The 221834-nt window shown below is 62.6% G+C and carries 234 protein-coding genes, 2 tRNA genes and 1 pseudogene (1 of these 237 running past the window's edge); 111 read left to right on the top strand and 126 right to left on the bottom strand.

Annotation, left to right across the window (positions count from 1 at the left end; genetic code table 11):
• Nucleotides 1-53 precede the first annotated feature (53 nt).
• Nucleotides 54-704: a MaoC family dehydratase gene (locus tag BLR35_RS06190; protein ID WP_090378898.1), complete on the bottom strand. Its 651-nt coding sequence runs from the start codon at nucleotides 702-704 to the stop codon at nucleotides 54-56.
• Between the two features lie 317 nt (nucleotides 705-1021).
• Here BLR35_RS06190 and BLR35_RS06195 point away from each other — a divergent pair, with 317 nt between their 5' ends.
• The 7 genes from BLR35_RS06195 (at nucleotide 1022) to BLR35_RS06225 (ending at nucleotide 6369) form a co-directional block, all read left to right on the top strand.
• Complete coding sequence (locus tag BLR35_RS06195; RefSeq protein ID WP_090378901.1) at nucleotides 1022-1345, top strand: AbrB/MazE/SpoVT family DNA-binding domain-containing protein; 324 nt, start codon at nucleotides 1022-1024, stop codon at nucleotides 1343-1345.
• Between the two features lie 4 nt (nucleotides 1346-1349).
• Complete coding sequence (locus BLR35_RS06200) at nucleotides 1350-1835, top strand: hypothetical protein (RefSeq protein ID WP_090378904.1); 486 nt, start codon at nucleotides 1350-1352, stop codon at nucleotides 1833-1835.
• Between the two features lie 42 nt (nucleotides 1836-1877).
• Nucleotides 1878-2426 (top strand): poly(R)-hydroxyalkanoic acid synthase subunit PhaE, encoded by a 549-nt coding sequence (locus BLR35_RS06205; RefSeq protein ID WP_090378907.1) that lies wholly within the window; start codon nucleotides 1878-1880, stop codon nucleotides 2424-2426.
• Complete coding sequence (gene phaC, locus BLR35_RS06210; protein ID WP_090378911.1) at nucleotides 2423-3862, top strand: class III poly(R)-hydroxyalkanoic acid synthase subunit PhaC; 1440 nt, start codon at nucleotides 2423-2425, stop codon at nucleotides 3860-3862. Before BLR35_RS06205 ends, phaC begins: the two co-directional genes overlap by 4 nt.
• 173 nt (nucleotides 3863-4035) lie before the next feature.
• Entirely contained in the window at nucleotides 4036-4779 is a 744-nt protein-coding gene (locus BLR35_RS06215) for a beta-ketoacyl-ACP reductase (protein WP_090378914.1), read from the top strand.
• A gap of 116 nt (nucleotides 4780-4895) precedes the next feature.
• Nucleotides 4896-5636 (top strand): Ntn hydrolase family protein, encoded by a 741-nt coding sequence (locus BLR35_RS06220; protein WP_090378917.1) that lies wholly within the window; start codon nucleotides 4896-4898, stop codon nucleotides 5634-5636.
• Nucleotide 5637: 1 nt separating this feature from the next.
• Complete coding sequence (locus BLR35_RS06225; RefSeq protein ID WP_090378920.1) at nucleotides 5638-6369, top strand: archaeal proteasome endopeptidase complex subunit alpha; 732 nt, start codon at nucleotides 5638-5640, stop codon at nucleotides 6367-6369.
• Nucleotides 6370-6375: 6 nt separating this feature from the next.
• Here BLR35_RS06225 and BLR35_RS06230 read toward each other — a convergent pair whose 3' ends face one another.
• The 4 genes from BLR35_RS06230 to BLR35_RS06245 form a co-directional block, all read right to left on the bottom strand.
• A complete protein-coding gene (locus BLR35_RS06230) occupies nucleotides 6376-7356 on the bottom strand; it encodes a DUF7351 domain-containing protein (protein ID WP_090378922.1) in 981 nt (326 codons plus the stop codon).
• A gap of 74 nt (nucleotides 7357-7430) precedes the next feature.
• Entirely contained in the window at nucleotides 7431-8453 is a 1023-nt protein-coding gene (locus tag BLR35_RS06235; protein ID WP_090378923.1) for an NAD(P)H-dependent flavin oxidoreductase, read from the bottom strand.
• 6 nt (nucleotides 8454-8459) lie between these two features.
• Nucleotides 8460-8957 carry a cyclic pyranopterin monophosphate synthase MoaC gene (gene moaC / locus BLR35_RS06240; RefSeq protein WP_090379741.1) on the bottom strand — a complete coding sequence of 166 codons (498 nt, stop codon included), beginning with the start codon at nucleotides 8955-8957 and terminating at the stop codon, nucleotides 8460-8462.
• On the bottom strand, nucleotides 8950-10377 hold the full coding sequence (locus BLR35_RS06245) for an NAD(P)H-hydrate dehydratase (protein WP_090378926.1): 1428 nt from the start codon (nucleotides 10375-10377) through the stop codon (nucleotides 8950-8952). Before BLR35_RS06245 ends, moaC begins: the two co-directional genes overlap by 8 nt.
• A gap of 75 nt (nucleotides 10378-10452) precedes the next feature.
• On the opposite strand from BLR35_RS06245, the gene BLR35_RS06250 reads away from it, so the two are divergent.
• Together BLR35_RS06250 and BLR35_RS06255 are read left to right on the top strand one after the other, a co-directional pair.
• Complete coding sequence (locus BLR35_RS06250; protein ID WP_090378929.1) at nucleotides 10453-10974, top strand: hypothetical protein; 522 nt, start codon at nucleotides 10453-10455, stop codon at nucleotides 10972-10974.
• A gap of 53 nt (nucleotides 10975-11027) precedes the next feature.
• Entirely contained in the window at nucleotides 11028-11354 is a 327-nt protein-coding gene (locus BLR35_RS06255) for a hypothetical protein (RefSeq protein WP_090378931.1), read from the top strand.
• On the opposite strand, the gene BLR35_RS06260 is transcribed toward BLR35_RS06255, so the two are convergent.
• Both BLR35_RS06260 and BLR35_RS06265 read right to left on the bottom strand, forming a co-directional pair.
• Complete coding sequence (locus tag BLR35_RS06260) at nucleotides 11351-12493, bottom strand: amidohydrolase family protein (RefSeq protein ID WP_090378934.1); 1143 nt, start codon at nucleotides 12491-12493, stop codon at nucleotides 11351-11353. The two genes, BLR35_RS06255 and BLR35_RS06260, sit on opposite strands and share 4 nt — an antisense overlap.
• 277 nt (nucleotides 12494-12770) lie before the next feature.
• Nucleotides 12771-13049 (bottom strand): acylphosphatase, encoded by a 279-nt coding sequence (locus BLR35_RS06265; RefSeq protein WP_090379744.1) that lies wholly within the window; start codon nucleotides 13047-13049, stop codon nucleotides 12771-12773.
• 127 nt (nucleotides 13050-13176) lie between these two features.
• Between BLR35_RS06265 and BLR35_RS06270 the strand changes: the two genes are divergently transcribed.
• Together BLR35_RS06270 and BLR35_RS06275 are read left to right on the top strand one after the other, a co-directional pair.
• Entirely contained in the window at nucleotides 13177-14202 is a 1026-nt protein-coding gene (locus BLR35_RS06270; protein ID WP_090378937.1) for an MBL fold metallo-hydrolase, read from the top strand.
• Nucleotides 14202-14450: a hypothetical protein gene (locus BLR35_RS06275; RefSeq protein ID WP_090378940.1), complete on the top strand. Its 249-nt coding sequence runs from the start codon at nucleotides 14202-14204 to the stop codon at nucleotides 14448-14450. Before BLR35_RS06270 ends, BLR35_RS06275 begins: the two co-directional genes overlap by 1 nt.
• 34 nt (nucleotides 14451-14484) lie before the next feature.
• On the opposite strand, the gene BLR35_RS06280 is transcribed toward BLR35_RS06275, so the two are convergent.
• Together BLR35_RS06280 and BLR35_RS06285 are read right to left on the bottom strand one after the other, a co-directional pair.
• Nucleotides 14485-14808, bottom strand: a complete 324-nt coding sequence (locus tag BLR35_RS06280) for a DUF3784 domain-containing protein (RefSeq protein ID WP_090378943.1) — start codon at nucleotides 14806-14808, stop codon at nucleotides 14485-14487.
• 406 nt (nucleotides 14809-15214) lie between these two features.
• Complete coding sequence (locus BLR35_RS06285; RefSeq protein WP_090378946.1) at nucleotides 15215-16114, bottom strand: DNA-3-methyladenine glycosylase family protein; 900 nt, start codon at nucleotides 16112-16114, stop codon at nucleotides 15215-15217.
• 116 nt (nucleotides 16115-16230) lie between these two features.
• Between BLR35_RS06285 and BLR35_RS06290 the strand changes: the two genes are divergently transcribed.
• A complete protein-coding gene (locus BLR35_RS06290) occupies nucleotides 16231-16728 on the top strand; it encodes a DUF555 domain-containing protein (RefSeq protein WP_090378949.1) in 498 nt (165 codons plus the stop codon).
• 102 nt (nucleotides 16729-16830) lie between these two features.
• On the opposite strand, the gene BLR35_RS06295 is transcribed toward BLR35_RS06290, so the two are convergent.
• The 3 genes from BLR35_RS06295 to BLR35_RS06305 form a co-directional block, all read right to left on the bottom strand.
• Nucleotides 16831-17067, bottom strand: a complete 237-nt coding sequence (locus BLR35_RS06295; protein ID WP_090379748.1) for a UPF0058 family protein — start codon at nucleotides 17065-17067, stop codon at nucleotides 16831-16833.
• Between the two features lie 357 nt (nucleotides 17068-17424).
• A complete protein-coding gene (locus BLR35_RS20940; RefSeq protein WP_090378951.1) occupies nucleotides 17425-17604 on the bottom strand; it encodes a DUF7836 family putative zinc-binding protein in 180 nt (59 codons plus the stop codon).
• Between the two features lie 118 nt (nucleotides 17605-17722).
• A complete protein-coding gene (locus tag BLR35_RS06305; RefSeq protein WP_090378954.1) occupies nucleotides 17723-18697 on the bottom strand; it encodes a transcription initiation factor IIB in 975 nt (324 codons plus the stop codon).
• 253 nt (nucleotides 18698-18950) lie between these two features.
• Between BLR35_RS06305 and BLR35_RS06310 the strand changes: the two genes are divergently transcribed.
• From BLR35_RS06310 to BLR35_RS06325, 4 genes are all read left to right on the top strand, one after another.
• Nucleotides 18951-19658 (top strand): MBL fold metallo-hydrolase, encoded by a 708-nt coding sequence (locus tag BLR35_RS06310; RefSeq protein WP_090378957.1) that lies wholly within the window; start codon nucleotides 18951-18953, stop codon nucleotides 19656-19658.
• A gap of 209 nt (nucleotides 19659-19867) precedes the next feature.
• Nucleotides 19868-21214 (top strand): Nramp family divalent metal transporter, encoded by a 1347-nt coding sequence (locus tag BLR35_RS06315; RefSeq protein WP_090378959.1) that lies wholly within the window; start codon nucleotides 19868-19870, stop codon nucleotides 21212-21214.
• Nucleotides 21215-21295: 81 nt separating this feature from the next.
• Complete coding sequence (locus BLR35_RS06320) at nucleotides 21296-22207, top strand: DUF8108 domain-containing protein (protein ID WP_090378962.1); 912 nt, start codon at nucleotides 21296-21298, stop codon at nucleotides 22205-22207.
• 2 nt (nucleotides 22208-22209) lie between these two features.
• Nucleotides 22210-23136: a phosphatase PAP2 family protein gene (locus tag BLR35_RS06325; RefSeq protein WP_090378964.1), complete on the top strand. Its 927-nt coding sequence runs from the start codon at nucleotides 22210-22212 to the stop codon at nucleotides 23134-23136.
• A gap of 212 nt (nucleotides 23137-23348) precedes the next feature.
• Here BLR35_RS06325 and BLR35_RS06330 read toward each other — a convergent pair whose 3' ends face one another.
• Nucleotides 23349-24440 carry a DNA topoisomerase IV subunit A gene (locus BLR35_RS06330; protein WP_090378965.1) on the bottom strand — a complete coding sequence of 364 codons (1092 nt, stop codon included), beginning with the start codon at nucleotides 24438-24440 and terminating at the stop codon, nucleotides 23349-23351.
• Nucleotides 24437-26899 carry a DNA topoisomerase VI subunit B gene (locus BLR35_RS06335; protein ID WP_090378968.1) on the bottom strand — a complete coding sequence of 821 codons (2463 nt, stop codon included), beginning with the start codon at nucleotides 26897-26899 and terminating at the stop codon, nucleotides 24437-24439. The genes BLR35_RS06330 and BLR35_RS06335 overlap by 4 nt, the downstream gene beginning before the upstream one ends.
• Before the next feature lie 136 nt (nucleotides 26900-27035).
• Here BLR35_RS06335 and BLR35_RS06340 point away from each other — a divergent pair, with 136 nt between their 5' ends.
• Complete coding sequence (locus BLR35_RS06340; RefSeq protein ID WP_090378971.1) at nucleotides 27036-27656, top strand: helix-turn-helix domain-containing protein; 621 nt, start codon at nucleotides 27036-27038, stop codon at nucleotides 27654-27656.
• Nucleotides 27657-27659: 3 nt separating this feature from the next.
• On the opposite strand, the gene BLR35_RS06345 is transcribed toward BLR35_RS06340, so the two are convergent.
• Entirely contained in the window at nucleotides 27660-28769 is a 1110-nt protein-coding gene (locus tag BLR35_RS06345; RefSeq protein WP_090378974.1) for a M24 family metallopeptidase, read from the bottom strand.
• A 112-nt stretch (nucleotides 28770-28881) separates the two neighbouring features.
• On the opposite strand from BLR35_RS06345, the gene BLR35_RS06350 reads away from it, so the two are divergent.
• Nucleotides 28882-29739: a COX15/CtaA family protein gene (locus tag BLR35_RS06350; RefSeq protein ID WP_090378977.1), complete on the top strand. Its 858-nt coding sequence runs from the start codon at nucleotides 28882-28884 to the stop codon at nucleotides 29737-29739.
• A 16-nt stretch (nucleotides 29740-29755) separates the two neighbouring features.
• Here the strand turns inward: BLR35_RS06350 and BLR35_RS06355 are convergent, their stop codons facing one another.
• Nucleotides 29756-30247 carry a metal-dependent hydrolase gene (locus tag BLR35_RS06355; RefSeq protein WP_090378980.1) on the bottom strand — a complete coding sequence of 164 codons (492 nt, stop codon included), beginning with the start codon at nucleotides 30245-30247 and terminating at the stop codon, nucleotides 29756-29758.
• A 121-nt stretch (nucleotides 30248-30368) separates the two neighbouring features.
• On the opposite strand from BLR35_RS06355, the gene BLR35_RS06360 reads away from it, so the two are divergent.
• The gene (locus tag BLR35_RS06360) at nucleotides 30369-30773 is read left to right on the top strand and encodes a CopG family ribbon-helix-helix protein (protein ID WP_090378983.1); all 405 of its coding nucleotides are present in this window, start codon (nucleotides 30369-30371) and stop codon (nucleotides 30771-30773) included.
• Here the strand turns inward: BLR35_RS06360 and BLR35_RS06365 are convergent.
• Nucleotides 30770-31144 carry a hypothetical protein gene (locus BLR35_RS06365; RefSeq protein ID WP_090378986.1) on the bottom strand — a complete coding sequence of 125 codons (375 nt, stop codon included), beginning with the start codon at nucleotides 31142-31144 and terminating at the stop codon, nucleotides 30770-30772. The genes BLR35_RS06360 and BLR35_RS06365 overlap by 4 nt on opposite strands.
• 94 nt (nucleotides 31145-31238) lie before the next feature.
• On the opposite strand from BLR35_RS06365, the gene BLR35_RS06370 reads away from it, so the two are divergent.
• Both BLR35_RS06370 and BLR35_RS06375 read left to right on the top strand, forming a co-directional pair.
• Nucleotides 31239-31721, top strand: a complete 483-nt coding sequence (locus tag BLR35_RS06370; RefSeq protein ID WP_090378989.1) for a hypothetical protein — start codon at nucleotides 31239-31241, stop codon at nucleotides 31719-31721.
• A 120-nt stretch (nucleotides 31722-31841) separates the two neighbouring features.
• Nucleotides 31842-32474, top strand: coding sequence for a uracil-DNA glycosylase family protein (locus tag BLR35_RS06375; RefSeq protein WP_090378992.1), 633 nt, complete (start codon nucleotides 31842-31844; stop codon nucleotides 32472-32474).
• A gap of 42 nt (nucleotides 32475-32516) precedes the next feature.
• Here BLR35_RS06375 and BLR35_RS21235 read toward each other — a convergent pair whose 3' ends face one another.
• The 7 genes from BLR35_RS21235 to BLR35_RS06410 all read right to left on the bottom strand — a co-directional run bounded on the left by BLR35_RS21235 (nucleotide 32517) and on the right by BLR35_RS06410 (nucleotide 38429).
• Nucleotides 32517-33986 (bottom strand): J domain-containing protein, encoded by a 1470-nt coding sequence (locus BLR35_RS21235; protein ID WP_090378994.1) that lies wholly within the window; start codon nucleotides 33984-33986, stop codon nucleotides 32517-32519.
• A gap of 113 nt (nucleotides 33987-34099) precedes the next feature.
• Nucleotides 34100-35452: a DNA polymerase Y family protein gene (locus BLR35_RS06385; protein ID WP_090378997.1), complete on the bottom strand. Its 1353-nt coding sequence runs from the start codon at nucleotides 35450-35452 to the stop codon at nucleotides 34100-34102.
• A gap of 55 nt (nucleotides 35453-35507) precedes the next feature.
• Complete coding sequence (locus BLR35_RS06390; protein ID WP_090379000.1) at nucleotides 35508-35951, bottom strand: toxin-antitoxin system TumE family protein; 444 nt, start codon at nucleotides 35949-35951, stop codon at nucleotides 35508-35510.
• On the bottom strand, nucleotides 35948-36523 hold the full coding sequence (locus BLR35_RS06395) for a DUF7342 family protein (RefSeq protein WP_090379003.1): 576 nt from the start codon (nucleotides 36521-36523) through the stop codon (nucleotides 35948-35950). The genes BLR35_RS06390 and BLR35_RS06395 overlap by 4 nt, the downstream gene beginning before the upstream one ends.
• A gap of 68 nt (nucleotides 36524-36591) precedes the next feature.
• The gene (locus BLR35_RS06400) at nucleotides 36592-36921 is read right to left on the bottom strand and encodes a transcription factor S (protein WP_090379006.1); all 330 of its coding nucleotides are present in this window, start codon (nucleotides 36919-36921) and stop codon (nucleotides 36592-36594) included.
• Between the two features lie 48 nt (nucleotides 36922-36969).
• On the bottom strand, nucleotides 36970-37950 hold the full coding sequence (locus BLR35_RS06405; protein ID WP_090379009.1) for a beta-ribofuranosylaminobenzene 5'-phosphate synthase family protein: 981 nt from the start codon (nucleotides 37948-37950) through the stop codon (nucleotides 36970-36972).
• 149 nt (nucleotides 37951-38099) lie between these two features.
• A complete protein-coding gene (locus BLR35_RS06410; protein WP_090379013.1) occupies nucleotides 38100-38429 on the bottom strand; it encodes a hypothetical protein in 330 nt (109 codons plus the stop codon).
• Between the two features lie 276 nt (nucleotides 38430-38705).
• Here BLR35_RS06410 and mobA point away from each other — a divergent pair, with 276 nt between their 5' ends.
• Nucleotides 38706-39326, top strand: coding sequence for a molybdenum cofactor guanylyltransferase (mobA, locus tag BLR35_RS06415; protein WP_090379016.1), 621 nt, complete (start codon nucleotides 38706-38708; stop codon nucleotides 39324-39326).
• A 183-nt stretch (nucleotides 39327-39509) separates the two neighbouring features.
• Nucleotides 39510-41249, top strand: a complete 1740-nt coding sequence (gene ilvD, locus BLR35_RS06420) for a dihydroxy-acid dehydratase (RefSeq protein ID WP_090379019.1) — start codon at nucleotides 39510-39512, stop codon at nucleotides 41247-41249.
• Nucleotides 41250-41536: 287 nt separating this feature from the next.
• Here the strand turns inward: ilvD and BLR35_RS06425 are convergent, their stop codons facing one another.
• From BLR35_RS06425 to BLR35_RS06435, 3 genes are all read right to left on the bottom strand, one after another.
• A complete protein-coding gene (locus BLR35_RS06425) occupies nucleotides 41537-42904 on the bottom strand; it encodes a YncE family protein (RefSeq protein WP_090379022.1) in 1368 nt (455 codons plus the stop codon).
• Between the two features lie 257 nt (nucleotides 42905-43161).
• A complete protein-coding gene (locus tag BLR35_RS06430; protein ID WP_090379025.1) occupies nucleotides 43162-43593 on the bottom strand; it encodes an FAD synthase family protein in 432 nt (143 codons plus the stop codon).
• Between the two features lie 19 nt (nucleotides 43594-43612).
• Nucleotides 43613-44110, bottom strand: a complete 498-nt coding sequence (locus tag BLR35_RS06435; RefSeq protein ID WP_090379028.1) for a Mov34/MPN/PAD-1 family protein — start codon at nucleotides 44108-44110, stop codon at nucleotides 43613-43615.
• Nucleotides 44111-44269: 159 nt separating this feature from the next.
• On the opposite strand from BLR35_RS06435, the gene BLR35_RS06440 reads away from it, so the two are divergent.
• From BLR35_RS06440 to BLR35_RS06450, 3 genes are all read left to right on the top strand, one after another.
• On the top strand, nucleotides 44270-46522 hold the full coding sequence (locus tag BLR35_RS06440; protein WP_090379031.1) for an NADP-dependent malic enzyme: 2253 nt from the start codon (nucleotides 44270-44272) through the stop codon (nucleotides 46520-46522).
• 79 nt (nucleotides 46523-46601) lie between these two features.
• A complete protein-coding gene (locus tag BLR35_RS06445; RefSeq protein WP_090379034.1) occupies nucleotides 46602-48506 on the top strand; it encodes a Hef-associated nuclease in 1905 nt (634 codons plus the stop codon).
• Nucleotides 48507-48621: 115 nt separating this feature from the next.
• Nucleotides 48622-49056: a methylated-DNA--[protein]-cysteine S-methyltransferase gene (locus BLR35_RS06450; protein ID WP_090379038.1), complete on the top strand. Its 435-nt coding sequence runs from the start codon at nucleotides 48622-48624 to the stop codon at nucleotides 49054-49056.
• Nucleotides 49057-49145: 89 nt separating this feature from the next.
• On the opposite strand, the gene BLR35_RS06455 is transcribed toward BLR35_RS06450, so the two are convergent.
• The 4 genes from BLR35_RS06455 to BLR35_RS20595 all read right to left on the bottom strand — a co-directional run bounded on the left by BLR35_RS06455 (nucleotide 49146) and on the right by BLR35_RS20595 (nucleotide 54656).
• Nucleotides 49146-50849, bottom strand: a complete 1704-nt coding sequence (locus BLR35_RS06455; protein WP_090379041.1) for an NAD(+)/NADH kinase — start codon at nucleotides 50847-50849, stop codon at nucleotides 49146-49148.
• Between the two features lie 90 nt (nucleotides 50850-50939).
• A complete protein-coding gene (locus BLR35_RS06460; RefSeq protein ID WP_090379043.1) occupies nucleotides 50940-51263 on the bottom strand; it encodes a ribbon-helix-helix protein in 324 nt (107 codons plus the stop codon).
• A gap of 272 nt (nucleotides 51264-51535) precedes the next feature.
• A complete protein-coding gene (locus BLR35_RS06465; protein ID WP_170830975.1) occupies nucleotides 51536-53956 on the bottom strand; it encodes a PAS domain-containing sensor histidine kinase in 2421 nt (806 codons plus the stop codon).
• Between the two features lie 199 nt (nucleotides 53957-54155).
• Nucleotides 54156-54656: a hypothetical protein gene (locus BLR35_RS20595; protein WP_170830976.1), complete on the bottom strand. Its 501-nt coding sequence runs from the start codon at nucleotides 54654-54656 to the stop codon at nucleotides 54156-54158.
• 154 nt (nucleotides 54657-54810) lie between these two features.
• Here BLR35_RS20595 and BLR35_RS06480 point away from each other — a divergent pair, with 154 nt between their 5' ends.
• A complete protein-coding gene (locus tag BLR35_RS06480; RefSeq protein WP_090379754.1) occupies nucleotides 54811-55794 on the top strand; it encodes a Gfo/Idh/MocA family oxidoreductase in 984 nt (327 codons plus the stop codon).
• Between the two features lie 37 nt (nucleotides 55795-55831).
• Here BLR35_RS06480 and BLR35_RS06485 read toward each other — a convergent pair whose 3' ends face one another.
• The 5 genes from BLR35_RS06485 to BLR35_RS06505 form a co-directional block, all read right to left on the bottom strand.
• Nucleotides 55832-56146, bottom strand: a complete 315-nt coding sequence (locus BLR35_RS06485) for a hypothetical protein (protein ID WP_090379047.1) — start codon at nucleotides 56144-56146, stop codon at nucleotides 55832-55834.
• Between the two features lie 80 nt (nucleotides 56147-56226).
• A complete protein-coding gene (locus tag BLR35_RS06490; protein WP_090379050.1) occupies nucleotides 56227-56970 on the bottom strand; it encodes a tRNA-dihydrouridine synthase in 744 nt (247 codons plus the stop codon).
• A gap of 1 nt (nucleotide 56971) precedes the next feature.
• Nucleotides 56972-57964 carry a 2-phospho-L-lactate transferase gene (cofD, locus tag BLR35_RS06495; protein WP_090379053.1) on the bottom strand — a complete coding sequence of 331 codons (993 nt, stop codon included), beginning with the start codon at nucleotides 57962-57964 and terminating at the stop codon, nucleotides 56972-56974.
• Nucleotides 57965-58030: 66 nt separating this feature from the next.
• Complete coding sequence (locus BLR35_RS06500; RefSeq protein WP_090379056.1) at nucleotides 58031-58831, bottom strand: aldo/keto reductase; 801 nt, start codon at nucleotides 58829-58831, stop codon at nucleotides 58031-58033.
• 64 nt (nucleotides 58832-58895) lie between these two features.
• Nucleotides 58896-60446 (bottom strand): glutamate-cysteine ligase family protein, encoded by a 1551-nt coding sequence (locus BLR35_RS06505; protein WP_090379058.1) that lies wholly within the window; start codon nucleotides 60444-60446, stop codon nucleotides 58896-58898.
• Nucleotides 60447-60557: 111 nt separating this feature from the next.
• Here BLR35_RS06505 and BLR35_RS06510 point away from each other — a divergent pair, with 111 nt between their 5' ends.
• From BLR35_RS06510 to BLR35_RS06550, 9 genes are all read left to right on the top strand, one after another.
• Nucleotides 60558-61517, top strand: a complete 960-nt coding sequence (locus BLR35_RS06510) for a hypothetical protein (protein ID WP_139169246.1) — start codon at nucleotides 60558-60560, stop codon at nucleotides 61515-61517.
• Nucleotides 61518-61596: 79 nt separating this feature from the next.
• Entirely contained in the window at nucleotides 61597-63318 is a 1722-nt protein-coding gene (ligA, locus tag BLR35_RS06515) for an ATP-dependent DNA ligase LigA (RefSeq protein ID WP_090379066.1), read from the top strand.
• A gap of 100 nt (nucleotides 63319-63418) precedes the next feature.
• The gene (locus tag BLR35_RS06520) at nucleotides 63419-64906 is read left to right on the top strand and encodes a sensor histidine kinase (RefSeq protein ID WP_090379069.1); all 1488 of its coding nucleotides are present in this window, start codon (nucleotides 63419-63421) and stop codon (nucleotides 64904-64906) included.
• A gap of 86 nt (nucleotides 64907-64992) precedes the next feature.
• Entirely contained in the window at nucleotides 64993-66129 is a 1137-nt protein-coding gene (gene hisC / locus BLR35_RS06525) for a histidinol-phosphate transaminase (protein WP_090379072.1), read from the top strand.
• Nucleotides 66126-66662, top strand: a complete 537-nt coding sequence (locus BLR35_RS06530; protein ID WP_090379075.1) for an adenylate kinase family protein — start codon at nucleotides 66126-66128, stop codon at nucleotides 66660-66662. The genes hisC and BLR35_RS06530 overlap by 4 nt, the downstream gene beginning before the upstream one ends.
• Nucleotides 66659-67270, top strand: coding sequence for a CDP-alcohol phosphatidyltransferase family protein (locus BLR35_RS06535; RefSeq protein WP_090379078.1), 612 nt, complete (start codon nucleotides 66659-66661; stop codon nucleotides 67268-67270). Before BLR35_RS06530 ends, BLR35_RS06535 begins: the two co-directional genes overlap by 4 nt.
• A 121-nt stretch (nucleotides 67271-67391) precedes the next feature.
• On the top strand, nucleotides 67392-67937 hold the full coding sequence (locus tag BLR35_RS06540; protein ID WP_090379081.1) for a multiprotein bridging factor aMBF1: 546 nt from the start codon (nucleotides 67392-67394) through the stop codon (nucleotides 67935-67937).
• A gap of 83 nt (nucleotides 67938-68020) precedes the next feature.
• On the top strand, nucleotides 68021-68665 hold the full coding sequence (gene tpiA, locus BLR35_RS06545; protein WP_090379084.1) for a triose-phosphate isomerase: 645 nt from the start codon (nucleotides 68021-68023) through the stop codon (nucleotides 68663-68665).
• Nucleotides 68666-68705: 40 nt separating this feature from the next.
• Nucleotides 68706-69089, top strand: a complete 384-nt coding sequence (locus BLR35_RS06550) for a DUF8159 domain-containing protein (RefSeq protein WP_090379086.1) — start codon at nucleotides 68706-68708, stop codon at nucleotides 69087-69089.
• A 9-nt stretch (nucleotides 69090-69098) separates the two neighbouring features.
• Here BLR35_RS06550 and BLR35_RS06555 read toward each other — a convergent pair whose 3' ends face one another.
• On the bottom strand, nucleotides 69099-69896 hold the full coding sequence (locus BLR35_RS06555; protein WP_090379089.1) for a J domain-containing protein: 798 nt from the start codon (nucleotides 69894-69896) through the stop codon (nucleotides 69099-69101).
• A gap of 555 nt (nucleotides 69897-70451) precedes the next feature.
• Between BLR35_RS06555 and BLR35_RS06560 the strand changes: the two are divergent.
• Nucleotides 70452-70869: pseudogene (locus BLR35_RS06560) on the top strand (DUF3054 domain-containing protein).
• A 71-nt stretch (nucleotides 70870-70940) separates the two neighbouring features.
• Here BLR35_RS06560 and BLR35_RS06565 read toward each other — a convergent pair.
• On the bottom strand, nucleotides 70941-72305 hold the full coding sequence (locus BLR35_RS06565) for an RNA-guided endonuclease InsQ/TnpB family protein (RefSeq protein WP_090379757.1): 1365 nt from the start codon (nucleotides 72303-72305) through the stop codon (nucleotides 70941-70943).
• Nucleotides 72306-72879: 574 nt separating this feature from the next.
• Here BLR35_RS06565 and BLR35_RS06570 point away from each other — a divergent pair.
• The 4 genes from BLR35_RS06570 (at nucleotide 72880) to BLR35_RS20600 (ending at nucleotide 75282) form a co-directional block, all read left to right on the top strand.
• Nucleotides 72880-73095, top strand: coding sequence for a DUF8015 family protein (locus tag BLR35_RS06570; protein WP_090379092.1), 216 nt, complete (start codon nucleotides 72880-72882; stop codon nucleotides 73093-73095).
• Nucleotides 73096-73288: 193 nt separating this feature from the next.
• Nucleotides 73289-74302 (top strand): DHH family phosphoesterase, encoded by a 1014-nt coding sequence (locus tag BLR35_RS06575; protein ID WP_090379094.1) that lies wholly within the window; start codon nucleotides 73289-73291, stop codon nucleotides 74300-74302.
• A 45-nt stretch (nucleotides 74303-74347) separates the two neighbouring features.
• Nucleotides 74348-75028: a type 1 glutamine amidotransferase domain-containing protein gene (locus BLR35_RS06580; protein ID WP_090379096.1), complete on the top strand. Its 681-nt coding sequence runs from the start codon at nucleotides 74348-74350 to the stop codon at nucleotides 75026-75028.
• Between the two features lie 86 nt (nucleotides 75029-75114).
• Nucleotides 75115-75282, top strand: coding sequence for a hypothetical protein (locus tag BLR35_RS20600; protein WP_170830977.1), 168 nt, complete (start codon nucleotides 75115-75117; stop codon nucleotides 75280-75282).
• A 59-nt stretch (nucleotides 75283-75341) separates the two neighbouring features.
• Here BLR35_RS20600 and BLR35_RS06585 read toward each other — a convergent pair whose 3' ends face one another.
• On the bottom strand, nucleotides 75342-75560 hold the full coding sequence (locus tag BLR35_RS06585; RefSeq protein ID WP_090379099.1) for a hypothetical protein: 219 nt from the start codon (nucleotides 75558-75560) through the stop codon (nucleotides 75342-75344).
• A 126-nt stretch (nucleotides 75561-75686) separates the two neighbouring features.
• On the opposite strand from BLR35_RS06585, the gene BLR35_RS06590 reads away from it, so the two are divergent.
• Both BLR35_RS06590 and BLR35_RS06595 read left to right on the top strand, forming a co-directional pair.
• Entirely contained in the window at nucleotides 75687-75893 is a 207-nt protein-coding gene (locus tag BLR35_RS06590; protein ID WP_090379102.1) for a DUF1918 domain-containing protein, read from the top strand.
• Nucleotides 75894-75942: 49 nt separating this feature from the next.
• Nucleotides 75943-76395: an RNA-binding protein gene (locus BLR35_RS06595; protein ID WP_090379105.1), complete on the top strand. Its 453-nt coding sequence runs from the start codon at nucleotides 75943-75945 to the stop codon at nucleotides 76393-76395.
• Between the two features lie 41 nt (nucleotides 76396-76436).
• Here the strand turns inward: BLR35_RS06595 and BLR35_RS06600 are convergent, their stop codons facing one another.
• Complete coding sequence (locus BLR35_RS06600; RefSeq protein ID WP_090379108.1) at nucleotides 76437-77291, bottom strand: hypothetical protein; 855 nt, start codon at nucleotides 77289-77291, stop codon at nucleotides 76437-76439.
• Between the two features lie 140 nt (nucleotides 77292-77431).
• Between BLR35_RS06600 and BLR35_RS06605 the strand changes: the two genes are divergently transcribed.
• Complete coding sequence (locus tag BLR35_RS06605; RefSeq protein ID WP_090379111.1) at nucleotides 77432-78580, top strand: SPFH domain-containing protein; 1149 nt, start codon at nucleotides 77432-77434, stop codon at nucleotides 78578-78580.
• A gap of 411 nt (nucleotides 78581-78991) precedes the next feature.
• Here BLR35_RS06605 and BLR35_RS06615 read toward each other — a convergent pair whose 3' ends face one another.
• Nucleotides 78992-79876: an alpha/beta fold hydrolase gene (locus BLR35_RS06615; RefSeq protein WP_090379117.1), complete on the bottom strand. Its 885-nt coding sequence runs from the start codon at nucleotides 79874-79876 to the stop codon at nucleotides 78992-78994.
• A 61-nt stretch (nucleotides 79877-79937) separates the two neighbouring features.
• On the opposite strand from BLR35_RS06615, the gene BLR35_RS06620 reads away from it, so the two are divergent.
• Both BLR35_RS06620 and BLR35_RS06625 read left to right on the top strand, forming a co-directional pair.
• On the top strand, nucleotides 79938-80621 hold the full coding sequence (locus BLR35_RS06620) for a helix-turn-helix domain-containing protein (protein ID WP_244510194.1): 684 nt from the start codon (nucleotides 79938-79940) through the stop codon (nucleotides 80619-80621).
• A 74-nt stretch (nucleotides 80622-80695) separates the two neighbouring features.
• Nucleotides 80696-82450 (top strand): YcaO-like family protein, encoded by a 1755-nt coding sequence (locus BLR35_RS06625; protein ID WP_090379120.1) that lies wholly within the window; start codon nucleotides 80696-80698, stop codon nucleotides 82448-82450.
• 57 nt (nucleotides 82451-82507) lie between these two features.
• On the opposite strand, the gene BLR35_RS21095 is transcribed toward BLR35_RS06625, so the two are convergent.
• From BLR35_RS21095 to BLR35_RS06640, 4 genes are all read right to left on the bottom strand, one after another.
• A complete protein-coding gene (locus BLR35_RS21095; protein WP_280139355.1) occupies nucleotides 82508-82639 on the bottom strand; it encodes a hypothetical protein in 132 nt (43 codons plus the stop codon).
• Nucleotides 82640-82644: 5 nt separating this feature from the next.
• Nucleotides 82645-82923: a HalOD1 output domain-containing protein gene (locus BLR35_RS06630; protein WP_090379122.1), complete on the bottom strand. Its 279-nt coding sequence runs from the start codon at nucleotides 82921-82923 to the stop codon at nucleotides 82645-82647.
• Nucleotides 82924-83032: 109 nt separating this feature from the next.
• A complete protein-coding gene (locus BLR35_RS06635) occupies nucleotides 83033-83512 on the bottom strand; it encodes an Lrp/AsnC family transcriptional regulator (RefSeq protein WP_090379125.1) in 480 nt (159 codons plus the stop codon).
• Nucleotides 83513-83600: 88 nt separating this feature from the next.
• The gene (locus tag BLR35_RS06640; protein WP_090379763.1) at nucleotides 83601-84083 is read right to left on the bottom strand and encodes a hypothetical protein; all 483 of its coding nucleotides are present in this window, start codon (nucleotides 84081-84083) and stop codon (nucleotides 83601-83603) included.
• A gap of 120 nt (nucleotides 84084-84203) precedes the next feature.
• Here BLR35_RS06640 and BLR35_RS06645 point away from each other — a divergent pair, with 120 nt between their 5' ends.
• Nucleotides 84204-84689 carry a cupin domain-containing protein gene (locus tag BLR35_RS06645; RefSeq protein WP_090379128.1) on the top strand — a complete coding sequence of 162 codons (486 nt, stop codon included), beginning with the start codon at nucleotides 84204-84206 and terminating at the stop codon, nucleotides 84687-84689.
• Nucleotides 84690-84780: 91 nt separating this feature from the next.
• Nucleotides 84781-85392 carry a (d)CMP kinase gene (gene cmk / locus BLR35_RS06650; RefSeq protein WP_090379130.1) on the top strand — a complete coding sequence of 204 codons (612 nt, stop codon included), beginning with the start codon at nucleotides 84781-84783 and terminating at the stop codon, nucleotides 85390-85392.
• 130 nt (nucleotides 85393-85522) lie between these two features.
• Here the strand turns inward: cmk and guaB are convergent, their stop codons facing one another.
• On the bottom strand, nucleotides 85523-87022 hold the full coding sequence (guaB, locus tag BLR35_RS06655; protein WP_090379133.1) for an IMP dehydrogenase: 1500 nt from the start codon (nucleotides 87020-87022) through the stop codon (nucleotides 85523-85525).
• 425 nt (nucleotides 87023-87447) lie between these two features.
• On the opposite strand from guaB, the gene BLR35_RS06660 reads away from it, so the two are divergent.
• Together BLR35_RS06660 and BLR35_RS20605 are read left to right on the top strand one after the other, a co-directional pair.
• Complete coding sequence (locus BLR35_RS06660; protein ID WP_090379136.1) at nucleotides 87448-88362, top strand: DUF5794 domain-containing protein; 915 nt, start codon at nucleotides 87448-87450, stop codon at nucleotides 88360-88362.
• 49 nt (nucleotides 88363-88411) lie between these two features.
• Nucleotides 88412-88585 (top strand) — tRNA-Trp (locus tag BLR35_RS20605).
• Nucleotides 88586-89170: 585 nt separating this feature from the next.
• On the opposite strand, the gene BLR35_RS21100 is transcribed toward BLR35_RS20605, so the two are convergent.
• Both BLR35_RS21100 and BLR35_RS06665 read right to left on the bottom strand, forming a co-directional pair.
• Nucleotides 89171-89305 carry a hypothetical protein gene (locus BLR35_RS21100; RefSeq protein ID WP_280139356.1) on the bottom strand — a complete coding sequence of 45 codons (135 nt, stop codon included), beginning with the start codon at nucleotides 89303-89305 and terminating at the stop codon, nucleotides 89171-89173.
• Nucleotides 89306-89419: 114 nt separating this feature from the next.
• The gene (locus BLR35_RS06665) at nucleotides 89420-89680 is read right to left on the bottom strand and encodes a helix-turn-helix domain-containing protein (RefSeq protein WP_090379139.1); all 261 of its coding nucleotides are present in this window, start codon (nucleotides 89678-89680) and stop codon (nucleotides 89420-89422) included.
• 229 nt (nucleotides 89681-89909) lie between these two features.
• Here BLR35_RS06665 and BLR35_RS06670 point away from each other — a divergent pair, with 229 nt between their 5' ends.
• On the top strand, nucleotides 89910-90446 hold the full coding sequence (locus BLR35_RS06670) for a hypothetical protein (RefSeq protein ID WP_090379142.1): 537 nt from the start codon (nucleotides 89910-89912) through the stop codon (nucleotides 90444-90446).
• Between the two features lie 113 nt (nucleotides 90447-90559).
• On the opposite strand, the gene BLR35_RS06675 is transcribed toward BLR35_RS06670, so the two are convergent.
• Nucleotides 90560-90988 (bottom strand): HVO_A0114 family putative DNA-binding protein, encoded by a 429-nt coding sequence (locus BLR35_RS06675; protein WP_090379144.1) that lies wholly within the window; start codon nucleotides 90986-90988, stop codon nucleotides 90560-90562.
• Nucleotides 90989-91220: 232 nt separating this feature from the next.
• Here BLR35_RS06675 and BLR35_RS20210 point away from each other — a divergent pair, with 232 nt between their 5' ends.
• On the top strand, nucleotides 91221-91907 hold the full coding sequence (locus BLR35_RS20210; protein ID WP_139169247.1) for a hypothetical protein: 687 nt from the start codon (nucleotides 91221-91223) through the stop codon (nucleotides 91905-91907).
• A gap of 37 nt (nucleotides 91908-91944) precedes the next feature.
• Here BLR35_RS20210 and BLR35_RS06680 read toward each other — a convergent pair whose 3' ends face one another.
• The gene (locus BLR35_RS06680) at nucleotides 91945-92751 is read right to left on the bottom strand and encodes an HNH endonuclease (protein WP_090379146.1); all 807 of its coding nucleotides are present in this window, start codon (nucleotides 92749-92751) and stop codon (nucleotides 91945-91947) included.
• A 69-nt stretch (nucleotides 92752-92820) separates the two neighbouring features.
• Here BLR35_RS06680 and BLR35_RS06685 point away from each other — a divergent pair, with 69 nt between their 5' ends.
• Both BLR35_RS06685 and BLR35_RS20215 read left to right on the top strand, forming a co-directional pair.
• Nucleotides 92821-93006 carry a hypothetical protein gene (locus tag BLR35_RS06685; protein ID WP_090379149.1) on the top strand — a complete coding sequence of 62 codons (186 nt, stop codon included), beginning with the start codon at nucleotides 92821-92823 and terminating at the stop codon, nucleotides 93004-93006.
• Between the two features lie 116 nt (nucleotides 93007-93122).
• The gene (locus BLR35_RS20215; protein WP_139169248.1) at nucleotides 93123-93497 is read left to right on the top strand and encodes a hypothetical protein; all 375 of its coding nucleotides are present in this window, start codon (nucleotides 93123-93125) and stop codon (nucleotides 93495-93497) included.
• 44 nt (nucleotides 93498-93541) lie between these two features.
• Here the strand turns inward: BLR35_RS20215 and BLR35_RS21215 are convergent, their stop codons facing one another.
• The 8 genes from BLR35_RS21215 to BLR35_RS06705 form a co-directional block, all read right to left on the bottom strand.
• On the bottom strand, nucleotides 93542-93700 hold the full coding sequence (locus tag BLR35_RS21215; protein ID WP_449289331.1) for a DUF7692 domain-containing protein: 159 nt from the start codon (nucleotides 93698-93700) through the stop codon (nucleotides 93542-93544).
• 317 nt (nucleotides 93701-94017) lie between these two features.
• Nucleotides 94018-94668 carry a hypothetical protein gene (locus tag BLR35_RS20220; protein WP_139169249.1) on the bottom strand — a complete coding sequence of 217 codons (651 nt, stop codon included), beginning with the start codon at nucleotides 94666-94668 and terminating at the stop codon, nucleotides 94018-94020.
• Nucleotides 94661-96004, bottom strand: a complete 1344-nt coding sequence (locus tag BLR35_RS20225; protein WP_139169250.1) for a hypothetical protein — start codon at nucleotides 96002-96004, stop codon at nucleotides 94661-94663. Before BLR35_RS20225 ends, BLR35_RS20220 begins: the two co-directional genes overlap by 8 nt.
• Nucleotides 96001-99138: a hypothetical protein gene (locus BLR35_RS20230; protein WP_139169251.1), complete on the bottom strand. Its 3138-nt coding sequence runs from the start codon at nucleotides 99136-99138 to the stop codon at nucleotides 96001-96003. The genes BLR35_RS20225 and BLR35_RS20230 overlap by 4 nt, the downstream gene beginning before the upstream one ends.
• A gap of 39 nt (nucleotides 99139-99177) precedes the next feature.
• Nucleotides 99178-99942 (bottom strand): hypothetical protein, encoded by a 765-nt coding sequence (locus BLR35_RS20235; protein ID WP_139169252.1) that lies wholly within the window; start codon nucleotides 99940-99942, stop codon nucleotides 99178-99180.
• Nucleotides 99943-100014: 72 nt separating this feature from the next.
• Complete coding sequence (locus BLR35_RS06695; protein ID WP_244510195.1) at nucleotides 100015-100845, bottom strand: hypothetical protein; 831 nt, start codon at nucleotides 100843-100845, stop codon at nucleotides 100015-100017.
• 171 nt (nucleotides 100846-101016) lie between these two features.
• Nucleotides 101017-101799: a DNA-methyltransferase gene (locus BLR35_RS06700; protein ID WP_090379154.1), complete on the bottom strand. Its 783-nt coding sequence runs from the start codon at nucleotides 101797-101799 to the stop codon at nucleotides 101017-101019.
• Entirely contained in the window at nucleotides 101800-102477 is a 678-nt protein-coding gene (locus tag BLR35_RS06705; RefSeq protein WP_090379157.1) for a DNA methyltransferase, read from the bottom strand.
• A 133-nt stretch (nucleotides 102478-102610) separates the two neighbouring features.
• Here BLR35_RS06705 and BLR35_RS06710 point away from each other — a divergent pair, with 133 nt between their 5' ends.
• From BLR35_RS06710 to BLR35_RS06730, 4 genes are all read left to right on the top strand, one after another.
• Nucleotides 102611-102847, top strand: coding sequence for a winged helix-turn-helix domain-containing protein (locus BLR35_RS06710; protein ID WP_090379161.1), 237 nt, complete (start codon nucleotides 102611-102613; stop codon nucleotides 102845-102847).
• Nucleotides 102848-103846: 999 nt separating this feature from the next.
• Nucleotides 103847-104131 (top strand): amphi-Trp domain-containing protein, encoded by a 285-nt coding sequence (locus BLR35_RS06720; protein ID WP_090379766.1) that lies wholly within the window; start codon nucleotides 103847-103849, stop codon nucleotides 104129-104131.
• Between the two features lie 55 nt (nucleotides 104132-104186).
• A complete protein-coding gene (locus tag BLR35_RS06725) occupies nucleotides 104187-105146 on the top strand; it encodes a D-2-hydroxyacid dehydrogenase (RefSeq protein ID WP_090379164.1) in 960 nt (319 codons plus the stop codon).
• Nucleotides 105147-105261: 115 nt separating this feature from the next.
• Nucleotides 105262-107547: a catalase gene (locus BLR35_RS06730; protein WP_090379167.1), complete on the top strand. Its 2286-nt coding sequence runs from the start codon at nucleotides 105262-105264 to the stop codon at nucleotides 107545-107547.
• 127 nt (nucleotides 107548-107674) lie between these two features.
• Here BLR35_RS06730 and BLR35_RS06735 read toward each other — a convergent pair whose 3' ends face one another.
• A complete protein-coding gene (locus tag BLR35_RS06735) occupies nucleotides 107675-108199 on the bottom strand; it encodes a hypothetical protein (RefSeq protein WP_090379170.1) in 525 nt (174 codons plus the stop codon).
• 138 nt (nucleotides 108200-108337) lie between these two features.
• Here BLR35_RS06735 and BLR35_RS06740 point away from each other — a divergent pair, with 138 nt between their 5' ends.
• A complete protein-coding gene (locus BLR35_RS06740) occupies nucleotides 108338-108766 on the top strand; it encodes a hypothetical protein (RefSeq protein ID WP_090379173.1) in 429 nt (142 codons plus the stop codon).
• Between the two features lie 150 nt (nucleotides 108767-108916).
• Nucleotides 108917-109588 carry a helix-turn-helix domain-containing protein gene (locus BLR35_RS06745; RefSeq protein ID WP_090379176.1) on the top strand — a complete coding sequence of 224 codons (672 nt, stop codon included), beginning with the start codon at nucleotides 108917-108919 and terminating at the stop codon, nucleotides 109586-109588.
• A 342-nt stretch (nucleotides 109589-109930) separates the two neighbouring features.
• Here BLR35_RS06745 and BLR35_RS06750 read toward each other — a convergent pair whose 3' ends face one another.
• Nucleotides 109931-110689: a bacteriorhodopsin gene (locus BLR35_RS06750; RefSeq protein ID WP_090379179.1), complete on the bottom strand. Its 759-nt coding sequence runs from the start codon at nucleotides 110687-110689 to the stop codon at nucleotides 109931-109933.
• 169 nt (nucleotides 110690-110858) lie between these two features.
• Entirely contained in the window at nucleotides 110859-111305 is a 447-nt protein-coding gene (locus tag BLR35_RS06755; protein WP_090379182.1) for a hypothetical protein, read from the bottom strand.
• A gap of 192 nt (nucleotides 111306-111497) precedes the next feature.
• On the opposite strand from BLR35_RS06755, the gene BLR35_RS06760 reads away from it, so the two are divergent.
• Nucleotides 111498-112229, top strand: a complete 732-nt coding sequence (locus BLR35_RS06760; RefSeq protein ID WP_090379185.1) for a GNAT family N-acetyltransferase — start codon at nucleotides 111498-111500, stop codon at nucleotides 112227-112229.
• Between the two features lie 10 nt (nucleotides 112230-112239).
• On the opposite strand, the gene BLR35_RS06765 is transcribed toward BLR35_RS06760, so the two are convergent.
• Nucleotides 112240-112950: a DUF8164 family protein gene (locus BLR35_RS06765; RefSeq protein WP_090379188.1), complete on the bottom strand. Its 711-nt coding sequence runs from the start codon at nucleotides 112948-112950 to the stop codon at nucleotides 112240-112242.
• 268 nt (nucleotides 112951-113218) lie between these two features.
• On the opposite strand from BLR35_RS06765, the gene BLR35_RS06770 reads away from it, so the two are divergent.
• Nucleotides 113219-114397, top strand: a complete 1179-nt coding sequence (locus BLR35_RS06770) for a redox-regulated ATPase YchF (RefSeq protein WP_090379191.1) — start codon at nucleotides 113219-113221, stop codon at nucleotides 114395-114397.
• 772 nt (nucleotides 114398-115169) lie between these two features.
• On the opposite strand, the gene BLR35_RS06780 is transcribed toward BLR35_RS06770, so the two are convergent.
• From BLR35_RS06780 to BLR35_RS06805, 6 genes are all read right to left on the bottom strand, one after another.
• Entirely contained in the window at nucleotides 115170-115637 is a 468-nt protein-coding gene (locus BLR35_RS06780; RefSeq protein ID WP_090379198.1) for a GNAT family N-acetyltransferase, read from the bottom strand.
• A gap of 111 nt (nucleotides 115638-115748) precedes the next feature.
• Nucleotides 115749-116189 carry a hypothetical protein gene (locus tag BLR35_RS20880; protein ID WP_211704965.1) on the bottom strand — a complete coding sequence of 147 codons (441 nt, stop codon included), beginning with the start codon at nucleotides 116187-116189 and terminating at the stop codon, nucleotides 115749-115751.
• Between the two features lie 57 nt (nucleotides 116190-116246).
• The gene (locus BLR35_RS06790; RefSeq protein ID WP_090379201.1) at nucleotides 116247-116744 is read right to left on the bottom strand and encodes a methyltransferase family protein; all 498 of its coding nucleotides are present in this window, start codon (nucleotides 116742-116744) and stop codon (nucleotides 116247-116249) included.
• Nucleotides 116745-116828: 84 nt separating this feature from the next.
• Nucleotides 116829-117410, bottom strand: coding sequence for a hypothetical protein (locus BLR35_RS06795; RefSeq protein WP_090379204.1), 582 nt, complete (start codon nucleotides 117408-117410; stop codon nucleotides 116829-116831).
• A gap of 60 nt (nucleotides 117411-117470) precedes the next feature.
• The gene (locus tag BLR35_RS06800) at nucleotides 117471-118331 is read right to left on the bottom strand and encodes a UbiA family prenyltransferase (RefSeq protein ID WP_090379209.1); all 861 of its coding nucleotides are present in this window, start codon (nucleotides 118329-118331) and stop codon (nucleotides 117471-117473) included.
• An 81-nt stretch (nucleotides 118332-118412) separates the two neighbouring features.
• Entirely contained in the window at nucleotides 118413-119045 is a 633-nt protein-coding gene (locus BLR35_RS06805; protein WP_090379212.1) for a GNAT family N-acetyltransferase, read from the bottom strand.
• 327 nt (nucleotides 119046-119372) lie between these two features.
• Between BLR35_RS06805 and BLR35_RS06810 the strand changes: the two genes are divergently transcribed.
• Complete coding sequence (locus tag BLR35_RS06810; RefSeq protein ID WP_090379215.1) at nucleotides 119373-120767, top strand: FAD-binding oxidoreductase; 1395 nt, start codon at nucleotides 119373-119375, stop codon at nucleotides 120765-120767.
• A 17-nt stretch (nucleotides 120768-120784) separates the two neighbouring features.
• Here BLR35_RS06810 and BLR35_RS06815 read toward each other — a convergent pair whose 3' ends face one another.
• On the bottom strand, nucleotides 120785-121699 hold the full coding sequence (locus BLR35_RS06815; RefSeq protein ID WP_090379218.1) for a YncE family protein: 915 nt from the start codon (nucleotides 121697-121699) through the stop codon (nucleotides 120785-120787).
• 110 nt (nucleotides 121700-121809) lie between these two features.
• Between BLR35_RS06815 and BLR35_RS06820 the strand changes: the two genes are divergently transcribed.
• A complete protein-coding gene (locus tag BLR35_RS06820; protein ID WP_090379221.1) occupies nucleotides 121810-123495 on the top strand; it encodes a thiamine pyrophosphate-binding protein in 1686 nt (561 codons plus the stop codon).
• Between the two features lie 74 nt (nucleotides 123496-123569).
• A complete protein-coding gene (locus BLR35_RS21265) occupies nucleotides 123570-123686 on the top strand; it encodes a DUF7577 domain-containing protein (RefSeq protein ID WP_449289330.1) in 117 nt (38 codons plus the stop codon).
• A 108-nt stretch (nucleotides 123687-123794) separates the two neighbouring features.
• Here BLR35_RS21265 and BLR35_RS06825 read toward each other — a convergent pair whose 3' ends face one another.
• Nucleotides 123795-124289: a type IV pilin domain-containing protein gene (locus tag BLR35_RS06825; RefSeq protein WP_090379227.1), complete on the bottom strand. Its 495-nt coding sequence runs from the start codon at nucleotides 124287-124289 to the stop codon at nucleotides 123795-123797.
• A gap of 310 nt (nucleotides 124290-124599) precedes the next feature.
• On the opposite strand from BLR35_RS06825, the gene BLR35_RS06830 reads away from it, so the two are divergent.
• The gene (locus BLR35_RS06830) at nucleotides 124600-125391 is read left to right on the top strand and encodes a hypothetical protein (protein WP_090379230.1); all 792 of its coding nucleotides are present in this window, start codon (nucleotides 124600-124602) and stop codon (nucleotides 125389-125391) included.
• A 24-nt stretch (nucleotides 125392-125415) separates the two neighbouring features.
• On the opposite strand, the gene BLR35_RS06835 is transcribed toward BLR35_RS06830, so the two are convergent.
• From BLR35_RS06835 to BLR35_RS06845, 3 genes are all read right to left on the bottom strand, one after another.
• Nucleotides 125416-125625, bottom strand: a complete 210-nt coding sequence (locus BLR35_RS06835) for a hypothetical protein (RefSeq protein WP_090379233.1) — start codon at nucleotides 125623-125625, stop codon at nucleotides 125416-125418.
• 54 nt (nucleotides 125626-125679) lie between these two features.
• Nucleotides 125680-126408, bottom strand: coding sequence for a hypothetical protein (locus BLR35_RS06840; protein ID WP_090379236.1), 729 nt, complete (start codon nucleotides 126406-126408; stop codon nucleotides 125680-125682).
• Nucleotides 126409-126568: 160 nt separating this feature from the next.
• Nucleotides 126569-127987 (bottom strand): FAD-binding oxidoreductase, encoded by a 1419-nt coding sequence (locus BLR35_RS06845; RefSeq protein ID WP_090379238.1) that lies wholly within the window; start codon nucleotides 127985-127987, stop codon nucleotides 126569-126571.
• A gap of 63 nt (nucleotides 127988-128050) precedes the next feature.
• Between BLR35_RS06845 and BLR35_RS06850 the strand changes: the two genes are divergently transcribed.
• From BLR35_RS06850 to BLR35_RS06865, 4 genes are all read left to right on the top strand, one after another.
• A complete protein-coding gene (locus tag BLR35_RS06850; protein WP_244510196.1) occupies nucleotides 128051-128368 on the top strand; it encodes a DUF8152 family protein in 318 nt (105 codons plus the stop codon).
• Between the two features lie 118 nt (nucleotides 128369-128486).
• The gene (locus BLR35_RS06855) at nucleotides 128487-129494 is read left to right on the top strand and encodes a TIGR04024 family LLM class F420-dependent oxidoreductase (protein ID WP_090379240.1); all 1008 of its coding nucleotides are present in this window, start codon (nucleotides 128487-128489) and stop codon (nucleotides 129492-129494) included.
• Between the two features lie 84 nt (nucleotides 129495-129578).
• Nucleotides 129579-130001: a nucleoside 2-deoxyribosyltransferase gene (locus BLR35_RS06860; protein ID WP_090379243.1), complete on the top strand. Its 423-nt coding sequence runs from the start codon at nucleotides 129579-129581 to the stop codon at nucleotides 129999-130001.
• A 59-nt stretch (nucleotides 130002-130060) separates the two neighbouring features.
• Nucleotides 130061-131059 (top strand): arsenic resistance protein, encoded by a 999-nt coding sequence (locus tag BLR35_RS06865; RefSeq protein WP_090379246.1) that lies wholly within the window; start codon nucleotides 130061-130063, stop codon nucleotides 131057-131059.
• An 8-nt stretch (nucleotides 131060-131067) separates the two neighbouring features.
• Here the strand turns inward: BLR35_RS06865 and BLR35_RS06870 are convergent, their stop codons facing one another.
• Both BLR35_RS06870 and BLR35_RS06875 read right to left on the bottom strand, forming a co-directional pair.
• Entirely contained in the window at nucleotides 131068-132033 is a 966-nt protein-coding gene (locus BLR35_RS06870) for an NADPH:quinone reductase (protein ID WP_090379249.1), read from the bottom strand.
• 62 nt (nucleotides 132034-132095) lie between these two features.
• The gene (locus BLR35_RS06875) at nucleotides 132096-133217 is read right to left on the bottom strand and encodes a pyridoxal phosphate-dependent aminotransferase (protein ID WP_090379252.1); all 1122 of its coding nucleotides are present in this window, start codon (nucleotides 133215-133217) and stop codon (nucleotides 132096-132098) included.
• Nucleotides 133218-133362: 145 nt separating this feature from the next.
• Between BLR35_RS06875 and BLR35_RS06880 the strand changes: the two genes are divergently transcribed.
• The gene (locus BLR35_RS06880) at nucleotides 133363-134019 is read left to right on the top strand and encodes a DUF6517 family protein (protein ID WP_090379256.1); all 657 of its coding nucleotides are present in this window, start codon (nucleotides 133363-133365) and stop codon (nucleotides 134017-134019) included.
• Between the two features lie 31 nt (nucleotides 134020-134050).
• Here the strand turns inward: BLR35_RS06880 and BLR35_RS06885 are convergent, their stop codons facing one another.
• The 6 genes from BLR35_RS06885 to BLR35_RS06910 all read right to left on the bottom strand — a co-directional run bounded on the left by BLR35_RS06885 (nucleotide 134051) and on the right by BLR35_RS06910 (nucleotide 138979).
• The gene (locus BLR35_RS06885; protein WP_090379259.1) at nucleotides 134051-134284 is read right to left on the bottom strand and encodes a hypothetical protein; all 234 of its coding nucleotides are present in this window, start codon (nucleotides 134282-134284) and stop codon (nucleotides 134051-134053) included.
• Between the two features lie 106 nt (nucleotides 134285-134390).
• Nucleotides 134391-134702 carry a ferredoxin family protein gene (locus tag BLR35_RS06890; RefSeq protein ID WP_090379262.1) on the bottom strand — a complete coding sequence of 104 codons (312 nt, stop codon included), beginning with the start codon at nucleotides 134700-134702 and terminating at the stop codon, nucleotides 134391-134393.
• Between the two features lies 1 nt (nucleotide 134703).
• Nucleotides 134704-136053 (bottom strand): FAD-dependent oxidoreductase, encoded by a 1350-nt coding sequence (locus BLR35_RS06895; RefSeq protein WP_090379265.1) that lies wholly within the window; start codon nucleotides 136051-136053, stop codon nucleotides 134704-134706.
• A complete protein-coding gene (locus tag BLR35_RS06900; RefSeq protein WP_090379268.1) occupies nucleotides 136050-137084 on the bottom strand; it encodes an electron transfer flavoprotein subunit alpha/FixB family protein in 1035 nt (344 codons plus the stop codon). The genes BLR35_RS06895 and BLR35_RS06900 overlap by 4 nt, the downstream gene beginning before the upstream one ends.
• Nucleotides 137081-137857, bottom strand: coding sequence for an electron transfer flavoprotein subunit beta/FixA family protein (locus BLR35_RS06905; protein ID WP_090379271.1), 777 nt, complete (start codon nucleotides 137855-137857; stop codon nucleotides 137081-137083). The genes BLR35_RS06900 and BLR35_RS06905 overlap by 4 nt, the downstream gene beginning before the upstream one ends.
• A 153-nt stretch (nucleotides 137858-138010) precedes the next feature.
• The gene (locus BLR35_RS06910) at nucleotides 138011-138979 is read right to left on the bottom strand and encodes a P-loop NTPase (RefSeq protein ID WP_170830978.1); all 969 of its coding nucleotides are present in this window, start codon (nucleotides 138977-138979) and stop codon (nucleotides 138011-138013) included.
• Between the two features lie 166 nt (nucleotides 138980-139145).
• Between BLR35_RS06910 and BLR35_RS06915 the strand changes: the two genes are divergently transcribed.
• From BLR35_RS06915 to hemH, 5 genes are all read left to right on the top strand, one after another.
• On the top strand, nucleotides 139146-139754 hold the full coding sequence (locus BLR35_RS06915) for a helix-turn-helix domain-containing protein (protein WP_090379274.1): 609 nt from the start codon (nucleotides 139146-139148) through the stop codon (nucleotides 139752-139754).
• An 88-nt stretch (nucleotides 139755-139842) separates the two neighbouring features.
• Nucleotides 139843-140490, top strand: coding sequence for a helix-turn-helix domain-containing protein (locus tag BLR35_RS06920; protein ID WP_090379277.1), 648 nt, complete (start codon nucleotides 139843-139845; stop codon nucleotides 140488-140490).
• 110 nt (nucleotides 140491-140600) lie between these two features.
• The gene (locus BLR35_RS06925; RefSeq protein WP_090379280.1) at nucleotides 140601-140957 is read left to right on the top strand and encodes a hypothetical protein; all 357 of its coding nucleotides are present in this window, start codon (nucleotides 140601-140603) and stop codon (nucleotides 140955-140957) included.
• A gap of 349 nt (nucleotides 140958-141306) precedes the next feature.
• Complete coding sequence (hemG, locus tag BLR35_RS06930; RefSeq protein WP_090379282.1) at nucleotides 141307-142572, top strand: protoporphyrinogen oxidase; 1266 nt, start codon at nucleotides 141307-141309, stop codon at nucleotides 142570-142572.
• 63 nt (nucleotides 142573-142635) lie between these two features.
• Complete coding sequence (hemH, locus tag BLR35_RS06935; RefSeq protein ID WP_090379285.1) at nucleotides 142636-143694, top strand: ferrochelatase; 1059 nt, start codon at nucleotides 142636-142638, stop codon at nucleotides 143692-143694.
• A 15-nt stretch (nucleotides 143695-143709) separates the two neighbouring features.
• Here hemH and hemE read toward each other — a convergent pair whose 3' ends face one another.
• The 3 genes from hemE to BLR35_RS06950 all read right to left on the bottom strand — a co-directional run bounded on the left by hemE (nucleotide 143710) and on the right by BLR35_RS06950 (nucleotide 147479).
• Nucleotides 143710-144720: a uroporphyrinogen decarboxylase gene (hemE, locus tag BLR35_RS06940; protein WP_090379288.1), complete on the bottom strand. Its 1011-nt coding sequence runs from the start codon at nucleotides 144718-144720 to the stop codon at nucleotides 143710-143712.
• 144 nt (nucleotides 144721-144864) lie between these two features.
• Complete coding sequence (locus tag BLR35_RS06945; RefSeq protein ID WP_090379291.1) at nucleotides 144865-145728, bottom strand: 2-oxoacid:ferredoxin oxidoreductase subunit beta; 864 nt, start codon at nucleotides 145726-145728, stop codon at nucleotides 144865-144867.
• Complete coding sequence (locus tag BLR35_RS06950; RefSeq protein WP_090379293.1) at nucleotides 145728-147479, bottom strand: 2-oxoacid:acceptor oxidoreductase subunit alpha; 1752 nt, start codon at nucleotides 147477-147479, stop codon at nucleotides 145728-145730. Before BLR35_RS06950 ends, BLR35_RS06945 begins: the two co-directional genes overlap by 1 nt.
• A gap of 177 nt (nucleotides 147480-147656) precedes the next feature.
• On the opposite strand from BLR35_RS06950, the gene BLR35_RS06955 reads away from it, so the two are divergent.
• Nucleotides 147657-148301 carry an FAD-dependent oxidoreductase gene (locus BLR35_RS06955; protein ID WP_090379297.1) on the top strand — a complete coding sequence of 215 codons (645 nt, stop codon included), beginning with the start codon at nucleotides 147657-147659 and terminating at the stop codon, nucleotides 148299-148301.
• Between the two features lie 522 nt (nucleotides 148302-148823).
• On the opposite strand, the gene BLR35_RS06960 is transcribed toward BLR35_RS06955, so the two are convergent.
• Nucleotides 148824-149066 carry a hypothetical protein gene (locus BLR35_RS06960; protein ID WP_090379299.1) on the bottom strand — a complete coding sequence of 81 codons (243 nt, stop codon included), beginning with the start codon at nucleotides 149064-149066 and terminating at the stop codon, nucleotides 148824-148826.
• 145 nt (nucleotides 149067-149211) lie between these two features.
• Here BLR35_RS06960 and BLR35_RS06965 point away from each other — a divergent pair, with 145 nt between their 5' ends.
• Nucleotides 149212-149406, top strand: coding sequence for a cold-shock protein (locus BLR35_RS06965; RefSeq protein ID WP_090379301.1), 195 nt, complete (start codon nucleotides 149212-149214; stop codon nucleotides 149404-149406).
• A gap of 74 nt (nucleotides 149407-149480) precedes the next feature.
• On the opposite strand, the gene mce is transcribed toward BLR35_RS06965, so the two are convergent.
• From mce to BLR35_RS06985, 4 genes are all read right to left on the bottom strand, one after another.
• Nucleotides 149481-149864 carry a methylmalonyl-CoA epimerase gene (gene mce / locus BLR35_RS06970; RefSeq protein ID WP_090379304.1) on the bottom strand — a complete coding sequence of 128 codons (384 nt, stop codon included), beginning with the start codon at nucleotides 149862-149864 and terminating at the stop codon, nucleotides 149481-149483.
• 66 nt (nucleotides 149865-149930) lie between these two features.
• Nucleotides 149931-150761 carry an aldo/keto reductase gene (locus tag BLR35_RS06975; protein WP_090379307.1) on the bottom strand — a complete coding sequence of 277 codons (831 nt, stop codon included), beginning with the start codon at nucleotides 150759-150761 and terminating at the stop codon, nucleotides 149931-149933.
• Nucleotides 150762-150830: 69 nt separating this feature from the next.
• Nucleotides 150831-152516, bottom strand: a complete 1686-nt coding sequence (locus tag BLR35_RS06980; RefSeq protein ID WP_090379310.1) for an acyl-CoA mutase large subunit family protein — start codon at nucleotides 152514-152516, stop codon at nucleotides 150831-150833.
• A 99-nt stretch (nucleotides 152517-152615) separates the two neighbouring features.
• Nucleotides 152616-153206, bottom strand: a complete 591-nt coding sequence (locus BLR35_RS06985) for a GNAT family N-acetyltransferase (RefSeq protein WP_090379313.1) — start codon at nucleotides 153204-153206, stop codon at nucleotides 152616-152618.
• 123 nt (nucleotides 153207-153329) lie between these two features.
• Here BLR35_RS06985 and BLR35_RS06990 point away from each other — a divergent pair, with 123 nt between their 5' ends.
• Complete coding sequence (locus tag BLR35_RS06990; protein WP_090379316.1) at nucleotides 153330-155204, top strand: prolyl oligopeptidase family serine peptidase; 1875 nt, start codon at nucleotides 153330-153332, stop codon at nucleotides 155202-155204.
• A gap of 2 nt (nucleotides 155205-155206) precedes the next feature.
• On the opposite strand, the gene BLR35_RS06995 is transcribed toward BLR35_RS06990, so the two are convergent.
• On the bottom strand, nucleotides 155207-156127 hold the full coding sequence (locus BLR35_RS06995; protein WP_090379319.1) for a DUF7983 family protein: 921 nt from the start codon (nucleotides 156125-156127) through the stop codon (nucleotides 155207-155209).
• A gap of 106 nt (nucleotides 156128-156233) precedes the next feature.
• Between BLR35_RS06995 and BLR35_RS07000 the strand changes: the two genes are divergently transcribed.
• Nucleotides 156234-157907: an aldehyde ferredoxin oxidoreductase C-terminal domain-containing protein gene (locus tag BLR35_RS07000; protein ID WP_090379322.1), complete on the top strand. Its 1674-nt coding sequence runs from the start codon at nucleotides 156234-156236 to the stop codon at nucleotides 157905-157907.
• A 266-nt stretch (nucleotides 157908-158173) separates the two neighbouring features.
• Nucleotides 158174-158557 (top strand): hypothetical protein, encoded by a 384-nt coding sequence (locus BLR35_RS07005; RefSeq protein ID WP_090379324.1) that lies wholly within the window; start codon nucleotides 158174-158176, stop codon nucleotides 158555-158557.
• Between the two features lie 299 nt (nucleotides 158558-158856).
• Here the strand turns inward: BLR35_RS07005 and BLR35_RS07010 are convergent, their stop codons facing one another.
• The 11 genes from BLR35_RS07010 to glmS all read right to left on the bottom strand — a co-directional run bounded on the left by BLR35_RS07010 (nucleotide 158857) and on the right by glmS (nucleotide 168238).
• A complete protein-coding gene (locus BLR35_RS07010) occupies nucleotides 158857-159273 on the bottom strand; it encodes a PIN domain-containing protein (RefSeq protein ID WP_090379327.1) in 417 nt (138 codons plus the stop codon).
• Between the two features lie 9 nt (nucleotides 159274-159282).
• Nucleotides 159283-159513, bottom strand: coding sequence for a hypothetical protein (locus tag BLR35_RS07015; RefSeq protein ID WP_090379330.1), 231 nt, complete (start codon nucleotides 159511-159513; stop codon nucleotides 159283-159285).
• A gap of 134 nt (nucleotides 159514-159647) precedes the next feature.
• Complete coding sequence (locus BLR35_RS07020) at nucleotides 159648-160901, bottom strand: MFS transporter (RefSeq protein ID WP_090379333.1); 1254 nt, start codon at nucleotides 160899-160901, stop codon at nucleotides 159648-159650.
• A gap of 53 nt (nucleotides 160902-160954) precedes the next feature.
• Nucleotides 160955-161242 (bottom strand): MoaD/ThiS family protein, encoded by a 288-nt coding sequence (locus BLR35_RS07025; protein WP_090379774.1) that lies wholly within the window; start codon nucleotides 161240-161242, stop codon nucleotides 160955-160957.
• 151 nt (nucleotides 161243-161393) lie between these two features.
• A complete protein-coding gene (locus BLR35_RS07030; protein ID WP_090379777.1) occupies nucleotides 161394-161915 on the bottom strand; it encodes a YciE/YciF ferroxidase family protein in 522 nt (173 codons plus the stop codon).
• Nucleotides 161916-162006: 91 nt separating this feature from the next.
• Nucleotides 162007-162741, bottom strand: a complete 735-nt coding sequence (locus tag BLR35_RS07035; protein WP_090379336.1) for a hypothetical protein — start codon at nucleotides 162739-162741, stop codon at nucleotides 162007-162009.
• 202 nt (nucleotides 162742-162943) lie between these two features.
• Nucleotides 162944-163987 (bottom strand): L-malyl-CoA/beta-methylmalyl-CoA lyase, encoded by a 1044-nt coding sequence (citE, locus tag BLR35_RS07040; protein ID WP_090379339.1) that lies wholly within the window; start codon nucleotides 163985-163987, stop codon nucleotides 162944-162946.
• Between the two features lie 19 nt (nucleotides 163988-164006).
• The gene (mch, locus tag BLR35_RS07045) at nucleotides 164007-165068 is read right to left on the bottom strand and encodes a 2-methylfumaryl-CoA hydratase (protein ID WP_090379343.1); all 1062 of its coding nucleotides are present in this window, start codon (nucleotides 165066-165068) and stop codon (nucleotides 164007-164009) included.
• Nucleotides 165061-166338, bottom strand: a complete 1278-nt coding sequence (locus tag BLR35_RS07050) for a methylaspartate ammonia-lyase (protein ID WP_090379345.1) — start codon at nucleotides 166336-166338, stop codon at nucleotides 165061-165063. The genes mch and BLR35_RS07050 overlap by 8 nt, the downstream gene beginning before the upstream one ends.
• Before the next feature lies 1 nt (nucleotide 166339).
• Entirely contained in the window at nucleotides 166340-167782 is a 1443-nt protein-coding gene (locus tag BLR35_RS07055) for a methylaspartate mutase subunit E (protein ID WP_090379349.1), read from the bottom strand.
• Nucleotides 167783-168238 carry a methylaspartate mutase subunit S gene (gene glmS, locus BLR35_RS07060; protein WP_090379353.1) on the bottom strand — a complete coding sequence of 152 codons (456 nt, stop codon included), beginning with the start codon at nucleotides 168236-168238 and terminating at the stop codon, nucleotides 167783-167785.
• Nucleotides 168239-168379: 141 nt separating this feature from the next.
• Here glmS and mct point away from each other — a divergent pair, with 141 nt between their 5' ends.
• Nucleotides 168380-169585: a succinyl-CoA:mesaconate CoA-transferase gene (gene mct / locus BLR35_RS07065; RefSeq protein WP_090379356.1), complete on the top strand. Its 1206-nt coding sequence runs from the start codon at nucleotides 168380-168382 to the stop codon at nucleotides 169583-169585.
• Between the two features lie 214 nt (nucleotides 169586-169799).
• A complete protein-coding gene (locus tag BLR35_RS07070; RefSeq protein ID WP_090379359.1) occupies nucleotides 169800-173831 on the top strand; it encodes an Eco57I restriction-modification methylase domain-containing protein in 4032 nt (1343 codons plus the stop codon).
• 456 nt (nucleotides 173832-174287) lie between these two features.
• Here BLR35_RS07070 and ggt read toward each other — a convergent pair whose 3' ends face one another.
• On the bottom strand, nucleotides 174288-176201 hold the full coding sequence (ggt, locus tag BLR35_RS07080) for a gamma-glutamyltransferase (protein WP_090379365.1): 1914 nt from the start codon (nucleotides 176199-176201) through the stop codon (nucleotides 174288-174290).
• Between the two features lie 217 nt (nucleotides 176202-176418).
• Here ggt and BLR35_RS07085 point away from each other — a divergent pair, with 217 nt between their 5' ends.
• From BLR35_RS07085 to BLR35_RS07110, 6 genes are all read left to right on the top strand, one after another.
• The gene (locus BLR35_RS07085; protein ID WP_090379368.1) at nucleotides 176419-176745 is read left to right on the top strand and encodes a DUF5785 family protein; all 327 of its coding nucleotides are present in this window, start codon (nucleotides 176419-176421) and stop codon (nucleotides 176743-176745) included.
• A gap of 88 nt (nucleotides 176746-176833) precedes the next feature.
• Nucleotides 176834-177601 (top strand): GTP cyclohydrolase III, encoded by a 768-nt coding sequence (locus BLR35_RS07090; protein ID WP_090379371.1) that lies wholly within the window; start codon nucleotides 176834-176836, stop codon nucleotides 177599-177601.
• Between the two features lie 102 nt (nucleotides 177602-177703).
• Nucleotides 177704-178333, top strand: a complete 630-nt coding sequence (locus BLR35_RS07095) for a CBS domain-containing protein (protein WP_090379374.1) — start codon at nucleotides 177704-177706, stop codon at nucleotides 178331-178333.
• An 89-nt stretch (nucleotides 178334-178422) separates the two neighbouring features.
• Complete coding sequence (locus BLR35_RS07100) at nucleotides 178423-179643, top strand: phosphoglycerate kinase (RefSeq protein WP_090379377.1); 1221 nt, start codon at nucleotides 178423-178425, stop codon at nucleotides 179641-179643.
• Nucleotides 179624-180133, top strand: coding sequence for a GNAT family N-acetyltransferase (locus BLR35_RS07105; protein ID WP_090379380.1), 510 nt, complete (start codon nucleotides 179624-179626; stop codon nucleotides 180131-180133). Before BLR35_RS07100 ends, BLR35_RS07105 begins: the two co-directional genes overlap by 20 nt.
• 12 nt (nucleotides 180134-180145) lie before the next feature.
• Nucleotides 180146-180219: transfer RNA gene (locus BLR35_RS07110), tRNA-Thr, on the top strand.
• Nucleotides 180220-180539: 320 nt separating this feature from the next.
• Here the strand turns inward: BLR35_RS07110 and BLR35_RS07115 are convergent.
• Nucleotides 180540-180998 (bottom strand): universal stress protein, encoded by a 459-nt coding sequence (locus tag BLR35_RS07115; protein WP_090379383.1) that lies wholly within the window; start codon nucleotides 180996-180998, stop codon nucleotides 180540-180542.
• A gap of 315 nt (nucleotides 180999-181313) precedes the next feature.
• Between BLR35_RS07115 and BLR35_RS07120 the strand changes: the two genes are divergently transcribed.
• Nucleotides 181314-181598, top strand: coding sequence for a DdfA family disk-determining factor (locus BLR35_RS07120; RefSeq protein WP_090379385.1), 285 nt, complete (start codon nucleotides 181314-181316; stop codon nucleotides 181596-181598).
• A gap of 27 nt (nucleotides 181599-181625) precedes the next feature.
• Here BLR35_RS07120 and BLR35_RS07125 read toward each other — a convergent pair whose 3' ends face one another.
• From BLR35_RS07125 to BLR35_RS07135, 3 genes are read right to left on the bottom strand one after another with little or no spacing between them, the layout of a single operon-like run.
• The gene (locus tag BLR35_RS07125; RefSeq protein ID WP_090379389.1) at nucleotides 181626-182024 is read right to left on the bottom strand and encodes an acyl-CoA thioesterase; all 399 of its coding nucleotides are present in this window, start codon (nucleotides 182022-182024) and stop codon (nucleotides 181626-181628) included.
• Between the two features lie 52 nt (nucleotides 182025-182076).
• A complete protein-coding gene (locus BLR35_RS07130; protein ID WP_090379392.1) occupies nucleotides 182077-182829 on the bottom strand; it encodes a ribonuclease H-like domain-containing protein in 753 nt (250 codons plus the stop codon).
• Between the two features lie 50 nt (nucleotides 182830-182879).
• Nucleotides 182880-183524, bottom strand: coding sequence for a DUF7504 family protein (locus BLR35_RS07135; RefSeq protein ID WP_090379395.1), 645 nt, complete (start codon nucleotides 183522-183524; stop codon nucleotides 182880-182882).
• A gap of 178 nt (nucleotides 183525-183702) precedes the next feature.
• On the opposite strand from BLR35_RS07135, the gene BLR35_RS07140 reads away from it, so the two are divergent.
• Nucleotides 183703-184500 carry a DUF7547 family protein gene (locus BLR35_RS07140; RefSeq protein WP_090379398.1) on the top strand — a complete coding sequence of 266 codons (798 nt, stop codon included), beginning with the start codon at nucleotides 183703-183705 and terminating at the stop codon, nucleotides 184498-184500.
• On the opposite strand, the gene BLR35_RS07145 is transcribed toward BLR35_RS07140, so the two are convergent.
• The 4 genes from BLR35_RS07145 to hflX form a co-directional block, all read right to left on the bottom strand.
• A complete protein-coding gene (locus BLR35_RS07145) occupies nucleotides 184497-184874 on the bottom strand; it encodes a nucleic acid-binding protein (protein ID WP_090379401.1) in 378 nt (125 codons plus the stop codon). The genes BLR35_RS07140 and BLR35_RS07145 overlap by 4 nt on opposite strands.
• Entirely contained in the window at nucleotides 184871-186028 is a 1158-nt protein-coding gene (locus tag BLR35_RS07150) for a thiolase family protein (protein ID WP_090379404.1), read from the bottom strand. The genes BLR35_RS07145 and BLR35_RS07150 overlap by 4 nt, the downstream gene beginning before the upstream one ends.
• Before the next feature lie 165 nt (nucleotides 186029-186193).
• Nucleotides 186194-186400, bottom strand: coding sequence for a hypothetical protein (locus BLR35_RS07155; RefSeq protein ID WP_090379407.1), 207 nt, complete (start codon nucleotides 186398-186400; stop codon nucleotides 186194-186196).
• 60 nt (nucleotides 186401-186460) lie between these two features.
• A complete protein-coding gene (hflX, locus tag BLR35_RS07160) occupies nucleotides 186461-187762 on the bottom strand; it encodes a GTPase HflX (RefSeq protein WP_090379410.1) in 1302 nt (433 codons plus the stop codon).
• Between the two features lie 287 nt (nucleotides 187763-188049).
• Between hflX and BLR35_RS07165 the strand changes: the two genes are divergently transcribed.
• The gene (locus tag BLR35_RS07165) at nucleotides 188050-188376 is read left to right on the top strand and encodes an FUN14 domain-containing protein (RefSeq protein ID WP_090379780.1); all 327 of its coding nucleotides are present in this window, start codon (nucleotides 188050-188052) and stop codon (nucleotides 188374-188376) included.
• An 18-nt stretch (nucleotides 188377-188394) separates the two neighbouring features.
• Here the strand turns inward: BLR35_RS07165 and BLR35_RS07170 are convergent, their stop codons facing one another.
• The 7 genes from BLR35_RS07170 to BLR35_RS07200 form a co-directional block, all read right to left on the bottom strand.
• A complete protein-coding gene (locus BLR35_RS07170) occupies nucleotides 188395-189120 on the bottom strand; it encodes a ribosome assembly factor SBDS (protein ID WP_090379413.1) in 726 nt (241 codons plus the stop codon).
• A 177-nt stretch (nucleotides 189121-189297) separates the two neighbouring features.
• On the bottom strand, nucleotides 189298-190059 hold the full coding sequence (gene psmA, locus BLR35_RS07175; RefSeq protein ID WP_090379416.1) for an archaeal proteasome endopeptidase complex subunit alpha: 762 nt from the start codon (nucleotides 190057-190059) through the stop codon (nucleotides 189298-189300).
• 4 nt (nucleotides 190060-190063) lie between these two features.
• Nucleotides 190064-190549 carry an Rpp14/Pop5 family protein gene (locus BLR35_RS07180; protein WP_090379419.1) on the bottom strand — a complete coding sequence of 162 codons (486 nt, stop codon included), beginning with the start codon at nucleotides 190547-190549 and terminating at the stop codon, nucleotides 190064-190066.
• Nucleotides 190546-191220, bottom strand: a complete 675-nt coding sequence (locus BLR35_RS07185) for a class I SAM-dependent methyltransferase (RefSeq protein ID WP_090379422.1) — start codon at nucleotides 191218-191220, stop codon at nucleotides 190546-190548. Before BLR35_RS07185 ends, BLR35_RS07180 begins: the two co-directional genes overlap by 4 nt.
• The gene (locus tag BLR35_RS07190) at nucleotides 191204-191908 is read right to left on the bottom strand and encodes an RNase P subunit p30 family protein (protein ID WP_090379425.1); all 705 of its coding nucleotides are present in this window, start codon (nucleotides 191906-191908) and stop codon (nucleotides 191204-191206) included. Before BLR35_RS07190 ends, BLR35_RS07185 begins: the two co-directional genes overlap by 17 nt.
• A gap of 306 nt (nucleotides 191909-192214) precedes the next feature.
• A complete protein-coding gene (gene tbsP, locus BLR35_RS07195; RefSeq protein ID WP_090379428.1) occupies nucleotides 192215-193033 on the bottom strand; it encodes a transcriptional regulator TbsP in 819 nt (272 codons plus the stop codon).
• Nucleotides 193034-193499: 466 nt separating this feature from the next.
• Nucleotides 193500-195668 (bottom strand): hypothetical protein, encoded by a 2169-nt coding sequence (locus tag BLR35_RS07200; RefSeq protein ID WP_090379431.1) that lies wholly within the window; start codon nucleotides 195666-195668, stop codon nucleotides 193500-193502.
• A gap of 187 nt (nucleotides 195669-195855) precedes the next feature.
• Between BLR35_RS07200 and glyA the strand changes: the two genes are divergently transcribed.
• The 3 genes from glyA (at nucleotide 195856) to BLR35_RS07215 (ending at nucleotide 199235) form a co-directional block, all read left to right on the top strand.
• A complete protein-coding gene (gene glyA / locus BLR35_RS07205; RefSeq protein WP_090379435.1) occupies nucleotides 195856-197103 on the top strand; it encodes a serine hydroxymethyltransferase in 1248 nt (415 codons plus the stop codon).
• A 208-nt stretch (nucleotides 197104-197311) separates the two neighbouring features.
• Nucleotides 197312-198250, top strand: a complete 939-nt coding sequence (locus tag BLR35_RS07210; RefSeq protein WP_090379439.1) for a DUF8048 family protein — start codon at nucleotides 197312-197314, stop codon at nucleotides 198248-198250.
• A gap of 91 nt (nucleotides 198251-198341) precedes the next feature.
• The gene (locus tag BLR35_RS07215) at nucleotides 198342-199235 is read left to right on the top strand and encodes a bifunctional methylenetetrahydrofolate dehydrogenase/methenyltetrahydrofolate cyclohydrolase (protein ID WP_090379442.1); all 894 of its coding nucleotides are present in this window, start codon (nucleotides 198342-198344) and stop codon (nucleotides 199233-199235) included.
• On the opposite strand, the gene BLR35_RS07220 is transcribed toward BLR35_RS07215, so the two are convergent.
• Nucleotides 199236-199577, bottom strand: coding sequence for a DUF7969 family protein (locus tag BLR35_RS07220; protein ID WP_090379444.1), 342 nt, complete (start codon nucleotides 199575-199577; stop codon nucleotides 199236-199238). It lies immediately after the preceding gene.
• Nucleotides 199578-199660: 83 nt separating this feature from the next.
• On the opposite strand from BLR35_RS07220, the gene BLR35_RS07225 reads away from it, so the two are divergent.
• The 4 genes from BLR35_RS07225 (at nucleotide 199661) to BLR35_RS07240 (ending at nucleotide 204238) form a co-directional block, all read left to right on the top strand.
• Nucleotides 199661-199975, top strand: a complete 315-nt coding sequence (locus BLR35_RS07225; RefSeq protein ID WP_090379448.1) for a DUF5783 family protein — start codon at nucleotides 199661-199663, stop codon at nucleotides 199973-199975.
• Nucleotides 199976-200351: 376 nt separating this feature from the next.
• A complete protein-coding gene (locus BLR35_RS07230; RefSeq protein WP_090379451.1) occupies nucleotides 200352-201986 on the top strand; it encodes an MBL fold metallo-hydrolase in 1635 nt (544 codons plus the stop codon).
• Between the two features lie 44 nt (nucleotides 201987-202030).
• Nucleotides 202031-202882, top strand: a complete 852-nt coding sequence (locus tag BLR35_RS07235; RefSeq protein ID WP_090379455.1) for an eIF2B alpha/beta/delta subunit family protein — start codon at nucleotides 202031-202033, stop codon at nucleotides 202880-202882.
• A 69-nt stretch (nucleotides 202883-202951) separates the two neighbouring features.
• Entirely contained in the window at nucleotides 202952-204238 is a 1287-nt protein-coding gene (locus BLR35_RS07240; protein WP_090379458.1) for a TIGR00341 family protein, read from the top strand.
• 37 nt (nucleotides 204239-204275) lie between these two features.
• Here BLR35_RS07240 and BLR35_RS07245 read toward each other — a convergent pair whose 3' ends face one another.
• Complete coding sequence (locus BLR35_RS07245; protein WP_090379460.1) at nucleotides 204276-204980, bottom strand: ThuA domain-containing protein; 705 nt, start codon at nucleotides 204978-204980, stop codon at nucleotides 204276-204278.
• Nucleotides 204981-205250: 270 nt separating this feature from the next.
• Here BLR35_RS07245 and BLR35_RS07250 point away from each other — a divergent pair, with 270 nt between their 5' ends.
• The 5 genes from BLR35_RS07250 to BLR35_RS07270 all read left to right on the top strand — a co-directional run bounded on the left by BLR35_RS07250 (nucleotide 205251) and on the right by BLR35_RS07270 (nucleotide 210932).
• Nucleotides 205251-206366: a Gfo/Idh/MocA family protein gene (locus tag BLR35_RS07250; RefSeq protein WP_090379783.1), complete on the top strand. Its 1116-nt coding sequence runs from the start codon at nucleotides 205251-205253 to the stop codon at nucleotides 206364-206366.
• Nucleotides 206367-206642: 276 nt separating this feature from the next.
• The gene (locus tag BLR35_RS07255) at nucleotides 206643-207947 is read left to right on the top strand and encodes an ABC transporter substrate-binding protein (RefSeq protein ID WP_090379463.1); all 1305 of its coding nucleotides are present in this window, start codon (nucleotides 206643-206645) and stop codon (nucleotides 207945-207947) included.
• A gap of 25 nt (nucleotides 207948-207972) precedes the next feature.
• On the top strand, nucleotides 207973-208944 hold the full coding sequence (locus tag BLR35_RS07260; RefSeq protein ID WP_090379466.1) for a carbohydrate ABC transporter permease: 972 nt from the start codon (nucleotides 207973-207975) through the stop codon (nucleotides 208942-208944).
• The gene (locus BLR35_RS07265; protein ID WP_090379468.1) at nucleotides 208944-209783 is read left to right on the top strand and encodes a carbohydrate ABC transporter permease; all 840 of its coding nucleotides are present in this window, start codon (nucleotides 208944-208946) and stop codon (nucleotides 209781-209783) included. The genes BLR35_RS07260 and BLR35_RS07265 overlap by 1 nt, the downstream gene beginning before the upstream one ends.
• A gap of 6 nt (nucleotides 209784-209789) precedes the next feature.
• Nucleotides 209790-210932 carry an ABC transporter ATP-binding protein gene (locus BLR35_RS07270; RefSeq protein WP_090379471.1) on the top strand — a complete coding sequence of 381 codons (1143 nt, stop codon included), beginning with the start codon at nucleotides 209790-209792 and terminating at the stop codon, nucleotides 210930-210932.
• Between the two features lie 9 nt (nucleotides 210933-210941).
• Here the strand turns inward: BLR35_RS07270 and BLR35_RS07275 are convergent, their stop codons facing one another.
• The 3 genes from BLR35_RS07275 to BLR35_RS20610 form a co-directional block, all read right to left on the bottom strand.
• On the bottom strand, nucleotides 210942-211667 hold the full coding sequence (locus BLR35_RS07275; protein WP_090379474.1) for a DUF4013 domain-containing protein: 726 nt from the start codon (nucleotides 211665-211667) through the stop codon (nucleotides 210942-210944).
• Between the two features lie 126 nt (nucleotides 211668-211793).
• Nucleotides 211794-212525, bottom strand: a complete 732-nt coding sequence (gene psmB, locus BLR35_RS07280; RefSeq protein ID WP_090379476.1) for an archaeal proteasome endopeptidase complex subunit beta — start codon at nucleotides 212523-212525, stop codon at nucleotides 211794-211796.
• 145 nt (nucleotides 212526-212670) lie between these two features.
• Nucleotides 212671-212841, bottom strand: coding sequence for a hypothetical protein (locus tag BLR35_RS20610; RefSeq protein WP_170830980.1), 171 nt, complete (start codon nucleotides 212839-212841; stop codon nucleotides 212671-212673).
• A gap of 286 nt (nucleotides 212842-213127) precedes the next feature.
• Here BLR35_RS20610 and BLR35_RS07285 point away from each other — a divergent pair, with 286 nt between their 5' ends.
• The 5 genes from BLR35_RS07285 to BLR35_RS07305 all read left to right on the top strand — a co-directional run bounded on the left by BLR35_RS07285 (nucleotide 213128) and on the right by BLR35_RS07305 (nucleotide 216611).
• Complete coding sequence (locus BLR35_RS07285) at nucleotides 213128-213484, top strand: DUF555 domain-containing protein (RefSeq protein WP_090379786.1); 357 nt, start codon at nucleotides 213128-213130, stop codon at nucleotides 213482-213484.
• Between the two features lie 43 nt (nucleotides 213485-213527).
• Nucleotides 213528-215054 (top strand): DUF790 family protein, encoded by a 1527-nt coding sequence (locus tag BLR35_RS07290; protein WP_090379479.1) that lies wholly within the window; start codon nucleotides 213528-213530, stop codon nucleotides 215052-215054.
• 61 nt (nucleotides 215055-215115) lie between these two features.
• Complete coding sequence (locus tag BLR35_RS07295; RefSeq protein WP_090379481.1) at nucleotides 215116-215370, top strand: glutathione S-transferase N-terminal domain-containing protein; 255 nt, start codon at nucleotides 215116-215118, stop codon at nucleotides 215368-215370.
• A 57-nt stretch (nucleotides 215371-215427) separates the two neighbouring features.
• A complete protein-coding gene (locus tag BLR35_RS07300) occupies nucleotides 215428-216369 on the top strand; it encodes a VOC family protein (RefSeq protein ID WP_090379484.1) in 942 nt (313 codons plus the stop codon).
• A gap of 59 nt (nucleotides 216370-216428) precedes the next feature.
• Nucleotides 216429-216611, top strand: coding sequence for a hypothetical protein (locus tag BLR35_RS07305; RefSeq protein WP_090379487.1), 183 nt, complete (start codon nucleotides 216429-216431; stop codon nucleotides 216609-216611).
• 10 nt (nucleotides 216612-216621) lie between these two features.
• On the opposite strand, the gene BLR35_RS07310 is transcribed toward BLR35_RS07305, so the two are convergent.
• From BLR35_RS07310 to BLR35_RS07320, 3 genes are read right to left on the bottom strand one after another with little or no spacing between them, the layout of a single operon-like run.
• The gene (locus tag BLR35_RS07310) at nucleotides 216622-217128 is read right to left on the bottom strand and encodes a DUF7122 family protein (protein ID WP_090379489.1); all 507 of its coding nucleotides are present in this window, start codon (nucleotides 217126-217128) and stop codon (nucleotides 216622-216624) included.
• Nucleotides 217125-218033 (bottom strand): RsmB/NOP family class I SAM-dependent RNA methyltransferase, encoded by a 909-nt coding sequence (locus BLR35_RS07315; protein ID WP_090379492.1) that lies wholly within the window; start codon nucleotides 218031-218033, stop codon nucleotides 217125-217127. The genes BLR35_RS07310 and BLR35_RS07315 overlap by 4 nt, the downstream gene beginning before the upstream one ends.
• A gap of 55 nt (nucleotides 218034-218088) precedes the next feature.
• The gene (locus BLR35_RS07320; RefSeq protein ID WP_244510197.1) at nucleotides 218089-218352 is read right to left on the bottom strand and encodes a hypothetical protein; all 264 of its coding nucleotides are present in this window, start codon (nucleotides 218350-218352) and stop codon (nucleotides 218089-218091) included.
• 116 nt (nucleotides 218353-218468) lie between these two features.
• Here BLR35_RS07320 and BLR35_RS07325 point away from each other — a divergent pair, with 116 nt between their 5' ends.
• Together BLR35_RS07325 and BLR35_RS07330 are read left to right on the top strand one after the other, a co-directional pair.
• The gene (locus BLR35_RS07325) at nucleotides 218469-219839 is read left to right on the top strand and encodes a geranylgeranyl reductase family protein (protein WP_090379494.1); all 1371 of its coding nucleotides are present in this window, start codon (nucleotides 218469-218471) and stop codon (nucleotides 219837-219839) included.
• A 479-nt stretch (nucleotides 219840-220318) separates the two neighbouring features.
• On the top strand, nucleotides 220319-221749 hold the full coding sequence (locus BLR35_RS07330) for an amidase (protein WP_090379497.1): 1431 nt from the start codon (nucleotides 220319-220321) through the stop codon (nucleotides 221747-221749).
• Nucleotides 221750-221772: 23 nt separating this feature from the next.
• Here BLR35_RS07330 and BLR35_RS07335 read toward each other — a convergent pair whose 3' ends face one another.
• Nucleotides 221773-221834, bottom strand: partial view of a PQQ-dependent sugar dehydrogenase gene (locus BLR35_RS07335; protein WP_090379500.1) — the 3' end only. 2083 nt of this gene lie beyond the right edge of the window; 62 of the gene's 2145 nt are visible here — the last part of the coding sequence; the start codon falls outside the window, past its right edge; it ends in the stop codon at nucleotides 221773-221775.

Genomic DNA, 221834 nt, shown 5'->3' on the forward strand with positions numbered 1-221834 from the left:
AGAAAGGGGACACCCGACCGTATCCGACGCGCGAACGGCGGCGACGGGGGGTGTTATGCGTCCGGCTGTTCGTCGATCAGGACGACGGCCTCGCCGTCGATGACCATCGCGTCGTCGCTCTCGTTTCGGATGACCGTCTCGAGACGGAACTGACCTTTCCCGAGGTTCTCGACGACTTCCACGCGCGCGGAAACGGTGTCACCGATGCCGACGGGACCGCTGAACTCGAGGTCCTGGGAGAGATAGATCGTGAGCCCCGGAAGGCGTGCCAGGGCAGCGCTGATGAGTCCGGAGACGAGGGTCCCGTGAACGATCCGTTCGCCGAAGCGAGTCTTCTCGGCGAACTCTTCGTCCAGGTGGAGGCGGTTCGTGTCGCCGCTGATCTCTGCGAACGCACGAACGTCGTCTTCGGTCAGCGTCTTCTCGAAAGTGACGGTGTCACCGACGCCGATATCTTCCCGGTCGTCGACGGTCCGATCGAACTCCCACTCGAGGTTGGAGTGATCGACCGACGGAATCGATGCGGGTACCGTCTCGTCGCTCGCGCAGCCGTCGGTCGACTGACTCGAGGTGGCCGTCGGCAGCATCGCTGAGACGGCAGCACGGTTGGCCGCGGTCGCGCTCTGGAAGAAACTCTGAGTCATCGACGTCCAGGCGTCAGTCACGGCAGTGAAATCGGGTGTCCCGGAGTTCTGGTGAGACATTCTACGAACGAATTAAGGAGGGAGACATTATGACTTCTTTGGCTCATCTAACCACCTTTTACTACGGGAAACTGGCCATAAGAGGTGATTATACGTAATCCCGCTCGGTGAGAAGGGACACGACAGCCCTCGCGGTTGTTCGAATCGTCGTTCGAACACTACGTACACGATTTTACGGTGAAATCGACGCTCGAGTGGGTCGATACTGCTTCCCGACCGGAGACGGATTCAGAGCGTCGCGCCATCCGAACCATCTCATACCATCTAATGGTATCTAGTGGAAACTCTTATTAGGTCTCGGGGCGTTGACACTGTTGATGACGGACGACACCGACCGCTCGCCGTGGTTTCCGCCCGCGATGTTCACAGAGCAGATGCAGGAGGCCGGCGAGCAGGTTGCCCAGTCCCAGCAGGAGATGATGAAACAGCTGATGGAAGCGACGTCGACGACGTCGAACCCGTTCGAAGAGATGTCGGCATTCGGGCCGATGAACATGGGCACGGCGACCTTCAAGGCCCGCGTGCAGAGCGGCGGTCGGATCAGCATTCCCGGCCCCGAACGGGAAGCCCTCGACATCGAAGAGGGCGACATCGTCCAGACGATCGTCGTCCCAGTCAAACGCAACCGCAACGAGGACTAACACCATGACACAGAACCCACTCACCGCGATGTTCGACGCACAGCGCGTCGCACTCGAACAGACCCAGAACTTCACCCACGACGCTCTCGAGGCCCAGAAGACCTCGATGAACGCGATGGCCGACGCCGTCGAAACGTCAGAGTCACTCGCCGAATCCAACGCCGAGTTCACCCGCGGCGCCATCCACGCCTACTTCGACGCGCTCGAGGCGTCGATGCCCGAGGGCAGCGCCGACTTCGAGGAGATGCGCGAACTCGTCGACGACGGCTTCGACTCCGCGACCGAAGCCCAGTCGCAGTCGGTCCAGGCCGCTCTCGAGGCCATCGAGGAGTCGGAAGCCGCCTACGACGAGTTCGCGGAGAACTACGCCGAAGCCGTCGACAGTTCCTTCGACGCCGCACTGGAAGCCCACGAGCAGTTCGAGGAGAACGTCTCGGCAGTCGCTCAGAACGTCGAGCAGGCGGCCGACGAGTTCGACGCGTCGGCGTAACCCGGCCTCGGACTTTTTACGAACCCCGTTCAATTTTAACCAATGTCAGACTCACAGCCCCAGAACCAGAACTGGAACGCGTTCGTCGAACAGTGGAACGAACAGTTCCTCGAGGCCCTCGAGGACAACATGGAAGCACAGGCCCAGTTCGTCGAGAGCTGGTCCGAGACGGTCAGCGAGGTCAGCGAGGACGAGGAGATCTCCGACGGCGTCGAAGGGTACGCGAAGGCCTACGAGACGTGGATGAACGCCTCCGAGCAGATGGTCGAGCGGATGAACGACGTCCTCGAGGGTGAGGACGTCGAGATGGAGGAGTTCCGCGACATCTGGCTCAACACGGCAAACGAGGCGTTCAAAGACGTGATGTCGACGACCGCGTTCGCGAAGATGACCGGCGAGACCGTCGGCGACGTGCTCGAACTCCAGCAGCAGGCCGACGAAGCCTCCCAGGAGACGCTCCGATCGCTCGGCTTCGCAACCGAAGAAGACATCGTCGAGGTCGGTGACCGCCTCGTCGAACTCGAGCGGCGCCAGCACGACGTCGAGCAGAAACTCGACCGCGTCCTCGACCACCTCGAAGACGAGCAATGAGAAACCCCTACGCAACCGCACTGGACCTGCAACGACAGGCCTGGGAAGCGACGGCCGACCTCGCCGGGAAGTCCCAGGTCGCACCCGAGCGAACCGAGACCGTCGAGAACGCCGACGTCGGCCAGACGCCGAGCGAGGTCGTCTACGAGGAGAACAAGCTCCGACTGCTCCACTACGAACCCCAGACCGAGGAACAGCACGACGTCCCCATCCTCGTCGTCTACGCGCTGATCAACAAGCCGTACATCCTCGATCTCCAGCCCGATCGGTCGGTCGTCCAGACGCTGCTCGAGTCCGGCTTCGACGTCTACATGATCGACTGGGGCGAGCCGTCCAAACTCGATCGGTCGCTGACGCTCGACGACTACGTCAATCGCTACATCGACAACTGCGTCGACGTCGTCCGTGAGCGGTCCGGTCTGGACGCGATCAACGTCCTTGGATACTGCATGGGCGGCACGAAGTCGGCCATGTATGCCGCCCTCTACCCCGAGAAAGTCCGGAACCTCGGCCTGATGGCCGCCGGCCTCTGTTTCGCTGGCGACGGCGGCGTCCTCGAACTCTGGGGTGCAGAGGAGTACTACGACCCCGAGAAAGTGACCGACACCTTCGACAACGTCCCCGCGGAGTTCTTGGACGTCGGCTTCGCGCTGATGGACCCCGTGGCGAACAACGTGACGAAGTACGTCCGGTTCTACGACAACGTCGAGGACGAGGACTTCGTCGAGAACTTCGCCCGGATGGAACGCTGGCTCGACGAAGGGATCGACGTCGCCGGCGCGACCTACGAGCAGTTCATCAGCGACGTCTATCAGGACAACAAGCTGGTCGACAACGAACTGTACCTGGACGGCAAGCACGTCGACATCGAGAACATCGAGATGCCCGTCCTCCAGATCGTCGCGGAGTACGACCACCTCATCCCGCCGGAGGCGTCGAAGCCGTTCACCGAAGAGATCCCGTCCGACGACACCGAGATCATGGAGTTCGCGACGGGTCACATCGGAATGTCCGTCTCCTCGCGGAGCCACGCCGAACTCTGGCCCGACGTCTGTGAGTGGTTCGCGGAACGGTCGGTGCTCGAGGAAGACGAGGACGCCGACCTCGAGGTCGGTGCCGAGACCGACAGCCAGGAACCCGACGCTGCGCTCGCGGAGGACGTCTCGGGCGACGAGACTGGCCCCGAGGACCTCGAGGGGAGCGGTAGGGTCGACGAGGAGGTCACAAACGGTGGCGGCGAGTCCGCCATCGAAGCCGAGACCGACGACCTCACCGACCTGAACGGCGTCGGGCAGGCCTACGCCGAGGACCTCTCGGCGGCCGGTATCGAGACGTTCGACGAGCTCGCGGCGGCCGACTCAGCGGAACTCGCCGCCGAAACGGGAATCTCGCCATCTCGGATCGAGAGCTGGATCGAACAGGCTGGCGACCAGTAGCGACGTCGGTGGAGCGACCCGCACCGACAGGTCTCTCACCGATATCTCTCTTTTACTGTTCTCTCCACTGGGGCAGAACGGCGTTCTCGAGGCGTATTTCTGCACGACCACAACAGTGTCAATATCTAACACATAGCATTATATACCAGCGGACGTAGAACGTGCCGGCGGACATGTCTATGGAGGGACGTACCTGCGTCATCACTGGTTCCGCACGTGGCATCGGTCGGGGGATAGCCGAACACCTCGGCAGCGAGGGTGCGAACGTAGTCATCAACTATCGGTCTTCGGCGGAAGCCGCTCACGAAGCGGTCGACGCCGTCGAGACTGCCGGCGGAAGCGCAGTCGCGGCACAGGCCGACGTCTCGAACCGCGAGGACGTCGAGCACATGCGTGAGGTCTGTCACGAGGCGTTCGGTCCGGCGGACGTCCTCGTGAACAACGCGGGAATCACGGCCGACAAGCAGTTCACCGAGATGAGCCGCGAGGAGTGGGACCGCGTGATGGACGTCAACCTCGGCGGGATGTTCAACTGCACCCAGGCGTTCTACGACGACATCTGGAACGCCGAGGAAGGTCGGCTGATCAACATCTCGAGCGTGGTCGGTAAACAGGGTAACTTCGGCCAGGCGAACTACGCCGCCGCCAAAAGCGGCATGTTCGGATTCACCCGGACGATCGCGCTCGAGTTCGCCCAGGGTGGATCGACCGCGAACTGCGTCGCACCCGGCTTCACGCGGACGGACATGGTCGAGAGCGTTCCCGACGAGGTCTTAGACCGGATCGTCGCGGGTATCCCGCTCGAGCGACTGGCGGAAGTCGAAGACATCGCGGCAGTCGTCCAGTTCCTCGCGAGTGAGAAGTCGTCGTACGTGACGGGTGAGGTGATCGACGTCAACGGCGGGATGGACCTCTAGGCGAGCCACTTCGTCGTTTGTTCAATCTGCAGCAGCGCCGAGTCGGGTTCGTACGCCCCCGCCGCTAAAATATATTTTAGCTAACATCTAATCCGTCGGAGCTACTCGTACGGAGTATGCGACAGACAGTTCACGATCGCTCCCTCGCCGGACGCGAGTCCGAGTCGATCGCTCCCGCGCCCGAGAGACTCCCGGTTCCCGTCCAGGGAGGGACGGCGGACGACTCGAGTAGCATCGTCGAGACTGGCACGACGACGGTCGGCGTCGTCGGAACGGACGGCGTCGTCCTCGCCGCCGACAGACGAGCGAGCCTGGGTGGTCGGTTCGTGGCCAGCAAGCAGGCCCGAAAGATCGAACCGGTCACCGAACGGACGGCGCTTACGTTCTCCGGGAGCGTCGGCGAGGCACAGTCGTTCGTCCGACAACTGCGATCCGAGTTGCGCCTGTACGAACTGCGCCACGAGAGTCCCGCATCGGTCGAGACGGTAGCGACCGTCGCAGGCGACCTGATCAGGCAAGGCTCGTACCGGGCGCTCGACCTCGTGCTCGGAGGTATCGACGACGAACCGGCACTGTACCGGATCGGTCCCGGTGGCGGCGTCATGCGCGCCGAGTACGCGGCAAGCGGGAGCGGGATGCAACTGGCCTACGGCATCCTCGAGGACGCCTACGAGACCGACCTCTCGCTGTCGACGCTCCGACGGGTCGCCGCCACCGCCGTCCACAGCGCGACCGAACGGGATACCGCGAGCGGCGACGGCGCGACCCTCGCGACAGTGACAGATGACGGCGTCGACCTCGAGACGTTCGACACCCCGGAAGCGGCGGTCGCCGCAACGGGCGAGGAGGTGGCCTGAGATGGACTCGAGCGCCCGCCAGCAGGCCTACGACCGCGGAAGTACGATCTTCTCTCCGGACGGCCGACTCTACCAGGTCGAGTACGCACGGGAAGCCGTCGAACGGGGTGCACCGAGCGTTGGTGTCGTCGCCGACGACGGCGTCGTTCTCGCAGCGCGGAAACGACTTCGGTCACCCCTGCTCGAGTCGGCGTCGGTCGAGAAGATTCACGCCGTCGACGACGGCCTCGCAGTTGCGTCCGCGGGACACGCGGCCGATGCCAGACAGCTGGTCGACGTCGCCCGCCGCACGAGCCAGCATCATCGGCTGCGGTATGGTGAGCCGATCGGCGTCGAACGGCTGGCGAAACGGCTCGCGGACCACGTACAGGAACGGACGCAGAACGGCGGCTCGCGACCGTACGGGGCGGCCCTACTGGTCGGTGGCATCGACGCAACCGGCGACGCAAATCGACCGCGGCTGTTCGAGGTCGATCCGAGCGGGACGCCCTACGGCTGGACCGCGACCGCGATCGGCGACGGTGCAAGCGACGTCAGATCAGTCTTCGGGGCGGCGGCCGATGACACAGGTGGTCGTCAGCGGGCGGTCGAAACCGCGCTCGAGGGGCTCGATGCGACGGCCGACGACGACCTCGAGTCCACGGGGCTCGAGGTTCGAACGATTACCGCCGACGGTATCGAGACGCTGTCCGAGAATCGCGTCGCGGACGTACTCGCGACCGTCGGCTCGTAGCGACCGTCATCCGTCGTCCGTCGATCGCTGGACGTCGACGACGGATACGTGTTCGTCGACGTAGAGCGCGAGCACGTCCTCCTCGAGTTCGGTGACGACGCGAACGGCGAGTGGCTCCTCCGAGAGGACCGTCTCGGCCCACTCGTGGCCGACGTTCCAGATCGGTCGGTCTCCGAGGTCTTCGCCGTGTTCGTGGTAGAAGGAGACAACAGCCGGATGATCGAGAACGGCGAGGGTCACCGGACACCGCAGTTCGATCCCACAGCAGTGACACGAGAACTCCGCCTGGACGTGGTCGTCGTACTCCGCCGGGAGTTCGTCCGCGACGTCTGCACTCGGCGTCACGAGTCGGCCGGAGACGTCGCCGCTGCAGTCCGGACAGACGCCGTCGGCAGCGAGCGCGAGTCGGTGGCGGTGGTGGCGATCGAACGCCGCTGGAAACTCATCGCCGTGAGACTCGACGCCAGCGGGCGGAAAGCCGAGACGTAACAGCGACCGGTCGCAGTCACCACAGGCGATCGTCACGACGTTGTCGCTCGACCGCGCCTCGAGTTCCCGTCGGTCACAGAACGGACAGGGATCCTCGAGTTCGACCGACGGACGATCGACGCGGTGCGTGTACGTCCCGGTCGCGATGGCCCTGGCGATCCGCTCGCCGGCGTAGGTTAACTCGTAGCCATCGTCGTGGTGGTGGAGATACAGTCCGACGAGTTGCTCGAGGTGGTAGGCGAACCCGGCGGAGGTGTCGACGTCCGATTCATCGAACAGCGTCGAGAAGGAGACTCGGGAGGGACCGTCGCCATCGGTTCGCTCGAGCATCGTATCCAGGATTCCCATGCGGATCTCGTTGCCGAGCGCCTGGAACGCGTCGCTTGGCTCCGACACGCGTTCCGTCCGTGCCGTCTCCGTGGTCGGTGAGACAGTCGACGCGCTCGAGTTCGGCCCCTGGCTGTTTCTCGACGGATCGTCGACCTGTTCGGAATCCATAGTCACACCTTGGCACGGACGGGGAAGAACGTTGCTCAACCGACAACGAGCGGACGGGAATCCGGGTGTGATCGCTACTGAGCCGACGATCGTGAAAGCTCGTCGATCCGCTCGCAGGTCTCCTCGACGAGGCCGGCGACGAGTTCTCCCGCAGGGCGAACGTCGTCCGTCAGCCCGATGCTCTGTCCGGCGAACAGCGCCATCGAGTCGATATCACCGTCGACGTCGGGCGTCGCGAGCGCTTCGGCGTATCGTTCGATCGGATCGCCCGATTCCGCGGTCGCGACGCGGTCGGTTTCGCCCGGCCGATCGCCCGGTTCAGGCTCGCCCGCCTGCTCCCATCGTTCGAGCGTTTCGTTTCGCAGTACCCGATGGGGCATCCCGGGCCACCCTTTGTCGAACAGCGACGTGAGGTCGGTGTCGGTTTCGTCGCTCTCTCGAAGTCGTTCCCGGTAGACGCCGTGGACGTTCGCTTCCTCGGTCGCGACGAACCGCGTCCCCAGCCACGCGCCGTCCGCGCCGAGCGCGAGCGCGGCGGCGATTCCGCGTCCGTCCGCGATCCCGCCCGCCGCGACGATCGGGACCGCGTCTTCGACGGCGTCCGCGACGCGAGGAACGAGTGCCGTCGTCGTCACCTCGCTCTGGACGTGTCCCCCGGCCTCGAGTCCCTGCGTGACGACGACGTCGACGCCAGCGTCGACAGCCTTTCGAGCAGCGTCGGCGCTGCCGACCGTTTGCATCGCGATCGCGTCCGACTCGTGGACCCGATCGACGTAGTCGGTCGCGTCGCCGAACGAGAACGAGACCGCGTCGACGCCCGCCGAGAGTACCGTCTCGAGGTGGGCGTCGGTTTCGACGACCGTCGTTCGCTCGTCGAGGACGAGGTTGACCGCAAACGGTGCGTCGGTTCGCTCCCGCGTCTCCCGGATCACTCGCTCGGTCTCCGCCCGGTCGCGCCAGGTCACCGCGAGGTGGCCCAGTCCTCCGGCGTTCGAGACGGCTGCGGCGAGTTCCGGACAGGTCGCGCTCCCGATCGGAGCCTGTACGATCGGGGCTTCGATCCCGATCGTCTCACACAGTCGGGTCTGTAACGACATCGTCGCTTACTCCTGTTCGGGGCGTTTCTCCTTCTCGAGTACGCGTACGCTCTCGATCCCCGTCTCGGGATACTGACCCTCGTTGTCTTTCTCGACGGCCTTGACCATGTCCCAGACGACGTTCAGACCCGTAGTGACGCCCTCGAGGGCCTCCATCTCGCAGCCCGTTTTTCCAGTGGTCTCGACGGCGACCTCGCACTCGATCCGGTCCTCGCGGAGGTCGAAGTCGGTGTCGACGTTCGTGATCGGGATCTGGTGGCACATCGGGATCGTCTCCCAGGTGTGTTTCACGGCCTGGATCGCACCAATGCGGGCGGTCGCGAGCACGTCGCCTTTCCCGACCTGGTCGTCACGAATCGCTTCGATCGTCGACGGCTGGAGTCGGATTTCTCCGGCCGCGACCGCACGCCGGTTCGTATCCGGCTTGTCCCCGACGTCGACCATCTGGACGTCGCCCTCGTCGGTGGTGTGGGTGAGGTCTTCGGCGTCTGCGTCCTCAGACATCGGAACCACCCCACAGTACCGCGGGAATCTCAGCGAGTAGCTCCGATGCGAGGAAGCCGTGTTCGTCGCGCTCGGCGAGGCGTTCGCCGACGAGTCCGTTGACGTGGGCGGCGGCCACGGCAGCGTCCAGCGGTTCCGCGTACTCGAGCAGGGCAGCGACGATGCCGGCGAGGGTGTCGCCGGTGCCGCCGACTTTCATGCCGACGGTTCCCGAGCGGCTGATTCGGGTCCGTTCGCCGTCGGTGATCACGTCGTCGGCACCCTTCGCGAGGACGACGTGGCCGAGGTCGGCCGCGAAGGATTCGATCTCGCCGGCGACCGCTCGAAGGTCGTTCGCTTCGGGGCCGCCCATCCGCGCGAGTTCGGCCCGGTTGGGCGTACAGACCAGCGTCGCGTCGGTCTCGACCTCGGGAACGACTGCGAGCGCGTCGGCGTCGACAACGGCCCGGCCGTCGTAGGACTCGAGAAATTGGCGTGCGGCCTCGAGCGTCTCCTCTGCGGTTCCCAGACCTGGCCCGAGCACCACGGGGTTGTCGTACTCCTGGGCGGTCTCGAGCAGGTCGTCGGCTCGTTCTGGCGTGAGAATATCCTCTTCGTAGGGCTGGACGATGAGGTCCTCGGCGTAGCCCTGGATCTCGCCGGCGACCGTCTCGGGCGCTGCGACGAAAGAGAGTTCCGCGCCAGCACGAAGTGCGGACTGGGCGGCGAGGGCTGGTGCCCCTGTGTAGGGGCCACCGCCGATGACGTACGGTCGCCCGTCGCGGTCGTCCGGCCGCGCGAGGGAGATATCGCCGGGGCCAACGAACCGCTCTGCGGCGGCGGGGATACCGATGTCTGCGACGGTCACCTCGGACTCGAGATCCGCGAGGCCGGGCTTGGTGTCGTGAAACGTCACGACGCGGTCGGCCTCGACCCGGTTTTCGGCGTGGTCGTTCCCGTCCGCGTCGAACCCGGTGGGGACGTCGACCGCCACGACGGTCGCATCAGCCGCGTCGATCGCTTCGGCTGCGGTCGCCACGGGTTCACGCAGGTCGCCGCTGATCCCCGTTCCCAGCATCGCGTCGACGATCACGTCCGCGTCGGGGAGGTCGAACCCGCTCGAGTCTCGGATCTCTCGCGTGTCGTAGTCCGCCCGCTCGAGTGCCTCCCAGTTCTCGCGGGCGATCTCGGTGCCGATATTCTCGGCGCGGCCGAGCAGGAGAGTGGTGACGTCGTACTCGTCCAAGAAGCGAGCGGCAACGAACGCGTCCCCACCGTTGTTTCCGCGACCCGCAACGATCGCCACGCTCGAGCCCGGGTCGGCGACTTCCCTGACCGCGCGGGCGACGGCGTTCCCGCTCGACTCCATGAGCTGCTTGCGCGGCACGCCGAGTGCCGCGGCGTTCTCGTCGACGGCGGCCATTCGCCTGCCTGTGATCATACGTGAGCGTTCGACAGGCCGACCGTTCAAGATTGCGGACGACACGCTCATGGCCTACGAACTGCTAGAGATTGCGTGAACGTCTTCTGGCTCGACGAAGAGCCTCGGCTCGCCGCCCGCTATCACTGCGATCAGCACGTCAACAAGATGCTTCTCGAGGCCGCACAGGTCCTCTGTACGGCAGCCCGCGAGAACGGCTACGACGCCGAGTTCCTCTACGCCGCGACCCACGTCGGCCACCCGGTCACCCGCTGGGCCGTCGAGTCGCGAGCCAACTGGCTCCGACTGCGCGAGCACGCCGAGGCGCTCAACGCCGAGTTCGTCGAACGCTACGACAAGGACGCGGATCACGCGAGTTGGCGGGTAATCGACCGGATCGAGTCAGACGCAATCACGTTCCCGACCGCAGAGCCGACGCCGCGCCCGCAGGCGATGCCCGACGAGTACAAACGGCCTGGCGATCCCGTGGCCGCCTACCGTGCCTACTACGCCGGCGAAAAGGCGGCCTGGGCCGAGTGGAACTACACCGCAGAACCGCCGTGGCTCGCCGAGTATCGGGACACGTCGGAGTCGTGCGTCGACCCTGATCTCGAGTGACGGCCCCGCGAGACGCGGTACGTTTATACTGCTTCCGCTGTCATTTTCGGGCGATGTCCCCCATCTCTCGAGGTTCGATCTTCGAAGGCGAACTGGACGCGGACGACCTGGACCCCCTCACCCGCGCGTACCAGAACGTCGTTATCTACGCCGACGCGAACTCGGAAGAGGTCCTCTACGAAGGGCCGATCGTCGTCCACGCGAACGGCTGGCTCGAACTCGAGGGGAACCGGCTGCTCTCGCCGAGCGCGGTCCACCACGTCGACGTCTACGACGACGAAACCGAGAGCGATCGGTCCGACGACACTGGCAACGATACCGACGGTCGCGGCGACGACCGCGGAGACGACAACCGTACCAGCCGATTCAGCCCGCGCTAGCGAAGCAGGCGCTCGATGTTACGATGCCGAACGTTCGCCCACGCCTCCCTGTCGAGGTCGAACCGATCGAACAGGCCGAACTGCGGGACGGCCTGACCGGGATAGAGGTAGTCAGTCCCGAAGACGATCTGATCGTGGTGGGTCTCGAGCAGTTCCTGTCCCAGTGTCTCGTCGCGGACGAGCGCGTTCCAGCCGGATCGCGTGGAGATGTCGCCATAAATGTTGTCGTACTCCGCGAGTAACTCCCAGATCCGGCCACGAGACTCGATCGGTCCTTCCGGGATGCTTCCGAGGTCCGCCCGTTCCACGTCCGCACCCATGTGTGCCCACCAGCCGTGAGCGTGAGCGACGAAGTCGACTTCCGGGTACGAGGCCAGCACGCTCTCGAGTCGTGGAAGCCCGATCTCGTCCGGCAGCGACTGGCGGTCGGTGTGAAAGAGGATCGGCAACTCGTACTCCGCACAGCGTTCGTAGATCGGCCCGAGGCGCTCGTCGTCGATCGGCATGCCGACTTTCAGTTCGCCGAACCCGCGTGCGCCGCGGTCGATGTAGCCCTCGAGCAGATCCTCGGCGGTGTCCTCGCCGTACACCAGCGTTCGGGGATCGATCGTACAGAAGGGAACGAGTCGCTCGGGGTAGGACGCGGCCTCCTCGAGGACCCACCAGCTCGGTGCCTGGACCGGGTACGCCTCGGGGGAATCGAACGCGAGGACGACAGCCCGATCGACGCCGTAGGCATCCATCCAGTCGACGAGTTCGTCGGCAGAGAGAGGGTCGTGACCGCGAGTCGCCATTGGAACGACGTGAGTGTGTGCGTCGAACAGCGGGAGGTCGGCGAGCGGATCCTGGTCGTCTTCCTCCGTCTCCGTGTCCTCTTCTTCCGTCTCCGAATCGCTCTCGTCCGTCTCGGGATCGTCCGGCGGCGCGGCGCTCGGTTCCGGTGTTTCGGACGCCGGTGTCGACTCGTCGAGCCGATCGGTCGTACAGCCGGCACCGGTCGCGAAGAGCCCGCCTGCAGCTATGCCGAGATATCGGCGTCGCGTCGTGACTGCTCTCGAACGTGTGTCGTCGGCGTTTGAGTCGTCCGACTCGTCGCTACAGGAGGAAGAATCGCCCGACGGGGAAGCGAACCGGGTCATGCGCCGCGGTTGTACACGACCGTCTATAATGCTGGTGTGCGTAGACCGTAGCTACCCTCTCGCTCGGTTACGAAGGAACTAGTTGCGAGCGGATAGGCCACTCCCCCGGTTCGTAGCGATCGGGTACGAACGCGGTATGGTGTCGTGGAAGCCCATAGCCGACGACTTCGGCCGCTCTACTCGAGGGCCCTGATCTCGACCTGTGAACCTGTCCCAGCAAACGAACAGACCGATTGCAGTTCGTGAAGCGACTGAAAAACTGCCCCTCCGCGATGACTCAGTACTGGATCTCGAACCCGTCCTCGCCCCGTGGCTCCTCGTACTCGACCACGACGTCTTCGACCTCGGCTGCGGGACTGCCCGTGTGACACCACTCGATCATCTCCTCGACGACGTCTTCGGCCCCTTCGAAGATCGCCTCGACGCGGCCGTCGGCCAGGTTCTTCACCCAGCCGTCGACGCCCTTCTCGCGGGCCGTATCGCGAGTGTTCGCGCGGTAGTAGACGCCCTGTACTGTCCCCGAAACGAAGACGTGTGCGCGAGTGCGGTCGGACATGGTCGAGTCGTCGACCGCGACTGTCAAAAATCCCGTCCGTCGCGGGCGGGCACCACCGGCGACGAATACAGGATCGAGATCGGGAGCGAGCGACAACGGGACGTGCCTCGAGTCCATATCGCCGCCAGTGACCGGAGCCGTACGCCACCGTGACGGGATCCACTTCGACTGCGGCGAGCGCGGGCGGATCGTCGCCGATGCACGAAGCGCGGTCGGCACGATCAACGTCGTCAGCCACGCCCACGCCGACCACACCTTCCGTGCCGCGCCGGAGACGGTCGTCTGCTCGCCCGAAACGGCAGCCATCGCGGAGGCTCGCACCGGGAACGGCTTCGAGTTCGTCGACGCTGTGCCGGGAGTCGAACTCGTCCCTGCGGGACACGTCGTCGGCTCTCGAGCGGCGATCATCGACGCCGAGCACGGGGACGGGAGCCGACGCCGGTTCTGCTACACCGGTGACTTCTCGACTCGAGACCGCTGTTACCTCGAGGGGTTCGATCCCGAAGTCCTCGAGGGCGATATCGACATCCTCGTGATGGAGACGACCTACGGCCGACCCGAGTACCGGTTTCCCGAGCAGGCGGATCTCGAGGCCGAGATTCGCGACTGGCTGGCCGACAACGACGACCGACCGCTCTTTCTGTTCGGCTACTCGCTGGGCCGAGCCCAGAAACTCCAGTGGCTCGCCCGCGAAGCGATCCGCGAGCAGGGCGGCGACCGGGAGATTCTCGTCTCGGAGTCGATCGATGCAGTCAACCGAGCTATCGAGACGGCGACGGACCTCGCGTTTCCGGGGGAACCGTACGACTCGCTACGGGGCCTGACCGACGAAATCGTCGTCCTCCCATCGAACCAGGCACGATCCGACTGGATCGAGACGGCGGTCGACCGCGAAGACGCGCTGAAGGCAGGCTTCTCGGGGTGGGCCGTCGACGACTCCTTCCTGTACCGGGGCGGTTACGACGCGACCTTCCCGCTGACCGATCACTGCGACTACGACGAACTGCTCGAGACGGTGCAAGCGATCGATCCCGGAACCGTCTACACCCACCACGGCTTCGCCGAGGAGTTCGCGGACGGGCTCGCAACCGAACACGGCTACCGGGCACGGCCGCTGAAACGCGATCAGCGAACGCTCGAGGAGTTTTGCTGATGGGCATTCTGGACCGACTCGAGGAGGAGTTCGTGGACGTCTCGACGAGTCGTGCGACCCTGAAAGAGTTGCTCGAGTTGGCCGTCGGATCGATCCTGTTCGTCCTGCTCGCCGGGGGACTCGCGTACTACCTCCTCGGGCGGACGGTGGCGCTCGCTGTCGTCGTCGTACTTGCACTCGTATTCGCGATTACGATCGTCTCACAGACCTACTGGGCGCTGACGGGTCGTTCGGACTACCGGGAGTGACCGTCAACGGGAGTGTGGACGTGGGCGCGTATAGTTACCTGCCGTCCTCGTACCGTCGAGCGCCAGCGATCATGCGAATCGCCAGCGCGAAAACACCGACGACGAACACGAGCCAGACGACGTCGCTTCCGGTTCCGCCGAACGGGTCGGCGTACTCGACGATCGCTACGGCGAGTGTGAGTCCAGCGACGTAGAGTGCGTTCATCCCGACGAAATCGGCCAGCCCTTCTTCGTCGGTCACGCGGTCCGGATCGTATCCTGCGATCAACGACGTCATCCCGGCGTACTTGATCAGGGCACCGAGCGTTCCGACGAACGTCGCTGCGGCGAGAAGCGTGACCGATGTGCCGACGCTCATGCCAATATAGAGACAGTAATTCGGCAAATTAGTTTCGGCGAGTGACGGGGACTCGAGCGGTCACTCGCCAGTTCGCAGATATCCGGAGTTGAAGTTCCGACCACGAGCGGATTGTAGTCGGAGATAGACCTCGATGGCTGTCTTTCTCGTCCATCACCCCTGCCGAACGATACACGACAACTGAAAGTGACAGGCCAGAATCGGAGACTGACCTGTAAGCCAGTACGTTTAGGCAGGTATAGGCCGTCGGTTGATCTGGCAGGGGGGTTGGGGGAGCGGCAATCAACTCTCGATCACCGTGAGAGTCCTCCTGCCACTGGTTGTAAGCAACCACCACACCGATGCCGACCGCGGTCACCACCGGTATTTTGCAGTTCACTTTCCTCGCTGTACTCGTCTCGAGCCGTCAGCCGTTCGTTCTGAGTTCGTGGAAGACGTACGTCTGGGCGTAGCCCGCGTACTCGCCGCCGAACCGTTCGCGGATCGCCCGCGACGTCGCCGCGTAGGAGCCACAGTCACAGTCCGGATAGTAGTCTTCGATGGCCGACCTGATCCAGGTGTCCAGCGGGACGGCCTGGTCGAACCCTAACGAGAAGAGGAGGACACAGTCCGCGACCTTGTCGCCGACGCCGACGAACTGACAGAGGTAGTCGCGGGCCTCCTCGTAGGCGAGGTCTCGAGCCTCGTCGGGGTGGGCTTCGCCGTCGGCGACCATCTCGGCCGTCCGGACGACGTAGGGGGCACGGTAGCCGAGGCCTAACTCGCGGAGTTCCGCCTCAGTCGCGGCCGCGAGCTGGTCCGGCGTCGGAAAGGCGTAGTAGGTGCGGCCGTCGAATTCGAGCGGATTACCGTACTCGCGAGCGAGCGTCGACACCATCGAGTGGATGCGGCTCACGCGCATCTGGGCCGAGCAGATAAACGAGATCAGACAGCCAAACGGCGGATCCTCGATCAGCCGCATCCCACGGTGAGCTTCGTAGGCATCCCGTAACAACGGATCGTCGGGCGCGGCCGCGACGATAGACTCGAGGTCGTCGTCCAGTCGCAGGAGTCGGCGTACGGTCGCCTCGGCGTCGGTCGTCGCCTCCCACTCGAGGTAGCCGTCTCGCGTCCGCGCGCGGATCACGTCCTGTTCGGGGCCGCTCGAGGTGTCGACGACGGTGTAGTACCAGGCGTCGTCGGGTCGCTCGCCGGTGTACATGTCGCCGTCTTCGCGTCGCCAGAGGTACGTCTGTCCGCTCTCGAGGGTTCGATACAGGTCCAGGCCGCCGGAGAGGTCCGCAACCGGGATCGTGCCGGTTTCCATTCGTCGAATGCTTCGAGGGCGTGGGCTTGGACCTTTCGAAGGTGACCGAAGACGTTCGCGCTCCCAGGGGGTCCGGGAGGCGAACCTTGATACTGTAGGCGATAGAATGTCTAGGTATGAACTGCAGGGTTGTCGTCGAAGCCGCAGTGCCGGTGTTCGACGTTGAGACGGAAGACGAGGCGATCCGTATCGCCATCTCGAAGACGGGCGAGATGCTGAACCCTGACCTGAACTACGTCGAGATCAACATGGGCGAGCGCACGTCACCGTCCGGGGAGGAACTCCCACCCGCGTTCATCGCGGCCGACGAAGCGCTCGTCGCTCTCGAACTCGAGATGACCGTCTTCAACGTCGAACGCGAGGAACACGCCTCGCGTATCGCACGCAAAGAGATCGGTCAACGGCTCGAGAACATTCCGCTGGAGGTACAGTCCATCGAGGTCGTCGACGAGGAAGAGATCGACGACGAAACAGAAGACGACTCCGACGACGAATCCGAAACGAACGTCGACGAAACGGACGAACTCGAGTCGTCCGAACCGGAGACAGAGACTGAGACTGAGACGGAGTCAGACGACGAGGTCCTTCCCGAGTTCGAGGATCTGGTCGAGTAGAGTGAGTCAACACTAACGTTTTCGCGCGTTTTGTCGGCGTTACCCCTGGAACAGTCTCGCCACTGATGGGTATATTGGTTACCGTAGGATGCGTCGAGATTCTTAGTCAGCGGTAGCGGCGACTGCTTCCTGTTCGTCTTCACGCATATTGGCCGTGATTCCGCCGGCAAGCGCAAAGACAGCGGTCTTGTGGTCGGTTTTCGATTTGTGGATCGATGTTGGTCGAATACCGAGCGATTCGTACTCCTCCAGGTCAATCTCACAGTTGTCCCATTCCGCGCACTGGTTGGATACTTCAGCGAGAAGACCGTGAAGGTGAATGAGCTCCTGTTTCTTCATAACCATGCTCTTCTATCCACTGCAGGGTTATATTATTATCTTGAGTCGCGTTACCATGCATGTCGCATAGGTGGCCGAGACTGTCGTTTTCGCGAATGGATCGAAGACTGTCTCTAGCCGGTTGAAACGAACGAACGAACGCGACTATAGCGTTCGAACGCACTCGTAATATACTCCTTATCGAGGGAGTGTCTCCGGCAGTGGTAGGTCTAGAACGTACGTTCAGGGATGGTTCCAGCGAATCTGGGACAGTCGGCGAGTATGCCGGAGTTACTCGAGTCAAAGCCGGGAGTAGACCGTCGTTACCGGCGTAATTCCGTCAAAATATTGTCCAAGTGACAAAAGAGACTACGAGCGTTAGCCGAGTTGTTTCAGCGTCTGGAGATCGCGGTCGGTCCGCATGAATTCGGCGGTCCGACGAGAGGCGTGACAGTTGGGACAGTGAAACGTGGCAGTAGATTCCGGAAGTTCGCCCGGGGAGACTTGCCAGTCTTTCGCACATTCGGGACACAACAATTGAACTGTCGTTTCATCCATGTTATGCTAGTACACACCAGGGATGAAAAACCTTGTCGCGCTCATCTGCCGTGACGAACGCCACTAACAACCCGGCGTTACAGGGACGCCGACAGTAACCACCCGTCGTAATCGGCGTCTATGCCGGGGTCGCCGTGTCCGATGCCTCGAGGAGTTCCTTGTACCGGTTGCGGATCGTGACCTCGGAGATGTTCGCGACTTCGCTGACCTCGTTCTGGGTGACCTTCTCGTTGGTCAGCAGGGCCGCAGCGTAGACGCCGGCAGCCGCGAGGCCGACCGGCGACTTGCCGCTGTGGACGCCCTCCTGTCGTGCCGACTCGAGCAGTTCGCGGGCCATTCGCTCGGTCTCGTCGGGAAGGTCGAGGTCGCTGACGAACCGTGGGACGTAGCTCTCGGGATCGGCCGGCTGTACCTCGAGGCCGAGTTCCCGGATGACGTACCGGTAGGTTCGGGTCAGTTCCATCTTCTCGACGCGGCTGACCGCCGAAATTTCGTCGAGACTGCGGGGCGTGCCGGCCTGTCGAGCCGCAGCGTACAGCGACGCCGTAGCGACGCCTTCGATCGATCGTCCCGGCAGGAGGTCCTCCTCGAGTGCGCGGCGGTAAATCACGCTTGCGGTCTCGCGGACGTTCTCGGGCAGGCCGAGCGCCGAGGCCATCCGGTCGATTTCGCCCAGTGCCTGCTTGAGGTTGCGCTCCTTGCTGTCACGGGTGCGGAACCGCTCGTTCCAGGTGCGAAGGCGCTGCATCTTCTGGCGCTGGCGACTCGAGAGGGCCTTTCCGTAGGCGTCTTTGTCCTGCCAGCCGATGTTGGTCGAGAGCCCCTGGTCGTGCATCATGTTGGTCGTCGGGGCACCGACGCGGCTCTTCTGGTCTTTCTCGGCGGCGTCGAACGCTCGCCACTCGGGGCCGCGGTCGATCTCGTCTTCTTCGACGACGAGGCCACAATCGTTGCAGACGGTCTCTGCGTGCTCTGCGTCCGATACGAGTCGACCGCCACACTCCGGGCAGTGTTCCTGTTCGTCGGCACGCTCTCGCTCCGTGCGTTCCTCCTCCGCCTCTCGCTCGTTGGTATAGGTTCGAATGTTGGTCATGGTGTATAGGGTTGGTTACTCGGGGCTCCCGGGTGGGGAAACCAGAAGAAACCCGGTCGCCTCGGCTAACATAGAGTAAGGCCGTAACGCATATAAGTGTTTTGCCTTGTTTATAAACTAACCGGCAACACTGTTATATATGTTCCGGTTATATGTTTATTAATCGTGTTGGATTGGGTCGGGGACGGGACCGACTCGTCCCCGTCCAGCACGAGTCGAACGCTTTTCGGTCCCGTCCGTCGAACGGCCGAGCATGAGCGTCCGCTTCGGCGCAGTAACCGTCGACTGGTTCGGACTCGCGACCGTCCGACTCGAGGGCGAGACCGGCGCGGTCATCTACGTCGATCCTGGGCCGGAAACGTACGGCTTCCTGGATGGGTACGACCCCCGCGACGGTGACCTGATACTCGTCTCGCACGACCACCACTACGATCCGGAGTCGATCCGGCGAGTCGCCCACGAGGATGCGATCGTCGTCGTCCACGAGTCGATCGACGTCGAAACGATCGACCACACGGACGAATCGCCAGAGGAACTCCCCTACGAGGTCGAACGCGTCCGTGCCGACGAGTCGTTCGTCCTCGGACCGCTGGATCTGTTCACGACGCCCGCGTACAACGATCCTGCGGGCCCGCACACCGACGAGGACGGGACACCACACCACCCTCAGGGAGAAGGGTGTGGCTTCGGCGTCACGGTCGACGGCGTCTCTGCGTTCTGGCCCGGCGATACGGACGTCCTCCCCTTCCACGAGGAGATGGACGTCGATCTGTTCTTGCCGCCGATCGGCGGGACGTTCACGATGGACCGCCACGACGCAGCGTCGCTCGCCGAGCGGATCGAACCCGGCCTCGTCCTGCCGGTTCACTACGATACGTTTCCCGAAATCGAGGTCGACGAAGAAGCGTTCGTCGTCGACGTCGCCACTCGAGGCGTGCCGGTCGTTCTCGACAGTTCCTGATCGCTCAGGGACGCAATTCGCCGAACCGAGTCGATGTATATGTCTGTACAATCAGAGACAAATCCGCGATTATAAGTAACGACTCGCAAATTACTGCATAGAACTCATGGGGAGTGCAGACAACTGTTCAAATTGTTGGGAGCTAACATGGGGCGTATTGCCGCCAGCGACTACCGGAACCGATTCCACCTGCGCGAGCACAAAAGGCGGTGATCGGCGTGTCCACTGAGACGTCGGAAGGGACCGACCTCACCTATCCGTCCTCGGAATGGGCGGGCTTCTTCAAGAACCACTTCGGGCCGTCGATGCTCTGGGCGCTGATCAGCATCGGTGGGAGCCACATCGTTCTCGCGCCGACGCTCGGTGGCACCTTCGGACTCTTCGCTGTCTGGGTGTTCGCGGTCATCTACCTCGCGAAGTACGGCGGCTGGGAACTCGGCATCCGCTACAACTACGGCGTCGGCGGGAACCCCGTCGAGGCCTACGGCGACCTCCCCGGCCCCAAAAACTGGATGCAGTGGTTCACCGTGGCAGTATTTACGATCGCCTACACCGGAATTACGGCCGCCGTCGGAATGAGCACCGCGGCGTTCGTCGAGGCGCTGACGCCGCTTTCGTTCGCACAGGCGTTCGTCACCTTCGTCGGTCTCGCGGGTGTGCTCGTACTCTTCACGCGGTACAGTCTCCTCGAGAAGATCCTGATGGGGTTTACGATCGCACTCGGCGCCCTCGTCCTGATGGGCGTCCTCGCCGGCCCGCCGTCGGGTGAGGTCGTCGTCGCCACCACGTTCACTGCGCCGGACCTCACCGGGCCGCTGTTCGTCGGTCTGTTCGCCGCTGCCGCAGGGTTCGCCCCGACGGGATTCAGCACGAGCGTCCTCATCGGCAGCTGGAGTATGGCCAAAGGCGAGGGCGCCGGCGAACTCCGGGAACGAGGGCTCGACCCCGAAAACGAGAAACATCACGACTACATCCGTGCCTGGATCCGGACGGGCCGCCGGGACTTCAACATCGGCTACGCCTTCAGCTTCGTGCTCATCGTCGCGATGGTGATCCTGTCGGCGAACGTCCTCTACCCCAACCCGCCCGAGGACGCGAACCTCGCGGTCGCGATCGGAGACATCCTGAGCGCCTCCTTCGGCGAGTGGTCCTACTACGCGATGATCGTCGGTGCCTTCGCCGCGCTGTACTCGACAGTTATCACGCTGCTCGACGGCGCGTCCCGCGCGGTCGGCGACGTCCTCCCGATGGCACTCGAGCGCGAGGACTTGGACAGCGAATCTATCCGAAAACTCGTCGTCGTGGGCATCGTCGCGGTCAGCTGTGGCGTCGTGCTGACGGTCGGCACCGTTCCCGTCACGTTCCTGATCTGGATCTCGGCGCTGCTCGCGATCACCGAAATCCTGTTCTATCCCGCGAACTGGTACGTCGTCAGGGAACACCTCCCCGAACCCTTCCAGCCCTCCCGCACGTGGATCGCCTACTACGGCGTCAGCCTGGTGCTTGTGATCCTGTTCGGCGTCATGGGCGCAGCACACGAATTCGGCTATCTGTAGCGTCGACCCATCTCGACCGGTGAGAGTCCACTTTTTCGACTGCTCGCAAGAGTTAGTGTCGTCGTCGCCGACGATTCGTCTATGGGCAGCCAGCGGCGGAACCGACACGAGCGCCGAGCCGATACCTACTGTTCGAACTGCGGAACGGCTCTCGAGTCGTCGATGAACTACTGTCCGTCCTGTGGCGATCGGATCGACCGGGCGACCGCCGATCGGTCGGCGTCGACCACCGTCGACTCGGCCAGCCGGAACCGCCTCGAGTCCCGGATCGCCGCGGCAGTCCGCGACGGCTGGGAACTCGAGCACGACTTCGGCGATCACGCCGTGATGATCAGGCGGACGTTCGGCTCGACGGACGAACACCTGGTGGTCGCGCTACTGACGATCTGGTGGACGATGGGACTCGGAAACGCCCTCTACGGCGTCTACAAGTACGTCGAAGACGCCGATCGGATGGTTCTCCGCTCGGAGCCGTACGGAGCCGACGACGCGGAACAGTCCGCCTCGAGCAGTCACCTGCTTCACCGTGTGACTGCTGTCGCCTGTTGGCTCACGGCTGCCGTCCTCGCAGCGATCGGCGTCGCAGTCGCCACATCCGGGCTGTCTCCGCTCCTGTACGTCCTCGCCGCTGGATTCGTCTTCCTCGGGATGGCATCACTACCGTCGGTCTCGAGCCGCCTGGCCCGGCGACACTCCCTCCTGACCAACGGGCGAACGCGATCGGTCGAGGAACGGTCCGTCGTCGACTACGAACGACCCTGTACCGCGTGTTCGGAACCGGTCGGGCGAGGGATCGAGCGAATCTACCGCGCAGAATTCTGTCTTCTCGGGGTTCCGCTAACGGGCTCCGAAGGCCGGAACTACTACTGTAGCCGGTGTGCGAACGCGGAGGTCACGGAACCGCCGACGGCCGCGTCCTCGAGCGAACCGCGGCAGGCGGACCCGGAACCCGAATCCACGGAGACGACCGCCGACGCGACGCGACTCGACTGACGATGGGACGAACGACCCTCGAAACCCTCCTGTTCGACGAATCGACCAACGAAGCAGTTCGAGCGGCACTGCCGGATCCCGCGATCCCGTTCTTCGAGACAGTCACGCACCTCGGTGACGGTGCGACGCTACTCGTACTGCTGGCGACGATGTACTGGTTCGGCGCGGCCTCGAGTCGACGCACGCGCGCGCTCGTCATCGGGATCGGGCTGCTGGGATTCTCCGTCTCGGCCGGACTGAAGGGGGCCATCGCCGCACCGCGACCCGACGTCACCTTTACACACGCCGTCTTCAGCCCCTACAGTTTCCCGAGCGGACACGCGCTGGGGTCGGCGACGGTGTACGGCGCGATCGCGGTTTACGCGGAACTGTGGACGAAACGAGTGCGATACCTCCTCGCGGGGACGATCATCGTCCTCGTCTCGCTGTCGAGAGTCGTCATCGGGGCTCACTTCCTCGGTGATGTACTGGCCGGGATGATCCTGGGAATCGCAATCGTAGCCCTCGTCTACTACGCCGATCCCGACCCTGGTTACACGTTCGTCCTCGCCGGCGCGATCGCCGTCCTCTCCTTTGCGTTCGGGTCGACTCACTACACGACGCTCACGACCGGCGCAGCGATCGGAGCGGCGCTCGCGTGGACGTACGCACGCGATCGCTCGACGACGCCGCGTGGCGCGTCGCTGCTCGTCCTCGGGGCAGTCGTCGTTCCGATTCTGGTCGCCGTCCGTCTGATCACCGTCGACTGGAACCCTCACTGGATCGGTGACGTCGTGGGCTACGCCGCCGTCGTCGGGTTCGCGGTACTGCTCCCGGAAATCGCAGCGACGCTCGACGACCGACCCGTCGTCGAGCGGCTACAGGAGACACTCCCATTTGCGGGCCGGACAGTCGATCCCGGACAGGTGCCGCCTCGAGAACGCGAATAGATAGAAAACTCGTCGCTACAGGACGCCCATCTCACTGAGTCGCTCGGGTGCAATCTACCGGAACCTCGGCTCGAGGACGTCTATAGGACGCCCATCTCACTGAGTCGCTCGGGTGCAATCTACCGGAACCTCGGCTCGAGGACGTCTATAGGACGCCCATCTCGCTGAGACGTTCCGGAAATCATCTCCCAGACCGACGGTTCGATGGCCGTCTAGAGGACGCCCATCTCACTGAGTCGCTCGGGGAGATACGTATCCGTCACGAAGTCAAGCCCGTGCGACGCCAGCGACTGCTGTTCGGACTTCTTCTCGATCTCGAGTTGCAACTCGATCTGTTCCTCCCAGTAGTCGGTCTGGAAGCGCGGGTCCGAGAGTTCGCTCTCGAGGGCGTTCTTGTCCGAGTCGCTGAGCGGGTCGGTCGGCAGGTCGTACTCGACGATGTCGGCGGGCTGGATGCCGATGAACTGCGCCTCCGGGGTCGCCAGGTACTCAGAGAGGTGGGCGGACTTGATCGAGCCGTAGGCGACGGAGCCGTAGATACGGTACGACCACGGGTCACCGTCTGTAAAGACCGTAACGGGCAGGTCGAGTTCGTCGTGGAGTCGCTTGGTGATCCGCCTGGTCGCGCGTGCGGGCTGACCCTTCAGGTGGACGACCAGGGCGTTGTACTCGTCGTCGAAGCCGTTCTCGACGAGTCGGTCGCGCATACCACCGGTCTCGACGGCCAGGATGAAGTCGGCGTCACAGTCGAGAAAGTCGATGGTGTCGGGGTTGTTCGGGATCTGGTAGCCGCCCTCGCCGACGTCTTCCTGGCAGTGAATCTCGCGTTCGCCGCGACGGGTCTGCTCGCGCAGATGGAGCGGCCCCATGATCGTCGCACCCGACTCCTCGGGACGCATATGGAAGTCCTCGCGAGTGACCCCCGAGACGATCTCTAAGTCCTCGATCAGGCTGTTCGACTCGTCCTGATCGCCGAACTGGGCTTCCTCGTTGTCCCAGCTCTCCGAGAGGTAGTAGAGTTCACGCAGGGTCGACGAACGGTCCTCCTCTAACTGGTCCGCGAGGAAGTCGATCGTGTAGACGGCCTTCAGGAGCTTCCGGGCGCCGCGGACGGAGTTCGCCGACCGCGTCGACTCGCGGTCGCCGTAAACCCAGACGTTGCTGTCTTCGTCGTACTCGATGTTGTTCTTCGTCCGCGTCGGGACGGACATGTGAGGGATCTCGCCCAGTTCGAACTGGTCGTAGAACTGTGCCGCGAGATCGATCAACTGCTCTCGTGCTTGTTCGTTGTTGTCCGCGCTCATGCTGACACCGTGAGTTTCTCGCTTTCGACTCCCTTTACGTCCAGATCGAACGATGCGTCGTCGTCGACCTCGTACTCGAGGGTCGCCTCGTCACCGCTGTCGATGTCGGGTTCCCACTTGACGAACCACTCGCCGTCCATCTCGACGACCGACGCGCCATCGGAGAGGTCGGTGGGTTCGGCCGAGACGATGTCGGTGACCTCGAGCGATTCGTTCGTACTCGAGTTGTTCTCGACGACGACCGACACCGACTGGCTGTCGCCGTTTGCCTCGACCTGGCGTTCGACGAGCACGTTGTTCATGATGCGTGCGATGGCGTCGTCGATGTCCGGTTCCTCGCGACCGGTAACTTCGGCGACTTTCGTCGCCATCTCCGGGAGGATCTTGCCGAGGACGTTCTGTTTCTTGCGCCGTTTCTGCATCGAGCGGCGTTTGTTCAGGTAGCTCTTGAGTTCGCGAGCGGCCTCGCGGATCGCGAGTTCGATCTCGTCTTCCATCTCGGGGACGTTCGCGACGGCGTCCTTGGACTCGCTCGTGAACGGCACGTTCGTCGACGCGACGTGGATCATGATGACGACGGGGCCGTTCGGCAGTCCGGAGCCGCCGGGCTGGTCGAGTCCGTAGTTACGCCAGCCGATGTTTTTCACCACGTCCGTCGTCGCACATGCACCGCGCTGGTAGACCAGCGGGACGCGATTCGCAAAGCGGAGGACATCCGCACTGCCTTCAGCCCCGAGTTCGCCGCCGTAGGCGATACCGGCCTCGACGATGAACGGGTCACCGCCGTGAACCTCGGCGTCGCGGGTCGCGGAGGCATAGAAGTCGGCGTCGAACTCCTTCTCGAGACCTGCCTCGATCAGGTCCGCCGAGATGGGTGCGAGACACCGCGTCGGCGGTGCCATGATGTCGGTCGCGCGCATCCCGTCGACGAGGTCGCTGGTGGCGTCGCGGTCGTCCTCGAGTTCTCGAACCAGCGGCGGGTCGTCGGGGACGGTGACCATCACGCCCCAGATCGCCTCGACGACGTTCTCGCGGGCGGTGTCTCCGAAGGCGACGTCGTCGTACTCCTCGGTGAGTTCCGCGGCGCGGTCGACGGACTCCCGAACCGTATCGCGGGTGAACCGGTGGCGAACGTCCTCGTCGGTGGCGTCCTCGAACCGGCCGGCGAGTCGCTCGCTGAACGCGCGGACGACCTCGTCGTCTTTGCGCGTACTCGTCGCTTCGTCGGCGAGTGCGTAAACGTCGTCGACGAGCCGGGATTCCTCGGATTCGTCCTCGTCGCCGGACTCGTCGTCCGATTCCGGCGCGGCATCGATAAGCTCGAGCCAGACCGCATCGACTGCGTTCTCCCGGACAGTGTCGCCGAACGTGGTTTCGTGCTCTTCCCCAACCGTCTCGGCCGCCGAATCGACGACCTCGAGCAGTTCGTGATGAGAGATCCGGTCGTAGTCGTCGACCTCGTCGGCGATAGCTTCGGCGAAGGCAGCGGTCGCATCCGCCCCCTTGTTCGCCGTGGCGTCGGAGACTGCGGCGTGGAGGTCGACGTCTTCGTGTGCCGCCGGCGGCCGCCAGCGCATCTCACGACCGTAGTGGCGGTCGCGGAAGGCGTCGATGATCGAGTCGGCGGTTTTCTTCCCGACGCGGGTGAACTCCTCCTGCAAAAAGCCCGAGACGGTCTGGGAGTCGGTCGCCGTCAGCATCTTCATCACGGTCCCGAGTTCGACGCCGTGAGGGTGGGGTCGAATCTCCTCGGTCTCCTCGGGCAACTGGTCGGTCGCCCGCTCGAACTTGAAGTGGGCTTTCGGCTCGCGCAGTTCGAGCCGCGCGTGTGGGTTGACGACCGCCGTGTGCTTGATGTAGTCGTGAAGCTGCTGGCGGGCGCGCATGTTGGCTTCCATCTCGAGTTCGATGCGCGTCCCGTGCGGGCGATCCCACGTGGTCGTCTCCTCGACGCTGATCTCGGGTTCGTTATCGTCAGTGTCGACGATGAGTTCGAAGTACTGTGCCTCGTCTGCCCCCTCGGTGCGGCTGGTGATCTTCGCCGGTTTGCCGCTGGTTAGCTGGGAGTAGAGAACGGCGGCGGAGATACCGATCCCCTGCTGACCACGGGACTGTTCGCGGGCGTGAAAGCGCGACCCGTACAGCAGTTTCCCGAACACTTTCGGCAGCGATTCCTTCGTCAGCCCGGGCCCGTTGTCCTCGACGATCAGCCGGTAGTAGTCCCCATCCTCCTGTATCTCGACGTAGATGTCGGGCAGAATACCGGCTTCCTCGGCGGCGTCCAGGGCGTTGTCGACGGCCTCCTTGACGGCCGTGACGAGGCCTCGAGCGCCGCTGTCGAAGCCGAGCATGTGCTTGTTCTTCTCGAAGAACTCGGCGATGGAGATCGCCTGCTGACTCTCCGCCAGCTCCTCGGCGATCCCCGGCTCGTCACCGAGTGTCGACTGAAACGACGTCATCACCTCCCTGTACTAACGGCGGGGCTAAAAGGTGTGTGTTACCGGAGTGAAAGTGATCTCGGCTCCCCGCAGCGACGAAAACTCCCCTCACAAAGGTTTAACCTCGCGCGAAACTTCGTCCTACACGAGAGGACATATGGCTCCAGACGACACTGACGAGCACCGGGTAGACGAGGACGACCTCGACCCGGACCGGGAACCAGCGTTCGAGGACGAAGAACGGATTCGAGCCACGGCAGCCGAGGAGGTCGACCAGCGGATCGTCGACCTGCTCTCGTGGATCCTGGATACGGAGACGCGAGCGAAGATCTACGTCCACCTGCTCGCGAATCCAGGAAGCACCTCCGAAGAGGTCGCGAAAGGGACCGGCCTCTATCCGAGCACCGTCCGGGAGGCGCTGGCCGAACTTCACGAGGAAGATCGCGTCACGCGCGAAAAACGAGCCAGCGAGGGTGCCGGGAACAACCCCTACGAGTACACGGCAATCCAGCCAAGCGAACTCGTCGGCGGCGTCGTCGACCAGGTCCAGCAGGAACTGAACACCATCTTCACGCTGGACCAGGTCCTCGACCGCGAGGAGGACGACCGGGACGAACCAGCGTTCGGCGAGGACGCCGAACCCGTCACGATCACCGTCGACGACACCGAACCGTTCGACGACGACACTGACGTCGACGTCGCCACTCACGACACGGAACCGGACGACGAGGACGACCTCGAGACCGAATCGGACGACGAAACAGAGAGCGACGAGTAACGATCAGTCCTCGAGGTCGAGAATCCCCGGTCGCTCGAGTTCGAGCGTCCGTTCGTCGCCGACGGCCTCGACGGTCGTCGTCGGCCACCGGTCGCTCGCGGTGAGCACCTCGAATCCCTTCTCGGTTACTAGCACGGTATCCTCGCTTTTCGCACCCTGTACCGTCGGGTTCCAGGCGTATGCCATCGGCACCTCGACGGCCGCGTCGTTGCCCGGCGTCGCGACCCACTCCCGGCCGTCGAAGCCTGCTGCCCCGCCCTGATGGTGGCGTTCCCACTCCTCTGCGTAGCCGATCGTCTCGTATGCGTCCTGGATCGCCTCGAAGACGTCGCCAGCGGTTCCCTGTTCCTCGCCCGTCGCGGCCTCTTGTGTCGCCGCAAGCGCGGTCGCCTCGACTCGCGCCGCGGCCTCGTGGCGTTTCTCGAGCCACTCGGGTGGATCGAACGCGACGGTCCGCGTACAGCTTGCGTGGAGTCCGTCGCGTTCGGCTGTCACGGAAACGAGGACGTAATCGCCGAGTTCGGTTCGCTTGGGAGTGTAGTGGCGGTACTGCTGGGCGCGTGCTGCACTCCCGACGAGCACGACCGGTGCCTCTATCTCGCGAGCCGAGAGCGCGACCCGAAGCGCCGACGCGACCTCGTGTTCGGTGTCGCCGGACTGAAGTTCGCGACAGACCGCTTCGACTGCTGCCGCAGTCTGTCGTCCCAGTTCGCGGTATCGCTCCCGATCCCGTTCCGTCAGCGGCTGTCGCAACGGCGTCGGATCGACCGTCTCGAGCCCCGGCACGTCGACGTCAGCGGCCGCCTGTTCGTCGTCGACGTGGTCGGCGATAGCCTCCGACAGCGACGCCGCGTGCCAGGGGAACTGTTCGACCGACAGCTCTCCGGTGTCGATATCCGAGAGTTCCTCGTCGACGATCCGCTCGAGTTCGACGTTGTTCGCCAGCAGGCGGAAGCTGCCGTCGTAGCCGATCGCCGCGATACCCGTGTCTCCCTCGCGGTCGACGACGTTCGATCCACCCGTTAGCCAGGCGAAACTGTTCGGCCGTGCGAACCAGACCGAATCGAGGCCTGTTCGCTCGAGATACGACTCGAGTCGCTCGCGTTTCTCCATGGCGGGTGCTTGGCGGGGACTCTCTTGAATGGCACGAACACGGGGCGAAACGGCGGGCAACCGGACACGGGCAACCTAAATACGGCGGGTCCTAACCCTCGGCTGAACGACCGTGTCGTCCGATAGTACCTCCCGACGTCCGGGTATTCGTTCGCTGATCGACCGCGTTGGCTACCACCATCTGCTCGCGTCGACGCTCGTGCTCGTCACCGCGACGATTCTGCTTGGCGTCGCCGCGAAAGCGACCGGGTCGGGGCTGGCCTGCGAAGCGAACTGGCCCCAGTGTGACGCGGGCCCTTACAACCTGTTTCCCGCGAATCTCCCGAGTTTCTACGAGTGGTTCCACCGCTTCGTCGCCATGTTCGCCGGGTTCGCGATCATCGGCTCTGCGGTCTCGGCCTGGCGGTCGCCGACCGTCGACAGACGCGTGACCGCACTCGTCGTCCTCGGAATGATTCTGACGCCGATCCAGGTCGTCCTCGGCTGGCAGACCGTCGCACAGTACACGATGGACATCCTGTCGCTGCACTTCTGGACGGCCGTGTTGATCTTCGCACTGTTCGTGATCGCGACCGTCCTGGTCTGGGAACACCGGCTGCAGGCGCGACACGTCACCGGCGCGCTCGCGCTCGGAGCCGTCGCGGTACCACTTCACGTCCTGTTTAGCCCACCAGTGATCACCGAACTCACCGAGTACTCGCCGACGGTCCAGATGATCCAGTACGGCGTGACGCTGGCCGTCGTCGCCGCCGCCATCGTCGCACCGATGATCGGCCGCTGGCACCTCGAGGACGACCGACTGACCGGCTACCTCTCCGGGACGGGCGTCCTGGCGCTCGTGGTCGTCTTCCTCGGCCGCCAGACAGGAATGACGTTCAACGCGGCGCTCGACCTGTTCTACGTCGTTACCGCCGGCCTGCTACTCGTCGCGTTCCTGGCCGGGATCTACCTCGTTCGGCGGACCTCGTAGTCCACCCAACGCTTTCTCAACCGACGACGGCAACCAGTGCTGCCGCGACGACCGTCGAACCGACGCCAAGCCCCAGCAACATGTAGTTCGCGACTGGGTTCGCCGCTCGAGTCACCTCGAGCGAGTAGTGGCGACTCGAGACCGGCCAGAACGGGCGGATTCCCATCGGCGTCAGCGCATCGGCGAGCAGGTGCGAGACGATCGATAGCGTGCCGACGACGAACGCGAACGTGACGAAGCCGACGCCGGCGAGTGCGGACCCCGACTCGACGAGGACGGCCGCGACGGCAGCGAGTGCGATGCCGACGAGCAGAGCGAACAGAAGGGTGTGAGTCGGGCCCCGGTGTTCGATCCCCGGAATCCGGTGATCGAGGTCGGGCAGCGTCGAGAGACTCACGCAGACGAGCGCACCGACGAGCGCCACTCCCTCGTAACCGAAGAGTGCGACGACGGTTCCAAGCGGCGCGTACGCGAGGAGAGACGCGCCGTAGTGGCCAGTCTGGTACATTCTGGTTGGGTACCTGGAAAAGTGGAGCCATAAATCCACCGTCACATTCCGGTCAGAAACGAGATCGGAGGGGTAACGTGACGACCGTCGACTCTTTTTCGCCGGCGACCCAAGATCAGGTATGCGGACGAGTCTCAACGTACCCGAAGAGATGTTGGCCGAGTTCGATCGAACCTGGCAGGCCGAAGGACTGGACTCTCGATCCCGCGCGTTGCGGGAGGCGATCCAGGAGTACGTCGAGTCCCACCACACTCTGGAACGAGCGCGTGGCACCGTCGCGGCGACCGTCGTCTTCGACTACGTCCACGAGGAGATCATCGAGGACCTCCACGAGATCCAACACGAGTTCCAGGCCGAAATCGACACGACCTGTCACGTCCACCACGGCGAGTGGTGTCTCGAGGCGATCTTCTGTCACGGCGACGCCGACGAGATTCGATCGCTGGTCTACCGGCTGAAGGATTTCGACGCCGTCGGCCGCGTCTCGGTGACGCTGTTGCGCTCGGACGAACGGTCGACTCCCTAGGTGGCAGACGACTCCGTCGAGGGTCCGTAGAACTGCGTTCGCGCGACCAGCAGGTACGCAAACGCGGCGATCGGAAGGACGAACAGTGGCACGCCCGTGAGACCGAAGACCGTCGCTCCGATCACCAGGTCAACCGACAATGCGGCGTACAGTATCACGGCAGCGATCCAGCCTGCGAAGTAGCCGCGCCACAGCAAGTACGCGACGACGAACCCTGCCATCGCCGAGACGAACTCCCCCTGGCCTGCCGGGTGCGGCGAACCGAGGATGGCGAAAAAACTCGCTGACGCTTGCCCGATGGCAAACACCACCGTGAGCAAGACGACCGCGACGACGCCGGGCGGGCGAGAGCGCAACGGCTCCAGGTCCATACCGACGGCTACGGTCGCGAGTACATAAGCGTTGGTGACTGTCTCTTGGACTGAAGGAAAAACACCTTACCCGACGAGTCGCAACTCGACAGCCATGCAAACGGTCTCCCGGCGAACCCTCCTCCACACAGCCGGCGGCGTTTTGCTCGGACTGGCGGCGTACTCGAGCCGACCGAACTGGCCGGGGTTCTTCGGCGGATACCTCGAGGCGACGCCGCTCGAGCCGAGGATCGACGACGACGAGCACGACCAGTTGCCACCCGCGGAGTTCGTCACGCCACACGACGACGACCCACTCGCGTCCCTCGAGCCACTGCAGGAAGCGTTACGCAGGCCTTCGGATCGTATCGAACTCTCGCGTCGCGAGTTCGGGACGGCGTTCGACGCTCTCGAAGAGTTGCCGGTGTTCGAGCCATACCGTCACGACGGATACGACCACTCGGTGGTCGCCAGGGGGATATACGTCGAGGATGCGGAGTACACGTATCGCGTTCGACTTCTACCGCAGTGTTCCGAGGTATGGTGGATAGAGTCACTTGGGTCCCCCGACGGGAGGAACGCCTGTCACCGCTACTAACGGCCCGCTACGGTTTCTTGACGATCGCCGACGTGAATCCACTGCGGCCGCCGACCCCGTTTACGGGTACAGACGCGGTCAACCACGACGGTTATTTGAACGCGGCCACTCCGTTCACCCGTGAAAAACGTCACCGACAGGACGAGCAACCCGTTCGGCCTCCGGCCACCGTTCGACCGCACGCCCGACGGCGAGCGCACTGCCGTCTTCGGCTACGGTGACGCCAACGCCGACTTCCACGTCATCGGCGACCATCCGGGCGTCCACGGCGGCAAGCGAACCGGCGTCCCGTTCACCGAGACCGAATCCGGCCGCGGCGTCCAGGACGTCTTCCGCGAGACCGGCTTCGTCACCGGGCCCGAAGAGAAACCCGAACTCGAGAACCTCTACCTGAACTACGTCCACATGTGCTGTCTGCCGAACGGCCACGAGCCGAGCCAGCGGGAGTACGACGACCTAGAGCGGTACTTCGACGCGGAACTGCGCGCGATCAACGCACACATTCTCCTGCCGGTCGGCGAGACGGCGACCGATCACGTTCTCCAGGAGTACACGACCCAGCGCCGCCGGTTCGAACTGGATATGGCTAATCTCCACGCACGCCAACTCCGAGGGCGTGGGTTCATGGTCGTCCCGATCAGGGAGCCGTCCGAGTGGGACGCCGGGGATCGCGAAAAGATCGTTTCCTCGCTCGAGGAGATCCTCGCGAGCGACTATCGGCAGACGAAAGGTGTGGCGACGCTGGTGGGTTAGCAGAGTACCTTCCCAGGAGTCGACTGCCGGGGTTGACCGCCACTATCGACCGAAGTGCTTCCTGATCGTCGCCCGCAGCGGAAGCCCGAACGCGCCCGCCAGCGGGAGGATCACGAACGCAAGCAGGTCGACAGCGAGGGTCGGCGTCCCGACGAGATCGGTCGCGAAGACGACGAGTGAAATCGCGGGCGCGAGCACCGGCAACACGTACAGGTAGGACGGTTTCCAGCCGGGTTTGAGCCTGGTCTGGTGGACGATCACGGTAAACAGGAACGGCATGAGGACCGCGCCGGCGAGCAACGGCCCGCCGACGAGCGTCGTCGCCGTCGCGAGCGCGACCGACAGGAAGATCGTCTCGTCGATCGAGATCGGTTCCCAGGTGTCATCCCGCCGAACGACTCGATCGATGGCGACGATACCGACGGCAGCCACGACGATACCCGCGACCCCAGCGTACCACTGGAGGGAGGCGACCGGCGGCGCGACGAGTTCGAGCCCGGCGACGAACTCGAACGGCGTGCCGACTCCGTGTCGGACCTCCGTGAGCGTCGTCCAGATGCCCTCGACGTCGGTCCCGACGGCACCTAGTTCGGCGACGACTCCCGCGAGCGCGCCGACGTTCGTGAGGGCAAACTGGACGAGTCCGGAGAGATAGATCAGGACCGACAGCCAGATCAAGGGCAGCGAGAAGTTCTGGCGACGCCACCACCTGACGGCGGCGTTGTCCGCGAACCGTCCGCCGCTCGAGGCCGTCGACGTGCGTGCCGTCGTCCCGGTCGTACCCGAACTGACGGCTCGAGCCGTCCGGCCGCCGTCGCTTGTGGCTTTCCCTGCGGTTCCGGTCGTTTTGCCCGTGCTTGACGTCTTTCCTGCGTTACTGGTCGTCTTCTTTGTGCTGCTGGCCGTCTTCTCCGTCCCACTGGACGAGGTAGTCCTCGAGCCGCCAGTCGAACTCGAGGTGGACGTGCCACTCGACCCAGTCGTGGTCGATCGATCCGTCGTTTCACTACTGCTTTTTGAACCGGTTTCCGTCTCGTCGCTCGTCGTTCGACTCGAGTCCGTACGGCCACGACCCGTGGACGACGTCGAGGTCTCCGTTCCACTCCGCCCCGTTCCTCGAGCAGACGACCCCGACGTGGTACCGGACGAACCGGCGGTACGGGACCGCGTGCTCGAACTCGAGGTCGTCGTCCCGGTGGATGTCGACGTCGATCCCGAACTCGAGCGTGACGACGATCCGTCCTCCGAGCGCTTCCAGACGTCCGGCGACGGGATGCCGCTCGTTCGCTTCGCGACGTAGTCTTCGTGTCCCAGTCGGTCGTAGGCCCGACGTTCGACCGGATCGCCGAGGATCTCGTAGGCTTTCTTGACCGCCGTGAACTGCGCTCGAGCGCGGTCGTCGTCGTTCACGTCGGGATGGTAGACCCGGACCTTCTCGCGGTAGGCGTCCTTGATCTCGTCCTGAGAGGCGTCAGAAGAGATTTCGAGAAGGTCGTAAAAGTCGTCTGTCATATGAAGATCTGAGACGGGTGACTATGCCGAGTAGTTATAGACGGAGGGTTATAATTTCAATGTTCCGCTCTGTTCGACACGATCCGACCGCTATTGGCGCATACAAGCCTCAGTCACGAAAAATCCGCCAGTGAGGACTGGCCACTCGAGCGATCTGTCGACTCGTCGTCGGTATCGTCACCGCCTGGCTCCGGATCGGCCTCGTCGTTCGCGTTCGGTTCGGGAGCCGGAGCGTCCTCGTCGTTTCCGTCCGTCTCGGGCTCCGAATCGTCAGCCCCGTGTCCGCCATCGGTTCGTTCCCACCCGTCGAGACTCGCCTGATCCGCCGCTGCGAACTCGAGGTTCGCGACGCGGACGCCGACCTTCCGGACGGGTTCGGTCTCGAACTCGGTAAAGAGGTCGCGAGCGATCCGATCGACGAGGTCCGGATCGTCGATTGGGCCCGGAAGCGACTGCTCGCGCGTGTTGACGTCGTACGGTGGCGTGACGGCCTTGACGCCGACGGTCCGGTAGAGCGCGCCCTCTCGCTGTGCGCGGTCGGCGACGGCGGCCGCGAGCGTCTCGATCTGTTCGTACTTCGGCTCCGGGTCGGAGACGGGCTCCGCGAACGCTGACTCCCGCGAGAAACTCTTGGGGTCCCCTTTCGGTTCGACGCGGCGGTCGTCGTCACCGCGCGCACGGTCGTACAGTTCCCGGCCGCGCTCGCCGAATCGCTCGACGAGCGGCTCCGGATCCGCCTCGGCGACGTCGCCGGCCGTCTCGAGGCCCATCTCCCGAAGTTCACGTGCTGTCACGGGGCCGACGCCGTGGAGCAGGTCGACCTCGAGCGGCGCGAGAAACTCCCGGAGTTCGCCAGGGCGGACGACGGTCAGTCCGTCTGGCTTGTCGTAGTCGCTTGCGATCTTGGCCGCACTCATGGTGGGTGCTGCGCCGACGCTGACGACGATGCCGACTTCCCGCCGAATTCGGTCCTTGACGTGGCGAGCGAAACCGTCCGCGACCTCCCAGGCGGTGCGTTCGGTGACGTCCAGGTAGGCCTCGTCGATGCTGACCTCGCGGACGACGTCGGCGCAGTCGTGGAGAATCGACTGGACCTCCTCGGCGATCGACTCGTAGTAGTCCATGTCGACGGGCCGGTAGTAGCCGGTCTCCTCGCGCGTGAGGTCGGGATCGTAGTCGTCCGCGTCGGAGTCCAGGGCCGCACGACGGGGCAAGCGCTCGAGCGCCGTCGAAATCGCCTGCGCGCTCTCGACGCCGAACTCGCGGGCCTCGTAACTCGCGGTGGCGACCGCCCCGATCGTCTCGCCGGGTTCGTACCCCATCCCGACGACGACGGGTTCGCCCTCGAGTTTCGGCTCTCGTAGCCGCTCACAGGAGGCGTAGAAACAGTCGGCGTCGACGTGGAGGACGATCCGCTCTTCCTCCCGTTTCTCCTCGACGCCCGGTAACCGCGGCCCGTCGGACATTCGTCCTATCAGTCGATTCGTGCGGACGGACGTGAACGTTGCGTCCGCTCGTTCGTCACGAGGTCCAGAAACTCCGCTGGCGCTCCTCAATCTCCTTGAGAACCATCGCGAGAACGTCGCGCCAGTCCTCGGGGTGGGAGTCGTCGAACCCTGGAGTCGGTGCGTCCGGTCCCGGGTGGACGTGATCGCGTTCGTTGTGGTCCGATGGATGCCGGTCCCACCGGTGGTCGAACCGTCCGTCCTCGTGATCTTCGTGATAGTGAATCGAGAAGTCGTCGTTCTCGAACCACGCGATTTCCAGGTGAGCCTCGTCGACGCTGCTTGGGTAGAACCCGTCGTCGTAGACGCAGAAGACCCGATCTGGTGCGAACCCGGGCTGGTGTTCGACCCGGTCAAACCGATCGTCGGTAGCGAGTCGCTCTGCGACGACCTCGAGTCGATCGAAATCGATCGGTGCACCGCTGTCCTCGTCGGCTGTTCCGTCTTCCCTGCCAGTCATACCGCGGTTCGTTCCTCGGTGGCGTTTTCCGGACCGGCCGTTAGCGCTCGCTCGAGGAGGCCGATCCGCCGACGCGTCGTCTTCCAGGTCGACACGTCTTCCCACACGTCTTCCACCGATCGTCCGGTTTCCGATGCTCGTGCCGCGATCGAAACTGCATCCGGCGAGTCGGTGTCGAAGGTTTCGGCGTACTCCTCGTCGCGTTCCTGCTCCGTCTCGAGCAGGGAGAGGAGTTCGTCGGTCGTGTACTCCTCGCGGAGTTTCTGGACGCGTCGCCAGCGCAGGTACTCTCGATTTCGCTCGTAGGTCGCCGGCGACTCGGTGACCCGGGTGACGATTCCCATTCGCTCGAACCACTCGAGGTACTCTCTCGCCGCGTCGACCCCGCGTCCAGCGCGGTCGGCAACCTCGCTCACCGTCGCCGGGCTGTCCAGTCCGAGAACGGCGTCAAAGAAGTCGTCACGCGTGCGATTACCGGAGACGAGTTCCTCCGGGTCCGTCAGCGCGTCGAAATCCGGCGACTCCGCGCGTTCGTCGTCCGTCGCCGTCAGCTCTGGACGGGGCTCTTTCATGTCCGTCCAATCGGCTCGAGACGGAATAAACCTTTGTGGTGCTGGATATTCCGGAAGCCTCTCGCCGATCAGTTGTAGCCGCGCCAGCGATGGCCACACTCGGTACACTTGAAAAAGCGCGTCGGCGGTTCGTCGGCCGAAGCCGTCTGCTTGAGCGTGTACCACGCCTCCTGGTTACCACACTCGTCACAGATCACGTCGGTCGCCTTCGGCTTCCCCTCGAAGTTGGCGTCCTCGCTGGATTCGATCACGTCTGTATCCGTCTGGGACTCGGTCGTGACGAACTCGTCTTCGCGGTCGCGGTCCCGCTCGCTCGAGACGCCACACTCGTCGTTCGTACAGACCATGTGGTCGCCGTCGGCTTTCATCATCGATCCGCAGTCGTCGCAAAACTGCATGGCCGCCGGTACGCGCTCGAGCGAAAAAATTCCTCGTACTTCGGCCGTTTACTCGATCCGAACACGGGCACCGTCTCCTTTCGCGACGGGGCCGGGGAGCAACACGCGCCCGTCGTATCCGTTCTCGGCGAGTGCATCCTCGGCCGCGGCCGCGGCTTCGTCGGCGTGGTCGCGGTCCGTGACGCCGTAGACGACCGGCCCCCACGACGACTGGCCGACACCCGAGAGGACGGGACACTCCTCGAGCGCCTCGACGAGTTCCCCTGCAGGGGGCCGGAAGACGCCGCCCTGGACGTCGGTGTACCAGGTGCCGTTCTTGCGGCCGATCTCGCCGATCGCCTCGCCGAACGCCTCGAGTCGGCCCTCCGCAGCGGCCGGCAGCAGTTTTCGGGTGACGACGCCGGCGATTTCGTCGGCGACGGTCGGGTCGGCGCGTTCGACGACCTCGCGCATGCTCGCGTCCTCGTCGTCCCCGTTCCGGCCGGGTTCGGCGTCGGGGACGACGACCAGGAACTGCCAGTCGTCGGGGAGGTCGTGGCGGGCGACGACCGGCGGCACCGTCCAGTTTCCTTCAGCCGGCGGCTCCGTCGTAAAGCGGTTCGTCGGGTGGCCGGCGTCGACGACGAAGCCGCCGTCCTCGAACGTCGCGACGCCGACGCCGCTGCGACCGCCACGCCCCATCGCCGGCGCGCGCTCTCGAACTCGCGGTTCGAGGCCGTGTGCGTGTGCGGTTGCTGCGAGTACTGCCAGCGCGAGCTGGGTGCCGCTCCCGAGACCGACGTGTCGAGGAAGTCGCTCCTCGATATCGATCGAGACGCCGGGAACGTCGAGAACGTCGACGGCACGACGCGCGTACTCGCGGGCCAGCGGGTCGTCGACCGCGAGTCCGTCCGCGGGTTCGGCGGTGACGGTGACGCGTGGCTCCTCGAGGCCGACACCGATCCCGCCGTAAATTCTTGCGCGCGCAAGGGAGAGGTTCTGGAAGCCGACGTGGAGGCGTGCACCTGCACTCACCGTCGCGTTCGCCATCCTGACCCCGGATAGGAAATCCCACGGGAAGGGGGTTTCGACGGTGGCAACGCCTGACGGCGATCGAGCTGGTCGCTCGAAACTGCAGAAGAGATACCCGGCTTACCGGGTGTGGAAGATCGACCTTCGAACGTACTCGTCGATCGAGACTATCGCTCGGGGACGCCGTAGTCGACGTGGACGTTCGGCGTGCTCGAGGATTCGGGCGCGGGGACACCGTTCCAGTCGACGACGCGGACGTTCGCCATCTCGCCGGAGAAGCGGAATCGCTGGACGCCGGTGTCGATCGCGCCCTCGACGACCTTCTCGGAGACGATCGTCGCCTGTGCGACCGGGTCGTCCGCGACCATCTCGATCTCGCCGTCGACGGCGATCTCGAACTTCGATGGGACTCCTCGGCCGACGATAGTAACTAAATTCGGGAGTGAGTCGGTTTCGTTCGATGCTGTTTGGCTGCGTACCGGATCGTCGCGTGCCATGCTTCGATGAGTCGAACGGTCGGGTATAAGCTTTTTTGCTCGGGAAACGGTCGGATCGAACGAATTAGACCACGTAGCGTATAAAATTCTCTGAGAGTCCCCATGGTTGTGAAGTGGTAGCAGTGCTATAGTAACAACTGCAACTATTTACACACTGATCGCACAACTGTCGTGCGATCAGGTGTGCATTGACTTGCAGTGGCTACTATGCTGGAACGGCAGTCGGAACGAATACCCTCGACAGGTATTTTCACCACTCTACCGTTATCTACGGCCATGACTACTCGAGCGCTCTCGGGGGTGATCATCGCCGGCGGCCACTCTACCAGATTCGGGGACGGGGACAAGGCCCTCGCCGACCTCGCGGGAACGCCGATGATCCGTCGTGTCGTCGATCGACTCGCGACCGTCACCGACGAGGTCGTCGTCAACTGCCGGGACGAGCAACGCGAGGCGATCGATGCCGCACTCGAGGGCTGTGAGCCCGACGTTCGGTTCGCGATCGATCCCGTCGAGGACCGCGGACCCCTGGCCGGAATCCGGACAGGCCTCGAGGCGGCCTCTCGGGAGTACGCCGCAGTCGTCGCCTGCGACATGCCGTTTCTCGATCCGGCGCTGCTCGAGTTGCTCGCCGACCGTGTACAGGGTCACGACGCGGCACTGGTCCGACTCGAGGACGGCTGGTACCAGACGACCCAGGCGGTCTACCGCACGGAGACGATGGCTCAGGCGGCCGAAACGACGCTCGAGGGTGACGACGCGCGGATCGTCGTCGCGCTCGAGGACCTGAATTCCGTTATCGTCGACGAACGTGATCTCGAGGGCGTCGACGACGCGACGTTCGAGAGCATCGACACTCGAGAGGCCCTGAAAGAAGCGACCGCTCGACTCGAGTGACGCATACGGGTTGCTGTAAGTCATTTCCGCCACAGTCACCAACTGGGTCGCGGTTGCGCTGGGACATCGGTACAGCAAACCATAGCAGCTCTCGGCTTGGGTACCCGAACGAGTTCGCGTTCGTTCGGGCGCACTACTGACCGGGAAGAAGTGACTTATGATGGTCCGTCCCAAGGTCCGATCATGAGCAGCGACGACGAGTTCGATTTCGGGAAAGATCAGCGCCTGCAGAGTCGCGACGTGACCGAGGGCGCGGAGAAAGCACCCCACCGTGCGATGTTCCGCGCGATGGGGTTCGACGACGAGGATCTCTCCTCGCCGATGATCGGCGTTCCGAACCCCGCGGCCGATATCACGCCCTGTAACGTTCACCTGGACGACGTCGCGGAGTCGGCGATCGAAGGGGCCGACGAAGCCGGCGGGATGCCGATCGAGTTCGGGACGATCACCATCTCCGACGCCATCTCGATGGGAACCGAGGGGATGAAGGCGTCGCTGATCTCCCGCGAGGTGATCGCCGACAGCGTCGAACTCGTCAGTTTCGGCGAGCGGATGGACGGCCTCGTCACCGTCGCCGGCTGTGACAAGAACCTGCCGGGGATGATGATGGCCGCGATCCGGACCGATCTTCCCTCCGTCTTCCTCTACGGCGGGTCGATCATGCCCGGCGAGCACGAGGGCCGGGACGTCACCATCGTTCAGGTCTTCGAGGGCGTCGGTGCGTACGGTACCGGCGAGATGGACGCCGACGAACTCGACGACCTCGAGCGCAACGCCTGTCCGGGCGCAGGCTCCTGTGGTGGGATGTTCACCGCGAACACGATGGCCTCGGTCTCCGAGGCGCTGGGGATGGCTCCCCTCGGTAGTGCCTCGCCGCCGGCCGAACACCACGAACGGTACGCCGTCGCTCGTCGCGCCGGCGAACTCGCCGTCGAGGTCGTCGAGGAAGATCGTCGACCGTCGGACATCCTCTCGCGGAAGTCCTTCGAGAACGCCATCGCCCTTCAGACCGCCATCGGTGGCTCGACCAACGGCGTCCTCCACCTGCTCGCGCTGGCCCGTGAAGCCGGCGTCGACCTCGAGATCGAGGACTTCGACGACATCTCGAAACGGACGCCCAAGATCGTCGACATGCAACCCGGCGGCGACAGCGTGATGAACGACCTCCACGAACTCGGCGGCGTCCCGGTCGTCGTCCGGCGACTGCTCGAGGCAGACCTCTTCCACGGCGACGCGATGACCGTGACGGGACGGACGATCGCGGAGGAACTCGCCTACCTCGAGGAAGAACACGGGCTGCCCGCGGACGACGAACTCGAGGCCGACTTCCTCTACACCGTCGACGACCCCAAAGAGGAGGAGGGAGCGATCAAGATCCTCTCGGGCAACCTCGCACCCGACGGTGCGGTGCTCAAGGCGACTGGCGGAGACCAGTTCCACCACGAGGGGCCCGCTCGTATCTTCGAGAACGAGGAGGATGCGATGGCGTACGTCCAGGAGGGCCACATCGAGAGCGGCGACGTAATCGTCATCCGCAACGAGGGGCCGAAAGGCGGTCCCGGGATGCGCGAAATGCTTGGCGTCACGGCCGCCGTCGTCGGTGCCGGCCACGAGGACGACGTCGCGCTCATCACCGACGGCCGCTTCTCGGGTGGTACTCGCGGCCCGATGATCGGTCACGTCGCCCCCGAAGCGTTCGTCGGCGGCCCGATCGGCTTACTCGAGGACGGCGACGAGATCACGGTCGACATTCCCGACCGGACGCTCGAGGTCGACGTGGACGACGACGACCTCGAGCGTCGCCGCGAAGAGTGGGATCGGCCGGAGCCAGCCTACGAGGGTGGCGTGCTCGCGAAGTTCGGTCGGGATTTCAGTTCGGCTGCCGACGGTGCGGTGACGAACCCCGGCGTCAAGCGGGACTGATCCCCGCAGGGGAGTCGAACAGGTCGTGGGTCGACTGCCACGCCCTTCCATGTCTTGCACGAGTCTTTCCCTCTCTTATCACAGAAGTCAGGACGAATGTACAAATACTGTCTCCACTGTGACTGGCACGCGAGCACGTCCGATGGATATACGGAACGTGAAGTCTCGAAGGAGGCAATCGAACACTTCGTCGAGACCGGTCACACCGTCGATTCGTTACGACTCCCCCCGCCAGTCGTCGTCGAGAACTGATCCGGGAAACGGCCGCGGGCGCGGCCTCGAGGCCGTTAGAACGGCGGCGAGGTGTCGATTCCCGTCTCGAACTCCTCGATCGGCCGGACGCCGATCCCGTGGAAGTCCGGCACTCGAGGGCCGTCTTCGTCCGGATCCTGGGCGAGTTCGACGTGCTCGTCGTCGAACTCGTCGATCGGGTACGGCTCGACGACGCTCTCGATCTCGCGGTCGTCGATGCTGAGAACCGAGAATCCGGGCGTGACGCCGGTCGAGGCGTGTGGGTCGCCGGACAGCGGTGCCGGGCCACGTAACGTGACGAACATGTACTCTCCGTCGGGCGAGGCCCACATGATGTCGGGTGCGTCTCGCTGTTCGGGGTCGTCGCTCTGGTCGGGACCGAACGAGTCGATCTCCTCGACGACGTCGTTGGTTTCGGGGTCGACGACGACGCCGTCGTTGGTCTCGCGGTTCAGCACCCACAGTTCCTCGCCGTCGGGTGTGAACCAGAAGCCGTGGGCGTCGATTCCCTCGGTACTCTCACCGTCGACGACGACCTCGTCTGCATCCGTGTCGTAGACGTAGAACTCGCCGACGCCTTCCTCGTCGCTCGAGGGGAGTCCCGCCGTGAGGTAGAACTCCTCGCCGGTCGGATGCGGCATCGTCCCGCAGTTGGTCGGCAGCGTCTCGTGTGGAATCGCCTTGTCGACCGAGAAGTCGTCGTGATCGACGATCACCAGCGCGCCGTCGTGGTAGCTCGGCCCGAGCGTGTGCAGCGAGCGGCCATCGGCGGCGTACTGGTGACAGATCGGTGCGCCCTCCTCGATACCCGCCTCGAGGACGGTCTCGTTCTCCCGCAGGTCGATCTCGTCGACCACGTCGAACTCCTCGTTCTCGAGGTCTGCGTCGACCCGGACGATCGACTCCTCGTCGATCGCGTCGACGTGGATGTACTCGTCGTCGGGCGAGAACGCTGCCATGTGCGAGCCAGCACCGGTGTCGATGTCGGCGACCAGTTCGTGATCCTCGGTCCGGAAGACGAGCGTCCGTCCGCCAGCTGTACAGGCGATAGCGGCGTACTCGTAGTCCGAACTGTAGTCGATCATGTGCGGGACGATTTCCTCCTCGGGGAGCCCCTCGAGATCGTTGAGGTCGACGTACTCCGTCAGCGCGAAGCCGTCGCCGTCGGCTGCGGGCTGGTAGACGAAGACGTCGTCTCGCCCCTGATCGAGCGCCCAGATCTCGTAGGAGCCGTCTCCCTCCTCGAGGTCGGGATCGATGTCGTAGTCGAATTCCACCTCGTCGCCGTCGTCGCCGTTTTCTTCTTCCCCTGTTTCGTCGCCACCGGTACAGCCGGCGACCGCAATCGCCCCAGCAGTTGCGCTTCCCGCGAGGAACCGCCTGCGAGTCTGATCCATTTCCATGGGTCACACTCCGGACTCCGGATGGAAAAGTATGCCGGGTACAGACCCTGCAAGTGGCAAATTCGACGTTTTAGCCGAGATAGGGGCAAGAGTTGACTCGGTTTTTCGGGTAGGGATTTCAGTTCGTTCCACTCCGATGCTGTCCCGACGTATAGTGGTCGTTTATGACTCGAGATGCGGCAAGTGTTGCCCAGGCCTACGTCTACGAAACGAGTTGACAGTCACCATCGGCGACCAGTGAGAGACGAACGAACCGATTACCCTCGCCGCTCGAGAATACGCTCGACGATCAGCCGCGTCGACAAAATCTCCTCGTCGGCGGCTGGCTCGCGGGCGCTTGCCCGTTCGACCACGCAGTCGATCCCACGTCGCTCGAGTTCGCTCTCGATCGCCTCGTCGTCGTGGTGCTGGTCGTGACCCAGCGCGATCACGTCCGGATCGATCTCCTCGATCGGGACGAAGATGTCCTCCTCGTGGCCGAGGATTGCCTCGTCGACGGCCTCGAGCGCGCCGACCACGTCTCGTCGCTGTGTCGCCGGACAGATCGGTTCGGCCTTGTGGTCGACGTTTACTCGGCGGGCGACGATCACGTACAGTTCGTCGCCCATCGCGGCGGCTTCCTCGAGATAGTGGACGTGGCCGGGATGGAGGATGTCGAACGTCCCCTGAGCGATTACGGTCCGAGTCATAGTGTGTCGATAGCGAGAGTCATCCTCGAAGTTCCTCGTCGATGTCCGACTGCGTGAAATCGAAGAAATCATCGGACTCGGGGAGGTCGACGTCGAGCACGTTCAGGGTCGTCGGCTGTCCCTGCGAGTCGAACGCCTTCCAGTCGTGTCGGCCGTACGGTGCACCGATGATGATGTGGACGCTTCCACGGCCGAACGTCTCCAGGTCCGCGCTACTGGGCCTGATGACGCCGTTCGGGTGGGAGTGGACGCTTCCGAGCGCCTTCACGTCGTTTGGAATCTGGTTCGTCTTGACGGTGGCGCTGACGCTGTTTGCCTCGGTCCCCGGCACCACCAGTATGTCGGTGATGACGAGTCCGTCCCGGTCCAGTCCCAGCAGATGTGCCTCGGTCCCGCGAAGAAAGCCCATGTACTCGTTGGGGTGGGCCGCCTCCGAGGACTCGATCGCGAACTCGAGGGTCTCCTCGGCGATGCCGAGGATCTCGTTCGAGCGAAACAAGGCGTCGAGCAGCCCCATGTCCCTACCTCTGGGCTTACGGTTGCTAAACGTTCCGATGAGCGACCCAGGGATTTGTGCCATCGCACGTGATGTTTTTCGCCGATCAAATAGGGCGTTCGTACCAGCGGAACGCGTACTAGCGAGGGTTTTTCTGGATAGGAATACGTACCCGAGTTAATGTCACTGGACGAAGACGCGCTCGAGTATCACAGCGACGAGCCGTCCGGGAAGATCGAAACGCGGACGACGAAACCCACGACCAGTCAGCGGGACCTCTCGCTCGCGTACTCGCCCGGCGTCGCCGCGCCCTGTCGAGAGATCGACGCGGAGCCGACCGACGCCTACGAGTACACCGCGAAGGGGAATCTCGTCGGCGTCGTCTCGAACGGCTCTGCCGTCCTCGGCCTCGGCGACATCGGCGCGCAGGCGTCGAAACCCGTCATGGAGGGGAAAGGCGTCCTCTTCAAACGATTCGCGGACATCGACGTCTTCGACGTGGAACTCGACCACGACGACGCCGACGCGTTCGTCGAATCGGTCGCCGCGATGGAGCCGACCTTCGGCGGGATCAACTTAGAGGACATCGCGGCACCCGACTGTTTCCGGATCGAGGAACGGCTCCGCGAGCGAATGGAGATCCCCGTCTTCCACGACGACCAGCACGGGACCGCGATCATCTCCGGTGCGGCCCTGCTCAACGCCGTCGACATCGTCGACAAAGACCTCGAGGATCTCTCGGTCACCTTCGCGGGTGCGGGGGCGGCGGCGCTCGCGACGGCACGGTTTTTCGTCTCGCTCGGCGTTCCACGGGAGAACGTGACGATGGTCGACGTCGACGGTATCCTGACGACCGCTCGAGCCGATGCCGGCGACCTCGATCCGTACAGCCGCGAGTTCGCTCGCGACGTTCCCGACGGTGACCTCGCGGACGCGATGGAGGACGCGGACGTCTTCGTCGGCCTCTCGGTCGGTGGCATCGTCTCCGAAGCGATGATCCAGTCGATGGCGGCCGATCCGATCGTCTTCGCGATGGCGAATCCCGACCCCGAGATCGACTACGAGACGGCCAAAGAAGCCCGCGACGACACCGTCGTCATGGCGACCGGTCGTTCCGACTACCCCAACCAGGTCAACAACGTCCTCGGGTTTCCCTTCATCTTCCGGGGCGCGCTCGACGTTCGCGCGGCCGAGATCAACGAAACGATGCAGGTCGCGGCTGCGGAGGCCATCGCAGCCCTCGCGCGCAAGGACGTCCCCGACGCCGTCCGCAAGGCCTACGACGACCAGCCGCTGCAGTTCGGCCCCGAGTACATCATCCCCAAACCGCTCGATCCCCGGGTGCTGTTCGAAGTTGCGCCCGCAGTCGCCGAAGCCGCCATGGAGACCGGTGCCGCCCGAACCAAGGTCGACCTCGAGGAGTACGCGGAGGAACTCGAGGCGCGTCTGGGCAAGTCCCGCGAGATGATGCGAACTGTCTTCAACAAGGCAAAGAGCGACCCGAAGCGACTCGCCCTGGCCGAGGGAACGGACGAGAAGATCGTCCGCGCGGCGGCCCAACTCGAGGACCGGAACCTCGCCCGGCCGGTGTTGCTCGGCGACCGAGAAGAGATCGAGGCTACCGTCGAACGGCTCGGGCTCGAGTTCGATCCCGATATCGTCGACCCCGAAGCCGGCGACTACGACGAGTACGTCGACGCGCTCTACGAACGCCGCCAGCGCAAGGGCATCACCCGGACGGAGGCGGCGGAACTGATCGAGGACAGTAACTACTTCGCGTCGGTGATGGTCGATCGAGGTGACGCCGACGCGATGCTCACCGGGCTGACCAACCACTATCCGTCAGCGCTTCGGCCGCCGCTGCAGGTGATCGGTACGGCTCCCGACGCGGACTACGCCGCGGGCGTCTACATGCTCACGTTCAAGAACCGCGTCGTCTTCCTCGCCGACGCGACGGTCAACCAGGACCCCGACGCGGACGTCCTGGCGGAGATCACCCGTCACACGGCCGACCTCGCCGGTCGATTCAACGTCGAGCCCCGGGCTGCGTTGCTCTCGTACTCGGACTTCGGCAGCGTCGACAACGAGGGCTCGCGCAAGCCACGGGACGCGGCTTCCGCCCTTCGCGAGGATCCCGAGGTCGAGTTCCCCGTCGACGGCGAGATGCAGGCCGACACCGCCGTCGTCGAGGACCTCCTCGAGGGAAGCTACGAGTTCTCCGACCTCGACGAGCCGGCGAACGTGCTCGTCTTCCCGAATCTCGAGGCCGGAAACATCTGCTACAAACTACTCCAGCGACTCGGCGGCGCGGAAGCGGTCGGTCCGATGCTCGTCGGAATGGACGAACCCGTCCACGTCCTCCAGCGGGACGACGAGGTCAAAGATATCGTCAATCTCGGTGCCATCGCGACGGTCGACGCCCAGACGGAGTGATCGACCCCGGTGCGTCGCCGGTCGTTTCGTCCCTTCTTGATAAGGGTTATACGCGGCCGCCCCCAAACGATGGATCAAGATGACACGAGCCTCCGCCGGGGACACCGGCGCGGACGACGGGGATTCCGTCGTCTACGATCTCGACCCTGATTGCACCGCAAACGACGTCGAAAAAGACACCGCGTATCTCGCCGAAATCAACGGTATCGTCGACTACGGCGTCTTCGTCGATCTCTCCGAATCCGTCTCCGGTCTCGTTCACGAATCCGTCCTCGAGGGCACGTTCGCCGTCGGCGACGAACTCGTCGTCGAACTCGAGAGCGTCCGCGACAACGGCGACATGGCCTTCGAGCCAGCCGACGTCGACGACTACACCCTCCAGTCGATCTCCCACGACTACGCGCTGACCGGCACCGACCGCCTCGAGGGTAACGTCGGCGACCAGATCCACCTCGAGGGCGAAGTCGTCCAGGTCAAACAGACCGGCGGCCCGACGATCTTCCACATTGCCGACGAGTCCGGCGTCGTCCCCTGTGCAGCCTTCGAAGAGGCCGGCGTCCGCGCGTACCCGAGCGTCGAGGTCGGCGACGTCGTCCGCGTCACCGGCACCCCCGAACACCGCGAAGGATCGGTCCAGATCGAGGTCGACGGCCTCTCGAAACTCGAGGACGAAGCAGCCGAGGAAGCCCGCGAGCGAATCCAGACGGCCCTCGAATCCCGCTCCGAGCCCCACGACGTCGACCCGCTGATCGACTGGCCCGCCTTCGAGAAACTCCGCCCGAACCTGCAGGAAGTCGCCACGCGACTCCGCCGTGCCGTCCTCGAGGGACGCCCCATCCGCGTTCGCCACCACGCCGACGGCGACGGGATGTGCGCTGCGGTACCGGTCCAGATCGCCCTCGAGAAGTTCATCGCAGACGTCCACGAGGACGATAACGCGCCGCGTCACCTCATCAAGCGCCTGCCCGCGAAAGCGCCGTTCTACGAGATGGAAGACGCGACCCGGGACCTAAACTTCGCGCTCGAGGATCGCGAGAAACACGGCCAGCAACTGCCGCTCCTGCTCATGCTGGACAACGGCTCGACGGCCGAGGACGTCCCGGCCTACGAGACGCTCGCTCACTACGACATCCCGATCATCGCCGTCGACCACCACCATCCCGACCCCGACGCGGTCGGCGACCTGCTCGACGCCCACGTCAACCCCTACCTCCACGACGAGGACTACCGTATCACCACGGGGATGCTCTGTGTCGAACTCGCGCGGATGATCTACCCCGATCTGACCGACGAACTCCGCCACGTCCCCGCCGTCGCCGGCCTCTCGGACCGCTCGAAGGCCGACGCGATGGACCAGTACCTCGAGCTCGCCGCCGAAGAGGGGTACGACGAGGACCGACTCCAGGATGTCAGCGAGGCGCTCGACTACGCGGCCTTCTGGCTGCGCTACGACTCGGGCGACCAGCTCATCCAGGACCTGCTCCACGTCGACAACGGCGACGAACAGCGCCACCGCGACCTCGTCGAGTTCTTCGCCGACCGCGCCCGCGAGGAAGTCGACGAGCAACTCGACGCTGCGATGGCTCACTTAGAGCACGAGGACCTGGACAACGGCGCTCACCTCTACCGGATCGACGTCGAGAACTACGCCCACCGCTTTACCTACCCCGCACCGGGCAAGACCACCGGCGAGATCCACGACCGCAAGATCGAGGAGACCGGTGACCCCGTCATCACGGTCGGCTACGGTCCCGACTTCGCCGTGCTCCGCAGTGACGGTGTCCGCCTCGACATCCCGCAGATGGTCACCGAACTCGAGGAAGAGGTGCCCGGCGGCGGCGTCTCCGGCGGCGGTCACCTCGTCGTCGGTTCGATCAAGTTCGTCAAAGGAAAACGCGAGGAAGTGATCGACGCACTCGTCGAGAAGATGGAGGACGCCGAGATCGACGAGGCGCTCTCGAGTGCGGCGCCGATCGACGACTGATACGGGTAGACAGACTCGCGTCCCGCGGTTTTCGGATACCGACCAGTTTCAGTGTCTAGAAGGCGTTTATGTTCTCCGGCATCCGAGAGATAGTGACGGATACGGAGTCACACTCATGAACGTAGCCATTCTGGGGACCACGATCGAAATCGACGAATCAGCCATCGCCGAACCACCGGCTAAAATCCGAGAACAGGTACGCGAGTACGAACACGGTGACCGGCAGACGTTCGACCTGCGGGTTACCGTTCCGGAGGGAATGACCGGCGAAGTGATGGCGGCAATGGACGAGATTCCCTACGGAGAAACACGCACCTATGGCGAACTCGCCGCCGACCTCGACACGTCGCCAATCGTCGTAGGCCAGGCGTGCGGACGCAACCCCGTTCCGCTGGTCGTCCCCTGCCACCGCGTCGTCGGAAGCGATGGCGAACTCAGGGGCTACTCGGCGGCTGACGGTGTCGTGACGAAGAGACAGTTACTCGAGCTCGAAGCCCGAGAGACCGAGACGAAACCGGTGCAAACGAGACTCTCTGCGGACCGCTACTAGACGACTCGTGAGGCCCCGATATCCTGGAACGAACCACTTCCCATCGCGAGAAGGCGCGTTCCTGTGTGGCAGTATAACACTCGAACAGGCTAGTTATCGACCGTATTGTACAGGTACTCGTTGTCCCGGAGCCTGCTCGTCAGGTCGTCGTGGATGTGGCCGTTCGACGCGACGAGTTCCTGGCGGTCCTTCTCGCCGTACACTTCGAACGACTCACCACTCGAGTCGGTCACCGACGCCCCCGCCTCCCGCGCGATGACGATACCCGCCGCGACGTCCCAGGGGTAGGTGTCGTACTCCCAGACGGCGTCGGCGCTGCCGTTGGCGAGATAACAGAGATGGAGTGCGGCCGACCCCAGCCTGCGGACGCCACGAGTATCGTCGTAGAAGTACGAGAGGAAGATCCCCTCTGGGTCGTAGCCTGACATCAGCATGCTTTCCTCGAGTGCATCGCGGTCGGTCGTCGTGATCGGCGAGCCGTTCTTGTAGGCTCCCTCGCCAGCGATCGCGCTCCAGAGTTCGTCGGTTTCGGGCGCGTAGACGACGCCGACGATGGGTTCGTCGTTCTCGAGCAGGGCGAGCGAGACGGCGTAGTTGGGGTTGCCGTTGGCGTAGTTGCCGGTGCCGTCGAGGGGGTCGACCAGCCAGGTGTACTCGCTGCCGGTCTCGGTGTGGATGCCCTCTTCGGTCAGTATCGTGTGGGCGGGGTACTCGTTCTCGATGGCGGTCGTGATGATGTTCTCCGAGAGGTAGTCGGCCTCGGTGATGACGTCCGACGTGTCGGTCTTGTACCGCTCCGTCTCGACTTTCCCGTGGAGGTTCCGGAGCGGATTCCTGACGCTCCGGACGGCTTCCTTCGCGAGTTCACACGCCCGCTCCTCGAAGCAGTCGGGGCCGGCCTCGCTCGAGACGGTCGGCGGGAGCGACTCACCCTCGGCGTCGCGTGCGCCCCAGCCCAGCAGTTCCGTGATCGCCGTGAAGAAGTCGTCGTCGTGGCTCGTTCGCACGACGTTCGCCGTACTTGCGGCTCCCGTCACCGTGATCACGTCGTCGGCCTCGAGTTGTTCGTGGAACCGGCCGCCGTCGATCAGCATGTCCGCTCGCTCGGAGCAGACGATGCAAATCTCCGTGTCCTCGCTGACGATCAGCGGCCGGACGCCCATCCGGTGGGTGTGCAGCGGGACGATCTGGAGACACGAGTTGTTCGTCGGATTGTGGACCGGCCCGTTCGCGGACAGCGAGATACCGGTCGACCCCGTCGGCGTCGCAATCGCCAGCCCGGTGCCGTCGTACTCGCCGACGTACTGGCCGTCGGCGAACACGTCGAGTTTCGTGATCTTTCGATCGACCGGCTCCTCCGGCTGGACGTGCTTGACCATGACGTCGTTGATCCCCGTTGCCTCGAGACCGTTCGCCTCGACGGTGATCTGTTGGCGCTCGTCGATCGTCGCCCGGCCCTGGACGACCTCCGTCAGCGCGGCCTCGAGGTCGTCGACGTCGACCCGGACGAGAAAGGCCAGCGTTCCCGTATTGATCCCCAGGATCGGCACGTTTCTGGGTTCGAACTGCTGGATCCCCTCGAGAAAGGTTCCGTCGCCGCCGATCGTCACGCCAAGCGTCTCGCTGTCGGGATCGTAGACGTCGTCGATGTCGTCGCCGACATCGACCGTCTCGAGTCCCAGACCGTTATCACTCGCCCACGACTCGAGTCGCCGGACAGCCGCTTCGCTCTCCTCGGCCGGGCTCACGATCGCGACGATCTCTTCCGTCGTAGCTAGCCGCCTCCCTCGCATCGTCCCATACACGCGAGCGGACCACGATTATATTCACGGTTCGAAGAAACAGTAGTTTTTAGACGCGTTCGACGGTCGGACGCAAGCTCGTCAGAACTGATAGCGTCGTTCGTCGTCCATCGACGGGTACTGGTCCGCTCCCGTCATCTCGTCGAAGGTCATCCCGGAGAGATACTCGTCGTAGGTAACGTCGAACCCCGAGCGCAGGTGGAAGTCGAGTTTCCCAGTCTCGACGTTGCTCTGGAACAGCATGTGGATCGCCCGCCGGACGAGTTCGTCGGTCTCCTCGGGCTCGAGAGCCGTCTCGAGCAGGGCGAGTTCGTTCTTCGTCTCCCGGTCCAGCGACACCGCGAGTTCGTCGCCGAACGCGGAGTACGATTCCTGTACGTCCTCGTTGAGATCCTCGAGGCTCATGCCCGGGAGCAAGGTAGCGTAGTGGATAGTCCTTTCGTGGTCGACTCGCGGGCACCTATCGTGAGCGCCATGTTACATTAGCAGGTGAGTTCAGTACCTCTCTCGTTTATTCCGGACGATTACGTCAGATCGACTGGCAAAAAGCCCTGCGTACTGACTGCCGACCGAATCCAGTTGCGATGGATACTCTCTTCGCCTTGCAAGACACAACGCGCAAATCCCGAAAAAAGCCGACTCGGACTGGAGCAGTCCAACCGACCAGTAACGTGATATCAGGTCTCGTCACCGCTTGCAGCAGGGAGCGAAAACGAAAACGTCGCGCCCTCGCCCGGTTCGGACTCGACCCAGATGTCACCACCGTGGCGTTCGACAATGCGCTTACAGAGCGCGAGCCCGATTCCCGTTCCAGAGTGCTCGTCCTGTGCGTGCAGGCTCTGGAACACCTCGAAGACACGCTCTCTGTCGTCCGGGTCGATGCCGATCCCCTCGTCGGTGACCGAGACGAGTACCTCCGAACCGTTCCGCACGGCCGAGATATCCACCTGTGGCGGATCGTCACCACTGTACTCGATCGCATTGGAAAGCAAGTTCTGGAACACCTGGCGTAACTGTCCTGGGTCCCCCTCGACTCGAGGCAGCGCCTCGGCCGTGATCTCGGCATCACTCTCCTCGACTGCCACCTGGAAATCAGCGCAGACGTCCGCGAGAACGGCGTCCAGGTCGACCGACTCGAACGGATCGCCACGCGTTTCGACCCGTGAATACTCGAGCAATCCCTCGATCATGTTGCGCATCCGGTCTGCGCCGTCGACGGCGAATTCGATGAACTCCACCCCGTCCTCGTCGAGTTCGTCCGCGTAACGGCGCTCGATCAACTGGAGATAGCTCGTGATCATCCGCAAGGGTTCCTGTAGGTCGTGCGAGGCAGCGTAGGCGAACTGTTCGAGGCGCTCGTTGGATTTTTCGAGTTGCTGCTCGAACTGCTTGCGCTCGGTGATATCGGTCAGGGCACCGGGAAACGTCACCGGATTCCCGTCGTCGTCGTACTCGACGTGACCACGCGCGACGACCCAGCGGAGTTCGCCGTCGTCGTCCCAGACGCGGTATTCCTCTTCGTACTCCTCTCCCGATTCGATGACGTCCTCGATCTTTCGTTCGACCCGCTCTCGATCGTCGTCGTGGATCGCCGAGAGAAACTGCTCGAGGGGGACGCCCTCGGTGGCCGCGTCCGGATCGATCCCGAACTTATTGGCGAACGACGCGCTCGTGACCATCACGTCGTCGGGAATATGCCATTCCCAGGTTCCGACCGCACCGGCTTCAGCCGCCGCCTCCAGTCGTTCTTTTGAATCCTCGAGATAGCACTCGCGTTCGACCCGTTCGGTTACGTCGTCGGCCGCTCCCAGCCATCGAGTGATTTCGCCGTCCTCGTCCAGAAGCGGTGTCGCACACGAGACGATCCAGGCGACCGTGCCGTCGTCACGAACGATCCGGTGTTCCAGTTCGAAGCTGCTTTTCGTGCGAACGGCTTCGTCGATGGCGTCCCGAACCCGTGGCTGGTCTTCGGGCGGAACGTATTCGTCGACCCACGACGGCCCTTCCTCGACGGTGTCGGGGAGGAAATCCGACCCCTCCAAACTGTGCATCTCGCTCCAGTCCGCGTTCGTACTGAACACTACATCCGACGTGGTGGTGACCAACGCGCGAAACCGTTGCTCGCTCTCGCGCAGCTGTTTGTACGCTTCTCGCTTTGCCTGCTGGAGCAACTCCTGTCCACGTAACACGACGTCCGATGCGAGCTGTGAATCCGCCGTATCAGGCTCCTGCAGTAACTCCTGTTCACGCTCTGTCTGGAGTTCTTCGACGATCGGGGTCACGTCCTCGACGCTGTGAACGATGTAGTCGAGGTCGCCAGCCGTGTCAAACACCGGTGAATTGACCGGACTCCACCACCGCTCCTCGAACTCGTCGCCACCGGAGTCGCGGTCGGGGATCGGATAGTGCGTCACCGGCATGGTATCTGTCTCCCCGGCCTCCGCCACCCGCTCGAGCGACTCGCGCAGATTCTCGACGCCGTCTGCTGGATCGTCGGGATTGTTCGGAAAGATTTCGAACAGCGTCTTCCCCAGAATGTCCGCCCGATCGGTCATCGTCGCGTCCAGATATGCATCGCTCACAGCCACGATTTCGTAGTCTTCGGGCTGTACGATGAGATAGTTTCCGGGGACGTTTTCGAAGAGTCGACGAAAGGTCGCTTCGGTAGTTTCTGTTTCCGTCTGCTCGCGCTCGCCAGTTTCGTGGACGATTCCGACTGTTTCCTGTGTGATATCGCCCGCATCGATCACGTTCAGCCGTACGTCACAGCGAATCTGTTCCTCCTCGGCGGTCTTCAGGGTGAGATCGAGTACCTCGCTCTGGTCGGCGGCGTTCGTTCGGATCCGACTGATCTCGTGTTCGATCGTCGCACTGTCGCCGCCGAAGAGCACGGACACGTGTTCATCGAGCAATTCACCGCGCGTGTACCCGGTTAGCTCGAGGATGACGTCGTTGACCGAGACGAACCGACCTTCGGCATCGAGTCGATAGATCCCGTCGTCGATCGCATTGACGAGAGCACGGTAGTACTGCAGGGCCTCGGTGTCGTCCGCATCTCCCCAGACCGTCATCTCGGATGGGTCGGCCCGTTCACTCATATACACGTTGAGGTCCTCGAACCGGATAAGTTCCTTGCTCAGGCCGCTCACTGTGGTATTTGCCGAGTTGAGGGAGGTGAGTACCACATCGTTGTCTCGTCGTTGCGATGCCGTAAGTCGTCAGTCGAACGGTTTGCCTGCCGTAAGCCTCCGCTCAGTGATGAGACACAATACTGTTGCGTAAACGATAGAAACCGGCTTACTCGACGGCTGAACCACTCAGTCGGGCCAGTGGTCCCTCCGGGAACAACCGAAAGAACACGACTCGTCCCAGGACGAGGGCACCGAGTACCCCGCCAAACAACGGCGGCCAGATCACTGGGGATACGCCGCCTACTGCCACCAGATAGTGGACGAACAGGCTCGCGACGACCCACCACAGGGTGTACGCGGCGAGGGCTCCGAGCACGACCGAGGCGAGGATCCGGGTAACCGCCATATCACCAGGCCTGATCCGATCGCCGGGGCCGAACAGTGCCGAGCCGAGTCGGAGTCCGTGTGCTAGCACGCCGACCAGCACGGAACAGGCGAGGAGACCGGGAACGAGTATCGTCGCTGGGATCCAGATCAGTTCGAGGACGGACTCGAAGAGAAGCCTGGATTCGTTGACTATCGCGGCTGCCAGGAGGATCGTGAGGGCGGCGAGAACGGGTTCGACTGCGCGTCTCTCGACTGGACTATCGAAATGGAGGGCGGACATGACATTCCTCCAGTTAGTGTGTTATACATATAAATTCACTGTGGATGAAAGGTTGGTAACCAGCTCGAGTGTGCCGACTCGTTTCTGACCGGGCGAATGACGACGATCGACCGCGATGGGCATCTTCTTGAAACGTGCGGACCACCTCCTGGCCATGTATCAGGTCGGAATCGTCGGCTGTGGCGTCATCGGGTCGCGGCTCGCGGAGGCGTTCGACGAGCACGGACGGACCGAAATCCGGGCAGTCTGTGATCGCGTCGCCGAAAAAGCGGCGTCGATGGCGGAGACGTACGACTGTGAATCGGTCACCGCGGTCGAGGGCCTCGTCGATATCGACGCGGTCGATATCGTCTACGTCGGCGTGCCGCCGAAGCACCACGCGGCCGTCGTTCGCGCTGCACTCGAGGCGGACAAACACGTCATCTGTGAGAAACCGATCGCGGAGAACGCGGTGGTCGGGGACGAGCTAACCGCCCTCGCACGCGAGAGCGACCGAACGACCGCGATCAACTTCCCGTTTCGCTACACGCAGGGGTTCGTCGAGATGCGCGAGCGGATCGCAGCCGGTGAGATCGGCACGCCGAAACGCGTCGCGCTCCGCTTTCGCTTCCCGCAGTGGCCCCGCGAGTGGCAGGACGTCGACTGGCTCGCCGGCCGCGAACAGGGTGGCCCGCTCCGGGAGGTCGGGAGCCACTTCGTGTTCGGAACCCAGGAACTGTTCGGCGACCTCACTGACGTCACTGCGGACGTCCGGTACACGGCCCCGGAGAAGTACGAGGAGTCCATCGTCGGCACGTTCATCGCGGGTGGCGACGAGAGCGAGGCGGGCCGAGTGGACGACGAGAGCGTCCACGGAACGATCGACCTCCTCTGTAACTGTGCCGGTAGCGAGGAAAACAGCATCACTGTCGAGGGGACCGACGGTTCGCTGTCGCTACAGGCGTGGCGTCGACTCGTTGCGAACCCCGGCGAGGCGGACGAGCGCGTGATTACCGAGGAGGCGGGCGAGACGACGCTTGCGCTGATCGACGAGTTCGTAACCGATCTCGAGGGCGGCGACGGCGACCTCGTCTCCTTCGCGGAAGCGACGCGCGTCCAGCGGGTCATCGACGAGGTGCTCGGCCTCGGGGACGACTGAGCTGTCTTGATCGTCACCCGGCCGAACCGGACGACCGTTACCGGCGGCCGAACCAGTAGACGACCAGAACCAGTGCGGTAAGCCCGATTCCGATCGTCAGATGCAGTGCCTGTGCTTCGTACGGCGAGGAGGCGATCACGTCCCCCGGCTTTACGTTCCGAACGTAGAAGTACTCGATTCGATGCTGGAATACGGCAGGAACCAGGAAACCGACGAAGCTTCCGGCGCCCGTGAGGGAGGCCGAGAGGAGTCGACTCGAGACCGTCGTTTCACGCCTCGTCGCGTCGAGGTACACGAGGAGGGCGACGACCGGAGCGACGAAGAGTCCTGCGAGCGGGGCGAGCGAGGACATAGTTACCGGTCGTTTTAGTTAGACTATAAATACGACGGTGGATCGACGGTTCGGGTAGCTGTCTCGCTGGCGAGAACACATTACGGCGTTCCCGTCACGAGTCGCCGCTCGACGGCCTCGAGCACTCGCTCGAGCACGACCGGATTATCGCTCGGTCGGCCGACGCTGACCGCGTCGGCTCCGTACTCGACGTACTCGCGGACGGTTTCGTCGTCCCGGACGCCGTTGTTGGCGATCACGAACAGGTCCGAGGCCTCGGCGACGCCTTCGATCACCGACTCGGTGTCCATCGCGTCGACGTGGACGAAAGATGCGCCCGCGTCCTCGAGCCGTCCGGCGAGCGACGGTAGATCGACGCCCGGAACCTCCGCACGGACTTTCACGCCGACGGTCGCGCCGGTGTCGGCGGCCGTCTCGACGTATCCGGCGAGCCGCTCTGTGTCTTTTAGCAGCGTCTCCCCGCAGCCGACTGCACACAGTTCCTCCTGTCGGCAGTGGGCGTTGATCTCGAGGGAGGCGTCCCGATCCCGACAGATGCGAGCGGCCTCGGCCACCGGTTCTCGAGTCGCGCTGCGGACGTTGAACGCCGGCTGAATGGGGGCGTCCTCGAGCGCGGCGAGTTGCCGGTCGATAAACGCCAGCGGATCGTCCGGGAGGAACTCGGTTCGGTCGCGTTCGACCAGTTTTCGGGCTGCTTCCCTCGAGTCGTCGTCGAGTGCGATCCCGCCGAGAAAGGCTGCGCCGGCGTAGTCGGCACCCTGGCGTGCCCACTCCGCGTCGGCTTCGCCGCTGAGACTCGCGAGGGCAAGCGGTGGTCGGAACATCTCACTCGACGATGGTGATGGCCTCGTCGATGGCTCGAACGACGCGTTTCGCGTCCTCGGGACCGTCGATTCGAATGTCGGTCGCGATGGTCGGCCGGTCGAACTCCGCGTCGTCGTCGCTGTCGATCACGTAGGCGTCGGCGAAGGGATAGGCAGTCGCCAGCCCTTCCGTGCTCGGTTCGGCGTCGACGGCTTCCATCAGTTCGCCCGCGGGACCGGAGAACGCGTCGTCTCCGAGAAACGGCGAGACGACGACGACGGTCGTCTGGGCGAGCGCGTCCGCCACACCCGGCAGGGCGAGCATCGGCCCGATGCTGGTGACGGGGTTCGAGGGACCGATGACGACGGTGTCGGACAGCGCCTCGAGGACGCCCGGCGCGGGTTCGGCCGTCGAGGAGCCACGGAACTCGACGGTCTCGACGTCGGGTTCGGCCCGGTGGCCGACCCAGTACTCCTGGAAGTGCATCGTTCCCTCGGTGGTGTGGATGAGACTCGCGACGGGATCGTCGCTCATCGGAAGCAACTCGACGTCGAGGTCGAAGGAGTCGGCGAGTCGCTGCGTCGCCTCGCTCAGCGTGTATCCCTGGTCGAGGAGGCTCGTCCGCGTGATGTGGACGGCCCGGTCCTGGTCGCCGATCGTCATGAACTCGGCGACGCCGGAGAAGCGCCGCCAGTTCGCGATCCGTCGCCCCTCGGTCTGTTTCTCGTCGGGGAGATACTGTGGTCCTTCGGGCAGATCCGCAGCCTCGGCCAGATCCATCAGGGCCGTGTTCGTCCGGTGTGTATCGTCCTCGATCCCCCACCACGTCTCCCGGTCGAGCAGGCCACCGCCCTGAAAGAGAAGCGTGTCGACGTCCGGCGAGACGAAGAGACCGCCGATCTCGACGTCGTCGCCCGTGTTGGCGACGATCGTGGTCTCCTCCGGCGAGAACACTGCCCCGGCACCGTCGAGAAGCTTCGGCGTTCCGGTGCCCCCGGAGAGGAAAGTAACCATACGTAACAGTTCTTCCCTGGGGCTACTTAATCGCTTATGCCCGAACCCAGCACCGGCCTACGACTGTTACCGGTTCCAGGCCGCATCGTCCGGATCGATCAACCGCTCGCCGCGATCGAGGTCGTCGATCCGCTCGCGTTCGTCCTCGGAGAGATCGATCTCGAGTGCGTCGTAGTTCTCCCCGATGTGGTCGCCGGTCGCTTTCGGGATCGGAACGACGCCCTCCCGCTCGTAGTGCCACGCGAGTGCGATCTGGACCGGCGTGGCGTCGTGGTCGTCTGCGATCTCCTGGAGCGTCCCCATCTCGAGAACGTCACCCTGTGCGATCGGACAGTACGCGACCGTCTCGATGTCGTGTTCCAGTCCGACGGAGACGAGTTCGTCCTGCTGGAGCCGCGGGTGGAGCTCGATCTGATGGACGGCGATCGGCGACTCGAGAATATCGACGGCCTCCTCGAGCAGGTCGACGGTGAAGTTGCTGACGGCGACGTTGCGGGTCAGGCCGCGGTCGCGAACCTCGTCGAACGCGGGCAGCGTCTCCTCGGCGTCGTAGGCATCGATCGGCCAGTGGACGTACAGCAGGTCGACGGCGTCGACGCCGAGTCGCTCGAGGCTCTCCTCGGTCGTCTCGAGCACGTCGTCGTACGCGAGGTTCGACGGGTGGACCTTCGTCGCGAGGAAGACGTCATCGCGGTCGACGTCGGCTTGCTCGAGCGCACGGCCGACCTCGCGTTCGTTGTCGTACATCTGGGCGGTGTCGACGTGGCGATAGCCCATCTCGAGCGCCTCGATTACCGACTTGGTGCAGGTCTCGCCCTCGTGACCCGACGTGCCGAAGCCGGGCTGTGGGAGGTGTGTGTCCGTCATAGCCAGTCGTACGAAAGAGGTCTACTCGGTGGTAGGGAAAGCGGCAAAACGGGGGTCGTGGTCGTCAGTCGCCGTCGATGATCCAGTCGGCGAAGCTCCCGTCCAGAAGCGTCTCGCGCTGTCGGTCGACGTACCGGCGCTGCATTCGCTCGAGCGCCTCGGGGAACGTCGCGCCGTCCTCGAGGGCCGACCGGACCAGATCGCGTTTCCAGCTGGCCGGCGTCACCTTCTGCCGGACGCGGCGCCGCAGCGGGTAGAGGTACTTCGCGGCCTGTTCCTCTGAGAGGCCGCGGTTGGTCAGCCCGTCCTCGGCGTGGGCGAGCAGGTCCTCGTAGAGGGCAAGCGAGTCGGTCGTCTCCTTGCCGTCGTTCGTGATCCAGGTCAGGTCGGCTTCGAGACCGTCCCGCATCGCGGCGTAGAAGTTCTCGCGGGCAACCGGCCAGTCGAGTTCGTGGACGGGGTGCTCGAGCCGGACTAGACTCTCCATCAGGCCAGCGAAGGCCGCGAGGAAGGAGACGGAGTCCCGGACGGTCGGCTGGGCCGGGATCGGACGGAACTCGATGCGGGCGTTCGCGGCCGACCGGGTCGGACCGCCGAAGACGGGACGGACCCACCGCCAGTAGGTGCCGTGCTTGCGCCGGAAATGGGGGAACTGGTCGTCGAACCGTTCGCCGGCCTCGACCGGCATCGGGACCATCGTATCGTCGGTCGCGACCCGATCGATAGCCTCGTCGACGCTCGAGAGGTCGCGGGGGAACCGCACTTTCCCCTCGCCGGTCGCGGGATCGTTGAGGACGGTTTCGAAGACGCTGATCCGGTGTTCCATCCAGCCGTCCGCGAGGATGTCGTCGGGCGTCGCGTCGTCGTCGTAGAGGTCCGCGGGGAAAAACGGCGAGTTGGCCCCGAGCGCGAGCAGCGGGCCTGCAACGCGGAGGGCGTAGTTGAAGTAGGTCGGGAGGTCGATCGCGTGGGGGACCTGGTAGTGGGGCTGGATCGACGTGATGACGCTCTCTGGCATGACGGTATCCGCCTGCAGGGAGACGTGGGGTGCCTCGATGCGCATGCCGGCGGCCTGAGCCTGGTCGGTGTTGGCCATCGCGTGGTAGCGCGCCGAGTCGCTCATGTTCGTCGCAACCCGGACCGTCTGGTCGGTGTCGCCGACCGTCCGCTCGACGCTGTCGGTCAGGTACGTCGCTGCGTCCTCACCCTCGGGCGGCAACGTCCAGAGAGCGTCGCTGACCAGCCGCATGCGCTCGGACTGGGTTACGTCCAGCGCCGTCCGCAACCGGGCCTTGACCTCCGACTCCTGAGCGACGATCCCGTCCTCGTTCAGCGGCTGCGGGCTGGTCGTCATCTCGGCGTTGTGCAGCCCCAGTTCCTTCTCGAACCCGATGAGTTCGAGCAGCCGCCGTGGAACGCGACGGAGGGTACAGTCGTCGTCCTTGATCGCGTAGAACTCGTACTCGAGGCCGACGATCGCCTGGGGGTTGTCGAATACGCCGTCCTCGACGGCCTCTTTGATCACCTCGGCGTCCTCCTCGGCCTGCCGCCGGAAGTCCTCGGCGTCGACGCTCAGGACGTCAGCGACCCGCGTTGCGAGCTCCGGCTCTCTCATACTACCCGGATGCGGGCCCGACTGTCTTTAAAGCACGCCACTCGAGCGATCATCCTTCCAATGGGGACGAGCTACAGAAAACATTTGCTGTCTCACAGGAAACCAGCGTGTATGTATCGACGCAGCGTCATTTCATCGCTGGCGGTGCTTTCAGCCGGCGCGCTCGCGGGCTGTCTCGGCGGCAGCTGTACCGGCGGTACCGACGTCCGGTTCGAACCCGTCGACGCGGCCACCATCGCCGACCGGGAAGCGACGAACGACTTCGAGGAGACGCCGGCGGTGATGGCGGATCTCGCCACGCGAGCGCTCGCAGGCGAGGAGCCGACGATCGAAGTCACCCACCGGTCCCCGCTGGGCTGGCTCGGGTACGTCCACTGGAACGGCGCGTTCTACGAAATCACGACGAAAACGGTCGCGGAGGGGCAGGTGGCCGGACCCGAGTACGAACTCTCCCGCAACCGCGAGATGGACGACGAGGAACTCGCGGGAGTCGACGCGCTGTCGTACGCCGTCCTCCCGACGCACGACCGACGGCGGGTCGACGAAGCAGTCGACTACAACGCCGAACGGGTAGAGACGATGGGGTTCTCGATTTCGACCGTCGCCGGCTACCTCGAGGCCGACGACCAGGACGCGTCGGTTCTCGCGGCCGGCGTCGACGAGCCGTACCTCGAGATCGAGGGGAGTTACGTCGAACTCGAGCGGCTAGGTGAGGGAACGACGACCGCGAAACAGCTTCGATACGGCCGCGAACGCGTCGCCGACGACGTCGAGGCGTTCGCCGACTACGTTCTCGACCGCCGCGGTGCCGAGTTACCCGAACTCAGCGATGACGCTCGGGCGTTGCTCGCGGAAGCCAGGGAGGAGGACGGTCGTGTGAACGTCTGCGAGTCCGGATACGAGGACGAGGAGGGGGACGAAGAAGCGATGGAAGCCCGTCGGGAAGCAGTCGAGGAACTGCGGACGATCCTGTCCGATCTCGAGGCACAGGACGAGTCGCCGGATCGGATCGACTACGTCCGGTACGAGGACGAGTGGTATCGGCTCTCGCTTTCGGGATGGGCCGTTTGAACCGACCAGTGTCGGTGCTCGGTCGCTGCCTGGCCGGATCACAGAATCGTTTTACTGCTACCGGCGGTAGGCGACACCGATGGAGTTCGCCACGTTCGCCGACCGAGCCGCCGCGATCGAAGCCGAGCCTGCCGATCTGGAGATCATCGAACACGTGCGGGACCTCCTCGAGGACGCCGGAGGCAGCGAGGAGTCCAGTGAGCCCCGGACCATCGAAATCGTCGCCCGATTCGTCCAGGGACGTGTCTTTCCTGCCTGGGACTCGACGACGCTCGATATCGGTCCGAGCGCCTGCTACGCGGCGATCGCACGCGCGGCCGGGCAGAACGTCGACTCCGACGACGTCGAGGACCGGCTCGCCGATGTGGGTGAGATCGGCGAGGTCGCCGCGAGCTACGAGTTCGGAGGACAGCAAGGGCTGGACGCGTTCGGCGCCGGCAACGGGAGCGACGACCTCACAGTCCGCGAGGTATACGACGACCTCGTCGACCTCGCGGCCACCGAAGGAGAGGGGAGCGAGGACCGGAAGATCGACATTCTGTTCGGCCTCTTCAATCAGTGCTCGAGCGACGAGGCACGGTACCTCGCCCGCCTCGTCCTCTCGGAGATGCGTATCGGCGTCGGCGAAGGCACGGTTCGAGACGCCATCGCTGCGGCCTTCGACGTCCCCGAGGAACGCGTCGAACGGGCGCTACAGGTCTCGAACGACTACGGCGAGGTCGCACAGGTCGCCCGCGAGAAGGGACTCGAGGGGCTGGACGCGATGGACCTCGAGGTCGGCCGTCCCGTTCAGGCGATGTTAGCCCAGGCCGGCACCGTGACCGACGCACTCGAGGAGTGGGAAGAGGTCGCCGTCGAGTGGAAGTACGACGGGGCCAGAATACAACTGCACCACGATCCCGCGGATAACAGCTCCGGCGGTGAAATCCGCGTCTTCTCGAGAAACATGGAGGACGTCACCGACGCGCTCCCGGAGGTCGTCGAGTACGCCGAGGAGACGCTCGAGGGGCCCGCCATCCTGGACGGGGAGGTCGTCGCGGTCGACGACGCCGGCGAGCCGCTGCCGTTCCAGGAGGTGCTCAAGCGATTCCGCCGGAAACACGACGTCGAGAAGGCTCGCGAGGACGTCGCCGTTCGCCCGGTCTTCTTCGACTGTCTGCACGCCGACGGTGAGGACCTGCTCGAGGAGCCACTGACGACCAGACACGAGCGTCTCGAGGGCGTCCTCACGGACGGCGAGGATCGGCCGGAAGACGTCGACGGTCTCTCCCTGCTGTGGCTGACCGACGACCCCGACGAGATCGAGTCGATCGACGCCGAGGCGCTCGAGTCGGGCCACGAGGGGATCATGCTCAAGAACCCCGAGTCGACGTACTCGCCGGGGCGACGCGGGAAGAACTGGCGCAAGCGCAAGCCCGACGTCGAGACGTTAGACTGCGTGGTAACGGGTGCGGAGTGGGGTGAGGGTCGGCGGGCGACCTTCCTCGGCACTTTCGAACTCTCGGTCCGGAACGAGTCGACGGGTGAGCTAGAGACTGTCGGCAAGGTCGCGACCGGGATCACCGACGAGAAACTGGCCGAACTGACGGAGCTACTCGAGCCCCATATCGCCGCGGAAGAAGGACAGGAAGTCGAGATAGAGCCCGCGGTCGTCTTCGAGGTCGGCTACGAGGAGATTCAGTCCTCACCGACGTACTCGTCGGGCTACGCGTTGCGGTTCCCGCGGTTCGTCGCCGTTCGGGACGACAAAGAGACGGTGGACGCGGACACACTCGAGCGGGTCGAACGGTTGCAGTCGTAGGGCGTCGCCGCGACGGAAACCAGTCCGTCACCGTGAGTTACCAAAATTCCACACGAAATTCGACGAAGGTTACTTACGAGTCCCTCTCCTCCACTCGACGATGAGTCAGGAGGCAGATTACGGTCCTCGGGCGGAGTCGGTGACGGCGGACACGATCGATTTCGACTCGCTGACCGTCGAGAGCGGACTCGAGGCGCTTCGATCGAGTCCGGAGTTTCACGGCACGGTCGAACCGCTCGACGGCCTCGAGGATCTCGAGACCTGCGAGCACATCGCCCTGTTCTACAGGAATCGCGAGGAACGGTTCGGGACGGTTACGCCCTTCGTTCGACAGGGCATCGAGAAAGGAGACCGAATCATGTACGTCATCGACGAGTTCTCCGAATCGGAGATCCTCGACGAGATCCGTGGCGGAACCGCCGACGTCGACGCGGCACTCGAGTCGGGCCAGCTAACCTTTCACTCGCTCGAGGAGACCTACCTCCGGTCGGGTCGGTTCGATGCCGACGACATGCTCGAGGTGTACGGCGACGCGATCGAGGAGGCGAAAACGGCGTATCCGGGGCTTCGAGTCACTGCGAGTACGAACTTCATTCTCGACGAGCACGTGACGATCGAGGAGTTCATGGCCTACGAGAGCCGGGTGAACGACCTTTTCGAAGGCGAAGACTGCATCGCCCTCTGTCACTACGACTGCGAGCAGATTCCGGCGGAGACACTCGTCGACGTCGTCCGGACCCACCCACATCTGGTCTACGAGAACACGGTCTGTCACAACTTCTACTACACCCCGCCGGAGAAATTCCTCGAACCCGGTGAACCCACCAGGGACGTCGAGCAGATGCTGAACACGCTGGCGGATCGTTCCCAGGCACGGGCCGAACTCAGCGAGACGGTCGAGGAACTCGAGGAATCGAACGAGCGACTCAGACGCTTCGCGTACGTCGCCTCCCACGACCTCCAGGAGCCGTTGCGAATGATCTCGAGCTATCTCCAGTTGCTCGAGTCCCGCTACGGCGACGACCTAGACGAAGAAGCCCAGGAGTTCATCGACTTCGCCGTCGACGGCTCCGACCGGATGCGCGAGATGGTCCAAGGATTGCTCGAGTACTCGCGGATCGACATGGCCGACTCGACGCTCGAGTCCGTCTCGTCCGAGCGCGTACTCGAAGACGTCCTGACCGATCTCCAGGTTCGAATCGAGGAAACCGACGCCACGGTAGCCGTCAGTGATCTACCGGCTGTCCGTGGCGACGAATCTCACCTTCAGCAACTGTTCTCCAATCTGGTCGCGAACGCGATCAAGTACAGCGGCGACGGGCCGCCCCGTATCGAGGTAACTGCCGAGAAACAGGGGAGTCGCTGCGTGTTCGCGGTAGCCGACGACGGGATCGGGATCGAATCGGACTACACCGACCAGATCTTCGAGGTGTTCAACCGCCTCCACTCGACCGACGACTACGAGGGAACCGGCATCGGTCTTGCACTGTGTCGAAAGATCGTCGACCACCACGACGGGGACATCTGGGTCGACTCCGAACCGGGCGAGGGGACGACGTTCTACTTCACGCTCCCGACAGCCGCGTAGGATCGTTCGTCGCTTTTACTGGTGGTCCCCCGAGCACCTCGAGACAGGTGAGCATCCTTAAGAGCCATCGGAAACAGAATTCGCGTATGCAACCGAGAGACCTCTCCGATCACGTCGCGTACGAGGCGGGTCGGGGGATCGAGGAGGTGGCCCGGGAACTCGGCCGGGAGCCGTCCGAGTTCGTCAAACTCGCCTCGAACGAGAACCCCCACGGCCCCTCGCCCGCGGCCGCCGTCGCAATTCGCGAAACAGCCTCGAGCGCCAGTTCCTACCCGAAAGCCGCCCACGCAGACCTCACTGCCGCCATCGCCGAGCGGTGGGACGTCACCGACGAGCAGGTGTGGCTGGCAAACGGCGGCGACGGCGCGATCGACTACCTCTCGCGGGCCGTCCTAGAGCCTGGCGACAGCACGCTCGTTCCCTCACCCGGCTTCGCCTACTACGGGATGAGCGCGCGCTTCCACCACGGCGAGGTCCGCGAGTACGCCCTCGAGAAGGACGACGACTTCGAGCAGTCCGCCGAGACGGTACTCGAGGGCTACGACGGCGACCGCGTCGTCTACCTCACCAGCCCGCACAACCCCTCGGGGTCGACGATCCCGCTCGAGGAGATCGCCGAGATCGCCGAACGGACGGACGAGGAGACGCTCGTCGTCGTCGACGAGGCCTACGGCGAGTTCGCCGACCGCGAGAGTGCGGTCGCACTGATCGAGGGCCGGGACGGGTTCGACGCTCGCGACGACGTCGCCGTCCTCCGAACCTTCTCGAAGGCGTACGGACTGGCCGGTGTCCGACTCGGCTACGCCGTCGTTCCCGACGAGTGGGCCGATGCCTACGCCCGCGTGAACACGCCGTTCGCCGCGAGCGAACTGGCCTGCCGTGCTGGACTGGCCGCGATCGACGACGACGAACACGTCCAGCGGACGGTCGAGACCGCCCGCGAGTCACGCGAGTACATGCGCGACAACCTCGAGACCCACGTCTGGGAGAGCGAGGGTAACTTCGTCCTCGTCGACGTCGGCGACGCCGAACGCGTCGCCGAGGAAGCGCAGGAACGGGGCGTCATCGTCCGCGACTGTACGAGTTTCGGGCTGCCGGGCTGTATCCGCATCACCTGCGGCACGGAAGACGAGACCGAGCGGGCGGTCGAGACGGTAAACGAGGTGCTCGCGGACCTCGACGTCGATCCCGACCGCAACGACACGGAGGTGCCCGACGCGTGAGGGTCGCCGTCACCGGCACGCCCGGCACCGGGAAGACCACTGCGACCGGGCTCCTCGAGGACCGACTCGCGGAAGACGACTCGCTACCCGACCTCGAAGTGATCCACCTCAATCGCGTCCTCGAGGACGAGGAACTGTACACCGAGGTCGACGCCGACCGCGAGAGCAAGGTCGCCGACCTCGATGCGCTGTCGGCGTGGCTCGCTGGCCGCGACGACGTCGTCGTCGAGTCTCACCTCGCACACCACTTCGACGCCGACCGCGTGGCCGTCCTGCGCTGTGCACCCGAGCAACTCGAGCAGCGGCTACTCGAGCGCGGCGAGACCGAGGCGAAGGCCCGCGAGAACGCCGAGAGCGAGGCACTCGACGTCGTCCTCTCGGAGGCCGTCGAGGAACACGGCCTCGAGTCGGTCTACGAGATCGATACGACCGACCGTGAACCCGAGGGCGTCGCGGACGCACTCGAGGCCGTCGTCACCGGGGATCGTGAGCCGAGTGCCGGCGAGGTCGACTTTATGGGGTATCTCGCATGACGCTCGATCAGCTTCGTCCCTACGTCTCACGGTTTCTGGACCCGTTCGTCGCCGGCTTCGACCGGATCGGACTGACGCCCAACGGGGTAAGCGTCATCGCGTTCGGGATGGCAGTCCTGGCCGGCGCTGCCTTCCTGCTGGGCGGTCGCGCCCACCCGGTCTGGTATCTCGTCGGGGCGATACTGGTCTTCCTCAACGGTTGGCTCGACATTATCGACGGCGCGCTCGCCCGCGAACAGGGCGTCGCCTCGGCCGGCGGCGACCTGCTGGATCACGTCCTCGACAGGTACGCCGACATCGTCGTCATCGGCGGCCTCGCGGCCGGCATCGGCAACTACTATCTCGGATTCCTCGCCGTCACCGGCGTCGTCATGACCTCGTACCTGGGGACCCAGGCCCAGGCGGTCGGACTGGACCGAGTGTACGGCGGCGCCGTCGGCCGAGCGGATCGGCTAGCGATCATCGGCATCGTCGGCGCGCTGGCGTACCCGATCACCGGCAGCTACGGTGGGCTGGAACTGGTCGGCTGGCTGTTGCTCTTTCTCGCAATCGTCGGCCACCTGACCGCACTCCAGCGGTTCTTCTACTCCTGGTCGGCGCTGGACTGAGCGAATCGAGGGTCGTTCTATCGAAGCCGAATTTCGGTGCGTTCGATCGTATCGCAGGAAAAATCCCACGGCAAGAGAGCGCGCCGCATGCTTTATCACTCGCCGCGATATAGCTTCGGGCATGGTTCAGTGCGAGATGTGTGGCGCCGAGACGTCGTCCCCGAAGACCATCAAAGTCGAGGGCGCGAAGTTGGACGTGTGCTCTAACTGTACCGACTTCGGCACTGAGGTCAAACAACAAACGAGCTCCAGTTCCTCGACGAAGTACTCGACCTCGAGTTCGTCGTCAAGTTCGAGCTCCTCCAGCAGCGGGTCGACGAGCACGAGTTCGAGTGCCTCGGGCGGCTCGAGCAGTCAGCCCCGCTCGGACATGTTCGACGACATGGACGAACTCGCGACCGACTACGACGATCTCGTCCGCAAGGCTCGCGAAGAGAAAGGACTTAGCCAGTCCGATCTCGCCAACGAGCTAAACGAGAAGTCCAGCCTCATCCGGAAGATCGAACGCGGTGACACGCTTCCAAGCGACAACGTGCAGTCGAAACTCGAGCGGTTCCTCGAGATCAACCTCAGCGCACAGAGCGGCTCGAGCGAGGATTCGGAGTGGTCTGGTGGCTCGTCGTCCGGCAGCTACACGCTGGGTGACGTCGTCAAGCGAAAGGACTGACGAGCAACGTAGCCACCGTCTATTCTCGCCGTGGCCGTCGGTGACTCGCAAGCTATTTCTTTCGCGCGGGCCGTCTCATGCCCATGTTCGTCCTCGTCAACCTGAAGACGTATCCGTGTGATCCACTCGAGGTCGCGACAGCCGTTCGCGACGTCGACGAGACGACCGACGCGCGACTCGCCGTCGCTCCGCAGGCGACCCACGTAGAGCGAGTCGCGGAGACGGGCGTCGAGACCTGGGCACAGCACGTCGATCCGATCGACCACGGCAGCAACACCGGCCATACGCTCGCCGAGTCGGTCGCAGACGCGGGTGCCGTCGGGACGCTGATCAATCACTCCGAGCGGCGGCTGAAACTGGCCGACATCGACGGTGCAGTGCAGGCAGCACAGCGGGCCGACCTCGAGACGGTCGTCTGTGCCAACAACCCCGAACAGATCGGCGCTGCGGCGGCGCTCGGCCCGGACGCCGTCGCCGTCGAGCCACCGGAACTCATCGGGACGGGAACGCCGGTCAGCCAGGCCGACCCCGACATCGTCGAAGACGCCGTCACAGCCGCGGAGAACGTCGACGACGACGTGTCGGTGCTATGTGGTGCCGGTATCAGTACCGGCGACGACGTCGTCGCTGCCGGCGACCTCGGGGCCGAAGGCGTGTTGCTCGCGAGCGGCGTCGCGAAGGCTGACGATCCGCGGGACGCACTCGAGGATCTCGTCGACCCACTGTAGCAGCCAACCACTTTTCTCACCGCTCGTCCAACGAGTAGGCATGACCGACGAGCGGCCCGTCAGCGTCGCGCTCGAGAATCGACTCATGAGCCACGGAATCTACGTGAACGACTGTAGTCCAGAGGGAGACGACGCGAGCGTCGACGACGGTACCGACCTCGAACTCGAGTACGAGACCGTCGCCGAAGCGCCCGTCGTAACCAGCGACGAGGTCGGTGCAGTCGTGCGGACGCTGCTCGCCGTCGCCGAGGAACGTAACTGGACGCCCGGCCGACTCGAGGCGACGTCGCTCTCGACCGATGGCGAGGTTCGGGGCCGGTGGCACGTCGAGGCAGCGTGGTTCGACCGGCTTTCGGCGGATCTCTCGGAGGTCGAGTTTTCACAGCGGGTGCTCGAGACGGTGTCGACGGGACAGGAACGATAAGTCGTCCGATCAGTCCTCGGCGTCTCGAAGCCGTTCGTAGGCCTCGGTGACGAGCCGAAACGCCGACCGGCTACCGCTCTTACGGTCGGGATGGGCGCGTTTGACCTGCGTTCGGTAGGCGCTGTGGATCTTCTCCATGGAGGCGTCACTCGAGACGCCAAGCACCTCGCGGGCTTTCGTCTTGCGCATGGCGACCGATTCGACGATCCCGTTGCGTTCGGCCTCGTCTTTACAGGAGGGACAGAGTCGCTCGGTTCGCCCGTCGACGGTCGTGACGCGGAATCGTTCGTCCGACACCCGGTCGCGACACTGCGTACACCGGCTGTACTCCTCGGTTGCGAGGTCCTGGTTCTCGTCACCGTCCGCTCCATCATCGGGCTCCTCGCTGTCGGTCGGGGTAGACGCCGCGTTCGTGCTCTCGGTCGTCGGTTCGGATCCTGACTCGAGTCGCGATCGGGAGCGTCGTTTCACGTCGTCCCTGCTCGTGGCTTCGGTGACACAGGCCGGACAGCAGGCGAGGACGGTTCCGTCGGCGACGACGATCTCCTCGAGGTCGCGTTCGGGGAGTGGCTGTCCACAGCCGTCACAGGCGGTTCGCTGGTGGTCGACCGAGCCGGTCGATCCGTCGTCCGAGAGCCGCTCGGCGGCCGCTCTTGCGTACTCCTCACACTGCGGGCAACAGGCGACGCGACTTCCGTCGGGCATCGATACCGCCGTCAACTTCGCGCGGGGGACCGTACGGTCACAGCCATCACACGTCACTCGAACGTTCTCACCCACAGTTCGGGGTTGGTGGCGGTCCTTCATTAGTCCTCCGTGGTGGTTTCACGGTCCGATACTGCCACCGGCGGCCGGGTTACGGCCCGCCTATAGTAACAACTGCAACTATTTACACACTGATCGCACAGCTGTCGTGCGATCGGGTATGCATTGACTTGCAGTGGCTACTATACCTGCAACTCCTGCTGAGCCGGGCATGCCGGGAACGTCGAACGCACTGGATAACGAAGTCCACACGACCGAACCCACCGCATGCGAGGACACCACCTCGCACGTCGCACACTCTCCGTTGGACAATGCCACCCGACGGTGACCGTCCGTCGGGTTCCTCCTCCCTGTCATCCGGAACGCCGTACCGATTTACCGGCGTGACCGCGATTCGTCCGCCAGTCCCATCAAGAACGACGGACAGACAGTCCCACCGGAACCGACTTACAGCGTCCGTATCAGTTCTCGCTCGAGAAACCAACACACGTATAGTAACAACTGAAACTGTTTGCACACCGACCGCACAGCCGTCGTGCGATCGGGTGCGCACTGACTTTCAGTGGCTACTATAGTCTCCCGACACCGAGTTCCGGTATGGACACGGCAGCTCGAGCAGACGTCACCCGGAACGTCTTCGACCGCGAGTCGCTCCCGCTCGGAGCGGTCGACCTCGCGCTTCTGGTCGGTCTGATCCTCTTCGGACAGCTATCGCACGACATCAACCCGATCCTCGAGCCGCTCGCGTCGGCGGAGACGGTCGTTCCGTTCGTCGTTGGCTGGCTCGTCGTCTCCCTTTCTGTCGGGGCTCTACGCGCGTGGCGTCGCGTCCTCGCCGACCCGTGTCGCCCGCCTCGCGACGGTAACCTGGCTCGGGGCGGCGAACGTCGCGTTCCTCCTGCGTGGGTCGCCGCTATTCGCGGGCGACGCCCCGTGGTCGTTTACGGTCGTCATGACGGGACTCGGCCTCGTCGTTCTGGTCGGCTGGCGGATCGGGTACGCAGTCTACCGTTGACCTCCTCCTCCGCGTGAACGCGGAGGAATCCCGCCACGGGATTTCAGGCCGAGCGAAGCGGCCCTAAGGTTTCAAGACGCATACGTTCCAGGCGTCTTCTGCTGGGTTTCAGCATCGTCCCCAGAAATCGAAGATTTCTGGTGTGCGAACGAATCGCTACGCGATTCGTTAACGGCCTGGCTGTCTTGTGGCCCGGTCAAAGAGGCCCCATCCGTAGCCGAGTCATCATCACCGGCCTTCTGCCGGGAACTCCGGTCGCTTCGGCGGTGACTCTCTCCACTACGGTAGCGGTCTGCAATATTTATCGCCCCGTTCACGTCGGCTTGATACTCACCGACCCAACAGCCGTCGTTCGAGCATCGGAACGTCGCCTGTCGTGGTCGGTAGCCGTGTTCACCGCAGGCGTGGCACGCCTTCGACGTTTTCCGGGGATTCACCGTCTCGACGGGAATCCCCTTCTCGGCGGCTTTGTAGCGAATCTGTGCGTGAAGCTTCGCAAATCCCCATCCGTGCAACCGCCGATTCATGTACTCGCCGTAGTCCATGTTCTCGCGGATGTACGTCAAGTCTTCCAGCACCAGTACCGGGTTCTCAACGGACTCGGCGTACTCAACGACCTCGCGGGTCACACGGTGGAACACATCGTCAATCTGGCCCCACAGTGCGTCACCGTAGGACTCTACGATTCGCTCACTGCCACGCTTCTGAAGGCGTCTCTTGGCGGTGAAGTAGGTTTTGCGGAGCCGACGAACGGTTTTGCCGTCGTCGGCCCACAGTCGGGGGCGAACCGGAGAACCGCTCTCGTCGCGGTGACACACCGTGACGAGGCTCGCTTCTCCGATGTCCACGCCGATCGGCGTCCTGTCGAGCCCAGCGAGACAGGGCTCGCCAGACTCGTCTGGCGGCGTCCGCTCATCGGCGGACGCCACAGATTGATCCTCCACATTGCGGGTAGCGGTGACGTGGAGATACCACGACCCGTCCCGCTCGAGCAGTCGACTCTCACCCATCTCGGCGTCGTCTGCGTACACCGCTTCCAGCCACTCCCGCTGATCAGGATTGGCGTGTGCCGGGATCCAGAGATGGTAATCCTCGTGATGCGGGATTTTGGCGTACCACTCGATGGTGTTCTGTGGTTTGTGATCGAGTTGGATACCGTCGTTGGTGAACTTCACCGGGTGATCGTCGTGAAGTTCGTCGGCATCGTAACTGTCACCACAGAGTTGCGGGACGTACTGTTTGAGCGCGTTTTTGGCGTAGCCAGAGAGGTCGTATTCGACCACGACATCGTTTGTTGCTGACTTGGTGGTGCAGTCGGCGTCGAAGGCTGCCTGCAGTGCCTGCTGGTACGCCTTGCGGGTCTCACACAACTTGCGTTCTTTGTGCGTGTTGGGCTCGGCGAGGTGCAACTCCAGCGTCTTCGTAACTGCAGACATCCGTTCTGTGTCCTCACTACGCTCCGCGAAAGGATATACGTCAGCCATGCGGACTGAAAGTAAACGTGGGAAATCCAGGTATCGCCATGCTCGTATACTGGACGACCACTGCCTATCGCTCGATCTGCGCCTGAAGACGCAGGTATGCGCTAATAATCTTTATCACAGTCGTAGTTTCGAGGACCGGAACTGTTCGGTCTCGCATCGACCGATCACTCATCAGTATATTGCTCGAGTTGATCACACGTCACGAACGTATCAGAATACGGATGCAGGAGGTCGAGGGTTCGAGTAGTGTACATCAACAATTATCGTGGTTTTCGAGCGACCGGTCGTTCTCGAAACTCGATTGGCCGTCTCCCATCCCCCGGTTAATAAAATAGAAGTGGTTTTCACACAACTTTCCCGACAGTAACCAGCGCCAACTGCGAAAATTGTAATCGTAATCAGTCCCTAATAAGCAACTCATAACTTATGAGAATCCGACGCAGCAAATACGAATTATAGATTGATCTTGTACTGGCCAGTTATGGGAAACGCTTATATACTTATTCCTCATACTATTAGATAGATTATGACTGGATATTACGACATCGTTCTCGGCCTCATCCCAGTCGCACTGATCGGGATCACTGCAGCCCTCCTGCTCGTAGGACTGTCGTTGACGTCCGCAGTGCCGATCGGCGCATTCGTCGCCATGGGAATCATCGGCCACGCGATGTTCGTCAATACGCCAGCTGACGCCTCCGACGAGGCCCAGTCCGCACGGCCGCCGATGAACGCGGACTAACTGCCGTCGCTATCCAGTCACCGCCGATTCGACGTTTTCTCGCTCGATTTCGGATGCAGTGATACCCGAACCACCTTCCGTACGGCAGACCGCGATCACCGGAGTGTGATCGCGGCCCGTTCTCCACCGATCCCATTTTAGTGTAGAGCGAACCGACCGTGGGTTCAAGCGTTTCCTACCCCTATGCTAGGATATGTCCCGCGCGGCCGAGCTCGCCGAGGTCCTCGAGACGGCCGATTCGCTCGCTATCGTCTGTCACGACAACCCCGATCCGGACTGTCTCGCGAGTGCGCTGGCACTCGAGGCGATCGCGCTCGACCGAGGTCTCGAGGACGTCACCATCGCCTACGGCGGCGAGATCTCCCACCAGCAAAACCGGGCGTTCGTCAACATGCTCTCGATCTCGCTCGAGCACGTTGCCGACGTCTCCCTCGACGACTACGACTGTATCGCGTTCGTCGATCACACTCGCTCCGGATCGAACACCGAAGTAGCAACATCCGTCGTCCCCGACATCGTCGTCGACCACCACCCCGACGATCCAGGTAACGTCACGTTCGGTGACGTCCGGACGGAGTACGGCGCGACGGCGACGATCTTCGTCGAGTACCTCGAGGAACTCGCGGTCGAGACGACGACGCGACTGGCCTCGGCGTTACTCTTTGCCTTGCACCGCGAGCGCCTCGACTTCGTCCGGGAGCCGACACGCCGAGAGTACGAGGCGGCACTGGCGCTCTATCCCGATGCCGACCTCGAGATCCTCGAACAGCTGTACGGCAGCGCCTTCTCGCCGGGAACGCTGGATGCGATCGGGCGAGCGATCGCCACCCGAAAGCGTCGTGGCTCGTCGATGGTCGCGAGTGCAGGCAAGACGGCGGAGACGGACGCACTCCCGCAGGCTGCCGACTACCTGCTCAACCTCGAGGGAGTCGACACCGTGCTCGTCTACGGGATCGTCGACGACGCGATCCGGATCAGCGGACGGTCGATCGATCCGCGAGTCCACATCGGCAACGCTCTCGTCGACGGATTCGACGAACTCGGTGACGTCGGCGGTCACCACGACATGGCCGGCGGCCGAATCGAACTCGGGTTGTTCGGGGACGAAGCGGACGACACCGAGGAACTCCTCTCGTTCGTCGACGGTCGACTCACGCGGCGGTTCTTCGACGCGCTCAATCTCGATGGCGAAGACGCCCAGCGATGAAAACGCAAGCTTGAGGTTTTCGGGCCGTTCGGCATAATACCGGATATGGCCGATTCACTGTTCGTCGTCAGCGAGGAAGGTTACTGGGGAGAGGAATGTGTCGAACCGCTCGAGACGCTGTCGGATGCGGGCGTCGACGTCACGGTCGCGACTCCCTCCGGCAACCCGCCGGAGATCGACGAGCGGTCGATCGATCCGGCGCAGGTCGGGGAGGAGACCGCCGAACACGTCCGGGAGGTCCACGAGACCGACGAGCGACTGAACGACCCCATCCCGACCGCGCAGGCTCACGCCGAAGACTACGACGCCGTCGTCTTCCCGGGTGGCCACGGCACCGAATGGGACGTCAACCAGGACAGTGACGCACGGCGACTGCTGCGAGAGACGGTCGAAGGCGAGGACGGGAAGGCGCTCGTCGTCTGTCACGCCGTCGGCATCCTCGCGTTCGCCCGCGACAGCCACGGGGCGTTTCTCGTCAACGGTCGCGACGTCACCGGCTTCCCGAACGCGTGGGAGGAAGACATCGTCGACGAGAACGACTGCATGCCGAGCGGCCGAAAACTTCCCTACTGGGTCGAAGACGAGGTGAAAGTCGCCGGCGGCAACTGGGACGCCGAACTCGAGTCAGACACGAGTGTCACCGTCGACGGCGACCTGTTGACCGCCCGCGGTCCCGAGTCCTCGACGGCGGCGGCCGACCGGTTGCTCGAAGAGCTTGGGATCTGACCAGAGTGCCACGAAAGGGAGAGAGTCACTCTCTCGCGTAGGTTCTGGACCGAGTAAGTTATGCGCGTCGCTCCCTGAGAGCGCGTGTGGTCCCTGCCGAATCGAACACGCCCCAGCCGTTACAGAGTCGCAGTTATCGCATCACCGTCGACGAGGGACGCGAATCGTTTTACGCGCTCAGTATCGAGGAGGCCGAACGCGAAGACGCGTGGCTCATGTCCGATACGGTGGTCGCACTCGAGAACATGCTGTGACCGCGCTCCGTCAAGCACCGCTTCGAACGGAGAGTCGTCCGGACGGGCCCGACGCCCGATCAGACGTTCGTCTGTCGACTCGTCCACCACTCCTCGACGACGTGTGAGACGAGGTACACCGACAGGAACGCGCCGACGAATACCGTCCCAAGCCCGTAGCCGACGATGAGCGTGAGGGCCGCCCATCCGATGGGGCTGTCGGTCTCGCGGGCGGTCGCGTCGACGTAGACGGCGTACGCGCCGAGGAGTGGAATCAAGAGAGTCAGCACACCAAACATATTTTATTTCTAATTATTCTCTCCACGATAATCGTTCCGGTGAACAGCCGATGGCGTCAGAACGTCCCCAGCGACGAGTGACCCGTGAATCAGTCCCTTTTTACGGACTGCCGGGGAACGACCACTATGAGCTTCGAGGAAGACGATCAGGTCGTCCTGAACGACGAACACAGCGAGTTCAACGGAGAAACCGGTACGATCACCCAGACGATGGAATCGATGTTCGGCGACGTCACCTACACCGTCAGCTTCGAGGACGGCCAGGAAGCCGGCGTCCCCGAGGACGCACTCGAGGCGGCCGACGGCGACGCTGACGAAGCCGACGAAGAGTAACGAGTTACCGGCTCGACGGTATCGAGCCGCTATCGCTCCAGAGAGATAGATGCCACAGATACCGCTTCACTACGTCGACTTACGGACGTTCTGTTACGCCACCGAGGACGAGAAACGCGTCGAGGAGGCGCTGCGAACCTTCCTCCCGGACGGCGAGGACGACGAACCGTTCGAACTCGAGCGCGCCGAGAGCGAGGGCCACTACGGTGACCGGATTCTCGTCCTCTCGGCTCGCGTCGAGAACGCCGACGACGTCCGTCACGTCCTTTCACGACTCGCCGATCTCGAGGGGTTCGATCGCCTGATCGACGAACTCGACGACCGGGTCACCGAAAACACCGAACTATTCCTGCGTCTCGACAAGCAAGCCGCCTTCGAGGGCGACGTTCGTCTGGGCCAGGGGATCACTTTCCGCGGGAAAGTCGAGGCCTACCCCGCGAAGAAAGAGCAAGCCGTCGAGAACGCGGAAGAGGTTCTCGAGCGGTTGCGAGACGAGAAGTAGCCCTCGCGGGCAGGAAATTCGCCGACTCGTTTTCCAGTCGATTACCCGAGACCCATCGAGCCGTCGATCCGTACGAACTGTCCATCGACCTCGAGTTCGGGATCGACGGCGACCGTCTCGAGTTCGGCGAGTAATTCGTCGGTGACGGACGCCTCGTCTTCGGCGACGAAGATCCAGGTCATATCCGTGCTCTCGAGACTCTCGCGCGTTCCACCCCACAGGAGGATCTCGTCTGCACTCACGTCCCCACCGGCGGGAGGGCCGTACTGTCCAACTACCTCTATCCCGTCGGGAAGTCGGTCGAAGACGGCAGTAAACAGTGGCTCGGCCGCCTCGAGTCGAATGTCCCTGTCCAGTCGCGTGTCGATCGCGGCGGTCGCCGTCTCGTCACGCAAGTTCCAGAGGATCGCGTCCTCGCCGACCGCTAGCCCATCGGTAAAGAGGGTATATCCCTCGTAGGTCTCCGTTCGCTCGTATTCGATTCCGTCCGTCGGGCCACCGGCTTCCCCCGAAAACGACGCGGCAGCATCGACGACTGCGTCCCGGTCGAAGTCGCCGAGGTGGATCTCGTGGCCGTCGTGGACGAGCGAACCGGTGATGTCGTCGTCGAACTCCTCGACGAACCCGATCGCCGGGGAGATAAACATGGAGGTGACGGTATCGACGTAATCGAACCGACGGTTGCTCTCCGCTCGCTGTGGTTCGTCGGTGAGCCACCGGCGAAATTCGGGAACGGACTCCCAGTCGACGGATGGGGCTTCGGCTTCCGTCTCGTCAGTATTGCTGGCGGAGTCGTCAGTGGTTTCGTCGTCGCCTGTTTCGCTGAGGCAGCCAGCGAGACCGACAGTACCGGCGACGCTTGCGGCTAGAACACGTCTGCGTGTGGAGGACTGCATACTGATAGAATGTCGACAATCGTGAATAACGCTTCGCACTCCCCGTTCGTGAGACGGGTTCGACCGACTCGAGATCGAACTACCCAGAACGGACAACAGCACGGCCAAGAGTTATTCGGCCGGAGGTCATAGGGTATGTGATGGTGGAACACACACTCTTCGGTGCCGTCCCGCTGCAGGCCGACGTCGGCGATCCGTTGCTGTTCGTCGGCGCACTCGTCCTCGTGCTCGTCGTCGCGACGGTCTGGTCGATGGTCGAGATCGTCGACGCCTACGACAGGGGCGCGCTCACCGTCTTCGGCGAGTACCGCAAACTCCTCGAGCCCGGGCTGAACATCATCCCGCCGTTCGTCTCCCGGGTGTACACGTTCGACATGCGGACCCAGACGATCGACGTGCCGAGCCAGGAAGCGATCACGCGTGACAACTCCCCCGTGACCGCAGACGCCGTCGTCTACATCCGGGTGATGAACGCCAAACGAGCGTTCCTCGAGGTCGACGACTACGAACGGGCGGTCTCGAATCTCGCCCAGACGACCCTGCGTGCGGTGATCGGCGATATGGAACTCGACGACACCCTCTCCCGCCGGGAGATGATCAACGAGCGGATCCGCCAGGAACTCGACGAACCCACCGACGAGTGGGGGATTCGCGTCGAGAGCGTCGAGGTCCGCGAAGTGACGCCGTCGCGTGACGTCAAGGGCGCGATGGAACAGCAGACCTCCGCCGAGCGGAAACGCCGTGCGATGATCCTCGAGGCACAGGGTGAACGCCGCAGTGCCGTCGAGAAAGCAGAAGGGTCGAAGCAGTCGAACATCATCCGCGCCCAGGGTGAGAAGCAGAGTCAGATCCTGGAAGCGCAGGGTGACGCCATCTCGACCGTGCTTCGCGCTCGCTCGGCCGAATCGATGGGCGAACGCGCAGTCATCGACAAGGGGATGGACGCCCTGACCGAGATCGGACAGAGCGAGTCCACGACCTTCGTCATGCCCCAGGAACTGACCTCGATGGTCGGTCGCTACGGTAAACACCTCTCGGGCAGCGACGTCGAAGAAGGGGACGGCCAGCTCGAGAGCCTCGAGTTCGACGACGAGACGCGCGAACTGATCGGTCTGGACGACATCGCCGAGATCATCGGCGAGATCGAAGACACCGAGATGGACGTCGAGGCGATGGAACAGGAGGCCCAGGCGATCAAGGAGGGCGAAGACATGCCCGCGGAGGGTGGCGACGCCATCGACGTGGCAGAGACGCGCCAGGACGGTGGCTCGGACGGGAACGAGTCCTGACTGATCGGGCCGTTCGCGCGAACTGATTTTCACCCGACGAGTTACGGTCGCGGAACCGGTACTGGCCGTATAGCCTCGCGGAGAACCGGTGCGATCGTCGATCTCGTCGCGAACCTCGCGGCGTTCCTGGCAGCCATCAGATACGCTCGAACCGACGAGACAGCGCGGTCCCGAACCTGGTTCGCGGCCGGATTCTGCCAGGGAGTCCTCTCGCGTGCGGTCGCCGACCGGAAGATTCTCGAGACGGATCACCGTCTGCGGTGGCTCGGTGCGGCGGCGCTCGTGGGCGTCCTCGAGGGGATCAGCCCGATGGAATCGAATCGTGCTGCCCAGAGTGCAATCGCGGGCAACTCCCTCGGCGTGATCGTCTACCGGCTGTGGTACGGCGTCGTCCGGCCGTTGCCCGACTGACTACGATCGGTCGAGCAATCGATCGCAGCGCCGCAGAAGCGTCGTCACGTGGCCGCCGTCGGCGTCGACCTCGAGTCGTGCGTCCGGTATCGCGTCCGCCATCGCACGAGCCCCCTCGACCGGAACCGTCTCGTCGGCGTCGCCGTGCCAGAGACGGACCGGACGGTCGATCTCTGCGAGCGAGAAACCCCACTCCTGGCCGAAAAGCGCCGTCTCCGTGACGAATCCGTGGGTCGACGAGAGCGCCTCGAGAAAATCCTGTTTGAGAAGTTCGGCCGCCTCGTCGGAGATCGCAGTCTGCTCCTCGGCGGTCGTAAACCCCGAGAGGACGAACGACGGCGGGCGACGGGCAGCGGCCCACGCCTGAATTCGGAACAGTCCCCGTAGAACGGTCGGTGCGGTCGTCGCGAGGGTGCCGAGAACGCGATGCATCTGCGAGCGCGACGGCGAGAGCGTCGGCGGCGGCGTGGCAGAGACGACGTCGACCTCGCCGACGAGATGTTCGTGGGTTGCCGCGAGCGCAAGCGCGTGGGGCCCGCCACCCGAGAAGCCAACGACGTCCGCCCGTGAGACGCCGGCGCTCTCGAGAACTGCTTCGACGAAAGTGCCGGTATCGGCCAGTGTTCTGTCCGATCGAGGCGTCGAGCGTCCGTATCCTGGCCGATCAGGAACGAGGAGGCGAACGTCCTGGGCTCGTGCGTGGCTCTCGAAGAGCCGACCGACGCGACGCGATCCGGGCGTCCCGTGGAAGAGAAGTACCGGTCGCCCGTCAGGGCTCCCGTATTCGGCGTACACGATCCGTCCGTCCTCGAACGGGACGGTTCGTTGCTCGCCGGACTTCCTGCGAGAATCGGGCGTCGATGGGACCGAACGGGGCTCCGTCATGGGTTCGGATTTCCGTCGCGCTCGAGAGAGTCTTTTCCCGTACTGATACGGTTTTTTATATGTGGGGAGCGATCGCTCGAGCGTGAAGCGCGTCACGTTCCGTGGACGGTACCCCGAGTCGGTCAGACACCCGATTCACCGGCGGATCACCGAGGTCGATGGGGTATCCCGCGGGAAGTTGCTCGCGTGGGGGCCGCGAGGATCCGCAACGACGCTCGCCTGGTACGACGCGGAGTCCGCAGTCGTCGACGAACTGCTCGCTCCTATCGAGGCGGTTTCGACCGTCGACCTGATCGCTGGCGACGGGGGAACGTACGCGTTCGTCCACCAGTCCGAGTACGAACTCGAATCCGCCATCATCGAGCTAGTGACAGGCGCTCGTGTCGTATTTCTCCCGCCGATCACGTTCCACGACAGCGGCACTGTCCGCTTCGAGGCGGTCGGCGAATCCAGTTCTCTCGGCGAGTTTTACGCCGATATTCGCGAGTACGTAGGCTGCGAGATCGAGCGCGTCCGGCCGTTTGCCAGGCGAGAATCGAGAGGAGAGCTGACGGAGAGACAGCGGGATGCGCTGGACGCCGCCGTCGCCGTCGGTTACTACGACGTTCCCCGAACGGGTGCTGTCGCGGACGTCGCGGCCGAACTCGACTGTTCCCGTAGTACGGCAGGCGAACTGATCAGGAAAGCGGAGGCACGAGTGATGACTGCAGCCGCGACGTCCGGAGGAATCTCGGATAGCGTGTAGATCGAGTATGCATAACGTTCCGATCGCAGCGAACGAACGCGGCTCTTTTGGCCCCTGCGGGAGACCGTTGGGGTATGCAAGTCCACGTCGTCGGCGACGATCCGGTCAGGTCGGCCCTCGTCGCTGCGCTCGGAGACGTCGACGTCACGGTCGAGGACGCAACGCCGGCGGAACTCGAGGACGCACGGTTCGCCGTCGTCAGCGACGTCGCCGGCGCCGAGACGTTCGAGCGAGCGAACGAGGCCACGCGAGCGGGATCGACGCCATGGATCGCCGTCGAAATCGGCGGCGTCGGCGGCCATCCGCTCCCCGGAGTCGACGCGGCCGTTTCCGGATTCGCGCCGGGTGCCGGCGCGGGCTGTTTCGACTGTCTCCGCGATCGGGTCGCCTCCCAGGTCGACGAGCAGGCGGACGGGCCACAGGCGGATCGCAGCGCTGCACGGCTGGCCGGTGCCGTCGCGGGCCGAGAGTGCGTTCGCGTCTTCTCGGGAACCGAAGATTCGATCATCGGGAAGGCCATCGAGCTTCCACATCGCCGCCGGCGGTTCCTCCCCGTTCCAGGCTGTGCGTGCGGTGGCGATCGAGATCGAGGACTCGAGCGCGACGACGAGACGCTCGCGCTCGATCGGGCGGTCGAACACGTCGAGGCGGCGATCGACGACAGGGTCGGTCTCGTCGAGAGCATCGGCGAGGTCGAGTCGTTTCCGATACCGTACTACCTCGCGACGAACGCGGACACGAGCGTCTACAGCGACGCCAGCGCGCCCACGCAGGCTGCCGGCGTCGCCGACGACTGGAACGAGGCGCTGATGAAAGCCGTCGGCGAGGGCCTCGAGCGCTACTGTGCCGGCGTCTACCGCGACTCGGAGTTCGTCCGCGCGAGCGAGGAGGACCTCGGGAACGCAGTCTCACCGACCGACCTGGTACGGCCCGAGGACGCGCCGGAGTACGATCCGAGCGACGAACATCGGTGGGTACCCGGCGAGAACCTCGAGACCGGCGAGGAGGCGTACCTGCCGGCCGCGGCGGTCCAGTTCCCGCCGCCGGGTCAACGACTCGTGCCCGCGATCACGACGGGCCTCGGACTGGGATCGTCGACGGTCGACGCCCTGCTGTCGGGGCTGACCGAGGTTCTCGAACGCGACGCGACGATGCTGGCGTGGTACTCGACGTTCGAGCCGCTGGGACTGACCGTCGACGACGACCGGTTCGAGACGCTCGAGAAACGCGCCGCAAGCGAGGGGCTGTCGGTGACGCCGCTGCTGGTCACGCAGGACGTCGACGTCCCGGTGGTGGCGGTCGCCGTCCACCGCGACCCGGCAGATGCACCTGTCAACGAAGACGAGGACGCCTGGCCCGCGTTCGCGACCGGCTCCGCAGCCGGGCTCGATCCGACCGAGGCTGCGATCTCGGCACTCGAGGAGGCGCTACAGAACTGGATGGAGCTACGAAACCTCGGTCCCGAAGACGCAGACGAGGCTTCGGGTGCGATCGACGAGTACGCCGCGTTCCCGGAGCGCGTTCGGGAGGTCGTCGACGTCGATCGGACGGTTCCCGCGGCGAGCGTCGGCCCCGACTCGGCTCCCTCGGGGGCAGCACGGCTCGAGGAGGTCGTCGACCGAACGGAAGCGGCCGGACTGACGCCGTACGCGGCGCGGCTGACGACTCGAGACGTCGAGACGCTTGGCTTCGAGGCGGTCCGGGTGGTCGTCCCCGGCGCACAGCCGCTGTTTACTGGGGAGCCGTTCTTCGGTGACAGGGCACGGGCGGTGCCCGAAGACCTCGGGTTCGAGCCGCGACTCGAGCGGGCGTTCCATCCGTATCCGTAGCGGGTGGACCGCCTCGAGCGTCGACCGCGGAAGATCTGCGAGGGTGTCCGTGGACAGTCACCTTTCCCGGAAGGAAAACGACGTCCCGCCGCAGTCGGGACATTCGTCGGCCTCGATCGGGGAAGGCGTGACCGATTCGAACGCGGGGAGAACGCGTTCGCAGTCGTCACACTCGACGTCTGTGGTCATCGTCGTTACTGGCTCGTGCTTTCGGCCCGCTCGAGGAGGTCACCTTCGTGTGGTGGTGTGTCGACTGTTACGTCGATCGCATCGTCGACAACCACCCTGCAATCGACGTACTGGAACTCGATCTGCCCCGAAAATTCCGGGGCACAGAGCGCAGTGAAGGCGTCTGGATCGATCGCGTCGTACAGGGGATCGAGCTCGAGCGGGTCGACGTCTTTGGCGTTTGCCACCGCGTCGACGATGGCGTACGTGATTCGCTCGGGGTCCGGTGGAGAATTGGGGGCCATTCCACCCCTGCTAACGTTTATTCCGGGTTAAAATCCGTGGATAGTTACCCTGTGTCTGGCCAGTCAGCAACCTATTTTCCTTATTCGTGAAACGGAATCAACTCCACCCTCACTCTTCGCAGTCGGGATCGAAGTCGTCGAACGGCCGACGGCTCTCGTTTTTGATCAGTTCGGAGTCCTCGACGGCGATACCGTTGTGTTCGATCGCCGAGATCGTGTCCACGATCTCTTCGCGGGTGCGGCCGACGATCTCGACGTGGAGGTTGCGGTTACCGGTGATGAGTTCGCGGACGCTGATCACGCCGTGGACGTCGATGACGTCGTCGGCAGCATCGTGGCGATCGTCCGGATGGACCGAACAGAACAGGAGGATCCGATGTGGAAAGCCGCTTCGCTCGTAGTCGACCATCGTGTGGTAGGTATCGACGATGCCGCGCTCCTCGAGATCGGCGATACGCTGGCCGACGGTCGTCGCGGAAACGCCGACTGCCTCGCTGATCTCGGCGTTCGTGACGTTGCGAGCGTCCTCCTGGAGATGATACAGGATCGATCGTTCTACCTCGTCCAGGGCGGTCGTCTCGTCGACCATGAACGGAAAACGGTTACCAGCGGGAAAACGAACCTGCAGGCATTCTGGACCGATCCAAGTCGGTATACGTTGTAAGAACTGCTCCAGATTACGACGTATCAGCGTCGTCGTTCTCAGTTTCGTTGCCGGCGGCGTCGTCACCGGGAGTGTCGTCCTCAGTGACCGTTTCGTTGCCAGCAGCGTCGCCACGCCGGACGTCAATGACGAGGTCGTCGCCCGTGATGTGAATAATCACGAGTTCGGTCTCGGAAGTGATCGAAACCTCCCTCGTCTCCAGCGGTTCGTTGTCGACGGTGAACCTGACGACCCGGAACCGCTGGTCGGCCCGGTCGAGATGCTGGGGCATCGTCCGACCCTGCGGGGAGACCGCGAAACTCTCGTCGTAGGTCTGGCGTCCCGTCTCCGGGTCGTGCGCCTCCAGGAGGAGGTTGTAGGTTTCGTCCGCCTGGTTCTCGATTTCGATCGGAACGACTCCCTGGAGACCGAAGTGTTCCTGAATGCCGTCGAGACAGCCCGCGAGTCCGGCCATCCCGACCACACCGGCCGACTGGAGTACCGTGCGGCGATTCACGTTCGACAGTCGGAACCGAACGAACGTAGGCGTTACCTTTCCAACCCGTCTCCCGTGTGTATCAGTTCCGCGTCCAGTGGTATCACGACACTTATAGTGAACGTTCACGAACGTCGGCCCATGGAGAAAACCGCGATCGACGACGTCGACCTCGAGGTCGCTCCCGGCGACGTCCACTCGGTCAGACGCCCGGTCTCGAAGGCACTCGGTTTCACGGACTTCGCGATGAACTACTTCGAACTCGAGCCAGGCGAGGCGTTCTCGAGCGGCTATCACACCCACCACGATCAGGAGGAAGTGTTCTACGTACAGGAGGGAACCGCCGTCTTCGACACCGACGAGGGCGAGATCACCGTCGAGGCCGGCGAGGTGATCCGCTTTGCGCCCGGCGACTTCCAGCAGGGGTACAACGCCGAGAACGCCGAGGAACGCGTCGTCGGCTTCGCGTTCGGTGCGCCAGGTGCCAAACACGACTGGGACCAGATCGAGTCGCTGGTCTTCTGCCGTCGCTGCGAGGAAGAGCAAGGCCACGGACTCTCCATCACCGACAGTGGGGGGTTCGAACTGACCTGTTCGGCGTGTGGAGACTCGTTCGTGATCGACTGACCGCGTCTCCTGGCGTCTATTCGTATCGGCGAGCGTCCCGGCAACGCAACGGTCGGGCGTTTTTTCACGCTGACCCGTGTTCGGGCCGAATATGAGTACGGAAGACACACCCACGGCGGAGATCGATACCACTCTCTTCATCACCGTCTCGGGACCGCCGGGCTGTGGTGCGACGACGCTCTGTAATCGACTCGCCGAGGCGATCGGCTGCCCGTACGTCTCCGGCGGCGACATCTTCCGGGAACTCGCGGAGGAACGCGAACTGAGCCTCACCCAACTCACAGCGAAAGCCGAAGCGTCCGACGAGATCGACCGTGCGCTCGACCAGCGACTGCAGACGATCGCCGAGAAGTGGGGAATGGCCAACAAGCCGTTCATCCTCGAGTCGCGACTTGCAGGGTGGCTCGCGGGGGACCGTGCCGATCTCCGGATCTGGCTCGACGCCCCCGAAGAGGTCCGCGCTCGCCGGATCGAGGATCGCGTCGAGACGGAAGCGGAGATGCGCGTTCGCGAAGTCAGCGAAGCCGGCCGCTACGAGTCGTACTACGAGATCGACATCGACGACCGGGAGTTCTACGACCTCTCGATCAACACTGCCCGCTGGAGCAAGGAGGGCGTGTTCGAACTCGTTCGAATGGCGCTCGAGGAGTACGACACCGAACGCGACGAGGGAGCGTTCGAGACGCCACACGTGGACGTGTAGCCTCGCGGGGGAGAGAACTCCGGTACGTAGCAGGCATCTCACCCGAGAAGACGGTCCGCCCGCGATGGTATCTCTTCTAAAATAGAATAGAGACGGCGGCTCTCGAACGGGTCGACGGTGTCCTGGGCGATCAGTTATCCGGCGAGTAGTTCGGTGCTTCGTCCGTGATGACGACGTCGTGGGCGTGACTCTCGGCCTGTCCAGCCGAGGAGACGCGAACGAACTCGCTGCGTTCCTTGAATTCGGGGACCGTCGCCGCGCCGACGTAGCCCATGCCAGACTGCATTCCGCCGGCAAGCTGGTGGAGCTCGGATTTGAGCGTGCCCTTGTACGGCGTCGCGGCCTCGACGCCCTCGGGGACGTAGTCTTCCTCTTCGTCGGGCTCTTCTTTCAGGTAGCGGTCGCTGTCACCGGACTTCATCGCGCCGACCGATCCCATGCCGCGGTACTGCTTGTACTTCTTGCCGTTCATCGTGACGACGCGGCCGGGAGCTTCGTCGGTTCCGGCGAAGTACGAGCCCAGCATGACGGCGTCCGCGCCGGCGGCGACCGCCTTGATCGCGTCACCGGAGTAGCGGATGCCGCCGTCCGCGATGACGGGAACGTCGTGTTCGGCTGCGACGTCGGCGACCTGTGCGACGGCCGTGATCTGGGGCATGCCCGCACCGGAGACGACGCGGGTCGTACAGATCGAACCAGGACCGATGCCGACCTTGATCCCGTCAGCGAAATCGACGAGTTCCTGGGCAGCCTCGCGGGTGCCGACGTTACCGACGACGACGTCCGCCTGGACTGCGGATTTGATCTCGCGGGCGCCCTCGATGACGTTTCGGTTGTGCGCGTGTGCAGTGTCGATAAAGAGGACGTCCGCGCCCGCCTCGTCTGCAGCCTCGGCACGATCCTGCTCGAACGGGCTGACGGCGACACCACAGCGCAGGCGGCCGTCCTCGTCGCGGACGGCCTCCTTGTACTCGCGACGCTGGAGGATGCCCTGCATCGTGACGAGCCCCACGAGGAGATTCTCGTCGTCGACGACCGGCACGCGCTCGATCTTGTGGTCGTACATCAAGTCGAACGCATCGCGTGGATCGACGCCCTCGTCGACCGTGATGACCTCGTCGGTCATCGCCTCCGTGACCGCGTCGTCCTCGTTGACCTCGAGGTGCGGGCGGATGTCCGTACTCGAGATGATGCCGAGCACTTCACCGCGCGTGTTGACGACGGGTGCGCCGCCGACGCCCTGGCTGGCCATCAGGTTGTCGACTTCGCGAACGGACATCTCGGGGTCGGCAGTGACGACGTTCTCGGCAGGGATGACGAGTTCGTCGGCAGTCTTGACGCGCTCGATCTCCTCGACCATCTCGTCGATGTTCATGTTGCGATGAAGGACGCCGAGTCCGCCGTGGCGGGCCATCGCGGTTGCCATGTCGCTCTCGGTGACGGTGTCCATCGCGGCCGAGAGAATCGGGACAGAAACCTCGACGTTTTTCGATACCTTCGAGGTGAGGTCCGCGTCGTCCGGTTCGACCCGGCTCTCCTTCGGTCGGAGGAGGACGTCGTCGAACGTCAGCGCTTCCGGTACCTGGAGTTTCGAAGAATAGGGCTCGTGCTGTGGAACGTCGTTCGCCATGTAATCCGTCCGGACCCGCGAGCAAAAAACGTTGCGAGATGTAACCCGGCTGTGAATGGACGGCACAGTTTCCATAGCTCCGGTCGATAGACGCCAACTCCAGATCCGTACATCGCGAGCCGTATCTGGGCGTTAGTGTTTACGGACAAATGTATCGTGAAAGGCCGTCTCACACAACGTTTATTGACAATCCGGCCATCGGTCTGGGTATGTACGCTGTGAGTTCCAGCGAAGCCCGAATCGGTGGTCGGATGAGTGCCGTCTCCGCCTCCAAATTTACATTCGGGAAAATTAAACTCACAGCACGGGGCCTCAATTGGACGAACTGGTGGAACCTGCTTCGATCCTGCCACCAGTCACAACCCGAACGGGAACGTCCGTCATATCACCCACAGGCCTCGGGTCATGGCCATCGACCCTAAGCCATGAGTTCGTCCGAACACCCGGTTGCCCTCCGCCTCGAGTCGTTAGTCGGTGGTAACGCTCGCCTGCTGGCGCTGGTGATGATGCTGCCGTTGATCGACGGCATCTTCCCGGCGCTGATTCTCGCCGGCGCACTGGACGATCCCATGGGAGCCGTTCAGGTCGGCCTGCTGATCTTCGGCGGGAGCGCAACGGTCGCCGTCATCCTGGCGGAGATGACCGGGACGCCCCGCGAACAGGCCAAGGTCGTCCTGCTGGTCGGCATCCCGTTGATACTGCTTGCAGCCGTGCAAGCGGCGCTCGCGCCGGCGATCGAGAGCGTCCTCGAGATCGTCATCTTCGAACGGTTCGCGGCGCTCGTCATCCTCGCTATCGCGGCCAAGACCGCGAGCGCGACGATCGGCGAGTACCTGCCGAGCCCCGCCGTCATCATCGGGCTCGGACTGATCGCGAGCTTAGATCCCAACGGTGCGACGTTCGCCGTGATGGACGACCCCGCGCTGGTCGCGAACTCCGTGCTCGCGGCGGTCGTCGGCGTCGTCTTCGCGCTCGGGGTCGCACTCGGCGGCCCGTACCTGCGCAAGTACATGGACATCGACCGGTTCCGATTCGGTAGCGCGGTCGCGCTCGGTCTGCTACCGATCGCGCTGGTGGCAGACACTTTCGGTCAGGCACCACTGGCCGCACTGATCGTCGCCGCTATCTTCGCGATCGACCCGCCGCTCGAGCGCGACGAGGAGGACGACGACGAGTCACTGGCCCCGGCGGTGGGGACGGGACCGTTGCCGGACGGCGGCAACTGGGGTGCCTACGGCCGGAAGAAGCAGGAATCGGGCGACGGTGCCGAGTCCGGCGACCAGGAGACGTATCCCGGTGACGACACGACGGACAGCGAAGGCCGGGCCCCCTGGTTGTGATAGCTCGAATCGAAACCAATTTAGGGGGCATCCCCTTACGAAAAGGCGAGGGGTTGTGGCCAAGCCAGGCATGGCGACTGACTCCAGAGGCACGCGCCCGGGACGACACTCCAGACTGATATACTGATCGAACGCCTGATCAGCGTTCGTGTGATGACCCTCTGGAGTTCCGAGGCGCACCGGAGATATCAGTCGATCGGGGGTTCAAATCCCTCCGACCCCATACTTCTGTCGCGAGCAAACCCGCGAGCGACAGGTATGTGATTCGGTGAGATTCAAGTCCAGAGTACTCGCTTTGCCCGTCTTCTGGCTCAAATGTCTCCGACCACTGCAGTTTCGGAATCCATCTACAGCACTGGATCGACGGGTTCAGCCATCCAGCGCCGTCTCATCTGGGTAGCCACGTCTGCGAGGTGACAGCGACGAGCACAGTCGTCCGTCTATCGAGAATTGCTCTCGCGAAAAGCACCGGGTCTCGGGGGTTCAGGCCCGAGTGTAGCATGAGAGACGGTGCCAGGTTTCTTTGGTGGGTGCCACCAAAGAACCCGGAGGAAAATTGGCCAGTGTGGATAAAGTAGCTGTGGAGGGTGTCAAATAACCCCATGTATAGAAAATTCTAAGTATGTGTATTGGTGGCAAACAACTCTGGGGCGGTGGCGGATCTCCCTCGAGTTCCACAAACAGCGGGTAACGAACGTCGATAGCTGTGGCGGCGTCGGTCGGGTAGCACGTCCAGCAGTTACAGCACGGCAACCGCCTCGTATACGAGGTCGGTCCACTCGAGGGATCTAGCCGGCGAGACAACAGATCACGCAACGCTTGCTGGTGTCTCGTCCCGTTCCGAATCAGTAACTAGCGGATAGTCGATCCAGAACTCGGGTCGATCATAGGGAACGACAGGTTGCATCGGGAGGGCGGGTCCACCGTCCTCGACCGCGAGCATACCGATCGCCTCGAGTCGCTGGATAATGGGTCATGTTCAGCCGGAACGGAGTACCAGCGTCCGACTGATTACGAAATTCTATAGAACGCTCGATCCCGGTCACTATCGGGCGCTCTATTTCTCGGCGGACTCGAGGTCGCTCGCGTCGAGTTCGCCTGCGAGATACTGTTCCCCTTCTATAGTCAGTCGATAGAATCCACGGGATGGTCGCTCGAGCAGCCCGAGTTCGGTGAGCTTTCGGCACCGCTCGCCGACGTAGTTGTTCGTCTTCCCAATTCCGTCGGCGATCATTTTCGGCGTTCCTCCCCCCTCAGAGTCGAGAAACTCGAGGATCTCGTCGTCTGCCCGCGTCATCCACTCGGCGCGTTTTCGCATCTCTTTATAAATGTCGACTACGTTTTATTGAAATTGGTCCAAAGCAACACTGTAGAATTGTTCCCACAGCCTATAGAATTGCTAAGCACAGATTTATGTAATTAGAAAATAGTTATTCGGTAGCGCGAGTCCTACGTGGGTCTGGCCGATCGTCAGGGCAGGTACGAGAAGACGACCCGGTGTTTGGGGCACCGGATCGAGTGGCTCGCGTAACCGCAGTACGCAAGCCATGTCTGAGAACGAATCGCGGGACCTTGAAGGCCCCGACACGGTAGATGCACCGTCGACGACGGACCGTACGGAACGATCAACTATCACAGGTGAGAGATCCAGCGACGACGACACCCACGTGACGGGACTGTGTCCGACCGTCGAGAGCTACGTGCTCGCCGAACGGGACGGCGACGAAGCAACGTGTCTTATCTGCGGTGAGCCACTCGAGCACGTCGTCTACCCTGAAGACAACGGTACCGGCACACTCGAGGTCTACGAGACAATTGGGCGACTGGACGGCGACGACAGGCTCGAGCATCTGGTCGACAACGTCACCGACGAGCGTATCCTCCGACTACACTTCGACGGCGCAGCGACGCCGTTCTACGCGGACTACCGCCAGACCGACGACGGCCTCGAGTACGTCGACGAGGGAAACACTCGAGACACTACGTCGGTCGTGGCAATCGGCTACAGAATGGCGACGGCTACGTTTCACGAGTTCGTGCCGCTCGAGAAGAGTCTGTTCGTCGAGGAAGGAACCGACGGTTGAGCAACAACGACAGTCACTGCAGTGGTAGCCCGTCTTCGACTGTTGCACAGCCGGTTGCCGAATTTCATACACTGGTCTATCGTAACTGCAGGTACCGAAGACCGGACTCGAGATCACGCGATACTCGCCGGCGTACCGTCGGATCCCGAATCCTCGACCAGTGGGTAATCGATCCGGAACTCGAGTCGATCGTAAGGAACGACGGGCTGTGTCGGGAGTCCAGGGCCGCCTTCGTCTACCTCGAGCAGACCGATCGCTTCGAGTCGCTGGATATCCCGTGAAACGTCCCCGACGTCTCGCTCGACGAGATCAGCCGTCTCACTCACACTTTCGGGTTCATGTTCGGCAATGGCCTGGACCAGCTCGAGACGAACTGGCGTGAGGTGAGTCGTCAACACGTCGTAGGAGGGAAACGCGACGATCGCCTCGTCGTCTCGATTCTTGAGGTCGGCTGGCTCGCTGTCCGCCGCGTCGCGAACGCGCTCGAGGGTTTTCTCCCGGACGGAATCGCGGTTTTCGAGGGTGATGTAGAGCGTTTTCATGGTCTCGTGTTCTGTCGAGAGTTATTTGAATAACTGTTCGAAACCGACTCGTAATTCGGTGCCAAAACCGTTCTAACCCGAGATTTTCGATATGCAGGACGACACTCACTATGATATTGAAGTGACTAGGAGATATTTCGGAGAATTCAATTTATAGGTCAGGAATATATTTTCCTCGAAATCTGCCATATCACACCGCCAATTTTGTGTTCACTAAGCAGAGAGAATATATATGGCGAAAATATCTACCCGAGTTCCAGACGAGTTACGAGAAAAACTGGAACGAGAAGCCGAAAAGAACGATATCTCGATGTCTCACTACATACGCCTGATTTTATACTCACGGCATAATTTACGAGACTCATACGATACCTGCGAGGAACCGTCAGATAATTCTCAAAAACTCGCTGAACGGATAGAAGAACTCGAAAAACGAATAAATGATTTAGAGAAGCAATGTAGAAACCAGAATATGGGGATAGACGATTATGTAGAAGAGAGCAAAAAGAATCCGGAAGAAACTATTAGATCTCAAGTCCCAGCTAACCTAGTCTCACTTGTTCTTGAGATAGACGATGTTGTCCAACAAGTTTCTGGAAAAGAAAATTATAATTTAAAAGAATCGAATAATGGGGTGACATATTACCCTGATTTACCAGGTTATTTAGGATATGCATTCATGACTGTCCAGCCAAGCCGTGGAGAAAATCACGTAAATATACACTTTGACGGGTCTGCGAAGAAGAGTGTTAATGAAAACCCTATTTCGAACTCTTCTATCCCATCAGCGCGCAAAATCCCTTCCAATTGGAAATGGAGTGATTCATTCAGACTGACCGTTGAGATCAATAGACAATCTGATATTGACGATAAGGTTAAAAAAGCAATCGAAAAAACGTTTAACCAACTGGAACAATAGATTATAATCCAGAAAGTATTGGCTTTAACTCCCAGATTTATTGATTTTCTGTTCTAGCAATTAGTTCTCGATTGAATGTCTTACCGTCCTCCCCGTAGTGCACTCGTCGGTGGCAGTTCGGACAGAGCGCCACGACGTTGTCGGGGTGATCCGGCCCGCCGTCGCTCCGGCGGTGGAGGTGGTGCACCTCGAGAAACGGCGCTCCATCCCTCCCAGTGAACGGCGCTGGCTCCCCACACCCCTGGCAGACGCCCTCCGCAGCCCGGAGCGCGTACTCCCTGACGGCCTCCGAGCGCGAGTAGCGCATCTGGGTCGCCCCCTCGAGTTCGGACTCTGATACCGAGTTGCCTTTCGCTCGGTCGTACAGCGTCTCGAGGGCCAGCGCCTCGAGGTCGTCCGCCTCAATCGCGACCTCGTCGTCGACGGGCTCGAGTCGGAACCGGATCGCCTCGCGCTCGTTCCCGTTCGTGTCCCGGAGTCGGTCGGTGAACCAGCTGTCGTACTCGAACTCTCCCACGTAGGTGATACTCCAGGCCTCGTCGTTGCTCTCGAAGAGGTGGAGTTCGCGGCCGTCCTCGCGGTGGTCGCGGATCGCCCGGTTCCCGCCGGTCATCTCCATGTCACCCTCCTGGCCCTCGCCGGTGTAGATGAACGTGTCACCGCGGAACTCGTCCCTGTAGCCGTGTTCCTCGCCCGCGTCGCCCGCGAACAGGAACACGTACGGGTGGTCCTTGCAGGGCGCGATTCCGCGGAACTGCGTCCCACCGTACTCCTCGTGGAGTGTGATCCGATGGTAGGTCGCGCCCTGCTCGAGGTCGGCGACGGCCGGAATGTCTTCGATCATCGGGGCTTACAGTGAATTGGAGAGTCGAGCGAAGAGATAGTTGTGGCCGAGTGGAGTGTTGGTAGGTATGTGGATTCGGTCGGTGTGCTCGAGCGGTTAGCCGACGAGTTCGCGTCCGTTATTCCGGAGGTTGATTCGAGTGTCAAACACGAGCGATGGAAGCCTGGTATTGGGCTGTTCGAAGAGGAAAGACAACTCGAGATGATCCTCGAGGCACTCGAGGGTTCGTTTCGGGAGACGCTCGAGACGGGATGAGACGATTTTGTGCCAAGCTTCAGCTAGGTACGGGCTGGTGTGATCTCTGCACGTACTATTTCGTTACAAAGGATTGAATACATCTCTTTCAATAAATATAATCAAGGTTGATAGCAATGGTTGAGATCAATACTGATGGTATAAAAGAGAATTCCTCAAATGAGGATTCTTCTGACGAAGACGCCACAAAAGCCGAAGTAGTTGATGAGAATGAAAGTAACTCTCTCCAAAAAATGGATGAAGAAACTGTGTCAGAAATTGTGAGTTCGGCTGCAGACACATATTTGAAAATCCAGCGAGAAAATAAAGAACATAACAGATCAGTACTAAGAATGGAAATGATATACAATGCGAGTATCCTCGCGGTTTTATCCTTACTCATCCTTACAATGGTTTTTCTAGCAAATCTTGACCCAATGCTGGGTTTAACATTTATTGCAGGGCTTGCGACTGGTTTCGGAACGAATACTGCACTAACTTCCCTATCTTAGTAGATTAATCAGAACGCAAATAGAGACCACCGTCGAAATTCTCTTTAAAATAGTGTCTCGGCGATCTCGTGGCGCTGCTCGAGCGTGAGATCGGACCGCTGTAGAACCGTCTCGATACGCTCGACGAGCTTGACGACGTCGTGGCAGGCGAAGGCGACGGAGTCGGATCGGTTCACGTCGCAAAAGTCGGCGGCTTTCTCGATTTGGTCGTATCTCTAGGCGTTCCCGTCCCCGGTACGGGTCCGAACGGAGCCTGGAACATCGTCAGTTCGAGCCATGCTCGTGAACACGACCCCTTATTTCCTAGTTTTTCGGGTGACTCACTCGATCACTCTTTATAAAGGGGTGTCGGAGTGCGTCGTGATCGGCGTCGACGTCGAGTCGATCGAACTCGAAATCGGCTCGATATGAACACGGGCGTTCTCGACTCGTGTTCATATTCGGGAAATCGATCTTCGCGACGTGCGAACCCCATTTCTCTGAGGAGACATGCGTTGAGGATGCCGTCACCAAGGCTCTGTTACAAAGAATATACCGGGTATGTCCAGCGAATGGTGACCAATTCACGGCGACTACTGGAGGTATCTCCAGTGGGGTTTGGCGTCGTTTCAGTGAGGATGTAGCAAGGGATCGTCGTCTGTAGTTGAGAGTCTTGGCCCTCGTCAGTGGGTTTACTAGTTGGATAGGGAAGCTGTAATTCATGTGCACGACCGATATTAAGAAAGAACTTAGCGTATGTTACACCATTAGCGGTGCCGCTGTGTCGATAAAGGTTCCCATCAGCTTCGAGTTTCTGTTTGAAGGATTCTATTAGCCGAATGACTTGTGGCGTTGAGACCTCATCGACAAGTTCCGGATCTGTGGTTGGTGAGATGCATATGAACTTGACGTGGCAACGAGTGCGGTTGTTGTCAACGGGAGGTGGGTCGTAGCCACCAGGAGCACGAATATCAAACGATGATGTGTCACTGAGTGCGTCCTTAACAATTTCCTTTACGTCCTCTAATCCTCTCCCATCATCAAGAGTCACAAGGATTGGGAAAAGATCACTTAATGTATCAATTTGATAGCCGTATTTTAAATACTGAATTGTGAGACCTTCCACATTGGTTTCACCTGCAGTTATTTCAGGAACAGCGTCCTGATAGATAGCGCCAATTTCGTCACTCATTCATCACTACCTTGATATTAACAATATCCATCAATTCTTCTAACGCACCCAACTCGTCTTCGGAAATATCATACATACGCTGTTCTGAAAGCGCATAAAATAACCGTTGAGCATCTTCACTAAGATGTTCAAGTATTTCCTCTTCTCTATCAGAAATCCAGGATTCAGCCTGGGTTAGAACCGAATATGATCGAACTATATTCTCTTCGACTGGCAACTCCTCACCTATGTGCTCAGTGATTTTTTCAGGTAGTGTTTCATCTAAAATACTTGAATAGGTAGATAGAGTCGATTGTTTTGAGTGCCACCGGTCGCTCAACGTATTCCTCCAGTTATTAACCTGATGGGTAGTTGTCTGTACCGATTGTTGAAGTTGTCCAAGACTTTCTGGTATCTCTTTCTGCCAGTTCTCAATTGTGTTTGTAAATTCTATGTTTTCACTCTCAAAATCCATAATATCATACAAAGCCTGGACCTCGGCTAACAGGTTCATGTTCTCTGCGATGTTAGAAACACCCTTAGCAATGTCTTTGAATACGACACGAGGTTGTTTTCGTATTTCCTCGAGTCGATTTTGCAACTCGCTTCTAAGCGTACTTTTTAATGGGACTATATCTGGTGTAGACTGAACATTTTCGTTAATCTCTTTTATAAGGTCAGAAATTTCAATGTCCTTGTCTGAATGTAATAACGGCTCCCAAGTATGGACAGCCGTCAGCTCCTTGGGAGCCCACGCATATCTGCTGAGTTGATCAGAGAGTGATGTCAGAGTGGCATGGCGCTCTTCAAGTGTGTCAAGATACTTGTTCAGCGATTCCGGACTCGTAACCTCTGTAGGTGCATCACCGATATCATTCCGTAATACTTGCACTACCGGATCAGATAATTCTCTAATTTGATCTATAAGTTGATTTGTTTCTTGAAGTGTGCGTTCAGGATGTTGCTCAGCAATAGCCCGTAGTTTCCCCCGTACTTCGCTTTCTTGATCCTCCGTTAGTTCAACCCCCAGCTCTGCATAGAGCTCTAAATAACTTTCTTGAATTGATCTAATTAGCGGGTTTTCGTAAGCTTCTTTCAACTCATCTTTCGTATCAAGTACCGTTGCTGGTGAATCTGTGTCAGTGAGCGATGAAATGATGTGATCCAGAGACGATGCAAACCCTTGCCGCTTTTCTTCTGGTAGATTCGGATACCGGTCTTCAATCTCCTCTACTGTCTCTTGATATTTGTCCAACTGAGTTGCTAATCGATCCCATTCAGAATGGGCCGTAGTCAACTTTGAGCCCAGTCTAGTAAATAGTTCCTCTCGTCGCTCCTCAATCTCTTTCTGGTTCATACTTCACCCCCTGGAAATGATATGTAATTTGAGAACTCTTGGAGATTATTTACTACCGTTTCAGCCGACTCTGCAGCTTCTGCGGCTTGATTATCGATCTCTTTTGTTTTCTTATTGAGTTGGTTTAGTTGATTCACATCATCTTCAACATGCCTATCCAGTGTTTCGAGAAGATCGGAACGTTCTATGGGAACTTCTGAAGTTCCTAATCGAGTTGAGAAATCAAACACACATCTTCCCAATTCGTCTAAGAATGTTTGTAGCTCAGCCTGATTGATAGATGTCTGGCTGAGTGTTGTAGTAGAATTTAACCACTTACGAAGAGAGCGATACTCATCTTTGAGTTCGTTAATATTTGAGTAGAGATTAACTTTCCCTAATGGATCTTGGAACTGATCCACGGCATTCTGCATGACGCTTTCGTATCTATCAGCGATACTCCATAGGACTGCTGCAGCAGCAGCGAGTTTTGAATTATTCTCAACCTCTGTGGCTAAGTCTCCGACACCCTCGGAAACGGCTTGGATGTTCTCACGGTAGGCAGAGACATTTGATTCTTGGAATCGTATCGGTTCCAGGTCTGTAACATCGGCAGGTGGTTCTATGTTCTTATTTAGATATTCAATTTGCTCATTGACATCGCCCATTCGCCTGTCCAGTTTATTGAGCTTATGTTGCAGGTCTTTAAGATCATCTACCAAAAGAGTGCTATCTTCATGTAGAACCCATTCTAATAATAAGCCTCGAAAGAGATCTTCGGTCTGACGCTTCCCCGCTGATAAATCGGTCAGAACCGCTAAGCCCTTTTCTTCTTCGTCACGATCTTTATTAATGTGGACTATTCTGTCATAGACTACTTCTTTACCTTCATTATTCAATTCACAAAGAAATGCGAGCGCTCGTTGCAAGCGTAAGACTGGACGACGAAGTTGGCCATCTTCGGTAAGGTATTTGTGCCGAACCTCCATCGCACGGCCATGAATCCCATTGTTCTCACCTTCGAATACCCGATTAAAGAAATACTGAGCTCGAAACCACCTGGTGTTCGGTGCGTAGTCTTCGTGGTAGGCTTGTTCCAGAGCAGATATGAGTTGCTGATGGGGAACGTCCTTATTGATAGATCGCTCGGCAAATACTAGTCCATACTCTAACCCATGTTTTGGCGTGGCACTTGTGCTTGACTTCCCATAATATGGCATTCGGCCATCCAAAGCTGGGTCTTGCCAAATTAGATATTCCGTTTCTTGCAATGTGTATGCGTTGGTGAACGATGCTTTGGAACTCCGAGCGGATTGAGTCCCGAGGCGCTCTAAATCAGTGAATAATGCATTGATTGTATTTCGAACCTGGTCGTCTGTTGCTTGTGGAATAACCGTTTTTTCAATAAGTTCAGACCCAATGACTCCCGAAAAGTCATGGATGTCTAGATAGTGATTCAGTTGTAGGATGAAGTCCCAGAGACGTTGACCACCAACATATTCAATAGTCAGTAGTTCGTGTTCTGTAAGTCGTTTAGCATGCGTTGGTATACTCCATTTCTCAGCTTCCGTACTATCAGGGAGTAACACGACAGTTGTCTCAGTGACATCAGATTGCTCTGAAAGTTTTTCAAAGACGGACTGTAGGGCATCTTCTGTAGGACATAATCGAACTTTCAGATTTCCGCCTCTGAAAGATAACTGAGGATCAAACCGTATTGCTGATGAATTGGCCTTTCGAAGTTCAATAGTATCCATCTCAGTCAATTCTTCAGGATTCAAAGCAAGTGGGGGATACGCCTCTCGGATGATGGCGGGATTCACCGTCCACACTTGTACGTCATACTCATCAATTTTTTCGAGGGGATCGTACAGATTTGACCAAGTATTTGCTATAGATGTGATGTCCACGTCGCCTAATAATTGTGTAGCGTCTTTTCTTGTGTCACCTCGTTTTTCGAAAGAAGAAATAAAATCGATAACCGTCTTGAGAAGGCCCTCCATATATTCATCTCGCGAAAAGGCACCACTAGGAAGAAACTTCTTTTTGGCTTTTGTATCTTCAGTTACCCATCCAGTCGGGGGTGAAAACCCTTCAAGAACATCAAGTAAGTTGTCACTGATGATTTCAAATACATCTCCAGATAATTCTGCTTGATTTTGAATTGCATCAAGAAGGACTGTATGTGCCTCTGAAACCGAAATGGCTGTATTGGTGCTTTCAATGATCCAATCATCATAGGCAGGTTGTTCGAAGAGAACAGTTCGCTTGGCATCGATCAATTTGTTTCCTGGAACATCCGAATCACTCCAAACTGGAGCAATTGAATCGGCGCCATAGTACGAATGGCTTGAGGATTCGTCAAACCATTTGATAAATGAATCGTCATTCCAGTCCTCAGCGCTAGGTAAGTTACTGCTATGGTTAGTGATCCAACCCGCACGGCCTCGAGAGAGCCACCAAAGACCGTTGGATAGTGTTGTGGGTTGGTGGTTGTTGTTGAGTTGGTCCCAAATTGTGTCAACATCTATGATAGGGATACGAGCTTCTGAAAAACGCCTACGATCGGCTTCTCCGATAAGTTCGTAGGCGGATACGAGTCCAAAGCTCCAAACTTGAAAGATGTCAGTCAGTCCGTCAAGGATCTCACGTAGTGGATTGGCGTCATCCACATCCATGTATTCATCCAGTTCTTCGTATTTTTGCTCGACTTCGTCAATCAATAATATTCTTTTGTCCGTGGATATGTTTGAACCTTGAATGAAGTTTGAATAGAATTCATCCTTTCGCTCTGTAGTTCGAAATTCCGGAAGCCAATCAGAGTCTTCTCCTTTAAGTATTTTTGATGTTTCTTGGCTTATATTCTCTTCCAACCATTCTACGATTGGCTTGTCCGATGATTCATGAGCGTCCAGGATGGTCTTCAGATCAGTATAGACTGCGGGGATATCCCGCTTCCATCCTCGACGACATACTTCATACAAATATTGGGTCTTTCCAGCGCCGTAGGGGCCTACAACAGCGAGTGGATTCAAGCCTTGACCAGCTTCAAAGTCATCTAATTTAGTATTTAGCTCACGGTCTAATTCCCGATGACGATCACTCAGACTGGTATCCCATGCGACCGTGGGGTCAGCATTGAATTCGTCAGGCAAGGTAGTATCACTTGTTCTGAGCAATATATATATTCTTCCCTACTTATTGTCGGGCTTGCGCGGGTTAGTATAATGGAGTTTCCTGATAGCGAGATGGCCTTGGCGCACATTTGGCTTGATTTTCACCTCCGTTAAGTATTGCTGGCCAGTGTACTCATCAAATGAGTCCAATACGACCTCTGTATGTTGAGAATCATTAGGTTCCAAACGGGGTGCCTCGTCATCACCGAATTCTACTCGCTTCCAGTCTCGCGTTACCCCAGAATCTGGACAGACGGCGCGACACATTACAGTGAGGTTGTCTGCACTTGCATCTCCGAAATTTTCTAATCTAATTCGCTGTTTGACGACAAACTCATCATCTTCTCGGTCAACTAAATTTGTATCTGACTCCTTTGACCAGGGGGGGTTCTGATTAAACTCGACACTTAATATCGGCACCTCCTTTCGGAGAGTTCCTTCTAAAAAAAGAATTGTGGCATAGAAGGCGGTAACGTTGACTATGAGATCGTCCGTGAACGGAAGGAATACAACGAATGCCATTAAGCTTGCACCCCCAATTACCCAGGATGTATGTGAGTAAGGAAAAACTGGCCAATAAGCGTAGAACCTATTATAAAACCATCCAATGAATCTTATAGCAAGTGGCCATCCGTTCTTATACGCATATCGCAACCCGAATATTATTCCAACGAGAAAAATGGTGGCTGCACCGGCAATGAGACATCGCTGACTCGGGAGATTGAACTGTAACGAGTTCAAATCCCAATCACGCAAGAGTATGTAGAGAGATAATTCTCCCATAATATGCTTTCTATCCTACCAAACCGATCAGTGTTTAAAGAAATTTATGATATGTGACCGAAAGAGATTCAATTATACCTCCGAAATGCGCGAATAGTCTATTGCCTGGGTCTGTAGTGTGATGCTGTTATCATAAGCATTGTAGATGTTCTTGTCGATCTTGCCACCATCTCGCTCATCGTACTGCATCTCGTGCCACCAGATATGTTTCAGGCATTGTTCGTCTTGGAGATCTCCAACATCAGTAGTGATCTTGAATAAGATCTCTGCAAAGTGGATTTCGTCCAATGATGGCAATTCGGGGTCAGGGTTATCTGATGAGGGGTATTCGTTCGGGAAGACGACTACGTCAGGGATCACGCGACCGTTCTCCGTACGGGCACCGGCTGGTGGATCACGGATGATCATGTACTGCGGGTCTTCTTCTTGGTTCAGTCCCCATCGAACTGCCCGGTTGATGACCTCGTTCAGCCGGGACGCAGGGGACTTGGTGTTTCGAGCATTCCGCTCACTCCACAGCATCAGTGTATCGGTATTGGTTGGAACCAGTAGATGACCGATACTCTGCCCTTCACCTCCCTTCACGTCCATCGCAAACATCTTACCAGTGTCTTTGAGTCGGCCTTTGAAGTCGATACGTTCACTCCCACGCTGGTCAGTGAATGAGAGGTATCCTTGCTCCTCGGCGGGTTCCAAGAAGACCTCGCGGACTATATCCTCATTGTCCGCGCCGTGGGACTGGCGGAAAGTCCCCCCGAGTGAGAAGACTGCATCTTTGAGTTCGCGTTGGTAGTCGCCGGCATCAATGTCCCAACCCTCAAATACCTCTGGATGTTCATTCCCGAGCGACTTAATGAGTTCCTTCACCTCGTCCAAGGTCTGTTCGCGTTCGTCGGTACCCAAATCGGTAAACCCGAGTGTATCGGTCCAAGGATTTTTGCCAGACACATGAGAACCCCTATACTACGACAAGATAATCTATGAATCCTCAATCGGCTATGTATTGTCTTTTGCCTAGGTAATTAATTCAACTGGGAATTTTCGACTGGAGTTCAAAGTGAGGGTACTGGCTGTTCAGAACTCAGTTAGTGAGCGTTGTTGTACAGACACGAGCCGCTCACCGATAACTTCCCGGAACTCCTCGTTCAGCTCGTAGCCAATACATCGGCGATCGAGTTCGAGAGCAGAAGCTGCGGTTGTCCCACTTCCGAAAAATGGGTCAAGGATTGTATCGCCCGGTTCCGTCGAAATCTTGGCAATACGGTCGATGAGCGATGTCGGGTAAGGGGCCTTATGTAGCACGTTCTGGCCGACACTCCCTCGCTTCACTGGGTGTCGCCACAGATTACCGAGACGGTGTTCCTCCGCGATGGCAGGGTCTTCGGGACCGTTTTGTCCCTCTTCTTCGCGGAATTTGTGGTGCTTCGACTTTGATAAGTAGACGACATATTCCCTTTTGTTTACCACGTTGCGGTCGGTCATGCCAGCTATGGCGGTGGGCTTGTACCAAGTGACCAAGTCCTGAAGGACAAACCCTACATCCTCAGCTCGTTCAGCGATGTGATATGGAAGGAGTTGGAGATCCCCACGCTCCATGACGGTGTCCACCACCACCCACATTGTCCCATCGGTGCGTAGTACGTCATAGCACTCGCTCCAGACTGCCTCCATCCGGTCATGATAGTGCTCATATGACTCGTCGGCTGTCCCAATTTGGTTTTCGTGCCCGTAGTCCTTGAGGTCCCAGTACGGTGGAGAGGTGATGACCGATTGGACGGTTCCATCTTCGACCTCATCCATGTTTTCACTCGAACTCCAGTAGACTTCGAGGCCGTCGAATGTATCGAGATCAGTCATTTACTCGTTCACCTCTTCACGTAGTGCTGTAGCATCCAGTTGCTCAATAACGCGTTCCTCACCAGTCACGACATCGTCGATGTCGTCTGCCCAAAGTGTACAGACAGTCTCGCCTTCGTCTGATCCCACGAGAACGCACCGGCGGAGTGCCTCGTGGAGGGGGATTGGTTCTACCTCGTCAACCTCTTGATTGTCGGTTTGTGTACGATCTTCATCTAGCCAGACGTTGCCCGGATCCTTGCCGTCAGGATTGTAGCGGCGGACCTTTGTATCGTGATAGGCACTGTTACCTTCTTCACGTTTGCCACCCCATTCATTGCCCTCGTATACGTGTGCCACTCGAATATCATCCTTATGGAACTGATAATTACGCTTGTCTTTCACGAAGAACAGAATTTCATCATATGCCGATTCCATATCCCCGTCACGGTCCTCCCAACGGTGGACGGTTATCGTGTTCTTCAGGATGAGCCCTGATTCTTCTCTAGCGTAGTCGGATACTGCCATCGCAACAGGCCACATACAGCCGTCTCGATACGCGTTCGGCGCTACGACCCACAGCGTCTCGGTTGGATTCATGCGCTCATAGATAGCGCTCCAAATCCCATCCGTGGCATTGAAAACATCGCCTTGGGTGTCGGCATCTGACACTACTCTTCCGAGGTCTACGAGATACATCCGATTGGTCTCTCGTTTACTCTTTGGAGCACTTGACTGTTGCACCATCTTCACGCATAGATAGCCATCTAACTATGCATAGGTATTTGGGTATACATCGCTTATCAACGACCCATACAAATCCCAGGACGAAATGGGGCTAACCCTGACAGACGCGAAGCGTAGGATACTCTCTCAACTTGATGAAGAACCCCGTCACGGCTACGCACTTGCCAAAGACCTCGGCAGACAAGGCCCTACAGTATACGAACACCTACAGGAACTAGAAGAGGCTGGGTATGTAGAGGGGGAGCAAGAAGGTCGACGAAAAATATACTCGCTTACCGAGCGCGGCAAACTCACTCTACAAGCCGAACGTGCCGGTGAGTGAACCTCTTATCCCACTCCTTCGATCCTACAGAATATCATCCAAGAACGATTTCACTTTCACTTCCACCCCGCTTTAGAATTACCTCTTTTACATACCCGTTCGTCGCTGTTCATATGGCGGTGGCGATGAAAATCAGTCTCGAGAATAGGGCAGATCGCTGGCGATTCGCCTGCCCTGCAGGCCATCGAAGCTGGGATATGACGAATCATCACTTCTGGTACGATGCATGCTCGAGATCGGCTGACGACGACCTCGAGCCGGAGTTCGACGAACTGCTCGATCTCAAGCGGTACGGACTGGTCCCGCGAAACAAGATCGAACTGACGTACCTGGAGAACCAGCCGTATGATAACTGTCGCTCGAGCTCTCGAGACGACCTACGTTCCAAAGGACCTCGAGCATCGCGAAGGCCAGATCAGCCAACTCGCTGCCGCACTGGAACCGATATCAGACGGGATGAGCGGTGAGCACAGCCTGATCTTCGGTCCCTCGGGATGGGGGGGGAAGACGACGCTAGCGAAGTACGTCGTCCGGAAACTCCGGCAGGAGTCGTTCGGAGTGCGACGCGCCTACTGGAATTGTATGTCCGGCTCGTCGAAGACCGAAGTGCTGCATGGGCTCGCACAGGACTCCGGGATCGGGAATCATCTCTCGAGGGACGGGACAGCTACCAGCACATTTCTCGGTGCGTTTTGCGACACGGATGATCACGATCGACGAAGACGACTTTTTCGCGAACCACCAGCTCGACGGACGCGTGAAATCCCGCTTCTCGAGTGGAAGACGCTCCGTTTCCGGAAGTACACGCACGAGGAGTTAGTTGATATTCTGTTGACTCGGATCGATGCAGTCCTGCGACCAGGCGTGATCTCCGTGGACGTCGTCGAGTACATCGCCGACATTGCAGCTGGCGACGCCGGGGAAGCGATCGGACACATCGAGAATCCACCACCCCACACAGCGAGCCTATTTACCCACACATCACGTAAGAAACCCTGTATGCCAGAAGAAGTCCTCTTCGAGACCGAGAGCCGCCAGGACCGCGCTGCCATCGCGGACTACCTCCGCCAGGTCGCCGACAACCTCGAGTCCGACGCCTCCATCACGCTCACTGCAGGCGACCAGTCGGTCACCATGGACCCGCCGTCCCAGCCCACCTTCGAGGTGAAGGCCGAACGGGAAGGACCAACGGACGGCCCAGGTGAGCTGAGCATCGAATTCGAACTCGAGTGGGACGAGAACGATGACGGCGGCGACGGTGACGGCGACCTCCAGATCGAGTAACCGAATCGGCTGCCGCTTGCCCTATCCTTTTCTCTCGCACCCTCGTCCCACGGGTATGACCAAGATCGTCGTTCTCAACGGCAGCGCCCACGGCCACCCCTCGAGCGAGTGTGCGGACGTCCTCCGGGATCGACTCGGTGACGACTACGAGGTCGAACTCGCGCAGTCGCCAGCCGAGGAACCCACGTTGCTCGAGGACGCCGAGATCGCCATCGGAACCGACCTCTCGCCGGAACTGCTCGAGGGCGCGCCGGACCTCGAGCTGTTCGCGTGTGCCTCCGCCGGCGTGGGCCATCTCGATCTCGAGGCGTTTCGCGACCGCGAGGTCGCCGTCACCAATGCCTCGGGGGTCCACGGGCCGAACATCGCCGAGCACGTGATCGGCTGGATGCTGATGGTCACCCGCCGACTCGACGAGGGGATCCGCCGCCAGCGACGCCGGGAGTGGAACCACTTCCAGGCGTTCGGCGAACTGCAGGACTCGCGGGTCTGTATCGTCGGTCTCGGAGCCATCGGCGAGGCGATCTGCGAGCGACTCGAGGGGTTCGGCGTCGAGACCGTCGGCGTCCGCTACTCGCCGGAGAAGGGCGGGCCGACCGACGAGGTCTACGGCTTCCAGGACATCCAGTCGGCGCTGATCGACGCCGACTACCTCGTGATCGCCTGCCCGCTCACCGAGACCACCGAGGGGCTGATCGGCGAGGCGGAACTCGAGACGCTGCCGACCGACGCCGTGGTGGTCAACGTCGGCCGCGGTCCGATCGTCGACACCGACGCGCTGATCACCGCCCTCCGGGGCGACGGCATCCACGCCGCCTGCCTGGACGTCACTGATCCCGAACCGCTACCCGAGGACCACCCGCTGTGGAACCTCGAGAACGTCTACATCACGCCGCACAACTCCGGACACACGCCCCACTACTGGGAGCGCGTCGCCGAGATCCTCGTCCGAAACGTAGAGCGCATCGAGGAGTCGGGAAGCTACGAGGACCTCGAGAACCGCGTCGACGCGTAGCTGACCTCACTTTCCCCGACGCTGGCTCTGCTTTTGCCTGCAAGCACAGACGCCAGTGTACCGGACGCGGTAGTTCTGTCGACCCCCGACTGCGGGTGGTTAGCGAGTTCATATCATGTCCGACGATCCAGAGTCACCAGACCACGACGAGGAGATCGAATCCGACGGCGGCTCCCAGGAGGAGACAGGTGTCGACGACCACGAGGAGACAGAGACTCGAGCCGACGGCGGCGACGACTCGAGCCAGGCCGGGACGAGCCACGACGAGGGCGTCGACGAGAACAGCAAACACGAACAGCTCGACGAGGTCCGCGAGAATCCCGAAGGCGAGGAGCTGACGAGCGACCACGGGGTCAAGATCAGCGACACGGACAACTCCCTGAAGGCGGGCGAGCGCGGGCCGACGATCATGGAGGACTTCCACTTCCGGGAGAAGATGACCCAGTTCGACCACGAGTCGATCCCGGAACGGGTGGTCCACGCCCGCGGCACCGGCGCGCACGGCTACTTCCAGCCCTACGAGGACCCGGACTTAGGCGACGAGTACGACGACATAGAGGACCTGACGAAAGCGAAGGTCCTCACAAACTCCGACCAGAAGACCCCGGTCTTCGTTCGGTTCTCGACGGTCGTCGGCTCGCGAGGGTCCTCGGACACCGTCCGGGACGTCCGCGGCTTCGCGACGAAGTTCTACACCGAGGAGGGCAACTGGGACCTCGTCGGGAACAATATGCCACCGTTCTTCATCCAGGACGCGATGGAGTTTCCCGACCTCGTCCACGCGATTAAACCCGAACCCGACGACGGGATGCCCCAGGCGTCGGCGGCCCACGACACCTTCTGGGACTTCGCCTCCCTCAAGCCGGAGATCACGCACATGATCATGTGGGTGCTCTCGGGTCGCGCCCTTCCACGGGCCTACCGCATGATGCAGGGCTTCGGCGTTCACACCTTCCGCCTGGTCGACGACGACGGCGACTCGGTGTTCGTCAAGTTCCACTGGACGCCGAAACTCGGCACCCACCAACTCGTCTGGGACGAGACGACGAAGCTCTGGGGCAAAGACTCGGATTTCAACCGGAAAGGCCTCTACGACGTCATCGAGGAGGGGTACGACCCCGAGTGGGAACTCGGCGTCCAGATCTTCGACGAGGAACAGGCCGAGGAGTTCGACTTCGACGTCCTCGACCCGACCAAGATCGTCCCCGAGACCGAGGTACCGGTCCGACCGATCGGCAAGATGGTCTTAAACGAGACGCCGGACAACTTCTTCGCCGAGACCGAACAGGTCGCGTTCCACCCCGGGAACGTCGTTCCCGGGATCGACTTCTCGAACGATCCACTCCTGCAGGGTCGGCTGTTCTCCTACCAGGACACCCAGCTCAACCGCTTCGGGAGCGCCAACTGGGACGAGATCCCGATCAACCGGCCGATCGCCGAGCGCCACAACAACCAGCGCGCCGGGTTCATGCGCCAGGAGATCAACGAAGGGAAGGCATCCTACAAGCCGAACTCGATCGGCGACGACGATCCACAGGAGGTCCCCGACGAAGAGGGAGGCTACGAACACTACGCCGAGAAAATCTCCGGGGAGAAGATCCGCAACCGCAGCGACAGCTTCGAGGACCACTTCACGCAGGCACGGCTGTTCTGGAACAGCATGTCCGAACCCGAGAAGGACAACATCGTCGACGCCGCCCACTTCGAACTCGGCAAGGTCGATCGCATGGAGATCCGCGAGCGGATGGTCTACGACCTCTTCAACAACGTCGACCACGAGTTCGCCAAACGCGTCGCCGAGGGCATCGGCGTCGACCCGCCCGAAGAGCCCGGCGACGAGATGCCGACCCACGACAGGGAGGATCCGTCGCTCAGCATGGAAAACCGGACGCCGGACACGATCGAGACCCGCAAGATCGCGATGCTCGTCGACGACGGCTTCGACGGCGAGCACGTCTCGGAGATTCAGTCGGCCCTCGAGGAGGAGGGCGCTCGAGTCAAGATCGTCTCGAAACTCCTCGGCGAGAAGTCGGGGGCCGACGGCGAGACGGTCGACGCGGACAAACACCACGTTGCTGCGGCTTCGGTTTCCTTCGACGCGGTCGTCGTCCCCGGCGGCAGCGAGAGCGTCGACGCGATGCGCCAGCAGGGATCGCCGAAGCACTTCGTCGCCGAGGCGTTCAAACACTACAAGCCGATCGCCGCGGTCGGCGAGGGGACGGAGTTGTTCGAGACAGTCGACCTGCCGGACACCGAAATCGCCGACGAGGGCGACCTCGAGTCGGACGCTGGCGTCGTCACCTGCCGAAACGACGACCTCGAGGCGTTCGTCGAGGAGTTCGTCGACGCGATCGCCGAACACCGCCACTGGGACCGCGATCCGGCGGAAGTGCCTGCGTAGGGTCTCGGACGCGAGCCGACGCGGTTGTAGATACGGGCACCTCTCCCGCAGGTTCGTATGCTGTTCGCCCACGCCGGAGACGGGACGAGAGGACCCTGGCTCGAGGCGAACGCGGTCCCGTCAGGTGTCAGTGTAGCGTCCCCTCTCGAACTTCGTCGTCGTAGGCGAACAGCGCGTACCCCACTTCGGCGACGCTGTACCCCGTCTCTTCTGCGATCTCTCGGATCGGCCCGATTATCGTCACGTAGTCGTCGGCGTCGAAGCTCTCCTTGCGCCCCTCGAGGTAGTCCAGCCGCTCGAGCGAGGCCCAGACGCGGGTGTCGACGACGGCGTGGTGGTCGGGATCGGAGGCGGCCAGCACGCAGGACGCGGTCGGTGCCTTGAACCCCGAGAGCCCGGTCAGAAGCTGGATCTTCGAGAAGTCGTCCTCGACTGCGAGGACGTTCTCTGTCACGGTGCGACACCGCTGCTCGGGATTGGTCTCGACGTGGTAGGCGCTGCGAGTCGAGGATTCGTAGGCGATTTCGTAGAGCTGATCGCGCGTGAGATACCCCTGCTCGCGGTACGTCTCGCCGAACTCCTCGAGGCGTTCCGGGAGTACGCCCTGGGTTTCGGCGTAGCGCTCGAGGTTGGTCGCGACGAACGACTCCATACGGGAGGCTGGAGAGAGCGGTTACTCGATCGTTTCGGTTCGAACTGGGCAAATTGTCGGCTCGTCGCTGCCGACTGGAGTTACGATAATTCTGACCGTGCAACAAACACATATATGATCGAGCACCTATCTATCGGGATGAGTGTTACTCGACGAGAACTACTCGGCGGTGCCGGGGCAGTGTTGCTAGCTGGCTGTCTGTCGGCCGATGCCGCCGATACGGACTGTGAGACGGAGATCGAAACCGAGGAACGGACGCTGGTCGACGAGGGGAAGACGGTCACTGCAGGAAGCAGTTTCACGTGGCCGCTCGACCTCGAGGACGACGTCCGGATCGCCGTCGACGTTCGGACGATCGACGGGGCCAGACCGACGCTCGAGGTCGAGAACCCGGACGGGGATACGATCCTCGAGACGGACCCCGACGGACGCCTCGAGCGGGAGTTCCGGGCCGACGGCGACGGCCGATACTACGTGACACTCGAGAACACGGCGTTGCTCAACGCGGGAACGTGGGACGTTCGGTTGGTCGCACTGGTCGATTACGAGGTCGAGAACTGCGATTGACGGTGGTGGGGCGACGAGTCGTCGCGGCGACTCGGCCGTCCGATCAACCACGGCGACCGTCGCGTTCCGTTGACTCTCATCCCAGTTGGGTGGCGGGAAAGGCTACCGGTAGCAAAATCCGTCTATACGTCTTCGTGGTGGCATCGTGTGATGACGACCGTCGTCGAACTCGAGGTTCCGGCTGATCGGCTCGGGCTCGCAGAAACGTTCGACCGCGTTTCGGAGTTCGAGTTCCGGATCGGCGGACTGATCGGCGACGTCCCGCCACTGGTTCGCGTAACGGGACCGGATCGACGAACCGTCGAACGAGCGCTCGAGACAGATCCGTCGGTCGAGGTGGTCGCGAGCGTCGCCAGCCAGCGAGAGGAGCCGGACCACGAACAGTGGCTGTTCCGGCTCGACTTCCGCGAGACCGTCAAGCTCTTCCAGCAGATCATCTCGGAGAACGACGGCGCGATTCTGGCTGCTCGAGGTCGGGACGGTACGTGGTCGATCCAGTTGCTGTATCACGACCGGGAGTCGGCTTCGTCCTGTCACCAGCTGTTCGAGCAGTACGAGTTCGGGGTCGAGGTTACTCGTATCAGCGACCCCGAGGATCTCGAGCAGGAGCGAACGCCGCTGACGAAAACCCAGTACGAGACGATCGCGACGGCACACGAACTGGGATACTTCGACGTCCCTCGCCGGATCACCCTGGAAGAGCTCGCGGCCGAGCTGGACGTTTCCCACCAGGCGCTGTCGGAGCGGCTGCGTCGGAGTCACGCCGCGCTCATCAGCGCCGAGCTATCCGCTCGCCTGACGCCGATCGGGATCGATCCCTGACGCGTCCATCGGTTGGGCTGCCCATCTGTCCGGAATAAACTCGACTGTCGGAATAGAATAGAAGAAACAACCACTCTTACAGCTATTGGAGAAACATTCGACCACCTATTATCCCATATACTCGAAATTGCGCCAACAGATAGATTTATTGGTGGACGGAAACATACAGATAATGTCGGCGATACGCCGACCTCCCGACGCATCGTATCCAGACAACCCCTGTGAGTGCCGGTGGATCACTCGTGTTCAAACGGGTCACTGTAAGGCACTGACGGCGCAACCGCGATCGTCCAGTGGTTGCCGTCAATCATCTACAGTGACTCGTATCAGGCAGCGGTGCGATCATTCGTGGCTGTGTGGTCGCTTCGCTGCTGCTCCTTCCATCGCGTCCGACGTCGCCTCGACCCCCGTGGTACCGACTGGCGACGTCGACGTACTCTCCCCGAGTGCCTCGACGTGACTGAGGACGATCCCCCCTAACCCGAGCAACAGCACGACGTCGATGTACGTCGCCGCAATCTGTCCGACGAACATATCGACAAGCGCCAGGTTCTGTTCGGAGATCATCCCGACCGTCACTAGCCCGGCCCACCCGAGGACGGTCAGATACTTGAGTTTCGAAAAGAGGAGGACGCGGTTTGCCGTCGTCTTCCGTGCATTGCGGGTAAACGGCACGAACAGCAACGAGATCACCGCAAGGAGTGCCACGACGAGCGTTCCCGTTACGAGAAGTTCGGCCGTTCCCGCGACGATCCACGACACAAGCGTCGCCCACTGGACCCACAGGATGAGCGCGAGCAGCACTAGCGTATATCGCCGACCGGCGTCTGCGACGGATCCCAGCAGGTAAGCAAACGCCATCCAGGTCACGCTGTAACCCAGGAACCGTGCGATAGACTGCTCTCGCCCCGTCGTCTCGACCGTGAGGGCACCGCCTGCCATCAGGAGATAGGCGACGCTCATACTCGCAGTCCCGACTACCACCGCCCCACCGTAGCGGCGAACGGACGCCGGTAGCCGGGTCGTGTGGTACCCGAACACGACCGCCAGGATACCGAGCAAGCCGCTCGAGACGACGTAGATCACCGTCTCGGAGATCATCGTTTATCCCCCGTTCGTCCACTCGAGTGGTGTGTCCCCGTGATCGGCTGTCGGTCCATGATAACCATATACATAGAAAGAGTTCAGTTACATGTAATTACCGAAATTGAGAACAGTTTCCCGCTACTACACGAACGTCGTCGTGGGCGAGCGACGATCCCGGCGACCGTCAGTCGGCGCGGGAGAAGAAATCGCCACTGCCGTCCACGACTGCGTCCTCGAGCGCTCGATGGGCGTAGAACGCGACCGAGAAGTCCTGCGGGCTGGGAATCGAACAGGCGAGCCAGCCGATTATCGCCGCCGTCGCGATCGGTGAGTCAACGGGCCAGCCGACGGCTCCTATCGCAAGCGGCGGTGCCGCGAGGAGTGCGGGTGCCAGGGCAGCAATCCGGAGGGTCCAGGGCGGCTCTCGACCCGTCGGGATCGGTCGAACGGCGGCCCAGGGGCAACTCGCGAGTCGTGCGAGCACGCCGCCGCGACCGGGAAAGTACGAGACCTCGTACTCGATTCCGAAGAGCCGAAGGGAGAACGCGTGTGCCGATTCGTGAACGACCAGCCCCACCACTACCGTCCCCACCAGCACACAGCCAGCCAGCAGCAGTTCGAGTCCGAACATGTCTCGCGTTCGGGAGTCCCCAGCGACCGTTCGGCCGCTCGAGTCAACTCCCACGCACCTACTCTCAGGGACGGCGAGTGCATGTCCAGCAGGATTCACGTGTGAGGGCATTAAGTCCGATTGTGACACTGTACTGACTTTCAGTAACCCCTGTCGCTAACGGTTAAGTATTGTGGCCTGGTATGACGTACCATGGGCACGAGCGAACGACTCGAGTTCGGACACGCGGACCGACGACGAATCTACGAGTACGTCGAACGGCACGGAGCGGCCGAACCGGACGAGGTTCAGGAGCGACTCGGCATCGACCCGAGCGGTTTCCGTCACCACGTCGCGATCCTCAAGCGGGACGACCGCCTCGAGGAAGTCGACGGCCGACTGCGGGTAACCATCGACGCCGGCGCTGAAGAGGAGTACGTCTCGGAGGACCTCGAGTTCCACATCCGGCCGGCACGCCAGGAGGACCTCTCGGGGATCGTCGGCGCGATCCGGCAGGTCGCAGAGGAGAAGACCTACATCGTCGCCGAGAGCGTCGCCGACGAGGTCGACCACGAGGAGACCCTACTCCGGCACAACGAACTCGAATCCCGGATGTTCTTCGTCGCAACCGTCGAGAAGGAGGTGGTCGGCTGGGTCCACCTCTACGCGCCCGAACTCGACAAACTGAGTCACACGGCCGAACTTACCGTCGGCGTCATCGAGGAGTACCGCGGTCACGGGATCGGTTCCCACCTCCTCTCGCGCGGCCTCGAGTGGGCAGGATCGAACGGCTACGAAAAAGTGTACAACAGCGTCCCTTCGGCCAACGAGGAGGCGATCGAGTTCCTCGAGGCCCACGACTGGGAGACCGAGGCCATCCGGGAGGACCACTACAAGCTCAACGGTCACTACGTCGACGAGGTGATGATGGCCGTCGAACTCTGAGAGACCTCGGTCAGACGACGCCCGTCCAGAGCAACCCGGCCAGCACGACCAGCAGGAAGGCGACGATAGCACCCCGCGTGACCCACGGCTCCCACCGTTCCCGCCAGTTGTTGATCCGAACCGACGGCACCGTCTTCACCTGCTTGACGCCGTCTTCGGAGTGATACGTGAAGATCACCGGAAGCGAGTACTCCCCTGCCGGCGCGGTCTCTCGCGTGTTGATCTCGAAGATGTACGCCGGATTCTCGTTCGTACTCCCCTCGAGTGACTTGCCCTCGAGCGCGTAGTCCGCCGTGACCTCGCCGTCCTCGTCCGGAAAGACGACCGGGTGAACGTGTTCGGAACCCCCCAGTCCCGAACTGTTCCGCTCGACCGCCTCGTCGGTGGTCTCGGCCACGTCGGTGTTCGTATTCAGGTTCCGGCGCACGGTGCCGGGATTCATGACGTCGATCACCTCGTCGTGACCGTGGAAGATACTGAGTTCGTTCTCGTCCACCTCGTCGACTCCCGAGACGAAGATGCCGAGTTCGATCTCCTCGCCCGGATCGATGCTGCTCCGCTTGAGGAAGACGTCGAGTTCGTTCTCGCTGATCTGGCCCCTCCCCGAGACGAAGATACTGATCTCGATGCGTCCGTCCGTATCGATCGTCGAGCCCTCGAGAAACGGCTCGATCGAGTACTCACTCGAGCGTCCGGACGGTCTGCGTGACTTCCCACCCATAAACTGATTACTCGAGTATCGCACCGCCCCTAGTTCAGCGCTTTGGCCGAATCGTCCGTCCGAGTTTAGCGAACACCTCGAGTTATCCACAGTCGCTGCGACCACCACGAAAGCCCCTGCCCCTTTCATTCCCACCCGTGTCGGATGACCGGATAAGCCACCGCGAGTGGGAATGAAGGGGCTTTCGTGGTGGTCTTGTCCGCTCGTAGAGAGAAGACCCGTCCGAAGAATCGAAAGACAATTTGAGGCCACGGCGCTACGAGTTCCCATGCTTTCGATTGCGCTTGCCGGAAAACCGAACGCCGGCAAGTCCACGTTCTACACCGCGGCGACGATGGCCGAAGTCGACGTCGCGAACTACCCGTTCACGACGATCGATGCCAACCGCGGGGTCAGCTACGTCCGGACGGAATGTCCCTGCCTCGAGCGCGAGGAGCGCTGTAACGCCGACAACTGCGAGGACGGCAAACGCTACGTCCCGATCGAACTGCTCGACGTGGCAGGGCTCGTCCCGGGTGCCCACGAGGGGAAGGGCCTGGGCAATCAGTTCCTCGACGAACTCACGAACGCCGACGTGATCGTCAACGTCGTCGACGCCTCCGGCGGTACGAACGAGAAGGGCGAACCCGTCGATATCGGCGAACACGACCCGCTCGAGGACATCGACTTCGTCGAGGAGGAGATGGACCTCTGGCTGGCCGACATCGTCGAGCGCAACTGGGAGTCCGTCGAGCGCAAGTCCCGGTCGCCCGATTTCGACATCGACGACGCGCTCGCTGACATGCTCTCGGGCTTTGGCGCGTCGCCGACCCAGATCGCGACCGTCCTGCGGGAACTCGACTACCCCGAAGACCCGATCCAGTGGGAGGACGACCACCGCGAGGAACTCGCGGGTCTCGTCCGCGAGCGTACCAAACCGATCGTCGTCGCGGCGAACAAGATCGACGTCGCCCCCGAGGAGAACGTCGAGAAACTGCTCGAGCTCGACAAGCCCGTCATCCCAACTACTGCGGAGGGCGAACTCGCCCTGCGACGGGCGGCCGACAACGACCTGGTCGACTACGACCCCGGCGACGAGAACCTCGAGATCGGTGACGAGGTCAGCGACGCCCAGCGCGACGCACTCGAGGGCCTCGCGGCGACGATGGCCGAGTGGGACGGCACCGGCGTCCAGGGGGCCTTAGATTACGCCGTCTACGAACTGCTCGAGCACATCACCGCGTATCCCGTCGAGGATGCCTCGAAATGGTCCGACGGCAGCGGAAACGTCCTGCCCGACGCCCACCTGCTCCCCGAGGGATCGACGCCCGTCGACCTCGCCTACGCCGTCCACTCCGACATCGGCGACGGCTACCTCCACGCGGTCAACGCGAAAACGAGTCGGGAGATCGGGGAGGACTACGAACTCGAGGAGAGTGACGTGATCAAGATCGTGAGCACTAATTAGCAATAGCCCCACAAATCGAAGCTGCGTTTTAGTTGGGCGCGGCGATCAGCACAGGTGTTCCGGTGAACACCAGTTCAGGTAGAACTGCGATATCCGTCGATGAACATCAAGACTGTTAACGCCGCTATTGCGAGGAGGAGAACCGATCCATCTCCGTACCTGTGTCCGAACAGAGACCAGCCGAGAATTCCTACAGTAGCCGAAATCAAGCACATCGCAAATAGACGCTTATCAGACGGAGTATCCATGAAAGAACACATATGTTCTAACAAAATTATTGTTTCTAATTTTGTCAGTACGCATCTATAGTGACCGTGAGAATCAGACCGGTCAGAGGTGGATTATAAGTTGTGCACGCTGTGTGGACGCTTATCAGCGGGAGGAGTAGAGAAATGTATATCTCAACACGTGATCTTATACAAGACATGAGTTTCAGTCTTTCAGCCCCTGAAACGGCCTTCGAGTGGCAAGTCCTTGCCACGTCTCTGTTCGGTCTCTACTCGTTGATAGGGTATACAGCCACGGGAGACCTGCTGTATGCGATCTCGATAGGACTCTACGGAGGGATCGGTATGACTGTCGTACTAGCGATTAGTGTATTTTCGTGGCGTGGTATCCGAGATACCTTCATTCAGCAACAGTCATGACGAATATCGCTCAGTTCGCATGTATACGACCACGAAAGTCAGTCGAGGTACGAACTGACGAGCGACGTGAAGTCGAATCACATTTTCTTTCCAGGTCTTAGCTAGGTTCGGGTTGCCCTGTCGTATCACTCCAATGGTTGCGCGTAGTCGACCTGCTTCGGTCGAAAACCCGTCTCGCGGTAGAACCGGCGCGCGTCCTCGTTCTCCCACTCGCAGGAGACTTTGAGGTGGTCGCACCCTCGCTCGCGGGCCAGTTTCTCTACGCGCTCGAGGACTCTCGAGCCGTGACCCCGATTTCTATGTTCGTCGTCGATAGCGAAATTTACGACGCGGAGGTAGTGGGAGTGCTGCCGGGACGGATGGTGTCCCTCGCGGAGCGTCACGAAGCCGATAGTCTCTCCCTCGTGAACGACAAGATAGTCGGTGACGTCGTCGTCCTCGAGATGGGCGCGAAAGCCATCGTCGGCGACGTCGTCGACGTCCCCGTACGCGAGTTCGTTCAGGTCGTCGTACGCTTCCATCGATTTCGCGAGCGAATACCAGCGATCGACGAGCGCCTCGAGGTCGTCCCCGGTGGCTTCGACGAGGTCCATACGACGATTCTCCGATACTAACTCTTTAAATGAGTGGGTCCGCCCATCGTGTCTTCTGCTGCTGAACCGCGAGACAACATCTGGCCGACATTGCGAACGAAATGGAGCTACCTACCCGAACGACAACAACCCGCTCTCGGCTCTCGTTTCGCCACCCATGTCTTCGGTTACGTGGACGATCCCCGGCTGTGGTCCCTCGAGTCGGACGACGACCCGGTAGGAGACCATCTCCGCCAGGTCGTCACACTCGTCGCTCCCGTCGTGTTGACGAGCGAGTCGGATCCGGAGTTCGTCCGCGTCGGCGTCGTAGGTCGGCTCTGAGAGGTGCGCGTCGTAACAGGCGTTGCCGGTCGAGTACCGACCGGTCACGTGGATCTCGTCGCCCTCGAACCCGACCGCTGGATCGTCGTCGAAATCCTTCCCGACGTCGACGCTCGTCTCGAACTCGACGTCGACGATTTCGGTCGACCTGCGCTCGAGGCTGCCGAGACAGCCGGCGGCAGCCATCGAGAGGGCAGTTCCAGCGCCAGCGAGGACGGTTCGTCGGTGCATGGCTACTCGTGTTCGCCGAACGGTAAGTGTCTTCTCGAGAGCAGGAAAGTGGCCGAGTCACTCGGCTCCCCGACCGAAGGGAAGCCAGCGCGGGACGTCTTCACAGTACTGCTCGTACTCTTCGCCGTGTTTTTCGGCGAGGTGCGGTTCCTCGAAGCGGATCACGCGGTTGTGAAAGCCGATCCAGCAGCCGAGAGCCCACCAGAGCGGCGACAGCGATCGCTGGCGGAGGGCCTGGCCGACGATCACCAGGAGCACGCCGACGTACATCGGATTGCGCGTGTAGCTGTAGACTCCACTCGTGACGAGTTCGTCGGGTTCGTCGGTCGGCGAGGGCGTTCCGTTTCCCTCTCCGAACTGGACGGTCGTGTGCAGGTACAGGGCGATTCCCGAGAGCAACGACGCCGTCCCGAGCGGTCGCGCGACGTCGGACCCGATCGGAAGCCGTGGGTGCGGCCGCCACTTCGCAAGCAACTGCGGGATCGCCACCGCGAGCGTTCCCGGAACGAGAACCGTGAACAGCGCCGTTTTCAGGTAGACGCGCGTCGAAGTCATAGGTGGACTGTCAAACCGTGACGGGATAAAGGTAGCCGCGATCTGAAACGGCTGTTTCCGCTCTCGCGCTCCATAGCCAGCAGGCTATCGGGCTCGGTCGTCGTTCACGAGATGACCCGGTATCAGTTTGAGAAAGAGAAACGGGACGAACCACTCGAGTCCGTGCGGTGGTGAGACGAGATACAGCGCGACGATCAGTCCCGCCGAAAAGAGCACCATCGCGACCGGCCGCCGGAGCTCGTTGGGGGCCGCGAGTACCGTGACCGTACTCGCGATTAACACTCCGTAGACGAGGCCTGCTTCCAAGAGCGTGAACCCGCCGAACAGCAGAGCCAGCACGAACGGGTGGACGTGATAAGCGACGAACCGGACGTGATCGCCACGCGTTTGCGACGGACGGTGCCACCACCGGCGTCCCGACTCGGTCGTGTTGGCGACGATGCCGCCCGCGACGTCGAAAGCAATGAGGACGGCGACCAACTGCTGTAGCGCGTTCCACTCGAGCGGTACGAGGTGGACGTACAGAACCAGCCCGCTACAGAACAACACACTGTACCCGACTACCAGCCAGTTCTCCGCTCGAGTCGCGCCCGGTCCGACGAGTCGATCCCACGCACCGTGGAGACCCTCTCTTGGCGAGCGCGGAGAACCGTCTTTCTGCGCCATGACGAACGATTGGTGGCACGGATGATGAAAGGTACTCGAGACGAACGGCGAATCGGTGGGTCACACGAGCCGAACCAGCGGCTCGAACCACACCGCCGCGACCAGTACCGCGAGGAAGACGTACGACCCCCTGATTAGCAGCATCGTCGCGATGGTCGGCTCCGCCCTGCGTGCGACGCCGGCGACTGCAGCGAACGCGAGCGCCGCGAGGACGGCACTCGGCGGGAACACTCGAGCGACGGCGAACGCGACCACCACCAGCAGTGCCGTCACCATCAGCCCGTATGCGATGTCGTGGGCTCGAGCGGGCCCGACGACCACGGCGACGGTCCGTTTCTCGATCGATCTATCGTAGTCGTAGTCCTGCGCGTCGTCGATCACCTTGATACCCGATAGTAAGACCAGAAAGACCAGCGCGAACCCGACGGCGACGGCCGTGAGCGTCTCGGCCTGGACGTAGAAGCCGCCGAGAATCGAGAGTGCGATCCCGAGCGGGTAGCCCGTCGTCGCCGTTACAGGGTTGGTATCGAGCTGTGGCGCGTGGTGGTAGGCGATGAGCCAGGCCGGGACCGTGAGCGCGACTGCGACCGCGTCGACGAGCACGTAGAGCGCGAGACAACAGCCCACGAAAGCGGTCGTCGACGCCGCGAGGCCGAGTCGACATCCCCGTTCGGTCAGCGGGTGGTCGTCGTCTTCGCCGCGAACGTGGAAGTCGACGTAGCCGTCCTTGACGTGGGCCGTGTAGACCGCCGCGAACATCGCGAGGACGTGAACGGCCGCAACCGTCGGGACGACGTCTCGAGCGAGAATCGCACCGAACAGGGACGCGGCGAGCGGCGGCAGCATGAAGACGGGGTGGACCTGCGACCAGAACGCACCCGCAGTAGCCCGGACGCCCCTCCCACGTCGCGAGAGAGCCATGACTCGAGAGACAACGAACTGACGTATAATTCCGGGGGTGGGCAGTGCCCCATCGATGATGGGGTCGCTGCGGAGCCCCACCTACTCCCAGTCGATCTCGCACTCGAGCGTCTCTCGATCGACCGTCGCCTCCTCGTACTCCCCCCGGACGATCGAGAACCGGTGCTGGTCGGTCACGTCGCCGTTCGGCCGCGGCGAGTGCTGTCGCAACAGCCCCTCGTGGCGGCCGCCGTATTGCTCGATGCACTTCTCGATCGATCGACGCGAGGGCTCGTTATCTGCGGCACAGGTCGTGTAGTAGGCCTCGAGGTCGTACACCTCGAACGTCAGTTCGACGAAGATCGAGGCTCGCTCGAGGGCGTACTCCCGTCCCCAGTACTCCTTTGCGAGTACGATGTCGGTGGTCGCACGCTTCGTCTCCCACTCCGTTTTGTAGGCGCTGGTGCCGACGATCGGCCGCGTCTCGTCGTTCGTCCGTAACAGGTAGCGAACACCCTCACGGTCGGCGTATATCTCTTCGGCCCTGTCGACGAATCGTTCGACCTGATCGAGTCGTCGAAGCCGAAACCACGGCATGTGGTCGGTTGCCTCGCCCTGCCAGTCGTCTCGCGTCACGAACTCGTAGAACTCGAAGGGATCGACGGTATCGTGGCACAGTCGCTCGAGGACGAGGCGATCGGTCTCGATTCGCTCGGGGTACAGGTTCCCTCCCATAGCGAGTATCCGTTGAATACGTAGGGTACAAGCCCTGACGATACCGTACATAACCACCGGAAGACTGAAAGGTATTTGACGCGTAGTATGGATCGAGATTCTGGCTGTGGTCGAACTGAGTAGTCACCGATAGGTCGATTCCCCGGCGCCTGTTGGGACTCTCACCTTGAGTATCGAAACTGCGCGCCGATTCGCTCGAGTGAAACGACAATTCCTCGTCGTGTCCCGTGGTATCTGTGCAGCGGTTGCACGACCAGCAGTGGCTGGCGAATCGTCACTGAATGCCTATCTACGTCTCCTGAACGTACGTCGTTAGTAAGAGTGCCCATGGCTACCAAAGCGCCGATCGACGACCCCGAATACGAAACGCTCGCTCGACACGTCCACGGCGAGGTGCTCCGCCCCGGAGACGACGGCTACGAGGACGCCCGATCGATCTGGAACGCGATGATCGATCGGAAACCGGCGGTCATCGTCCGGCCGACCGGGACGGCCGACGTGGTGACCGGGGTGGAATTCGCCTACGACCGCGACCTTCCGCTGTCGGTCAAGGGTGGCGGCCACAACGTCGCCGGGAACGCCATCTGCGACGACGGTCTCACGCTCGATCTGTCCTCGATGTCGTCGGTTCGGGTCGATCCCACGACCGAGACCGCCCGCGTGGGGCCCGGTGCGACGATGGCCGACCTCGATCACGAGACGCAGGCGTTCGGCCTGGCTACGCCCGGCGGTGTCATCTCGACGACCGGCGTCGCAGGGATCACGCTCGGCGGCGGAATCGGCTGGCTCAGCCGGAAGTACGGCCTCTCGATCGACAACCTCCGGTCGGTCGAGGTCGTCACCGCGGACGGGGAGGTCGTCACTGCGAGCGAAGACGAGAACCCGGACCTCTTCTGGGCGATTCGCGGCGGGAGCGGCAACTTCGGGATCGTCACGTCGTTCGAGTTCGACCTCCACGAGGTCGGCCCCGAGGTGCTGTTCGGACCGATCGTCTACCCCTACGATGACGCGTCCGACTTACTCGCCCGCTACGAAGAGTTCGCGCGAGACGCGCCACGGGAGTGTGCTGTCTGGGCGAACAGCGTCGCCGCTCCGCCGCTCCCGTTCATTCCCGAGGACGTTCACGGTACCACGGTTCTCGTCCTGATGGGGTTCTACGCCGGCGATCTCGACGAAGGCGAGGCGGTGCTCGAACCGCTCCGCGAGTTCGGCGATCCCATCGCCGACGCCGTCGGACCGATGCGCTATACGGAGGCCCAGAGCCTCATGGATGACCTGTACGCCGAAGGAGCCAGAAATTACTGGAAAGCGTCCAACTTCACGGCGCTCGGCGAGGAGACGATCGATACAATCGTCGAGTACGCCGAACGAGCCCCGACTCCGGAATCCGAAATACTCGTCCACCAGGTCGGCGGAGCCGTCAACGACGTCGAACCGGGCGCGACCGCGTACCCGCATCGGAACACGGAGTACATCGCCACCGTCGCCGCCCGCTGGGAAGACCCGGCGAACGACGACGAGTGCATCGCGTGGGTCCGCGAGTGTCACGACGCACTCGCTGCCGGCGCGACGGGCGGGACCTACGTCAACTTCGAGGGCGACAGCGAAGGGAGCGAACGGAACGCGTACGGCGAGAACTACGACCGCCTCGGCGAGACGAAAACCGCGTACGACCCGGAGAACGTCTTCCGGCAAAACCAGAACGTGAAGCCAGCGGAGTGAGAAGACGCTCGAGCCACCTACCGCTCGAGGTAGGCGATCCCGTCCGGATGCAGTTCCGTCTCGTACCGCTCGGTTTCGGTCCAGGTCTCACAGTCGATCACCGAGACGTCGTTCGTCTTGTTGTTCGCGACGAACGCACGGTCGCCGTCGGGGTCGAAGACGGTGCCGCCGGGCCAGATACCGACTGGAATCCGGGCAATCTCCCACGGCCGCTGCTCGCCGTCGCGGACGTGTTCGGTGTCGATCAGGGAGACGTCGTTCGACTTCCGGTTCGGCACGAGGACGTGTCGGCCGTCGGGCGAACTCACGACGCGGATCGGCGTCTCGCCGAGCAACGCGCGGTTCGTCTGCTCTAACGTCTCGGGGTCGAGCACGGAGAGCATGCCGTCTTCCTGGTTGGCGACGAGCAGTCCCGCCTCGGGGTGGACTTCGATCCCTTCGGGTTCCTCGCCGACCATCGGATCAGCCACGATCCGACGCTCCTCGCAGTCGATCGCGGTCACGTTCTCGCTGCCGATGTTGGCGACGAACGCTCGCTCTTCGTCCGGGGTGAGCGCGACCATGTGGGACTTGTCCTGGTGGGTCGGGAAGTGATCGAGGATCTCGTCGGTCTCTACGTCGATCACGTAGATGCGGCTGCTGTAGGTCGAGGCGAGCCACAGTTCGCCCGCGCTCTCGCGGATCGCCAGCCCGTGGGGGAAGTCGAACTCCTCGTGTTCGATCTCGGCGGTTCGCTCCCACGTCTCCGTATCGTAGGCCAGCAGCGTATCGCCGAGCGAGCAGGTGACGTAGACCTTCTCGCCGTCCGGCGTCACCGTGATCTCGTGGGGGTTGAACTCGGTCTCGACGACCGTCTCCGTCTCCCCCGTGTCGGCGTCGATCACCGACATCGTGTCCGAATCCTTGTTGAGGACGAGCAGTCGATCGCTCATGTGCAGTTCATCCCAGTGGAACCACCTAAGCGCTGCAAAACCGGAAAAGGAGTCGGCAAACGGATCGCCGGACACACAGATTGATGTGTCAGCGAAGACCACGATAGGGCATGACGTATACCGGTGCGGATCTCGTCACCGACGCGCTCGAGACCTACGGCGTCGACTACGTCTTCGGCAACCCGGGGACGACGGAGTTGCCAGTGCTGAACGCGATGAGCGACAGCGACCTCGAGTACGTCCTCGGACTTCACGAGGACATCGCGGTCGGGATGGCTGCAGGCTACGCCCAGACCCGTCGCTATCACTCTCACGACGACGAGTCGATCACGCCAGTCGGCGTCGCCAACCTCCACATCGCGCCGGGGATGGCCCACGGCCTCGGAAATCTCTACGCCGCGAAGATGGTCGGCGCGCCGCTCGTCGTCACCGCCGGCAACCACAGCACCGACTTCCGCCACGAGGAACCGATTCTCTCGGGCGACCTGGTGGAGATGACCGACCAGTTCTGCAAGTGGTCCGACGAGGTACTCGATGTCGAGGCGCTCCCAACGATGCTCCGGCGGGCGTTCCGAACTGCGCTGACGCCACCGACTGGCCCCGTCTTCCTCGGGCTTCCACTCGACGTCATGCTCGCCGAGACCGACGCCGAACCCGAACGGCTCGGTCCGATTCCGACCGCAGGAAGAGGTGATCCGGCCCAAATCGAGCACGCTGCAGACCTGCTCGCCGAAGCCGACAACCCCGTGCTGGTCGTCGGCGATCACGTCGCGCGCTCGAGCGAGGACGGCGTCGGCGCGGCGGTCGACCTCGCCGAAGCCAGCGGCGCACGCGTCCACGGCGAGATCCTGGCCTGCGAGGTCGACTTCCCGACTGCCCACGACCAGTGGGTCTCCTACATTCCGCCGGACGAAGAGCTCGCGTCGACGCTCATGGACGCCGACACGATCGTCTTTGCCGGCTGTTCGACGAACACGACGTTGACGCGTCACGAGGGAACGCTCGTCGATTCGGAGACGACCTGCATCCACGTCGGCGACGACGACTGGCAGATCGGCAAGAACCAGCCTGCAGACGCGGCCGTCGTCGGCGATCCGGGGCTCGTCCTGCGGGACCTCGCCGAGCGCGTCAGTGATCGCGTTTCCGACGAAACCGTCGCCGAGCGACTCGAGTACGTCGACGCGGTCAAACAGATGGTCGACGCCCAGGTGTCGGCCATGGGCGAGGACGAGGCACCCGACGACCCTCGCGCCTCGAAAGCGGAACTCGTCGACGCGATGGAACGGGTCGCCGGCGACGCGTACATCGTCGACGAGGGCGTCACCTCGAAGTACGCCATGCTGACCCGGTGGGACCTCGAGGCCCAGCAGTACATCTCGAACAAGGGTGGCGGGCTGGGGTACGGACTCTCGGCTGCCGTCGGCGCGGCACTCGCGGAATCCGGACGCGACGACCCCCGAGACGTCGTCGGCTTCATCGGCGACGGCTCGTACCTCTACTACCCCCACGCCATCTACAGTGCAGCGCGGTACGATCTCGACCTGACGGTCGTCGTCTCGGACAACCGCAACTACCGCATCCTGAAGGACAACACCCTGAAACTGCTCGGCGGCGAGGAAGCCGACTACGAGTTCGTCGGCATGGACTTCGACCCCGCCATCGACCTCGTCCAAAACGCCGAGAGCCACGGTGCCCGCGCACAACTGGTCGAGACCCCCGACGAGATCGAACCCGCACTCGAGGACGCCCTCGACCGCGACGGCCCCGACGTACTCGACGTGTTAGTTCACGACTGACTCGAGTCTCAGGCCCGGGAGTGCTTGCATAGGTGGGCCGAGTCGATATGCCTCGAGCCATCCGAACTCCGATAATGAGCACGTCCGACTCCTCGCGGTCAGTCCAGTGCCGGCAGTGTCGAACCGAAAACGAGATTTTCTACACGTACTGTCGAAACTGTCTCGAGACGTTGCCCTCGAGTCCGTCGTGATGACGAACACGAGTAGCGACGAATTCAGTCGAGCCGAAGTGAATGCTGAGGAAGTGGTTCCGGAATTGGATTACTTCTCACAGAAACCGTGAGAGACGAATACCGCTATTAATCTTCGGGATCTACAACTTCGAAGTCGTTAATCGTTGCTGTGGCTTCCGCTTGTTCACTCACTGGACCACCATCATCTTCGACACCTTCACCGATGTATGCAACGACATTTACGTTAGCACTCTCCTCGTCACCCTCCCATTGGACAGTTACTCCTGTCCCAGTAGCGTTCAGTATTCCATCTTCTGGTTCGAGAATTAGGTCAGTGGTATCATTTTCTATGACCGACCCATTACTTGGATGAACAAGTGCAACTCCATCGGCGTTTCCGAGTGACGTTACTGATACTTCCACTTCAGTTTCGTCGGCATCGTCAATACTGACACCTGCTTGCGGATCTTCCTGAATGTCATCTCCAACCCCGAGCACGAACGTTGCGATTACCGCAGCGAGGATCACGGTAATCGCGACCATCAGAATAACCCCGATCACGGGCGATACTGCTCTGTTCTCCTCCGTTCCGAACGCGTCGTGAAGTCGTTGTCCGATCATTGTTGGTCACGCACCCGTCGGCCAGCGAGAAGGGGCCGCCAGCGCATCCGCTAACGGCGGGAAACCACCACGTGTCTTCCCGATCACCCTCCTGACTGCCGATTCGATGCGGTCAGGCGTTTGAACTGTTACCGTATATAATTACTCCTTACAGGAGGCCCTTGAATAAACAATGGGCGGGCGTTAGAATATCGTCTGGTGGTCAATGGAACGTGGACCCGGTACAGTTCCCTCTTGAAAACCTCGACTCCCGGTTGTAAGTACCTGTACGGTCGAGTGATTTTTCTATCGGCGATCATGACAATTCACTATGGGGAACGAACGGGGGCTGGTGACCGAACGCGAACTCGCACGGACGTACGACAGCCAGTCCTACAGCGACGCCTACACCGCCGTCGAGGACTACCGACGTGTCACCCAGTACGCGAGCGAACACCCCGACGAGCGATCGACGGCCATCTCGTCTGCCCTGACCCTTCCTCGAGGGCGCGTCAGGCCGTGGCTCGAGGGCTCGAAACCCGATCCCGTCCGCGCTATCGACACCGCACGCGAGTACGGCTGGCTCGAGTGTACCGACGACGACCCCGAGTTCAGGGGATTGAACGTCCTCGTCGCGAACGTCTTCTCCGGCGGATCCATCGACGCGCGGTTCTACCAGCCCTCGTTCTCGATCGACGGAGAGGGAAACGACCGCGTGTTCGATGCGCTCGAGCGCGCCGGCGTCGACTACAGAGTGGTCGACGGCCGGTCCGGGCGTACCGACGAGGTCCGACCAGCGGACGACGCGAGCATTTTGGGGCGTGTGCTGGCCGTCCTCGGGGCGCCGACCGGTCCGAAAGCCGACCAGCATCTCACCTTGCCGGCCTATCTCGAGGGCGCACCCGACGAGATTCGCGAGGCGTTCGCCGACGCGTATCTCGAGAATCGGGCGATCGGTCACGAGGACAAGGACACGCTTCACCTCCAGGAGCGGCGCAACCGCGGGTACCTGGCGGATTTGGCCGATCTTCTCGACGACGTCGCGGACGGCGGCGTGGCGCTTCGCGAGCAGCACATCGTGATCACGGCCGACGCGTCGCGGCGGCTGGATGCTGTGCAGTAGGGCCCGAACCGGCAAGCGACGGCGTCACTCCGACGTCTCGGAGAGTCCTTCGACGGCTTCCACGAGCCTCGAGAGAAGGTAGATGTGAAAGACGAGTATCACGCCGACGAGTATCATTGCGATAGTCCGAACGGACAGTCCCATGAGAACGAGCGGAAAGCACGCTACGACCGCGAGGACGAAGAGGAGCACCAGGGTCGTAAAGGGGTTTCCGGAGGCTCGAGTATCTCCCATACGTTCGTGTAGCTCATTCGTCACAAAAACGTGCTGATTCGGCAGACAGATAATTCAATGTGGCTGTGCCCACTCTCGATGGCATAACACCGGTAATACAGCGGTGTATTCCCGTTCGTCGAACAACATGGTCACTTCGATCTTCGTCGGAATCAGTTCGACGAGGTACTCGAACCCGATAGCAGGCTCGTCGTGCTTTTCACCAGTTTGGGTATACAGCGTGGTATGAGAGACGACAATCGACGATTCGCCTTCTCTGTCGAAATCGGATTCGTCTACGTCTTTGTTCGAAACTTCACTCAGGCCGGGGCCCCCAATTCCCACATCAATCATCGAACCGACGTCTTCGTCCTCGAGTAACGAAATGACGTGCGATTCAGCGGCAGAGAGCGCCTGACGCGTTCCCCACTCGTCGAACGAGAGTTCCCTCGTTTCGCCGCGACTATCCTGGATTCGAACCGTCTCTTCTGCCTCGATGTACTCGTATTCTCGGTCCGGTTTAGCTTCGATCGCTATCGGTTCCGCCTCACCAATTTTGTGGATAGTCTCGAAATCGGGATCAGGAGTTTCGAATTCTTCGTCGGTCTTCGGCGGTTCACGGCCGTCTTCGTCGTCGCTATCGCTGTCGCGACCATCGATGCCGTTGTCAGGACTGTCGCCAGCGTCACCTGAACTCTCGTTGTGGCCGTCGCTAACGTCGTCATCACTTCCTTCAGTATCACTGGTCAGACAACCTGCGACCCCTGCTGTCCCGACTGTTCCGAGGAGCGTCCGCCGATACATGATAGTCAGGATACACGACTCGAGTAAATGTTTTCTGCTGATTGCTCGTCACTGCAATTTCAGGAGTATGATCTAAGACGGCAGTCTCGAGTTCAGCTACTGTCTATCTCATCCAGAAAACCTGGTACACAATCTTCGTTTAGAGAGCCACTGATCTCCCTCAGGCGTCGCGAACCCGCTCCCCCTCCACGGTCTCGGGAAAGATCTTCCCCGGATTGAGCGTATCCGTCGGATCGAGCGCCCGCTTGATCGCTCGCATCGCTTCGACCGCGCCGGTGCCGTGTTCGTCCTCGAGATACCCTCGCTTCCCCTGTCCGATCCCGTGTTCACCCGTGACGGTGCCGCCGTACTCGAGTGCGCGCTCGAGCAACAGACTGTAGACTTCTTCCCCGCGTTCGACCTCCTCGGGGTCGTCCATATCGACGAGAACGCTGTAGTGAAGGTTCCCGTCTCCGGCGTGACCGAAACAGGGGACTGGAAGGTCGTATTCGTCGGCGAGGGCTTTCGCCTCGCGGACCATCGCCGGGTACTCGCTGATCGGGACGGTGACGTCGCCGGGATGTAAGGGCTCGAGGTCGGGATCGTAACTCTGGATGGCGTAGGCGAGTTCGCGGCGGGCCCGCCAGAGCCGATCCATCTCGGCGTCGTCGCCGCTCATCTCGAAGCGGGCGACGCCGTGGTCCTCGAAGATCGACTCGCAGAGGGCTATCTCCTCCTCGACACCGTGGTTCGCGTGGAACTCGAGGAAGACCATCGGTGCGTCCGGCAGGTCGGTGCCCAGGTACTCGTTCGCTGCCCGTGCGCTCAGGCCGTCGACGAGTTCGATCCGGGCGACGTCGAGGTCCGTCCGGATGGCGTCGAAGACCGCGTCGGAGGCGTCCTCGAGGGTGTCGAAGATCGCTCGCCCGCCGCGGATCTGCTGGGGTCGGCCGGCCAGTTCCAGGGTCGCTTCGGTGACGACCGCCAGCGTCCCCTCGCTGCCGACGACGAGGTCGGTCAGGTTGTAGCCGCTCGAGGTCTTCTTCGCTCGCGAACCTGTCTGGACGACGGTGCCGTCGGCGAGGACGGCCTCGAGGCCGAGCACCCAGTCGGCGACCTCGCCGTAGCGGACGGTCTTCATGCCGCTGGCGTCGGTGGCGATCATCCCGCCGACGGTCGAGATGTCACCGGAGGAGGGCAGCGGCGGAAAGAAGAGGCCGTCGCCGCCGACGTAGTCGTCGACGTCTGCACCGAGCACTCCCGGCTCCACGTCGATCTGGAAGTCGTCGGGACGGTAGTCGACCACGGCGTCCATCCGGGTGAGATCGAGGCTGATTCCGCCGTGGGCCGGAACCGCGTGGCCCTCGAGCGCCGTCCCCGCAGCGTAGGGCGTGACGGGTACGTCGTGTTCGGTCGCGGCGGCCAGCACCGCCGAGACGTCGTCGGTCGACGCCGGCCAGACGACCGCGTCGGGAACGACGCCCTCGCCTTTCTGCTGTGCACCCCAGTCCGCAGCGTGGCTCTCCCGTCTCCCCTCCGCGAACGAGAACTGGTCGTCCGCGAGGGGAAGCTCCTCGAGGAACGAGCAGTCGTGCGTCATATGTTTACATTGGGGACGGACGGCATCAAGCTTTCCAACGGGTCGAGGTGAGTCGGCGAAACCGTGACGTGGGTACCAGCCGAACTCGCGTTCGTGACCGCCGACGAGTCCGTACGCGACCACGTCTCCGCGCTCGCCACCCATCTCGAGAAAACCGCCGAGTTCCCGCTCGAGCGAACGACGAGCCGATACCTCGGCGAGGCCGAGGCGGTCGCACGCGACGCCGCGACGGCCGACCTCGAACGGGACGTCGTTCGCACTCGAGTCGAGACGGTTCAGGAGTTGCTCGGCGAACTCGAGCCCATCGAACACGACGAGGGTCGCAGCCACGTCGAGGCAGCGAGACACCACTGCGAGGCGGTTCTCGAGGAACGACCGTAGCGAGCGACATCGACCGCCGCGAAAATGGAGCGGTTTCTACAATTTTATGTGGGTAGCTATCGGTGTGGTGGGTAATGGCACGACGAGCGATGCGAGGACTGATCCGGAGGGAGAGAGCGTGAACGCGGAACTGGACCTGTTGATTCGATTGTCCGACTACGACCGACCCCAGGACGTCGCCGAGCGCGCTGTCGAGGCCGAAGAGTTGGGATTCGATCGCATCACGACCGGCGAGACGACGGGCTGGAACATCGTCCCGCCGCTGACGCTGGCCGCCGACCGCACCGAAGAACTCGGCATCTCGAACGACGTCATCTCGCCGTTCGGTCGGTCGCCCGCGATGCTCGCCCAGACCGCAATGACGCTTCAGGACGCCTCAGACGGACGATTCCGTCTCGGCCTCGGCCCGAGTTCGCCTGCCATTACCGAACGCTGGCACGGCCAGGAGTTCGATCGCCCGCTCCGACGCACACGGGAGACGATCGAGATCATCCGGTCGGTCTACGAGAACGGGAACCCCGCCTACGACGGTGAAATATTCGAGATCGCCGGCCTGAACTACGAGCGCGACGTTCCCGACTCCCCGCCGCCGATCGACCTCGGGACGCTCGGCCCCAAGGCCACCGAGATGGCCGGTCGCTTCGGCGATGGCTGGGCACCCCAGATGTTCACGAAAGACGGCCTCGAGGACAGACTCGAGGACCTGAAACGCGGGGCCGAACTCGGCGGGAAGGAAATCTCGGATCTGCGCGTCGCGCCGATCGTTCGCGGTATCGCGAGCGAGGACCGCGAAACGGCCCGCCAGAAGGCCCGTGGGACGATCGCGTTCATGCTCGGCGCCTACGGCCCCTATTACGGTAACTCGGTCGCCGAACAGGGGTATCCGGACGTCGTCGAGGAGATCAGGGCCGCGTGGGACGACCGCGACACGGACGCCATGGCCGCTGCGCTCCCCGACGAACTGCTCGACGAACTGTCGCCCGCCGGAACCCCCGACGAGGTCCGCGAGTGGGTCGCGGAGTACGCCGCGATCGACGGCGTCGACGCCGTCCGCGTCGGCTTCGTCGACCAGATGACCGAGGAGGAGAAACGGACGACGATGGAAGCGGTCGTCGACGCGGCGTAGTCGCGTCGTGGCTCGAGGCCGCTCTCGTCGAGCATCCCAGAGAAGATACGAATATTGATACGTCTCCGGCCGAACGGCGACGACATGGACGTCTTCTTCAGCGGTTCCATTCGCGGCGGTCGATCGGACGCCGATCTCTATCGGGAGTTGATCGACCTGCTCGCAGAGCACGGCACGGTCCTCACCGAGCACATTGGGGACGAGAACGTCGAGCAGAAGGAAGCGAAGGAAGGGCTGACCGACGGCGACATCCACGACCAGGACGTCGCCTGGCTCCGGCAGGCCGACGTCGTGGTCGCCGAGGTGACCACGCCCAGCCTCGGCGTCGGTTACGAACTCGGCCGAGCGGTCGCCTGGGAAAAACCCGTCTGCTGTCTCTACCGACCCGGTACGGAACACGACCTGTCCGCGATGGTCCGTGGCAACGACGCTGTCGAACTCCTCGAGTACGAGACCGTTGCGGGCGTCGAATCCGACCTCGAGGCGTTCCTCCAGCGTCACCGCTAATATCGGCGGTAACTGAGTATCACAGTCTCTAAACCCCTGTAGGGACGACTCCAGGCTGGATGGATTTCGTCGAACGATACCAGACGCTTTTCGTTCTCGGCGCTATCGTCGGCGGACTTGCCGTCGGGCAGGTTCCCGGCGTCTCCCCGGTGGCCGATCGGCTGATTCTCCCGTTCTTGATGGTGATGCTGTTCGCCGCGTTCACCGGCATTCCGTTCTCCCGGCTCCGTCGGGCGTTCGGCAACCGCCGCGTCGTGGGCTCGAGTCTCCTCGTCAATTTTATCTGGAGCCCGCTGCTGGCCGTGGGGCTCGGTGCGATCTTCCTTCGAGATCACCCTGCTCTGTGGGTCGGGCTCATCATGCTGATGGTGACGCCGTGTACGGACTGGTACCTCGTCTTCACCGACGTCGCGGACGGCGACGTGGCGCTGGCTACCTCGATCCTCCCGTACAATCTCGTCCTCCAGCTGGTACTGCTGCCGTTCTACCTGTACGTATTTGCCGGAGAACTGGTCGCGCTACCGCTGGAACTGCTGCTCGAGAGCGTCGTGCTCGTGCTCGTCGTCCCGCTCGTGTTGGGTGGGCTTGTTCGCCGTGGGATCACTCGACGAAAGGGCGAAACGTGGTTCTCCCAGCAGTTCCTTCCGAAGCTGAGTCCGCTCCAAATCGTCTTTCTGAGCCTCGCTATCGGAGCGATGTTCGCCTCACAGGGCGAGGTGATCCTCGAGAATCCTGGACTGCTGGCGCTGCTTGCCGTCCCCGTGGTCGTCTTTTACGCGATCAATCTCGTCGTCGGCTTCGGCGTCGGACGGCTGTTGTCGTTTTCCTACCGTGAGATGGTCTGTTTCAACAACACGATCCTCTCGCGGAACTCCCCGACCGCCCTCGCGATCGCCGTCGTCGCATTTCCACACGAGCCGCTGATTCCGCTGGCACTGGTGATCGGGCCCCTGCTGGAGCTTCCGCTGCTGGGGATCATCGCACAGGTACACGTCGCGATCAGGGATCGAGAGCTGTGGCCGCTCGAACTCCCTGCCCGGTTCTCGAGGTCGAGATAGCCCGGCTGTCAGGGCTCGATGACGAGTTTCCCGAAGAAACTGTCCTCCATGACGGCACGCTGGGCCTCGGCTGCCTCCTCTAAGTCGTAGCTGCGTGCGACGTCGATCGAGAGTTTGTCGGTTCCCATGAGGTGGGCGACGCCCCGAAGCGGAAGCCGCAGGTCCGGCGTGTTGAACATGCTCATGAACTGGTAGGAGACGTCCTTCGAGCGGGCAGCGCCGTCGTTCGTAAACGCCGGGTCCGGACTGTTCTCGCCGATGCCGACGACGCGACAGCCGGTCGCGGCGACGTCCGCGTCGAACTGGAGGTAGTCGTCCAGTCGGTGGTCCAGAATCGCGTCCACGCCGCCGTCGCTGGCCTCGAGGACGGCCTCGGCGAGGTCCTCCCGTCCGTAGTCGAGGACGGTCTCGGCGCCGTACCCCTCGAGTGCGTCGTGGTACTCTTCGGCGGCGGTCGTAATCGGCCGGGCGCTGACGGCCTCGGCGATCTGGACGGCTGCGTGGCCGACGCCGCCGGAACCGCCGTGGACCAGACAGTACTCGGCGGGTTCTAAGTCGGCGTGGTCGATCAGTGCGCGCCAGGCGGTGACGGCGACGACGCCGGCGCCGCCGGCTTCGGTGAGGTCGGCGCCATCGGGGAGGTGGACGACACGGTCGGTCGGGATCGTCGCGTACTCGGCGTAGGCACCCTGTGCGGAGGCGTTCCCGATGCCGGTGCCGTAGACACGGTCGCCCTCCTCGAATCCCTCGACGGCGTCACCGACTTCGGCCACGACGCCCGAAACGTCGACGCCGGGCGTGAACGGCACGCCGACGGGCTCGTAGGAGCCATCCCGGAAGTAGGTGTCGACGGGGTTGACTCCCGCAGCGGCTACCTCGACGAGCAGTTCGTCCTCGTCGGGCGACGGTCGATCGACGTCTTCGACGGACAGTACTTCCTCGTCGCCGTGTTCGTGCAGGCGGACAGCCCTCATCGTGTCGAACGATCGGATCGAAGCAGTATAAGCGTACGTGAACGCGGCACCGGTAACCGCTACTATCGGACTGCAGCGGTCGCGTCGTCGATGAGTTCGAGCGCCTCCTTCAGGTCCTCCATCGCGGTCGCGTACGAGATGCGGGCGTACCCCTCGCCGTTCTCGCCGAACGCGCCGCCGGGGACGACGATCACGTCGCGCTCGAGCACCTCGTCACACCAGCCCTCCGGCACCTTCGGCATGACGTAGAACGCGCCCTCGGGTGTGGGCACCTCGAGGCCGGCGTCCTCGAGACCGTCGAGCACGACGTCGCGCCGGTCCTCGAAGGCGTCGACCATCTCCTCGACGGGGTCCTGCGGGCCGGTGAGTGCGGCTTCGGCGGCGAACTGGGCTGGCGCGGAGGCACAGGCCTGGGCGTACTGGTGGACCCGCAGCATGCGTTCGATCCGGCGGTTCGAGCCGATCACCCAGCCGAGTCGCCAGCCGGTCATCGAGTAGGTCTTCGAGCAGGCGCTGACGACGACGACGTTGTCAGTCTCGGCGAACTCCATCGGCGAGCGATGAACGCCGTCGAAGACGATCTTCTCGTAGACCTCGTCGGAGAGACAGAGCACGTCGTGTTCGTCGGCGATACGGGCGAACTCGCGCATGTCTTCCTCGCTCTGGACGGCTCCGGTAGGGTTCGCTGGACTGTTGACGACGAAGACGGCGGTGTCGTCAGTGATGGCCTCCTCGACAGTAGCCGGGTCGAGGGTGAGATCGTCCCGCAGGGGGACCGGTTTCGGCGTCCCACCCGCGATATTCGTCAGTGCGTCGTAGGAGACGAATCCCGGATCGGGAAAGATTACCTCCTCACCGGGGTCGACGTGGGCCTCGAGGACCAGATGCAGTGCCTCGCTGCCGCCGGAGGTCGCAATGACGTTCCCGGGATCGATCTCGAGGCCGTAGTCTCGGTCGTACTTCGCGGCGATGGCCTCCCGGAGCTGGGGCGTCCCCTTGTTGGAGGTGTAGGCGTCCGTGTGTCCGGCCTCGATTGCCTCGACAGCGCCACGTCGGGCGTGAGCCGGCGTCGGGAAGTCGGGCTGGCCGATTCCGAGGTTGATGGCGTCTTCGCTGGCTGCTTCGAACACTTCGCGGATACCGCTGATCGACACCTGCTCGACGCGATGGGCGAACTCGGTCATGCCTGAATTGGCGGGGTCGATCCCGATAACTCTTGATGTGTTTGTCAGTCTCGAGCGATCGGACTGACCGTCGACGGTGACTGTCTTGACATCGAGACTGAAGGTGGCGAAACTAATATACAGCCGGTAACGCAGGAGTGAGGTGATGAAGATCTCTCGTCGATCGCTACTCGCTGCGGGGGCAACTGGAACCGTCGCGTCGACTGCAGGCTGTCTCGACTTCGTTCTCGGAGATGGACCTCTCGAGTTTACCGCCGCCCGCGTCGCGCCGACCGACGCGGCGCTCGAGGAAACCGGCTACGAGGAAGACGGCGTCGAGGAACAGTCGTTCGAGGAGACGGTCGACGTCGGCGTCGAGCGCGAGGTCGAGGCATCGCTGTGGGCGTCGATCTACACCAAAGAGCGGGAACTGGCCGGCCAATCCCACGAGGCGGGCGTCTTCGCCGCCGTCTCGGTTCCCGGAATGGAGGTCGCAGGGTACTCGGTCAACCCGCTCGAGGAGATGTCGAGCAACGAGTTACTCGAGGAGTTCCTGAACGAAGTTGAGGTCGGCGACAGGGAAATCGGGAACCTCGCGTACGAAGAGTCAGTCGATCTCTCGATCCTCGGCGAGAGTCGCGAGGTCGAGCAGTTCTCGGGGGAGACCGAGTACGCCGGACAGGACGTCGACGTCGAGATTGCACTCACGTCGTTCAATCACGAGGGGGACTTGCTCGTGTTGCTCGGTAGCTATCCGGAGGAGTTCTCCGACGAAGCGGAGAACGTCGAAGCACTGCTCGAGTCCGTCGAACATCCCGTCTGACCGGGAAAAGGACGACTGCACGATAGCGGGCCTACTCCGGCGTCTCGACGATGCGTGTCTGGCCCGTCCGCGGATCGATGTGGACACGCCAGGTACTTTCGGCGCTCGTCGCGGGCACGATCCACGTCGACCGCGTCCGCTGGGGCATCGACGTCACTACCGAGTCACAGCCAGCGTCGTCCAGCACGTCGTAGGCCGTAACCGCAGCCTCCTCTTTGGTCGTGATTGCGGATCCGTCGCCGGTCGTGGTGAGTGGGTCGGTCATGGTGGTCACCCTCTGGTCGTACGTATGTGTCTCTCACTCATGAACCGGGGATTCGGTTCCCGGCGAGTGAGAACGGCCTGAACGGGTACAGCCGTCGTACGGCCCGTCAGCCGTGTTTGAACGTCATGCCAGCGCCGCGTTCGGGGTACGTCCACACGACGTTGTCGTACTCGCAGGCGAACCGACAGCTCGAGCACTCGAGACAGTTCTCGTAGGCGATGTGGGGAACGCCGTCCTCTCCCTCGCGCCAGACGTTCGCCGGACAGACGCGTACGCAGTCGTTGGTTTCACACTGCATGCAGACGTCCTCGACTTTCACGTCGAGGTGCGAGTCGCCGGGGTCGTCGTACTTGACAGTGTACAGGCGGTCCTCCATCGAGTCGTTGTCGATCGTCGGTGTCTTGGGTTGTGCGCTCATCTCAGGTCACCACCTTTCGGTACCGCAAGGCGAGTTTCGCAGCGCCGGTCCAGCCGCCGACGGCATCGAGGACGGCGCTTTTCGCGTTCTCCGCGTGGGTCTCTTTCGGGCTCCGATCCATTCGGAAGTACTCCGTGCTGGCGTCACCGAAGGCCCGTGGCAGGTCCTCGAACAGCAGATCGCGGTCCGATTCGACCGCGTCCATCATCCAGGCGTATCGCTCTAAGTTCTTCACGACGAACGACCCCTCGAGCGCCCTGGGGTAGGCCCGCAGTTCGCCGAGATCGTCGTCTTCGACTGCGTCGGCGACCGCTTTGCCGGCGTAGTACCCGCTCTCGACGGCCATGTTCGTCCCCTCGAGGTGGACGCCGTTGTTGAGTACGAGGCCGGCCGCGTCGCCGACGATGGCCGCACCGTCGTGGACGAGGTCGGGGATGCTCTCGGCACCGCCCTCGGGGATAGTCTTCGCGCTGTACTCGACGGTTCGGGCGTCGCGGAGGAGTGGCGCGACGGCCGGATGGGACTTGAACGCGTTCAGCGTCTCCTCCGGAGACTGATCGTGCGTTGCGGCGTCCTCGAGCCGGTAGGCGACGCCGACGCTTACCGTGTCCTCGTTGGTGTAGATGAAGCCCCCGCCGAAGGCGTCGCCGACCGCGCCCTCGCCGAAGTAGTGGTAGGAGACACCCGACTCGTCGGTGAGCCGGAACCGGTCCTCGATGACGCCGTCCCGTTCGGGGAACTCGAGGACTTCCTTGACGCCGACGGCGACGTTCTCCCTGGTTTCGGTCGATTTGAGGTTCGCGCCTTCGCTGACCAGGGAATTGCCACCTTCGGCGAGCACGACGTAGGGAGCACGGATCGTGCCGTCGGGGCGGTCGGTCTCGACGCCGACGATGCGGCCGTTCTCTCGGACCAGTCCGGTCACCGTCGTCGAGGTGACCAGCGTCGTCCCTTCTTCGACGGCTTGCTCGGCGAACCACTCGTCGAACTGCCCACGGAGGACGGTGTAGGAGTCGTTGTGCGGCTCCTCGTGCCACTCGCCGGGCCGGAGCGAGACTGCGGTCTCGTCGCGCTCGCTCAGCATGCTGAACCGACGTTCGGCGACGTACCGTTCGACCGGCGCGTCGTCGAAGTCGGTCAGTTCGCGGATCGTCGGCGTGTAGAGGACGCCGCCGAAGACGTTCTTGGCTCCCGGCGAGGAGCCGCGTTCGATCAACAGGACGTCGAGTCCGCTGTTCGCCATCGTCAGGGCAGCGGCGCTCCCGGCGAGGCCGGCGCCGACGACGATGGCGTCGAACTCGTCGTCGTAGTTCGGGTCTGTGACGGTGTCGCTCTCGAGTTCTGGACTCATTGTACCACCTCCTGTGGCTCGGCCTCGACCCTGTCCGCGAGCGCGGGACAGGCCTCGAAGAGGTCGGCCACGATGCCGTAATCGGCGTGCTCGAAGATCGGTGCGTTCGGGTCGTTGTTGATCGCGACGACGGTCTCGCTCTTGTTCATCCCCTCGAGGTGCTGGACCGCGCCGCTGATGCCGACGGCGACGTAGAGTTCGGGCCGGACGGTCTTGCCGGTCTGTCCGACCTGTCGGGCACCGTCGACCCAGCCCTCGTCGACTGCGGCGCGACTCGCCGCGAGTTCGGCGTCCAGGGCCTCCGCAAGCTCGAGTGCCGGCTCCAGGTCGCCGTCGATACCGTGGCCGACGGCGACGATCCGGTCGGCCTCCGTGATGTCGGCTGTGTCGCCGACCTCGCGCTCGACGACCTCGCTGATGCAGTCGGCTTCCTCGACGACCACGTCAGCCTCGACGACCTCGCCGTCGGCCTCGTCTTCGGGCTCGGCGGCCTCGAAGACGCCAGGACGGATCGTCGCCATCTGCGGACGGTGTTCCTCACAGAGGATCGTGGCGAGGACGTCCCCGCCGAACGCGGGCCGTCGGGCCTCGAGCAGGCCGTCGTCGTCGACCCCGAGTTCGGTGACGTCGGCGGTCAGCCCGGCGTGGGCCGGCACCGCGACGCGGCCCGCGAAGTCCCGGCCAGTGTGAGTTCCGCCGATGAGGACGATCGAGGGCTTGCGCTCCTCGACCATCGCCCGGAACTGCTCGCCGTAGGGGTCGGCGCGGTAGGGCTCGAACACCGGATCGTCGGCGACGAGCACCCGGTCGGCACCCCGTTCGAGGGCTTCCTCGGCGACGTCGTCTAGCTCCTCGCCGATCGTCAGGGCGACGAGGTCGTCGCCCAGTTCGTCGGCCAGCCCCTTCGCCTCGCTGAGTAGCTCCCAGGAGACAGGCATTACGTCGCCGTCGTGTTCTTCGATGAACACCCAGACGTCGTCGTACTCGTCGACGTCGACGACGCCATTCTCGAGTGCTTCGTCGTCGCTCATACTATCACCTCCTCGATCGAGTCGGCAAGGTCGTCGACCTCGTCGACCACCTCGCTCTTGCGCTCGACGGGATCGACCGTCTCCATCCCGCCGACGGACGTCGGCGAAACCTCGAGGCCGACCTCGTCTTCGATCTCCAGTTCTTCGGCGTCCCAGACCGTCGGCTCGAAGTCGTTCTCGCCGTAGATCTTGCGGTGCAGCGGTGCGGGACGGGGCTCGAACTCGCCGTAGGCGGCCGCGACGACCACTGGCAGGTCAGCAGCGACGACCTCGTGACCGCCCTCGACGTCGCGTCTGGCGACGAGACGATCTTCCTCGGGCCGGGCGTCGACCTCCTCCGCGTAGGTCAGTTGCGCCCAGCCATTGTGCGCTGCGATGCCCGGCGGTACCTGGCCCGTCGAGGAGTCGGTCGTCTCCTCGCCACAGACGACCACGTCGGCCTCGAGCGCCTCAGCGGTCCGTGCGAGCGTGAGACTCGTCGGCCAGGTGTCGCTGCCTCCGAACGCCCGGTCCGAGACCAGCACGGCGTCGTCACACCCCATCGCGACGGCCTCCTCGAGGACGCTCACGGCGTTTGGCGGCCCCATACTCATCGCGATCACCTCGCCGTCGACCTGATCGCGGATCCTGAAGGCGGCCTCGAGCGCCTCCCGGTCCGGCCCGTTCATCACCGCGGGCGCGCTCGCCCGGTCGAGCCGACCCGTATCGGGATCGATACCGACCTCGGCCGCGTCGGGAACCTGTTTGACCCCGACAGCTATTGTCCATGTCATGGTCTCGTCACACCTCGAGATTGGCCGACCGACGAAATGGTTTATAATGACTTTTCCAACCGCTCGGGAAGTTCCTTCACTGGTTCAGGTGTTTATATATCTATCTCGGCACGATCTCCGCCGATTCGCCGGAGATGGGGACGACAGGCCGTATCAGGCGGGTTGAGACCGGGCCGCCCGCTGTCGGTTGATCGTCCCGATCAGATCGGTGATCGCAACGGCGACGTCGCGGAACGGATCGTCCGTTCGAGACGACCGTCGGTCGGTCCGTGGCGACTCGAGCGGGACCGTCCCGAGATACGGACACGACAGATCGAAATCCGTGAGATCGTACGCAAGCGCGTGACTTCGGTCGGGCTCGCGGTCCTCGTAGGTACCGAGCGCGCCGACTACCTCCGTCTCGAGGGACAGCGTCCGGACGGCGGTTCGAACCGGCACCGATTCCGTCTCGACTGCTCCGAGGGCGACAGTTCCTCGCGTCGGGAGCCGATCCAGAACGGTACTGCGAACGGCTGGGGCCGAGGAAGGCAGCGCCACGAGCAGGTAATCGAGACCACCCCACTCGAGGCGGTCACGGACCTGCGGAAGCAGGAGGGAGACTACGGCGTCTCCCGACGGCATCGCTCCATCCCGGGGGAGGAGGGGGCCGAGTCGGACGGCGGAGACGTTTCGCCTCGTCACGGGGACGATCGGATCGCTCGAGAGATCCGGCGGATCGACGGCGTCGAGCCAGGTCTCCACGCCCGTCTCGAGGCGGAAGTCGAAGACGCCGACGCGTGCGCCGAGCGTCGCGAGTGCCGTCGCCAGCGCACCGGTGACGACACCTGTCCCGTCGTCAGCGGTCGTCCCGCCGACCGCGATCACGTTTCTGACGCCAGGGATGCCGTCACGCTCCGGGTTGGCGTGTATCCGCGGTACAAGTCCCATCCCGCGACAGAGTGCTCGGATCTCGTCGCACATCTCCCACTCGGACGGGGAGAAGGGCGCGTTGAACGCCACCGAGACGAACGCCTCGTCCCCGGCGACGGTCACGCCGGTGACGAGCCCCAGCGAGACGACGTCGTCGTCCAGTTCCGGATCCTCGACCGCACGGAGTCGCTCCCGCAGTTTGTCTCGTGTCATCGTATCAGCCGGGACCGGGATCCCGTACCTGAGACGTCTCGTTCTCGCGCGAAAGTCGTCGTCTCGATTCCCGTGGTATGAAAGCGACGGTGAACACGTTCAGCCGGTCCCCACGAATCAGGAACGGGGCTGCTGTTATACCGCACTCCGGTGCGTCGTATCGAGTATGACCGGCGAGTCAGCACAGTCGGACGTGACGCCACTTCGAGCGACGCTCGAGGTCACCCCCGACGAGAACTCCCAATGTCCCGTCGTGTCGACGACACCGAACGCGACGGCGATCAGACAGAGCGTCTCCGAAAGCGAAATCTGTCACAGCGAACTGACGGTCGACGGCGACGACGGCCGCGAGCGCCGATACGTCTCGGAACGGGTCCGCGAGGGATGTATCTGTGAACGGCTCTTCCAGTTCGACTGCGTTTTCGACGTCGAAAGCGTCCAGGACGGGTCGTTGCACATCTTCCTCGTCGTCGAAGACCGGACGCTACTGAGCCGGATCGTCGACTCGCTCGAGGAAATCGGAGCGAACGTGCGGTTACGTCGGCTCTCGCACCTGGCAGGCGACGAGGAGACGACGCTCGAGATCGATGCGGCAAGCGTCACCGAGAAACAGCGCGAAGCAGTCGAACTCGCCGTCGAACGCGGCTACTACGGACGGCCTCGCGAGGCGACGCTCGACGACCTGGCCGACGAACTCGAGATCTCGAACTCCGCCGTCTCCCAGCGACTCAATGCGGTCGAAAAGACGTTGATACAGTCGTTCAGCGAACGGTAACTGTCCCGGCGTCGATCGATCCGCCCGTTCCCAGCGAGTGGGTATTCCCCGCCAGAATTTATTGGCCCAATCCCAAGGTCGCGACATCATGCCGGTACGAGGTCCCGATCGCGATTCCGATACCTCCTCGGACGACTACCTCCGAGCCCAGTTCCGGATCGAACCACATGCTGGGGCAGGCTGTCCGGTACTGGATGCAGGCGAACATGGCAGTGACGTCAGTCAAGACCTTCGGCATGGAACGACTAGCTGTGATGGCGACTGTGAGTGTCGGTCGGAGGTCACCGACAGAACCGACGGGGAAGCCACGTACATCCGTACGGACGTCACCGACCGGTGTGTCTGCCCAGTCTTCCAGCAGCACGATTGTATCGCGTCGATCGAGGGCGTCGAAGACGGCTGCCTCTCCGTCTCGATCACGACGCCGACGCGGTCCGAACTCGAGGCGATCGTCGGCGACCTCCGCGAGACCGGTGCAACGATCCATCTCGAACGAATCGAGGGGGCCGGAGACGCCGCCAGTACCGACAGTCACGCCATCGAGATCGATACCGCCAACCTCACCGAAAAACAGCGCGAAGCCGTCGTCGCTGCGGTCGAATCGGGCTACTACGAGACGCCACGCAGGGCAGCTCTCGACGATCTGGCCGACCAACTCGAGGTGTCGAAATCCGCCGTCTCCCAGCGGCTCAACGCCGTCGAATCGAAACTCGTCACGTCGCTGGTGTACGGATAGCAACAGTCCGTCCGATTCGGTCGCACCGAATAGCCCCGCCGCCCGTCTGCTTATAAATCCGTGTAGTATAGAGCAGTATCCACTTCGCCGACACCGACGTTGATTACAGTATGAGCTCCGAGAAACGTTCTGACTGGAACGACAGGACCGTCTTCGATGACCGCCCGGGACAGGCCGGCAGCGAAGCGGCCTGTTACTGTGAGATCCAGTACGAATTCGACTACGGTATCGCCGACCACCGCCCCGAACACGAAAGCTGGCTGTTCGACTGGAGTCTCGCATGTCTCGCACTCGAGTCGATCAGGGACGTCGTGGTCGATCGGTTCGAAGACGGCCGAACGATGACCGTCTCGATCAGGATCGAGGTCCGCGACCAGTGTTCGTCGATGCTCGAGGACGAGGAGTTTACGGCGCTGCTCGATCGGCTGGAAGGGTGGGTCGGACACTACACGCTCCGATTCGAATAGGTCGACGGCGTCTATTTCCTGGTAGCGGCTGTCTCGGCTGGTCCCGTCGGCGACCGCGAACCGAACGGTCGAACACCGTCACGTCGATCTCTACCAGGTGGAGTCAGCGCGGCCGTCCGTTCGCTACCCGACACCATCCTATCTATTATTCATCATACCTGCAAAACCGATAATTTTGGTTAGATACGGCGACATCCGGTAGATCGAGTCGTCCATCGGCGACGTACCGATCTCCCGCGACCGAATCGCCACAACGGAATCGTTATGACACTGAGTTGGCAACGTCCGACAATGGATACGCGAACCGGGACAGGGAACGACGGGCGGTCGAACGGGGCGAGATACTGAGATGACGGTCGGCGTCGTCGGAGCCGGAATCAGCGGGCTCTCGCTCGTTCACGCGCTCGCCGACGAGGACGAGGACGTCGTCGCGTTCGAGGCACGCGACGAACCGGGCGGCGTCATGCGAAGCCGCCGCGTCGACGGCCGCGTCCTCGAGCTCGGGCCACAGCGACTGCGGCTCACGCCCGGCCTCGAGTCGATGATCGACGACCTCGGCCTTCGCGATCAGCTACGGACGGGCGACGACGACCAGCCGCTGTACGTCTATCACGACGGCTCGCTCGAGGTCGTCCCCCTGTCGCTCCGGGAGGCCATCACGACGGACCTGCTCAGTCCGCTGGGGAAACTCCGAATTCTGAAAGAGCCGCTCACTGACTCGGCACGACCCGGCGAGACCGTCGAGGAGTACCTCGTCCGGAAGTTCGGCCATCAGGCCGCCCATCGCTTCCTCGGCCCGCTGTACAGCGGGCTGTACGGGACCGCACCGGAGAACATGCTGATGGAGTACTCGCTGGGTCGCGCCCTCGAGAACGCGGGTATCGACGGCAGCGTTCTCCTGTGGGTCGCCCGGAAACTCCTCTCGGGACGGGAGACGCCACCGATCTGTACGTTCGACGACGGACTCGGTGAGCTGACGACCGGCCTTTACGAGGCACACGCCGAGACGATCGCCCTCGACACCCCCGTCGAACGGATCGATGACGCCGGCGACGGCTACGAACTCGTCACCGACGAGGGAACCGAACGCGTCGACGACGTGGTCCTGACGACGCCCGCGCCAACGAGCGCCGACCTGCTCGAGTCCGTCGACGCCGACCTCGCGGCGACGCTCCGGAAGTTCAACTACAACCCGATTGGGATGGTGTTCGTGGAGTCGGACCTCGAGCGCGACGGTATCGGCGCGCTCGTTCCGTCGGGCGCGGACATCGGGATCAGCGGGAGTACGTGGAACGCGAGTTTCCTCGATCGTGACCGCGTGTTCACGTGCTACGTCGATCCCGGGAGCGACCCCGAGATGACTGACAGATCCGACGAGGAACTGGGGGAAGTCGCAGCAGCCGAGTTCGAACGACTCACCGGTGCTGCGGCGTCGCCGATCCACGTCCACCGCTGGAATCCCGGAATGCCCGCCTACGACCGCTCGTGGACAGCGATGGACGACCTCGAGGCCCCTGATGGGCTCCACTTCTGTGCGAACTACGTCGGTCGCCCCGGCATTCCAGGACGGCTCCGGAACGCGAAACGACTCGCCGGCGAACTTTCCGACGACTAACGCCCTGCCGTCTCGTCTTCCGCCTCCGAAGTATCTATACCGGCCCCATCCTAACGGCCGATTATGGAGACCGCCATCGTTTTGCTCAACTTCGGAGAACCGGCCGAGCCGGATCGTGACGTCGTCCTCGAGTACCTTACGCGGATCTTCTACGACAACGCCTCGCTCGAGGACGCCGAATCCGAGGAAGGAGCGTGGGAACGTTCCCGCGAACTGGCGAAACGACGCCTCCCCGGCCTGATGGAGGAGTACGAGGAGATCGGTGGCTCGCCGCTGCAGGAGCAGGCGACCGCCCAGGCCGAGGCACTCACGGAGACGCTCGAGGAACGGGGGCACGACGTCTCCGTCTACCACGCGATGCAGTTCATGGAGCCGCTGATCCCCGACGTCGCCGAGGAACTGGCCGCCGAAGAGTACGAGTCGGTCCTCGCGGTCCCGATCTACCCGCTCTGTGGCCCCTCGACGACCGTCGCCGCCATCGACTCGCTCGAGGAAGCGATCGACGACCTCGAGTACGACCCAGAGTTTGCGTCGATCACCGGCTGGCACCGTGCGCCGGCGTACAACCGGATCCGTGCCGAGGCGATCCGCGGGTTCGTCGACGGGCAGGGACTTGACCTCGACGATCCCGACACCGCATTCGTCTTCTCGGCACACGGAACGCCGACGAAGTACCTCGAGGAGGGGAGTCGCTACGACGGGTACGTCGAGGAACACGCCGACGCGGTCGCCAACATCATCGATCTCGAGGAGTACGAGATCGGCTACCAGAACCACGAGAACCGCGGCATCGACTGGACCGAACCCGAAACCGAAGACGTCGTCGAGGGGCTGGGCGACGAAGCCGACCGCGTCGTCGTCGAACCGATGAGCTTCATGCACGAACAGTCCGAGACGCTCGTCGAACTCGACGTCGATCTCGCAGAAGACGCCGAAGCGGTGGGACTCGACCTGTATCGAGTTCCAGTTCCCCACGACGATCCGCGATTCCCCGGCCTGCTCGCCGACCTCGTCGAGCCGTTCCTCTCGGGTTTCGACCCCGCATACTACCAGCTTCGGCAGTGTCAATGTCGTGACGAGCCGGGCACGTACTGTATGAACGCCGGGCTGCCGCCGCAGTAGAATCGCTCTGTAACGCTACGATACGTTTTTCGCCGTCTCGAAGAACGCTTCCACGTTCTCGACCGGCGTGTTTCGGTCGACGCCGTGGCCGAGGTTGAGGATGTGGCCGGCGTCACCCGCCGCATCGATGACCTCTCGCGTTCGTTCACGGACCGTCTCGCGATCGCCGTACAGCAAGGCTGGATCGAGGTTCCCCTGGATCGCCACGTCCTCGTCGGCGAGTTCTTCTCGGGCGTCCGCGAGGTCGACCGTCCAGTCGAGTCCGATCACGTCAGCACCGCTGTCAGCTAGCAAGTCGAGGTTGCCGCTCATATTCCGCGCGAAGACGACAGTCGGGACGTCGACCGCCTCGAGGATTTTCTGGTGGTACGGTAGCAGGAACTCCCGGTAGTCCGCAGGCGAGAGCAGGCCGGCGTAGGTGTCGAACAGCTGGATCGCGTCGGCACCCGACTCGACCTGGAACTCGACGTACTCCACCAGTACGTCGGTGAAGGCCTCGAGCAACCGGTCGAACGCGTCGGGATGCTCCGCCCGGAGCCGGCGAACCTCCATGAACGAGCGAGAGGGTGTCCCCTCGCAGACGTACGCCGAGAGCGTGAACGGACCGCCAGCAAAGCCCAGGACGGCGGCCTTTGAGCCGAGTTCGTCGTCCAGGCGCTCGAGCAGGTCGCCGACGTACCACAGTTCGTCGCGGACGTCGCCTCGCTCGCGGTCGGTATCGGCCGGCTCTTCGACCGGATTCTCGACGACCGGGCCGACGCCGGACTCGAGGTGATACGCGAAGTCGAGCGGCTCGAGCACTGTCAGGATGTCAGAGTACATGACGACGGCATCTGGCTGAAACCGCTCCCAGGGCTGGAGGGTGATTTCGGCGGCAACCTCCGGGGTCGAGATGGCCTCGAGAAACGTGTAGTCCTCCCGAAGTTCACGGTACTCGGGGAGGTACCGGCCGGCCTGGCGCATCATCCAGACGGGTGGCCGTTCGGTTTGCTCCCCCTGGGCCGCCCGCAGGAACAGGTCCTTCATGTCTCGTCGTTGGCGAGGCGACAGCCTAATAGTTGTGAAACCGGGCTGATCGACTCTCGGAACGTGGAAAGAGAGAAGGTCGGTGAAACAACGGACGGCGATCGGAAGTCGGCCGTTCAGCAGCCGTCGTTTGGAGTTGGAAACTCAGTAGAACTCGCGGACGAGGTCCATCGCGTCCTCGGGTGCGCCGTCGGGAATCTCGGACATGTCTTCGGTGACGCCGTGCTGTTCGTGGTACGGCACCGAGTTCTCGTCTTTGTACATCACACCCTGGTACTCCTTGTCGCTGTCGAGGATGACCTTCTTGGCGGACTCGTAGTCCGTCGGATCGTGGCCCTCCTCGTCCAGGTCGACGAGGTTGTCGCGGAAGTAGTCGTAGGTGTCGACGTCGTTGAACGTGACACACGGGCTGAAGACGTTGACGAAGCCGAAGCCGTCGTGTTCGATGGCTTCCTGAACGATCTCCTGGTGGCGCAGGGCGTCCGACGCAAAGGACTGGGCGATGAAGCTTGCACCGGAGGCGAGTGCGAGCGCGAGCGGGTTGACCGGTGGCTGCTTCGGACCCTCGGGGGTCGTCGAGGTCTCGAAGTCAGACCGCGAGGTCGGCGAGGCCTGGCCCTTGGTCAGCCCGTAGATACGGTTGTCCATGACGACGTAGGTCATGTCGACGTTTCGGCGGACGGCGTGGACGAAGTGGCCGGCACCGATCGAGTAGCCGTCACCGTCACCGCCGGCGACCATCACTTCGATGTCGGGGCGGGCCATCTTGACGCCGGTGCCGACCGGGAGCGCACGGCCGTGAACCCCGTGAAGGGCGTAGCTGTGCATGTAGGTCCCGATCTTGCCGGAACAGCCGATCCCGGCGACCACGAACGTGTTGTCGGGGTCGTTGCCGGTCTCGGCCAGGGCTTTCATCATGCCGTTCATCGTCCCGAAGTCGCCGCATCCGGGACACCACGTCGGCTGCTTGTCGGATTTGAAGTCAGTGAATCGTACGTCGGAGCTCATTATGCTGGCACCTCCTCGGAGAGTTTCTGCGTGATCTGTTCGGCGAGTTCGTCCGCCTTGAAGCGGACGCCGGTGTACTTGTTAATGCGCTTGACGCGGGTAAGTGCGTCGTGTTCGAGCAGGTCGGCGAACTGGCCGGTCGCGTTCGCCTCGACCACGATCACTTCGTCTGCAGCCTCGATCTCGTCGCTGAGATCCGGCCGTGGGAAGATGTACGGAACGGAGATGACCCGAAGGTCGATCCCGTCCTCCTCGAGGTAGTCGAGCGCTTCGGTGAGTGCGCCCTCGTTGGAGCCCCACGAGATGACGAGGTTGTCGGCGTCCTCGTCGCCGAACTCGCGGTAGTCCCAGTCTTCTTCTTCCTCGGCGGTCGCGACCTTCCGGTAGCGTTTGTCGACCTGCTGGACGCGCTCGTCCTGGTCTTCGGTTCGGCGACCGAGTTCGTCGTGCTCGAGGCCGGTGCTCATGTGGGCACCGTCGGTCGTTCCGGGGATAGCACGCGGGCTGACGCCGTCGTCGGTGACTGCGTGGGCGCGGAACCGACCCTGGGCGTCGAGCCACTCGTCGACTTCGTCCTCGTCGACGAGTTTGCCGCGGTCGATCTCGACTTCGTCCATGTCGAAGGTCTCCGGCGGGAACGTCTGTTCGGTGACCGACATCGCCAGGTCGGAGACGAGGAAGACGGGCGTCTGGTACTTCTCGGCGAGGTTGAACGCCTCGATGGTCTTCCAGAAACACTCGTCGATCGAGGTGGGCGTGACGACGAAGCGTGGAATTTCACCGTGGCCGCCGTACAGCGCCATGTTGAGGTCGCCCTGTTCCTGCTTGGTCGGCATCCCGGTCGACGGGCCGGATCGCTGGACGTCCGTGATGACGAGCGGCGTCTCGCTCTGTGCGACGAGGCCGAACGTCTCGGTCATCAGGTCGATCCCGGCACCCGAGGTCGCGGTCATCGACCGCGCGCCGGCGCGGGCAGCACCCAGCGCCATGTTGATCGCGGAGAGTTCGTCCTCGGCCTGGACGACGTGACCGCCGTAGTCTTCGATCCGGCCGGTCAGGTACTCCATGATCGACGTCGCGGGCGTGATCGGGTAGCCGGCGTAGAACCGACAGCCGGCGGCGAGTGCACCCATGCCGATCGCTTCGTTCCCGTTCAGGAGGACGTAGTCCTCGTCGGTCGTCTCGAGGTCGTAACCGAGGTCGACGTCGTAGTTTTCGCGGACGTACTCCTGGCCCTTGCGGGCGGCTTCCTTGTTGTTCTCGACGATCTTCGAGCCCTTGCCGCCGAAGCGCTTCTCGAGAGACTCGTCGAGATATTCGACGTCGAAGCCAGTGATCTCACACGCGGCACCGAGCGCGACGGTGTTGCGCATGATTGCGCCGCCGGCTTCCTCCGCGATGGACTTCAGCGGGACGTCGACGCCAGTTACCTCCTCGGGAATGTCGGCGTCCCAGGAGCGTTCGCCGTCGTAGATGACGGCGCTTCCTTCGTGGAGTTCGCCGACGTTTTCGTCGATCGTTCGCTGAGTGAGCGCGACGAGGATGTCGAGTCGGTCCACGACGCTTTGGACCTGATCGACCGACGTTCGAATCTTGTACGCCGTGTAGCCGCCACGGATACGAGATGCGAAATCTTTCGAGGTGAACACGTGCCGTCCGGCGCGCGAAAGCGCCTGGGCGAAAATCTTGCCAGTGGAGTCGATACCGTCCCCGGCCTCGCCTCCGACCGCCCAGTTGAGATCCTCTGCCATGTTGTCGCGAAAATTGCCCCCTGCCGATAAAAAGGCTTCTGAAACCCAGGCCGAATTCCTCCCGAAAATGCGGTTTACACACGTTATAGTAACGATCCAGCGGAAAATAACGAAAACGACAACGATACCGAACTGAGAACGGAACGACTTTTCAATTCGACCCCGAACCGGTTCAATATGGAGATAGAGGGGACGCCAGTCACCGTCGAATCGGTACGCGACGTCGGGCCGGATACGATCGCACTCGAACTCGAGACGCCCGAAGAGTTCGACGCGTTGCCCGGCCAGTTCGTCCTGTTGCGGGCCGCACCCGGAGACGAAGTCTACGAACGTCACTACACGCTCTCGTCGCCGTCGGTCGAGGACACGTTCGAACTCACGGTCGGCATCGATCCCGAAGGGGAGTTGTCGCCCTGGCTCGCCGACCTCGAGGGCGGCGAAACCGTCCACGTCGACGGGCCGTTCGGGACGATCACCTACGAGCGCGATCAGGACGTCGTCGCCGTCGCAGGCGGGCCAGGCGTCGGTCCCGCAGTCTCGATCGCAGAGGCCGCCCACGACGCCGGCCACGAGGCAGTCGTCGTCTATCAGGACGACGAACCCGCCCACCGCGACCGGCTCGAGGCGCTCGAGGACGAGGGTGCGACGGTCGTCTTCGTCGACGACGACGCGGACGAAGAGCTAGCAGATGCCATCGAGACGCACCTCGAAAAGGGACAGTACTACGCCTTTGGCTTCGACGGATTCGTCAGGTTCGTCGCGGACGCTATCGAGGACGCGGGCGGCGATCCGGACGAGGCGCTGATCGAGAACTTCGGTTGACATCCTCCTGCGCCTGAAGACGCAGGAATCCCGAGCGGTGGGAGTTTCAGGTTTGCAACCAGGGATGCCGCCACTTCACGGGAATCCGTTTAACCCAGACGTCGTGGTCGGTGGCTGACTGGCGTTGCCAAACCGCCGTTACTCCTATCCTCCACGTCGTTGCCCCCCATCTGTTGTTTTTGCCAGCAGGGAGACGCTGACACTTCGATGGACTCGGAGGTATCGTTGTGCTTGCTCGACCGACAGGCACGATGACGAACCCTTCTGGATTCGCGTTCACCGCGTCGGTGTTTCGGATATTGTCTCATTGGGTGGCGGATAGACCGCCTCCGAAGGTCGTTCGGAATCCGCTTCGTTCCGACCTGACCTTGCTTCTGTGTAGTGGTTCTGTATATTTGAAGGTTCAGGTTGGAAACTCAGCTATGCTTCTGTCAGTGGAAACGTAATCGAGTGACGACGCGTATCCACGCCGTGAACGACGTTGTATTGCGCCTGTTCAGCGTATAATGTTCGCAGTCGCAGTTACCCGTCGAAGACGACGGCCGTCCCACCGCAGTTCGGACACGCCTCCTGTTCGTCGGGGAATCCGGCGTCGCACTCGAGACAACGGTACTCGAGGTCGGCGTCGGAATCCGTTTCGCTTTCGCTTTCCCCGTCGGTCTCGGCCGCTGGGTCGTCTTCGTCTTCGACCATCTCATCGCGCGCGGTCTCGGCTTCTTGCTTGACTCGTTCGACTTTCTCCCCGAGGCGTTCGAACAGGCTCATACGTGCCTCTGGGCGAGTACCGTGAAAAGGTTTGGTCCCGAGTTCACCACTCGAGTCGTCGATTTCGTGTGTCCCGACCGGCGCGAGTCGTGTGGGCTCGACCCACGGAACCCTTATCCGTGCACCTCCCTTCCCTTTAGAAGCAATGGCAGAAGGTAACGTTGATTTCTTCAACGACACAGGCGGTTACGGTTTCATCTCGACGGACGACGCGGACGACGACGTATTCTTCCACATGGAGGACGTTGGCGGACCGGACCTCGAAGAGGGGCAGGACGTCGAATTCAGCATCGAACAGGCCCCCAAGGGCCCCCGGGCGACCAACGTCACCCGACTCTAGAGCAGTCTAGATAGCAACAACGCGTATTTTGAGACGATAGCGATCGACCAGCGGTAGTTCTGACTGCAGTACGGTTAGTGTTCGACGAGCTCCAGCAGGATCCCGCCCGTATCCCGCGGATGCAGGAACGCCACCGAGTGACCCCACGCGCCCGGACGAGGTTCCTCGTCGACCAGCGTCACGTCGTGGTCGCGGACCGTCTCGAGTGCGCCCTCTATGTCGTCGGTCGCGAGCGCGAGATGGTGGATGCCCGGCCCGTTCTCCTCGAGGTAGTGTGCGATCGTCCCGCCCTCGATGGGTTCGAGCAACTCGAAGTAGCTCTCGCCACACTCCAGGAAGACGACGCGCATCCCGTCGAAGACCTCTTCGTGGACGCGCTCGAGGCCGAAGAGATCGGTGTATAGCTCCGCGAGTTCGTCCGCGTCGGTGGTCGCGATGCCGGCGTGGTCGAAGTGCATTGGGTGGTAGTCGACGGAACGGCGCTGCTAGTATTATGATTTTTCATTGCGTATCGCGGCAGGTCGTCACCGCAGACCGAGTCGAGCCGCCAGTTGCTGCCAGCGGCCGTCGCCCAGATCGCCGACCACCCCCATCTCCTCGTCGGTGAGTTCGAAGTCGAACACCGCGGCGTTCGACTCGATGTGGTCCGGACTCGCTGCCTTGGGAATCGCCGCCACCGACGGCTGCTGGACGAGCCACCGCAGCGCCACCTGCGCGGCAGACTTGCCGTACTTCTCCCCGATCTCGAGGAGGCGATCGTCGCCCGGAACCGCACCTTCGGCCAGCGGGCTGTAGGCTGTCAGGCAGACGCCCTCGTTCGCACAGTACTCGAGCAGATCGTCCTGATGGTGGTAGGGGTGGTACTTCACCTGGTTCGTCACGATCGGCGTCTCCGAAATCTCGCGGGCGCGCTCGAGGCCGCCGACCTCGAAGTTACTGACGCCGATGTGATCCACGACGCCCTCTGACTGGAGGTCGTTCATCGCGCCCAGCGTCTCCTCGAGCGGTGCGCGGTCACTGGGTGCGTGCAACAGCAACAGGTCGACAGTCGTCAGCCCGAGTCGATCGAGGCTGGCCCGCGTCGAGGAGAGCACGTCTTCGCGGGCCGCGTTGTCGGGGTGGACTTTGGTGACGACGAAGATTTCGTCGCGAGCGACGTCGCTGTCGGCGATCGCCCGACCGACAGCTGTCTCGTTGTCGTACATCTGTGCGGTGTCGACGTGGCGGTAGCCGACCTCGAGAGCGGTCTCGACGGCCTGCTTGCAGTCGTCGCCAGTTATGCGTGCCGTCCCGAAGCCGAGTTTCGGGATTTCGGCACCACCGGCGGATACTGCTGCACTCGCGCGGTCAGTCATACCTCGAGAAACAGTCGCCCGCATATTTAATCCACGCCTGGAAAGACGAAACGGAAGAACAGCGTTCGCTTAGACCGCACTACCTGGCTGATACTCGCCGAACTCCTCGCGGAGCACGTTACAGATTTCTCCGACTGTCGCGTACGCTTTCACCGCGTCGATAATGTAGGGCATGAGGTTCTCGTCACCCCGCGCCGCGTCGCGAAGCGCCTCGAGCGTCGCGTCGACGGCCTCGGTGTCGCGCTCGTCCCGGACGGACTCGAGGTGGTCGACCTGGCGCTGTTCGTCCTCTTTGGTGACCTCCTGGACGTCCATTTCGGGTTCTTCGTCCTCGATCTCGAACTCGTTGACGCCGACGATAACGCGTTCTTTCTCCTCGATCTCTCGCTGGCGGTCGAAGGCGGTGTCCTGGATCTGACGCTGGACCCACTGCTGTTCGACGGCCTCGAGCATGCCGCCGCGGTCGTCGACTTCCGCTAAGAGTTCGTAGGCGTCTTCTTCGACCTCGTCGGTCAGCGATTCGACGTAGTAGCTGCCGGCAAGCGGGTCGATGGTGTCGGCGGCGCCGGATTCGTGGGCGAGGATCTGCTGGGTCCGCAGCGCCGTTCGCACGGACTCTTCGGTGGGCAACGCGAGCGCCTCGTCTTTCCCGTTCGTGTGGAGGCTCTGGGTTCCCCCGAGGACGGCCGCGAGCGCCTGATACGCCACCCGGACGACGTTGTTCTCGATCTGCTGGGCGGTCAGCATCGAGCCGGCGGTCTGGGTGTGGAACTTGAGCTGTTTCGACTTGGGATCGTCGGCGTCGAACCGTTCTTCCATGATGTCGTGCCACATCCGCCGGGCGGCGCGGAACTTGGCGACTTCCTCGAAGATGTTGTTGTGGCCGTTGAAGAAGAACGATAGCTGCGGGGCGAACTCGTCGACGTCGAGTCCGGCGTCGATGGCTGCCTCGACGTACTCGATTCCGTTGCCGAGCGTGAACGCGAGTTCCTGGGCGGCCGTCGAACCGGCCTCGCGGATGTGATAGCCCGAAATCGAGATGGTGTTGAACTTCGGCGTCTCCTCGGCACAGAACTCGAAGATGTCCGTGATGATCCGCATCGACGGTTCGGGCGGGTAGATGTAGGTGTTGCGCGCGATGTACTCCTTGAGGAGGTCGTTCTGGATCGTCCCTCGAAGTTCGGCGCGGTCGACACCTTGCTGGTCGCCGACCGCGATGTACATCGCAAGCAGGACCGAAGCCGGCGCGTTGATCGTCATCGAGGTCGAGACCTCGTCCAGCGGGATGCCGTCGAAGACGGTCTCCATGTCGGAAAGCGAGTCGATAGCGACGCCGGCCTTCCCGACCTCGCCCGCTGCCATCTCTGCGTCGGAGTCGTAGCCCATCTGGGTCGGCAGGTCGAACGCCATCGAGAGCCCGGTCTGGCCCTGATCAAGCAGGTAATGGTAGCGTTCGTTGGTGTCCTCGGGCGTCGAGAACCCGGCGTACTGGCGCATCGTCCACAGCCGACCGCGATAGCCGGTCGAGTAGACCCCGCGCGTGTACGGTGGTTCGCCCGGATTCCCCAGGTCCTCCCGATAGTCGAGGTCCTCGACGTCGTCGGGCGTATAGAGCCGATCGACCTCCTGACCGCCCGTGTCGGTGGTGAAGGTCTCCTTGCGCTCACCGAAGCGCTCGAGGACCGGCTCGACTTCCTCCTCGTGCCACTCTTCCTTGCTGGCACGGATCTCCTCGAGTTCGTCGGAATCGAACATTATAGTTACTGTTGGCGGGGGACGGCTTCAAGGTTCATGAACGCGCTATAATTGAGAGTCCGTAACACAGGAATGGGGACAGTCGTGACAGGCGGGGCGTTATCGCCCGGTGTCGTACTTGTAGGTCGCCGACTCGGGGTCGATTCCGAAGTCCTCGGCCGACTCGTCGGTCGACTCCTCCTCGTGTTCGGCCGGTGCCCGCTTGAACGCCTCGCGGAGTCGCTCGGGCATCTGGAACTCGGCGACGTCTAACGCGTACGGCACTGCGTCCGGGTCGACGCCGTCTCGTTTGTCGGACAGCCGTTCCTGAAGCGGTGCCGGAAGCGCGGACTCCTCGATGCGCTGGAAGCCGAACAGGGCGAGATACGCCCCCTCGCCGGTCAGCGCGTAGACCGTCTCGAACCCCTCGTCGCTCGCGTACTCGACGAGTCGTTCGACGACGTGCGCGCCGACGCCCTGGCCGCGCCACCCCTCGAGGACGCCGATACTCGTGAGTTCACAGACTTCGTCCCGGCCGTCGCCCTCGACTTTGTGGACCCGGATGCGGCCGAATCCGGCCTTCTCGCCGGAGTGTTCGTCGATCGCGAGGACGTAATCCCGGGAGCGGAACGCCGTCTCGTCGAGCCCCATCGACTCGATGTGATCGAGCAGCCAGACTTCCTCCCTGTTTTTCGCGTCCCGCACGTACATGGTTCGACGTACGGACTGTGCGGCAAAAAGCATTTGTGGGTTCCCGTAACGTATCGTCCGAATCCGGTTTTCGTCGTTCGCCGGAGGTCGAAAATTTATGTAGGTTCGATGAGAGCTGATCGTATGATCGATTCAGTCGACGACCCGCTCGAGGAGCTCGCGAACCTCCCGACTCTCGCTCACCCGGTCGTCTCCCCGGACGGCGACGAGGTCGCTTGCTACTACGATATCACGGGACGCAACGAACTCCACGTGCTGGACGCCGAAACGGGCGACCTCGAGCAGTGGTCCGACGGCGAGGTCCCCCGCAACGCCCGCTGGTACCTCCACTGGAGCGCAGACGGCGACCGCGTCTACTTCCACCGCGACGAGGGCGGCGACGAACAGAACGACGTCTACGCATTCACTCGAGACGGCGAAGTCAAATCCGTCGTCGAGATGGAGGGGCAGGTCGCGGTCCACGACGTCGGCGACGACGCCCTGCTCGTGGGGTCGAACCGGGACGGCCAAATGAACGTCTACCGGCACGACCTCTCGAGCGGCGAGACGACGAAGGTCACCGACTACGAACGCGCGGTCTGGACCTCCACCCTCTCGCCGTCGGGCGACCGGATCGCGTACGCGACCAACGAGACCGACGACTTCGACAACCGGGACGTGTACGTCGCGAACGCGGACGGTTCGGAGCCGCGAAATCTCGAGATCGGCGAGGTCGGCGGCGAAGCGAGTCCGATCGACTGGGGACCAGCCGGCGACCAGTTGCTCGTGGGCGACAACACGCCGGATCTCGGGCGCGTAGGGGTCTACGACGTGGCGGACGACGCAGTCACCTGGCTCGGCGACGGCGAGTACGAGGAGACGCCCGTCACCTTCCTCCCGGACGGCGAGCGCGTCCTCGCGCTTCGGGTCCGGGACGCCGTCTCCGTCCCGGTCCTGTACGACGTAGAGACCGGCGAGAGCCGCGAACTCGAGGTTCCCGAAGGCGTGACGACGTTCGGTCGGATCGGGCCGAACGAGATCTGCCTCGACGAGGATCGATTCGTGTTCCAGCACACGTCACCGACGAAACGGCCCGAATTGCTGGTCTACGACGTAGAGAACGACGAGTACGAGACGCTGCTCGAGGCCGAGTACGGCCCCTTCGACCGCGAGGACTTCGCGGACGCCGAGTACTTCACCGTCGAGTCCGACGGCGTCCCCGAGACGCCCGCCGAGGCCGTCGATCACGATCCGTACGACGAACTCGAAATCGGCTGTCTGCTGTACGACTCCGGTGAGCGTCCGTCGCCGCTCGTCGTCGTCCCCCACGGCGGCCCGCGGGCGCGCGACGACAAGTCGTTCAACCTCTACACGCAAGTGCTGGCCTCCCAGGGGTTCTCGGTGCTGAAGGTCAACTACCGCGGCTCGACCGGTCGCGGCCGCGAGTTCGTCGAACGACTGATCGAGGACTGGGGCGGTGCCGAACAGGGTGACGTCGCCACAACGGTCGAACACGTCCTCGAGACGCGCGACTGGATCGACGAGGACCGCGTGGTCGTCTTCGGGGGTTCCTACGGCGGCTACTCCGCGTACTGGCAAGTCGTCCAGTACCCCAAACTCTACGACGCCGGCATCGCCTGGATCGGGCTGACAGATCTCGAGGAACAGTACGAGACGACGATGCCCCACTACCGCGTCGAACTGATGGAGAAGTACCTCGGGACGCCCGAGGAGAACCCCGACCTCTACGAGGAGCGGTCGCCGATCACCCACGCCGAGAACCTCTCGGCACCGCTGCTGATGGTCCACGGCGTCAACGACAGTCGCGTCCCCGTCTCCCAGGCACGGCTGTTCCGCGACCGACTCGAGGAACTCGGCTACGAGGGCGGCGAAGGCGGCGACTTCGAGTACGAGGAGCTCGGTGAGGAAGGCCACGCTTCCACCGACCAGGACCAGAAGCTCCGAACCTTCCGGCTGCTATCGGATTTCCTCGAGCGGCGGGTCGACGGGAGCGCGTAACGTTATCCGGCCGACAGCGCTTCTTCGAGCCGATCCTCGATTTCGTCGAGTTCCGTTCGCAACTCCTCACTCTCGGCGTCCGCGAGTTCGTCGATCCGGTCGGCGATCCCCTGCAGTCGCGAGTACTTCTCGTCCTCGTCGACGCCGGTTTTCTGGACGTAGACGCTCTCGTCGACGTCGTACACCTCGTCCTCGGAGAGATCTGTCACCGAGAGCACGACGTCCAGTTTCTCGGGGTCGACGCCGAGGACCCACGCTCGCGGGATGCCGTGCTCGTCGAGCGACTCGAGGACGGTCTCGTCGTCCTTCGGGCTGCGACGCTCGCGAACCGTCCGCCGGACCGTCCCGTAGCGGCCGTGTAGCTGCTGGTCCGGCCCCAGTCGCTCGAGCAGCGGCTCGCGCGCCGAGCGTCGGAGTCGGTCCGCACCGCGCTGTACGTCCGACGAGAGGACGTACAGGTCCGTCAGCGGATCCGTCTCGAGCGACGACGGCTCGTCCGCGTCGATGCGCTCGAGCAGGGTCGCGAGCAACAGCGCGTCGTCGTGGACGCGTTCGGGCTGGGTTCGCGCCTCGGTCGGCGACACGAGGAAGGGGCTCTCGCCGGCGACTGCGTCCGGATCGCGACCGATTTCGTCGCCCTCGACGGTGAACGTGCCGGCGAGGGTGAGCAACGCGGCGTAGGGTTCGACGCCCGGCTGCAGGTCGTCGACGGCGACCCATCCGTTCTCGAGCTGGTCGACGATCACCGCGAACTGCTCGCGCCAGAGCGGTCGCTCCTCGTCGCTGTCGCGAAAGCGAACGACGATCCGGTCGGTCTCGATTCGGACGACCTCGAAGCGGCGTCCGGAGACCGGCGTCTCGAGGACCGATCCGGACTCGAGGGAGGCGCCCTCCGTTCGAATATCCGCCCAGATTTCGTCCATACGACGCCGTTCATCGTACGGAAGCAAAAGTCGCGGGCAGGAAATACGAGCGTCGGGACGGGTCGGAAGTACAACATTAAGGTCGCTTCGCGTACATCGTGAGAGCATGCTCCACGCGACCGGACCGCTGCTCACCGTCGACGTCGGTGAGCGGACAGCGACCGAGACCGAGATCGACGAGACGCTCGAGAACTACGTCGGGGGGCGAGCCCTCGCGACGGCGCTCGCTCACGATCGTATCCCGTTCGATGCCGACCCGTTCGGGCCGGAAAACCGGGCGTACCTCTCGACAGGGCCGCTCCAGCAGTCGGGGATGTCCTTCACCGGTCGGATGAACATGACCGGGCTCTCGCCGCTGACCGACGGCCTGGTCTCGACCAACGCCGGCGGCTACCTCTCGCGGAACTTCGTTGACAGCGGGATCAGCGTCCTCGAGGTCGTCGGCGAGAGCGACGAGTTGCTCGCCGTCCACGTCACCGACTCGGGCGTCGAGTTCGAGGCGGTGCCCGAACTCGAGGAGGCGACGGTTCCGGAAGTCTCCAATTACATGGCCGAACACCACGATCTTGGTCCCGAGAACTGCATCGCGATCGGTCCCGCCGGCGAGAACCTCGTTCGCTTCGCGTCCGTGATGACATTCGACTCGCGGGCGTTCGGCCGCGGCGGGCTTGGAGCCGTCCTGGGGGCGAAAAACGTCAAGTGCGTCACCTTCGAGGGCGACGCCGCGCCCGAACTCGAGGTCGAGATTCCGGACCCGCCCGAATCCGAGGTTCACAGGGAGGCAGCCACTTCGGACGACCGGATGCGCCGCCAGGGGACCACCGGCGGCACGGAGTTCATCAACGACAACTTCTCGCTGCCGACGCGGTACTTCCGCGACTACGAGTTCGAGCACGTCGAGCAGATTGGCGGCGACGCCGTCGAGGAGAAAAAGTACAAGAAGGGAGCCTGCTCGGCCTGCGCCTACGCGTGCAAACTGCCGACCCGCGACGAGGAGACCGGCCTCGAGACCGAGGGCCCCGAGTTCGAGACCGTCTACTCCTTCGGCTCGATGCAGGGGATGGACGACATCGTGGACGTGATGAAGGGTAACGAACTCTGTGACAACCTCGGGATGGACACAATCTCCGCGGGCGTCACCGTCGCGGCCTACCTCGCGAGCGAAGAGGAGTTCGGCAACGCCGACCTCGCCCACGAGATCACCGAAAAGATCGCCTACCGCGAGGGGATCGGCGACCTCCTCGCGGAGGGCGTCGACCGCTGTCACGACGACCTCGGCGTCGACAACCTGACCGTCAAGGGGATGGAGTTCGCCGCCCACGACGGGCGCGTCCTCCACGGGCAGGGCCTCTCCTACGCCGTCGCGAACCGCGGTGCCGACCACATGTACGGCGGCATGCTCTCCCTCGAGTACAGCGGCGAACTCGACCCCGAAGGGACGCTGGGCAAGGCAGAGACGCTCGTCGAGGAGGAGAACTTCAACGCCTTCCGCGACACCGGCGTCGTCTGTGCGTTCGGCAGCGACTACGTTACCGAGGAGCGCCTCGAAACGCTGTTCGACGCCGACTACGACGACCTGCTCGAGGTCGGCGCGAAGACGGTCGAACTCGAACGGCACTTCAACAACCAGCGCGGGTTCGACGTAGAAGCAGATCGGCTTCCGTACGAGATTCCCGACCTCGAGGAAGCCATCACGGAGTACTACGACGCCCGCGGCTGGAACGCGGATGGTACCGTGCCGGAGTCGCCGACGCTCGAGACGGTTCCGGCTGACGACTGATCGGACGGTCTGCTGTACCGATTTATCGGTGCGACCGCAAGACGTGTCGCGGTCTCTGGAAACGACTTCCAGTGGTTCAACCCCGTCGAAATTCTTGGCAGTTGATGAGTTTTAGTAGTTGTGCTGAATATAGGGGGCGAATGTCACGCGAAGTCTAACTCCATTTATGAATCTGGACATCGCTCAGTCCAGAGTAGTAATCCACAAACAGATGGGCGTCAAGTTGGTACCCAAAGGTATTATACGTAGTTCCACAAACATTTTCTATGAAACGGCGATACATTCTTGAACTACTATCTCTTGCTGCCGTTCCCGCAGTTTCCGGGTGTATAACTGAACACCAACTAGCGGATGAGAACGGGAACTCCGAGACAGAGAGCCGATCAACCGATGAAACGCGGTACAGTATAGATTTGTCTCCCGTTTCGGACTCCGAGATAGAAGGAGAAGAGATCGAGAAATCGGACATCTGTGAATTTGAGGAGTTGCCGGAGCCGACACAGCCTGAAATCAAGCAAGTGATAGAGAGTGGGAACTACCACCAAAAAATTTCTGGTGGTGCTGCGATGGGGTTACATTCTCAGGAGTGTGGCTATATCCGCTACGGAGATGAACTCTACAGCTTTGGTATCATGGTCTCAAGCGGCTAAAGTACTCGAGACACAGCCAATTTATATGACGTCCTGCCTTTGATGCATAGAATTTTCCTGAAAGGAATCGCTTAATAAATAAGCTATCTCTCGGGTAGCCCATGAGAAATCGGGTGAGTAAAGCCGACCGTCGTGCTGATCTTATCCTCTAGATGTTCCAGGGTATTTTTGCCAGTAGGCGTACAGATTCAACGTCACGCAGTACATCGTACGCCTATACTGCGATGTGAGGCGCGGTATAGGGGAAATCAGTTATCGATGCGTATGTATGGGTGAACCTGAAAGACTAATCCGCCGAATTAGAGCGTGTCAAACGAGTTTATCACGTCACTTGTCGAGTACGTATCGACCAGATCTTGTTTATCGAAGTCGGAATCGTCGCTCCAGATGGCCCCGTTGCTGGCGATCGCACACGCGAGGTACAACACGTCGTCGGGGTCGGTATCTCCGATTGCCTCGTCTGCCCTCTCGATAGCTGGATAGAAGTCGCTGGCAGGAACGACCTCAATGTACTGAAACAGGAGATCGATGAACTGTCCCACACGATCCGGTTCCATTCCCGATTTCTCCACGATCAGGTCTTCGTAGTTCTCGACTTCGTCGTGGACAAACGCGGGCGTCAAAAGATCCGGTTCGAGTGTCACGATGAGTTCCCGCGTCTTCGAATCAGCGATGAGTGCAGAGATGACGACGTTGGCGTCGATGACCAGCTTCATTCGTCGAGTCTACTCCGATTCCTCTTCGATGCGCTTGCGCCCACGTTCGTTAATTCTATCGGCGATTTCCTGAACGTCGTGCTCGGTGAGTTCGCTCTCGCTGGTGAGTTCATCCATCATTTCGAGCGTCTCGATCTTCTCCTGGATGGCCTGTCGCGTGACCACGCTCCAGTTGATCTCAGGGTGCTTTTCCATTCGCTCTTTGAGGTCGTCGTCCACGTTGACCGTGATACTGGGCATACAGGAATCTGTGGACACACAGAATACTGTGTCTTTCGGTGCATTCCACGTTGAACGTTATCGAATTCGTACTCCGTATTCAGCAACCAGAATTCGTTATTTGATTAGAGTTTCAACAGATCCAGCGGTCCGTATCAGGAACGTCGGGTTTTCACCGCCAGGTAGCCACCCAGGAGTAGCCCGACCGTCGGGAAGACGGTGAGCACGAGAAAGAGCAGACCCGTCCCGCCGTAGGTGAGGACGATGCCGGCGATCGACGCGCCCGCCGCACCGATGCCGAACGCGCCGAGGTAGGTGTAGCCGAACGACAGTCCGTGAGCGTCCGCGGGAGCGTACGTCCCGATCAGCGCCTGGTGGATCGGCACCTCGAGGTAGACGAAAAAGCCGAGCGCGGCACAGGCCAGCAGCGTCGCGGCGAGTCCCAGTTGCGTGGCGACGGGGAACGAGAGCGTAACAACGATCAGCGCGACGAACGCGCCGACGATCGCCAGTTCGGGCGAACGATAGTCGCTGATCTTCCCGCCGGCGTACTGGCCGACGGCCCCGATCAGCAACAGGCCGGCGTAGGCGTACTGGCTCGGTTCGAACTCCTCGCCCGCAATTTCGGCTGGCTCGAAGACCGGCAGGTCAGCCAGCACGTCCGGGAGGAACGTGAAGACGCCTCTGTAGTACGTTCCCGCGATCAACGCGATGGCGAACGCGATCACGAAGCTTCCGACGAACAGCAGTTTCGTCTGCTCGAGGAGGTCTCCGAGCCCGTCGATCCGCCCGTTGGCGTCGGGTGACGACCCTCCGTCGGGGGCTCCGCGCGCACCGTCGTCTGCTTCGACCCCTGCAGTTTCGTCGAACGTGAGTCCGTACGCCGCGAGGACGCCGATCACGGCGGGGAGAACGAAGAGGACGGCGACGACCCGCCACTCGAGAACGGTGAGTGCGATCGCTGCGGCCAGCGGCCCGAGCGCCGTCCCGACGTTTCCCGCCGCGCCGTGGTAGGCGAGGACGGTTCCCTGGCGCTGCGAGCCGCGGGTAATGAGCGAGAGTCCGGCGGGATGGTAAAGGCTCGCGGCCGCACCCCAGACGACGAGTGCGACACCCAGGACGGCGACGTTCGGGGCGAGACTTACGAGCGCGAACCCGCCGCCCATGCCGGCCATCGAGAGGACGACGAGTCGCTTCGAGCCGTATCGATCCGCGAGAATGCCACTCGGGAGCGCGCCGACGCCGACGAGTCCGTAGCCGACGGCGACGACGGTCCCGAGCAGGGCCGGGGAGACGTCGAAGGCGTCCAGCCAGATCACGACGAACAGCGGGATCGTGAGTTCGTAGACGTGGAACGTCGCGTGCCCGATCATCGTAAAGCGAGCGATGGCGCGATCGTTCCCGTTCATAGGTCGACTATCGAGGAGGTGGAGTTAGTCGTTCTGGCTCGTCGTACTCGAGGTCAGCCGCCGTACACCGACGGAATCATCCGTACCACGGACTCCTCGTCCAGTTCCGTCTCGAGGCCGTCGAGGTGGACGACGTTCCGCTCGTCGACTGTGACGACCGTATCGCCCGCCAGTCCCGTCTCGTCGGCGTCGAGGAGTTCACCCTCGAGGTCGGGATACGACGCCTCGAGGTCCGTAAGGAGGTCGCCGATCGTGACCGGCTCGACGTCGACCTCGTGGTGGACGGTCTTCTCACCGACGGCGTTCCGGAACGGACCGAAGAAGACGCACTCGAGTTGCACGACGTGACGTTCGTCGGGATCGACCTTGTAGCCGACGGTTCGACGGCGAGTAGTTCGGGGTCTCGCGACTCTGTGGACTACGTCGAGCTCGTACGCAAAACGGTGGCGGTGTTCGCCCGAGTGAAGAGGTATCGGCGCGGCCTCGAGCACGCTACGGCGTCAGCCGGTCCCATAGCGACTTCATATCGCTGGCTGTCGCCATCGCGTCGAGTTCGCGGTAAGCAGACTTCTCCTCGTCGTAGTTCGACTCGAGGGGCTTGCTGATCTCGTCGTCGTAGCCGATCTGGGTCGCCATCATCGAGAGCCCTTCGTAAGCAGTCATCTCGATCCGCTCGGTCATCATTCCGGCGTTCATGTAGGCCATGTCCAGCAGGTCGTCGTCGTCGATCGCGTCCTCGAGCGCGTGGCGTTCCTCCTCGAGCGCGTCGAGAATCGGCGTCTTCCGGCGTTCCGCTGGCCGATCGAGTTCGGCGAAGACCTCCTCGAGTCGCTGGACCTGCGTTCGTGTCTCGTCGCGGTGGTCGGCAAATCCCTCGCTCATCTGGTCGTTGGTCGCGTTGATCGCCATCTCGTCTAACGTCTCGACGAGTTCCTGCTCGACGTAGTACTGCTGGGCGAGTTTGTGGTGGAACAGTTCCTCGAGGTCGTCGATGTGGTCGACAGTCGTCTCCATACGTGGGTCGCCGACGATGAGAAGCATAGTCGTGGGCCCCGAACACGCAGGGTTCGAAGCGACGAATCCGGGCCGAGAAAGCGGAGATCCGTCAGAACGAGACGCTCTCGAGTTCGATTCGGTTCGGTTCGGGAACCGACGCGCTCGAGACGGCGACCTCGCCGCGTTCGTCGTCTCCGTCGTCCCCGAGGACGATCACACCGTCAGCGAGCAGCGGCGCGATGATCCCCGCGACTACGGTCCGCGGATCGGACAAGGGTGCACGGACGACCACGCGGTCGCCGGTCTCGAGACCGTGTTCGTCGATCACGTCGCGCGCGGCCTCGAGAACTTCCTCGTGTGTGTACGTTCGGTCGCCGTCAGTCAGCATGGTCGTCCCGGGATCGACGTCGAGCGGTGGGAACGCCGGGTTCTCGCTCCAGATACCGGCGTCGAAGTGCTGGACGTCCGGCGCGTCGGGCTTTCGACCGTAACCGACTTTCTGGGCACCCCTCGGGAGGTCGTAGGTGTCGTCCTCGAGGTCGTCGACTGGTGCGACCAGCGCGCGGACGTCGTCCTCGTCGACGAGATCGGTCGGCGGATCGAACCGGGTCCGGCCCTCGAGCAGCGTCGTCCCGAAAAAGGCGAGCAGGGCCAGCGGGCCCTCGCCGACGACGCCGACGGTGACGCCGTTTCGGACGCCCGAGTGTCGGAGGAAGTTCCCCGACTTCCAGGCGGACGTACAGAGCCAGTGGTAGTCGAACGGCTTCCCCGTCGCGTCGACGAGCGCCGTCCGGTCGTCGCGGAGGTCGCGAGTAAGGAGGTCGTCGACAGTCGCGGCGGTCATACCCGTAGCTCTCACCCGGGAGGAAAAAAGACCGCCGATCCACCGACCGCGTCTCCCGCCATCGGCCGTCGTATAGCGGGTTTTGCTCGATCGATCGCCACAGGTTCGGCGTGAGCGGCGTCGGTCCCGAGTACCTCGCGGACCGAACGTCTACAGATTCATCCTCGAACTCGTGTTCAGTTCGACGGTCTCGAGGCGGCGGCTATCGGTACGACAATTCGAGTTCGAGCGCGCGCTCGAGCAGATCTCCGTCGTAGTACTCCTCGGCCTGCTCCGGGCGGGTGTCGTGGATTGCGCGGACCTGCTGGACGGTGTTGCGGAAGTTCTTGAACGTCGCTTCGTCGACCATCTGGCCGTCGAGCGTGACGGCACCGGTCCCTTCGCGTTTGGCCTCGTTGAACCGTTCGATCTTGCTCACGTCGCGCTCGAGCTCGTCGGGCGTAGGCATGTGGACGGTGTTGGCCTGGATCGTCTGTTTGGGGTACAGCGACCAGGAGCCGTCCAGACCGAGACGGGCTTCGTGTTCGACCTGGTCTGCGTACTCGTCGGCGTTGTAGTAGGTCAGTCCCGCGCGTTCCTTGAACAGGTCGTCGAAGGGGCCGCCGATCGAGAGCAGGCCGCCGGCGCTGGCCTCGTTCGAGAGCGCCTCGAGCAGACCGTCCCAGCGTGGCATTCCGTCGCCCAGGTCCCGGCCGCCGAGTTCGGCCGCGTAGTCGACGGGCCCGAAGACGAGCGCGGTCAGCCGGGAGTCCTCGCCGAACCTGGCGATCTCACGCAGGTCCGAGCGGGCGCGGCCGGTCTCGATGATGATCGAGAGGCCGATCGAGCCGTCGGCGTAGCCGTGTTCCGATTCGGCCTCGGCGACGGCTTCCGCGGCGTGTTTTACGTCCTCGAGTCGGCCCACCTTCGGGACGACGACGCCGTCGATTTCGTCGCCAATCTCGCTTACGAGGCGGTCGATCTGGTTACGCCCCTTCTCGCGGTAGGTTTCGTCCTCGTAGCTCCACTCGACGCGAGGCCAGATTTCGCCCGGGAACTCGTACTCGGGCACCTTCTCGATGGTGTTCTCGAGGCCCTCCGCTTTCATGTCGGGCGCAGTGCCGTCTTCCAGGTCAGGCACGAGCCAGTCGGGTGCCTGGAAGCCGTCGGCCTCGAGGCCGGAGGTGAGGTACTTCGCCGAGTCGTCTTTCGGAACGGCGGCCGGTGCGGTCTGGAAGGTTCGACAGAGTCGGATGTCGTCGGTCATGGTTTGTATAGCTGAAGCGTCAGTAAGTTCGTTTCTGGATCTCTGCAGTTCGCGTCCCGGAGTAGACCGGTTCGTCGTCCTGGTTGAACGCGATGTGCTCGAACCGGACAGTTCCTGCCTCGTCGCTCGAGGCGCGATCTTCCGCCTCGAGCACGCGCGTGAACGCGTAGACGGTGTCTCCGGCGGCGACGAACGTGTGGAACCCCTCGTCGTCGAAGCCGACCTCGCGCCAGGTCTCCTCGTCCGAGCGGGCGTGGCCCAGCGCCGTCGACCGAGTGACGTCGCCGTAGGTGACGATGTCGCCCGACGGCGAGTCGCCCATCACGTCCACGTTGTGGTGCTGTTTGGCCGTGTTCAGCGTCGCGAGCGGCAGCGAGGCGACGGTGACGTCGTCCTGGGTGCGGCCACGTTCGTGGCGGTAGGCGACGGCGGCGTCGCGGTCCTCGGCCTCCTCGAGTGCTGCCACGAAGTCCTCGAAGTAGCCGCCCTCGGGCGTGACGAACGCTTCGGGGAGTTCGGGGGTGTCGCTTTCGTCCGTGGTCGTCTCCCCACTGCCGTCCGTCGCGACTGGTTCCCGACGCGGGATCATGTTCGTGCGCTCGTAGGAGCACAGGATCTCGCCAGTCTCGGCGGCCATCCCGCGGGTTCGCCAGGAGACGATGCCGTACTCGGGCCGGGAACTCGAGGTGGCCGTACTGACCACCTCGCTCTCGACGTGGAGTTCGGTGCCGGCGTAGACTGGCGTCCCGGGGAACCGGACGTCGGTGCGCCCGAGGAAGTAACCGCCTTTTTCGCTCAAGTCCTCGACGGTGATACCGAGTGTGGCGGCAGTGAGATAGTCGGGGTGGATGGGTGGTTCGTCGAACCCGCGTGCCTCGGCTGCGTCGGATCGCCAGTAGGCTGGATCGTGATTCAGGGTCTGGCTCATCCATCCCTCGTTGCCGAACTGCGTGAGCGTAAGGCCGGGGTCGTGTTCGACGACGTCTCCCTCCTCGAAGTCCTCGAAGCAGTTCCCTTTCTCTTTCGTGTCGGCTCGCTCGAGTGCCTGCGAGAACGTCTCCGGGTCCGTCCAGTCAGTCATCCGCCGTCACCTCGTCCGTGCTGGATGGTAACTGTTCCCGTTTCCGTCTGGCGATCGTCCGTCGCATCTCGTTCTCGACGATCATGTACCCCTCGTCGAAACCCATTCCGGGCTTTGCGAGTACCTGTGCGGCGTTGGTTGCGAGCGCGACGTGGGCACAGGCCCGCGAGGAGGTTGCAGTCTCGTTGCAGGTGCCGCCGAGGTACGCGCGGGTGTCCGTTCCCTCGCAGTACCGGACTGCCTGGCCGCTGCGGTGGATGCCGCCCAGATCAGGGGTTTTGACCTGCACGAGGTCGGCAGCGCCCGCGTCGACGAACGCCCGCACGTCCTCGAACGTGTTACACCACTCGTCGGCGACGATATCGACGTCGACGTTCGCGTCGGCTAGTCCCTCGCGGAGTTCGACCATCGCCGCGATCTGGTCCGCGCGGTTGCCGGCATCCATCGGCCCCTCGATCTGGATCGGGTACGGCGCGGCGGCTTCCTCGAGCGCCGCGAAGTAGTCGACGACCTCGTCGCGGTCGTACGGCGGGCCGAAGATTTCGCCGATCATCCCGTACACGTCGATGTGGAACCGCGGCTCGTAGCCGTCGGGCCCGAGTTCCTGCGACCGCTTGGTGAGCCACTCGACGTACTCGAGCAGCGTCTCGCCGTCTTCGCCGATCTTCTCGACGCTGTTGATCAGGGCGTGGGGAAGCACGGGAACGCCCTTGACGAACATCTTTTCGGTGTTGCTGTAGCGGTCGTCACCGGACTGTCCGAACACTGGAACCGGTTCCGTCGCGGGGTCGGTCCCGAGTGCGTCGGCCATCACGTCCGTCTTCGTGGCTCCGGTCGCTTCGGCGGCCGCTCCAAGAAGCGACTGCGAGACGCCGTAGCGAATCGCCGTGTGGAGTCGTTCCCCTTCGACCTCGAGTTCCTCGAGCAGTTCCGCGTTTGCGAGGAACTCGGTCGCGTCTCGCCCCTCGAGTTCGTCGGCGACCGGACCCTCGACGACGGGCGCGTACTCCTCGGGCTGGAAGAGTGGATCGCGTCCACCGGCACCGGAGTACTGGACCGCAGCACAGTCGCCGCGGATCGTGGAGCCGTCCTCGAGTTCGACGTCGACGATGAGCGTCTCGCCGGCTTGCCGGATCTCGTCGAAGCCGTCGGTGACTGGCTCACCGTCGTAGGTGAAGCCGTCCTGCTGTGCTCCCTGTTTGATCGCGCGCTGGTCGTCGAAGAAGAACCCGGCGTAGCCGGGCGTCGCGTGAATTCCTGTAATCTTCATGTTAGGCATCCCCCTGTGGCGGGTGTGGTCGGCCGATGAGCTTTCCGTCGCTGATCGCGTCGACGTCGTCCGCGACCATCCGGAACGACTGGTCGCGTCCTTCGGTGTCGGCGCGTCGCGAGAGTCGTGCCTTGTGGATCTCCTTGATGTCGTCGTCCATCTCGAGGTCGGCCCACTCGAAGATGCGGACGCGACCGTCGTCGTCGCGGGCGGGAAGGACGGCTCCCTTCGCACTGTCGCTGGGGGCGAAGGGGACGTCCAGCGCGCCGGAGTCGAAGGCCCGGATCGTTCCCTGGACGACGTCGCCGTCGCCGTGCTCGAAGATGGTATCCATCAGACACCGCGTCTCGCGCTCGATGAGGTCCTGTTCCTCCGCGATGCCGTCGATGTCGATGTTCTGTTCGATCGCCATGTCGATGACCTGTCGCGTCGTGCGCAGGCCGGAGGCGTTTGCCTCCTTGGTCGGCACCCCCTGGAACTCCTGTGGAGACTTGGTGATGACCTTGTCCGGCTGGGCAATCGCAGCGGTCATCCCGCCGAGGCTGATGACGCCGTTGGCGCGGGCCTCGTCCGGCGGGAAGCCGCCCATCCACTCGTGGAAGACGGTCGTGACGACGACCTCGTCGGGGAGGTACTCGTCGCCCAGTTTCTGCAGGGCGTTCAGGGCAGCGACGTCCTGAACGACGTTACCGACCTGCCCGTAGCCGAGCGTGATCGAGCGCACGCCCTGTGTGGCGGCGAGCTGTCCCTCGACGATCATGATCGCGATCGCGATCGATGGCGGGACGAGCGTTCCCGTGAGCGGGCCGAACGGTTCGCGGTTGATCCGCACACCCCGTTCCGTGTACGCGCCCGCGAGTCGATCCACGAACTGCCACTTCTCGATGGTCTCCTCGAGCCCGTGGCGTTTCGTGTACGGGATGTTGTACGAGATCGGCCCACCCTCGAAGCTCTGGAAGCCGCCAGCGAAGGTGATCGCCGCGAGCAGTCGTGCGTCGGGCGTGCCGTGGCGCACCTCGATCGGTGCCTCGATCGAATCGATCAACTCGCGACAGCCGTCGACCCCGTGGTTGACCGCGGGGAAGCCGTTGAGGGTGTCCTCGCCCGTCTCGCGGGCCTTCTCGAGGCCCTCCTGAGCTTTCCCGTACTCGTTGTCGCGCGTGTAGGAGTCGATAGTCGTCGGCAAGAGGTCGGCCTTTCCCTCCCCGTGGAGGTACTCGAGCAACTCGATCTGGTCGTCGAGCCGTGGAACGCCGGCCCGCGGCTGCAAGAGCGGCTTGTCGGCCGACTCGAGGACGTCGGCGAACCGCTTGTGGGCGGGAAGCGACTCGTGGTACGCGATCGCGTCCTCGAAGTCGACCTCGCTTCCGGTCGGCCAGCCGGACCGGATCTCTTCGTCGATACGCCGTAGCTCGTCGGATGGAATACGTTCGTCTCGTATCATCTAGGAAGTGATAGTAGCACGCTCCGACTCGGTCGGTGTGATCTCGAGGTCCTGTCGCAGGGCGGCGATTGCTTCCTCGGGGTCGGTTTCGGAGTCGAAGACGCGGTCGAAACCGAGCTCCTGGAACGTTCGCCGGGTCTGCTCGAAGTCGTCCTGTCCGACGGCGAGGTTGCCGCCGATGTAGGTGACGGCGTCGACGTCGGCCGCTTCCAGGACCTCGTGGAATCCCTGACAGTCCTGCTCGGCGTGGCCGTAGAGCGAGGATACCAGTACAGCCTCCGCGTCGTGTGCTACTGCTGCCTCGGCGAACTCCTGCTGGGAAGTCTGGACGCCGAGGTTGACGACGTCGAAGCCGGCTGCACTGAACGCCTGCTCTAGGATCGTAATGCCAACGACGTGAGCGTCGGAACCGATCACGCCGAGGACGACCGTTCTGGGCATCGTGTGCAGAACCATGAGGAATCGCACTATAAAGTTAATGATCTTCCATGATAATATTCCTTAATGACCCTTCATCACCCCCATTGACATGCAGCCACACCATCATTATTAATAGTAAAGGTTTTTGCGGCTATCGGCAGAAGCGAGAATACCTTCATGATCGATGGTAAAGATTCGGGCTCCACTGACGGGGGCGCGCTCTCGAACCTACGGGTGCTCGACCTGACGCAGGTGCTGGCCGGACCGTACTGTACGATGTTGCTCGCGGACCTGGGTGCAGACGTGGTCAAGATCGAGCGACCGGGCGGCGATCTCATCCGATCGAACCCACCGTTCGTCGACGATGCGGACGAAGAAGCCTACGGCGGCTACTTCCAGAGTGTCAACCGCGGAAAGCGAAGCATCGAACTCGACTTCAACGAGGAGGCCGACCGCGAGGACTTCCTCTCGCTCGTCGAGGAGGCAGATATCGTCGTCGAGAACTACCGGTCCGGGACGATGGAGAAGTACGACCTCGGCTACGAAACCCTCCGTGAGTACAACCCACAGCTCATCTACTCCTCGATCCGTGGCTTCGGCGATCCACGCACCGGCGAGACCGAACGGCAAGGCCAACCCTCGTTCGACCTCATCGCGCAGGCACTCGGCGGCGTCATGGAGATCACCGGCCAGGAAGACGGGCCACCGACGAAAGTCGGTCCCGGCATCGGCGACCTCTTTACCGCGACGCTTAACTGCATCGGCATCCTCGCGGCCGTCAACCACCGCGAACAGACCGGCGAGGGCCAGTACGTCGACACCGGGATGTACGACGCCATGATCAGCATGACCGAACGCGCGATCTACCAGCAGTCCTACACTGGCGAGCCCCCGACCCGACGGGGCAACTCCCACCCGACGCTGTTTCCCTACAACGCCTTCGAGACGGCAGACGGCTACGCCGTCGTCGCCGCCTTCGGCACCAACCACTGGACGGAAGTCTGTGCCGCAATGGACCGCCAGGACCTCGCCGACGAGTACCCGACCGCCGCGGACCGTCTCGAACACCGCGAGTACCTGCGCGACCAGATCGCCGACTGGGCCCTCGAGCGGACGACCGACGAACTAGTCGACGCACTCGAGGGTCGCGTCCCGGTCGCGCCGGTCCAGAACACCGAGGAGATCTTCGACGATCCGCACGTCCACGCTCGTGACATGCTCGTGCCGGTCGAACAGCCCGGTTCGGGTGAGGACGTCGAAATCGCGGGATCGCCGATCAAGATGACCGAAACGCCACCCGAGCCGCGGGGTCGAGCGCCGCTGCTGGACGAACACCGGGAGGAAGTGCTGGGGGAGAAAGCGGAGACGGCCGCGGACGATTGACCACGGTTCGATCGATTTCGCATTCGTTTGCTGGTAGTTCGGGAACCAGACCTCGTCTCGTTGCTCGAGTCATCAATCGAGAGGGTGATTCCGCCGCGCCGGATGCGTACCTCGGTGACTGTCTCGTAGTCGCAGTTGGACGGATTCCGACTGGTGCTCGATTGCCTCGCCGACCACTGGTTTCATAGTGTGACAATTCGAGGCATCGAGTATCATGAGTCAGGCGACGCTCTCGCATCGGCCGTACACGAACTCGAATCTTTTCTCCGGCCACTACCTCGACGAGCGCGTACAGGACCGCGAAGAGTGGGACTGCGACGAAGCGGCACGAGCCGCGATGGACGAACTCGAGGATCTGTACGAACTCGAGTCCGACCTCGTCTCTGGGTACGCCGAAGACCCGTTGATCGACAACTGGATAGACGAGGTGCTCGACGTACTTGGATTCGGGACGAACGTCGAGACGACGCTGCCCGACGGCGGTGGTTACGTCGACGCGTTGCTGTTCGAGGACACGGAGTCGCGGCGGGACGCCGCCGAAGTCTACCTGAGTACGGAAGACACGACGGATCTATTCGAACGCGGCGTGGGTCTCGTCGAAGCCAAACAGTGGGACGCTGACTTCACGACCCGGTTCAGTGAGCAGCGACCCTACCGCAACGCCTCTCACCAGATCAAACACTACCTCGAGCGGACGCCGGAGAACATCCAGTGGGGTATTCTCACGAACGGGCGCAAGTGGCGACTGTACGGGACGAAAGACTACGAGACCCAGACCTACTACGAGGTTGACCTGCCGGAACTGCTCGAGAAGGGCGACCTCGAGGCGTTCAAATATTTCTACGCCTTCTTCCGACCGGAGGCGTTCCGCGAGGGGTCGGGGTCGACGTTCCTAGATTCTGTTCGTTCCGAGAGCGAGACCGTCGCCCAGGAACTCGGTGAGGACCTGCAGGATAACGTCTTCACGGCAGTCCGGGTGCTCGGTCGCGGGTTCGTCGAGTCGAACGATCTCGATATCGATCCCGAGAACGACGAGGCACTCGCGGAGTTGAAAGAGCAGTCGCTCGTCTTGCTCTACCGGTTGATGTTCGTCCTCTACGCGGAATCGCGGGGATTGATCCATCCCGAAGGAGGTGATGCGGTCACCGAGTACGAGGACAACTTCAGCTTAGACGAGTTACGCCTCGAGATTCACGACGAGATCGGCGAGGTCGACGACGGCTTCGACGAAGCCTACAGCGAACACTCGACGACGATGTGGAGTCGGCTCGAGGACCTGTTCCGACTGGTCGACGAGGGCGAGGAGTCGCTGGGCATTCCGCCGTACAATGGTGGCCTGTTCAACCGCGAGGAACACGAGTTCCTGACGGAAAACGAGGTGAGCAACCGGTATCTCGCGGAGGTCATCTACCGGATTTCGACGACCGAGAACGACGAGGGTCGGTACGTGCTGGCCGACTACGCGGATCTGGATACGCGACACCTGGGAAGCGTCTACGAGGGGCTGTTAGAGCACCAGTTCCGGATCGCGCCGGAGGCGTACGCGGCGGTCGCCGAGGACGGCGGCCAGGTCTGGAAACCCGCGACGGAGGTGTCAGTTGCGGACGCCGTGGAAACGGTCGACGAAGGCGGCCTGTACGTGGTCAACGACGAGGGCGAGCGCAAGGCCACGGGAGCGTACTACACGCCCGACTATGTAGTGACCTACATCGTCGAGGAAACGGTCGATCCGTTGATCGACGAGATCCGCGAAGATCTACAGGAGCAGGGCTTCGAGCCGGGAACACACGAGTATCTCGGTGCGTTCTACCGGCGGGTACTGGATCTGAAGATTCTCGACCCCGCGATGGGCAGCGGCCACTTCCTCACACGGGCGACGGAGTATCTCGCCCAGCAGGTGATGGAAGAGGTACGCGATATCGAGGAGGCGACGGCGTTCGACGAGCAACGGGTACGCCGCGACGTCGCGAAGGAGTGTATCTACGGCGTCGACCTGAACGGCATGGCGGTCGAACTCGCCAAGCTCTCGATGTGGCTCGAGACGCTGTCGGCCGACCAGCCACTGGCGTTCCTCGATCACCACCTGAAGGCGGGGAACTCGCTCGTAGGGTCGGACGTGACCGACGTGCTCTCGAGCGACGCCGAGGAAAACGGCGGTCAGCTAACCCTCCAGCAGGCGCTGGCTCGCGTTCGTCAGGATACCCTCGAGCACGTGATGGAACGGATGCAGGAGTTGCTCGAGATCGACAACGAGACGCTCGAGGACGTTAAGTCGATGGAAGAAATCTACGACGAGGTCCGCAGTGATCCGTTCTACCAGCGACTGTTCGAGTTGACGAACGTGCATACTGCAGAACGGTTCGATCTGGACGTTCCGGAGGGAGCCTACGAACGGATGGCTCGAGCGATCGACGACGAGGACGAGTGGGATGACGTTCGGGAGGAAGACTGGTTCCAGACCGCCCAGGAGATGGCCGGTGGAGAGGCGTTTTTCCACTGGGAGTTGGAGTATCCAGAGGTGTTTTTCGACGAGAATGGGGAGAAGCAGGAGGATGCTGGATTCGATGCGGTGATTGGGAATCCACCCTGGGTCGACGTAAAAGGGTTACGAGACCCCGAAGTTCTCTTCGAGCTGTTTGATACCAGTTTCAATAGAGTGAATATTTATGCTGCGTTTATCGAGCGGTCGACGACGCTGTTAGGGCCTGATTCGGAGTTCGGATTCATTACTCCGAACTCCTATCTGACTCAGAGCTCGTATCAACCGCTCCGAAAACATATTTTGGATAACCATAGTATCGAGACAATTGTCCGTCTTCCCGATGGAATCTTCTCAAATGTCACGATGGAGACGGCAATCTTACTCACACAAACTGGCCAAAACGGAATTGATACTGTCGATACGATACGGTTTCCACGTGATGTTGAAATCGCCGATATTCCTGAACCAGTTGCCGATGTATACGAGACAGACGTCAGTTGGTGGAGGGAGACGGACGACCTAATATTCGATATTTTCACATCCGACTCTGAACGGCGAGTCATACAGCGAATCGAAGCGACAGATGTTGTGATTGGGGATGAGTTTGAGTCGTGTTTGGGACTTACGCCATACGATAAACATCAAGGACACACCGAAGAGCAAATCGAAAATCGGGTCTTTCATTCAGACGAGAAGGAAACAGACCAGCACTATCCGATCACGACGGGAGAAGGGATCAACCGATATCGATTGACGTGGGAAGGTGGCGAGTGGATAAAATACGGGGACTGGTTAGGTTCAGAACGAGAGAAACGATTCTTCACTAAACCTCGTTGTGTCATTCGTCAGATCGTTTCAACGGAGGGACGTGGTATTTATGCCGCCTACTCAGATATTGAACTTTTCCACACGCAAGTTGGATTCGTTCTGCTCCCGAAAGGAGACGAGAACGCTGAAGAACGAGCTAAATCCCTCACAGCGATTATTAATTCGAAGCTAATGACATTCTACCACCGTAAGCGGTTCCTCGACGAAAACAAAGATACGTTCCAGAAAATTCTGATTCAAGACGCTGTGGACTTCCCGCTTCCCATAGGATACCACCATCCAGATTTGGTTGAGAATGCGGAGAAGATGGAACAACTCGTCGCCGATTACGATTCTCTCAACCTCGATTTGCTTGATCATCTTGGCTCCTATTCGGAGGGCCAAACCCTCTCTGACGTTGGTTTTTCTCAGCCCCCAGAAGGAGCCGCCGACTCCATCCTCACCGACACCGCCGAGGACCGCGAGAACCTTCGGGTCGGGACCTGCGAAGTCATCCGGGAGTCCCCCACGTCCCTCGAGATCAGACTCACGGCCCGCTACAAACCGGAAGACGAAGACGAGTACGAAACCGACCAGTGGGGGTACACCGAGACCGAACCGCTTCCGGCGCTGCGGATTTCGGATCTCACCGAAACCGAGGCCGACCTGATCGAGACCTTCGTCCCCGTCGCCGTCGACGAGGCCGGCGGCTTCGCTGACTTCCGCGAGACCGCCACGAAGACCAACTCGCTCGTCGATCGCCTCCGGAAACTCACCCTCCCCGCCGTCGACGACGTCCGCGACGGCCTCGAGAGCTATCTCGAGACCAAAGCGCGCGCCGAGGAACTCGAGGAGAAGATCGAGAAGACCGACGAGTTGATCGACGAGATCGTCTACGAGTTGTACGGGCTAACCGACGAAGAAATCGAAATAGTCGAAGAGGCGGTCAAAGAGTAGTACTCGAATTTACTCGATCACAGCATCCTCTCGAAGACGGTATTCGTACTGTATCTGCCCTCGAGAGACGCTTTGACGAACCACATCATCGTGGCGATTCATATCGGACAACACGCTAGATGCCCCGCCGTTCGAGATCGTGTACCCGATTTCGTCCGAGCTCGTCAAGGCGCTACTCACATCGTGAGCGTCCATCCAGTCGCCGGTTTTGAGAACGCGCGCTACCCGCTCCCGCCACGTATCTTTGGGAATTCGACGACTCATGATACGAAATCAACATCTTTTGCCTATAAGTGTTCCGGGGAAGAAGATATAGGAATCCGATCAATCGCGCTCGAGTGCTGGTAACGGCCGTATGATTCCTCTTACTTCCGTCGGCCCGTCCAAAAGAGTCGTTAGATGAATCCACGACGGCTGCAGTCGTGAATCGATGCGATACCCGAGTCGGTAGATCCGTCAGCGATCCTTATCGGACTTCGATTGCGCTCGTTTCGATTCCGAACGCTCGTCGGGACTCCGCCCTCGAGCCAGATTCACACCCACGGCAAGCCCGTCTCGAGTCGGATCGGCGGCACCCGTATACCCTGTCTCGTCGATCGCCATGACCTGGACGTTCCCCTGGTCGTCGGGGTCGTCGGCCCACGGCTGACCGCGTGCCTCGCCGTACTCGCGGGCTGCTTCTGGGACGCCCTCCTCCCACATGACGTCGAAGTCCCGGGCGCTGAAGATCGTCGGCTCGAGCAAGGCGTCGAGTGGCTCGAGGCCGTAAACCAGGTGGTGGAGGATGGCTTGCTGGGTGCTGGTGATGATCATGAATCCGCCCGGTGATCCGGCGGTGAAGATCGGCTCGCCGTCGCGGAAGGTGATCGTCGGACTCATGCTACTCAGCGGCCGCTTTCGGGGCTGAACCTGGTTCGGTCCGCCGGGTTCGAAGTCGAAGTCCGTCAACTCGTTGTTGAGCATGAACCCGCGTCCGGGAACCATCGTTCCGGAGCCCATGAGCTGTTCGATGGTCGTCGTGTAGGAGACGACGTTACCGTGTCTGTCGGCGGTCGTGAAGTGAGCGGTCGCGCCGGCCGGTTCGGACTGCCCCGTCGCCCAGTCGGGGGTGAACCGCTCCGGCGCACCCGCCGGCACGCCCGGCGGGACCTCTTCGCCGGCCGCGTAGTCGGCGATGGTGCTCTCGAGGTCGATCCGGCTGGCACGCTGACGGAGGTAGTCGTCGTCCAGCAGGCCCTCGACGGGGACGTCCACGAACTCGGGGTCGCCCATATACTGGTCGCGGTCGGCCCAGGCGACGCGATTGGCCTCGGCGATGAGGTGGTACTTCTCGGGCGCGCGGAGGTCGTACTCCTCGACGTCGAGGAACTCGAGCATCCGCGTGATCATCGCGACCGTCGTCGGGCCCGACGTCGGCACGGGCTGGCCGACGATCTCGAAGTCGTAGGCCTCCTTTCGCACCGGTTCGTCGATCGTCACCGAGTACTCGGCGAGGTCGCGCTCGTCGATGCCGGGGCCGCCCTCGAGTCCCTCGACGGTAGCGGCGATGTCGCGAGCAATTGCCCCCTCGTAGAAGACGTCACGGCCGCCGCGAGCGATCAACTCGAGCGTCTCCGCGAAGTCCTCGTTGACGAGCGTGTCGCCGGGCTGGGGGACGTTGCCGTTCTCGTCGAGGAAGACCTCGCGTGCCGCGTCGTTGAACCTGTCCAGGTTCTCCGCGATCTGTTCGGAGAGGTATTCGTCGACGGTGAAGCCGCCGGCGGCGAGCTGAATCGCGGGCCGGAGCAATCGCTGTCTTGGCCTGGAGCCGAACCGTTCGCGGGCCGTCTCGAGGCCGTCGAGCGTGCCGGGGACGCCGATGGCTTCGCTGCGCTGGATAGCCTCGTCGAACTCTCGTGGCTCCCCGTCGTCGAGGAACATCTCCGGGTGGGCGTCGCGGGGTGCGCGTTCGCGGCTGTTGATGCAGTGGACGCTGTCGGAGTCCGCGTCGTAGACGACCATGAATCCGCCGCCACCGATACCGGAGGCCTGCGGGGAGACCACGTTCAACACGTACTGGACCGTGACGGCGGCGTCGATCGCGTTCCCACCTTCGGCGAGGATGCGTGCGCCGGCGGCCGACGCGCGTGGATCCTCCGACGAAACCATGCCGTCCGCCGCGGTGACCTGTCGGCCACAGTCGAACGATGGGTGCGAACAGTCGACCCCGTCCAGGTCGGCCGTGGCGAGATCCGTCGGCGGTTCCGACGCGACCGTCTGCGTTCCAAGCGAGAGCGCCCCGGCGCTCGCTCCCGTCGCTGCGAGGAATCGTCGTCGACTGAAACGTCCGGTTTCGTATCTGTCGTCCGGCGATGACGAGTGTCGTGTCATAGAGGACACCAGTGGCTCTACCGAAATCGAGAAAAGGTTTTCTCGGAAATCCGTGTCTTTCACGCGCTACAACCACATATACGGTGGGAATACTGCAGCAACGGACGCTTATTTCGAGAGTTCTGAAGCAGAGTACAACGAGCCGGTTGGCTTCGCCGACTCGGACGAGTAGCGACCAAGAGTAACCCTTTTGCAACCCCCACACACACGTCCGAGTATGAGTCAGGATTGGCCAGTCGACCCCGACGGGGAGGAAGGCAGCGAGGGGATGCGAAAGTACGACATGCGTATCATCGCGGACAAGGTCGACGAGGAAGAGGACTTCCCGATGGTCGTCTCCGAGTTCGTCGAAGAGTACGGCGACCACCCGATCCGGATCAACCACGAGGAAGTCGTCGCAATGCGCGAAATCTTCGAGTACGTCGACGCCGAGGAGTTCGAAGAGATTCTCGACATGCACAAGGCCGTCGGAGCGGCGATGCGCGAGGGGAACTTCTGGAAGTACCACCCGCAGGGTGAGGATCCGGAAAAGGTTCCAGCCTGAGAAACCGACACGCGAACCGACTCGTTTTCCCATCACGAATCTGGATTACGTATCACTTATACTACGGGCGTCGGAAGATTCGGCTACAGTGACTAACACGCAGGTTACGCTCCTCCAGATCGACAACTACGGCCCGTGGACCGTAACGCCCGAACCGAGGCGAGAGGCCGATCTCCAGACGCTGCAATCGCGACTCTACGCCGACGTCTCCCAGTTCGTCGGGAACCGCGGCGGCTACACGTTCTTCACGCGATTCGACAACATGATCGCCGTCACGAACGGCCTCGACCTCGAGGACCATCGAGTCCTCCAGGAATCGATCGGGAACCGCTACCCCGTGACGCTGAGTCTCGGCGTCGCGACCGGTACGGACCCCGTCCACGCGCTGTCCGATGCGACGACCCGCCTCCAGGAGGCCGGCAGCGCCCAGGACGAGGACCGCCGTGAGTGTCTCGAGGGCCGGATCATCGAGGACGACCATCGGACCGACGAGGACGTCCAGATCGCACATTTCGACGTGATCAACGCGACTGGCAACTACACGGACGAACTCAACGCCTTCGACACGTTCATCGAAATCGAACAGGGGTATGCCGAACTCATGCGACACATGCGCTATGCCCACGACAGTCTCTCCTTCTTCGTCGGCGGCGACAACGTGATCGTCGTCTGTCCAGACCTTGGATACGACGAGTACGAGGAGGCGATCGGCCACGTCGAGGAGGCCGTCGACGTCAGCCTTCAGGTCGGCGTCGGGCGTGGAAAGAGCGCCCACGACGCCGGGTTCGCGGCGAAACACGCCCTCGAGACCTGTCGGGCCGACGGGACGCGAGTCGAACTCGAGTGGGAGTCCTGAGAGCGACCCGCTCTGTACGCTCCCGAACCGAGAATCTTCGCCAGCGACGCGCTTAAACGTGCCGGAGGTAGTTTTTAGCCGGTCTATCGCTAGTATTCCTGTATGGAATCGGAACTGTCGGTCAAAGACGTCCTGACCAACGAATACGTTGGGGTCAGCGAATCCGATACCGTCCTGGATACGGTAACCGTCATGCGCGAGGAGCGTGCGGGCTCTGCGCTCGTCGTTCGCGGCACCGATCCGGTCGGGATCATCACCGAGTGGGACGTGCTCGGGCTCGTGGCCGACGAGGAAGACCCGGCCGAAACGACCGTCGAGGACGTCATGACGACACCGGTCATCACCGTCTCACCGGATCGATCGCTCACCGATGCTGCGAACGTCATGGGTCGGGAGAACATCCGCAACCTCGTCGTCGAGAACGCCGCCGACGAAGAGGTCCTCGGGCTGGTCACCCAGCGCGACGTCATCGCCGCCGCTGGCTCTTTCCAGGCGACAGTGACCCCGCCGCGCTCGAGCGGGCTGGGAGCCGACGCCGAGGCCGAACCGGGGAGCGGCGACCTTACCCGCGATCCACACTTGGGGAACAACGAGAACGTCGACTCGGAAGTTCACCCGAACGGTGGCGACGAGTACACGACCCAGGGCGTCTGCGAGGCGTGTGGATCGCTCGCGGACTCGCTGTGGGAGTCGAACGGCCAGCTCATCTGCGCCGACTGTCGAACGGTGTGACCGGCTCTCGCGTTTCCGTCGCCGACTGTCGTCGGACCGACCACTCCGATAGAAAGACCTTTCGGGGGCGGCGGTGGATTTGATCGACAATGATCGATACCCTCGACGACCTGGACGTCGAAGGGACCACCATCGGTGTCCGCGTCGACGTCAACAGTCCGATCGACGACGGGTCCCTCGCCGACGACGCCCGACTTCGGGCCCACGTCGACACGCTCTCGGAACTGCTCGAGCGTGGCGGTCGGGTCGCCGTCCTCGCCCACCAGGGCCGGCCGGGAGGCGACGAGTTCGTCTCGCTGGAGTCTCACGCCGACCGGCTTGCCGAACTGCTCGATCGGCCCGTCGACTACGTCGACGCGACGTTCACCGAGGCCGCTCGCGAGGCGGTCCGGTCCCTCGAGAACGGTGAGTGTCTCGTCCTCGAGAACACCCGCTTCTACAGCGAGGAGTACATGGAGTTCGACCCCGAGCGGGCCGCACGGACGCATCTCGTCGAAGGTCTCGCGCCCGTACTCGACGCCTACGTCAACGACGCGTTCGCGGCGGCTCACCGCTCGCAGCCGTCGCTGGTCGGCTTCCCGACCGTGTTGCCCGGCTACGCCGGTCGCGTCATGGAGGCCGAACTCGACGTGCTCGGCTCGATCGAGGAGACGCCCGAACCGCGGGTCTACGTCATCGGCGGCGCGAAAGTCTCTGACTCGATCGACGTCGCCTGGAGCGTCCTCGAGAAGGGGCTGGCCGATCACGTCCTCACGGCGGGTGTCGTCGGCAACGTCTTCCTCATCGCCGACGGCGTCGATCTGGGCGATGCGAGTTCTGATTTCATCTACGACCAGGGCTACTGGGACGAGATCGACCGCGCCACGGACTTGCTCGACGCCTACGGCGACCGGATCGCGCTACCCCGCGACGTCGCCGTCGAGCGGGACGGCTCCCGCAAGGAAATCGGTGTCAACGCGTTGCCGCCACAGGAAACGGAGGCAGCCATGGACGTCGGCGATTCGACGCTTACCTACTACCAGCGGATCCTGTCGGACGCCGGAACGGTCATCCTCAACGGGCCAGCGGGCGTCTTCGAGGACGACCTGTTCGAACGAGGCACACGGGAGCTGTACGAGGCCGCGACCGCGGTCCCGACAAGTATCGTCGGCGGCGGCGACACGGCTGCAGCCCTGCGACGTCTCGGCGTCGAGGGCTTCACCCACGTCAGCACCGGTGGCGGTGCAGCCTTGCGGATGCTCACCGCCGAATCGCTTCCTGCCGTAACTGCCCTCGAGACCGACACCGAGAATGGCGGCACCGACGATTGAGATCGAACCCGCGACGGCGGACGAAATCGACGCAGTGACGAAACTGTGGGTGCGACTCGCCCGGGACCAGCGCCAGTACGACTCGTACGTTCGCGCCGACGAGAACCGGGAGACGATGCGGGAGACGCTCGCAGCCCACGCTGCAAGCGGCGGACTACTCGTCGCCCGCGACGACGGCGCTCTCGTCGGGTTCGTTTCGTTCTCGATCGAACGCGGAACCATCGAACTCGACGCCACTCGAGGAACGCTCTCGAACCTGTACGTCGAGCCAGCCTACCGCGAGCACGGCGTCGGTACCGCCTTGCTCGAGCGAGCGGAAGCTACGCTCGCGGAGCAAGACGTCGACGTGATGATCCTCGAGGTGATGAGCGACAACGAGACCGCGCGCCGGTTCTACCGTGACCGTGGCTACGAGACGTTTCGCGTGACGATGGAGCGGTCGCTCGAGGATCGGTCGCAAAACGATACACACTCAAAGGAGGAGACGTAACTCACGGACGGCGCCAGGGGAGCATGGGCGGTTCATGCACTCGACTTGTAATCGAGACTTCCGGGGTTCAAATCCCCGCCCTGGCTTTCTGTCGCGAACAAATTCGTGAGCGACGACGCCAGATGGGATTTGAATCAGAGAGCAGCTTTGCTGCGACCGTGGTTCATAATCCTCGCCCTGGCTTGCTGTAACGAACGAATTCCGTGAGCGACGGTGCTAGCTGGGATTTGAATCAGAGAGCAGCTTTGCTGCGACCGTGGTTCATAATCCCCGCCCTGGCTTGCTGTAACGAACGAATTCCGTGAGCGACGGAGCTAGCTGGATTCGAATCAGCAAGCGGCTTCGCTACGAACGTAGTTCGGCTCCCGTACTTTTGACGTCGGTCCTCACCGCCGAACGGCCTGCGTTAGAGGTTCGTCGCGTCGTGTGGCACCGAGACCACCGGACAGTCGGCGTTCAACAGGAGTGATTGACTAACGCTGCCGAACAGCGCCTGTCCCAGTGCTCGCCGCTTCCGGCCGCTGACGACGATGTATTCGGCGTCGTGTTCGTCGGCGTAGGCCCTGATGACTTCGGCTGGCTCGCCGACCAGTCCGACGGCTTCGAACTCCTCGAGTCCCGGCACCTGGTTCGCGGCGTTCGTCGCGACTTCGGCTGCGTTCCGTTGAACGTTCTCGACGATTTCGTTGACGGCTCCTGCCTCTCGTGTTCGGAGTGCTTCTTCGGAGACGTCGGTGAAGTCGACGGTCGGGTCGCCGACGTGGACGACGTGTAACTCCGCGTCGTACCGGTCGGCCAGCTCCGCTGCCCGCGTGACGACCGTCACTGCCCGGTCCGATCGGTCGACTGCTGCGACGATTAGCATACTCGTTGTATCCGATCGTTCGGTATTATACTGGCGGGTGTGCCGATCCAGGCACCGCCCGATCGGTCCGAACCGAGACCCGCCGTTGGCTACCGAACCCCTGTTCCGTCGAATTCCGGCTTTCCAAGGGCCGCCTGAACGCCGAATACGACTACCTGAACAGTTACATCCATCTTAAATATAACAATATTAGCCATGTATTCTAAAACAATAAATACAATAGTGTATATTTTTGTCCACCAATGTATTTACCATACCATCAACACTGCGTTGAGGCCAGAGCGTTTATATGTGGCCGGAGAAAGTCTCCGGTCAATGCTACTCTCAGTCGATAGTACGGATACCGACGAACTCCAATCACTCAGTTTCGAAGTCATCGCTGCGGTCGCCGAGCGAGAAGGTGTCGACCCAACCGAGATCGAACCACCGGAGTACGACGCACTCTACGAGGTCGTCAATCCCGAAGCACTCGACTCCCTGTTTGCAACTCGAGAAAACGGAATAGAGCGGCCAACCGGACAGGTTTCGTTCCCGTTCTGTGGCTATCACGTCGTCGTGACGAGCGAGGGAGACGTCGAAGTGTCCGAAGCGGATAACTGACCTCGGCCACGGTCCGAGAAGACGGGCTCAGTCCCGGTGACGGTCGATTCGCTCCCGCCATTCCGACGGCAGCGACCGGGACGTCCCCGTCTCTTCGTCGCGGACGACCTGCACGGTCCGAGCGGTCGCCGCCCGCTTCCCGTCGGCACGGATCTCGTACTCGAGCGGGAGACTCGAGGTTCCCAGTTCCGCTGGGTCGACGCCGACGGTGACGTCGTCGTCGGCCTCGATCGGTCGGACGTAGTCGATCTCGAGATTCACGAGTACCGTTCCGACCTCGACCAGCGAGACGCCGAGAACGTCACGGAAGTACGCCTCGCGTGCCTGCTCGAGGTAGGTCGCGTAGGTCGCGTTGTTGACGTGGCCCATGAAATCGATGTCCCGGAGTCGGACGTCGAGGTCGACCTCGTAACTGTAGTCGGCCATGTCGGGACGGACGGAGTCGACCGCCGTATGGGTGTCGTTCTCGTATGACGGTCTACTCGGGCTGGCGTGCCGCCTCGAAGACCTGCTCGTGGAGTCGATCCGCGACGATATCCATCAGCGGCTCCATGTTTCGCGTGTCGGCCCGGTTGTACTCGACGAGCGTTTCCAGTGCGCCGTCGTCGCCACGCTCGTACTCGTGCCAGAGGCGAACCGCGTCCCGGCCGCTGATATCGGGTAGCTCGCGTTCGATGCCGATTTCCTGTTCGATCTCCTTCAGGCCCCCGTCTAACCCCAGTTTCTTGCAGGGGTACATCAGGTCGACGTGTGGAACCGAGACCTCGAGGTCGTAACAGGTCTCGAGGAAGGGAACGTCGAATCGCTGGCCGTTGAACGTGACGAGCAGCGAGGAGTCCTCGAGTTCTCGCGAGAGTCGATCGGCCGTGAGATCTCGGTCCTTGACGAAGGTCTTGGTGTCGCCGCCACGGTGGAGGCTGACCGTCGTCACGTCGTTACAGGAGGCGTCGAGTCCCGTGGTCTCGATGTCCAGAAAACAGGTCTCGCTACGGACGTTCTCGTAGAGTCGCCAGCGACTCGAGGCCGGCAGGCGTTCGGCGAAGGGAGAGACGTCACCCTGCTCGAGGTGATTCCAGCCCTCGTCGATGAACGCCTCGATTCGGTCGGCGAGCGTCTCACCGACGACGCTTCCGTCGAACTCGTCCCAGTGGGTGATCCCGTGTTCCCACAGGCGGCGCTCGGTGGTCTCGCCGACGCCGCGAACGGGAATGAAACTGTTCTCGATGCGCACAGCAGTTGAAGCGGTCGGAATCGACAAAAACGCTTGGATCCGCCGCGAGGCTACAGTCGAATCCAGTCCGTCTTCGTTCTCGCCCCCGGCGTTCCATCCCGGAGGTGCCACTGCTGTTCGTAGCTCCCGTCGCGAACCCGGAGCACGACGACCGCGTCGAAAAGCGGCTCGAGCAGCGAGAGCGTATCGTGACCGTGGTCGCGTGGCAGGTGGTAGTGACCCATCCCCCGTGCATCGTCGATCCGGGACGTGATCGTCCGAAGGAAGTGAAACACCTGTTCGGCGTCGTACGCTTCCAGTAGCCCGCCGAGCGAGTCCAGACAGACCCGAAGCTCCGACGGAGAGAAGCCGTCGGCGACCGCCTCGAACTCGTCGATCGCCGTGACGACCTCGTGTGCCAGTGGCTCCAGTGACGACCGACGGCCGGTCCCCGTCGAGAACTCGAGGGTCATCGTCCCGTTCTCGAGTCGTCGGGAGACCACACTGCCGGTCAGTCGACGTTTCTCGCCGTCGGCGACCACCAGCTGATATCGTGGTTCCGATCCCCGTCTCCCACACAGCCGGTGACAGGCAGCGTCGTGACAGCCCCCGGTGCCACCGACGAGCAGGATATTGCTTCCTCGTCGTTTGAGTGTCTCGAGAGTGCGTGCAAACGCCGCCCCCTCGATCCCCCGCGTCCCCAGTTCACTCTCCATTGGAGATAGTAAACAGGCGTCCCCGGAATAAATATTTCGGCCATCGGCAGCTCTAGAAATGCACGCGTGGCCAGACCAGCGGACGCCATCGAAAGTTTCTCCGGATCGTTCCAGCGAGGACGGCAGTGTCCGCCGGACTGACCGTCCGGCTTTTCATACCGGACCCCGTAGAGTCGGTATGGCCGATAACGACGACGAGCTCGCTGAAGCCGTCCGCGAGCTCACACGGACTATCGACGAGCTTCGCCGGGAACTCGAGTCCGAACGTTCGCGGCGGGGGCCACGACTCCGGCCACCGACGCCACGGGAACTGCTTGCTTTTACCGACGACGTCGCGCTCCCCGCTGTCCTCTCGGTCCTCGAGGCGAGCGTTCGTGCCCTCGAGACCTTCCAGCGCGGGCTCGAACTCGTCAGGACCGAACGCGAGGTCCGCGATCGGACGAACGAGGCAGCGGCTACAACGAGCGACCGTGCGGACCAGTTCCGGCGGACGACGCTGTCGCGACTCGACACCGTCCTCGAGGAACTCCAGCGTGCGGCCTCGGAGGGCGCACTCCCCGCCGACGACGAGGCACGAGACCTGCTCTCGGAGGCACGACGGCTCCGCGACGAGGTCGACGACCGCCTTCGAGCCGAGACCGACGAGGTCGAGACGCCGGACGAACCGACCGGCTGGCAGGGAGACGAGACGGTCAGTATCGACATCGAGGAAGGCACACCGCCGGAACCCGACTCGAGCGACGAGCCCGACGAACCCGATCCGTCGGTCGACGTCGAGGCCGAACTCGAGACGCTCAAAGATCAGTACGGACCCGAAGAGGAGAGTTCGGACGGTCCTGCAGCCGACGAGACCGATGGAAATCCGGATTCGAGTGATACGGATGGTGATCGGGAAGACTCGAGCGAGGAGTCCGGAGCCGACGCGAACGACGAAAACGGGGACTCGAGCCCCGACGACGGTTCGGACGAGAACTAAACTGGTTCGAATCGGTAGCCGTCCCAGGACTGGCTGTCGGGCTCTCGGATGCCCGCACCCGGTTCGCGAAGCGCTTCCTCGTAGACCGGCTGGACCTCGTCACCCGTTTCGACGTCACCGGTCGTCAACTGGACGATCGCACGGACGAAGTCGTCGCCGTCGTCGAACGCATCACTGACGTCGAACTCGACGATCGCGAGGTGGTTCGGTTCGCGGACGCCCGGCGGCGTCGCCGTCGAGGTCGTCCACGTGACGACCTCGGCCGGGTACTCCGTCAGATCGATCGTCTCTACCGGTTCCGCACCGCCCGGACCGCGCGGATGCCCGGGGTAGCTGATCGTACCGTTCTCGTATCGGGTCGCTTCCATCGTCATTGTGCTGCCTCCATGATCGTGGTGATGACGCAGTTCCCGAAGCCGCCGACGTTACACGTGAGGCCGACGTCGGCCTCGACCTGTCGCGGCCCGGCCTCGCCGACCAGTTGCTCGTAGATCTCGACGCCCTGTGCGACGCCGCTTGCCCCCAGGGGATGGCCCTTGGACTTGAGCCCGCCGGAGGTGTTGATCGGCAGTTCGCCGTCGCGCTCGGTGTACCCCTCCTCGACGAGTTTCCAGGCCTCGCCCTGTTCGGCGAAACCGAGTCCCTCCATCTGCAGGAACTCGAGAATGGTGAACATGTCGTGCAGTTCCGCGACGTCGATATCCTCGGGATTGCGGCCGCTCATCTCGTAGGCCCCTTTGCCGCTCTCGACGACCCCACCCATCACGGTCGGGTCCTCGCGTTCGTGGACGACGTGGGTGTCGGTCGCACCGTCGATGCCCGTGATGACGGCGTACTCGTCTGCGTACTCCTCGGCAACCGACTCGGGACAGAGCATCAGCGCCGCCGACCCGTCCGTGATCGGACAGAAGTCGTACAGCCGCAACGGATCGGCGACGATCGGTGACTCGAGTACCGTCTCGAGGTCGACCTCCTTCCGGAACTGGGCGTTCGGGTTGTCGAGGCCGTTCTCGTGGTTCTTGACGGCGACTTTCCCCAGGCTCTCGCGAGGGGCGTCGAACCGTTCGAGGTAGTGTCGCGCGGTCAGCCCCGCAAAGGAGGGGAGGGTGACGCCGGTCTTGTATTCGGCCGGGTGGGTCAGCGACGCGATGACGTCCGTCGCCTCACCCGTAGTCTTGTGAGTCATCTTCTCGCCGCCGACCAGCAGCGTCATGTCGCTCGCGCCGCTGGCGACCGACTGCCAGGCGGCGTAGATCCCCGCACCGCCGCTGGAACTGGTCTGGTCGACCCGCTGAGTGTAAGCCGGCATCGCATTCAGGTCGTGTGCCAGCGCGTTCGGGATACCGGTCTGTCCTTCGAACTCGCCGCTCGCCATATTCGAAACGTACAGGTGGTCGACCTCGGCTGCGTCGACACCCGAATCCTCGAGACACTCGAGTCCGGCCTCCGCGAGGAGATCGAGAACCCACTCCCCCTCGCGTTGCCCGAACTGGGTCATCGAGGCACCGATAATTGCAACGCGTTCCATATCCTACGTGACTCGAGTCAGCGATTTATATGGTGGGGGTCGCGATTCTGTCGGTCAGGCCTCGAGCGCCAGGCACGCCCGACCGTCTCGAATCGGTGCGACAGGCCGGTCGCCTCGGTCGTGAACTCGTCCAGTAAACCGTGCGTCAGCAATCGTTGCAGTCAGTTACGGCCGATCGTCGCGCTCCTCGAGTCGTTCGACCCGCCGCTCGAGATCCGCGACTCGCTGCTCGTCGACGCGATTGCCGCTGAGGACGACGTAGCCGACTGCGATGATGAATATCGGAACGGCGAGAAAGAGCACCAGTATAAAGAGCATAATCAGTAGTTCGGGGCCACCCGGCGCACCGGGAATGAAAAGCGGTGTGTTCATGCTGGATCGATCACATCAATGCACGATAAACCTGGTGGGTCCCTGACTGCCGTCGTCGCGTCACGCCGACTCGGGCGACGCAGTCCGTAACTCGCTTGCACGCGAGCGCGCCTGTGAAATGACTGCTGGGCGAGCCTCGAACGAGACGAGTACGTCGTCGTCGCCGTAGGAGACGTCCTCGACGTTCGCGTTGTCGTGGATCCACGAGACCAGACTCATGGTGTCGTCGGTCATCGGGAGCACGAGTCGCTCTTCCTCCCAGTCCGGGAGTTCGTGGTCGATGCGCTCGAGCAACGCCTCGACGTTCGTTCCCTCCTGGGCACTCACAGTGACCGGGTTCGGTGCCAGCGAGGAGATCGCCTCGCGTTTCTCCGCGAGTTCCTCGTCGTCGACCCTGTCGATCTTGTTCAACACCGTCACGATCGGCGCCTCGTTGCGCTCGTAGAGGGTGTCGTGGCAGGTGACCAGTTTCTCGTGGATCTCGTCGACCGGTTCGCTGACGTCGACGACGAGCAAGACCAGGTCCGCCCGATAGACCGAATCGAGCGTCGACTTGAACGACTCGACCAGCCAGTGCGGGAGATCGCTGATGAACCCGACGGTGTCGGTAACGAGAACGTCGCGCGGCTCGATGTCCGCACGCCGGGTCGTGGTGCCAAGCGTCGTGAACAGCCGATCCTGTGACTCTGCGGTCGACTCGAGGTCCCGGTGGAGGCCCTCGTTCTCGTCGACGTCGAGGTCGGTCGCGAGCCGTCGCAGCAGCGTCGACTTGCCCGCGTTCGTGTACCCCGCGAGCGCGACCAGATCGAATCCCGAATCGCGGCGACGCTCCCGGCGGTGCTGTTCGGTCTGTTCGATCCGCTCGAGTTCGTCCCGGATCCGGCTGATCTGGTTTTTGATGTCCTGCTCGCGGCTCTCGTCGTACTCGCCGAGACCCATGAACCCGGGGTGTTCCTCGCGTTTCGCGAGGCTGCTCTTTGCCTCGACCCGCGGGAGTTCGTACCGGAGTTCGGCCAGTTCGACCTGTAGCTGTGCCTTTCGGGTCTGGGCGCGCTGGCCGAAAATCTCGAGGATGAGCGTGAACCGGTCGATTACCTCGACGCCCTCGGGCAACAGCTGGCCGAGGTTGTACGTCTGGTAGGGGCCGAGCCGGTTGTCGAAGATGACCGTCGTGGCGTCGATTTCCGTGACTTTCGTCGCGAGTTCGTTCGCCTTCCCCTCACCGAGTTGCAGGGCAGGGTCGGCCTTTCTCGACTGGGTGACCTCGCCGACGACGGTGTATCCCGCCGCCGCTGCGAGGTCGCGGATTTCACTGGTGTCTGGCGTGCCGGAGTCGACGCGTTTTGCGATGATCGCTCTCATACTGGGTGAATCGGATGTGGACTGCTCGCGCTCGCAGTACTCGTACCTGGTCGGTCGGTACGCTCGGGCTCACCCCCGCCCGCGCCAGTGCCGTCGTCGGCCCGGCTGATCGGGCGTGAAACGATCGACCCCTCGAGTTCGTCAGTGATGGCGGTCGAACACCTCCGCTGGACGAGCGTGAGTCATACGTCACCGTACGTATCCGACCGTCTTGAATCCCGTGCTCACTCCGGCCGCCGTCGGCCACAACACAACAGTCATTATTCCCGACTCGAATGACGGGCACGATGATAAACGCCGATCCGACGACGCTCGCACTCGAGTTCTGCGGCGGTGCCCTCATCGGTGCGCTCGTAGGCTTTGGCACGAAACGGATCGCAAAACTGCTCGCGATCATCATTGGCGTACAGCTGATGGTCTTTCGCTACCTCGAGTCGCAGGGAATCGTCGTCGTCGACTACAACCGGCTCACGGCCGGCCTCGTCGACGCACAGGAACAGGCACAGGTCCAGGCTGCCGGTACAGAGATCCACCAGCTCGAGTCGTTGCTCTCGGTCGCATCGGTCGGCATTGGATTCACGAGCGGCTTCCTGATCGGATTCCACCGCGGATAGCCGACAGAAACCAGCCAGCTATCGGGTTTTCAGGTCGTCTTTGTCCTTGACGATCTCCGTCTCTGCTTCGCCGCTCGAGTGTTCGTTGACGACGTTGTAGAAGTCGTTTTGCATCCCTGCAGGGAACGTGACGACGCCGATCCAGGAGCCGTCGGGCTGCCACTCTTCGCGCTCTAGGTCGCCGAACTGTCGAACCTGTGCCTGGGCGCTGCCCGCGTACTCGGCGGGAATCTGGACGGCGATCGTCACCTCTTCGAACCGGATCGGGATGACGGGCCGGAGCGCGTCCAGCGCGTCGTCGACCTGACTCTCGACGGGCTCCATCGGATCGACCGTGAAGCCAGCCTCCTCTAAGGCGTTCTCGATGCGCTCCGGCGGATGCGGGGCATCGTCCATCTGTGGGTTGATCGCGTTGCGTGCGATCGTATCGATCAGCTGCTTGCGCTTCTGTTCTTGCATCTCGCGGCGCTGTTCGGCCGTGATCTGGATCTCTCCGTCCTTGATGACTTCCGGGATGATCTCGAGCGGTTCGGTCGTGTCGAACACCTTCTCGAGATCGTCCTCGGCCGGCCGGTCACCGCGCGAGGCGTCCTCGAAGACGTCTTCCGCTGCGATCACGTCCTCGAGATCGTCGTCGAACTCGTCGCGTTTGATCTCGAGTGCCGCGTCCGGATCGACCAACACTTCGAAGCGCGCCCCGTGTGACTCGAGTCGCGCCGTCACCGCCTCGTCGAGTGATATCATACCGTGAAATACCTCCGGCCGGGTAAAAGAGCTTTTCCTGCTGACTCGAAGGGCTGGCTCTGCCTGGGACTGGCGGGCGACTGGTGACGACGGAAGTCGGAAGAAAGCGGGGTGAAGCGCCGACGATTCGCGCCCGGCCGGCAGCCGGGCGGCGGGCCGCGTTCTCGATTACGCTCGTTATTCGTCGCTCTCGTCAGCTTCGTCTTCGTCCCCGAGCAGGTCGTTCTCCTCGAGGTAGCTTTCGATGCGGTCCCGTTCGAACTGCTCGAACCGCTCGGTTTCGACGTCGATCGTCGCGAGTCCGACCTCGTTGGGGAGCAAGGAGCCCTCGTTGACCGACGCGAGAGCGTCGAGGGCAAGCGAGATGCCGCCGTCGAGATCGGCTTCCTCGTCGTAGTTCTCCTCTAAGTAGTCCTGAAGGTCGCCGCGGTCGGCACCGACGGCCAGGGCCTTCCACTCGTAGGGAGTGCCCGAGGGGTCGGTCTCGAACAGGCGCGGCTCGCCGTTGTCGATGCCGCCGACGATCAGGGCGACGCCGAACGGACGGGCGCCGCCGACCTGGGTGTACTGCTGGATGTGGTCGGTGACCTCCTTGGTCAGCGTCTCGACGCCGATCGGCTTGCCGTACCGGAGCTGGTTGACCTGGGCCTGGCGGCGCGCGAAGTCGATCAGCTGGCGAGCGTCGGCGACGTGGCCGGCGCTTGCGATGCCGACGTGGTCGTCGGCCTTGTGAATCTTCTCGACGCTCGAGTCCTCGAGCAGCGGGGAGGGAACTCGTTTGTCGACTGCCAGGACGACGCCGTCCTGCGTTCGAACGCCGATACTTGCCGTACCACGTTTGACCGCCTCGCGAGCGTACTCGACCTGGTAGAGTCGGCCGTCGGGCGAGAAGATCGTGATGCCTCGGTCGTACGCCTGCTGTTGGGCTTGTCCCTGCATAGTATCACGCTAAATCGTAATCGAGGTCTGTCGCGCCCGCGAACGCCTCATCGAGTCGTACGTCTGCAGATCCATCGTACACGACGGCGACTCGGTCCTCGTTCCCGAACACGACGTTTCTCTCTTCGGAATCTTGCCCGCCGCGTCCTAAATAGTTTTCTTCAGCGGCACGGATCGTGCCACTGATACCACATACGCGAATTCCGGCGGGAGAGCCATCTATCTCGTCGATACAGGCGATGGCTGCTCGAGCCGAATCGGTCTCGCCGCGACGGACCTTGACGAGTGCTTCCCCGCGTCCGTCCTCGAAATCGAACCTGACGACGGTCAGATCGGCTCTCGCACTCCCCGGATCGCCGAGCAGGTTCTGGCCCGCGTACCAGAGTTCGCGCTGGAACGATCGCCGATCGATGCTGGCGTCGGGCCAGGACTCGAGGGTAACGGCGAGGTACCGCCAGCGCGGGCGGAGGTGCTTCGGGAGGTGTTTCATTCCCCGTTTGCTCCGTCACGGCCGCGCTCGGCGACCAGCACGCCGACCTGGTCGTGGACTCGCTCGACCGCCGTCAGCGAGAAACCGGCGTCGGTGAACGCATCCGCGAGAGTACCGACGGTCGCTGGATCGTCGACCTCCGGCGAGTAGAACGGCTCCTCTGGGTCGGGTTCGCCGAAGAACATCACGTCGCCGAGCACGAACCGCCGTGGCTCGAGGTCGGCAATGACGTCGATCGCCTCCCGCTTCTCGTCGTCCGAGAGGTGGTGCATCGCGAAGTTCGAGGTGACGATATCCACGCGAGCGGAGCGAGTGTGGTCTCGAGGCGACTCCGACGACTCGGCGTCGACCTCGCCGTCGTACTCCGGTTCGCGGAAGGTCCCGTAGCCGAACTCGAGATTGTCGAGTCCCTGTTCGTCGGCCTTTTGCTCTGCCTCTTCCATCATTCCCTCGCTGATGTCCCGGCCGACGACGCGGTCGGCATCGGGGGCCAGTGCGAGCGCGATCGCGCCGGTACCGGTCCCGAGATCCAGCACGGTATCCGAATCGTCGGGGTCGGCGTGCTCGATCACCAGATTCGCACAGGCACGGTACTCCTCGGACTGTCCCTCGTCGTACTCGCCGGCTACCTCGTCGAACCGGGCGGCGTGGTCCTCAAGACTCTTCTTCATACCTGCCACGTTCGACCCCGGGTTCAATGAACTCCTCGGACTGGATGCGACGATTGCGCTCGGCGAGACGTCCCCACTCCGCGAGTCCCGCTTCGACGAACTCCTCGGGAAGGCCGATCTCGGCCCCGACCGCTGTCAGTTCCCGGGGAGCCCGGAACTCGAGATGCGACGTCGGCGTCCCGCTCACGACGTAGGGGGCGTCGTAGTGGTCGACGATTTCGTACAGTTTCTGCAGCGACTGGACGGTCCTGACGCGTCGCCCGCCGTGAGTCCGGAGGACGCCCGAGAGGTCGAACTCGAGGCGGACGCCGTTCTCGTCGGCTGCCTTCGCGACGACGTGGTTGACGTCGCCCTCGCCGGTCATCGGGTGGGCGAGCACGTCGACTTTCTCGTTTTCGACGGCGAAGCGGTTCAGCGCCGGCGTGCCGCCCGAGACCGTGACGATCGTCTCGTCGGTCCGGTAGTTCCCGACCGCGCCGCTTGCCTGCTGGGGATCGTCGGCCCGGATCTCGATCCCCTCGACGACGTCGACCCCGTAGGCCTCGCGGATCTCGTCGGGGTTGTAGTCGGCTCGAGCGTCGGACCGGTTGCGCACGACCACGCCCTCGAAACCGTAGTCGGCCGCCGTTGTCGCGAGCCTGGCGACCGTACTCTCTCCGTCGGGGTGGGCGTGGACGGCCTCGTACATACCCGAGAACTCTCGGGGCGGTGACTTGGGGTTTGCGTCATCTCTCGAGACGCCCTCGACTTACACGGCCGGGAGTACGCCTCGAGCACCGCGAGAGGCGTACGACTCGGGGGAGGGCAGGCGATCACCCGATAACCGACCGCGAGCGACTGTAAGGAGCGAGCGGGCCGACGACTGATGTGGAGAACGCGAAGCGTTCGAAACGGAAGGAGGAGTGCTTTTGATCGAAATTTTACCGAGGGACAACGCGCCGTGCGGCAGCTATGCTGCCGTCGGCGCGAAAGACCGCAGAGTAAAATTTCGGTTCTAGTTGAGAATAGATTGCGCGACAGTCGCGAGCTGGCCGTTGTCCGCCTCCCGAAGTCGGTCGTCGCCGATCTTCAGGCGTAGGCGAGGACGGCCGACGTCGATCGGGACTTTCTCGGTGTCGATCAGTCCCATGTCCTCGAGTTTGGTCTTCGTTCGGCTGAACGTCGCTTTGGAGGCGATACCGACGTCCTCGCCCCACTTGCTGATGTCGTACAGCAGTGCGTCGTTGCGGGCGGCGACGAGCAGGGAGATAGTGACTTCGTCGAGGCCGTCGCCGTCGCCTCGGGCGGTCTCGAGCGAGTTCAGAATAGAGGAGAAATCTTCCTCGGCGGCCGGGCCAATTTCCTCGGAGAGCGTTTCGCGGACGTCGCTGATCGGGGGCGTCCGGAGGTTGAACGTTTTGGCGTCGTCCCAGCGGGCCGCGTAGGTGTCGTAGGTGTCCTGGACGAAGCTCTCGTCTTCGGTGATGAGCCCGCCGACGCGGTCGCCGGCGTGGACGATGGCGATGGTCCGTTCGTCGGTGACTAGAAGCGAGTTCTCGGGTGCCTCCTCGAGCGTGCGCAGTGCGAGTGCGTCTTCGCTGATGAGGTCGGCGGCGTTGGAGGCGACGATGAAGTCGTCCATGACGTCTTTGAGTGTCCGTTCGTCTGCGAGCATGTGTACCGTCGGAAGCGAGCCGTCGAACCGGGTCGCGACCGAGACGAACTCTTCGATGGCGTCCCACGAGGGGTTGACCATGTAGACGTCCCCGCTTGCGTCCTCGAGGACGCTTTCGAGGATATCGTCAATCTGGTGGTTGAGTAAATTCGAGGTCATGCCTGTGCAGAAGTAAACGTGAGAATCTCACTTAATTTTGCCGGCCGTTACGGTACTATAAGTCCTCTGGCCGCCTGTCAAAGGACTGTGTTTCACGCGAGAGTGGCGTGTCGGCAGTTCAGGGGCGATATTTGGCTTCAGCCGTCGATATTCGATCGATAACAGGCCGCTGCGAGAAGGGGAACCTGGAGGTGCTGTAAGAGTGGGTCGTCGATGGGAGTCGGCTGAACTCGGTCACAGTGATCGGCCGAAATATAGACGTATAATAGAAACCGATTATGCAGCAATAAATATATAACGGCCATTTGCAATTATAGGAACGCATGGGTGATCGCGAAGACCGATCGTGGTGGATCGGTAACTGGCAAGTCGACGGACAGTCCGGACGGGTAACCGAACAATCGGTTCGCGCAAAAGGTATCAGTACGTACGGCGGGCCCTGACGTCGTCGACCCCCCAGACGACGTCAGCGAGTACGATCGAACCGGGACCAGAGTTCCTCGGACCAGTACAGGTCCCCGTCGTAGATAACTGACGCCTCCATTTCTTTCAGTAACGTCGCGAGTTCAGACCCGGACAGTGTCATGTTCGTCTCGTTGCCACAGAGGTAGGCGTACTCGTTGTCCTCGGTGTGTGGATAGTAGTGAGCGCCCGTCGCGCGCGTCATGTAACAGTCGACGGTGACGTGATACCGGTCGGCCGAGTCGAGGTCGTCCGCGACGCCCGACGGGATCGGTCCCGGGAGATCACTCGAGGTGTCGTCCAGCGGGTTGATCGTGATCGTCGTCGGGAACCGGTGTTCGGCCTGTGTCAGGGAGTGGGTTCCGTCCCCGACGACTGCGTAGTCTTTGCCCATCATGATCCGTCGACGGGCCAGCCCCATCGCGCGCTCGATGCTGAACCCGTGGACCAGCAGTTTCGCGAACGTCGAGCCGACGGTGACGGCGTGGTCGTTGAGGACCTGCGAGAACGTCACCGCGCCCGCGACGCTTCCGTTCTCGATTAGCCGTTTCCCCTCGTAGAAGGAACCACAGGCGTTGAGGAAGAACGTCTGGGTGTTACAGCGATCGAGATTCGACACCGAAAGGTAGCCGTCGGAACAGCGAAAGCCGTCGGTCTCGCAGTGGCCGATGTAGTGGACGAAGTCGTGGTCGTTCTCGAAGATTCTGGCGAGGTCAGCCTGGCTGACCGACTCCTCGACGGTGACGTCGATCGGGAGTTCCTCGGAGCGTTGCCGGTAGATCGGCGCGACCTCGTCGTACTCGCTTGCCATCTCGGGGTCGTTGAGGACGACCCGGATCGAGGTCGCGTCGCTCGAGCGCTCGAGGTAGTCGAGTCGGTTGTAGTAGGCTTCGGGCGCAGATTTGAAGACGTCGATCGGGACGCCGTCGGCGAGCCAGCCGTGGACCCGGCCGTGGCGTAACTCGGGTTTGACGACGTCGACCGAGGCGACCTCGCCGGCGCTGGCCCGGTCGGGAGTGGCAGGACCGAAGTCGTCGGTCGCGTTCGGTCCGCGGTAGAAGTCCTCGAGCGAGCGTTCGATCAACTCTTTCCCCTCTAACGTGGAGGTTCGGGGTCGGTAGATCAGGCTCATCCGGTCGAGCAGGAAGGGAAGCGCCTCGAGCCGATCGAACTCGGGGGCGACGTACGTCGAGAGGTGCCACTCCGGGATGCGGTGTTCGATCGCTGTAAAGGGGACGTCGAGGTAGGTTGCCAGCCGCTGCTGTGGCGTTGCATCGTAGAGAGCGGCCGCGCTACAGTTCAGTTCTTCGAGGAGGGTCTCCTCCGCTAACCTGGTTCCGTACGGGCCCGCGTTGCGAACGAGACAGTCGAGGAAGAAGGCTTTCCGGAGCAGTCGTTCGACGTCGCGCTCGAGGGTCGGCATCGGAGAGAGGTGGCGTTCGATCCCCTGGTCGGGAAGTCTGAGTATCGGGGCGTCCTCTCCGCCGTCGGCGGTCCGAACCCTCGCCTGCAGGTAGTACGCGAGCGGCGCGGTGACGTACAGCGACTCGTAGCAGGGCGGGACGACGAGTTCGATTCCAGTCTCGGGTGCGTCCGCCGCGACCTTGTCGGGGATCTCGAGTTCGTCGCCGTGCTCGAGCAAGGAGGGGTGGCCCCGCAGCGTCGGGTAGGTTCGGTCGGGGCCGTCGGTCTTGTGGGAGGCCGCGAGGTGAGAGATCGCTTCGGCGACTTTCGACGGGTCGTCCGGAACCGTAATCGTCCCTGCGGGGAGTTCGTGACGGCTTCGAAACCCGAGAACGACCTCGGTTCGTTCGGGGAACGAGACGACGACGGATTCGAAGCCGGCCGTCTTCTCGATCGTTGCCCGGCCGGAAAACCGGAGATACGTCTTGATCTCCGTGTCGACGTCGACCACGTACTCTCCGGGACCTAACGTGAGCGGCTCGCCGGTGGGGTTCAGTTCGTACCGATCGTCCGACTCCGCCGAGAACGCGTAGACGACCGAGTGTGGGAACTCGAGGTGGGTCGCCGTCGCGAGGACGGTGTCGTCGACCGCCCGCGAGAGGTCGGGCGCGTCGCCACTGACCGCGAGATCGCCACCACGAACCGATAACTCGGCGTTGTCCACGTCGGTGACGCGGAGAGTCTGGTCTCCCAGCTCCCACTCTATCATTCGAACGTTCGAATGTCACGGAGAGAAGTTAGTTGTATTGGATCGGCCACCACCGACATGTATTTGTACTGGAAACAAGTATTGGAAACGAAGTTGTGTGGCGTCTCGGTTTCCCTGGGTGAAGCCAACGGTACGGAGATTACCCGGGAAAGGTACACTTATACGACACCCAGACGCCTTATCCCACATGGACCACGACCACGTTCGGGACGTCGATCCCGCCGTTGCGGACGCGCTCGAGAGCGAGGTAGATCGCCAGCGCGAGACCCTGCAGATGATCGCCAGTGAGAACCACGCCAGCCGTGCGGTCGTCGACGCCCAGGGGAGCGTCCTGACGAACAAGTACGCCGAAGGGTATCCCGGCTCGCGGTACTATGGCGGCTGTGAGTACGCCGACGAGGTCGAAAACCTCGCGATCGAACGCGCGACGGAACTGTTCGGTGCCGAACACGTCAACGTCCAGCCGCACTCGGGAACGCAGGCGAACCAGGCCGTCTACTTCGCGATGTTAGAGCCCGGCGACAAGATTCTCTCGCTGGATCTGACCCACGGCGGCCACCTCAGCCACGGCCACCCGGCGAACTTCGTCGGTCAGCTCTATGACGTCGAACAGTACGAGGTCGACCCGGAGACGGGCTATCTCGACTACGAGGGACTGGCCGAGCACGCCGAGGAGTTCGATCCCGACATCATCGTCTCGGGCTACTCCGCGTACCCGCGTGAAGTCGAGTGGGACCGCATTCAGGAGGCCGCCGACAGCGTCGACGCCTACCACCTCGCGGACATCGCTCACATCACGGGCCTGGTCGCCGCCGGCGTTCACGAGTCGCCGGTCGGCACCGCCGACTTCGTCACCGGCTCGACCCACAAGACCATCCGCTCCGGTCGCGGCGGCATCGTCATGTGCGACGAAGAGTACGCCGACGACATCGACTCCGCCGTCTTCCCCGGCGGACAGGGCGGCCCCCTCATGCACAACGTCGCTGGCAAGGCCGTCGGCTTCAAGGAAGCACTCGATCCCGAGTTCGAGGAGTACGCCCGCCAGACCATCGCGAACGCGAAGGCACTCGGCGAACAACTCGTCGACAACGGCTTCTCGCTGGTCTCGGGCGGTACGGACAACCACCTCGTGCTCGTCGACCTGCGCGAGAGCCACCCCGACACCTCCGGCGGCGACGCCGAAGAAGCACTCGTAGAGGCCGGCATCGTCCTCAACGGGAACACGGTGCCCGGCGAGACCCGATCCGCGTTCGACCCGAGCGGTATCCGTGCAGGGACGCCCGCACTGACGACGCGTGGCTTCGACGAAGACGACTGTCGCACCGTCGCCGACCTGATCACTCGCGTCGTCGACGCGCCCGACGACGAGTCGGTCATCGCGGAGGTCCGCGAGGAAGTCGAGCAGCTCTGTGCGGAGAACCCCCTCTACGAGTAGCGAAGCAACTGCACCGTTTTTCTCTCCGAACGCCGAATACACGCGCAATAGTTTTGCCCTCGAGTGCGCCGTCTCTCGCGTCTGATTCGGGCAGTCGAGCCTTCGATCGTCGCCTCTCTCGGAGACCGGCAGGTCGGAACTCGCGTAGCGACGCGGGCCTGCCACTCGCCGGCACGCGGCTTTTCCCCGGACTCGCCGTAGCGCGGCTATGTCGACGCAACCGACCGGAACGATCCTCGACGACGACCGACTGCTCGAACTCCGGGAGACCGACCGGACGACCGGCTCGGAGCTGGCGATCGAGGTGACGCCGGTCGCGGAGTTCATGGGTGCCTCGAGCGGCGACGAGGTCGACTGGGCCGTCGACGAACATCGCGATCAGCCGATGCTCGTGTTCACTGGGCTTGACGGGGAACCGACCTCGAGCGTCCCGTATCCGCGGGAACTCTACGAGGAGGGTGGCGAGATCGTCGCGCCTGTGCCCGACACGCTGGTCCGGACCGAATCGCCCGGAGGACTGGGGATCGACCTCGAGGCGTACGACCCCGAGCGGCCGTTGCTTTTCGACGCGATCACGGCCGCAGAGACGATCGGTCTCGTTCCGGTCCGGTTCGACGACGGAGAGCCCTACCGCGCCGAACCGCTGCCGGAAACGGCCGGCGAGAGCGACCCCGTCGCGGAGGAGACGATCGACCGCGAACGCGACGCCGATCCGACACCCCGGCCGGAGACGATGGACGCACCGATCGATCCGATCGTGCTCGACGACGTGCTGGCCGACGCGCCAAACGACGTCCCCGAATCCGACGTCGTCGGAATTCTGGAAGCGATCGTGACCCACGACCTCGTGGGCGTGAGCGACCACGTCGCGGGCGCGTCGCCGGTGACGGTCGACGACCGTGCGATCTGTCTACTCGAGCGAGACGCCTGGATCGAACGGCTGGTTCCCGAACTCGAGGCGCACGACGTCGATGTCGACCCCGACGCACTCACGGCGGCCCGGAAAGCCCACGAAAGACAGGCCGACCGCTTGCTCGAGGACGCCGGAGACGGAGACGACGCTCTCGAGGGAGAGTACGACGTCGTAGTCACGAACGAGCGAGACACTGCCGAGTGGGAGGTGTCGGAACCGGGGGCGAGCCAGTAGTATACACAAACGTGGCTATCTAGGGTTGTTCGACACCAGAATATAGGCACGAACCCGAGGGTTGATTAGCCTCGCGGTTGGCATCTCGAGTATGACCGAGATTATCGACGGCGACGCCGTCGCGAGCGAGATCCGTGCGGGATTGACCGATTCGATCGAGACGCTCGCCGATGAAGGCACGCGGCCGGGGCTGGCGACGGTCCTGATGGGCGACGATCCCGCCAGCGAGACGTACGTCAACATGAAACAGCGCGATTGCGAGGAGGTCGGCATCGAGAGCTATCACGTCGACGTCGACGGCGATGCTCCGGCCGAGGACCTGTACGACGAGATCGCTGCGCTGAACGAGAACGACGACGTGCACGGCTACATCGTCCAGGCACCCGTTCCGGACCACGTCGACTATCGCGAGGTCATTCGCCGCGTCGACCCCGCGAAGGACGTCGACGGGTTCCACCCCGAGAACGTCGGTCGGCTCGTGGCTGGCGACGCCCGGTTTCGCCCCTGTACGCCCCACGGCGTCCAGAAACTGCTCGAGGCCTACGACGTCGAAACCGAAGGTGCGGACGTGACGATCGTCGGCCGTTCGGAGATCGTCGGCAAGCCGCTGGCGAACCTGCTGATCCAGAAGGCCGACGACGGGAACGCGACGGTGACGGTCTGCCATTCACGGACGGAGAACCTCGCCGAAAAGACCCGTAGCGCGGACATCGTCGTCGCAGCAGCGGGCGCGCCGGAACTCGTCGACGGCTCGATGATCGGCGAGGACGCGGTCGTGATCGACGTCGGCGTCAACCGGGTGGACGCTGACAACGAGAAGGGGTACGAACTCGTCGGCGACGTCGAGTTCGAGAGCGCGAAAGAGCAGGCGAGCGCGATCACGCCCGTTCCCGGCGGCGTCGGCCCGATGACGCGAGCGATGTTGCTCTACAACACCGTCGAGGCCGCGAGCCTGCAGGAAGGAATCGACGTCGAGTTGCCGTAGCTACGTCCGGAAATCGAACCGCGGCCCGCCGTACGTCGGCGGCTCCGGCTCGAGCTCCACCCCCTTCTCGTAGCGCACGAAGTTGAGATAGAACGGTCGGCCACAGCCCTCGACTGACTCGCCCTCGAGGTCGGTGACGGGACCGTCCTCGCCACAGATGAACTCGAGTCCGTCGGCGGCTTCCCGGCGTTCGAAGGCGTCGTCCGGCGTGGCGTACTCCCAGCCGGGCTGGGTGCGTTTCGTGACCGACCGGTCCGCGAGGTCGGGCGGCCGTTCGACGCTCGTGACGACCCCGCAGTGGGGACAGGTGTACCGAACGGTGACGGTCTCAGTGTCGGTCATCGACCGTCCTAGGGACGGGGGCGACGTAAGCCTGCGGGCGCAGCGTTCGAATCGCTTACCCGCCTCCCCGACGACCTCCCACTATGACCGAGTTCGACCCCGAGAAGTTCGAGGAAAAATACGTCTACTACTTCGAAGAACTCGAGTCAGCCTACTCGAGTGCCTACCAGCAACTGCACGGCCAGTACGACTCGCAGGTGCTCAAGGCGATCGACCGGCAGGTGTTGAGCGAGAGCGAGCCGGTTTACGAAGGTGACGGCCAGTTCCGCGTCGAACTCCCCGACGACGTCGACGAACGGGTCGGCTCCGTCGCCGACCACGACCAGTTCGAGACCGTCCTCGAGCGACTCGTCGGAGAGATCGAACGCGAGCTACGGCGAACGTTCGAGTTCGAGTAACGAGGTTTGGGCCACTGATACGGTCATCTTCTTTGCTACAATCAGCAGAATATTCTAACCAAGTGATTATTACGGTCACGTGCAAGAGCAAACGTCTGCTGAGGTCCGACGTATCGTCTCGTAGTCACTCATTTGGGTGACTTTTTCAGTATTCGGAATAGTCGAGACTGCTAGATACGTACCGACTTTCTCCACGATATGAGGAGACGGAGTTATTTCTGAATCTACTCGTCGGGAAGTTTTATACCTCTTTTCCGTTGTAGTTATAACATTCGCTCTCGCAATTGCAGGTGGATCGAGTGTGGTAGTTTATAATTGGGTTGCAGAACGGTTCGGTGGCATACGTGTAAGGATACCGTATCGAAAACGATCATAGATGCACGTCTCCTATCAGAACGCGAATCCCCGACGAGGGAACGAATCGACGATTCTCCGATTCACCGACGGTGATGCCAAAGCGGTGCTGCTCGTCGATTCGGGAGACGGCGTCGATCTCGATTCCTTGCTCGCAGCCGACGAGTACCTCAACGGAGTTCTCCTGACGCACGCTCACATCGATCACTACCGAACGCTCGGCAAGAACGTCCGCCACAACGCCCCGGTGTACGTATCGCCAGCGACCGGGACGATTCTCGAGCACTCGCTTTCCGAGGCACGGAAGGACAACGATCTCGGCGACGTTGACGCAGTGCTGGATTCGATCGAACCGATCGGCGAGTGGACGCCAGTTCTCGAGGGACTCGAGATTCGGCCGGTCCCGGCCGGTCACACGCCCGGTGCAGCGGGATTTCTCGTTCGCTTCCGGGAGACGTTCGGTCCGAAGGGAGACGACGTGGCGTCGATCATCTCCGACGAACGCTACATTCTCGTGACGGGTGACTTCACGACGCGGCCGTGTGCCGGATTTCCGCCGCTCCCGACGTCGTTTCCGGTCGACGTCGACGCGGTCTTTCTCAACGCGTCCACGAACGAGACCACGATCGAGCAACGAAATGAGGCCCTACAGACGATCCTCGAGCGAGCGTACGGCGGGTCGCGAGTCGTCGTCGCTGCGAGCGCGCTTACCGGGGTACAGTACGCGCTCTTGCTGGCCGCGATCGCCGCCGAACTCGATCGCTCCCTGTCGATTACGGTCGTTGGCCAAACTGCACGAGTGCTCGACGCTTTGGACATCGAACGTCCAGAGATCGAATCGTGTGCTGTGTTCGATCGCCCGTCGGACGTCCTCGAGGCCGAGACCGTCACAATCGCGGGGCCCGACAGTCCGACGACGGGGAGTGCGAAACGCCTGTTGCTCGCGATACATGATCGGCCCGCGGACGCGTTCGTCCAGTTGGCGACCGACGATTCGGAGCCGATCTCGAACGCGAACTGTTCGACCTACGCGTTCCGGTCGGACAACCATCCGTCACGGGATGAACTCGACGAGGTCGTTCGGGCGATCGCGCCCAAACACCTCGTCGTCAAACACGCAAGCGGCTACAGGCTCGACACGTTCCAGCGGCGATACGATCGGTGTTTCACATGGGCTCCCGACGACGGAGTCAGTCGCGTGCTGTACGAAGACGGAGAGTGGTCAAAGCCCGGATGGATAAGCGAGAGTGCAGCGCGACGGATTCGACACCGACAGTGGAAGACAAACGGCGACCGCCCGCTCGCGACCGACGACGATTCGATGTCGCTTTTGCGTCAGCCAGTCGATCCGGATGCCGAAGGTGTCGACGTCGACGCGTTCCGCTCGCAGTTTTCGGGATCGGTTGCTGATCCGTACGACGACCAAGTCGCCCTCACCGACCGAGACGACGCTCCCCCGGCGTCCGAAACCGCAACAGTCCCCGAAACGGATCGATTCGAAGCACGAGTGTTCGGTGACGGGGACGGGAAGACTCTGCTAGAGGTCCTCGAGTCGACGGATTTCAGTCCCGGCGAAATCGTCGAAGTCTCTCTTTCTCGCCCGGCCGAAGACGGCGACAGTAGCGAGAACCGAGACGGGCTGGAACAGTCCGAGTGACAACTCCCGGAACACCTTTCTCCCTGACGGGAATCCACTCAGGTATGATCGACGAGACGGTCGAGGAGATCCAGGAGATGCAGACCCACAGCTCCTCGGTGGTCGCCGTGAACGCGACTCGAGCCCTCGAGGAGCTAACGGAGCGGGAGTTCGCCACCGTCGAGGAGTACGTGCGTTCGCTCGAACGAAACGGCTCCGTCCTCCGACGGGCGAATCCCTCGCACGCGTCGTTACAGAACGCCGTCCGGAGCGTCGTCGAAGACGTCAGCGACGCCGACCTCGCGGACGTCGCGGAGGCGAAAGAACTCACCCGCGAGAAGATCGACGAGGTCGTCTCGCGGGTCGAATCTGGCAAGCGCCTGGCCGCCGAGAACGCCGTCGACTACCTCGAAGACGGCGCGACGCTTTTGATCCACGACTACTCGTCGACGGTACTCGAGGCGCTCGAGTTGGCCGTCGAGGACGGCAAGACGTTCGACGTCTACATCACGGAGGCCCGGCCCCGGTACATCGGCCGGAAGACCGCCAGGGCGCTGGCCGACCTCGAGGGTGTCGAACCGACGCTGATCACCGACAGCGCACACGGCCACTACCTCGAGGAGTGCGATCGCGTCGTGGTCGGGATGGACTGTATCGTCGACGACACGCTGTACAACCGCGTCGGCACGTTCCCGATCGCGTCGACGGCGAATCAGCTCGACGTGCCGGTGACGGTGCTCGGCTCCGCCTCGAAGATCGTCGGTGACGGGTTCGTCTTCGAGAACGAGTTTCGCTCCGGCAGCGAGGTGATGCTCGAACCCGCCGAAGGCTTTGCCGTCGAGAACCCGAACTACGACGCGACGCCCGTGGAGTTACTCGAGAGCGTGATCACCGACGAGGGACGCCAGGAACTCTGATGGGACCCCGAACCTGACGGTCAGTTTTTCCTGGCAACTGCTTACCCTGTAAGCGGTCGTACGGTGGCTATGCGCCTCGTTCAGGTGTTCGTCCCGCCAGGGGAACTGGATCTCGTTCTCGAGACGGCGGATGCCACGGGAGTCGATTGCGCCGTCTCGGAGGAGACGAACGGCGGAGAGTTCGAGGCACTCGTCTCGATACCCGTCCCGCCGGCGGCCGTCGAACCGTTGCTCGCCGAGTTGCGAACTGCAGGGCTCGGCAGCGACTCCTACACGGTCGTTACTGCCGCCGAAACGATCGTTTCGGAGCGTCGGGACGACCTGACCGACGTCTCCGCTGGCACCAGAATCTCTCGAGAGGAACTCCAGTCGCGGGCGGCGGACCTCGCACCCGCTGCGTCGACGTACTTCGTCTTGCTCGTCGTGAGTACCGTCATCGCGACGGCCGGTCTGTTACTCGATTCCGCAGCGACGATCATCGGAGCGATGGTCGTCGCACCGCTGATGGGACCGGCACTCGCCGCGAGCGTCGGCGTCGTCGTCGACGACGACGAACTCGCGGCCCGTGGCGTCGTCCTTCAGGCCGCCGGACTCGCGGTTACGGTCGTGACGGCAGCACTGGTCGGCTGGCTGCTCAGGGGGACAGTACTGTTGCCGCCCGGCTTCGATATCACGTCGGTCCCGCAGGTACGGGAACGCATCACACCGGACGTGATCGCACTGTTTCTCGCGCTCGGCTCCGGTGTGGCAGGCGTCGTCAGTCTCACCAGGAACGTCGGCTCGGTTCTCGTCGGCGTCGCAATCGCGGTCGCACTCGTTCCACCCGCTGCGACCGTGGGCCTCGGGATTGCCTGGTGGCACCCGACGGTCGTCGTTACCGCTGGCACGCTCGTGCTGGTCAATCTACTCTCTATCAATCTCACCGCACTGATCTTGCTGTGGGTGTCGGGGTATCGACCGCGAGCGACCGAACGAGTCGAGCACGTCTACGGCAGACTTCGCTCGCGCGTCGTCGTCCTCCTGGTCGCCATCGCCGTCCTCTCGCTGGTCCTCGGTGGCGTCACCTACGGCACCTACCAGACCGCCTCGGTCGAGCACAATGTCCAGACCGAACTCGAGGCGATGAGCGACGATCCGGTCTTCGGCGACCTGCAGTTTCGCGAGGTCGACGTCCAGTACGAACTCGTCGACGTCTACACAGGAACCCAGCCGTCGGTGACCGTTCTCGTCGAACGGCCGCCGGGCGAACAGGAACCGGTCGCCTTCGCCGATCACGTCCGGGAACGGCTGGAAGACGCAACCGGAACCGGCCTCGAGGTCACTGTGGAACTGGTCGATACGCAACGGAGCGGCTGAATATCGGCGCTCGACCGCCGATCACGTCACGAGTTTCTCACTCCCGGTGGCCGAACGTCCGCGGTGATCCGCCGGTCGGACTCGCCCACTCGACGGCGTTTCGCAGCACCTGTCGAACGTCCTCGTTCTCGTAGATCGGATACGTCTCGTGTCCCGGGCGGAAGTAGAAGATGCGGCCGTTTCCGCGCCGGTAGCAACAGCCGCTGCGGAACACCTCGCCGCCCTCGAACCACGAGGTGAAGATCAGTCGGTCGGGTTCGGGGACGTCGAACGGCTCGCCGTACATCTCCGTCTCCGGGAGTTCGATGTACTCGTCGATCCCGTCGACGATCGGATGGCCAGGATCGACGACCCACAGCCGTTCGGTCCCGCCGTCCTCGCGCCACTGGAGGTCACACGAGGTACCCATGAGTCGCTTGAAGGGCTTCGAGAAGTGCCCCGAGTGCAACACGAGCAGTCCCATCCCCTCGAGCACCCGTTGCTGGACGCGGTCGACGACCTCGTCTGCGACCTCGTCGTGAGCCTCGTGACCCCACCAGAGCAAGACGTCGGTCTCCTCGAGTACCTCGTCGGGAAGGCCGTGGTCGGGTTCGTCGAGAGTTGCAGTTCGGACGTCGTACTCGCGGTCGCCGTCGCCGAGCGCGTCGGCGATCGTCTCGTGGATACCGTCGGGGTAGACGGCCGCGACGTCGTCGTCTTCGCGTTCGTGGCGAAACTCGTTCCAGATCGTAACGTCAGTCATCGCTCCCGTAGTGGTCGACCACCCACGGTCTTAATGGGCTGGTCACTGCGCTGAACGTAGTGGCATTTCCGTCGGGTTTCTGTCGACAGATGTCGAGTAATATCAGGTTCGATGAAGGAAAATTCGACTGTACAGATTAATCGGTCACAACTCTTATTTCGATCGCTGCCCGCGTATCTCTATGAACTGGAATCGGACGGAAACAGCATCGAAACGACGTATTTCTTCCTGGCTACTGACTGCATCCGGAGAGAAATGGGGTGTTTCTCCGTGATCGGCACGGACGTCGGTATCGGGGTCGTCGGCCTCGGCGGAATGGGCAACCTCCACGCCCAGCACCTCGAGGAACTCGGTGCGGACGTCGTCGCGGGTGCCGACCTCGTTCCGGAGCGACGACGACAGTTCGCCGAAACGTACGCTGCCGAACCCTACGAGACCCACGAGGAACTCGTCGTCGACGACGCGGTCGACGCGGTCGTCGTCGCGACGCCGAACCGATTCCACGAACCGATCGCAGTCGCCGCACTCGAGGCAGACCGGCACGTTCTCGTCGAGAAACCGCTCGCCCACACGCTCGACAGCGCCGAGCGGATCGCCGAGGCTGCAGAACGGAGCGAGGGCATCTGCATGGTCGGCTTCCACAACCGCCACGCGGCGTCGATGGTCATGTTCGACGAACACCGCGCACGCGGTCGATTCGGCGAGCTAACTCACGTCGAAGCCAACTACGTCCGACGCCGGGGCGTCCCCGGTCCAGGCTCGTGGTTTACCGATTCCGATCTCGCGGGCGGGGGCGCGTTGCTCGATATTGGCGTCCACGCACTCGACCTCGCGCTGTACGCACTCGATTTCCCAGCTGTCACCGAAGTCTCGGGAGTTGCCAGAACCACGTTCGGCTCTCAGGAGGAGTACGCGGACCCCGACGGATTCGGCGAGAACTGGAACGCCGAAAGCGAGACCTACGAGGTCGACGACTCCGTCACCGCCTTCATTCGGTGTGAGGACGGCCAGACAATCTCACTCGAGGCTGCGTGGGCGACGAACCGCGAAGAGAGCATGGACTTCCGGGTCCGTGGCACCGAGGCCGGTGCTCAGTTCGACATCGGCGATACCGACATGACGATGCTCGAGGCCGGCACTGCCGGCACCGACCACTACGCGAACGTCGACCTCACCGGCGACCCCGCCATGACGGGGTATGCCGGCCAGGATGAGCAGTTCCTCGAGGCAATCGCCAGCGGTGGCCAGCCACAGACGAACACGCTCGAGGAGGCATTGACAGTCCAGCGCGTCATCGACGCAATCTATCGCTCGAGCGAGACAGGGCGATCCGTGCGTCTCGCTGACGTAGAGGAAGCAGTCGAACAGCGAACGCAGATCAACTAGCGACTCTCCGGGAACGGCTACTCGGAGTCGAGACTGGTCACAGTTCGAACGGTCAATTTCTCTATTCAACTGTTGACAAATACTTACTATTTGCTCCTCAGAACCAGGAGATGACAGCGGTATCCATGGCCACGGAACGAATATCGCTGTAATTATTATTCCACAGTTCGATCGATCGGCAAGGTGACGATGTTACTCGTCATCAAAGGCCTTAAGACTCATCCATAATTATCGTTAGTCGTTAAATTCACTATGGCTCGAAAAAACTCTGTGGACATGGGGAAGTCACGCCGTTCAGTGCTGCAAGGGATTGGTGTTGCCGGTGCCGTCGGCCTCGCGGGTTGTCTCGGTGGCGGCGACGACGTCGAGGACCTCGACGAACTGCTCGAGGAGGATCCCGACGAGTTCGAACCCGTCGAGATCGGTCACTGGTGGACCGCCGGCGGTGAGGAGGAGGCGTTCCAGGCGCTCGTCGAAGGCTTCGAGCAGGAGCATCCCGACATCGAGATCGACTCCTCGCCGTCGCCGGGCGGTGCGGGCAGCGCACTCGAGGCAGACATCCGCAACCGTGTCGTCGACCAGAACCCGCCGAGTACGTTCCAGGTCTGGCCCGGACAGGCGCTGACCGACTACACCGACGAGGACCTCCTGTACGACATCGAAGGACACGTCTGGGACGACGACATGCGCGAGGCGTACCTCGACGGACCGATCGATGCCTCCCAGCCCCACGGCGACTTCGTCGCCGTACCGATCAACATTCACCGGCTGAACAACCTCTTCTACAACGTCGACGTCGTCGAGGACGCAGGCGTCGACCTCGAGGACGTCGATAGTCCGAGCGCGCTGCTCGATGCCATGGAGACGGTCGACGAGGCTGGCTACGTCGGCATGGCCCAGCAGACCCAGTCCGCCTGGTCGACGCTCCAGTTGTGGGCACAGGTGCTGCTCGGCGAGTACGGCGTCGAGACCTACGAGACGTTCATCGGCGGCGACGTCGAAGACGTCGAGTCCGAGATCCGCGACACGCTCGAGATCGTCGTCGACTACAGCGACTACTTCAACGACGACGCGAGTTCGCTCAACGACTGGGACGACGCCAGCGCCTACATCAACCGCGGCGAGGCGGCATTCTTCCACCAGGGCGACTGGGCCGCCGGCGAGTACGAGGCCGACGACGGACTCGAGTACGGCGAGGACTGGGACCACGTCGCGTTCCCCGGGACCGAGGAGATGTACGCCCTGAACATGGACTCCTTTGTCTTCCCGAAGCACAACCCCTCGCCGAACGCGACCGTTCGGTTCCTGCGATACGCAGGCTCCGCCGACGCCCAGGAACGGTTCAATCCGGCGAAAGGGTCGATTCCGCCACGGACGGACGTCTCCGACGAGGCGTTCACGCCGTTCCTGCAGGACCAGATGGCGGACTTCCAGGCCTCGAGCGAACAGCCACCGTCGATCGCACACGGACTGGCCATCCCGCCGGCCGTCCAGACCGACGTCGAAGGCGCGTTCGCGAACTTCATCGACAACTGGGACGTCGACGAGACCTACGGCGACCTCGTTTCCAGTTTCGAGTAGGACTGCCGACTGATCTACAGGATCTATGGATTCGTTACGAAACTCGTTACGGCGGCTCAATCCGCTCTCTCTGTCGACCGGCGACCGGGAGCGCGAGTCCGAAGACGCGGCGTTCGACCGGATACGTCGAAGTGACTTCGTCGAGTCGATGCCGTTCTGGTTGCCGCCGACACTGCTGGTTTTGTTGTTCGTCTACGGCGCAATCGGCTGGAACGTCGCCATCTCGTTTACGGGATGGTCCGGCCTCGGACAGCCGGATTACACGAACTTCACGCTCGAGATGTACCGCCAGATGCCGGGCGATCCGGACTTCGTTGCGTCGCTTCGGAACACGATCGCGTTGTTGATCGCGTTCACCGGCGTCTCGCTGGTCGTAGGGCTCGCGCTTGCCCTGCTGGTCGACCGGAAGATCCGCTTCGAGAACACGTTCCGGACGATCTACCTGCTCCCGATGGCGCTGTCGTTCGTCGTGACCGCGATCTTCTGGTCGTGGATGTACGCCTCCGACGGCCTGATCAACACGACGCTGGGCGGACTCGGACTCGGCTGGCTCGCCCAGGACTGGCTCGGTGATCCGCGGTTCAAGCTCGCGGCAGTCATCGTCGCGTTGATCTGGCAGTTCAGCGGTTACTGTATGATCGTCTATCTCGCCGGCCTGCGATCGATTCCGAGCGCACACTACGAGGCCGCACGGATAGACGGCGCGTCGACGCTGAAACTCTACTGGCGGGTCATCATCCCACAGCTTCGGTCGTCGACGGTCGGTGCGACGGTCGTGCTGATGGTGTTCGCGCTCAAGGCGTTCGACTTCATCTACGTCATGTTCGGAACCAATCCGGGCCGGTCGGCGGACATCCTCGCGGTAACGATGTACCGTGAGGCGTTCTCCGCCAGCGAGTGGGCCTACGGTGCGGCGATCGCCGTCGTCCTCTTTGCACTCGCACTGACGATCATCGGTCCGTACGCATACACGCAGTACAAGCGAGGTGCACTGTAATGGCGCGAGAATCATCGACGACCGACCCCAGGCGCATCGCTCTCTACGGCGTGCTGGTCGCGCTCGTCGGCGTCTACCTGTCGCCGCTGTACAGCGGCCTGACGACGGCGTTCAAGACTCAGCAGGCCTACCGGGAGACCTCGCCGCTCCAGCCGCCGCTCGAGGGCTTTACGATCGATCCGTGGCTCACCGCCGGCAGCGAACTGGCCTTCGCGATGGTCAACAGTTTCGCGATGGTGGTCCCAGCCACCGTCCTGTCGGCCGTGTTCGGCAGCCTCGCGGCGTACGGACTGACGAAAGTCGACTGGCGCGGCCAGGCACTCTTGCTCGCGCTGTTTCTCGCCGCGGTGTTTATCCCCTACCAGGCGGTGCTCGTCCCGCTGCGACAGTTCTGGTCGATCGTGGACATCTCCGGCCTGCACGCCCGCGGCGAACTCGTGGAACTGATGATCACGCACGTCGCCTACGGGATTCCGATCTGTACGGTCCTGTTCCGATCGTACTACCGGACGCTCGACGACGAACTCATGGAGGCGGCCCGTCTCGACGGAGCCAGCCTCGCACGCATCTACCGGAAGATCGTTCTTCCACTGTCGCTCCCGATGTTCGCCGTGACCCTGATCTACCAGTTCACGCAGGTCTGGAACGACTTCCTGTTCGCGCTGGTCTTGCTCAGCAACCGGGCGAACTACGTCGTCACCCTCGAGTTGAACGCACTCGCGGGCGCGATGGCGACGGATTACGGCGTCCAGATGGCGGGCGCGTTCATCGCGGCCCTGCCGACGATCGTCGTCTACGTCCTGTTCGGAGAACAGTTCGCCAAGGGGCAGACACTCTAACACACAATGGCAGACCTACAACTCGACAACGTAACGAAAGTGTTCGTAGAGAACGACGGCAACGAGATCACCGCCGTCGAAGACGTCTCGCTCGAGATCGACGACGGCGAGTTCCTCGTACTCGTCGGGCCGTCCGGCTGTGGTAAATCGACCACGCTTCGGATGGTCGCGGGACTGGAGACCGTCAGCGACGGCGAGATCCGCCTCGGCGGAACGGTCGTCAACGAGACGAAGCCGAAGGATCGGGACATCGCGATGGTGTTCCAGTCCTACGCGCTGTACCCGCACATGACCGTCCGGGAGAACATGTCCTTCGGGCTCGAGGAATCGACAGAGATGCCCGACGACGAGATCGCGGAGACGGTCGAATCGGCGGCCGAGATGCTCGGGATCGACGACCTTCTCGATCGGAAACCCGACGAGCTATCGGGCGGCCAGCAACAGCGCGTCGCGCTCGGTCGTGCGATCGTTCGCGATCCCGAGGTGTTCTTGCTGGACGAGCCGCTGTCGAACCTCGACGCGAAGCTCCGGGCGCAGATGCGGACGGAGCTCCAGCGGCTCCAAGAGGAACTCGACGTGGCGACGATCTACGTCACGCACGACCAGACCGAGGCGATGACGATGGCCGACAAGATCGCCATCCTGAACGACGGTCAGCTCCAGCAAGTCGGGACGCCACTCGAGTGTTACCACGAGCCAGCGAACCTGTTCGTCGCCGGCTTCATCGGCGAACCGTCGATGAACTTCTTCGACGTGACACGGGACGGAGACCGACTCGTTCACGACGAGTTCGAATACGACCTGTCGGCGGAGACGGCTGCCGAACTCGACGACAACGACGACCTCGTCCTCGGTATTCGACCGGAAGACGTCGAGGTGCAGTCCGATCACGAGGGCGCACACAGTTACGAGACGGTCGTCGACGTCGTCGAGCCGATGGGTGACGAGAACAACGTCTATCTCGCATTCGACGCCGAGCGCGAGGAGACGTTCGTCGCGACCATCGATGGGTTCCAGCACGTCGAACGCGGGCAGTCGATCGTCGCCCGACTCCCGGAAGACGCGATTCACGTGTTCGACCGGGAGTCAGGCCGTGCACTCCGTAATCGGACGCTGGACACCCAGACGATGGCAGAGCCACCGATGTGATCCGGTTCGCTATCGAGTAACGTCTCTTTTCGCTTTTCGATACCCCCTCGCGATCAGCCGCGTCCCGACGACGTGTGCGTAAAAGGTTACGAACGCGGCGACCACGCCGAACGGCGTTGGACTCGAGATCGCAGTAAGCAGGAACGCCCAGCCCGGCACGACGAACAGTGCCGCAAACATCCAGGCCGTGAAGTAGCCGCCGTGACCGAGTATCGGCCACTGTAGCCACCCCTCGAGGCGTGTCGGAGTCACGAGTCGGCCGACTGTAACGGGGAAGGCGTAGCCGAAACTGATGACCAGCAGGAGGACGGTCGTGGACGCACCGAAGAACAGCAACGAGCCGATGAATCCGGCCGATTCAGCCGAGAGCGGCACTTGTGCGAGTCCGCCGACCGTTACGGCGACGACGAGGAACGGCCCAATGGCGTAGCCGACCGAGACTGCAAACAGCCGACAGCCGCCTCGAAACAGATCCGCGACCGGTCGAAACCGCGGCGGAACGTCGTCGCCGTCGACGGTCGTCTCGAATACCCTGTAGAGATAGCCGAGTAACGCGAGAAGCGGTATCGTCGTGACCCCGACGAACGCAAGCGAGAGTGTGGACGGATACGCTGCGTTGGCGAGTTGAAACGCGATCGACGTCGCGATACCTAAAATTCCCCCGACTGCAAGCAGATCCATCCACCGATCGCCCCGGAACGGATACCGAACCCCCTCTTCGACGAGCAGCGCCATTATCGGATACTGGGAACTCCGTCGTATAACGATTACAATCCCGGCTCGTCCCGAGTGATCGAGTCGGGTTAGCCCGGGACTAGATAGTACGGGTCAGAGCGAAGGAGGAACGCTTCGATCGGTCGTCTAGACGACTTCGTCGAAGTCGTGGTGGCCGTGGATGTCGACGCCTTCGTCGGTGATCTCACAGAGGAAGACACCGTTGCCCGAGCCGGTGTCGCGTTCGGCGGCGGACTTGATCGCGCGGGCGGCGACCGTCGTCGCCTCGTCGTTCGTGAGGTCGTCCTCGTAGGCCTGCTCGAGGTGCCCGTAGGCGAGTTGCATGCCCGAGCCGGTGACGGTGTAGTCGTCTTCCATGACGCCGCCTGCGGGGTCGATGCTGAAGACGTGGCTGCCCTCGTCGTCGACGCCGCCCAGGATCGGGTGGATGGCGAAGAACGGGCCGCCGCGAGCGAAGTTGCCGGCGAGGTTCGCCAGCGCCTCGATGCTCATGTCCTCACCGCGGCGGGATTCATAGAGGTTGACCTCGGCTCGCAGCGTCGCGATGAACGACTGTGCGCCGCCGACGCTGCCGACGAGCGTCAGCGCGCCGGTCGGGTGGATCTGTTCGACCTTCTGGACGTTCTTGTTCGAGACGAACCGACCGCCGAGGCTGGCGCGCATGTCCGTCGCGATGACGACGCCGTCCTCGGTCGTGATGCCGATCGTCGTCGTTCCGGTCTTGTTGACGTTGTCGAGATCGGCAGCCGTCAGGTCGTTCTGGGGGAGCGAGCCGACCTCGGGCTCGTAGGGGTTGGGGTTGTCGGCCAACTGATCGACCGTGCGGGAAAAGTCCGAGTCGTGTGTGGGCGTACGCATTGCCCGAAGGGTACGCCCGGAAGGATATAAAACCCCGGCGGTCACCACCGAGGTTTCCGCTTTCGTGATCGGCCGCGTCGACGGCGGGCGAAGCGACTCGGCGGGTGACTTTCGGAGAACGGTCTCGTCTTCACAGTTACGTAGTTCAGGGCTGGGTAGCCTCGTACGCGTCCTCGACGTTGCTGAGTAGCCGGTGGATCGGCAGCGTAACCCCGGCTTGCCGGGCGGCGATCGCAACCGGCATCGCGAGGATACCGGCCACGATACACAGCTGATACAGGGCGAACATGGTCGCGTGGTACACGCGGGATATCATCGGCGTTCAGCGTGGTCCAGACGGAGGGAGTATATAAGCTTTCCTGAAGAACAGTTTTTATCATCATTGTTAATGCCGAACCACGTCGCCGCAGTCGTGCGATTCAACTACGGTTGTAGATCGGACAACTCGAGATGGACTGCAGTCGACATCCGACTAAGTAGGCTGCAATCGACGGGCGGAATTCTCGTAACTTATGCGGATGATCGGGTTCGCGTGCGCGTCGTCGCCGCGCACGGCGAGCACGAACCGCAAAGCAGGAAACCCCCCGGAACGACCACACCATATGAGCAACTATCTCGTCGCGATGGAAGCCGCGTGGCTCGTTCGTGACGTCGAAGAGATCGACGACGCAATCGGCGTCGCCGTCAGCGAAGCCGGAAAGCGACTCAACAGCGAAGATATGGACTACGTCGAAGTCGAGGTCGGCGCGACGGGCTGTCCGGCCTGTGGCGAACCGTTCGACTCCGCGTTCATCGCGGCCGACACCGCGCTCGTCGGCCTCGCACTCGAGATGGAGGTCTTCAACGCCGACGGCGAGGAACACGCCTCCCGAATCGCAAAGAGCGAGGTCGGCGGCGCGCTGCGGGACGTTCCCCTGAGCGTGGTCGAAGTCATTGAGACGGGCGACGAAGAGAACTAGACTGGCGGACGACTTTTGACGTTGCCGCCTCGAGTCTCGAGCGATGCTTCGCAAGGAGTTGCTTCGCGTCTCGCGGGCGGGCGGCGGCTACCACCCGCAGTTCGCCAGGCGGAAACACCGTCCGCTCGCCGCGCGCGTCATCGGGTCGTTTCAGGGCCACGTCGGGGAACCCCGGGGTGACCTCGAGGACGCGCTGGCAGACCTCGAGCGCGAGAGCGACGACTTCAAACTCGTTCGCGGGCTCGCCGCCCTCCTCGAACGTGAGGCGACGTTCGAGACCGACGCCTCGGTTGATCCCGAACGAGCGCGTCGTGCCGCTTTCGAGGCCGCCGAGGACGTCGTCGTCGTCACCGAACGCGAGCGAGAGGCGGCGCTCTCTCGTGCGGGTGACCGAGTCGGTCGCCCGCCCGACGAAGTCGCGGAGGCGCTGTACGCCGACCTCGAGGAGCGGCAACGTCTCGCGACCGTCGATCCGCCGTGGGACCCCGACGGACTGCTCGCTCAGTACAACCTCTCGCTGGCTCAGACAGCCCTGTTCGACGCGACCGAGGTCCGGGTGCGCTCGAGCGACCCGAAGGCGCTGGTGTCGGCGATCAAGCGCCTGCGTCTCATGTACGAGATCCGCAAGCGACCGGACGCGCCGAGAGACGGCGCGAGCGATCGCGAGGTGATCGTCACCGGTCCCACGCACCTCTTCCGGGCGACGCGGCGGTACGGGACCCGCTTCGCCCGGCTCCTGCGAACGATCGCCGGCGCCGAGACGTGGGGCCTCGAGGCGACGATCGACGACCGGGGAACCGAACGCACGCTCGCACTCTCGAGCGACGACCCGATCAGGGTCCCCGACGCCGACCCCGTCACGGAGGTTAGCTTCGACAGCGGCGTCGAGTCCGATTTTGCCGCCCGGTTCGTCGATCTCGACGGAGACTGGAACCTCGTTCGCGAACCCGAACCGCTCGAGACGGGGACGCGGGTGATGATTCCCGACTTCGCGTTCGAGTACGCACACACTGACTTCCGCGTTTACTTCGAGATCATGGGCTTCTGGACGCCCGAGTACGTCCAGAAGAAGCTCTCGCAACTCGAGGGACTAGAGGACGTCGAACTGGTCGTCGCCGTCGACGAGTCGCTGGGCGTCGGCGAGGAGATCGCGGCCCGGGACCACCGGGCGATTCCCTACACCGACACGGTACGAGTCAAGGACGTCGTCGACGTCCTCCGGGAGTATGAAGAGGAGCTCGTCGCGGCGAGCGCAGCCGACCTCCCCGACGAGCTAGTTCCGGCGGAGGACGTGATCGATCTCGAGTCGCTCGCCGACCGCCACGGCGTCGGCGTGAAGGCTCTCGAGGAAACGGAGTTCCCAGAGCACGAACGCGTCGGTCGGACGCTCGTCCGGCCGGAGGTGCTCGAGTCGCTCCTGGAACGGATCGAGCCCGGCATGGCCCTCGCCGAGGCCGAGTCGGTACTCGAGGAACATGGCATCTCGGACGCGAGTGCCCTGCTCTCGCGGCTCGACTACCGCGTCGAGTGGGAGGGGCTGGGCGGCGGGACGGTGCGCGAGCAGTCGTAGCAGCGGTCGTGTCTTCGAGTGCCTGTCGAACGCTTACGGACGGTCGTCGCGAACTGCTCCTGTGCTCGAACTGTACCAGGCCGAGAGCTGTCCACACAGCACCGAGGTCCGCGAGAAACTGAGCGAACTCGGGGTCTCCTACGTCGTCCATAACCCACGACTTCCGGGCGGCGACGTCCTCAACGAACACACCCACCGGGAGATGACCGAGATCGGCGGCGAAGATGCGATACCGTTTCTCGTCGACACCGACCGCGAGGAGTCACTGTACGAGAGCGAGGAGATCGTCGACTACCTCGAGAACCACTACGGCTGACGCTCCCCGAGGTGCGCCCCCTCGAACCGTTAACCCCCTCGCCGTCATACGTCCAATATGCCCCAGCAGACGCCCGGTATCCACCACGTCACCGCCATCGCCAGCGATCCGAACCGAACCCACGAGTTCTATACCGAGACGCTCGGCCTGCGACTCGTCAAACGCAGCGTCAACCAGGACGATACGTCGGTGTATCACCTGTTCTACGCCGACCACGAGGGGACTCCGGGGACCAGTATGACGTTTTTCCCCTACAGCGACGCACAGCCGGGACGGGTCGGAACCGGCCAGGTCAGTACCGTCTCGTTTCTCGTTCCCGCGGAGTCGCTCGAGTACTGGCGCGACCGGCTCGCGGACGCGGGCGCGGAGCCAGGCGAGCCGACCGAACGGTTCGGCGACCCCGTCCTCCCGTTTACCGATCCGGACGGACTGCCACTCGAGCTGGTCGCACGACCCGACGCGCCGCCCGCGAACCTGCCGGAGAGTCCGGTCCCGACGGCCCACGCCATTCGGGGCTTTTTCGGCGTGACGCTCTCGCTGACCGGCGTCGATCCGACCACGGACCTGCTACGAGAGATGGGGTACCGGGAGACGAACCGGAACGAGAACTGCCGACGCTACGAGACGGACGGCGATCTCGGCTACGTCATCGACGTTCGCGAGGAGCCACAGGCACCCCGCGGACTTCCCGGAGCCGGCACCGTCCACCACGTCGCCTACCGAATCCAGCGCGAGGATCAGGACGACTGGCGGCAGTTCCTGATCGACCGCGGACTCCGGCCGACGGAGGTCATCGACCGGAAGTGGTTCGAGTCGATCTACGTCCGCGAGTACGCTGGCGTCCTCTTCGAGTTCGCGACCAAGTCGCCGGGTTACACCGTCGACGAACCCCTCGAGAGTCTCGGCGAAAAACTCGTCCTCCCCGAGTGGCTCGAGGACCGACGCGAGTCGATCGAGACGGGGTTGCCGCCGCTCGAATCTACCGGCGGATCGAAGTAGCGTATCGGCCACGCGTTTGCACGCCGTCCGCTGAATACGATCGAGGCACTCGGCCGCGTATGGACAGCGACGACGTTCCGCGGTTCGACCGACCGGAACTGCTCTGTGATGCGATCGCTACCCTGATCGATACGCTCGAGGAAGACGACCTCCTCACGGAAGAAGAAGCGTCCGATCTGCGGTCGCAGGTCTACCGATCGGTCGATCTCGGAAACCATCCGGAGGAGGAACTCGCCAAGTAGCGCCGCGGAACTACAGGTCTCGCTGGCGGCCCTTCGGGACCATCGATCGCAACTCGCCGTGGACGTAGAGGCCGATGCCGAGCGGCTCGAGGGAATCTGCAACCCGGTGGCTGGCGATCAGGTACCCCCAGTCGCCGTCCCACTCGAGTTCCTGGTCCTCGCCCGAAGCGAACGCGCGCGCTTCCTCGCGCTCGAGTTCGATCACGCACGTCTCGGCGTGGCGGCCGAACCGCTGGACGAAGTCCGTCGTCGGCTTCCAGTGTTCCTGGCGCGTCCGCAGACAGGTCATCCCCATCGCCTCGATCTCGATCGGCGTGGGGGCCTCGCCGCCGTAGATCCAGATCTTGCCGGCGCCTTTCTCCCAGAAGGTGTGGTCGTCGAACGTCTCCGGCGGGATGGCAAAGCGGTCCTCGAAGTAGTCGAGCACCTCCTCGCGGCTGACCCGTCCCTCGACGGTTCGCTCGTCGGGCGTTTCGGGAAGGCGATCGAATCGCTGGCCGTCGTTTCCCCCGCTCATGCTGTCACCTCCAGTTTCGCCACGAAAAAGCCACCCGTGTCGTTGTGGTGCGGGTAGATCCTGGCTGCTCGCTCGAGCGTCTCGTCGAACTGCTGGCCGTCCCACTCGGTGAGGCCGGGCGCGTACTCCATGCCCAGGTCGAAGTCGACGACGCGACAGTCCTCGCTCTCGAGGGCGTGCTGGACGACCGCTTCGTTCTCCTCGGGAGCGAACGTACAGGTCGAGTAGACGACGGTGCCGCCCTCGCGGGTTGCCTGGATTGCCCGCCGCAAGATTCCCTTCTGGATGCCCGACACCGAGGCGATGTGGTCTTCCGACCAGTTGTCGAGCGCATCGGGGTTCTTCCGGATCGTGCCCTCGCAGGAACAGGGGGCGTCGACGAGTACGCGGTCGAACTCGTCGAACGAGAACCGGGACAGCGAGTAGTTCCGTGCGTCGTCGTTCGTCACCGCGAGACTCGTCGCTCCCAGGCGTTCGGCGTTAAAGCGCAGCGCCGAGATACGCCCGAGGTTGCTGTCGTTCGCGACGACCGTCCCCTCGTCGTCCATCAGCGCCGCAAGTTGGGTCGCCTTCCCGCCCGGCGCGGCACAGCAGTCCCAGACCCGCTCGCCGGGCTGAGGATCGAGAACGACCGGCGGGACGGCCGAGACCTCCTCCTGCCCGTGGGTAAAGCCGTGGAACGACGCCCACGTCGAGCCCGGCGAGTCCGTCTCGAGACGCAACACTCGCGGATTCCAGTCGGCCTGGTCGTACGCGACGCCCTCTTCCTCGAGCGCGGCGGTCGCCCGCTCGACCGAGGCCTTGATCGTGTTCACGCGGACGGCGTTGCCGAGCGGCCGCTCGCAAGCCGCCAGAAACGCCTCGAAGTCGTCGACGATCGGTCGATACCGCTCGAGTGGCTCCATCGGTACGCGATTCGGGGGGCCTGCGTTTGTGGGTTTCGAAGCCCGTTTCGTTCGGTTAGTCGCGAACCGTCGGAACGATATCGAGCGCCCAGGCCGCGACGACGAGTCCGAAAACGAGGAAGAGGACGCCAGCCTCCGCGAATCCCTCGACGAGTCCACGCGCGCCGAGATAGACGAACAGCAACGCAAATCCGAGCAGGGCAATCGTTCCGAGCACGTCGTAGAGCGCGTCCGTGACTGCGGCGTAGACGACCGCGTACTGTTCGTCCTGACTCATCGGGGAGGCCGTTCCCCCGTCAGTCTCCGTATCGAGGACCATATTCGTGGAAGTTGGCCGAAGACTGATATAAACGTTGACGAGTTTTCGTCGTCCTATCGGCGTCAAAACACTTCCCACGAATTTTTTATTCCCGGTTTCGTTCCGGCCGAATAGAGATGCAGACCGATACTCGCGACATGGTTGTCGTCGGCGGCGGCACTGCCGGCTGTTTCGCCGCTGCGACCGCCGCCAGGGAAGGGCTCGACGTCGTCTTGCTCGAGCGCAAGGACGAACAGCAGGCCGGACACATCGCCTGCGGGGACGGGATCAAGGGCAAGAGCACGTTCCCGGACGTGATCGACCGCGACCGACTCAAAGAGGAGACGTTCACGAACCAGTCGATCACGCGCGGTATCTTCGAGAACCCCCAGACCGGCGAGTCACTCGAGATTCCGTTCGACCAGACGGGCGCAGTCGTCGACCGCTGGGAGTACGGCCAGGTGCTGCTCGAGGAAACCGAACGTGCTGGTGCAGAGATCCATTACGACACCGTGGTCAACGACGTAATCCAGCCGAACGGACGCGTCGAGGGCGTGAAAGCGGTCCGTGACGGCGACCCCGTCGAGTACGAGGCCGAGGTCGTCGTCGACGCCGCCGGCGCGCTGTCGGTCCTGCAGGACAAGACGGATTTCACGGCGTCGACGTTCGACACTAACATCAACTATTCGCAGTTCTGTTCGGCCTACCGCGAAGTACTCGAGGTGCCGGAACCCGTCGACTGGTCGGACGCGCTGGTGTTCAAACCGACTGCAGAACTGGGTTACCTCTGGTACTTCCCGCGGTCGGCGACCGAGATCAACGTCGGCCTGGGCTTCCAGATGACCGAAGAGCCGATCGAACTCGTCGACGTGCTGAAAGACGGCGTCGAAAACCGCGCGGAGTTCGAAGACGCGACGGTGAAGAACAAACTCGGGGCGGCGCTGCCGACGCGACGGCCGCTCGACTCGGCGGTCCACCCCGGATTCGTGGCGGTCGGCGACGCCGCGGCCCAGGTCAATCCCTGTACGGGCGGTGGCATTCCCGGCGCTGCGAAGGCCGGCCACTGGGCGGCCGAGATCGCGGCCGAGGCGATCGACGACGGCGACGTGAGCGAGGCGGCACTGTGGGAGTACAACGAACGCGTCCAGACCGGCTTCGGGAAGCGGTTCGCCGCGATGGACTGTTACAACATCTTCGGGACAGCCCACGAACTGGACGAACTCGTCTCCGTCATCACTGCCATCCCCGGCCAGCAACTCGTCGACGCTATCGGCAAGAAAGGAACCGCCGAGATGGGACTCGGACTGAAACTCAAAACGCTCGTCAAGACCTTCGGCCACTGGGACGTCCTCTACGAACTCTACAAGGTCCAGGAGACAGCCGGATCGCTCAAGGACGTCTACGACAGCTACCCGTCCGGTCCCGACGGGTTCGAGGCCTGGAAAGCCGAACGCGACGCCGTCATGGATCAGCTCTACGAGATCACGGGTGCAGATCCGAAGTACTGACGAGCCACGAGCGCCGAACCGACCGAACCTATCTTTCTTCAAGGAGAGAATCCCGTCCTTCAGGACGGGCGTGAATCCGACAACGATGACACAGCCTACAGATCGGCAGCAATCCGGATATTTAAGTGGAATCATGGCGTAGTATAATGTACACCGAGGCGATCACATCGCCCATCCAAATGCACAATATCGGGACTCTGAGGCCCAGAACGTTCGAGACACCCTCTCGAACCGCTGTGGTGTCTCGGTCACAAGATAACTCTGAGTCCCATGCCGGGATAGGAGTAACGGCGGTGTGGCCCCGCCATCGGCCGTCATTCTGACAGGTCGTAAACCAGCAAATATCCCAACCCAGCGGTGCGGTACCGTGGGAAGCCTCGCCGTCGTCGGGCATAGCCCGACTGCCTGAGGGATCTTCGATCCCTCTCCGTTTACGGCGAGGAGGAGGTCACATCTCTCCGGTCGCGGATTGTACAAATATGTCATCGAGGACGACTCTCACGCAACTCTCAGCGACAGAACTCGCCGACAGAATCCACAACGGTGACGTGACCGCGACCGAAGCGGTCGAGGCCTTCCTCGAGCGGATCGAGGACCGCGACGACGAGATCAACGCCTTCGTCACGGTCTGTACCGACGAAGCACGGGAAGCCGCAGCCGAGGCCGATCGCGCGCTCGAGAACGGCGAGGACGTCGGCCTGCTCCACGGCGTCCCGGTGGCGCTGAAGGACCTGGGCTACCTGAAGGAGGGCGTCCGGCACACGTTCGGCTCCGCGCTGTTTTCGGACTACGTCGCCGAACGGACGGCGGTGACGGTCGAGCGCCTCGAGGAGGCCGGCGCGATCGTGATCGGGAAGACGAACACGCCGGAGTTCGGCCACAAGGGAACGACGGACAACGAGGTCGTCGGCCCGACGGCGTCGCCCATCGACACCGATCTGAACGCCGGTGGCTCCTCGGGTGGCTCCGCTGCAGCCCTCGCCGCCAACATGACGCCACTCGCGACGGGCAGCGACGCCGGCGGGTCGCTTCGCATCCCGGCCGCGGCCTGTGGCGTCTACGGGTTCAAACCGACGTTCGGACTGGTGCCCGACGACGATCGTCCGAGTGCGTTCGGCCGATCGACTCACCACGTTACGAAGGGACCGATGGCCCGTACCGTCGAGGACGCCGCGCTGTTGCTGTCGGTGATGATGGGACCAGACGCTGCAGATCCGCGGAGCGTTCCAGTCGATCTCGAGCCACTCGAGGCAGTCGACCGCCCGGTGTCGGATCTCGAGGTCGCGTACAGTCCCGATCTCGAGGTCTTCTCGATCGACGACGAGGTTCGGACGGTCGTCGACGACGCCGTGGCCGCGTTCGAGGCTGCCGGCGCGACGGTCGACGAGGTGTCGGTCGACCACGGCTACGAGATGGCGGAGTTACAGGAGGCCGTCACGCCGACGTTCACGACGGCGATGCTCGGGACCGCGACGATTCTCGAGGAGAGCCAGGGCATCGACCTGCGAGCGCATTCGGATGCGGTGTCCGACAGCCTGCTCGCGATGATCGAGGCCGGCACACAGTACGATCCGAGCGACCTCGCACGAACCGAGATCGTTCGGACGGCCGTCTTCGACGCGGTTCAGGACGTCCTCGAGGAGTACGACGTGCTCGTAGCGCCGACGCTCTCGTACGTCGACGTCGGCTTGCACGAGGATCCTGGGATCGACGCCTGGAACTGGACGCTGACCTGGCCGTTCAACTGGACGGGACATCCAGTCGCCTCCGCACCAGCGGGCCTGACGGACCGTGGCCACCCCGTCGGCCTGCAACTGGTCGGTCGACGGTTCGAGGACGAGACGGTACTCGCCGCAAGCGCAGCCCTCGAGCGCGAACGGCCGTGGGACTGGCTGTACGACGAGGCCTGAGTCCCGGTTCCGGTTGACGGTTGCTATTCTTCGTCGTCTTCGTCGTCCGGTGCGACGTCGTTTTCCGGCTCTTCGGGCTCGTCCT

It is taken from the genome of Natronobacterium texcoconense (assembly GCF_900104065.1).
GTDB classification, from domain to species: Archaea; Halobacteriota; Halobacteria; order Halobacteriales; family Natrialbaceae; genus Natronobacterium; species Natronobacterium texcoconense.

Coding starts and splice junctions, on each gene's coding strand:
- BLR35_RS06190 (WP_090378898.1), bottom strand. CDS start 704: ATGTCTCACCAGAACTCCGGGACACCCGATTTCACTGCCGTGACTGAC.
- BLR35_RS06195 (WP_090378901.1), top strand. CDS start 1,022: ATGACGGACGACACCGACCGCTCGCCGTGGTTTCCGCCCGCGATGTTC.
- BLR35_RS06200 (WP_090378904.1), top strand. CDS start 1,350: ATGACACAGAACCCACTCACCGCGATGTTCGACGCACAGCGCGTCGCA.
- BLR35_RS06205 (WP_090378907.1), top strand. CDS start 1,878: ATGTCAGACTCACAGCCCCAGAACCAGAACTGGAACGCGTTCGTCGAA.
- phaC (WP_090378911.1), top strand. CDS start 2,423: ATGAGAAACCCCTACGCAACCGCACTGGACCTGCAACGACAGGCCTGG.
- BLR35_RS06215 (WP_090378914.1), top strand. CDS start 4,036: ATGTCTATGGAGGGACGTACCTGCGTCATCACTGGTTCCGCACGTGGC.
- BLR35_RS06220 (WP_090378917.1), top strand. CDS start 4,896: ATGCGACAGACAGTTCACGATCGCTCCCTCGCCGGACGCGAGTCCGAG.
- BLR35_RS06225 (WP_090378920.1), top strand. CDS start 5,638: ATGGACTCGAGCGCCCGCCAGCAGGCCTACGACCGCGGAAGTACGATC.
- BLR35_RS06230 (WP_090378922.1), bottom strand. CDS start 7,356: ATGGATTCCGAACAGGTCGACGATCCGTCGAGAAACAGCCAGGGGCCG.
- BLR35_RS06235 (WP_090378923.1), bottom strand. CDS start 8,453: ATGTCGTTACAGACCCGACTGTGTGAGACGATCGGGATCGAAGCCCCG.
- moaC (WP_090379741.1), bottom strand. CDS start 8,957: ATGTCTGAGGACGCAGACGCCGAAGACCTCACCCACACCACCGACGAG.
- BLR35_RS06245 (WP_090378926.1), bottom strand. CDS start 10,377: ATGATCACAGGCAGGCGAATGGCCGCCGTCGACGAGAACGCCGCGGCA.
- BLR35_RS06255 (WP_090378931.1), top strand. CDS start 11,028: ATGTCCCCCATCTCTCGAGGTTCGATCTTCGAAGGCGAACTGGACGCG.
- BLR35_RS06260 (WP_090378934.1), bottom strand. CDS start 12,493: ATGACCCGGTTCGCTTCCCCGTCGGGCGATTCTTCCTCCTGTAGCGAC.
- BLR35_RS06265 (WP_090379744.1), bottom strand. CDS start 13,049: ATGTCCGACCGCACTCGCGCACACGTCTTCGTTTCGGGGACAGTACAG.
- BLR35_RS06275 (WP_090378940.1), top strand. CDS start 14,202: ATGGGCATTCTGGACCGACTCGAGGAGGAGTTCGTGGACGTCTCGACG.
- BLR35_RS06280 (WP_090378943.1), bottom strand. CDS start 14,808: ATGAGCGTCGGCACATCGGTCACGCTTCTCGCCGCAGCGACGTTCGTC.
- BLR35_RS06285 (WP_090378946.1), bottom strand. CDS start 16,114: ATGGAAACCGGCACGATCCCGGTTGCGGACCTCTCCGGCGGCCTGGAC.
- BLR35_RS06290 (WP_090378949.1), top strand. CDS start 16,231: ATGAACTGCAGGGTTGTCGTCGAAGCCGCAGTGCCGGTGTTCGACGTT.
- BLR35_RS06295 (WP_090379748.1), bottom strand. CDS start 17,067: ATGAAGAAACAGGAGCTCATTCACCTTCACGGTCTTCTCGCTGAAGTA.
- BLR35_RS20940 (WP_090378951.1), bottom strand. CDS start 17,604: ATGGATGAAACGACAGTTCAATTGTTGTGTCCCGAATGTGCGAAAGAC.
- BLR35_RS06305 (WP_090378954.1), bottom strand. CDS start 18,697: ATGACCAACATTCGAACCTATACCAACGAGCGAGAGGCGGAGGAGGAA.
- BLR35_RS06310 (WP_090378957.1), top strand. CDS start 18,951: ATGAGCGTCCGCTTCGGCGCAGTAACCGTCGACTGGTTCGGACTCGCG.
- BLR35_RS06320 (WP_090378962.1), top strand. CDS start 21,296: ATGGGCAGCCAGCGGCGGAACCGACACGAGCGCCGAGCCGATACCTAC.
- BLR35_RS06325 (WP_090378964.1), top strand. CDS start 22,210: ATGGGACGAACGACCCTCGAAACCCTCCTGTTCGACGAATCGACCAAC.
- BLR35_RS06330 (WP_090378965.1), bottom strand. CDS start 24,440: ATGAGCGCGGACAACAACGAACAAGCACGAGAGCAGTTGATCGATCTC.
- BLR35_RS06335 (WP_090378968.1), bottom strand. CDS start 26,899: ATGACGTCGTTTCAGTCGACACTCGGTGACGAGCCGGGGATCGCCGAG.
- BLR35_RS06340 (WP_090378971.1), top strand. CDS start 27,036: ATGGCTCCAGACGACACTGACGAGCACCGGGTAGACGAGGACGACCTC.
- BLR35_RS06345 (WP_090378974.1), bottom strand. CDS start 28,769: ATGGAGAAACGCGAGCGACTCGAGTCGTATCTCGAGCGAACAGGCCTC.
- BLR35_RS06355 (WP_090378980.1), bottom strand. CDS start 30,247: ATGTACCAGACTGGCCACTACGGCGCGTCTCTCCTCGCGTACGCGCCG.
- BLR35_RS06360 (WP_090378983.1), top strand. CDS start 30,369: ATGCGGACGAGTCTCAACGTACCCGAAGAGATGTTGGCCGAGTTCGAT.
- BLR35_RS06365 (WP_090378986.1), bottom strand. CDS start 31,144: ATGGACCTGGAGCCGTTGCGCTCTCGCCCGCCCGGCGTCGTCGCGGTC.
- BLR35_RS06370 (WP_090378989.1), top strand. CDS start 31,239: ATGCAAACGGTCTCCCGGCGAACCCTCCTCCACACAGCCGGCGGCGTT.
- BLR35_RS21235 (WP_090378994.1), bottom strand. CDS start 33,986: ATGACAGACGACTTTTACGACCTTCTCGAAATCTCTTCTGACGCCTCT.
- BLR35_RS06385 (WP_090378997.1), bottom strand. CDS start 35,452: ATGTCCGACGGGCCGCGGTTACCGGGCGTCGAGGAGAAACGGGAGGAA.
- BLR35_RS06390 (WP_090379000.1), bottom strand. CDS start 35,951: ATGACTGGCAGGGAAGACGGAACAGCCGACGAGGACAGCGGTGCACCG.
- BLR35_RS06395 (WP_090379003.1), bottom strand. CDS start 36,523: ATGAAAGAGCCCCGTCCAGAGCTGACGGCGACGGACGACGAACGCGCG.
- BLR35_RS06400 (WP_090379006.1), bottom strand. CDS start 36,921: ATGCAGTTTTGCGACGACTGCGGATCGATGATGAAAGCCGACGGCGAC.
- BLR35_RS06405 (WP_090379009.1), bottom strand. CDS start 37,950: ATGGCGAACGCGACGGTGAGTGCAGGTGCACGCCTCCACGTCGGCTTC.
- BLR35_RS06410 (WP_090379013.1), bottom strand. CDS start 38,429: ATGGCACGCGACGATCCGGTACGCAGCCAAACAGCATCGAACGAAACC.
- mobA (WP_090379016.1), top strand. CDS start 38,706: ATGACTACTCGAGCGCTCTCGGGGGTGATCATCGCCGGCGGCCACTCT.
- ilvD (WP_090379019.1), top strand. CDS start 39,510: ATGAGCAGCGACGACGAGTTCGATTTCGGGAAAGATCAGCGCCTGCAG.
- BLR35_RS06425 (WP_090379022.1), bottom strand. CDS start 42,904: ATGGAAATGGATCAGACTCGCAGGCGGTTCCTCGCGGGAAGCGCAACT.
- BLR35_RS06430 (WP_090379025.1), bottom strand. CDS start 43,593: ATGACTCGGACCGTAATCGCTCAGGGGACGTTCGACATCCTCCATCCC.
- BLR35_RS06435 (WP_090379028.1), bottom strand. CDS start 44,110: ATGGGGCTGCTCGACGCCTTGTTTCGCTCGAACGAGATCCTCGGCATC.
- BLR35_RS06440 (WP_090379031.1), top strand. CDS start 44,270: ATGTCACTGGACGAAGACGCGCTCGAGTATCACAGCGACGAGCCGTCC.
- BLR35_RS06445 (WP_090379034.1), top strand. CDS start 46,602: ATGACACGAGCCTCCGCCGGGGACACCGGCGCGGACGACGGGGATTCC.
- BLR35_RS06450 (WP_090379038.1), top strand. CDS start 48,622: ATGAACGTAGCCATTCTGGGGACCACGATCGAAATCGACGAATCAGCC.
- BLR35_RS06455 (WP_090379041.1), bottom strand. CDS start 50,849: ATGCGAGGGAGGCGGCTAGCTACGACGGAAGAGATCGTCGCGATCGTG.
- BLR35_RS06460 (WP_090379043.1), bottom strand. CDS start 51,263: ATGAGCCTCGAGGATCTCAACGAGGACGTACAGGAATCGTACTCCGCG.
- BLR35_RS06465 (WP_170830975.1), bottom strand. CDS start 53,956: ATGAGTGAACGGGCCGACCCATCCGAGATGACGGTCTGGGGAGATGCG.
- BLR35_RS20595 (WP_170830976.1), bottom strand. CDS start 54,656: ATGTCCGCCCTCCATTTCGATAGTCCAGTCGAGAGACGCGCAGTCGAA.
- BLR35_RS06480 (WP_090379754.1), top strand. CDS start 54,811: ATGTATCAGGTCGGAATCGTCGGCTGTGGCGTCATCGGGTCGCGGCTC.
- BLR35_RS06485 (WP_090379047.1), bottom strand. CDS start 56,146: ATGTCCTCGCTCGCCCCGCTCGCAGGACTCTTCGTCGCTCCGGTCGTC.
- BLR35_RS06490 (WP_090379050.1), bottom strand. CDS start 56,970: ATGTTCCGACCACCGCTTGCCCTCGCGAGTCTCAGCGGCGAAGCCGAC.
- cofD (WP_090379053.1), bottom strand. CDS start 57,964: ATGGTTACTTTCCTCTCCGGGGGCACCGGAACGCCGAAGCTTCTCGAC.
- BLR35_RS06500 (WP_090379056.1), bottom strand. CDS start 58,831: ATGACGGACACACACCTCCCACAGCCCGGCTTCGGCACGTCGGGTCAC.
- BLR35_RS06505 (WP_090379058.1), bottom strand. CDS start 60,446: ATGAGAGAGCCGGAGCTCGCAACGCGGGTCGCTGACGTCCTGAGCGTC.
- BLR35_RS06510 (WP_139169246.1), top strand. CDS start 60,558: ATGTATCGACGCAGCGTCATTTCATCGCTGGCGGTGCTTTCAGCCGGC.
- ligA (WP_090379066.1), top strand. CDS start 61,597: ATGGAGTTCGCCACGTTCGCCGACCGAGCCGCCGCGATCGAAGCCGAG.
- BLR35_RS06520 (WP_090379069.1), top strand. CDS start 63,419: ATGAGTCAGGAGGCAGATTACGGTCCTCGGGCGGAGTCGGTGACGGCG.
- hisC (WP_090379072.1), top strand. CDS start 64,993: ATGCAACCGAGAGACCTCTCCGATCACGTCGCGTACGAGGCGGGTCGG.
- BLR35_RS06535 (WP_090379078.1), top strand. CDS start 66,659: ATGACGCTCGATCAGCTTCGTCCCTACGTCTCACGGTTTCTGGACCCG.
- BLR35_RS06540 (WP_090379081.1), top strand. CDS start 67,392: ATGGTTCAGTGCGAGATGTGTGGCGCCGAGACGTCGTCCCCGAAGACC.
- tpiA (WP_090379084.1), top strand. CDS start 68,021: ATGTTCGTCCTCGTCAACCTGAAGACGTATCCGTGTGATCCACTCGAG.
- BLR35_RS06550 (WP_090379086.1), top strand. CDS start 68,706: ATGACCGACGAGCGGCCCGTCAGCGTCGCGCTCGAGAATCGACTCATG.
- BLR35_RS06555 (WP_090379089.1), bottom strand. CDS start 69,896: ATGAAGGACCGCCACCAACCCCGAACTGTGGGTGAGAACGTTCGAGTG.
- BLR35_RS06565 (WP_090379757.1), bottom strand. CDS start 72,305: ATGTCTGCAGTTACGAAGACGCTGGAGTTGCACCTCGCCGAGCCCAAC.
- BLR35_RS06570 (WP_090379092.1), top strand. CDS start 72,880: ATGACTGGATATTACGACATCGTTCTCGGCCTCATCCCAGTCGCACTG.
- BLR35_RS06575 (WP_090379094.1), top strand. CDS start 73,289: ATGTCCCGCGCGGCCGAGCTCGCCGAGGTCCTCGAGACGGCCGATTCG.
- BLR35_RS06580 (WP_090379096.1), top strand. CDS start 74,348: ATGGCCGATTCACTGTTCGTCGTCAGCGAGGAAGGTTACTGGGGAGAG.
- BLR35_RS06585 (WP_090379099.1), bottom strand. CDS start 75,560: ATGTTTGGTGTGCTGACTCTCTTGATTCCACTCCTCGGCGCGTACGCC.
- BLR35_RS06590 (WP_090379102.1), top strand. CDS start 75,687: ATGAGCTTCGAGGAAGACGATCAGGTCGTCCTGAACGACGAACACAGC.
- BLR35_RS06595 (WP_090379105.1), top strand. CDS start 75,943: ATGCCACAGATACCGCTTCACTACGTCGACTTACGGACGTTCTGTTAC.
- BLR35_RS06600 (WP_090379108.1), bottom strand. CDS start 77,291: ATGCAGTCCTCCACACGCAGACGTGTTCTAGCCGCAAGCGTCGCCGGT.
- BLR35_RS06605 (WP_090379111.1), top strand. CDS start 77,432: ATGGTGGAACACACACTCTTCGGTGCCGTCCCGCTGCAGGCCGACGTC.
- BLR35_RS06615 (WP_090379117.1), bottom strand. CDS start 79,876: ATGACGGAGCCCCGTTCGGTCCCATCGACGCCCGATTCTCGCAGGAAG.
- BLR35_RS06625 (WP_090379120.1), top strand. CDS start 80,696: ATGCAAGTCCACGTCGTCGGCGACGATCCGGTCAGGTCGGCCCTCGTC.
- BLR35_RS21095 (WP_280139355.1), bottom strand. CDS start 82,639: ATGACCACAGACGTCGAGTGTGACGACTGCGAACGCGTTCTCCCCGCG.
- BLR35_RS06630 (WP_090379122.1), bottom strand. CDS start 82,923: ATGGCCCCCAATTCTCCACCGGACCCCGAGCGAATCACGTACGCCATC.
- BLR35_RS06635 (WP_090379125.1), bottom strand. CDS start 83,512: ATGGTCGACGAGACGACCGCCCTGGACGAGGTAGAACGATCGATCCTG.
- BLR35_RS06645 (WP_090379128.1), top strand. CDS start 84,204: ATGGAGAAAACCGCGATCGACGACGTCGACCTCGAGGTCGCTCCCGGC.
- cmk (WP_090379130.1), top strand. CDS start 84,781: ATGAGTACGGAAGACACACCCACGGCGGAGATCGATACCACTCTCTTC.
- guaB (WP_090379133.1), bottom strand. CDS start 87,022: ATGGCGAACGACGTTCCACAGCACGAGCCCTATTCTTCGAAACTCCAG.
- BLR35_RS06660 (WP_090379136.1), top strand. CDS start 87,448: ATGAGTTCGTCCGAACACCCGGTTGCCCTCCGCCTCGAGTCGTTAGTC.
- BLR35_RS21100 (WP_280139356.1), bottom strand. CDS start 89,305: ATGCTCGCGGTCGAGGACGGTGGACCCGCCCTCCCGATGCAACCTGTC.
- BLR35_RS06665 (WP_090379139.1), bottom strand. CDS start 89,680: ATGCGAAAACGCGCCGAGTGGATGACGCGGGCAGACGACGAGATCCTC.
- BLR35_RS06670 (WP_090379142.1), top strand. CDS start 89,910: ATGTCTGAGAACGAATCGCGGGACCTTGAAGGCCCCGACACGGTAGAT.
- BLR35_RS06675 (WP_090379144.1), bottom strand. CDS start 90,988: ATGAAAACGCTCTACATCACCCTCGAAAACCGCGATTCCGTCCGGGAG.
- BLR35_RS20210 (WP_139169247.1), top strand. CDS start 91,221: ATGGCGAAAATATCTACCCGAGTTCCAGACGAGTTACGAGAAAAACTG.
- BLR35_RS06680 (WP_090379146.1), bottom strand. CDS start 92,751: ATGATCGAAGACATTCCGGCCGTCGCCGACCTCGAGCAGGGCGCGACC.
- BLR35_RS20215 (WP_139169248.1), top strand. CDS start 93,123: ATGGTTGAGATCAATACTGATGGTATAAAAGAGAATTCCTCAAATGAG.
- BLR35_RS20220 (WP_139169249.1), bottom strand. CDS start 94,668: ATGAGTGACGAAATTGGCGCTATCTATCAGGACGCTGTTCCTGAAATA.
- BLR35_RS20225 (WP_139169250.1), bottom strand. CDS start 96,004: ATGAACCAGAAAGAGATTGAGGAGCGACGAGAGGAACTATTTACTAGA.
- BLR35_RS20235 (WP_139169252.1), bottom strand. CDS start 99,942: ATGGGAGAATTATCTCTCTACATACTCTTGCGTGATTGGGATTTGAAC.
- BLR35_RS06700 (WP_090379154.1), bottom strand. CDS start 101,799: ATGACTGATCTCGATACATTCGACGGCCTCGAAGTCTACTGGAGTTCG.
- BLR35_RS06705 (WP_090379157.1), bottom strand. CDS start 102,477: ATGTATCTCGTAGACCTCGGAAGAGTAGTGTCAGATGCCGACACCCAA.
- BLR35_RS06710 (WP_090379161.1), top strand. CDS start 102,611: ATGGGGCTAACCCTGACAGACGCGAAGCGTAGGATACTCTCTCAACTT.
- BLR35_RS06720 (WP_090379766.1), top strand. CDS start 103,847: ATGCCAGAAGAAGTCCTCTTCGAGACCGAGAGCCGCCAGGACCGCGCT.
- BLR35_RS06725 (WP_090379164.1), top strand. CDS start 104,187: ATGACCAAGATCGTCGTTCTCAACGGCAGCGCCCACGGCCACCCCTCG.
- BLR35_RS06730 (WP_090379167.1), top strand. CDS start 105,262: ATGTCCGACGATCCAGAGTCACCAGACCACGACGAGGAGATCGAATCC.
- BLR35_RS06735 (WP_090379170.1), bottom strand. CDS start 108,199: ATGGAGTCGTTCGTCGCGACCAACCTCGAGCGCTACGCCGAAACCCAG.
- BLR35_RS06740 (WP_090379173.1), top strand. CDS start 108,338: ATGAGTGTTACTCGACGAGAACTACTCGGCGGTGCCGGGGCAGTGTTG.
- BLR35_RS06745 (WP_090379176.1), top strand. CDS start 108,917: ATGACGACCGTCGTCGAACTCGAGGTTCCGGCTGATCGGCTCGGGCTC.
- BLR35_RS06750 (WP_090379179.1), bottom strand. CDS start 110,689: ATGATCTCCGAGACGGTGATCTACGTCGTCTCGAGCGGCTTGCTCGGT.
- BLR35_RS06755 (WP_090379182.1), bottom strand. CDS start 111,305: ATGTTCGGACTCGAACTGCTGCTGGCTGGCTGTGTGCTGGTGGGGACG.
- BLR35_RS06760 (WP_090379185.1), top strand. CDS start 111,498: ATGGGCACGAGCGAACGACTCGAGTTCGGACACGCGGACCGACGACGA.
- BLR35_RS06765 (WP_090379188.1), bottom strand. CDS start 112,950: ATGGGTGGGAAGTCACGCAGACCGTCCGGACGCTCGAGTGAGTACTCG.
- BLR35_RS06770 (WP_090379191.1), top strand. CDS start 113,219: ATGCTTTCGATTGCGCTTGCCGGAAAACCGAACGCCGGCAAGTCCACG.
- BLR35_RS06780 (WP_090379198.1), bottom strand. CDS start 115,637: ATGGACCTCGTCGAAGCCACCGGGGACGACCTCGAGGCGCTCGTCGAT.
- BLR35_RS20880 (WP_211704965.1), bottom strand. CDS start 116,189: ATGCACCGACGAACCGTCCTCGCTGGCGCTGGAACTGCCCTCTCGATG.
- BLR35_RS06790 (WP_090379201.1), bottom strand. CDS start 116,744: ATGACTTCGACGCGCGTCTACCTGAAAACGGCGCTGTTCACGGTTCTC.
- BLR35_RS06795 (WP_090379204.1), bottom strand. CDS start 117,410: ATGGCGCAGAAAGACGGTTCTCCGCGCTCGCCAAGAGAGGGTCTCCAC.
- BLR35_RS06800 (WP_090379209.1), bottom strand. CDS start 118,331: ATGGCTCTCTCGCGACGTGGGAGGGGCGTCCGGGCTACTGCGGGTGCG.
- BLR35_RS06805 (WP_090379212.1), bottom strand. CDS start 119,045: ATGGGAGGGAACCTGTACCCCGAGCGAATCGAGACCGATCGCCTCGTC.
- BLR35_RS06810 (WP_090379215.1), top strand. CDS start 119,373: ATGGCTACCAAAGCGCCGATCGACGACCCCGAATACGAAACGCTCGCT.
- BLR35_RS06815 (WP_090379218.1), bottom strand. CDS start 121,699: ATGAGCGATCGACTGCTCGTCCTCAACAAGGATTCGGACACGATGTCG.
- BLR35_RS06820 (WP_090379221.1), top strand. CDS start 121,810: ATGACGTATACCGGTGCGGATCTCGTCACCGACGCGCTCGAGACCTAC.
- BLR35_RS21265 (WP_449289330.1), top strand. CDS start 123,570: ATGAGCACGTCCGACTCCTCGCGGTCAGTCCAGTGCCGGCAGTGTCGA.
- BLR35_RS06825 (WP_090379227.1), bottom strand. CDS start 124,289: ATGATCGGACAACGACTTCACGACGCGTTCGGAACGGAGGAGAACAGA.
- BLR35_RS06830 (WP_090379230.1), top strand. CDS start 124,600: ATGGGGAACGAACGGGGGCTGGTGACCGAACGCGAACTCGCACGGACG.
- BLR35_RS06835 (WP_090379233.1), bottom strand. CDS start 125,625: ATGGGAGATACTCGAGCCTCCGGAAACCCCTTTACGACCCTGGTGCTC.
- BLR35_RS06840 (WP_090379236.1), bottom strand. CDS start 126,408: ATGTATCGGCGGACGCTCCTCGGAACAGTCGGGACAGCAGGGGTCGCA.
- BLR35_RS06845 (WP_090379238.1), bottom strand. CDS start 127,987: ATGACGCACGACTGCTCGTTCCTCGAGGAGCTTCCCCTCGCGGACGAC.
- BLR35_RS06860 (WP_090379243.1), top strand. CDS start 129,579: ATGGACGTCTTCTTCAGCGGTTCCATTCGCGGCGGTCGATCGGACGCC.
- BLR35_RS06865 (WP_090379246.1), top strand. CDS start 130,061: ATGGATTTCGTCGAACGATACCAGACGCTTTTCGTTCTCGGCGCTATC.
- BLR35_RS06870 (WP_090379249.1), bottom strand. CDS start 132,033: ATGAGGGCTGTCCGCCTGCACGAACACGGCGACGAGGAAGTACTGTCC.
- BLR35_RS06875 (WP_090379252.1), bottom strand. CDS start 133,217: ATGACCGAGTTCGCCCATCGCGTCGAGCAGGTGTCGATCAGCGGTATC.
- BLR35_RS06880 (WP_090379256.1), top strand. CDS start 133,363: ATGAAGATCTCTCGTCGATCGCTACTCGCTGCGGGGGCAACTGGAACC.
- BLR35_RS06885 (WP_090379259.1), bottom strand. CDS start 134,284: ATGACCGACCCACTCACCACGACCGGCGACGGATCCGCAATCACGACC.
- BLR35_RS06890 (WP_090379262.1), bottom strand. CDS start 134,702: ATGAGCGCACAACCCAAGACACCGACGATCGACAACGACTCGATGGAG.
- BLR35_RS06895 (WP_090379265.1), bottom strand. CDS start 136,053: ATGAGTCCAGAACTCGAGAGCGACACCGTCACAGACCCGAACTACGAC.
- BLR35_RS06900 (WP_090379268.1), bottom strand. CDS start 137,084: ATGAGCGACGACGAAGCACTCGAGAATGGCGTCGTCGACGTCGACGAG.
- BLR35_RS06905 (WP_090379271.1), bottom strand. CDS start 137,857: ATGACATGGACAATAGCTGTCGGGGTCAAACAGGTTCCCGACGCGGCC.
- BLR35_RS06910 (WP_170830978.1), bottom strand. CDS start 138,979: ATGACACGAGACAAACTGCGGGAGCGACTCCGTGCGGTCGAGGATCCG.
- BLR35_RS06915 (WP_090379274.1), top strand. CDS start 139,146: ATGACCGGCGAGTCAGCACAGTCGGACGTGACGCCACTTCGAGCGACG.
- BLR35_RS06920 (WP_090379277.1), top strand. CDS start 139,843: ATGCCGGTACGAGGTCCCGATCGCGATTCCGATACCTCCTCGGACGAC.
- BLR35_RS06925 (WP_090379280.1), top strand. CDS start 140,601: ATGAGCTCCGAGAAACGTTCTGACTGGAACGACAGGACCGTCTTCGAT.
- hemG (WP_090379282.1), top strand. CDS start 141,307: ATGACGGTCGGCGTCGTCGGAGCCGGAATCAGCGGGCTCTCGCTCGTT.
- hemH (WP_090379285.1), top strand. CDS start 142,636: ATGGAGACCGCCATCGTTTTGCTCAACTTCGGAGAACCGGCCGAGCCG.
- hemE (WP_090379288.1), bottom strand. CDS start 144,720: ATGAAGGACCTGTTCCTGCGGGCGGCCCAGGGGGAGCAAACCGAACGG.
- BLR35_RS06945 (WP_090379291.1), bottom strand. CDS start 145,728: ATGAGCTCCGACGTACGATTCACTGACTTCAAATCCGACAAGCAGCCG.
- BLR35_RS06950 (WP_090379293.1), bottom strand. CDS start 147,479: ATGGCAGAGGATCTCAACTGGGCGGTCGGAGGCGAGGCCGGGGACGGT.
- BLR35_RS06955 (WP_090379297.1), top strand. CDS start 147,657: ATGGAGATAGAGGGGACGCCAGTCACCGTCGAATCGGTACGCGACGTC.
- BLR35_RS06960 (WP_090379299.1), bottom strand. CDS start 149,066: ATGAGCCTGTTCGAACGCCTCGGGGAGAAAGTCGAACGAGTCAAGCAA.
- BLR35_RS06965 (WP_090379301.1), top strand. CDS start 149,212: ATGGCAGAAGGTAACGTTGATTTCTTCAACGACACAGGCGGTTACGGT.
- mce (WP_090379304.1), bottom strand. CDS start 149,864: ATGCACTTCGACCACGCCGGCATCGCGACCACCGACGCGGACGAACTC.
- BLR35_RS06975 (WP_090379307.1), bottom strand. CDS start 150,761: ATGACTGACCGCGCGAGTGCAGCAGTATCCGCCGGTGGTGCCGAAATC.
- BLR35_RS06980 (WP_090379310.1), bottom strand. CDS start 152,516: ATGTTCGATTCCGACGAACTCGAGGAGATCCGTGCCAGCAAGGAAGAG.
- BLR35_RS06985 (WP_090379313.1), bottom strand. CDS start 153,206: ATGTACGTGCGGGACGCGAAAAACAGGGAGGAAGTCTGGCTGCTCGAT.
- BLR35_RS06990 (WP_090379316.1), top strand. CDS start 153,330: ATGATCGATTCAGTCGACGACCCGCTCGAGGAGCTCGCGAACCTCCCG.
- BLR35_RS06995 (WP_090379319.1), bottom strand. CDS start 156,127: ATGGACGAAATCTGGGCGGATATTCGAACGGAGGGCGCCTCCCTCGAG.
- BLR35_RS07000 (WP_090379322.1), top strand. CDS start 156,234: ATGCTCCACGCGACCGGACCGCTGCTCACCGTCGACGTCGGTGAGCGG.
- BLR35_RS07005 (WP_090379324.1), top strand. CDS start 158,174: ATGAAACGGCGATACATTCTTGAACTACTATCTCTTGCTGCCGTTCCC.
- BLR35_RS07010 (WP_090379327.1), bottom strand. CDS start 159,273: ATGAAGCTGGTCATCGACGCCAACGTCGTCATCTCTGCACTCATCGCT.
- BLR35_RS07015 (WP_090379330.1), bottom strand. CDS start 159,513: ATGCCCAGTATCACGGTCAACGTGGACGACGACCTCAAAGAGCGAATG.
- BLR35_RS07020 (WP_090379333.1), bottom strand. CDS start 160,901: ATGAACGGGAACGATCGCGCCATCGCTCGCTTTACGATGATCGGGCAC.
- BLR35_RS07030 (WP_090379777.1), bottom strand. CDS start 161,915: ATGGAGACGACTGTCGACCACATCGACGACCTCGAGGAACTGTTCCAC.
- BLR35_RS07035 (WP_090379336.1), bottom strand. CDS start 162,741: ATGACCGCCGCGACTGTCGACGACCTCCTTACTCGCGACCTCCGCGAC.
- citE (WP_090379339.1), bottom strand. CDS start 163,987: ATGACCGACGACATCCGACTCTGTCGAACCTTCCAGACCGCACCGGCC.
- mch (WP_090379343.1), bottom strand. CDS start 165,068: ATGACTGACTGGACGGACCCGGAGACGTTCTCGCAGGCACTCGAGCGA.
- BLR35_RS07050 (WP_090379345.1), bottom strand. CDS start 166,338: ATGAAGATTACAGGAATTCACGCGACGCCCGGCTACGCCGGGTTCTTC.
- BLR35_RS07055 (WP_090379349.1), bottom strand. CDS start 167,782: ATGATACGAGACGAACGTATTCCATCCGACGAGCTACGGCGTATCGAC.
- glmS (WP_090379353.1), bottom strand. CDS start 168,238: ATGGTTCTGCACACGATGCCCAGAACGGTCGTCCTCGGCGTGATCGGT.
- mct (WP_090379356.1), top strand. CDS start 168,380: ATGATCGATGGTAAAGATTCGGGCTCCACTGACGGGGGCGCGCTCTCG.
- BLR35_RS07070 (WP_090379359.1), top strand. CDS start 169,800: ATGAGTCAGGCGACGCTCTCGCATCGGCCGTACACGAACTCGAATCTT.
- ggt (WP_090379365.1), bottom strand. CDS start 176,201: ATGACACGACACTCGTCATCGCCGGACGACAGATACGAAACCGGACGT.
- BLR35_RS07085 (WP_090379368.1), top strand. CDS start 176,419: ATGAGTCAGGATTGGCCAGTCGACCCCGACGGGGAGGAAGGCAGCGAG.
- BLR35_RS07095 (WP_090379374.1), top strand. CDS start 177,704: ATGGAATCGGAACTGTCGGTCAAAGACGTCCTGACCAACGAATACGTT.
- BLR35_RS07100 (WP_090379377.1), top strand. CDS start 178,423: ATGATCGATACCCTCGACGACCTGGACGTCGAAGGGACCACCATCGGT.
- BLR35_RS07105 (WP_090379380.1), top strand. CDS start 179,624: ATGGCGGCACCGACGATTGAGATCGAACCCGCGACGGCGGACGAAATC.
- BLR35_RS07115 (WP_090379383.1), bottom strand. CDS start 180,998: ATGCTAATCGTCGCAGCAGTCGACCGATCGGACCGGGCAGTGACGGTC.
- BLR35_RS07120 (WP_090379385.1), top strand. CDS start 181,314: ATGCTACTCTCAGTCGATAGTACGGATACCGACGAACTCCAATCACTC.
- BLR35_RS07125 (WP_090379389.1), bottom strand. CDS start 182,024: ATGGCCGACTACAGTTACGAGGTCGACCTCGACGTCCGACTCCGGGAC.
- BLR35_RS07135 (WP_090379395.1), bottom strand. CDS start 183,524: ATGGAGAGTGAACTGGGGACGCGGGGGATCGAGGGGGCGGCGTTTGCA.
- BLR35_RS07140 (WP_090379398.1), top strand. CDS start 183,703: ATGGCCGATAACGACGACGAGCTCGCTGAAGCCGTCCGCGAGCTCACA.
- BLR35_RS07145 (WP_090379401.1), bottom strand. CDS start 184,874: ATGACGATGGAAGCGACCCGATACGAGAACGGTACGATCAGCTACCCC.
- BLR35_RS07150 (WP_090379404.1), bottom strand. CDS start 186,028: ATGGAACGCGTTGCAATTATCGGTGCCTCGATGACCCAGTTCGGGCAA.
- BLR35_RS07155 (WP_090379407.1), bottom strand. CDS start 186,400: ATGAACACACCGCTTTTCATTCCCGGTGCGCCGGGTGGCCCCGAACTA.
- hflX (WP_090379410.1), bottom strand. CDS start 187,762: ATGAGAGCGATCATCGCAAAACGCGTCGACTCCGGCACGCCAGACACC.
- BLR35_RS07165 (WP_090379780.1), top strand. CDS start 188,050: ATGATAAACGCCGATCCGACGACGCTCGCACTCGAGTTCTGCGGCGGT.
- BLR35_RS07170 (WP_090379413.1), bottom strand. CDS start 189,120: ATGATATCACTCGACGAGGCGGTGACGGCGCGACTCGAGTCACACGGG.
- psmA (WP_090379416.1), bottom strand. CDS start 190,059: ATGCAGGGACAAGCCCAACAGCAGGCGTACGACCGAGGCATCACGATC.
- BLR35_RS07180 (WP_090379419.1), bottom strand. CDS start 190,549: ATGAAACACCTCCCGAAGCACCTCCGCCCGCGCTGGCGGTACCTCGCC.
- BLR35_RS07185 (WP_090379422.1), bottom strand. CDS start 191,220: ATGAAGAAGAGTCTTGAGGACCACGCCGCCCGGTTCGACGAGGTAGCC.
- BLR35_RS07190 (WP_090379425.1), bottom strand. CDS start 191,908: ATGTACGAGGCCGTCCACGCCCACCCCGACGGAGAGAGTACGGTCGCC.
- tbsP (WP_090379428.1), bottom strand. CDS start 193,033: ATGACCTCGAATTTACTCAACCACCAGATTGACGATATCCTCGAAAGC.
- BLR35_RS07200 (WP_090379431.1), bottom strand. CDS start 195,668: ATGATAGAGTGGGAGCTGGGAGACCAGACTCTCCGCGTCACCGACGTG.
- glyA (WP_090379435.1), top strand. CDS start 195,856: ATGGACCACGACCACGTTCGGGACGTCGATCCCGCCGTTGCGGACGCG.
- BLR35_RS07210 (WP_090379439.1), top strand. CDS start 197,312: ATGTCGACGCAACCGACCGGAACGATCCTCGACGACGACCGACTGCTC.
- BLR35_RS07215 (WP_090379442.1), top strand. CDS start 198,342: ATGACCGAGATTATCGACGGCGACGCCGTCGCGAGCGAGATCCGTGCG.
- BLR35_RS07220 (WP_090379444.1), bottom strand. CDS start 199,577: ATGACCGACACTGAGACCGTCACCGTTCGGTACACCTGTCCCCACTGC.
- BLR35_RS07225 (WP_090379448.1), top strand. CDS start 199,661: ATGACCGAGTTCGACCCCGAGAAGTTCGAGGAAAAATACGTCTACTAC.
- BLR35_RS07230 (WP_090379451.1), top strand. CDS start 200,352: ATGCACGTCTCCTATCAGAACGCGAATCCCCGACGAGGGAACGAATCG.
- BLR35_RS07235 (WP_090379455.1), top strand. CDS start 202,031: ATGATCGACGAGACGGTCGAGGAGATCCAGGAGATGCAGACCCACAGC.
- BLR35_RS07240 (WP_090379458.1), top strand. CDS start 202,952: ATGCGCCTCGTTCAGGTGTTCGTCCCGCCAGGGGAACTGGATCTCGTT.
- BLR35_RS07245 (WP_090379460.1), bottom strand. CDS start 204,980: ATGACTGACGTTACGATCTGGAACGAGTTTCGCCACGAACGCGAAGAC.
- BLR35_RS07255 (WP_090379463.1), top strand. CDS start 206,643: ATGGGGAAGTCACGCCGTTCAGTGCTGCAAGGGATTGGTGTTGCCGGT.
- BLR35_RS07260 (WP_090379466.1), top strand. CDS start 207,973: ATGGATTCGTTACGAAACTCGTTACGGCGGCTCAATCCGCTCTCTCTG.
- BLR35_RS07265 (WP_090379468.1), top strand. CDS start 208,944: ATGGCGCGAGAATCATCGACGACCGACCCCAGGCGCATCGCTCTCTAC.
- BLR35_RS07270 (WP_090379471.1), top strand. CDS start 209,790: ATGGCAGACCTACAACTCGACAACGTAACGAAAGTGTTCGTAGAGAAC.
- BLR35_RS07275 (WP_090379474.1), bottom strand. CDS start 211,667: ATGGCGCTGCTCGTCGAAGAGGGGGTTCGGTATCCGTTCCGGGGCGAT.
- psmB (WP_090379476.1), bottom strand. CDS start 212,525: ATGCGTACGCCCACACACGACTCGGACTTTTCCCGCACGGTCGATCAG.
- BLR35_RS20610 (WP_170830980.1), bottom strand. CDS start 212,841: ATGATATCCCGCGTGTACCACGCGACCATGTTCGCCCTGTATCAGCTG.
- BLR35_RS07285 (WP_090379786.1), top strand. CDS start 213,128: ATGAGCAACTATCTCGTCGCGATGGAAGCCGCGTGGCTCGTTCGTGAC.
- BLR35_RS07290 (WP_090379479.1), top strand. CDS start 213,528: ATGCTTCGCAAGGAGTTGCTTCGCGTCTCGCGGGCGGGCGGCGGCTAC.
- BLR35_RS07300 (WP_090379484.1), top strand. CDS start 215,428: ATGCCCCAGCAGACGCCCGGTATCCACCACGTCACCGCCATCGCCAGC.
- BLR35_RS07305 (WP_090379487.1), top strand. CDS start 216,429: ATGGACAGCGACGACGTTCCGCGGTTCGACCGACCGGAACTGCTCTGT.
- BLR35_RS07310 (WP_090379489.1), bottom strand. CDS start 217,128: ATGAGCGGGGGAAACGACGGCCAGCGATTCGATCGCCTTCCCGAAACG.
- BLR35_RS07315 (WP_090379492.1), bottom strand. CDS start 218,033: ATGGAGCCACTCGAGCGGTATCGACCGATCGTCGACGACTTCGAGGCG.
- BLR35_RS07320 (WP_244510197.1), bottom strand. CDS start 218,352: ATGGTCCTCGATACGGAGACTGACGGGGGAACGGCCTCCCCGATGAGT.
- BLR35_RS07325 (WP_090379494.1), top strand. CDS start 218,469: ATGCAGACCGATACTCGCGACATGGTTGTCGTCGGCGGCGGCACTGCC.
- BLR35_RS07330 (WP_090379497.1), top strand. CDS start 220,319: ATGTCATCGAGGACGACTCTCACGCAACTCTCAGCGACAGAACTCGCC.